The sequence below is a fragment of the Streptomyces sp. 840.1 genome (assembly GCF_003751445.1).
GTDB lineage: Bacteria > Actinomycetota > Actinomycetes > Streptomycetales > Streptomycetaceae > Streptomyces.
Genome location: NZ_RJUU01000002.1, coordinates 1,202,890 through 1,430,736 on the forward strand (window position 1 = coordinate 1,202,890; position 227,847 = coordinate 1,430,736).

Here is a 227,847-nt window from a genome sequence, read left to right on the forward strand (position 1 = left end):
CAGCGGGAGGGTTCAACGGCCCCAGCGCAGTGCGGGAGTCTCCACCGGCGCGTCCCAGAGCCGCACCAACTCCTCGTCCACCTCGCAGAGCGTCACCGAACAGCCCGCCATGTCCAGCGAGGTCACGTAGTTCCCCACGAGCGTACGAGCCACGACCACGCCCCGTTCGGACAGCACCCGCTGGACCTCGGCATTGAACCCGTACAGCTCCAGCAGCGGTGTCGCCCCCATCCCGTTGACCAGCGCGATCACCGGCCCGTTCGGCCGCAGATCCTCCAGCACCGCGTCCACCGCGAAGTCCGCGATCTCCCGGGACGTCATCATCGGACGCCGCTCGCGCCCGGGTTCACCGTGGATGCCCACCCCGAGTTCGAGTTCGCCCTCGGGCAGGTCGAAGGTGGGCGAGCCCTTGGCGGGTGTGGTCACCGAGGTCAGAGCCACCCCGAAACTGCGCGACGACTCGTTCACCTGGCGCGCGAGCGCCGCCACCCGGTCCAGCGGGGCGCCCTCCTCGGCCGCCGCGCCGGCGATCTTCTCGACGAACAGGGTCGCCCCCGTGCCCCGTCGCCCCGCCGTGAAGAGACTGTCGGTGACCGCGACGTCGTCGTTGACGAGGACCTGGGCGACCCGCACACCCTCCTCGTCGGCGAGCTCGGCGGCCATCTCGAAGTTGAGGACGTCACCGGTGTAGTTCTTGACGACGAAGAGCACGCCCGCACCGCTGTCGACGGCGAGGGCCGCCCGCAGCATCTGGTCCGGGACCGGGGATGTGAACACCTCGCCGGCGCAGGCGGCCGACAGCATCCCGGGGCCGACGAACCCGGCGTGCAACGGCTCGTGCCCGGACCCGCCGCCGGAGACGAGGGCGGCCTTTCCGGCCACGGGCGCGTCGCGCCGTACGACGACACGGTTCTCGACGTCCACGGTCAGATCCGGATGGGCGGCCGCTATTCCGCGCAGTGCGTCCGCTACCACGGTTTCGGGGACGTTGATCAGCATTTTCAACGGTGACCTCCCAGTAGAGCCAGGTGGCGCCCCGAGCGGGTTCTCGCAGCTCAGGGGCCGCTTGCTGAGTCGTTGATCCCGGTGGTGCACGGTCCTGGACGGCCGGGCGCGGCGGGACGGGTGGCGACTCGCTGCCGAGTCTACTGACGGCCTGTCCCCGCCGGGGTGCTCCTGCGACCACCCCGGTCACGAGGTGCGGGGCCGGCGCCCGCGCCGGGTCAGGTGCGGTCGATGTGCACGCTGGTCGACTTCACCCGCGCGGTGGCCTGCATGCCCACCTCGAGCCCGAGCTCCTCGACCGCCTCACGGGTCAGCAGTGAGACGAGCCGGTGCGGACCGGCCTGGATCTCCACCTGCGCCGCCACGTCGCCGAGCTTGACGGCGGTGACGATGCCGGGAAACGCGTTGCGGGCCGAGGTGTAGGACGCGTCGTCCTCGCCCGCGCCGCCCTGGGCGACCTCGACGGAGAACGCGGCCAGGTCCCGGCCGTCGATGAGGCGGCGCCCGCCCTCCTCGCGGTGGGTCGCCACGCGGCCGGCGTCCGCCCAGCGCCGCGCGGTGTCCGGGCTGACGCCCAGCAGGCGGGCGGCCTGCCCGATCGTGTAGGACTGCATATGCCGCACCTTAGGGGAGTGTCGCTTGCAAGTGCAAGCTTTTTCTGAGTATTCCGTAGCAGAAGCGAAGGGGGTGTGCGCGCTCCCGTAGCTGCTTGCGCACGGCGGCCGGCCGCCCCGTTCCGTCTCCCGTCCGCATACCGGTGACCGCGCCAATCTAGCGCGCGGCGCACGGCCGGGTGGCCCTGCCGGGATGAGGAATCGGGGCGTGCGGCCTAGGGTGCGAGCCATGGCAGAGAGTGCGGCGAACCGGGGGTCCGCGGAGTCCGCCGCCGGGCCGGACGCCCCCGACCCCCGGCGGTGGCGGGCGCTCGCGGTGTGCCTGGTCGCGGGCTTCATGACCCTGTTGGACGTGTCGATCGTCAACGTAGCGCTGCCGTCCATCCGGGAGGGTCTGCGCACCCCGGAGTCCGACCTGCAGTGGGTGCTGTCCGGTTACGCCCTCGCCTTCGGGCTGTTCCTGATCCCCGCCGGACGGCTGGGCGACGCCCGCGGACGCCGCCAGGTCTTCATGGCCGGACTGGCCCTGTTCACCCTGTCGTCCGCGGCCTGCGGAGCAGCCCAGTCCAGCCTCTGGCTGGTGGTCGCCCGGCTGGTCCAGGGACTGGCGGGCGGGCTCGTGTCCCCCCAGATCTCCGCGCTCATCCAGCAGATGTTCTCGGGACGGGAGAGGGGCCGGGCCTTCGGGATGTTCGGCACCGTGGTCGGCATCTCCACGGCCGTCGGCCCGCTGCTGGGCGGACTCCTGATCCAGGCGGCCGGCGCCGAGGAGGGCTGGCGCTGGGTGTTCTACGTGAACCTGCCGCTCGGAGCCGTCTGCCTGCTGCTGGCCCACCGGCTGCTGCCGGACACCCCGTCCGCCGGCCCTGTGCGGCTGCGGGACCTGGACCCCGTCGGAGTGCTGCTGCTGGGCGCGGGAGTGCTGGCGCTGCTGCTGCCGTTCGTCCAGGCGCGGCAGTGGCCGGGCGACGGGAAATGGCTCCTCCTGCCGGTGGCCGCCGTGCTGCTCGGCGCCTTCGTCGGCTGGGAGTCCCGGTGCGCCAGGCGCGGCACGCAGCCGGTGGTGAACCTCGCCCTCTTCCGCGTCCGCTCGTACTGGCTGGGCTGTCTGCTGATCCTGCTGTACTTCGCGGGGTTCACCTCGATCTTCTTCATCACCACGCTCTACCTCCAGAGCGGACTGCACTACACCGCCCTGATGGCAGGCCTCGCGATCACCCCCTTCGCCCTCGGGTCCGCCGTCGCCGCGAGCCCCGGAGGCAGGCTGGTCGGCCGGTACGGGCGCCCCCTCGTCGTCATCGGCATGGCGACCGTGGCCGTCGGACTCGGAGGCACCGCGCTCGCCGTCCACCTGGTGCCGGGCCGGGGCGCGGGCTGGGCGATGGCCGCCCCGCTGCTGCTGGCCGGCCTGGGCAGCGGCCTCGTCATCGCGCCCAACCAGACCCTGACCCTGTCCCAGGTGCCGGTGGCCACCGCGGGGAGCGCCGGCGGCACCCTCCAGACCGGCCAGCGCGTCGGTTCGGCGATCGGGATCGCCGCCGTCGGCTCGGTCTTCTTCGCCCAGATGGGCTCCGCCGGCTGGTCCAGCGCGTACGACCGGGGGCTGGTCGTCTCCGTGGCCTTCGTGGTGGCCGGGCTGATCGTGGCCCTGGCCGACGTGGGCGGCACATGGCGGGGGAGAGGCCGTACCCGGCAGTCCACCGCCCGATGAGGCGCCAGTCGCTACGATCGCAACCGTGACCCCGGCCCGATCCGCCAGGCCTCAGGCCCTGCCCCAGGGAGAGACGCCATGAATGATCCCGCCAGCACCGAACCGGACGGCAACACGGAGTACGGGCACAAGCCCTTCAAGCGCTCCACCAGCCACTTCGCCGACCGGATCACCGCCGACGGCCGGGACGGCTGGCCCGTCGAGGCGGGCCGCTACCGGCTGGTCGTCAGCCGCGCCTGCCCCTGGGCGAGCCGCGCCCTGGTCTCCCGCCGCCTGCTCGGGCTGGAGGGCGCACTCTCGCTCGCCGTCACCGATCCGATCCAGGACGACCGGAGCTGGCGCTTCACGCTGGACGAGGGAGACCGGGACCCCGTGCTCGGCATCAAGTACCTCAGCGAGGCGTACGACGCGCGGGAGAGCGGATACCCCGGCGGCGTCAGCGTCCCCGCCGTCGTCGACATCCCCAGCGGCGAACTCGTCACCAACGACTACCAGCGCATCACCCTGGACTTCGCCACCGAATGGACCGCGCTGCACCGCCCCGGGGCGCCCGACCTCTATCCCGAGCCGCTGCGCGAGGAGATCGACGAGGTCATGGAGGGCGTCTACCGCGATGTGAACAACGGTGTGTACCGGGCCGGTTTCGCGGCCGGACAGAGCGAGTACGAGGCCGCGTACGCGGATGTGTTCCGCCGCCTGGACCTGGTGTCGCAGCGCCTGGCGGACCGGCGCTACCTCGTCGGCGACACGATTACCGAGGCGGACATCCGGCTCTTCACCACGCTCGTGCGCTTCGACGCCGTCTACCACGGGCACTTCAAGTGCAACCGCTCGAAACTGACCGAGGACCCGGTGCTGTGGGCGTATGCCAGGGACCTGTACCAGACACCCGGCTTCGGCGACACGGTCGACTTCCACCACATCAAGCAGCACTACTACCGGGTCCACACCGGCATCAACCCCACGGGCATCGTGCCCGTGGGACCCCGCCTGTCGGGCTGGCTCACCCCGCACGACCGCGAGGAGCTGGGCGGCCGCCCCTTCGGTGACGGCACCCCGCCGGGGCCGGTGCCGGCCGGCGAGGAGATCCCGGAGCAGGGGCGGCCCTGAGCGGCGCCGCCCCGTTACTCCGTCTCGTCCAGGCGGTCGGCGTAGTACTCGATCGCGGGGCGGTAGGAGCGCACCCGGCCGTCCGCGCTGGTGGCCGCCGTGACCCTGAGCAGCGTCCGCACGGCCTCGCGGGAGTCACCGAGGTTGTACAGCGTCATCGCCAGGAAGGTCAGCAGCGAGGCGTCGTCCGCGAACTCCGCCAGCGCGCGGTGGAACACCTCGCGCGCGGCCTCGTAGCGGCCGAGCACCCGCAGCGTGCTGCCGAGGCCGAGGAAGGCTCCGTGACGGTCCTCGGCCGGCAGCCCCGGACCCTTCAGCGCCCGCTCGTAGAACGGCACGGCCGCTGCCTCCAGGCCGAGCGAGTCGTGCGACCAGGCGGCCTGATAGGCGATTGCGGCGTCCTCAGGAAACCGCTCGGCCAGCGCCACCAGGCGCTCGTGCGCCTGCGGGCTCTTCTGCTCGCGCAGCCGTACCGCCAGCGTCAGCGGCTCGTCTTGTTCGATTTCCGGACTCATGCTTCGGCACGCTGCCAGGGCCGCGGGGATACGGCAAACCAATTGCGCGGCACGGCCGCGAACGCCTCCGCGCGGCGGCAGGGCGGGTTCCGGCCCGTGGGGGCAGGGCCCTGTCGAGGCAGCGTCGATCACGAGATATCTTGATGTCAAGCAATGTTGCAGACGTGGAGCGGAGCACAGGGTGACTGACTCGACCATCATCTATACACACACCGACGAGGCCCCGGCCCTGGCGACGTATTCGTTCCTGCCGGTGATCGAGGCCTACGCCTCCAAGGCCGGGGTCACCGTGGAGAGCCGTGACATCTCCCTGGCGGGCCGGATCATCGCCAGCTTCCCCGACCGCCTCCAGGAGAACCAGCGCATCGAGGACGCCCTCGCGGAGCTCGGCGCGCTGGCCACCACCCCCGGCGCCAACATCATCAAGCTGCCGAACGTCTCGGCCTCGATCCCGCAGCTGAAGGCCGCGATCGCGGAGCTCCAGGAGCAGGGTTACGCGCTTCCGGACTACCCGGACGACCCGAAGTCCGACGAGGAGAAGGACGCCCGCGCGCGCTACGACAAGATCAAGGGCAGCGCGGTCAACCCCGTCCTGCGCGAGGGCAACTCCGACCGCCGCGCCCCCGCGTCGGTCAAGAACTACGCCAAGGCGCACCCGCACCGCATGGGCGCCTGGACGGCCGACTCGAAGACGAACGTCGCGACCATGGGCGTCGACGACTTCCGCTCCACCGAGAAGTCCGTGGTGATCGAAGAGGCCGGCAACCTGCGCATCGAGCTGGTGGGCGACGACGGCACCACCACCGTGCTGCGCGAGTCCGTCCCCGTGCTCGCCGGTGAGGTCGTGGACGCCGCCGTCATGCGCGTCGCCGCGCTGCGCGAGTTCTTCACCGCGCAGGTCGCCCGCGCCAAGGAGGAGGGCATCCTCTTCTCGGTGCACCTCAAGGCCACCATGATGAAGGTCTCCGACCCGATCATCTTCGGCCACGTGGTCCGTGCCTTCTTCCCGAACACCTTCGCCAAGTACGGCGAGGCGCTCGCCGCCGCGGGCCTGACCCCGAACGACGGCCTCGGCGGCATCCTCAAGGGCCTGGACTCGTTGCCGGACGTCGGCGCCGAGATCAAGGCGTCCTTCGAGGCCGAGCTCGCCGAGGGCCCCGCCCTGGCGATGGTCGACTCCGACAAGGGCATCACCAACCTGCACGTCCCCAGCGACGTCATCGTGGACGCCTCGATGCCGGCCATGATCCGCACCTCCGGCCACATGTGGGGTCCGGACGGCGGCGAGGCCGACACCCTCGCGGTGCTGCCCGACAGCAGCTACGCGGGCGTCTACCAGGTCGTCATTGACGACTGCCGTGCCAACGGCGCCTACGACCCGGCCACCATGGGCTCGGTCTCCAACGTCGGTCTGATGGCGCAGAAGGCCGAGGAGTACGGCAGCCACGACAAGACCTTCGAGGTCCCCACCACCGGCACGGTGCGGGTCCTGGACGACAAGGGCGACGCCGTCCTGGAGCAGGCCGTCGGCGCCGGCGACATCTTCCGCGTGTGCCAGGCCAAGGACCTGCCGATCCAGGACTGGGTCAAGCTCGCCGTCACCCGCGCCCGCGCGACCGGCAACCCGGCCGTGTTCTGGCTCGACGAGGACCGGGCGCACGACGCCAAGCTCATCGAGAAGGTCAGGACGTACCTGGCCGACCACGACACCGACGGTCTGCAGATCGAGATCATGTCGCCGGTGAAGGCCACGGCGTTCTCCCTGGAGCGCATCCGCCGCGGCGAGGACACCATCTCGGTCACCGGCAACGTGCTGCGTGACTACCTCACCGACCTGTTCCCTATCCTCGAGCTGGGCACCAGCGCGAAGATGCTCTCCGTCGTCCCGCTGATGAACGGCGGCGGTCTCTTCGAGACGGGCGCCGGCGGCTCCGCGCCCAAGCACGTGCAGCAGCTCGTCAAGGAGAACTACCTGCGCTGGGACAGCCTGGGTGAGTTCCTCGCCCTCGCCGTCAGCTTCGAGCACCTCGCGCAGACCACGGACAACGCCGGTGCCCAGGTCCTCGCGGACACGCTGGACCGCGCGACGGCCACGTTCCTGAACGAGGACAAGTCGCCCAGCCGCAGGCTCGGCGGCATCGACAACCGCGGCAGCCACTTCTACCTGGCCCTGTACTGGGCCCAGGAGCTGGCCCGGCAGACCGCCGACGCCAAGCTGGCGGAGGCCTTCGCGCCGCTCGCCAAGACCCTTTCCGAGCAGGAGGGGACCATCGTCGACGAACTGGTCGCGGTCCAGGGCAAGCCGGTGGACATCGGCGGCTACTACCAGCCCGACCCGGCCAAGGCCGCAGCCGTCATGCGGCCGTCGGCGACGTTCAACCAGGCGATCGCGAGCCTCGTCTGACCGGATGCCGTGGACGGGGGAGGGGACCCGGTCCCTTCCCCCACCCGCACCGCTCGTGACCGTTCCGCCCCGGCCGACACACCGTCGAGCCGGGGCGGCGCCGTTTCCGGCGGCCTGTGCTGGGAGCCGCCGTCGGGGGACGCCCTGACGGGTGAATGTCGCGCCACGGCGGGCGCAGGGCCACCCCGTGCGGCCACCCGGCTGGTTTGCTGCAACCGGAAACTCGCGCGACGTGCGGGCAGGGCCGTTCGGCCGACCCCGGTGGAGGCGGCGCCACGCCGGGTGCGCGGTCCACCGGCGGCAGACAATCGAAGGAGCGTCCCAGTGACGACGACGGGCACAACAGGGGCGGCGAGGGACGACGAGTCCTACGCCAACGAGCTTCCGGTACAAAGCAGGGAACCGGGAAACGTCGTCATCAAGTGGATGACCACCACGGACCACAAGACGATCGGCTCGCTCTACCTGGTCACCTCGTTCGCGTTCTTCCTCATCGGCGGCCTGCTCGCGCTCTTCATGCGCGCCGAGCTGGCCCGTCCGGGCACGCAGATCATGTCGAACGAGCAGTTCAACCAGGCGTTCACGATGCACGGCACGATCATGCTGCTGATGTTCGCGACGCCGCTGTTCGCCGGATTCACCAACTGGATCATGCCGCTGCAGATCGGCGCGCCCGACGTGGCGTTCCCCCGGCTGAACATGTTCGCCTACTGGCTCTACCTCTTCGGCTCCGTCATCGCCGTGGCCGGCTTCCTCACTCCTGACGGAGCGGCCGACTTCGGCTGGTTCGCCTACTCCCCGCTGACCGACGCGGTCCACTCACCGGGCATCGGCCCGGACATGTGGATCATGGGTCTGGCCTTCTCCGGATTCGGCACGATCCTCGGCTCGGTCAACTTCATCACCACGATCATCTGCATGCGCGCACCCGGCATGACGATGTTCCGCATGCCGATCTTCGTCTGGAACGTCCTGCTGACCGGTGTCCTGGTCCTGCTGGCCTTCCCGGTCCTCGCCGCGGCGCTCCTGGCACTGGAGGCGGACCGGAAGTTCGGCGCGCACGTCTTCGACGCGGCCAACGGCGGCGCGCTGCTCTGGCAGCACCTCTTCTGGTTCTTCGGACACCCGGAGGTCTACATCATCGCGCTCCCGTTCTTCGGGATCGTCACCGAGATCATTCCCGTCTTCAGCCGGAAACCGATCTTCGGCTACATCGGCCTGGTCGGCGCGACGATCGCCATCGCGGGTCTGTCCGTGACCGTGTGGGCCCACCACATGTACGTCACCGGCGGGGTGCTGCTGCCGTTCTTCTCGTTCATGACGTTCCTCATCGCGGTCCCGACCGGGGTGAAGTTCTTCAACTGGATCGGCACGATGTGGAAGGGCTCGCTGTCCTTCGAGACACCGATGCTCTGGTCCATCGGCTTCCTCGTCACCTTCCTCTTCGGCGGCCTGACCGGGGTGATCCTCGCCTCGCCGCCGATGGACTTCCACGTCTCGGACTCGTACTTCGTCGTCGCGCACTTCCACTACGTCGTCTTCGGCACCGTCGTCTTCGCGATGTTCGCCGGATTCCACTTCTGGTGGCCCAAGTTCACCGGCAAGATCCTGGACGAGCGACTCGGCAAGATCACCTTCTGGACGCTGTTCGTGGGCTTCCACGGCACGTTCCTGGTACAGCACTGGCTGGGCGCCGAGGGCATGCCGCGCCGCTACGCGGACTACCTTGCGGCGGACGGCTTCACCGCCCTGAACACGATCTCGACGATCTCCTCGTTCCTGCTCGGCCTGTCCATGCTGCCGTTCCTGTACAACGTGTGGAAGACGGCCAAGTACGGCAGGAACGTCGGGGTCGACGACCCGTGGGGCTACGGGCGCTCGCTGGAGTGGGCGACCTCCTGCCCGCCGCCCCGGCACAACTTCGTCACGCTGCCCCGGATCCGTTCCGAATCCCCGGCGTTCGACCTGCACCACCCCTCCGTGCGTGAGCTCGATGACGCGTCCAACCGCCTCGACCGCTCGGTGACGGTGGCTCCGGGGGACAAGCAGGCGTGAGCGGGCGGGCCGGCGGAGAGGAGGACCGGGTGGGCATCGACCCCGACAAGGACAGCGCCCGCGGGCTGGCCCAGATGGAGGGCTACCTGCTGTGGAACGCCGAGATCGAGCAGGCGCGCCGGCACGCCCGCCGCTTCACCGACGAACTGCCCTGGCTCACCACCGCCCAGCGCGAGGACGTGGAACGGGTCTACGCGGCCGACCGGGCCGAGGCCTCGCGGGTGATGCTGGCCCGCGTCTGCGCCCGCGCCACCGAGCTGCGCGGCGAGTACAGCCGGCGCTACCGCACGCTGAGGGCGCGCTGCGTCGCGGCCACCGCAGTGGTCTGCCTGGGGGCGGCCGGCGGTGCCTGCACGGTGGTGACGTACCTGGTCAGGTGAGTACCGGTCGTCCGTTTCGCCGTCCCAGCAGGCGAAGTCTCAGCCGGCTCGTGAAAATGAGAGGTGACGTGCGCGTGCGACGGGGCAGGCGAACGGACGACCGTGCAGACCCCGAGAAGGGACGAACACTGTGGCACGACCCAGGATTCTCGTTGTAGGAGCCGGTTTTGCCGGGGTCGAGTGCGTGCGCCGTCTGGAACGCCGGCTCCGTCCCGGCGAGGCGGACATCGCACTCGTGGCGCCGTTCTCGTACCAGCTCTACCTGCCCCTGCTGCCTCAGGTGGCCTCGGGCGTCCTCACCCCGCAGTCGGTCGCGGTGTCACTGCGCCGCAGCAGCCGGCACCGCACTCGGATCATTCCCGGCGGGGCCATCGGAGTGGACCCGCTCGCGAAGGTCTGCGTGATCCGCAAGATCACCGACGAGGTCGTCAACGAGCGCTACGACTACATCGTGCTCAGTCCGGGCAGCGTCACCCGGACCTTCGACATCCCCGGGCTGCTCGACAACGCCCGGGGCATGAAGACCCTGGCGGAGGCCGCCTTCGTACGGGACCACGTCATCGCGCAGCTCGACCTCGCCGACGCCAGCCACGACGAGGAGGAGCGGGCCTCCCGGCTCCAGTTCGTGGTGGTCGGCGGCGGATACGCGGGCACCGAGACCGCGGCCTGCCTGCAGCGGCTGACCACCAACGCCGTCCGGCACTATCCCCGGCTCGACCCGAAGCTGATCAAGTGGCATCTGATCGACATCGCTCCCAAACTCATGCCCGAACTGGGCGACAAGCTCGGTGAGAGCGCGCTGAAGGTGCTGCGCGAGCGGGGGATCGAGGTGTCCCTCGGGGTGTCGATCGCCGAGGCCGGCCCCGACAAGGTGACCTTCACCGACGGCCGGGTACTGCCCTGCCGCACCCTGATCTGGACGGCGGGCGTCACCGCCAGCCCGCTGGTCGCCACCTTCGACGCGGAGACGGTACGCGGCCGGCTCGCTGTCACCCCCGACCTGAGCCTGCCCGGCCACGACGGCATCTTCGCCCTCGGCGACGCGGCGGCCGTGCCCGACCTGGCCAAGGGCGACGGCGCGGTCTGCCCGCCCACCGCGCAGCACGCGATGCGCCAGGGCCGCAAGATCGCCGACAACCTCCTGGCCACGCTCCGCAACCAGCCGCTGCAGCCGTACGTCCACAAGGACCTCGGGCTCGTCGTGGACCTCGGCGGCAAGGACGCCGTCTCCAAGCCGCTCGGCATCGAGATGCACGGCATCGGCGCCCAGGCCGTGGCCCGCGGCTACCACTGGTCGGCGCTGCGGACCAACGTGGCCAAGGCGAGGATCATGACCAACTGGCTGATCAACGCCGCAGCGGGCGACGACTTCGTCCGCACCGGATTCCAGTCCCGCAAGCCCGCGACCCTGCGGGACTTCGAGTACACCGACAGCTACCTCACCCCGGAACAGGTCCGCGAGCACACCGCCGCGCTGCACACCGGGATGTGAGCCGCGCGTCCGGACGTGACCCGGGAGGACGGCGGGGCCCGGCCGGAATCCGGCCGGGCCCCGCCGCGTTCGGGTCAGCTGTGGCCCTTGTGGCCGACGGTGAGTCCGGGATCGCGCCGCGCCACCGGGTCCAGCGCCTGGTCCATGGCCTTCAGCAGGTCCGCGTCCAGCCGCACTCCGGCGGCCACGGCGTTCTCCGCCACCTGCTCGGGGCGGGAGGCGCCGATGATCGCGGCGGAGACGTTGGAGTTCTGCAGCACCCAGGCGACCGCGAGCTGCGCCATGGTCAGACCGGCCTGTTCGGCCAGCGGACGCAGCAGCTGTACCCGCTCCAGCACCTCGTCGCGCAGCCAGTCGGCGACCATGTCGGCCCCGCCCTTGTCGTCCGTCGCGCGCGAGCCGGCCGGGGCCGGCGCACCCGGCCGGTACTTGCCGGTGAGCGCGCCCTGCGCGATCGGCGACCAGACGATCTGGCCGATGCCGAGCTCCTCGGACGCGGGCACCACCTCGTCCTCGATGACCCGCCACAGGGCCGAGTACTGCGGCTGGTTGGAGATGAACGGCACCCGCAGCTCGCGGGCCAGCGCGTGCCCGGCCCGCAGCTGCTCGGCCGTCCACTCCGAGACACCGATGTAGTGCGCCTTGCCGGAGCGGACGACGTCGGCGAACGCCTCCATCGTCTCCTCCAGCGGTGTGGTGTGGTCGTAGCGGTGCGCCTGGTAGAGGTCGACGTGGTCGGTCTGCAGCCTGCGCAGCGAGTTGTCGATCGACTCCATGATGTGCTTGCGGCCGAGCCCGCGGTCGTTGAGCCCGGGGCCGGTCGGGAAGTACACCTTGGTGAAGATCTCCACCCCTTCGCGGCGTTCGTCCTTGAGTGCCCGTCCCAGGACGGCCTCGGCCCGCGTCTGCGCGTAGACGTCCGCGGTGTCGAAGGTGGTGATGCCGGCGTCCAGGGCGGCACGGATACAGGCGAGCGCCGCGTCCTCCTCCACCTGGGAGCCGTGGGTGAGCCAGTTCCCGTACGCGATCTCGCTGATCGTCAGACCGCTGCGGCCGAGTCGGCGGAATTCCATGTGGCTGCTCTCCCTCTGCTGGTAAGTGCCGCTACATGCTAGGTGGTGTCCGCGAAGTCTCGCCTGCCCCGCGCCGCCTGGCAGGCATTCCAGGCGGGCGAGGTGACTTTGCGGACACGCCCCAGGACGCATGACCGTCGTTCAGGCGGCAGGCACCGTGTTGCGGATCAGTTCGAGGAAGGCGGCGTTGTCGGGGGTGCGCCGGAGCCGGTCCAGCAGCGTTTCGAGCGAGGTCTGCGCGTCCCTGGAGTGCAGGGCGCGCCGCAGGCCGCGTACGGCGGTCAGTTCCCCGGCCGGCACGAGGAGTTCGTCGCGGCGGGTCCCGGAGGCCGCGATGTTCACGGCCGGGTGGACGCGCTTCTCGGCGAGGGTGCGGTCCAGGCGCAGCTCCATGTTGCCGGTCCCCTTCAGCTCCTCGAAGAAGTACTCGTCGGCGCGGGAGCCGGTGTCCACCAGGGCCGTGGCCAGGATGGTGAGGGAGCCGCCCTCCTCGGTGAGCCGTGCGGCACCGAAGAGGCGCTTGGGCCCGAGCAGTGCCGCCGCGTCGACACCGCCGCTGAGGGTGCGGCCGCCGGCCGAGGCCGCGTTGTTGTGGGCCCGGCACAGCCGGGTGAGGGAGTCCAGCAGGATGACGACGTCCCGGCCCTGCTCGACCAGCCGCTTGGCGCGTTCGAGCGCGAGCTCCGCCAGCGCGATGTGCTCCTTGGCGGGCCGGTCGAAGGTCGAGGCGTAGACCTCGCCCCGCACCGAGCGCCGCATGTCGGTGACCTCCTCGGGCCGCTCGTCGAGCAGCACCACCATGAGGTGGCACTCGGGGTGGTTCTCGGCGACCGAGGCCGCGATCTGCTGGAGCAGGACCGTCTTGCCGGTCCTGGGCGGGGCCACGATGAGCCCGCGCTGGCCCTTGCCGATCGGGGCGACGAGGTCGACGACGCGCGTCGACGGGCTGCCCGAGGGGGTTTCCAGGCGCAGCCGCCGCCGGGGGTGGAGCGGGGTGAGGTCGCGGAAGTGCGGCCGGCCCCGAAGGGCCTGCGGGGGGAGGCCGTTGACGCGGACGACGGCGCTCAGGGCGCGGGGCCGGTCGCAGGTCCCCTCGACGGCGTCGCCCTTGCGCAGGCCGTGCCGTCGGATGACCGTGGCCGGCACCTGGACGTCGCGGGCGGTGGCGTGCCCGTCGGCGGGCCGCAGGGTGCCGTGCCCCTGGTGGGTGATGTCGAGGATGCCTGCCGCGGTGGTGCGGGCGGCGGGCTCGGTGGATACGGGGTTCTCGAGTGTGGTGGTCATGCGGGGTGGTCCTTTCGCGGACATGCGAATGAAGGGGCCCGGCAGAAACGGGGGCGGAGATCTCACGCCCCGGACGACGGGCAGGAAAGGCCGGCGGGAGAGCCCGTACCGGACTGAGGAATGAACGTGATGACGCCGGATTGCCGGTCCTGAGGACGGGCGCGTCGGCGTGATGAGAAATGAACCGGTACCGGCGCCTGAATCTCAAGGCGTACACATGTACCGATGGCAATGTAGCACGGCCCGCGCACACAGGTCACGGTCCGGCGCCGGCAGCCCGGGTCCGCAGGCGCCGCAGGGGTCGCGGGCTCAGCTCAGCCGGAACACCGGGCCGCGCGGGGTGAACGGCAGCGACGCGCCCTGCGGGATCAGGAAGGCGTGCTCCCGCCGGATCCGCAGGGTGTCGCACCGGCCGTCGGTGATGACGAGCAGCGGGGCCGTCGGCGGAAAGTCGTCCGCCCTGTGCAACAGGTCGACTGCCGGCTGGAGTTCGGTTCCGCCTCGGCCGCGTACCCGTACTCTGCCGGCGATCTCGGCCGGTGGCAGGTAGCCCGCGTCGTACGCTGCCGCGTCGCAGAAGACCACCCGCGCCGCCGGGACGTCGCGCGCATCGGCGTAGGAGGCGATGGCGCCGAGAGCCTTGCCGAGCAGGCCGCTGTCCATCGAGCCGGAGGTGTCCAGGACCACGCCGAAGGTGCACCGGGCCGTCTCCTCGGGCGGGAAGTACCGGCCCGCCCTCGGGATGCCGGGGGTCGATGCCTGGCGCCGCGCCGGGCGGGCATAGGACCGTACGGGCTCCGGCCGGGCAACGTACTCGTCGAACCAGCGGGCCAGCCGCGCGTCCCACGGCACGGGCGGGTGGGCCAGTGCCCGGATCTCCTCGATCAGACCGGCCGGCAGCAGACCGCGTTCGCCGTACTGGTGGAGGTCGAAGCCCTGGAGCAGCCCGCGCCGGTAGAAGTCGTCCAGATCGGTGTACGGGCGCGCCCCGGAGTGCGGCAGGGGCTCGCCGAGGATGTCACCTGCCCCCTTGCCCCGCAGCGTCGCGAGCCTGCGGCGCCGGCGCAGGTCGCCCGCGATGCGGTCGTACACCTCCTCGGCGGACAGGTCCCGCAGGTCCGGGTCGTACAGGAGGCCCTCGGGCATGTCGCCGACGCGCATCCGCACGAGCCAGTCGTTGACGACGTAATCGGCGGCGACGTTGAACAGGAACGGGTCGCGGCCACCGCGGCGTTCGCCGTGGCGGAGCGCGGCGTGCAGCATCTCGTGGGCGAGGACGAAGCGCCATTCCTCGTCGGTGAACGTGCGCAGCGGGTTGATGTAGATCTCGCCCGCGACAGAGCTCACCGCGGCGATGTCGATGCTCTGAGAGCGGGCGAGTTCGGCGTCGGCCACGACCGTGAGCCCCGCGGCGAGGCCGCCCAGCAGCGGGTACGAGGAGACGAACCAGTTCAGGGCCCGGTCCCAGGGGCGCTGGGGCACGCGCGCCCCGGTCGTGCGGTCGACGCGGCCGCCCGCCACGTCCATCGCGGCGGAGACGCTGCGGGTCAGGGCATGGGCGAAGGCGGTCTCCCAGTCCGGAACGGCGGAGTTCTGCCAGCTGTTCCAGGTGGTGAGGATCTGGTCCGCACGGTCACCCGCGGTGCCGCAGTGCTCATGGGCTGCGGGGATGCCGTCGCGGCGCCAGCGGGCTGCCAGCTGCTCCTCGTCGCCGCCCGGAGCGTCCGCCGGCAGGTCGTCGGGGGGCCTGCCGGTCGGATGGGTGAGCAGGAAGCGGTTGACGACCGCGCACCGTGCCGCGAGGTCGAACCGGTCGGGCTGCTCCCGCAGGTCGTCGGCGGAGGCCGGCACATGGCCGAAGCCCAGATGCAGCAGACAGTGCGCGAGGGCCCAGGCCCATTCGGCCGGATCCGCCCGTCGGGCGGGGTGGACGTGGATGGTGCCGTTGGAGGTGACGGTGGCCAGCCCGGCCCTCGGGGCGAGGCCACAGCCGTCCCGTCTGCACACGGAGGCGTCCAGGGCGGCGTAGGCGGGGTTGCGTTTGACCAGCGCGAGCCCGGCGGCGAACGCGGCGGTGGCCGGGTCGGACTGCCCGCCCTTGCCGGCCTTGCCGCCCGCAGACCGCGCCCCGGACCTCATCGCCGGGCCTCGACCAGCCTGGGCATGTCGCGCGCCGCCTCGACGAGGAACCAGGCGGGCAGCACCGGCAGCCCGTCGGCGTCGTCCGCGATGACGGTCTGCGCGACCTCGACCGAGATCTCCGCAAGCCGCACCAGCAGCGACTTGGCCCGGTACGACGTCTGCCGCATCGACGCGGAGACGTGCTCCTTCCGGCGCGGCAGCTCCTTGACGAGCCGGCCGCGGAACGCCTCCGCCAGGTAGTAGAGGAGGTCACGGTCCTCCAGCCGGGTGGGCCAGGAGGCATCGCCCCTCATGATCGCCTCGATCCCGAAGGTGTGGCGCACGATCTTCGCGTACCCGCAGAAGGAGACGGCGTGCGCCGGTGTCAGCGTGCCGTGCACGATCACCTTCAGCGTCTCCTCGCCGATCTCCGGCCCGAAGGAGTGCAGGGCGTCGGAGAGCATGTGCCAGGAGCGCGGCGTGGAGAACGGCTCCTCGGTCTTGGGCGGCTGCGACCACAGGTGGTCGGGACGGTCGGTCAGGTAGTCGGTCACCCAGGGGTGGATGCCGTTCTCGCCCGCCCACACCAGCCAGTCCGCCGACGAGGCCCGCAGATGGACGTGGGTGAGGCGGTTGACCAGCGCGGAAGCGATGGGCCGGGCCAGGGCGTTGTCGGTGGCCCTGTTGCCGGCCCCGATGACGATCGATCCGGCGGGCAGCTCGTACGAGCCGATCCGGCGGTCCAGGATGAGGGAGTAGAAGGCCTTCTGGACATCGGGGGTGGCGGCGTTGAGCTCGTCGAGGAAGAGACAGTAGGGCTCGTCGCGGGCGATGGCCTCGGGCGGGCAGAACACGGAGCGGCCGTCCCGGATCTGCGGTACGCCGATCAGGTCCTCGGGCGCGAGCTGCGTGCCGAGCATGCTGACGCACTCCAGCCCGAGCGACTCGGCGAAGCTCCGCACGAGCGAGGACTTCCCGATGCCCGGCGCTCCCCAGAGGAACACCGGCCGTACGGTGGCGAGACCGAGCAGCAGCTCGGGTATCTGGGCGGGTGTGACGGTGACGGCGGCCTGCACGCGGGGGAGTTCCTCAGGAGTTCGGGAGTTCGGGCCCGCCCAGTATGGATAGGTCCGAACTCCCGCCGCAGCTCAATTTCCCTCCGGCCGCGCCTGACCGGACACTGCCTCAGGACCGGAACGCCGCCAGGATCTGCTCGGCGGCCAGCGTGGCCGGCAGGGTGCCCTCCCGGACCCGCAGTTCGAGCTCCGGTGCGAGCGCGCGCACTCCGGGGTGGCTGCGCAGGCTCTCCAGCAGCTCGTCGCGCACCATCGTCCAGGTCCAGTCGACCTGCTGCTCACGGCGCTTGGCCGTCAGCCGGCCGGTCGACGTGAGCAGCGTCCGGTGCTGTTCCAGCCGCTCCCACAGGGTGTCGAGGCCGCTGCCCTCGCGGGCGCTGCACGTCAGTACCGGCGGGGTCCAGGCCGCGTCCGCCGGGTGCATCAGCCGCAGCGCGCCCGCCAGTTCGCGGGCGGCGGAGCGGGCATCACGCTCGTGCGGACCGTCGGCCTTGTTCACCGCGATGGCGTCGGCCAGCTCCAGCACGCCCTTCTTGATGCCCTGCAGCTGGTCACCGGTGCGGGCCAGGGTCAGCAGCAGAAACGTGTCGACCATGTTGGAGACCGCCGTCTCCGACTGGCCGACCCCCACCGTCTCCACCAGCACCACGTCGTACCCCGCGGCCTCCATCACCACGATGGACTCGCGGGTCGCCTTCGCCACTCCGCCCAGCGTGCCGGCGGTGGGGGAGGGGCGCACGAACGCCGCCGGGTCCACCGCGAGCCGCTCCATCCGGGTCTTGTCACCCAGGATGGAGCCGCCCGTACGGCTGGACGACGGGTCGACGGCCAGCACCGCGACCCGGTGCCCGAGGCCGGTGAGCATCGTGCCGAGGGCGTCGATGAATGTGGACTTGCCGACTCCGGGCACACCGCTGATACCGATGCGGCGGGCGCTGCCGGAGTGCGGCAGGAGCTCGCGCAGCAACTGCTGGGCCAGCGCCCGGTGATCGGGCCGGGTGGACTCGACGAGTGTGATCGCGCGCGCGATGTGCGCCCGCTTCCCGTCGAGTACCCCCTTCGTGTAGCTGTCGAGATCGATCTTCGGGGCCATGGTTCAGCGGCTCACAGCTCGTGGCCGAGTGAGGCACCGAGCCGCGTCACCAGATCGTGGGCCGCGTCCGGGATCACCGTCCCGGGCGGGAACACGGCTGCGGCACCGGCCTCGTGGAGCGCGTCGATGTCCTGCGGCGGGATGACCCCGCCCACCACGATCATGATGTCCTCGCGCCCCTCGGCCGCCAGTTCCTCGCGCAGCGCGGGAACGAGGGTGAGGTGGCCGGCGGCCAGGGACGAGACGCCCACGATGTGCACGTCCGCCTCTACCGCCTGCCGGGCGACCTCGCCCGGGGTCTGGAAGAGCGGGCCGACGTCGACGTCGAAGCCCAGGTCGGCGAAGGCGGTCGCGATCACCTTCTGCCCCCGGTCGTGCCCGTCCTGGCCCATCTTGGCGACCAGGATGCGCGGACGGCGTCCCTCCGCCTCCTCGAACGCGTCGACCAGTGCGCGGGTGCGGTCCACGGACGGCGACTCCCCTGCCTCGTTGCGGTACACACCGGAGATCGTACGGATCTGGCCCGCGTGCCGGCCGTACACCTTCTCCAGCGCGTCCGAGATCTCGCCCACGGTGGCCATCGCCCGCGCCGCGTCGACCGCCAGTGCCAGCAGGTTTCCCTCCAGTCCGGGGCCCGGCTCGCGTCCTGCCGCCTCCGTCAGCGCGCGCAGCGCGTCCTGGGTGGCCTGCTCGTTGCGCTCCTCGCGCAGCCGGCGCAGCTTCTCGATCTGCTGGGTGCGGACGGAGGAGTTGTCGACCTTGAGGACGTCGATCTTCTCGTCGGTCTCGACGCGGTACTTGTTGACGCCGATGACGGGCTGGCGGCCGGAGTCGATGCGGGCCTGGGTGCGGGCGGCGGCTTCCTCGATGCGCAGCTTCGGGATGCCGGCGTCGATGGCCTTGGCCATGCCGCCCGCCGCCTCGACCTCCTCGATGTGCTGCCAGGCCCGCCGTGCCAGGTCGTAGGTGAGCTTCTCCACGTAGGCGCTGCCGCCCCACGGGTCGATGACGCGGGTGGTGCCGGACTCCTGCTGGAGGAGCAGCTGGGTGTTGCGGGCGATGCGGGCGGAGAAGTCGGTGGGCAGGGCGAGGGCTTCGTCCAGGGCGTTGGTGTGCAGGGACTGGGTGTGCCCCTGGGTCGCCGCCATCGCCTCGACGCACGTGCGGGTGACGTTGTTGAAGACGTCCTGCGCGGTCAGCGACCAGCCCGAGGTCTGCGAGTGGGTGCGCAGGGAGAGGGACTTGGCGTTCTTCGGCTCGAACTCCTTGACCAGCTTGGCCCAGAGCAACCGGGCCGCACGGAGTTTCGCGATCTCCATGAAGAAGTTCATGCCGATCGCCCAGAAGAACGACAGCCGGGGCGCGAACGCGTCGACGTCGAGTCCGGTCGCCTGCCCGGCCCGGATGTACTCCACGCCGTCGGCCAGGGTGTACGCCAGCTCCAGATCGGCCGTGGCCCCGGCCTCCTGGATGTGGTAGCCGGAGATGGAGATCGAGTTGTAGCGCGGCATCTTCTGCGAGGTGAACGCGAAGATGTCGGAGATGATCCGCATCGAGGGCTTCGGCGGATAGATGTAGGTGTTGCGGACCATGAACTCCTTCAGAATGTCGTTCTGAATGGTCCCGGCCAGCTTCTCGGGAGGTACGCCCTGCTCCTCGGCGGCCACGATGTACAGCGCGAGCACGGGGAGCACCGCGCCGTTCATCGTCATCGACACCGACATCCGGTCCAGCGGGATGCCGTCGAAGAGCTGACGCATGTCGTAGATGGAGTCGATCGCCACGCCCGCCATGCCGACGTCGCCGGTCACCCTCGGGTGGTCGCTGTCGTAACCACGGTGCGTCGGCAGGTCGAACGCGACGGAGAGCCCCTTCTGCCCGGCCGCGAGGTTACGGCGGTAGAAGGCGTTGGACTCCTCGGCGGTGGAGAACCCCGCGTACTGCCGGATCGTCCAGGGCTGGTTGACGTACATCGTCGGGTAGGGCCCGCGCAGATACGGCGCGACACCCGGGTACGTACCCAGGAAGTCCAGCCCCTCAAGATCCTGGCCGGTGTACAGCGGCTTGACCGCGATGCCCTCCGGGGTGTCCCACCGCAGGTCGCCCTCCGAGCTCCCGGCGGACTCCTTCACCGCCGCCCGCCACTGGTCCTCGGTCACCTCGGCACCGCTGCCCGGCCCGAGCTCGATATCGGAGAAGTCGGGGATCCGCATTACGCCACACCCATACGGTCGAGAACGGAGGAGAGGACGGCCACCACATCGCAGCCGGCGAAGACGTACTCGTCGACACCGGAGTAATCGCCGGGCCGCCCCGCCAGGTACACCCGCCGCGCACCCGCCGACACGAGCGCCGCCGCGACCTCGCCGGCCTGTTCGGCGTAGAGCGCGTCGCTGGAGCACAGGCACGCCACGTCCGTCCCGGCGGCCGCGAACGCCTCGGCGGCCGAGGCGGCGTCCACCCGCACCGGCTCGTGGACCGGCTCGATGCCGCCCGCCTGGAAGAGGTTCGCGGCGAAGGAGGCGCGCGCGGTGTGCGCGGCGGCGGGGCCGAGCGCGGCGATGAACACCCGCGGCCTGCTGCCCGTGGCCGCCAGATGGGCGTCCGAGCGGGCCCGCAGTTCCTCGAACGCCTCGTCACGGCGGACCACCGGAAGACCGCCGCGCGCGGTGGCCGACGGCGCGGCCTCGCGCTCCACCGCACGCTCGGTGAGCTGCGGGAACTCGCTGACGCCGGTGATCGGCTCCTTGCGCCGCGCCAGGTCCTTCCTGCGCGCCGCCCAGGTGGCCGCCAGCCGGTCCGCGATCATGCCGGACTCCAGAGCGGCCGCCTGGCCGCCCGCCCGCTCGGTCTCCTGGAAGAACGCCCAGGCGGCCTCCGCGAGCTCGTCGGTGAGCCGCTCCACGTACCAGGAGCCGCCGGCCGGGTCGATGACCCGGGCCAGGTGCGACTCCTCCACCAGGATCGTCGACGTGTTACGGGCGATGCGCCGCGCGAACGCGTCCGGCAGGCCCAGCGCGTGATCGAACGGCAGCACGGTCACCGCATCGGCCCCGCCGACGCCCGCGCCCAGGCAGGCCAGCGTGGTGCGGAGCATGTTCACCCACGGATCGCGCCGGGTCATCATCACCGGCGACGTCACGGCGTGCTGCCGCTGCGCGCCGGCATCCGCCGCGCCGCAGACCTCCGCGATCCGCGCCCACAGCCGGCGCGCGGCCCGCAGCTTCGCGATCGTCAGGAACTGGTCGGCGGTGGCGGCGTACCGGAACTCCAGCTGCGCGCAGGCCTCATCGACGCCGAGCCCGGCATCGGTCAGCGCCCGGAGGTAGGCCACCCCGGTGGCCAGCGAACTGCCCAGCTCCTGCGCGGCCGAGCCGCCGGCCTCGTGGTAGGGCATCGCGTCCACGGTCAGCGCCCGCAGCCCGGGGTACTCACGGGCGCAGCGCAGCGCCCAGCCGACGGCTGCCGCCGTCTCAGGTGCGCCCCCGTCGCGGGCGGCTTGCCCCAGCGGGTCCGCGCCGAGACTGCCGCGCGCGGAGCGGGGCGGTACGCCCCGCTCCGCGTAGAGGCGCAGCAACTCCGTCGCCGAGGCGTCGAGTTCGCGACCCGCGTCGAGCACGACAGGGGCCAGGTCGAGATGGACGCCGTGCAGTGCGCGGCCGAGACCGGAGACCGGCACGCCACCCCCGGCATCCCCCACGGTCAGCCACAACGAGGTGACACCGTTCTCCAGATCCGCGAGCACCGCCTCGTTGAGCCGGGCGGGATCCGGGGTGCTGTGGCGTTGCCGAACGCCCCAGCCGCCCACCGTGCTTCCCTCCGGCTTGCTGCCGCGGGTGAAGGGGGCGAAGCCGGGGACACCGGCATGGGGCGCGTCGTCGCGCGAGGTGTAGAGGGGGCGGGTGGTGAGCCCGTCCTCCACCGTGGTGGACAGTGCTTCCTCGGCGGCCGAACCCGAAACGTCCTTGCCCGACTTGCGCAGCACACCCTCGACGAGGCTCTGCCAGTGCTCATGGGCGGGGTCAGGGAATTCGGCGGCCAACGAAAGCCCGTCAGCAGGCAGGACCGTCATGCCCAGATGCTAGGGCAGGATTCTAGAGGCGCAGCAGAGCGACCGGCTGTGACCTTGACCTCCCCGAGCGCGCTTGATCCCTTGCGTACTGTCGAGTAACACGCGGCGCGTGAGGCGCGCGGGTTTCCCCACATCGAGGGAGACGGGTTATTTGCCACAGTGCGGCAGTAAATGACCGAAGTTATGCTGCTGGCAATCCATCCCCCCGGAGAGGACACCCCGTGGCTGTGGGACCTGTCGAGTACCTCGTCGTCGCCTTCCCCGGCAGCCGGTTCACCGGTGCGATCGCGCCGGCACTGGCCGATGCGGTCGCGTCGAAGGCGGTGCGCATCATCGACCTGGCCTTCGTGTACCGCGCCGACGACGGCACGATCGAGACCATTGAGCTGGACGACCTCGACCCCGACGACCTCGTCTCCTTCGAGCCGGTCGAGGGCGAGGTCACGGGGATGCTGAACGACGACGACATCCGGAAGCTGGGTGAGAGCGTGCCACCGGGCAGCTCCGCCGCGCTGGTCGTGTGGGAGGACCTCTGGGCGGTGCCGCTCACCGAGGCCGTCCGCGCGTCGGGCGGGCAGCTCGTCGCCCATGAGCGCATCCCTGCCGCTGTCGCCGAAGCGGCCCTGTCCGCCGTCGGTTCCGACCGCTGACACCGTTCCCGCACCGGAAGGCGTACGACATGCCGATTTTTCGAGGACCCGGAATGAATCGCCGCGGCCCCGGCCTGCTCGGCGCGATGGCGCGCACGGCCGTGGTCGCGGGCACGGCCTCCGCGGTCAGCGGCCGGGTCCAGCAGCACCAGCAGGAGAGGTTCACCGAACGGGAGGCGGAGCAGATCGCCCCCGAGCCGCAGACTCGCCGGCAGGCCGCCGCGCCGCCTGCGGACGATCTGATCAACCAGCTGGAGCGGCTGGGTGAGCTGAGGAAGCAGGGCGTTCTGACGGACGCCGAGTTCGCGGCCCAGAAGAACAGGCTCCTGGCGGAATGAGCGCGACGGCCCGGACGGCCCAGGCGATCCGGCGGGAGCGGTGAATTCGTTGCCCGACCGTCACTGACAGTCGATTGCGGCTCATTGGCCAAGGGGCTTTTCCGCAGGTGTTGTTCGCGCCTCGCGCTCCTCTCGTTTCCGACTCCGTGCGTACCGGCCTGCCCTGTCGTTCCCCCGGCGTTTCACATGGTCGATTTTCGGACCTCATGCGACTTTTGATCCGGCCAGGCCGACATCAATTCGGATTCGTGCCGGGAAAAGAGGAAGTTCATCGTGCAAACCGTCAGGGACGTCCCGGCAGTGTCCGTTCTCAACCTGCGCGACCTGGGCGGCATCGCCCTGCAGCACGGCCGCCGGGTCAGGCCAGGCCGGGTGCTGCGCTCCGGTCAGCTCAGCGGACTGGGCCCGGCGGACGACGCCGCAGTGGCGGCGCTCGGCATCCGCACGGTCGTCGATCTGCGCACCGCGGACGAACGTGCCTCGGCCCCCGACCGCCTGCCGCCCGGAGCCCGGCGGTTCGTCGCGGATGTGCTCGGGGACAACCCGGGCGTGGCACCCGCCAGGCTCCGCGCCCTGCTCGCCGACACCGTCGAGGCGGAGCGGCTGCTCGGCGACGGAAAGGCCGAGGAGATGTTCGCGGAGACGTACCGGCAGATGGTGCTCTCGCCCCGGGCCGCCGCCGCCTACCGGGCCCTCGTCGACACGGTCGCCGACGGTGCCGCGTGCCCGGTGCTCTTCCACTGCACGGCGGGCAAGGACCGCACGGGCTGGGCGGCGGCGCTGCTCCTGCTTCTGCTGGGAGCCTCGCGGGACACGGTGCGGACCGAGTACCTCGCGGTGAACCCGGTGGTGCGCCTGGCCTTCCGGCCGTACGTGCAGAACTTCCTCGACGCGGGCGGCGACCCCGAGATCGCGTCCGCGATCATCGAGGTCCGCCCCCGCTATCTCAACACGGCGCTGGACGCCATGGACGAGCGGTGGGGAGGTCTCGACGGCTACGTACGGGACGGCCTGCGGCTGCCCGAAGCGACCCTTCGACGCCTGCGCACCGAACTCGTGAGCCCTTAGGGTCTTTCGTCCGGAGCCCGCCGGATCGGCGCGCGGCGCCGGGCCCCGCGAGCCCGGCACGAACCGGGCGAAAGGCGCCGGCGCCCCGGCCCGCAGCCGGAGCGCCGGAACGCGCCGGCTGCGCCGGACCGCGCTCACTGGCCTCAGGCCTTCAGCAGGCGTTCGGTGAGATCGCGGTACTGCTGCAGGACGATCCGCAGTTCCTCGGTCCGGGCCCCCGATTCCCCGCCCCGCTGCTGGTCGCCCATCTCGCGCCGGCGCTCCTTGAGGGCGTTCGCGAGACTGTCGACCGCCGCGTCGAAGGCGCCTTCGGCTTCCTCGACCGCGCGCACGGGGTTCTCGACGAATTCGGTCACCGCTTGCTGGAGCCGCTGCGCCAGCCTCTCCTGGTCGCCCTCTGGGAAGAGCGGCCGGTTTGCCGCGGCGGCGGCGTCGGCGGGCGGGCCGGCGGATACCGGCGGCCGTCCGGCGGGTCGTTCGGAGGACTTCGGAGACTGCCCGGCGAGCCGGTCGTCTGCGGGGGACCACCCGGTGGTCCGGTCGGTGGCGACCGGCGATGGTTCGGTGGTCCGGTCGGTGGTGAGCGGAGCCCGTTCCCCGGTCCGGCCGGTGGTGGCCGGAGGCTGCCCGGCGGTCACCGGCGGCTGCTCGGGGGGTGTGGGGGAGACGGTGGGGGTGCGGGGTGTGCGCTCGGTCTCGTACGTCATGCTGTGCCACTTCCTTCCGCGTGGTGCCGGTCCCGGTGGACCGGGCTCCGGGTGCCGTTGGAGACCAGTACGTCGAAGAGGCCGCGGGCCTCGATCATGGCCTCGCGCATCTCCTCCGTGCTGCCCTCGCCGCGCTGGACGGCGTGCACCCGGCGGTAGCCGTTGATGTGTTCCGCGTGGTGGACGGAGAGCGCCGCCGTCTGCTCCTCGAAGTCCCGGCCGTCGGGGAATCCGGTGTCCCTGGCCAGCTCCGCGAGGAGGGTGTCGGCGTCGGCGACGGCCTGCTGCGGCGCATCGACGAACCCGCCCTGAATCCGGGTCCAGCGCTCGGCGTACTGCGCACGGGCCTCCGGCGACAGGGGACGCTCATCGAGGGAACGGTGCCGCTTCAACCGTTCGCTCAGCTCGCGCTCGGCGGCCTTGGCATCGCCGTCGTGACGCGCGACGGTCCGGTCGTACTCCGGTCCGAAGCGGCGCTGCAGGCCGCGGCCGCCCGGCTGCCGGCCGAAGGCGAAGAAGAGCCCGGCGGCCACCACCAGAACGACCGCGACGATGATCACGACAGTGGTCATGCTCACCATTCCTTTCGGTCCCTGCCCGGACGGGGTCCGTCCGGGCGTGCCGCTCGTGTACCCCGCCGCACGGATTCATGCCCCGACAGCACGAGTTGCTCGCCGGCAGTTCGGAGGCAAGAAGGGTACGAAGGCTTCATGGCGCCTCCCGTCGCCGATCGGCACGGGGCGCCTCGGTATCGTGGAGGGGCGCATCAGGAATTCTCCGAGAGGGGCGTCACGGTGACCGAACGCAAACCTGCAGGCATCAGCTTCGAGTCCTGGGTCGACAAGCAGATCCGCGAATCCGAACAGCGTGGTGACTTCTCCCAGCTGCCGGGATTCGGCAAACCGCTCGATGGTCTCGACCGCCCCTACGACGAGACGTGGTGGATCAAGTCGAAGATGCAGCGCGAGGGGGTGTCGGTGCTTCCGCCGACGCTGGCCCTGCGCAAGGAGGCGGAGGACGTCCTCGCGGCGCTGCCCCAGGTCCGCACGGAGGCCGAGGTGCGCCGGAGGCTGACCGAGGTGAACGAGAAGATCGCCGAGGCCATCAGGCGGCCCCCGCCGGGACCGCTCCTGAACCTCAAGCCGTTCGACGTCGACGCCCTGACCGGGGAGTGGCGCGCCGCGCGCGACTCCTGCTGAGCCGGCCGCAGGCGGACCCCCCGCCGCCCCCCGCCTCGGGTGCGTAATACTCGACGGATGAGATCAAGTGTTACGCAGTCGGGGCGTCCGGCGCCGGGTGAAGGCGTACGGATCAGGCGCGCGGTCGCCCGGGATGCGCGGCGGCTGACCCGTCTGGTCCAGGCCTCGCGGGCCTACGAAGGGCCGTACGCCCCGATGGTCGCCGGATACCGGGTGGGCCCCGACTACATCGAGACGCACCGGGTCTTCACAGCCGTCGAGGAGGCCACCGGACGGCTGCTCGGCTTCTACTCACTCGTCCTGGATCCGCCCGAGCTCGACCTCATGTTCGTCGCCGACGACGTGCAGGGCGGCGGCATCGGGCGCCTGCTGGCCGGACATCTGAGGGACGAGGCGCGCCGGGCCGGGCTCACCGGTGTGCGCATCGTCTCGCACCCGCCGGCCGAGGGCTTCTACCGCAGCGTGGGCGCCCTGCGGACCGGCACCGAGCGAGCCGCACCGCCCGCCGTGATGTGGGACCGGCCCGAACTGCTGCTCCCGGTCACCTGAGGACGCCGAAGGGCCCGGCCGGACCCCGCGTGCGGCGGATCCGGCCGGGCCCCCGGACAGGCGCCCGCCGTCAGGAGTCGTAGCCTCCGTACGGACGGGTGATGATCTCCATCCCATGACCGGCGGGATCGGTGAAGTAGATGCCCCGGCCGCCGTCGTTGTGGTTGATCTCCCCCGGGTGCCTGCCGTGCGGATCGGCGTAGTACGGGGCCCCGAGCTCCCGGATGCGGGCGTACGCCGTATCGAACTCCGCCTCCGACACGAGGAAGGCGTAGTGCTGGGGGGTGATGGATTCGGCGGGAGCGGTCGCGAAGTCCAGGGTGACTCCGTTGGCCGTGGTGAGCGGGATGAACGGGCCCCACTCCTGACCGATCTCCAGCCCCAGGACGCCGGCCAGGAACTCGGCCGACTCCCGGTTGTCCCGGGCATGAACGATGGTGTGATTCAACTCGACTGACACTGTGGAATGCCTCCAACGGGCATCTCACGGGCACCTCCACGCCTCACCCGGCCGGTGACCGACGCGCGATGCCGTACCGAAGATCCTAGGGCCTGTCGTCAACCTGCCGTCTGCCGGGCGACGACGGCAGGTTGACGACAGGCCCTGGGCGGGCCCGCTCCGGGGCGTCGAGGGCTCCAGGGATGCCGGACGCCCGTGATCGCGTCCCGGCGCGAGGAGGGAGCCGCCCGGTCCGTCACGCCGGGGTGGCGGCGGGGTTGTGGACGTCCGTGAGAGTGAACAGTCCGCCGTCCGGGTCGAGCAGCGTCGCCTCCCGGGCATCGGGCCGTGACAGCTCCTCGACGAGCGAACCGCCGTGCTCCTGTGCCGATGCGACGGCGGCCGCCACGTCGGGGACGGGGAAGTTGACCTGCCAGCGCGGCCGGACCAGCGGATCGGGGGCCGCCTCGACCGCGCCCGAGCTGATCCGGGCAAGCTGACGCCCGCCGCACGTGACGATCACCTCGTCCCCGGCGTACGACACCTCGCAGGAGCCGGGCAGCCCGCTCGCCCAGTCCAGTACCTCGCCGTAGAAGATCGCGGCGTCGAAGGCGCTCCTGGTGTGCAGCCGCAGCCAGGCGTGCGAGTGGCCGTCCGGAGCGGGCGGCGAGGTCGCCGGCTCGGTCCGCTCCCAGATGCCGAACCCCGCCCCCTCGCGGTCGGCGGCCAGCGCACCGCGCCCCTTGCCCAGAGCCAGCGGCCCCACCGCCACCGTGCCGCTGCGCTCACGGATCCGGGAGGCGGTCACGTCGGCGTCCCGGACGGCGAAGTAGGGCGTCCACGCCACCGCGACGTGGAACGTGGTCGCCACCGCGCCGATACCGGCGACGGGCACGTCACCGCGGCGGGCCACCGAGAACTCCTGGCCGAGCTTGCCCGGCCGGAAGGTCCAGCCCATCACCGGGCCGTAGAAGTCCTGCGCCGACTCCAGGTCCCGGGTCATCAGGTTGACCCAGCACGGCGCCGCGGGCCCGGTCAGAGGCGCGGGAGCGGATGCCTTGCCAGAGGTGCTTGCGGTCATGGTCCTACTGCCTTCATGGGGTGTGCGGCAGATGTGTGCCGATGGCCTGCGGGCCCTCCCCAGCCTCACCGCGGCCGCCCGCTCCCGCAACACGCGGCGGACGGCGTCGCACCTTCCGTCTCAGCCGCGCTTCTCGTCGTTCTCGGGGCGGCCGTGCTCGTCCCCGTGCTCACCGAGCTCGTACGGCGAGAGCCCGCGGCCGTCGGCCGGGAAGCTGTCGTCGGCGTGCACGTCCGGCTCCTCGACGTGCGTGCGGTGGTCCGGCGCCACCGGCTGCTCCTCGGGGCGGGGCGGAGGGGGCGCCTGGGCTTGCCGTCGCTTGCCGAGCCACACGGCACCGATCAGCAGGGCCACCAGGATCACTCCGACGACGGCCATCACCACCCCGGTCGCTCCGCGCCCGTCCGCGAGGGTGAGGGCCAGGGAATTCAGGGCTCCACGCGATACGTCCATGCATGCCGGATACCCCGGGACCGGACAGTCACTCGGTGCCAAGCTCGAATTCATGTTTTAAGTGGATATGGGAGTAAAAAGCGTTTCGATCGGCAGGAGGCGTGTCGCGGCCCGCATCCGCAAGCAGCCGGGGCCGCTCGCCTCGCAGACACCCGGCCGCGGGGAGAGTCTGGAGGTACACCCTCAGGAAGGAACCGCGGTGAACAGCACACGGGAAGCGCAGACGCAGGAGAACCCGCAGGGCGGGGAGGTGTCGGTGGTTCTCAGCGGCTGCGCCAAGGACGACGCCGGCACGGTCTTCGACGTGCTGCGGGCCGCGTTCGTCACCGACCGGGCCTCGGCCGACGCGCCGCAGGACGTCTCGGGCAAGCGGCCCACCGCCTGGGTCGCGACCGTCGATGTCACCGAGGAGCGGGTGGTCTCCGGGCCCGTGCACCTCGGCGCGCCCGTCACGCTCGACGTCCAGGGCGGCTACTGGGCGGTCGAGCGGCTGAGGCAGGGCCTGGCGGGAGCCTTCGCGGTGCGGGTCGTGGGCACCGTGTCCGGCGACCAGGAGGAGGAAGTGCGGCTGCGGCTGGCGAGCAAGTAGGCCGCTCCTGCCCGGCCCCCTTGCTCTGAAGTGACGTGATGTGACGTGACCGTTCCGGTTGAGGGTGCGAGCGCTGTGGTGCGAATCTGATAGAAGTTTGTCTGATATCGGATAGAAAACGCAGATATCGCCCCTTAGTGAGAGGTTGCGCCACGTGGATCCCACCACTCGGCGGGAGGGCGGCGGGGGAGACCCGCGGGCGACCACCGGCAGCTCCGCCCTGACCCTGAACGTCAACGGGACCGAGCGGACACTGACGGTCGACCACCGCACCACCGTCCTGGACACTCTCCGTCATCACCTGGGCCTGACCGGCGCGAAGAAGGGCTGCGACCACGGCCAGTGCGGTGCCTGCACCGTCCTGGTGGACGGCCGGCGGGCGAACAGCTGCCTGCTGCTGGCCGTCGCGTACGACGGCGCCCGCATCACCACGATCGAGGGCCTGGCCGACGGAGACCGTCTCCACCCCCTCCAGGAGGCCTTCCTGGACCGCGACGCGCTCCAGTGCGGCTACTGCACGCCCGGCCAGATCTGTTCGGCCGTCGGAGTGCTGGGCGAGGCGGCCGACGGCTTCCCCTCCCACGTCACCGGGCACACCGCACCCGTCACCGCCCCGGCGCGCCTGGACGCCGCCGAGATCCGCGAGCGGATGAGCGGCAACCTGTGCCGGTGCGGCGCGTACCCGCGCATCGTCGAGGCGGTCGGGGACGTGGCGCCATGAAACCCTTCGGATATCTGCGCGCCGCGTCCGTCGCCGAAGCGGTCCGGGAGAGCGCGGCCGACCCGGGCGCGCGGTTCCTCGGCGGCGGAACCAACCTCGTCGACCTGATGAAGCTGGGGGTGGAGGCCCCCGGCCTGCTCATCGACGTCAGCCGGCTCCCGCTCGACCGGGTGACGGAGACGGCCGACGGCGGGCTGCGCATCGGCGCGACGGTGCGCAACAGCGACCTGGCCGCCCACCACGCGGTACGCACCCGCTACCCCGCCCTCTCCCAGGCGCTGCTGGCCGGCGCCTCGGGGCAACTGCGCAACACCGCCACCACCGGCGGCAACCTCCTCCAGCGCACCCGCTGTCCGTACTTCCAGGACACGTCCAAGCCCTGCAACAAGCGCGAGCCCGGCAGCGGCTGTCCGGCCCGCGAGGGAGCCCACCGCGACCTCGCCGTCCTCGGCCACTCCGCCGCGTGCGTCGCCACCCACCCCTCGGACATGGCGGTGGCCCTGGCCGCGCTCGACGCCACGGTCGTACTGCACGGACCGGACGGCGAACGGACCGTACCCGCCACCGGATTCCACCGGCTGCCCGGGGACGACCCGGCCACCGACACCGTGATCCGGCCGGGCGAACTGATCACCGAGGTCCTCCTGCCGCCGCTGCCCGACGGCACGGTCTCCCTCTACCGCAAGGCCCGCGACCGCGCGTCGTTCGCCTTCGCCCTGGCCTCCGTCGCGGTCGTCCTGCACGTCAGCGGCGGCCGGGCCGAACACGCGGCCCTCGCGTTCGGCTGCCTCGCGCACCGCCCCTGGCGGGCCCACGCCGCCGAGGAGATCCTGCGCGGCGCACCCGCCACCGAGGAGACGTACGAAGCGGCGGTCGACGCCGAACTCGCCGCCGCCCGCCCCCTGCGCGACAACGCGTTCAAGGTGACCCTGGCCCGCCGGCTCGCCGTCGACGCCCTGGCCGAACTCACCGCCCGCCCCTGAAGAGCCGAGGATCCCCACCATGAGCCACACCCCCCAGCCCCCGGGCGCCCCGGTCGTCCGCCGCGAGGGCCGGGACAAGGTGACCGGCACCGCGCGCTATTCCGCCGAACGCAACCTGCCCGGCTGCCTGTACGCCTGGCCGGTGCCCGCCACCGTCCCGCGCGGCCGCGTCACCGCGATCGGCACCGCTGCCGCGACGGCACTCCCCGGCGTCCGCGCCGTCCTCACCCACGAGAACGCGCCACGCACCGAGGAACCCGACGACCCGATCCTCGCCGTACTCCAGAACGACCGGGTACCGCACCGAGGCTGGCAGATCGCCCTCGTCGTGGCGGACACCCTCGAAGGCGCGCGGGCGGGCGCCGAGGCGCTGGAGATCACCTACGAGACCGACCCGCACGACGTCGTCCTGACAGCGGACCACCCCGGCATGTACACCCCGGAGACCGCCAACGGCGGCTACCCGGCCGTACGCGAACGCGGCGACTTCGACCGGGCGTTCGCCGCCGCACCCGTACGGATCGACGCCACGTACACGCTCGGCGCCCTGCACAACCACCCCATGGAACCGCACGCCTCGACCGCCCACTGGTCGCCGGACGGGCGCCTCACCGTGTACGACGCGAGCCAGGGCGCCACCAAGGTGCGCGACAGCCTCGCCACCGTGTTCGGCCTGCGGCCGGACCAGGTCACCGTCGTCTCGGAGCACGTGGGCGGCGGCTTCGGCTCCAAGGGCACCCCGCGCCCCCAGGCCGTGCTCGCCGCCATGGCCGCGCTCCACACCGGACACCCCGTCGAACTCGCGATGCCCCGGCGGCACATGGCCGCGGTCGTCGGACACCGGGCGCCCACCGTCCAGCGCGTCCGGCTCGGCGCCGAGGCCGACGGCACCCTCACCTCGATCGCCCACGAGGTCGTGTCCCACACGTCCACGGTCAAGGAGTTCATGGAACAGGCCGGCGTACCGGCCCGGGTGATGTACGGCTCCGCGCACAGCCGCACCGTCCACCGTGTCACCGCCCTCGACGTCCCGAGCCCGTCGTGGATGCGGGCCCCGGGCGAGGCCCCCGGCATGTACGCGCTCGAATCGGCACTGGACGAACTCGCCACCGCCCTCGGTATCGACCCCGTCGAACTGCGCCTGCGCAACGACCCCGCCGACGAGCCCGACTCCGGGAAACCCTTCAGCAGCCGCGGCCTGGCCGCCTGCCTGCGGGAGGGCGCCGACCGCTTCGGCTGGCACGGCCGCGATCCCCGCCCCGCGATCCGCCGGGAAGGACCGCTGCTGCTCGGTACGGGCGTCGCCTCGGCCACCTACCCCGTCTACCTGAGCGCCTCCCACGCCTCGGCCCACGCGGCGGCCGACGGCTCGTACCGCATCGCGGTCAACGCCACCGACATCGGCACCGGCGCCCGCACCGTCCTCGCCCAGATCGCCGCGGGCGTGCTGGGGACGCCGGTGGAGAACGTGAGGGTCGACATCGGCAACAGCGACCTGCCGGACGCCCCGCTGGCCGGCGGCTCCTCCGGCACCGGCTCCTGGGGCTGGTCGGTGCACAAGGCCGCCACCGGCCTCGTCCGGGAGCTCGGCGCGCGGACCGGAGCGCTGCCCGACGGGGGAGTGACCGTCGCCGCCGACACCGGGAGCGAGACGGCGGCCGAGTCCCCGTACGCCCGGCACGCCTTCGGGGCGCACTTCGCGGAGGTCGCCATCGACAGCCGGACCGGCGAGGTCCGGGTGCGCCGCATGCTCGGGGTCTTCGCCGCCGGGCACATCCTCAACTCCCGCACCGCACGCTCCCAGTTCATCGGCGGGATGATCATGAGGCTCGGCATGGCACTGACCGAGTCCAGCACCATGGACCCGGTCTTCGGGGACTTCACCGAGAGCGATCTGGCCTCCTACCACGTGCCGGCCTGCGCGGACGCGGTCGGCATCGAGGCGCACTGGATCGACGAGGAGGACCCGCACCTCAACCCGATGGGCAGCAAGGGCATCGGCGAGATCGGGATCGTCGGCGCGGCTGCCGCGATCGGCAACGCCGTCCGGCACGCCACCGGCGCCAGGCTCCGGACGCTTCCCCTCACCCCGGACCGGCTGCTTCCGCACCTGCCCTGACGACGGGGCGGCGCTCACCCCTACCGGCGGCGAATGCGCCGGTCACCGGGGGTGCGCGGCCGGATGTGTTGCGCAACCGGCTCTACCGGGTCACCCTAAGGAGTGACCCAGAAGTGACATCTGCTCACTCTTTGCATTCGGGGGTCGTTCGTTCAACGGGGCGAAGCATGTGGGCCTCGATGTGAGGAGCCTCGACGATGACCGTTCCACTCGACCGGCAATATCTGGTCGAACTCCAGGTTTCGGCAGAGCGCGTGTCCCAGCTGCGGCGGATCATCGCCGCGCATCTGCGCCACTGGAGTCTCGAACTCCACATCCGGCCCGTGTGCCGTGCTGTGGAGGAGCTGCTGACCAACGTCCAGCGGCACGTCGGTGACGACAACACCTGTGTCCTCGAACTCCGCTGGTCCGGACGGCACCTCACGGTCTCCGTCGCTGACAACGGCGCCGACATGCCCAGGCTGCTCCACGAGGGCGGCGGCCTCAGCCGGGTGATGGCCCTCAGCGACAGCTGGGGCACCTGCCGGACCGCCGAGGGCAAAGTCGTCTGGTTCACCCGTTACGCGCAGGAGCCGCAGCACATCGCGCTGGTGCCGCTCCCGCCGCTGCCCGGAGTCCGCGAGTTCCGCCGCCCGCCCGCGGTGGTCGCCGACTTCCCCGACGCCGAGGCGGCCGCCCCCGCCGGGTCCGAGGCCCCCGAGCCCGCCCCGGCACAGGCCCCCGCCCTCGTCTGAGGCGCGCGGCACGGAGCGCGGCAAACCCCGCAGCCTCCCGTCCGGCGCGGATCGCATGCGTCCAGCACGCATGGTCCGCGCCGGACGGGTACGCGTGTGCGGTGCCCGCGTTGCGCCACCGCGCGCGGCGCGGCACGGTCGGAGTACCGAGGCAAGGAGGCCACAGTCATGCCCATCGCGACGGTCAACCCCGCGAACGGCGAGACCCTCAGGACGTTCGACGCCCTGGGAGCGGACGAGATCGAGCGGCGGCTCGCCGCGGCGGACACCGCCTTCCGGGAGTACCGCACCACCGGGTTCGGTGAACGGTCCCGGCTGATGAACCGGGCCGCCGACCTCCTCGACGAGGACCAGCGGGACATCGCCCGCACCATGACCCTGGAGATGGGCAAGCCCGTCAAGGCCGCCCGCGCCGAGGCCGCGAAGTGCGCGAAGGCCATGCGCTGGTACGCCTCCCACGCCGAGGCGCTCCTCGCCGACGAGCATCCCGCGCCCGCCGACGTCGAGGACTCCGGCGCCTCGCGCGCCTACGTCCACTACCGCCCGCTGGGCACGGTCCTCGCCGTGATGCCGTGGAACTTCCCGCTCTGGCAGGTCGTACGGTTCGCCGCCCCCGCCCTCATGGCGGGCAACACCGGGCTGCTGAAGCACGCGTCGAACGTGCCGCAGACCGCGCTCTACCTGGGCGACCTGTTCCGCAGGGCCGGATTCCCCGAGGGATGCTTCCAGACCCTGCTGGTGGGCTCCGGGGCGATCGAGGCGATCCTGCGCGACCGCCGTGTGGCGGCCGCCACCCTGACCGGCAGCGAACCGGCCGGCCGCGCCGTCGCGGCCGTCGCGGGCGACGAGGTCAAACACACCGTCCTGGAACTGGGCGGCAGCGACCCCTACCTCGTCCTGCCGTCCGCCGACGTCGCGCGGGCCGCCCGCACCGCGGTCACCGCCCGGGTCCAGAACAACGGACAGTCCTGCATCGCCGCCAAGCGGTTCATCGTGCACACCGAGGTGTACGAGGAGTTCGCCGAACGCTTCACCGTGGGCATGCGCGACCTGACCGTCGGGGACCCGCTGGAGGAGTCCACCGATGTCGGCCCGCTCGCCAGCGAGCAGGGCCGCACCGACCTGGAGGAACTCGTCGACGACGCCGTACGGCAGGGCGCCGGCGCCCTGTGCGGCGGCGGCCGGCCCGAGGGGCTGGGCGGCGGCCTGGAGAACGGCTGGTTCTACGCGCCCACCGTGCTGACCGGCATCACGCCCGCCATGCGGATCCACCGCGAGGAGACCTTCGGTCCCGTCGCCACGCTCTACCGGGCCGGCAGCCTCGACGAGGCACTGGAGCTCGCCAACGACACCCCGTTCGGCCTCAGCTCCAACGTATGGACCCGCGACGCCGAGGAGAGCCGGCGCTGCGTGCGCGATCTGGAGGCGGGCGGCGTCTTCTTCAACGGGATGACGGCCTCCCACCCCGCGCTGCCGTTCGGCGGGGTGAAGCGCTCCGGTTACGGCCGTGAGCTCGCCGGACACGGCATCCGCGAGTTCTGCAACGCCACCACCGTCTGGTACGGCCCCGAACCCGGGTGACGCCGCCGCCCGTGCCGTTCCACGCCCGCTGAGAGGTGACCATGAGCGACGCCCCACCGTCCGCACCGGCGGCCGGCCCGTCCGACGAAGAGATATCCGCACTCGACGCCCACTGGCGGGCGGCCAACTACCTGGCCGTCGGCCAGATCTACCTGATGGACAACCCGCTGCTGACCCGGCCGCTCGCCCCCGAGCACATCAAGCCCCGGCTGCTCGGCCACTGGGGCACATCGCCCGGACTCAACCTCGTCCACACGCACCTCAACCGGGTCGTCGCCGCGCGCGGAATCCCCGCCCTGTGCGTCTGGGGCCCCGGCCACGGCGGCCCGGCCGTGCTCGCCAACTCCTGGCTCGAGGGCAGCTACTCGGAGACGTACCCCGACGTCAGCCGGGACGCGGCGGGCATGGGCCTGCTGTTCAAGCAGTTCTCCTTCCCCGGCGGAGTGCCCAGCCACGTCGCACCCGAGACCCCCGGCTCCATCCACGAGGGCGGCGAACTCGGCTACTCCCTGGCCCACGCCTACGGCGCCGCGCTCGACCACCCGGAACTGCTCGTCACCTGCGTCATCGGTGACGGCGAGGCGGAGACCGGCCCGCTCGCCGGCTCCTGGCACGCCAACAAGTTCCTCGACCCGGTCCACGACGGAGCCGTCCTGCCGGTCCTCCACCTCAACGGCTACAAGATCGCCAACCCGACGGTGCTGGCGCGCCTCCCCGAGGACGAGCTCGACGCCCTGCTGCGCGGCTACGGACACGAACCGCTGTACGTGGCGGGCGACGACCCCCTCACCGTGCACCGGGCGATGGCCGCCGCGATGGACCGGGCCCTCGACCGCATCGCCGAGCTCCAGCGGGCCGCCCGGACCGGCGGCGACACCGACCGCCCGCGCTGGCCCATGATCGTGCTGCGCACCCCGAAGGGCTGGACCGGCCCCGCCGAGGTGGACGGGCTGCCCGTCGAAGGGACCTGGCGCGCCCACCAGGTCCCGCTGCCCGGCGTCCGCGACAACCCGGCGCACCTGCGGCAGCTGGAGGCCTGGCTGCGCTCCTACCGGCCCGAGGAGCTCTTCGACGCCGAAGGGCGCCCCTCGGAGCAGGTCCTCGCCTGCGTGCCCGAGGGCACGGCCCGGCTCGGCTCCAGCCCGTACGCCAACGGCGGGCTGCTCCTGCGCGACCTGCCCGTCCCGCCCCTGGAGGCGCACGAGGTCCGGGTGGACCGGCCGGGCACCGTCCTGCACGAACCGACCCGGGTCCTGGGCGGACTGCTGGAGGCCGTGATGGCGGCCACCGCGGACCGCAGGGACTTCCGGGTCGTCGGCCCCGACGAGACCGCCTCGAACCGGCTCGACGCCCTGTACGAGACCACCGGCAAGGCCTGGCAGGCCGGGACGCTGGACACCGACGAGCACCTGGCGCGCGACGGCCGCGTCATGGAGGTCCTCTCCGAGCACCTGTGCCAGGGCTGGCTGGAGGGCTATCTCCTCACCGGCCGGCACGGGCTGTTCTCCTGCTACGAGGCGTTCGCCCACATCGTCGACTCGATGGTCAACCAGCACATCAAATGGCTGCGGACCTCGCGCCGGCTGCCGTGGCGCCGCCCCATCGCCTCCCTCAACTACCTCCTCACCTCGCACGTCTGGCGCCAGGACCACAACGGCTTCTCGCACCAGGACCCGGGCTTCGTCGACCACATCCTCAACAAGAGCCCCGAGGTCGTCCGCGTCTATCTGCCCCCGGACGCCAACACGCTGCTGTCCGTGGCCGACCACGCGCTGCGCAGCCGCGACTACGTCAACGTGATCGTGGCCGGCAAGCAGCCCAGCTTCGACTGGCTCACCCTCGACCAGGCCCGTGCGCACTGCGCGCGCGGCGCCGGGGTCTGGGAGTGGGCGGGGACGGAGGACGGCAGCCGCGAACCCGATGTGGTGCTCGCCTGCGCCGGCGACGTCCCCACCCTGGAGGTCCTGGCGGCGGCCGGTCTGCTGCGGCGTCACCTGCCCGAGCTGGCGGTGCGGGTGGTGAACGTCGTCGACATGGCCCGGCTGATGCCGCACGGCGAGCATCCGCACGGGATGCCGGACTCGGAGTACGACGCGCTCTTCACCCGCGACAAGCCGGTGATCTTCGCCTACCACGGCTACCCCTGGCTGATCCACCGCCTCGCCTACCGCCGCACCGGTCACGCGCAGCTGCACGTGCGGGGCTACAAGGAGGAGGGCACGACCACCACGCCGTTCGACATGGTGGTCCGCAACGACCTCGACCGCTACCGGCTGGTCATGGACGTCATCGACCGGGTGCCGGGCCTCGGCGTCCGCGCCGTGGCGGTGCGTCAGGCGATGTCCGACACCCGGGCCCGTCACCACGACTGGATCCGCGAGCACGGCACGGACCTGCCCGAGGTCGCCGACTGGACCTGGGAGGGCTGAGCCCGCACGCACCGGCAGGGCCCGGACGGCCGCACCGTCCGGGCCCTGCCGTCACGCGACGGGTCAGCGGCCGACAGCCCGTGCCAGCTGCGCCTTCGTCATCGTCGAACGCCCCTTGACGTTCTTGTGCTTCGCCTCTTCGTAGAGCTGGTCGCGGGTGGGGCCCTGTGCTCCGCTGTGCGAGCGCAGACCGCCGCGCCGGGAGGACGAGATGTCCTCGGTCGACGTACGGCTCGCGGTCCTCGACTCGCCGGAGCGGGCGCGCTCCTTGTTGACCGTACGGGCCGCGATCTCCTCCGCCCGGTCCTCACCGACCCCGCGCTCCTGGGCGGACTCCTTGATGTGCTCGTACTGGCGCTCGCGCTTCGGACTCGATCCGCGTGGCATGGTGTGCTCTCCTCTCGCAGGGGTTGTGCGCCGGGTTCCCGGCGCGGACGCCTTTGCCGGTGCCCCGTTCAGTAGCGCAGGGCCGCCGCGATCCGCCCGTGCTCCTTGAGCGAGTCGTCCGCGACGAACACCACGTCGGCGCCGCTGTCCAGTGCCGCCTCGACCAGCTCGTCGACGATGTCCTCGCGGACCTTCTCGTCCGCCGGGTCCAGGTCGTCCGCGCTCACCGGCTCAAGGTGTTCCTGGGTGGCCCGGACCGTCTGCTGGTAGTGCTCCTCCACCGCCACCAGGCCGGCGCGCGCCTCGCGCACGGCGGCCCACACCTCGTCGAGCCCGCCGGCGAAGGCGCGGCGGCCGCGCGCTTCGTCAAGTTTGCCCTCGATCTCGGCGGCGAACCGCTTCTGCCTCGCCTCCAGGGCGGGCCGAAGCTCGGTGAGCAGCCCGGCGGGCGTGGTGTCGGCGGGGGCGCCCTTGGTGACCCGGCCGGCCGCGGCCGAGGTGCTCTCGCCCACCTCGTCCAGCATCGCCAGCGCGGGGGCGAGGCCGACCAGGTACAGCGGGCGCGGGTCCGTGGCGAGGACCCCGCGCAGCTTCTCGTCCACCGTCCGCAGGAACTGACGGGTGTCCTCGTCGCTGAAGGTGCTCGGGGTGTCGCCGATCCGCTCCTCGCGCTGCGGGTTGGGCGGCTCGTGCGGGGCCGTCAGCGGGAAGCCGCCGATCCGCTCCTCGTGCGCGCCGTCCGTGGTGCCGCTGAACAGGGCCGCGTGGTCGGCGGAGACGGTGAGCGCCCAGAACGGCCGGGCCTGCGCCTTGGCGGCGACCAGGTTGCGGGTGAGGTAGGTGTCGCTCAGCACCACTCGTTCGGGCGCGGTGCGCGGGAGCTGCCAGATCTGGTATTCGTCGGCCGTCGCGAGGACCACCAGCGAGTCCAGGGCCCGGCGCGGATCGATCTCGGCGACCGCCCGGTCGAGCTGCTGCTTGACGGCGGCCCGGGTCTCGCGGTCGACCTGCGGATCGGCGTCGAGCCTGCTGCCCGCCGCCGCGACCAGGTTGCGCAGCCGGACGGCGTCCTGCGCGTTGTCGGGTGCGCGGCGGTGGGTCGGCATGGTCAGGGACAGGGCGGGATAGGGCTTGGCCGCCCGGAGCTCCTGCAAGAGGCCGGCGGTCAGGGCATCCGTGTCCATCTGTTCCCTCCCGGGACTTGGCGTACTGCGGTGCGAAGCGGGTGATTCGACGAGTCAATTCATACCTGTTGATCCTAATATGGGCGAGTTGGTGCTACCGGCTCCAGGAGGTATGTGCGATGTCCACGCTCACCGTGTGGAAATTCCGGTCCGCCGAAGGCGCGGAGGACGTGGAGGCGACCTTGATCTCCCTGCAGAAGGAGGGCCTGATCAAGATCCTGGACGCGGCGGTGGTGAGCTGGCCCGCGGACCGGCCGAAGCCTCGGACGAAGCAGCTGCTCAACCTGGTCGGCGCGGGTGCGCTCAGCGGCACGTTCTGGGGAATGCTCTTCGGGCTGATCTTCCTGATGCCGCTGCTGGGTGCCGCGATCGGCGCGGCCGCCGGGGCGCTCGGCGGAAAGCTGGCGGACGTCGGCATCGACGACGAGTTCATCGCCGAGGTCAAGGAGAAGATCACGCCGGGGACGTCCGCGCTGTTCCTCCTCACCATGAACGAGGTGCCCGAGCGCATCAGCCAGGCGCTCCCGGGCGGCGGCGCCGAGCTGCTCCACAGCAACCTGGACAGCGGGAGCGAGACCCGCCTCCGCGACATCTTCGGCGAGGACGCGGCATGACCCCCGGGACGTGACCCGGCCCGCTCCATTCCGCACCTTCTCAGCCCCTTTCCCTCTTGGTCCTCTTCCTTCCTGGCCCTTCCTTCGATTTCCGAGCAGACGGAGCGTCCGTGAACCAGCCCAGCCCCGTGCGACGCGCCTTCGGCCGTCGCGCAGCCCGCAGCCTGACCCCCGCCGTGCTGGCCGCGGTGATCGTCGCCGGCAGCGCCGCCTGCGACAGCTCCGACACCTCGTCGCAGGGCACGGCCAGAAGCACTCGCACGGTGTCCGCCGAGCCGAAGGCGTCCCCGAGCGCCTCCGAGAGCCGGCGCACCCAGCAGGAGTTCGCGGCCTCGGTGTCCGCCGAGGCGGAGCGCAACCGGCAGAAGGCCGTCTCCACGCTCAAGGGTGTGAAGGGAAAGGGGGACGCGGTCAAGGACGTCTCCGTCAACGGCCTCGCGGTCGAGCCCTCCGAGCAGTTCCGCAGCGCCCTCGTCCGGGTGACCAACCCCACCGGCAAGGCCGCCTTCTACGCGGTCGAGGTGGAGTTCGTCGACGCCTCCGGGAAGGTCCTGGATTCCGTGGTGCTCGGCTTCGCGGACGCACCGCCCGGCCGCACGGTCAGCCAGCACGCCAACAGCCGCAAGGCCGCGGGCGTAAAGACGTTCCCGCGGATCGCGCAGGCCGAGCGCGGCTGACGGCCGGCCGGTGAACGCAGCCGACGCGGTCACGGACGCCCTGCGCGAACTGCACACCCGGTTCGCCGGCCTGCGCGACGGCAGGCTCGCCGACTACATCCCGCAGCTGGCCCTGGCCGACCCCGACGCGTTCGGGCTGGCCCTGATCAGCATGGACGGGCACCGCTACAGCACCGGCGACGTGGAGGTGCCGTTCACCGCCCAGTCCGTGTCCAAGCCGTTCGTCTACGCACTGTCCCTCACCGAATCCGGACTCGACGAGGTGGGCCGCTGGGTCGGCGCCGAGCCCAGCGGCGAGGCGTTCAACGCCATCAGTCTGGAACCGGGCACCGGGCGCCCCGCCAACGCCATGGTCAACGCCGGCGCCATCGTCACCACCGCACTGGTGCGGGACACCCGGGACGCCCCGAGGTTCGACCGGATCCTCGACTTCCTGAGCCGCTTCGCCGGCCGGCGGCTGGACGTCGACGAGCAGGTGTACGCCTCCGAGGCGCTCACCGGCGACCGCAACCGCGCCCTGGCATATCTGATCCGCAGCGCGGGGCCGCTGCCCGTGGACCCGGTCGCCGCCGTGGAGACGTACTTCCGCCAGTGCGCGGTACGGGTCACGGCGCTGGACCTGGCCGCGATGGCGGCGACCCTGGCCAACGGCGGAGTCAACCCGATCACCGGGGACGCGGTGGTGCCGGAGCCCGTCGCCGCGCACGTGCTCGCCGTGATGGCGACGTGCGGGATGTACGACGCCTCGGGCGACTGGCTGCTGCGGGTGGGGCTGCCGGCCAAGAGCGGGGTGTCCGGCGGCCTGATCGCTGCGGGACCGGCCCGGTTCGGACTGGCGGCGTACAGCCCGCTCCTCGACCCGTCCGGGACCTCGGTGCGAGGACGTCTGGCGCTCGGCGCGCTGTCCGAGCGGTTCGGGCTGCATCTCATGCACAACCCGGCTCTGGCGGGCTCCACCGTCACGCTGGTCACCACCGCCGACGATCTGCCCTCCGCGCCGTCGCAGGAGCGGGAACGCGCCCGCCGGGAGCGGGTGGCGGTCGTCGCGGCGCAGGGCGCGCTGGACTTCACCGCGGCCGAGCGGGTGCTGTACGCGCTGGACGAGTCGGGCCCGCAGGACACCGCTGCCGTGGTGCTGGACCTGCGCCGGGTGACGGACATCGACACGGCGGCCCGAGCGATGCTGAACGGCGGCCTCGCCCGGCTCACGGCCGCCGGCCGGCGCACCGCCGTGGCCGACCCGGCGGGCCGCCTCGCGGGACAGGGTGCCGCCGGGGGCCCCCGGTTCTTCGACTCCCGCGAGGACGCGGTCGACTGGTGCGTGACGGGGCGGACCGGCTGAGTGCCCGGCCGGCCCGCCCCGTCACGCCGGTCGGCGGCCTACCAGATGGCGCCCACCCATTCCGGGTGGTCGACGAACGGGTTCCGGTTGTGCTGGTACTGGTCGAATATGACGTCGTTGCGACGCTTCTCGAAGGTGTCCGGCGGGTCCTCCTGGCTCCACGCCTTCAGCACCGAGAGCCGGCCGATGTTCGGGGCGGAGCCGTTCGAGACCTGGTCGTTGGGCTCCAGGTCGGCGAAGGAGTCGTCGCCCTCGTACCGCACCGCCATGTAGAGGATCATGCGGGCGACGTCGCCCTTGACGGCGTCGCGCGGTTCGAAGGAGTCGCCGTCGCTGTAGTTGCCGGGCGCCCCGCTCACCTCGCTGCCGCCGTTGTCGAAGTCCTTGTTCCCGCGTACCGAGTTGACCGACACGTCCGCCGGGCGCAGGTGGTGGATGTCGGTGCCCGGCCCGGTGGCCGTGCCGAAGTCGCCGTGGGACTTGGCCCAGACGTGCTCCCGGTTCCACTGGCCGGTGCCGCCGCCGTTGTCGCTCTTGGGCTCCGAGCGGCCGGAGTAGAGGAGGATCACGTTCGAGGAGTTCGACGGGTCCTCGTCCGTGTCCTTGAGCGCGTCCCAGACCTGGCTGTAGCTGAGCTTGGACTGGTCGCTGATGATCGTGTGCAGGGCGCCCTTGAGCGCGGTCCCGGTCTTGCCGAGCGCGTCCTGGTAGTACGTGTCGTCCAGTGTGCCGAGCGGAGTGGTGGCGGCCGCCGGAGCCGGCGGGGTGTGGGCCGGTGCGGCGGCCGCGGTGCCGGTGAGGACCGCGAAGGCCGCGAGAGTGGCCAGCAGCGGTCGCCGGTAGGGAAGGTGACGACGGGACATGTGGGGTGTCCTCTCCGGAAATACGGGCACCGCGGCGCCGGCGCAGGGTGGGGGGGCGGCTCCGCGGTGGTCGTGTGATGGTTGGTCAGCGGAGCCTTCCACACGCACCGTGACCCGGGTGTGAACGCTGCGTACCTATCATGTGCAGGTCAAGTGAGGGTGGGGGGCCGGGGCGCGAATGCGTTACCGCCGGGCATCGGATGCGCCCCCGTCCGGGCGGGGCGAGAATTGCCGCAAGGACGAGGAGGCGGCATGAGCGACGAGCCCGAATTCATATCCGCACCCGGGGGAGCGGCCCCATCCGTACTGCGGGGCGTGACCCCCGACAGCCTCTTGCACACCGGCGCGAGCGATGACCCGTCGCCCGAGGACCTGGTGCTCGCCTCCGGGCGGGACCTGACACCGCAGACCCTTGAGTGGGCGCGGCGCAGGCTGGCCCGTGAGGGCCGGTCGGCCATCGACAAGCAGCTGCCGTAACCGCCGGCGGGCACCGGGTGCGGGGGAGTGCGGCCGCTCCTCCCCGCCCCCGTGGCCGGGAGTGTTCGGGTGTCTGGCGCCGCTCGGTTAGCCTGAACGCACAATGAACCGTTTGACGACGTCAGGGGCCGGTTACGACCTCGCCCGATTCCCCGAGGACCCCCGCGACCCGTTCCGTGCCTGGGACGCGGCCGACGAATACCTGCTGCGGCACCTGGAGGGTATCGACGGGGCCGAACCCGTCGGCCTGTCCGGCAGCGTGGTCGTGGTCGGCGACCGCTGGGGCGCCCTGAGCACGGTCCTGGCCGGTCACCGTCCGGTACAGATCACCGATTCCTACCTCGCGCAGCGGGCGACAGCGGCGAACCTGGAACGCAACGGCGCCGACGCGGACGCGGTGCGGCTGCTGTCCGCGCGCGACACCCCGCCGGAGCGGATCGACGTCCTCCTCGTGCGGGTGCCCAAGAGCCTCGCGCTCCTGGAGGACCAGCTCTACCGCCTCGCGCCCGCCGTCCACCCGGGCACCGTCGTCATCGGCACCGGGATGGTGAAGGAGATCCACACCTCCACCCTCAAGCTGTTCGAGCGCATCATCGGCCCCACCCGCACCTCCCTGGCGGTCAAGAAGGCCCGGCTCATCCATTGCACGCCCGACCGGGCCGCGGTCCGCGCGAGCAGCCCCTGGCCCCACCGCTACGAGCTGCCCGACGACGTCGGTCCCGTGGCGGGGCGGACCGTCACCAACCACGCCGGGATCTTCTGCGCGGAGCGGCTCGACATCGGCACCCGCTTCTTCCTGAAGCACCTGCCGGTGCGCAGCGGGCCCGAACGGGTCGTCGACCTCGGCTGCGGAAACGGTGTCCTCGGCCTCTCCGCCGCGCTCACCAACCCCGAGGCCGAGGTCACCTTCATCGATGAGTCGTACCAGGCGGTCGCCTCGGCCGAGGCGACCTTCCGGGCCAATGCCGAAGCGGGCACCGAGGCCCGGTTCGTGGTCGGGGACGGACTGGCCGGCACCGCGCCCGCGAGCATCGACCTGATCCTCAACAATCCGCCCTTCCACTCGCACCAGGCCACCACGGACGCCACCGCCCGGAACATGTTCCACGGGGCCCGTGCCGCACTGCGCCAGGGCGGCGAGCTGTGGGTCGTGGGCAACCGGCACCTCGGCTACCACACCCAGCTCCGCCGCACGTTCGGCAACTGCACCACGGTGGCCGGCGACCCCAAGTTCGTGGTGCTGCGCGCCGTCAGACGCTGACCTCCGGTTGCCGGGGCTCCGTGCCCCTTCCGGATTCTTGCAACACGTTCTACTGTGTGCGCCGCCGCACACGGGCGACGCGACCGCGAGACTCCTGGAGGGGCCGTGCACCTCGAATACACGCCTGAGCAGCAGCAGTTGCGCGCCGAGCTGCGCGCATACTTCGCCGCCCTGGTCCCCGACAACGCCTACGCGCGCTACGCGGACCCCGCGGCGCAGAAGCGCTTCTACCGGGAGACCATCCGGCGCCTGGGCGCGGACGGCTGGCTCGGCGTCGGCTGGCCCGCGGAGTACGGCGGACGCGGCCTGTCGCCGATGGAGCAGTTCATCTTCTTCGACGAGGCCGCGCAGGCCGGGGTCCCGCTGCCGCTGATGGCCCTCAACACCGTCGGCCCGACGATCATGCAGTTCGGCACCGACGAGCAGAAGGCCTACTTCCTGCCCAAGGTCCTCTCCGGTGAGCTCGACTTCGCGATCGGCTACAGCGAACCCGACGCGGGCACCGACCTCGCCGCCCTGAAGACCCGGGCGGTGCGCGAGGGCGACACCTACGTCGTCAACGGGCAGAAGATCTGGACGACCAACGGCGACACCGCCGACTGGGTCTGGCTCGCCGCCCGCACCGACCCGGACGCCCCGCCGCACAAGGGCATCACCATGCTCCTGGTCCCGACGTCCGACCCCGGCTACTCCTGCACCCTGATCAACACCCTCGCCTCGCACGACACCACCGCGAGCTACTACGAGAACATCCGCGTCCCCGTCTCCCGCCGGGTCGGTGAGGAGAACAAGGGCTGGCGGCTCATCACCAACCAGCTCAACCACGAACGCGTCACCCTCGCGGCCCACGGCACCATGGCCATCCGCGCCCTGCACAACGTCCGCCGCTGGGCCGCCGACACCCGCCTGGCCGACGGCCGCCGCGTCACCGACCTCGGCTGGGTCCGCACCCGCCTCGCCCGCACCCACACCCGCCTGGACGCCATGAAACTGCTCAACTGGCAGATGGTGTCCGCCGTCCAGCACAACACCCTCACCCCGCAGGACGCCTCCGCCGTGAAGGTCTACGGCTCCGAGGCGCGCCGCGACGCCTACGCCTGGCTCATGGAGGTCGTCGGCTCGGCCGGCCCGCTCAAGGAGGGCTCGGCGGGCGCCGTCCTGCACGGCGAACTCGAACGCGGCTACCGCTCAGCGGTCATCTTCACCTTCGGCGGCGGCAACAACGAGATCCAGCGGGAGATCATCTCCTGGATCGGGCTCGGGATGCCGCGCGTACGGCGCTGAGCGGGCAGGGCGATCCCGTCAGCCGGACGCCTGATGGATGTGGCGGTCCTGTCCCGCACCGTGTCCGGCGGCCGCGGTGGCGACGCCGAGCACGGCCAGGACGGTGAGCGGGAGCGTCCAGCTGTGCGTGGTGTCGTGCAGGACGCCCAGGAGGAGGGGGCCGGCCGCCGCCACGAGGTAGCCGATGGACTGTGCCATGCCCGCCAGTGCGGCAGCTTCGCCGGAGGTGCCGGCGCGCTGGCTCTGGAAGGTCAGCGCGAGGACGAGGCAGGCGCCGCCGCCGAGCCCGAGCAGGGTGCACGCCAGGACGGGCAGCGCGGGGGCGGCGACCAGTACGGTGAAGCCGCCTGCCACGAGGGCCGAGGCCCCGGCCGCCGTCCAGCGCTGGTCGTGGCGGCCCCTGGTGAGCAGAGGCAGGAGGCTGCCGGCCGCCAGGGACACCACCTGGTAATAGAAGAGCAGCCAGCCGGCCGTGGTGCTGCTCGTGCCGCGGTCGATGAGGATGCTGGGCAGCCAGGCGACGGCGGTGTAGAAGGCGAGGGACTGCAGGCCCATGAAGAAGGTGACCTGCCAGGCGAGCCGCGACCGCCACGGCACCGGGCTGTGGGCCGCACCGGTGGACTCCTGCGGCCTGTCGCCCCTTGTCCGGGGCAGCCAGGCGAGGAAGGCCGCGACGGTGAACGCGACGCCCCAGGCCAGCGCGGTGCGCCAGGAACCCGGCAGCGTGTGGGCCAGTGGGGCGGAGACCCCGGACGACACCGCGGCCATGAGGCCCATGACGGTCACGTAGAGGGCGCTGACGGCCTGGATGCGGTGGGCGGGCATGGTCCGCCTGATCAGGGCGGGCAGCAGTACGTTGCCGAACGCGATGGCCGCGGAGAGGATCACCGTGCCGGCGAACAGGCAGATGACGGAGGGCAGGGAGCGGACCACCGTCCCGACGGCCAGCACACCGAGCGCCGCCACGAGCAGGCGGGCGCTGCCCAGCCGGTGGGAGGCGCGGGCGACCAGGGGTGACGTCGCCGCGAACGTCAGCAGCGGCAGGGTGCTCAGCAGCCCGCCCCAGCTCGGTGTCAGGCCGCTGCCGTGCTCGATCTCCGGCAGCAGCGCGCCCACACCGGTGAGGGTGGTGCGCAGGTTCGCCGCCACGAGGCAGATGGCGATGACGAGCCCGACCGGCACGACGGGCACGGCGGGCTCGGTATCGGGTGATCCGGGGACGGAGCGCCGAAGGGGTTTCGGAGCGGGCCGCGTGCTCACCGGTCCTCCGCGTCTCGTGGTGTACCGGTCTCGTGGTCACGGGTGAGCCGGACGATCGCGGCCGCCGCGTCGCGGGCGCCTGCCTGGTCCCGGGCGTCGATCGCGTCCACGAGCCGCCGGTGCAGACCGGCGTGCTCCTCGGCGTGGGCGGTGTCCCAGGGCAGGCCGCCCAGGGACGAGGTGAGCGCCGTACCGAGGTAGTCGTACACCTCGATCAGCAGGTCGTTGCCGCTGGCCCGGACCACCGCCCGGTGGAACAGCGCGTCGACGCTCGTGGCCGCGGACGTGTCCTCACCGGCGCAGGCCGCCTCGGCGTCGGCCAGCAGCTCCCGCAGCCGCTGCAACTCGCTCTCGCTGCGCCGCAGGGCCGCGGTACCGGAGGCGTACTCCTCCAGTACGGTCCGCAGCTCCAGCACGTTGTCCCGCTGCGCGGAACTCGCCCGCCGCACCATGACCGACTGGAGCTCGCTCGATGAGCGGACGTAGGTGCCGTCACCGGCCCGGGGCTCCAGCAGGCCCAGGTGCACCAGCGCGCCGATCGCCTCCCGCAGTGTGCTGCGTCCGACCCCGAGCTCCTCGATGAGGGCCTGCTCCGGCGGGATCCGCGTTCCCACCGGCCACCCGCCCGACTCGATGTGCGAGCGGAGACTGTCCACGAGCTGGGCGGACAGGCTGGCCGTCCGGCGCGGTGCGCTGATGTGTTTCATGCGAGCACCATATACAAACATCAGACATTTGAACATCACCTCTTTTTCTTCGTGCCGCCACGGCTCCCGCAGGGCCTCCAGGGGCCGTGGCGGCCCGCTGCCGACCGGTGCTGACCGGCGCCGATAGACTCCCCGCCATGGTTCGAGCGTCCCGTGGTGCGGCGACCCCCGGGATGTGGCGGCGCGAGGCGGGCACCGTGGTGCGGCGGGCCGAGCCGCTGCCCGCGTCGGCGGCGGGTGCCATCCTTGCCGGATTCCGGATCGTCGCCGTTCCCACGGAGTGGTCACCGCACGCGCACGACCTGCACGAACTCGTCTGGGCGCGCGGGGGGACGCTGACGTCCCGGGTGGGGGACCGCGTCCTGACCGTGGTCGAGGGGCACGGCCTCTGGATGCCCGCCGGCATGGTCCACGAGGGCCGGGCCACGGCGGGTGCGGAGTTCTTCCACGCCTTCTTCGCGCCCGGTCGCACACCGCTCGCGTTCACGGAGCCCCTGGCGATCGCGATGACGCCGTTGCTGGAGTCGCTGCTGACCCATCTGTCCGCCGCAGACCTCGACGCCGGGGCCAGGGCGCGGGCGGAGTCGGTCGTCTTCGACGTGATCCGGCCGTCGGAGCGTCAGTTCGCGTTGCAGCTGCCCGGCGATCCACGGATCGACGCCATCGCCGAAACCCTGCTGAGCGATCCCTCCGACGGCCGCTCGCTCGAGGACTGGGCGGAGCAGCTGGAGATCAGCGACCGCACGATCACCCGCGCCTTCCGCCGGTCGACGGGTCTCTCCTTCGCGCAGTGGCGGCAGATGCTGCGGGTGCACCGGGCGCTGATGCTGCTCGGTGAAGGCTTCGAGGTGACGACGGTCTCCGAGGTGCTCGGCTACGCGCAGCCCAGCTCCTTCATCGTCGCCTTCCGGCGGGTCATGGGCATCACGCCGGGCGCGTTCTTCGGCGCGGCGGCCGGGCCGTCGGAGGATGTCCGGAATCCCGTATCGCATGACCAGAACCCCTGATTGTCGACGCGACAAGCGGAATGTACTCTTCAGCGAGTTAGGTAACCCTTAGTTGGTGCTTGCCGTGCACGACGCTGTCCGTGTGCGGGCGAGCGCACGGCCTGGCCGGTCACACCGGACGGAGGTTGCCGCGCTCCCCGTTCCCCGATCGTCCGGACACCCTCATGTTCAAAAGCTCCTTCCGGTCTGCCGGAGAACCCGTGGCCCCCGCCGCCACCGCCCCGGTGGCCTCGCTCATCGGGCACGACCTGGTGCTGCGCTACGACGGCAGGCCCGTCGTCCACGGTGTCTCGGTCGCCCTGGAACCCGGCCGGGTGACCGCGCTGGTGGGACCGAACGGCAGCGGGAAGTCCACGCTGCTGCGCGCCCTCTCCCGGCTGCACCGGCTGGACGGCGGCCGGGTGATGCTCGGCGCCCCCGAGGGGGAGCCTGAGCGTGACGCGGCCCTGCTCAGCTCCCGCCGGTTCGCGCGCGAGGTCACGCTGTTCTCCCAGTCGAGGCCCGCTCCCCAGGGGCTGACGGTCGCGGAGGTCGTCGCCTTCGGGCGCCATCCGTACCGGAGCGGCTTCTCCGGACCCACCGCGGACGACCGTGCCGCCGTCGACCACGCCATGGGGGTGACCGGAGTACGCGACATGGCCGGGCGGCAGGCCGGAGAACTCTCCGGCGGGGAGATGCAGCGGGTCTGGCTCGCCGCCTGCCTGGCCCAGGACACCGGCGTCGTGCTCCTGGACGAGCCGACCAACCACCTCGACCTGCGCTACCAGTTCGAGACGCTCGACCTGGTACGGGACCTCGTCGAGGAACACGGCATCGCGGTCGGGATCGTGCTGCACGACCTCGACCAGGCCTCCAGGGTCGCGGACACGCTCGTCCTCATGCGCTCGGGCCGGGTCCACGCGGCCGGCAAACCCGCCGACGTCCTCACCGCCGAGAACATCGGCGAGGTCTACGACATTCGCGTCGAGGTCGACGTCGACCCCCGAACGGGACGGCTCCGCGTCGAACCGGTCGGACGCCACCTCTCCTGAACCCGGCGGCACGTCTCCCGGAGCGCCACATGGGCCGTTCCGCCGGAGCGGGCCGCCCCGAAACGCCGACGCGCCATCTCCGCGTCGCCACCCGTCACCTGTGAAAGAGGAACCCTCATGAACCGTGCCCGTCGCCTGGCGGCCGCAGCCTCGACCGGGCTCGCCCTGCTCGCCGCAGCGGCCTGCGGAACGACCGACGTCGACAAGGCGACGGCGGGCAGCAGCGCCGCCGCGTCCCCCGCGTCGAAGGACTGCGCCCAGGACACCACGGCCCCCTCGACAAAGCCCGTCTCCTTCAAGGACGGGGTCGGCCGCCAGGTGAAGCTCGACAAGCCCGCCGAGCGGATCGCGGTCCTCGAATGGCAGCAGGTCGAGGACGCGCTGACGCTGTGCGTCACCCCTGCGGCCGTCTCCGACGCCAAGGGCTACCGCACCTGGACCAGCGCGGAGAAGCTGCCCGGCGGCGTGACGGACATCGGCACCCGCGAGGAGCCCGACCTCGACACCCTGTACGCCGCCAAGCCCGATCTCATCGTCGTGGAGGCCTTCGACGCCAAGGACGAGATGATCAAGAAGCTGGAGAAGCGGGGCGTCCCCGTCATGGCCACGCGCGGTGCGGACCCGAAGGACCCGATCGGGAACATGCGGAAGGTGTTCAGCATGATTGGTGCGGCGACGGGACGCACGGAGCGGGCGGACCAGGTGCTCAAGGAGTTCGACGAGCACCTCGCGACGGCGAAGCGGCAGGTCACCGAGGCGGACCTGCCGACGAAGGACTTCCTCTTCTTCGACGGCTGGCTCGAAGGCGGCAACCTGACCGTACGCCCCTACGCGAACGGCGCCCTGTTCACCGAGATAGGCAAGGAACTCGGCATGACCCCGGCGTGGACCAACGACGTCAACAAGGAACACGGTGACGGAGGCGTGGACGCCGCCTACGGCCTCGCGCAGACCGACGTCGAGGGACTCACCGGCGTGGGCGACGCCAACCTGTTCTACGCGAACGACGACGGCGCCGGCGGCTACGTCGCGGCGCTCGCCAAGAACCCGATCTGGAAGAAGCTCCCGGCCGTGAAGGAAGGCCGCGCCCACGCGTTCCCGGCGCGCGTCTGGGGCGCCGGCGGTCCGCGCTCCTGCGCGCAGGCCATCGACGCGTACGTCGACGTGCTCGACAAGAAGTGAGCGCGGTACGCACAGCGGCACCTGGGGCGGGGCCGCTGCCGGCCGCCGGTCGCGGCAGCGGCCCCGCCGGGGCGGCCGTCCTGGCGCTCCTCCTCGCCGCCACCGTCCTGGTCGGCATGTGGCACCTGACACAGGGGACTTCGGGCGTCGGCGTCGGTGACCTGCTGCGCCATCTCGCCGGGGGACACGAGGGCGAGGACGGCGCGCCCGTCGGCGAGATCCTCACCGGCTCGCGCCTGCCGCGCCTGTTCGCGGGCGTCGCGGTGGGCTTCGCCCTCGGCTGCGCCGGCACGCTCCTCCAGTCCGTCACCCACAACACGCTCGCCTCGCCGGACACCCTCGCGGTCACGTCCGGGGCCTACTTCACCCTCACGCTCGTCGCCGCCTTCGGCCTCACCGTCCCGCTGTGGGCGTCGGGCGCCGTCGCGTTCGCCGGCGGGCTCGTCGCGGCGGCACTCGTGCTGCTCCTCGCGGGCCGCGCCGCGGGCACCGCCGGCACCCGACTCATCCTCGCCGGATCCGCGACGGCGATGGCCCTGGACGCCGCGACCGGGATGCTCCTCATCCTGTTCAACCAGAACACGACCGGTCTCTTCGCCTGGGGAAGCGGCTCGCTCGCGCAGCTGAACATCGACGCGTCGCTGCGCGCCGCGCCCCTCATCGCCGTCATGCTGTGCGTCGCCCTGGCACTGTCCCGGCGGCTCGACGTGATGAACCTCGGCGACGACACCGCCGCCACCCTCGGTGTGCCGATCCGCACCACCCGCGTGACCGCGGTGATCTGCGCGGTACTGCTGACCAGCACGGCGGTGACCCTCGCCGGCCCGATCGGCTTCGTCGGCCTCGGCGCGCCCGTCGTGGCCCGCCTGATCGCGGGACGGGTCCGCGCGCTGCGCCGGCACCTGCTCCTGATCCCCGCCGCCGGACTGCTCGGCGCACTGCTCGTCCTCCTCGCGGACGCGACCCTGCGCGCCGTGCAGGGCGCGGACGGTGCCGCCGCCATCCCCACCGGCGTGCCGACCGCGCTCCTCGGCGGCGTCGTGATCGTGGTCCTCGCGATGCGGCTGCGTGACACGGGCGGGGTCAGCCGGCCACCGCGCGCGCGGGTCGCCGTACGCTCACGCCGCGCCTTCCTCCTCGTCACGTCCGGCACGGTGGTACTGCTGGCCGCAGCCGCCCTCACGGCGGTCCTGGCGGGCAGCCTCTGGCTGCGGACCGGTGACCTCGTGCTGTGGCTCCAGGGCGCCGCCCCGGACCTGATCGGCCAGGCGCTCGACGACCGGGTCCCGCGCGTGACCGCCGCGATCGCCGCCGGCGCGGCGCTCGGACTGGCCGGCTGCGTCGTGCAGAGCTCGGTGCGCAACCCGCTGGCGGAACCCGGGGTGCTCGGCATCACGGCGGGCGCCGGTCTCGGCGCGGCGAGCATCGCGACCTCCGGCCTGCCCGGTGGCCGGCCGGTACTCATCGCAGTGGCGGTCGCGGCTGGGCTGGCCACGTTCGCGGTGATCGCCCTGCTGGCCTGGCGCGGCGGCTTCCTGCCCGACCGGTTCGTCCTGATCGGCATCGGCATGGGGTACGGCCTCAGCGCCGTCACCACCTTCCTCCTGCTGCGCGCGGACCCGTACAACACGCCCCGGATCTTCACCTGGCTCTCCGGCACGACCTACGGCCGCACGTTCTCCGATGTCGTCCCGGTCGCGATCGCCCTGGCGCTCGCGCTCCCCGTACTGCTGTCCATGCGCGGCCGCCTCGACCTGCTCGCCGTCGACGAGGACACCCCCCGCATCGTCGGTGTCAGGGTGGAGCGGACCCGCTTCACCGCCCTGGCGATCGCCGCGGTCCTCGCGGCGCTCAGCGTGATCGCCGTCGGCGTCGTCGGTTTCGTGGGGCTCGTCGCCCCGCACCTCGCCCGCTCCCTGGTGGGTGCCCGGCACGGCCGGGCGATCCCCGTCTCGATGCTGCTCGGCGGAGTGCTCGTGTGTGTGGCGGACGCCCTCGGCCGCACGGTCGTGGCCCCCTCCCAGGTGCCGGCGGGCCTCATGATCGCGCTGGTCGGCGCACCGTACTTCGTGTGGGTGCTCCGGAAATCACGCGCATGACCCCGGGACGGGGGACGGGACCGCGCCCACAGGTCCGTCCCCCGCCCCTCTCCCCCCGTCCTCTCCGACCCGCCACCAGGAGCACCAAAATGCCACCCCGTCAGGAACCCGCGCAGAGCGTCGTCGTCCCCTACGAACCGGAGAGCCCGCCTGCCCCGCTGGCGGCGCTGACCGGCCAGGAGGTGTCGGAGCGCTGGCGCGCGGTCGACCGTTCCGCACACGCCCCGCACCTCGTGGCGGTCCCCGGCGACGACGGGGACTGGACTGCTGCGGCCCTCGTCACGGCACGTCCGGGCACGGCCTACCTGAAGATCGTCGATGCCGTCGGCGACGTACGGGCAGCCGTGAGCGCCGTCGTCGCCCACGCGGACGGCCGAGAGCTCGCGCAGGTCAAGTGGGAGGGCTGGACGGCGAGTCCCGAGGACGCCGCCGGCGCAGGCTTCGCCGCACTGAACCCACCGCTCGCCCAGTCGCAGGGCGCGGCAGGACCGGCCACCGGCTACGTCCGCTGGCTGCGCGACGGCGCGAGCACCGCCCCTGCGTACTACGGGCAGTCCACACACTTCACCTGCGGCGCCGTCACCGCTCTGGTCGCGCAGGCACACGCGGGGACGGTGGCGTGGGAGGCGCTCGACCGGCAGGCGGAGCTGACGCTGTGGCGCGACGCCACCAACTTCCTCGCGTGCGAGCCCGTCGGACTGGGCGTCGCCCTGCGCCGGACCTGGCCCGCCTCCCCGGTCACGGTCCACCTGGACACCGGCCGGCCGGTGATGCTCGACCACTACCCGGAGACCGACCGGGAGTGGCGTGCCCTGCTGCAGCGCGCCTCCAGGGCGGACGCGGAGCGCACCGGCGTCCCCGTAGACCCGCGCCGCATCCCCCTGACCGAGATCCGGGACACGGTCGGCCGGGGTGAGCACGTGCTGCTCCTGCTCTCGCTCGGCCGGATGCAGGGGTTCGACGTGCCGCACTGGGTCCTCTGCCACGGCGTCGTACCCGGCGCCGTCGTGATCGACGACCCCTGGGCCAACGCGGCAACGGGGGACACCTGGGTCGACGCCCACCTCCTGCCGGTGCCCGACCCGTCGCTCGACGCGATGTCGGTCATCGCGCCGGAGGGCTTCCGGGGCGCGGTGACCATCGGCCGCGTGGAAGAGCCGGACGCGGCGCCGTCCTTGTGAACGAACCCCATGACACACCGTGCCGGTACTTCGAGAAGGAAGCGACAGCGATGGAGATTCGAGCCACGACCGACGACGACCTGAACGTCTTCGTCGACACGGTCCACACGGCGTTCGGGCACTTCCCCCAGACCCCGGTCGCGGGCGGCGGACGCTGGTGGTCGGCGCTGGAAATGGACCGGGGCCTGCTCGCCCTGTCCGAGGACGGCCGGCCCGTGGGCACCGCGGCCGCGTACTCCTTCGAACTCACCCTGCCCGGCCGCACCGTCGTTCCGGTCACCGGGGTGAGCTCGGTCGGCGTCCTGCCCTCGCACCGGCGCCGCGGTGTGCTCGGCGCGATGATGCGGCGGCAGCTCTCCGAGGTACGGGCCCGGGGCGAGTTCCTCTCGGTGCTGCTGGCTTCCGAGGCCCCGATCTACGGCAGGTTCGGCTACGGTCCCGCGACCTTCACCACCCGGCTGACGGTGCCGCGCCACCGGGCCGCCCCCGCGGCTCCCCGGGCCGGCACGGCGGCCGGCGCGGACAGCGGAACGGTCGAGGTGCTGCGGCGTGCCGAGTGCGGCGGAATCCTCGAGGAGGTCTACGACCGCTACCGCCGCGCCGAGCCCGGCGCGCTGTCGCGGCCGCACCGCTGGTGGGCCCTCGGAGCAGGGCAGCCGCCGGTCTCCTCCGCGCCGCGCTACGTCGCCGTCCACCGGGACGCCGACGGCACGGCGGACGGGTACGCCAGCTACTCGACCGGTGACGCCGGCACGCTGACCGTCGACGAGACCGTCGCCGTCGACGACGCGGTCTTCACGTCCCTGGCCCGGTTCGTACTCGGACACGACCTGGTCTCACAGGTCGTGTTCCGGCACGTCCCGCCCGAGCACCCGCTGCGCTGGCAACTCGCCGACATCCGCGCGGGCGAGGTCAGCGATCACGCCGACTGGCTGTGGGTGCGTCTCCTCGATGTCCCGCGCGCCCTGACCGCACGCGGCTGGCCGGCGGACGGAGAGCTCGTCCTCGACGTGGACGACCCGTTCCTCGGCGAGCACGGCCGCTACCTGCTGACCGTCCGCGACGGCGAGGCCGGCTGCGTCCCCACGGACCGTCACCCCGACCTGTCGCTGGACGTGCGCGACCTGAGCTCGCTCTACCTGGGCGGCATCGCCCCGAGCACGCTGGTGCGCGCCGGACACATCCGGACCCACCGTCCCGGCGCCGCCGCCCTCGCGGACGGCCTCTTCCGCACGGAACGTGCCCCGCACTGCCTGCACTGGTTCTGAGCGCCGCCGGCCGGAGGCGCCGGGCGCCGGGCCGCGTTCACCGGTTCGCGGCCAGCACCGCCCCGAGGCCCTCGCGCAGATCCTCGACGAAGTACCCGGGAACCTCCAGCGACGGGAAGTGCCCCCCGGCCCCGGGGGAGTTCCATCGGACGATCCGCCGGTACCGCTCCCGCGCCCAGGGGAGCGGGCACTTCTCGATGTCGCGGGGATACACGGTGACTGCCGACGGGACGTCGACCCGGAGGGCGGGGTCCAGCGAGTTGTGGCTCTCGTGGTAGATGCGGGCCGACGACGCCCCGCTGCGTGTCAGCCAGTACAGGGTGACGTTGTCGAGCAGCCTGTCCCTGGAGACCGTCTCGAACGGGCTGTCCCCGGTGTCCGTCCACTCGGCGAACTTGTCGAGGATCCAGGCGAGGAGCCCGACCGGCGAGTCGACGAGCGAGTAGCCGATGGTCTGCGGCCGGGCCGCCTGCTGCTTCGCGTACGCGGCGCGGGGGCCGTCCCAGAAATCGCGGGTCTCCTCGGTCCATTCGCGCTCGGCCGCCGTCAGCCCGTGCGTGGTCAACCCGGGCGGTGCCTGCGGGGTCAGTGTGTGGATGCCGAGAACGTGTTCCGGGAACCTGCCGCCGAGGACGGTGGTGATCACCCCTCCCCAGTCGCCGCCGTGGGCCACGAACCTGCCGTAGCCGAGCCGACCCATCAGCTCCACCCACGCTGCCGCGATCCTCTCCGTGCCCCACCCGGTGGCGGCCGGCTTGTCGCTGTAGCCGAAGCCGGGCAGTGACGGGGCCACGACGTGGAAGGCCGGCGCGTCCGCGTCCTTCGGGTCCGCGAGTTCGTCCACCACGCCGGCGAACTCGGCGATGCTGCCCGGCCAGCCGTGCGTCAGGACCAGGGGAGTGGCATCCGTGCGCGCGGACCGGCGGTGCAGGAAGTGGATTCCCAGGCCGTCAACGGTCGTACGGAACTGGCCGATGCCGTTGAGACGCTCCTCGAACGCCCGCCAGTCGTACCCGGTGCGCCAGTAGTCCACCAGCTCGACGAGATCGGCGAGGGGAACGCCCTGCTCCCAGCGGCGTGGGCCGGGCGCCGCGCCGCGGACCGTCTCGGCCTCCGGCAGCCGTGCCGAGGCCAGCCGGGCGCGGAGACCGTCGAGTTCGGCGTCGGTCGCGCGGGCTTTGAACGCTTGTACGTCGTCGGTCGGACGGAGCACGAGACCTCCTGGCCATCGGGGAACCGGCCGCGATCCACCGCGAACCGGCTTAGCTGGTTCTAGCAGTTCTCCGTACCGGACCGCAACCGGCTAAGGTGGTTCCATGCAAGGTGAGTTCCCCGACTTCCGCCTCGGCAGCGTGCTGGCGACCAGCTTCACCGGGACTCTGTCCGAGCGTCACGGCGAGGGTGTCGAGCGCATTCCCGTTCCGCGGCGACTCGTCGACTGGCTGGCGGTGAGCGGCCTCGCCGTGGACTCCTGCACCAGTGCCCAGCTCGACGTCGCCCGGGAGCTGCGGGAGTCGATCCACGCCGCCGCGACAGCGGCCGCGATCCAGGAGGCGCTTCCCGCGTCCGCCGTGCGGATCATCAACGACCGCAGCGCCTCGGGCCGGGCCGCTGCCGTCCTGACGCCCGAGGGCGAGCGCCTGTGGCGGCTCGGCCCGGCTTCCTCCGTGGAGGATGCCCTCGGCGTGATCGCCGCCGACGCCATCAGCGTCATCGCGGGCGAACGGGACGGCAGGCTGGCCCTGTGCGCGTCGCCGACCTGCCGGGCCGCCTTCTTCGACACCAGCCGGAGCCGCACCCGCAAATGGTGTGACATGAACACGTGCGGGAATCGTCAGAAGAAGGCGCGCTTCAACGCCGGCCGGCGCAAGAGCCCCGGAACGGCGGCGGGCGCGTAGCGCTCGCCGCCCGGGGTCATGCCCTCGGGAGCTCCGTTCCGAGTGCCGTGGGCCGCCGACGGCCGGTGTCGGACGACTCGCCCTGCGCCGGCCGCCGCCGCACGGCGTCGGCGACGACCGCTGTCACGAGCCGTCCGACGGCCTCGGGGCCCGGCGGACCCGGCTTGCGGTCCGCGAACAGCAGGTGGCCGCCGCCGACCAGGGAGAGGGTGAGCGAGTCGATGTCGGCGTCGGCCGCGATACGGCCCAGGTCGCGCTCGGCGGCCAGGTAGGCGGAGATCGCGGTCGTCGCCTGGGCCAGGATCGCGATGCCGCCGCCGGGCGTCGCCGCCCGCAGCCGTGCGCGCAGCTCGTCCCGGAAGGTGATCAGCGGGATGATCGCCACCGGGACCGGGCCGAAGAGAGCGGTCAGCGCGTTGCCGAGGTTGTCCGCCACCGTGCCGGTGCCTGCGGATCCGGCCAGCGCCGCTGACTCGCCCTCCAGCCGCGCCGCGCGGTCGAGCACCAGGCCGACGAGAAACGCGTCGAAGTCGCTGAAGTGCCGGTGCAGGACGCCCTTGGCGCAGCCCGCCTCGTCGGTGACGGCCCGGCTGGTCAGTCCGTGCGCACCCTCCCGCAGGAGTACGCGCTCGGCGGCGTCGAACAACTGCTGCCGCGCGTCTCGGATGTGTACCCCGGTCGGCACTCGCGGCTCCTTCTCTGCGGTCGGCCCGTCGGTATCCGTTGTTAAGTGGGCGCGTGCCCACTAAGGTGGGCGCATGCCCACACTACCGCGAGAGCAGCCGGAACCCTCCCCGGCGGAACCGCACGAGGCCCGGCGGATGGCGGAGTCGTTCGGCGTGGACGCGCAACGCTACGACCGGGCCAGGCCCGGCTACCCCGAAGCGCTGGTCGAGCGGATCGTGGCCGGGAGCCCCGGGCCCGAGGTGCTCGACATCGGCTGCGGCACCGGCATCGCGGCCCGGCAGTTCCAGGCGGCGGGCTGCGCCGTGCTCGGTGTCGAGCCCGACGCGCGGATGGCCGATGTCGCGCGTGCCCGCGGACTGCCGGTCGAGGTCGCGGCGTTCGAGGACTGGCAGCCGGCGGGGCGGACCTTCGACACGCTCATCGCCGCCCAGTCGTGGCACTGGGTGGACCCCGTCGCGGGTGCGGTGAAGGCGGCAGGGCTGCTGCGTCCGGGCGGACGGCTGGCGGTCTTCGGGCATGCGTACGAGCCGCCGGCCGAGGTGGCCGAGCCCTTCGCCGCCGCCTTGCGGCGGGCGGCACCCGACTCCCCGTTCAACGCGGGTCCCGCCCGTCGGCCGCTGTCCCTCTACCGGGCGGCGTACGAGAAGTCCGCCGGCGTGCTCCGAGGGACCGGGCGGTTCGAGGAGCCCGAGCAGTGGCGGTTCGGCATGCGCCGGACCTATACGCGCGAGCAGTGGCTCGCTCTGCTGCCGACCACCGGAGGCCTCACCCGGCTCGGCCCGGATCAGCTGGCCGAAGTACTGGACGCGGCCGGCGGAGCCATCGACTCCCTGGGCGGTCGCTTCACGATGGACTACACCACCTTCGCCGTCACCGCCGTGCGCGTCGCGGCCCCTTGAGACGGGGGGTCCGCGCGCCCCGGCCGGCCGCCCGGTTGAGTCCTGTGCGGCCGATGGGCGGGGTGCCCGGTTGCTTTGTTACGAATTGCGGACAGGGACTCGATGAACAACTCGGGCCCGGCTGTCATCTCACGGGGTGTAATGCACAACGGATTCGGCCGGTCGCCCTGAGTGAGCAGGTGCGTCCGCAGGCGCCGAGTCCCGGTATCCCATGGGGGTTCGTCATGACCACTCTCCTTCGCCGCACCGTCCGTACCGCCCGGTCCGCAGGCCTGGTGGCCGTCGCAGCCGCCGCCGCGGTCGCGCTGACCGCCGGTCAGAGCGGCGCCGCCGGAACCGGAGCGGGCAGCACGCGAGGCAGCGCGCAGACAGCGACGTCCGTCGCGCACCGCGCCGCCGCACCGGTCCGCACCCAGACCCTGGTGGACGGCAGCAAGGCCGAGATCTACAAGCTGGGCGCCCAGCACTACCGGGTAAAGATCGTCAGCGACGGTTATGTCGTGGCCACCCTGGAGACGAAGGGGCACGACGACGGGCTCGACGCCAATGGCATGTACGTCGTGCTCACGCTGGGCGGCGAGGTCCACTCCTGGATGGGGGGCGAGCACACCGGACCGGGCACCTTCAAGCTCGCGGGCGGTTGGACGGCCAAGGTCACCAAGGTCGGTGAACTGCACTACCGCGCTCAGATCCTCGGCCGCGAGGGCGCGGTGGAGGCCACGATGGACGCGAACCAGCACGATGCCGGGCTCGACGCCAACGCCGTGTACATCGTCCTCAGCGCGGGTGGCGTGATCAGCTCCCACATGTGAGGACCGGCGGAATCCGACACCGCCCCGCGAAAGCGTTCCGCCCCGCGAGGGCGGGAGCGATACTGATCGTGACAGCCGCCCCGCTGCCGGGCCGGCCCCGGACGCGGGCCGGCCCGGTGGGGGCGCACCATTGTCGAAGTCTCCGAGGGGAGCCGTTCATGACCACGGCGAAAGACCTGTTCACGATCGCCACGGGCCCGGGGGCGAAGAACTCCGTCGGACAGGGGGACCTGTCCCTCGCGCTCGCGGGAGCCGAACTGATCGACCTCATCGGGGCGGAGGCGGTCACCGTGGACGGCGACCGCATCGTGCCGGGTATGACGCCGGCGCCGGACGACCGGCTCATGGGCGAGGCCGTCGCGGCGCTCGTCCGGCAGGAGCCCTACGAGCGGGTCGAGGACTGGCTGTGGCGCCGGGGCCGTGACCTCTCGGCCGCGTACCAGGCAGCACTGGAGGAGGACGGTGAACTGACGCCGAAGCGCGGCGGGCGGCTCTCCTTCGGACCGGAGCGTGTGGAAGCGGCTGACACGCCCGCGCGCCGACGGGCGGCCGAGCGCTGGGAGGAGCGGGAACCCGTCCTGGTCGCCCTCGCATCCGCCGTCGGCATCGAGGGCGATGACGCCGACGAGGAGCCCGGCTTCGACGACGAGGCGGTGACGACCGTTGTGGCCATCGTCCACGACGCCGTGATGGAGCTGGAGGCCGTGCGCCAGCGCAGGTCCATCGAGAACGCGGCGTTCGCCAACGTCTGGCGCGGACCGTGAGCCGTGCGGGGGCGGGCGCGCGGTAGAGCCCGACGGCGGAGGTGAACGGTAGAGCGGGAGGCAGGACGACATGACGGAAGCCGACCCCGGGCTCTTCGGGCCCGAATCGGTCACCTGGCAGATCCACGGCGACCCGATGATGTGGGTCGCGGGGGTACGCGCCCTGTACCTCCAGGCGCTGCACCCGCGGGCGGTGCGCGGCGTCATGCAGAACAGCGACTTCCGCAAGGACGCCTGGGGCCGGCTGATGCGCACGGCCGGATTCGTCGGGACCATCACCTACGGCACCACCGAGGCCGCCGAGAAGGCGGGCGCCCGGGTCCGCAAGATCCACCGCCTCCTCAAGGTCACCGATCCGGACACCGGCGAGACGTACGGCGTCGACGACCCCGAACTGCTGCTCTGGGTCCACTGCGCGGAGGCCGACTCCTACCTCCAGGTCGAACGGCGCTCCGGCTACCCGCTCACCGACGCGCAGGCCGACCGGTACATCGACGAACACCGCCGCGGCGCCCGGCTCGTCGGTCTCGACCCGGCAGCCGTACCCGCCACCACCGCACAACTGGCCTCCTACTTCGAGCGGATACGGCCCCGGCTGGCCGCCTCACCCGAGGCGCTGGACGTCGACGACTTCCTGCGACGGCCCCCCGTCCACCCCCTGCTGGTACCCGCGCGCGCCCTGCTGTGGCGGCGGGTCGCGGCGCTCGCCTACCAGTCGCTGCCCCCGTACGCCCACGAGTTGTACGGCAGACCCGCGCCGCCGGCGGCCACCGTCGACCGGCGCCTGCGCACCGCCGGAACCGTGCTGCGGAGCATCCCGGACCGGCTGCGCTGGCAGCTCCCGCCGGGCCATATCCTGAACGCCATGGCGCGGCTGGGTCCCGGCAGCCGCCCCACCCCGTACAGACTGACGAGGCAGGCAGCCATACTGGACCGGCCGGGGAGGGCGCAGCGACAGCAGGCGGAGTGACGGGGGCGACAGCGGGGATGGCGGAAACCAGGCTGATCCACAGCCGGTACCGGCTGCTCGATCTGATCGGGCGCGGCGGCATGGGCGAGGTGTGGCGGGCCCGGGACGAATCGCTCGGCCGCCAGGTCGCCGTCAAATGCCTCAAGCCGATGGGCCCCCAGCAGGACCAGGACTTCAACCGCATCCTGCGCGAGCGGTTCCGCCGGGAGGCCCGGGTCGCCGCCGCGCTCCAGCACCGCGGGGTCACCGTCGTCCACGACTTCGGTGAGTACGAGGGCGTCCTCTACCTGGTGATGGAACTCCTGGACGGCCGCAACCTCAGCCAGCTCCTGGAGGACAACCAACAGCACCCGCTGCCCGTCGACGACGTCGTCGACATCGCCGAACAGGTCGCCGACGCCCTGGGCTACACCCACCAGCAGGGCATCGTCCACCGCGACCTCAAACCCGCCAACATCATGCGGCTGGCCGACGGGACGGTGAAGATCTGCGACTTCGGCATAGCCAGACTGGGCCACGACATCAGCGTCACCTCACGCCTCACCGGTGTAGGCATCGCCATGGGCACCCCCCACTACATGTCGCCCGAGCAGATCAGCGGCGGCGAGATCGACCACCGCAGCGACCTCTACTCGCTGGGCTGCGTGCTGTACGAGATCGCCACCGGAGCACCGCCGTTCGACCTCGACGACGCCTGGGGCGTACTCGTCGGACACCGCGACACCCAGCCCGAGTCACTGCGCACCCACCGCGCCGAACTCCCCGGGTTCCTCGACCGCGTCGTCCTGGAACTGCTCGCCAAGACCCCGGAGCAGCGCCCCGCCGACGCGGGCGACCTGCGCCGGCGCATCGCCCTCGGCCGCACCGGCGGACAGCCGTCCCCGGAGCCCGCCGGCCGGGTGCTGCCCGCGCCGCCCGCCCCCGTCGGGCTGCCCGGTACCCGGCCGGCGCTGCCCGACTGGACCCGGGGCATGACCAGCGGCATCAAGGCGACGGGCAGCACCTCGCACGGGCTCCCGCTGCCCGACCACTCGGCGGGCCTCACCGGTGCGTGGACGACCGCCACCGGCCTGCGGTCCGGAACCGGATCCGTGCCGACGGCCGGGACCGGGCGCCCGGCGCCCTCGCCGGAACACCTCGCGGTACTGGCCGGCCGCCACAGCGCCGGCCTCAACCTGGGCCGCCTCGGTCACTGGGAGGAGGCGGGCGAGGTCCACCGGGCGGTCGCCGCCGAACGTGAGCACGCGCTGGGCCCCGACCACCCCGACACCCTCGCCAGCCGCTACGAGGTCGGGTTCACCCTCAGCCGCACCGGTCGCGAGTCGGACGCGCTGCGGGAGTTCGGCCGCGTCGCCCAGGGCCGCGAGCGAACGCTGGGCGCCGACCACGCGGAGACCCTCGCGGCCCGCCAGGAAGTGGCGTACGTACTGGGCCGGCTCGGCCGCCACTTCGAGGCCCACCAGGTCTACGCCGCCGTCCTCGCCTCCCGGGAACGCTCGATGGGCCCCGACCACCCCGACACCCTGCGCTGCCGCCACAACCTGGCGTTCAACCTGAGCCGGCTCGGTCGCCTGGAGGACTCCTACCGCATGGCCCACGAGGTGGCGGCGGCCCGCGCCCGGCTGCTCGGCGCCACCCACCCCGACACCCTGGTCACCCGCTACGAGGTCGGCTACACGCTCGGCCGCCTCGGCCGGTGGGCGGAGGCCCTGCAGACCTACCGGGAGGTCGTCCTGGCCCGGACGCAGGTGCTGGGCGCCGACCACCCCGACACCCTCGCGGCCCGCTACGAGGTAGGCATCAGCCTCGGCCGGCTGGGCCGCAGCGCCGAGGCGCTGGAGCTGTACCGGGCGCTCGTCGAGGACCGGACCCGGGTCAGCGGCGCCGAGGACCCCGAGACCCTGCGCGCCCGCCACGGACTGGGCGTCAACCTGGGGCGGCTGGACCGCTGGGAGGAGGCGCTGGCCGAATCGCGCGAGGTGTGCGCGATCCGCGCACGCGTCCTGGGCGCCGACGACACGGACACCCTCGTCAGCCGCCGTGAGGTCGCCGTCGGCCTCGGCTGGCTCGGCCGCTGGGCCGAGGCGCTCACCGTCTACCGGCAGGTCGCCGAGGTGCGGACCCGGCTGCTCGGCGCCGGCCACCCCGACGTACTCGCGAGCCGCAACGACGAGGCGCACTGCCTGGAACAGCTCGGCCGGGGGACGGAAGCGGTCGAGCTGTACCGGCAGGTCGCGGCGCTGCGCCGGCAGCGGAGCATTCCGCCGTCCTGAGCGCGGCGCCCCGGCCCCCGCTCTGGCCGGTGGCCGCCGTCCGTGCTACCAAGAGCCATGCCCGTACCCGAGAGCTATGACGCAGTCGTCGTGGGCGGCGGCCACAACGGTCTCGTCGCCGCCGCCTACCTCGCCGGGGCCGGGCAGTCCGTCCTCGTCCTGGAACGCCTGGCCGCCACCGGGGGAGCGGCCGTCTCGACCCGGCCCTTCGCGGGCGTCGACGCCCGGCTGTCGCGCTACTCCTACCTGGTCTCCCTGCTGCCGCCGAAGATCGTCCGGGAGCTCGGCCTCGACTTCGCCGTACGCAAACGGACCGTCTCCTCGTACACCCCGGCCGTCCGTGACGGACGCGCCACCGGGCTGCTCGTCGGCGGTGACGGCACCCGCGACTCCTTCGCCGCGCTCACCGGCTCCGACCGGGAGTACGAAGCGTGGCAGCGGTTCTACCGCCGTACCGGACAGGTCGCCGAACGGGTCTTTCCCACCCTCACCGAACCGCTGCCGACCCGTGAGGCGCTACGGGAGCGGATCGGCGACGCGGACGCCTGGCGGATGCTCTTCGAGGAGCCCATCGGCGTCGCCGTCGAGGAGAACTTCGACGACGACCTCGTACGCGGCGTGGTGCTCACCGACGCGCTGATCGGCACCTTCGCCGACGCGCACGATTCCTCGCTCCTCCAGAACCGCTGCTTCCTCTACCACGTCATCGGCGGCGGCACCGGCGACTGGGACGTGCCGGTAGGCGGCATGGGCGCGCTCACCGACGCCCTCGCGGCGGCGGCGCGCGCGGCCGGTGCCCACATCCGCACCGGCCACGAGGCGGTCCGCATCGAGACCGACGGAACGCACGCCGAGGTGACGGTGAGGGCGGACGGGGGCGAGCGGACCGTCGGTGCGCGCCGCGTCCTGGTCAACGCCTCGCCGCAGGCACTCGCCGCGCTCCTGGGGGACGAACCGCCGGAGCCCGCCGAGGGCGCCCAGCTGAAGGTGAACATGCTGCTCACCCGCCTGCCCCGGCTGCGCGACCGTTCGGTCGACCCGCGCGAGGCGTTCGCCGGTACCTTCCACATCGCGGAGGGGTACGGGCAGCTGGCCGGCGCCTACCGGGACGCTGCGGCGGGACGGCTGCCCGCCGTCCCGCCGTCCGAGATCTACTGCCACTCGCTGACGGACCCCTCGATCCTCGGCCCGGACCTCGCCGCCCGCGGCTACCAGACCCTCACCCTCTTCGGCCTGCACACCCCGGCCCGGCTCTTCGCCGCCGACAACGAGGCGACGCGCGCCGCCCTGCTCAGGGCCACGCTCGCCGAACTCGACTCCCACCTGGAGGAGCCCGTCGCCGACTGCCTGGCCCTCGACGGGAACGGCGAGCCGTGCATCGAGGCGAAGACCCCGCTCGACCTGGAGCGGGACCTGCGGCTGCCCGGCGGCCACATCTTCCACCGGGACCTCGCCTTCCCGTACGCCACCGGGGAGACCGGCCGCTGGGGCGTGGAGACCGCGCACCCCAACATCCTGCTGTGCGGGGCGGGCGCGGTGCGCGGCGGCGGCGTCAGCGGGGTCCCCGGCCACAACGCCGCGATGGCGGCGCTGGGCCGGTGACCGGCGACCGCTACTGACCGAACGCGCCGCGCAGGGCCGCGATCTTGCGCGGCAGGTCGTACTCCGCGCCGCCCTCGTGGCCGTTGTACGTGAACACCTCGATCTCGGCCGGGCCCGCGTAGCGGTGGTAGGCGGCGAACACCGTGGACGAGGGGCAGATCTTGTCCATCAGCCCCACCGAGAACCACGCCGGGGCGGTGGCCCGCGCCGCGAAGTTCACCCCGTCGAAGTAGGACAGGGTCTCCATCGCCTCGTCGATCCGGAAGCGGTGCCCGGACAGCCAGCGGGCGATCTCCGCGTACGGTCCCGCGTCCGTGATCTGCGAGGCGCGCCGGTAGTGGCAGAGGAACGGCACATCGGCGACGGCCGCCACGACGTCGTCGCGCAGCCCGGCGACGGCGAGCGCGAGGCCGCCGCCCTGGCTGCCGCCGAGCACCGCCACCCGCGTGGCGTCCACCGCGTCATGCGCCTTCACGGCGTCGACGGCCCGCACCGCGTCCGTGATCAGCCGGCGGTAGTAGTGCCGGTAGGGGTCCTCGATGCCCCGGGTCAGGAAGCCGGGGGAGGAGGAGCCGTTCCCGTCCGGCCCGATGTCCACGGTGTCGGCGGTGTTCTTGCCGCCGCCGCCCTGACCCCGGTTGTCCATGATCAGGTGCGCGTAGCCCAGGGCGCTCCAGGTCAGCCAGGAGTACGGGATGCCCCGGCCGCCGTTGTACCCGATGTACTGCACCACGGCGGGCAGCGGGCCGGAACGGGCCCTGGGCAGCATCAGCCAGGCCTTCACCGGCTGTCCGCCCCAGCCGCGGAACGTCACGTCGAAGACGTCGACGGTGGCGAATCCGGCGTCGTACGGGACGAACCCGGCGTCCAGCTCGAACCGGGACGCCTCGGTCAGCGTCTTCGCCCAGAAGGCGTCGAAGTCGGCCGGCTCCTCCGGCTCCGGCCGGTAGTCGCGCAGCCGGTCCAGTGGCATGTCGAACAGCAAGGGTCTAGCTCCTCTTCAGGGTGAGGTTGAGGGTTGCGCCGTGGCGGCCGGCGGTGTCGGCGGTGATCCGGATGCCGCCGCCGGCCGGTGCGGCGCTCACGCCGGGGTCGGCGGAGACGACGGTCAGCCCCCGCAGCGCCAGGTCGAGCACGACGGAGGACCGCAGCTGCGTCGGGTCGGACAGGGAGACGGTCACCGTCTTGCCCTCGGGCCTGACCAGGACCGAGGCGGGACCGTCCGAGGCGAGCTCCTGCGCGGCCCCCGCCGCCCAGAAGTTCGCGGCGAGCAGCCCGTCCGCGCCGCGGCGTACCGCGTGCACGGCGGTGGAGTCCGAGACCAGGGTCACCGGCGGCGCGGAGGCCCACTGCTCCGTGCGGTCGGCCGATGCCGCCGGTGCCTGGAGCCAGAAGTAGCCGGCCCCGCCCGGGGCGGTTCCGTGGTCCTGCCACAGCGTCAGGTAGGGGCGGGTGACGGAGGTGTCGGTGCCGTACTTGAGGTTGATCTCGCGCCAGGTCGCGGTCCGGTCCTCACGCAGCCCGTGCAGGGTGACGGGCTCCGGGAAGACGTAGCCGCCGGTCCCGGCCAGGTGCAGCCACCGCACCCCGTCCAGCTGATCAGACCAGCCGGTGTCCGCCGGGGCGGCCTCGCCGTTGACGAGCAGCGCCGCCTGCGGGTCCCGCAGCTTCCGGTTCTCCACGACCGTCTCGGCCGTGCCGGCGTCGGCGGTGATGCCGGAACCCACGCACGCGATGACGTCGTCCAGGCAGAACCAGCTCTTCAGCCCCTGCAGCGAACTGCCGAACGCCCGCAGCTCCATGCCGTACGCGCCGAGCGTCGTCGCGGGCAGCGCGGTGCCGCCCGCCCAGTCGGCGGTGCTGGTGGTGCGCTGGCCCGCGGCGTCGGCGGGGCGGCCCGCGATGACCGTGGTGCCGGGCAGCCGTGCCGGGTCGACCGTCGGCCAGTAGTCCTCGCTGTAGTGGCCGAGGTCGTCGGTGTAGAGGAGCACCATGCCGTCGGAGAGGTGCCAGGCGTGCAGGTTCTCGTTCTGGATCGACTCGTAGTTGTAGATCCGGGACGAGTACGCGGAGATGCCGAGCGCGAACGAGGGCCGGTGGTGGGCCGCCTTGTCCATCCGGGGGTGCTGCTTGTGGGCGACCAGCGGACCGCGCGCCGGCACCGGCGACGCGATGACCTGCCGGGCGGCGACGAGCGAGGCGAGGTCGGTGACCGCGAGGAAGTCCCGGTAGGTGTCCTCGGCGATCCACTGCTTGACGAGGGCGGTGAACCGGTCGGCCGTCTCGCCGGGGAAGCCGGGGATCAGCCGGACCACCGCCTCGATGACCGTCTGCGCCGAGACGTGGCCCTGTTTGCTCGGGCGGGCGATCTCGCGCCCGCACACCGATGCCATCACGTCGCCGCGCGCCAGCAGCGGGTCGAAACCCTCGTCGACCCAGCCCCGGACGTTGTCCAGGTCGGGATCGGTGACCGTCCACGCCGTACCGGCCAGGAGGTTCAGCAGCCGTGAGAGGTTGTTGAGCAGCTCCTTGCCGTAGCCGCCGTTGTACGGGTGCTTGTAGTGCTGGAGGAACGAGCCGTCGGAGTAGAAGCCCTCCCCCGTACCCTCGGCCGCCGCGCTCGCGTCGTTGTAGGCGAGGACGCTGTTGGCGCCCGAACCCTCGACGTCCGAAAGAGCGTCACGGACCCGGGCCAGGTCGTCCCCGCTGTCGCGGAGCACGGCGTTCACGGCGACGACGGTGGAGATCCACACCCGGTTGGCGCCGGTCGCGATCTGCCGGTCGGCCCGCCACAGGTTCGGGTCGGGCGTGTAGTGCAGGACGGCCGCCGTGATCCGGGCGAGCCGCTCCGCGCCCAGCGCGTCGTACAGCAGCACGGTCGCGTCGTTGAGCGCGAGCGCGGAGCCGATCTCCCAGTCCCAGTCGTTGTCGAAACGGGTGTGGCCGGGGCCGTAACGGTTGGTCAGCATCCAGTCGAGGCCGGCCAGCAGCAGATCGCGCAGTGCGGTGTCGCCGTACTGCGGGGTGCCGGGTACGGCCCACGCGGTCGCGACCGTGGCGAGCCGCTTGAACGAGGTCGTGACGTGGTTGGAGAGTGTGGTGCTGGTCAGGTCGGGGAACAGCCCGTCGCTGCGCGTGGGGTCCAGGCCCTTGACGGCGGTCGTCGCGGCCTTGCCGGTCCTGGCCACGGCGGCGGCGATCTGCGGGTCGCTCAGGTCGAGGCCGGGGCCGCCCGTGAGCAGGGTGTGCCACCGGGTGCGCAGGGAGGCGGCGTCGTCGACCGGGTCCGCGGCGGCGGCTCGGGCGCTGCCCGCCGGGAGCACGAGCGGCAGGGCGGCGGCCGCGCCGATGGCCGCCGCGCCCGCCAGGACGGTGCGGCGGGTGGTGGTGCCGTTGGTGCCGGAGGTGGTGCCTGGGGTCATGGCGCTGCCCTCACAGAAGGTGTCGGCGGTCGACGGCCGCGGCGAGCGCCGCATGGCCGGAAGGGTTGGGATGGAGCCCGTCGCCGCTGTCGTACGCGGGCCGCAGCCGCTCGGGGTGGTCCGGGTCGCGCAGTGCCGCGTCGAAGTCGGCCACGGCGTCGAAGACCCGGCCGGTCCGCACCGCCGCGTTGATCCGCAGCCGCACCGTCTCCAGCTCCGGCGTCCAGCGGGTCCAGCCGCCGAACGGGGCGATCGTCGCGCCGACCGCCCGCAGCCCGGCGTCCCGGGCGCGCAGCACCAGCTGCCGGTACCCGGCCAGGACGAGCGCGGGATCGGTCTGGCTCGGCGGCTGCTGGAGGTCGTTGACGCCGAGGTGGACCAGGACGGTCCGCAGCCCGGGGAGCGAGAGCACATCGCGGTCGAACCGGGCCTGTCCGCCGGGTCCGAACCGCGCGTCGTCCAGCAGCACCCGGTTGCCACTGATGCCGAGGTCGGCGACCGACGCGCCCGGCAGCCGACGGGCCAGCTGGTCGGGCCAGCGCAGCCCGGAGTCGTCGGGGGTGCCGACGCCCTCCGCGATGGAGTCGCCGAGCACCGCGATCACCGGCCCGTGCGCGCCCGTCACCTCGACGCCCGTCAGCAGGTACACCGACGTGGTGCGCTCCCCGTCGACGTCGTGCGAGGCATGGGTGTTGCGGTGGAAGGACAACGGCCCGGTGGGGCCCGGCAGTTCGGTGCGAACCGTCAGCAGGGACGCCTCGGCGGCCCGCAGACCGGCGACCGCGTCACTGGTCAGCGAGGCTCCCGAGGCCAGCCACGCCTGCCGCTGCCCGCCGAACGTGACGGGCCGCCCGCCGGCGGTCACCGGGCCGATCAGCACGGGTACGGCGCCGAAGGCGTGCCCGTAGCGCAGCCGCACCTGGCCGCCCGCCGTCAGCCGGACGCGCGCGGTGAACACGGCGTCGGTCAGCCCGGCGCTCGCCACCGCATCGGTGTCGGTCGGCGCGGTCTGCGCGGTCGCCCAGGAGGTCGTCCAGCGCGAGCGGCGCGCGCCGCCGGACGCGCCGTCGGCGGCCTGGGCGCCGGGCGCCGCCACCGCGACGGCGGCCAGTCCGGCCGCCGCCGTCAGCACCCCGCGTCTCGCGGGCCCCCGGCCGCTCACTGCGGGCACGCGCCGGTCGGGGTGTACTCGCTGCCGTAGGTGCCGACCGCGTCGCCGCCGGTGTTGCCGCTCATGGTGTTGGTGCAGACGGGGCCCTGCGGGGTGCGCATGAACTTGATGCCGCCGCCGGCGTTGCCCGTGATCGTGTTGCCGTAGACGCTGGTGGCGGTGCCGTCGGTGGCGGTGTCACCGCCGAGCCGGATGCCCGAGCCGACGTTGTCGTGGATGGTGTTGTAGCGGAAGATGTTGCCACTGCCGCGTGCGTCGAGCCCGCCGGAGCTGGGGTCCTGCTGTTCGCTGCAGTCGTTGTACTCGACGTAGTTGTTGGTCGAGTTCTCCTTCACGTCGACGCACTCGTTGCCCCGGGTGGCGATCGTGTTGTGGTGGATGCGGTTGTTGCGGCTGATGTCGGGGGCCGCGTCCGGGGCGCCGTTCGCACCCTGCTGCTCGGGGGCCGTGCCGAGGTAGATGCCCTCGCCGTTCTTGCCGCCCCCGCCGAACCTGAAGTCCGCGACGCCGCAGTCGGTGATGGTGTTGCCCGAGATCTCGGCGCCCGTCACCAGGTAGCGCACCCGCAGGCATTCGTCCGCCGCGTTCTTCAGGGTCATATCGGTGATACGCAGACCGCCCACACCGTTACCCGGAGTCGTGCTCATGACATAGATGAGCTTGAGGCGGTACCCGGACACATCGCCGGCCGAGCCGTGCAGCCCGTCCACGGTGAAGCCGTTCAGCGTCGTCGAGTCGTGCTGCACCTGGATGATCCGGGCGTCACCGGCGCCCTTCACCACGGCGTTCGACGGACCGGTGACGGTGACCCCGGCGCGCTTGGTCACGACATCCTGCTTGTACGTACCGGCGGCCAGGTTCACCACCGCGCCCGTCGGCGCCAGATCGACCGCCTTCTGGATCGTGGCGAACGGGGACGCCGCCGACGTACCGGAGTTGGTGTCGCTGCCGGACGGCGATACGTAGTACGCGGTGGCAGCGGCTGCCGCGGAGGGCGGGGAGAGGACGAGCGGGGCGCCGACGGCGAGCGCCGCGACGAGGGTGGTGCGCAGTGCGTGGCTCATGGGGTGTGCCTCCTGGGATCGGCGAAGGACAGAGCGAGCAGTACGGGAATGCTCGGGCCGAGCAGCAGTGGCCCCAGCGGAACGACGAGGGAGAGCAGTACGGCGGAGACCACCGCACCGAGCAGGGCGGTGCCCCGGGCGGCCGAGCCGAAGCCGAGCGCCAGCGCGCGGCGGGTCCAGTCGCGGAGCGTGCCGCCGGGCGTCCGGCCGGCCTCGGCCGCCAGCGCCACATGGTGGATGACCAGCGCGGCCGCGATGCCCGCCTGGGCGGCGAGCAGTACGAAGGTCCACGGCTCCGAACGGCCCAGCAGATAGACGATGTTGGCGCTCAGGACGGCCGCCGCCGCCGTGGAGGCCAGCCCGTGCCGCCACATCGAGCGCCAGTACCGGGGGAAGGCCGCGAAGGTGTTGGCGAAGCAGTGGCTGTCTCCCTCGGCCCGCCACCGCTGGAGACCGTGCGCCATCGCGGCGAGCGCGGGCAGCCAGGTGACCACCCCCAGCGACAGCACGACGAACGCGGCGCCGGCGGCGGCCGGGTAGGCCACGAACTCCAGCCGCCGCAGCAGCGTCGGCCAGCTGGACGAGAGAGTTGCCTGCATGATCAGCCGACCCTTCCTGTATACGGTTCCGGCACGTCGAGGAGCACCGTGCCGTCCAGTTCGAGCCGGGTGGCCGCCACCACGTGTGGCGCGCCGTCCGAGGTGAGCAGCACGGCCGCGGCGTCGGCGCTGACGCCCTCGGTGCGGATCCGGCGGGCGACGGGGGAGAGCAGCACGGTCTCCGTGCCGAAGGTCACCCCCTGCCCCTGGGCGCAGGGGACCTGCGAAGCGTCCTGTCCCGTCGCCGGGTCGATCGCGGTGAGGAACAGGCCCCCGGTGGACCGGGTGGTTGTCGAACGCAGGGTGTGCAGGGTCCGGGTGAGGCTCAGCTCCGGCGTGCTGGACGTCGGATTGGCGACCACCTCGGTGACCTCGCAGCCGGTCCGGCCGTCGGCGGGCGCGAACTGCCGCACCCGCGCGGTGGCCTCCCCGGCCCGGATCAGCCGGCCGCCGTCGGGCAGCGGTTCGGTGGGCCGGTCGGTCTGGAGGAGGAACGTCCACTCGCGGGCCGCCTCCGCCTCGGCCAGGTCCAGCAGCACCAGCCGCCCCGACGGGGTGAACACCAGCGTCCGGTCCAGCCGCCGCACCCCGAGCGCGGGGGCGTACATCGCGGCGATCTCCGCCGTCGCGTGTGCCCATCCGCAGTCCGGGGAGACCAGCACGTCGCGCTGCCTGGCCTGCCGCTCGAACGGGATGTCCCGGTACACGTGGTACCGGTCCTCGTCCGCGTACCCCTGCCCGTCCACCAGCAGCAGGTTGTGATGGGCGGCCCGCTTGCGGTTGCTGTAGCCCTCGTCCACCGCGAGGAACTCGCCCTGCGCGACCAGCACGAACGAGCCCGAATCGGGGTGGTGGTGGCCCTGGTTGAGGGTCTCCCAGCCCAGTTCGGCCCGGTGCTCGGCGGCCGTCTCCCAGGCCCGGTGGCCCCCGCCGGGGCTGGCCTTGAACGAGACCAGGGTGGCGTCCTCGTCCCATCCGGTACGCGCGGCCAGCAGCCCCAGGTCCGGGAAGAACGCCCGGGTCTCGGTGGGCCTCGCGGCCTGCACCGACGGGTCGTACCAGAGGTATTCGAGATAGGCCTCCGGCAGGATCCCCGGCCGCACACCGCTCTCGGCCGCCTCCTTCCACAGCAGCTCGCCCGAGGCCAGATCGCCCATCCACTGGGCCTCCGGGATGCCGTACTGCGCGCCGAGGCGGTAGTACAGCCCGGCGCTGTGACCGCTGCGCCGGTCGTGGCAGTCACCGTGATCGACGTTGAACGCGAAACCGGGCGCGGTCTGGTGCAGCCGGTAGCGGAAGGTACGGGACATGAACCCGCCGCGGTCCCACCAGTCGATGCCCTCCGCCTCCTTCAGGAGGTCCAGGTGGATGGCGAGGAAGGGCACGCCGTAGCGCCAGTACACGACGCCCTCGGCGTGCGAACCGTCCTCGGGCATCAGGTCGAGGACGGTTGCGAGGTTGTCCTTGGCCCGCTCGGTCCACTCCTGCTTGCCCAGCACATAACCGGCCGTCGCCAGACCCGCGTAGCAGATCCAGTTGTGGTTCTGCCAGTACGACGAGGACCACCAGCTGCCCTCGCTCGCCACCGCGTACTCGTACATCCGCCGCCCCTGGAGCAGCAGCTTGTACCGCAGCAGCGCCCGTACCCCGTCCGGCAGGTCGTCACCGATCCACTTGTAGGTGAGGGCCAGGTGGTGCAGCAGCCAGCCGGCGTCCAGGTCGTGGTCCGGCATATGGGCCTTGCCCCAGTGGGGCAGCCGCACCGCGGCCTCGATCCAGCGCCGGCTCTCCGCCAGATGGGCCGGATCGCCGCCGACCCGGTAGGCCAGCGCCGGGTTGGAGGCGGCGGGGCCCAGCCAGGTGATGCTGGCCAGGGGGTGTGTACGCGGCGGGGTCAGCCCGCGATGGCGGGTGGCCTCCTCGTACAGCCGCGTCTCCTGCGCGGGGCGCGGTCCTGCCGGCGGGGTCGCCGAGAGCAACAAGGGTCAGTCCTCCGATCGGAACCGTGTGGTGCTGCCGTCCGCGAGACGGACGCTCAGCCCGTCCTCCGTGAGCGTCACATCGGTGACGGCGGGCCCGGCGGACCCGGCCTGGTACACCGAGGCGAAGGTCACCCGGTCGGTGACGGCGCTGAAGTCGACCCGGGTCCGCACGCGTTGCGGGTCGTCGGCGGGGCCGGGACCCGGGGTGCTCACCGGGCGGACCGGTACGCCGGCGAGGTGCGTGTGCCAGCCGTGCAGCGTCTCGTCGCCGTACCAGGTGGTGCGCACCGGGCCGGCCCCCTGCGACTGGACGTCCAGGGCTGTCCCGGGGCGCAGTTGGGCGGTGATGAGCCGGTCCTCCCCGGCGGTCACGGTCAGCAGGTCCACCAGGAAGCCCTCGCCCGCCACGATCCGCCGGACGGCGCGCACGCCTTCGTAGGCGGTGGTCACCTCGGCGGTCACCGAGTGGTCGTCCCAGGCCAGCAGCGCGCCCGTGCACTCGGCCTGCTCGGCGCCGTCCACCCGGAACGCCGGGTGCGCCTCGGTCGACGCGTACAGATCACGGAACTCGGCGTGCGCGTAGGGGACCTGACCGGGGTCGGGCTGCCACGGTGTCGTATCGCCGTAGAGATAGAGGGACAACTTGTCCCGGTGGCCGTGCGATCCGCCGTGCGGGCCGAAGTCCAGCAGTGCGTGGATGCCCGCGACCCGCAGCACCCCGTAGCCCGCCGCCCTGAACACCGTCAGCGGAGCGGGCGCGGGCCGGGCCGGCAGCGGCGGGCCGGCGAACCAGCCGCCCAGCTCCCGGTCCAGGCCGTCGTCCGCGTCACCGAGCTCGGCACGGGCCCGCCCGGCCACCGCCTCCAGCGCGTCCGAGGGGACCAACTGCTGTGTCAGGGCTACCAGTTCGAGCCACTCCAGGGTCAGTGGTGCGCGCAGATACGGACCGTCGTGCAGCGCCGGGAGAATGCCGCCCGGGGTCGCGATCGTCGCCAGCACGTCCGTCATCCCGGCCAGCACACCCACCACATCGGCCGGAACGGCCGCCGGATCGGTGGACCGCAGCGCCAGCAGCGCCGCCCGCAGCACGAACCCGTGGTAGTAGGTGCTGCCCTCCCACTCCCAGCCGTCCTCGGCGACCGCGACCCGCAGATGCGCGTACAGGCCGTGCTCGCCCTCCAGCCACTGCTTGGCGCCGTCCCATTCCTGCCCGCGCGCCGCGGCGGCGCCGCGACCGGCGGCCACCCCCGCGGCATTGAGCCACGCGGTGTAGTTGGAGGAGAGCTGTCCCTTCCCGGTCAGCACGTCCCGGGCGTCCAGGGCCGCCCGTTCCAGCGCGTCCAGCAGCGGCAGCACCCCGGCCAGGTCCTCCGTGCCGTGCTCGGCGAGCGTGATGACCGCGTGGCCGATGTTCACCGCCCAGATCGCGTCGGTCAGCGCCTGGTGGAACAGCCGGCCGCGCAGCATCCAGCCCTGCGCCTCACCGTGCTGCGCGGTGGCGAGCTCCTCGTACAGACCCGCGTACTCGACGAGCCGGGCCACGGCCTCGGCGCGCTCGCCCCGGTGGGCCAGCACCCGCAGGTGCCGCGCCCACGCCTGGTGCGACAGCACCAGCCAGGCGCCGCGCACCGCCTCGTCGTCCACCCGGCAGCCGTACGCGCAGCGCGCGCCGCCCTCCGGGAACACCCCGCCGAGCACCTCGCCGTGATCCAGTTCCACCCCGTGCGCCGGGCACACGTACGCGTGCCACCAGCCGCCCCGCTCGCGGGCGATCCGCCTCAACGCGGCCACACGCCACCGTCGATGTCCACCGTGGTGGCGGTCAGGAAGCCGGACGCGGGCGACGCGAGGTGGACGACGGCCGAGGCGACGTCACTCGGAGTGCCGGCGCGGCCCACCGGGATGCCCGCCTCCATCGCCTGCTGCGCCTCGGGCGCGGTGAACGTGTCGTGGAAGGCGGTGCCCTTGATGAAGCCGGGTGCGACGGCGTTCACCGTGATGCCGCTGGCGCCCAGCTCCTTGGCGAGGCCCTTGGTGAATCCGACGACTCCGGCCTTGGCGGCCGCGTAGGCGACCGAGCCGGGACCGCCGCCGTTGTGCGCGGCCAGCGAGGACATGGTGATGACGCGCCCGGCCGAGGACCTGGTCAGATGCGGCAGGGCGGCGCGCACGGTGCGGAAGGCGGAGGTGAGATTGGTCGAGATGACCTGCTCGAAGTGATCGTCCGTCATCTCGGCTATCTTCGCCCGGCCGATCAGATGACCCGCGTTGCAGACCAGGACGTCCAGGCCGCCGAGGAACCCGGTCGCCTCCTCGACGAAGCGGTCCACCTCGGCGGTCACCGTCACATCGGCCTGGAACGCCTTGGCGCGCCGGCCCAGCGCCTCGATCTCGGAGACCGTCTTCGCGGCCTCGTCGGCGGAGGAGTGGTAGTGGACGGCGACATCGGCGCCGGCCTCGGCGAGGGCGACGGCGATGGCACGGCCGATGCCGTGGCCCGCTCCGGTCACCAGCGCGCGGGAACCTTGGAGATCAGCAGACATGGGGGGTAAACCTTTCGGTATCCGGTCGCTCGGGACCGGGACCGGTCACTTGAGACCGGCGGTTGCGAAGCCCTGCACGAAATAGCGCTGGCCGATGAGGAAGAGAACGACCATGGGCAGGGTGGCGAGCGTGGTGCCCGCCATCAGGAAGTGCCACTGGGTGCCGTTCTCGGTCTTGAAGACGGAGAGCCCGACCTGGATCACCCGGAGATTGTCCGAATGGGTCACCAGCAACGGCCACAGGAAGTTGTTCCACGAGGACTCGAAGGTCAGCAGCGCCACCGTGATGAAGGCGGGCTTGACCTGCGGGGACATGATCCTGGAGTAGATCCGGAACTCGCCGAGCCCGTCGAGCCGGGCGGCTTCCTCCAGCTCCACCGGGAGGTCCAGGTAGAACTGCCGGAAGAGGAAGACGGCGAACGGGGTGACCGCGCCGGGCACGATGAGCGCCCACCAGGAGTCCAGCCAGCCGCTGCCGCCCTGGCCGAAGAGGTCGTTGCCACCGGCCAGCGGCATGAAGCGGACGATCAGGAACTCCGGCAGCACCTTGGTGTACGTCGGGATCATCAGCGCCGCGATGAACAGGTAGGAGATGACATCGCTGCCGCGGAACCTGATCCGGGCCAGTGAGTACCCCGCCATCGACGCCACCAGGACGTTGATGAGGGTGTGGCTGACCGCGATGACGAGGCTGTTGCGGGCGTACGTGGCGAAGGGCGCGGCCTTCAGCGCGTCGGCGTAGTTGCCGAAATCCCAGTGCTCCGGCAGCAGTCCGGCGTCCTGCGACGCGATCTCCACCGGTGTCTTGAGGGAGGTCAGCACCATCCAGACGAACGGCACCACCATCAGCAGCGAGACGACGCAGAGTGTCAGGAAGAGCGCGATCCGGCCGGCGGAGCGGCGCCCGGCCTTGGTGGCGGGCCGGGGCGGACGCACGGCCCCGGGCTTGTGCAGCTCAGCTGTGGCCACGGGTGCCTCCCATCATCCGCCGGTTGACCAGGGTGAAGCCCATCAGCAGGACGAACAGCACCAGGGACTGGGCGCAGGCGTAGCCGACGCGGAACTCCCGGAAGGCGGACTTGTAGATCTCATACGTCATCATCGTGGTGCTGTTGGCCGGTCCGCCGTCGGTCAGGATGTAGATCTGGTCGAAGGACTGGAACGCGTTGATCATCGAGGTGATGAGCACGAAGAACGTCGCCGGTTTCAGCAGGGGCAGCGTGATCGAGAAGAACTGCCGCACCTTCGAGGCGCCGTCCACCGACGCCGCCTCGTACAGCTCCTTCGGCAGGGACTGCAGCGCGGCCAAGTAGATGAGCATCTTCATGCCGATGCCCTGCCAGATGCCGACCAGGATCACCGACGGCATCGCCCATGACGTCGAGGCGAGCCAGGCAGGTCCCTGGATGCCCACGAAGGACAGCAAGGTGTTGAACAGGCCGTTGCCCGGGTTGTAGATCCACAGCCAGACCAGTGCGATGGCCACCGTCGCGGTGACCTGCGGCAGGAAGATCGCGGTGCGGAAGATGCCCCGCGCCTTCAGGCCCGTGTGCAGGGCGAGCGCCATCAGCAGCCCCAGCGCCATGCCGAACGGCACGGTGAAGAAGGTGTAGACGACGGTGTTCACGATGGACTTGCGGAACACCGCGTCGTCCAGCATGTCCCGGAAGTTGTCGAACCCCACGAACTGCGGCGGCGTCAGCACGTCGTACTTGGTGAACGCCAGGACCACCGACGCGATGACCGGCAGCCCGATCCAGAGGGAGGCGTGCAGCAGGGCGGGTGCCACCAGGAACATGCCGGCCCGTTGCCTGCGGCGGCCGGGACCCATCGGGGTCCTGCGCGACCGGCGTGCCGCCGGTGCGTTGTGCTCAGTCGGGGAAGGCGGCCGTGCGGGCCGTGCCTTCAGTACGGATGTCGCTCCCACAGTGACGCCTCACATCCGGCCGATGGCGGCCTCGGCCAGCCGGCCGAGTTCCGCGATGGCGTCCTTCGCGGACTGACCGCCCACGATCGCGGGCTCCAGCGTCGGCTTGATCTTCTCGCGGATCTCCATCCACGCGGCGGTGCCGCCCTCCGAGCGTGCGGCGCTCATGTTCCGCAGCGACAGATCGACGAACTTGTTCTCCTTCACGTAGCCGCTCTCGTTGAGGTCCTTGAGACCCGGCACGGAACCGCGCTGCTTGGCCGCGCCCAGGATCGACTCCGGCGTCGCGAGGTACTCGACCAGCGCACGGGCCGCCGCAGGGTGCTTGGAACGCGCCGACTGGGAGACCAGGGTGCCGCCCTGGAGCATCGCGGGCCGGCGGTTGGCGAGGACGAAGCAGCCGAGTTTGTCGTCCTTCAGCAGGTCCGGCGACTGCTCGCGGCACTGCTCCCACAGGGCGCTGGTCGTCATCATCATCGACGCCTTGCCGGTCTGGACGTTCGACGGTGCACCGGCGGCCGTCTTCTTGGTGTAGTCGGCGGAGCCGTCCTTCGAGAGGTCCTTGAAGAACTGCAGCGCCTCGACGCCCCGGCTGTCGGTGAACAGCACCTTCTTGCCGTCCTCGCTGAACAGCTGACCGCCATTGGCGAAGAGGAACGTCTCCCAGCACTGCCGCAGCTCGATGGAGAACGGGTCGAAACCGATCCGGCCGCTCTTCGTCAGCTGCTTGGCGATCGCCCGCAGCTCCGCCCAGTTGGCCGGTGTCTTCTTGATCCCGGCCTCGGCGAAGTGGTCCTTGCGGTAGACGACGATGCGGGTGTCGAGGACCACCGGCAGCGCGTACAGCTTGCCGTCGTAGCGGGAGGGCTCCAGCACCCGCTTCTCGTAGTCGTGCGCGGTGGCGAACTTCTCGGGCAGCGGGGCGATCGCCTTCTTGGCCGCGAACGGCGGGATCCAGCCGACACCCATCATCAGCACGTCGGGCAGCAGGCCGCCCGCGAGACCCGTGGTGATCTTCTCGTTGAGCTGCGTGTACGTGGTGTAGTCCACGTTCACCTTGACGTCCGGGTACTTCTTCCGGAAGCCGCCGAGGATCTGCTTCTCCAACAGCGTCTTGCCGTTGGCGCCCTCGTAGATCGGGGTGAGCAGCGTGATCTCGCCCTCGGCGGGACCGTCGGCGGAACCGGCCGCCGAGGAGCCGGTGCCGCAGCCGGAGAGGGCGGCCGCGGCAGTGCCGGCGCCGATGGCAGCGAGCAGCGACCGTCGTTTGAGTTCCATGGGCACCCCTTTTGAGGTGGAGGCGGTGGATCGATCCAGCGATGGCAACCCGGCCATGGCTGGGAAGCGCTGGTAAATCGATGCACTGAGACTAGGAACGCGTCGAGACGCGCGTCAACAGCTGATGCACAACAATTTTCAAGGAAGTTAACGGGTGTACCGGTGAAGAGAGTTCAGTAAATCGGTACACTAGTGTGGCTGAACGCGTTCCGAACCGGAGGTGGCATGAGCGGGGTAACGATCCATCAGGTCGCGGAGGCCGCGGGAGTATCCGCGAGCACCGTGTCGAACGTCCTCAACGGGCGTACGGACCGTATGCAGGCGGCCACCCTGGCCCGCGTGGAGCAGGTGATCGAGCGGCTCAGCTACCGGCCCAACCGTGCGGCACGGATGCTGCGCACCGGCCGGATCAAGGTCATCGGTCTGATCGTGCCGTCCGTCGCCAACCCTTTCTGGGGGGCGCTCGCCCGGGAGCTGGAGGCCATCGCGCTGGCCGAGGGCTACCACGTACTGCTCTGCAACAGCGAGCGCGACCCGGCCCGCGAGCTCAAGTACGGGGAGGAGCTGCTGGCCGACGGGGTGAGCGGCGTGGTGCTCTGCTCCTCGCTGCCCTCGCTCGACCATGTCGCGCCGCTGCTCGGCCGAGGCCTGAAGATGGTCGCCTTCGACCGCACCGCCCAGGCCGGCGACCCGCCCTCGCTCGCCTCCATCAGCGTCGACAACGCGATGGGCGCGGAGCTCGCCACCCGGCACCTGCTCGAACTGGGGCACCGCAGGCTGGCGTTCGTCTCGGGCTCGGTCAACAGTGTCAACCGCCGCGAGCGGCTGCGCGGCTTCCGGGCCGCCCTGGAGTCGGCCGGCCTCGACCCCGCCGACGCGATCGTCTGGCCGGGGGCGGACACCGCCGAGTTCGGGGACAAGGACGCCGCCGAACTGGGCCGCAACGCCGCCCGTGAACTCCTCGCCCGGCCGCGCCCGCCCACCGCCTTCGTCGCCATCAACGACATGTGCGCCATCGGCATCTGCCGGGGCGCGAAGGACGCCGGGCGCAGCGCCGGACAGGACGTCTCCGTGGTCGGGTTCGACGACATCCTGCTCGCCGACCTCTTCGAGCCGCCGCTCACCACGGTCCGCCAGCCGCTGCCGGAGATGGCCGCCGAGACATTCCAGCAGCTGCGTGCCCGTATCGACTCGGCGCCGGTCGCCGGGCGTTCGCTGCTGATCAGGCCGAGGCTCGTCGTGCGCGAGTCGACCGCGCAGGCGCCCGCCGAGGCGACGGTGCCGGCGAGCCGGGCGCGCGTCGGTGAGGCGGCGGCTCCGACGGCGGGGGCACGGGGGTGACCGGGGCGCGAGGAGCGCGAGGGCGCCGCCACCGGGGCGTGCCCTCGCGCGGGTGACCCGGCCGGCTTCCGGGACGCGGGCCCTCGCGTGGCCGCCGCGCCCCGGAGGTGCGGATCTCAGGAGGCGGTGCAGGCTCCGACGGCGGGCGCCGAGGTGTTGCCGTTCGTCATGACGGTGAAGCCGAAGGACACCGAGGCCCCGGCGGCCAGGCTCCCGTTGCCGTTGGGCCTCATGGTCATCACGTTGCCGCTGCTGTCCCAGGACGGGGTTCCGTTCCAGGTGGTGGAGACCTTCTGCGGGGAGGTCACGGTGACGGGCACCGTCCAGCCGCTGATCGCGGAACTCCCCGCCCGCACCGTCACCTGGCCGTTGAACCGGTCGCCCCAGGTGTCCGTCCTGGTGTAGGTGGCGGTGCAGGTGGCGCCACCGGTTCCGCCGTCACCGCCACCGCCGGAGCCGCCGAGCGCCGTCAGTACCGCGCTGTACGCGGGCTTCTTGGCGTAGTCGCCGTCGAGGAGCAGGGGAGTGCCGCCGCTGCGCCACGAGTACTTGTCGGTGACGCCCCAGACAGTCATTCCCGCACACCGGGACACGGCCAGGCACGCGTTCGCGACCTTGGTGTAGTCGGCGGCCTGCGCCGAACCCGATCCCTCGATGTCCAGCTCGGTGATCTGGACGTCGACGCCCAGATCGGCGAAGCGCTGCAGATTGGCCCGGTAGTCGCCCGGGACGGGCGAGTTGCCGTTGAAGTGTGACTGGAAGCCGACGCAGTCGATGGGTACACCGCGCTGCTTGAAGTCCTTCACCATGGCGTAGACCGCGTTGCTCTTCGCGTTCTGCCCGTCGGTGTTGTAGTCGTTGTAGCAGAGTTTCGCACCCGGGTCGGCAGCGCGGGCGGTGCGGAACGCCTCCTCGATGTAGCCACCGCCGAGCTTGTCCTGGAAGGGCGAGCTGCGCCGGGCTCCGCTGCCGCCGTCCTGGAAGGCCTCGTTGACGACGTCCCAGGCGTAGATCTTTCCTTTGTAGTGGTCCATCACCTTGGTGATGTGGTTGTTCATGGCCGTGCGCAGATCGTCGGCGCCGAGCCCGCCGACCCAGCCGGGCAGCTGGGAGTACCAGACCAGGGTGTGGCCGCGGACCTTCATGCCCTTGCCCTGCGCGTGGCTGACGATCTGGTCGGCGGGACCGAAGCCGAAGGAGTTCCGGGTGGACTCGACGGCGTCCCACTTCATCTCGTTCTCGGGCGTCACCATGTTGAACTCGGTGTCCAGCGCCGAGGCGTACGCGGACTCACCGAGGTGGTTCGCGGCGACCGCGGTGCCGAAATACCGGCCCTTGGCGGCGGCCGAGGAGCCGAGCGTGGTCGCGGCGTCGGCGGTGCCCGCCAGCGACAGGACTCCGGCGGCGGTGAGAACTCCCGCTGTGGCGAGGGTGAATGCTCTTCGTGCCCGGGAGCGCAGCGGCCGGTGCGCGGATTCTCCACCGGGTGGGGGATTGAGGATCACTTTCCAACACCTTCTTCCGGTTGAACGGGTGGTGCGGGGAGCGAGATCGGGTGGTGAGGGGAGCGAGGGAGAGTATGCGCGCGCCGGAATGGCTCGTCAACGGCGCATTTCCGAAATATTTCGAAAGGGTTAACCGCTCGCTTGTTCCGATGAATCGCTCTGACCTGGCCGTATGTGAGTCATCGGGCATCGCGGGTATCCAAATGAGGGGACGGATGCGTACATTCGCATCTGAGCGTTACGAAAGCACGTCGAAAGCTCGTCCTGCCGGTCTGGCCCATGCTGGTCGCGATTGCGGAATGTGTTCACGCGTATCGCTGCCGACCTGCGGTCTAACGCATGTGCTATCGCTGTGCGTGCTGTTTCCCTCGGGAATCCGGCACCTTCGCGGCGAAATATTTCGACGCGGAAAAAACCTTCGGTCAGTTGGTCTGGGGCCGGGCGCCGTGGCGCAGTCCGTCGACGAGCAGCGCGACCATCCGCTGTGTGTGGCCCTCCCCGTCGTCGTGAGCGGGCATGGCCAGGTTGCCCGTGGCGCGCAGCAGGTCGTCCGGGCCGATGTCGGAGCGGATCTCGCCGGCTCGCACCGCGGTGTCCAGCAGTGCGCCGAGCGCGGGTACGAAGCGCTCCTGGAAGTAGTCCGGCAGGCTGTCGTAGGCCCGGTCGCCCGAGTGGAGGGCGGCGCCGAGCCCGCGCTTCGTGCCGATGAAGACCGCGAAGCGCTGCAGCCACATGGTGAGCGCCTCGGCCGGCCCGTACCGCGCCGCGAGAGGCGCCGCGGCGTCGGCGCAGGCGTCCACCTCGTTGCGGAAGACCGCGGCGATGAGGTCGGAGCGCTGCGGGAAGTGCCGGTAGAGCGTGCCGGCGCCCACGCCCGCCCTGGCGGTGATCTGGCGTACGGGTGCGTCGACCCCCGAGGTGGCGAAGACCTCTGCGGCCGCCGCCAGCAGGGCGTCGGTGCTGCGCCGGGCGTCGGCGCGCAGGCGCTTGCCGGGCTGGGCCCCGCTCGCGCCGCTGCCGGTGGTCTCCCGGTCCGTGTCCTCGTGCACGATGCTCCCCTTGCTAAGCGGAACACTGTTCCGTATTGTTCAGGTCGAACGCTGTTCCGTTTTTCCCAGCTTAGCGCCCGGGTGCGCTCTGCCGGGCATCGGTCAAGGTACGAGGAGCATCATGAACTACCGCACACTGGGTCGGACCGGCATCAAGGTCAGCCCGTACTGCCTGGGCGCGATGATGTTCGGCGCTGCGGGCAACCGCGACCACGACGAATCCGTCCGGATCATCCACAAGGCGCTGGACGCGGGGATCAACTTCGTCGACACCGCCGACGCCTACTCGCGCGGTGAGTCCGAGGAGATCGTCGGAAAGGCCCTCAAGGGCCGCCGGGACTCGGTGGTGCTGGCCACCAAGGCCCACCTCCCGATGGGGGACGACCCCAACCAGCAGGGGAACTCTCGGCGCTGGCTGATCCGCGCGTTCGAGGACTCCCTGCGCAGGCTGGGCACCGACCACGTCGATCTCTTCCAGATCCACCGCCCCGCGCCGGACACCGACGTGGAGGAGACCCTCTCCGCCCTCACCGACCTGGTGCGCGCGGGCAAGGTCCGCGCCATCGGCTCCTCCACCTTCCCCGCCTCGGACATCGTCGAGGCGCAGTGGACCGCCGAGCGGCGCGGCCTGGAGCGCTTCCGCACCGAGCAGCCGCCGTACTCGATCCTCAACCGGGGCATCGAGCGCGAGGTGCTGCCCGTCTGCGAGCGCTACGGCATGGGCGCCATGGTCTGGAGCCCGCTCGCGCAGGGGCTGCTCACCGGGCGCTTCCGCAAGGGCGCCCCGACCGACAGCCTGCGGGCGGCCCGAGGCCTCAAGCACCTGAGCGACGAGCGCCGGCTCGACACGGTGGAACAGCTCGTCCCGGTCGCCCGGGAGGCGGGCATGTCGCTGACCCACCTGGCGATGGCCTTCGCGATCGCCCATCCCGGCGTCACCTCGGCGATCATCGGCCCGCGCACCATGGAGCACCTCGACGACCTGCTCGCCGGCGCCGGGGCCGTCCTCACCGACGAGGTCTTCGACCGGATCGACGCCATCGTGCCGCCCGGTACCGATGTCGGGATGCTCGACATGGCCTACGACCCGCCCGCCATCGGCCGGGCCGCGCTGCGCCGGCGTGTGCCCGCCGAGCGCTCCGCCGCCTGATCCGGCGGCCCGCGGCCGGTCCGGGCCGCGAGCCGCGGACCGGTCAGTTCTCGGAGGGCGTCCAGCCGTCCGCCTCGATGCGCCGGGCGTCGCCCGGCCGGCCCTCGTCGAAGACCGTGCGGCCGCCGTCCTCGACCCGGACCGCGTCGACGTAGACCCCTCGGCCGACGTACAGCTGGTCCGTGGCGTACCGCCAGCGCAGCCGCACCTCGGCGCCGTGCCAGGCCGACAGGTCCGCGTCGAACCGGTGCCAGACCCGCCCCGACCAGCCGGAGACGGAGCCGTCCGGATGGGGTTCCGGCCGGGGCCGCCGGTCCTGTGCCGTCGGTACGGTGCTGAACGGCACCGGCCGCCAGCTCTTCCCGGCGTCCGGCGAGCCCTCCAGGTACAGGAAGTCCGAGCCCGGTTCGGTGTCCCACCACAGGGCGCAGCTCAGCCGGGCGCGCGAGGAGGTGAGGGTCAGCGGCGGGAGCGCCAGGGTGGCCGATGACGCGCCGGCGAGGCCGGAGAACCAGGCCGTACGGCCCCGGGCGGGCCGGACCGCGACGGCGCGCGCCATCTGGTTGGCGGTCGCGACGCGCGGCGCGCTGCCGGAGCGCCAGTTGCGCACCGGGTGGACCGAGTTGCCCAGCACGATCAGGAAGGAGTCGGTCGACGGGTCCAGGACCAGGCTGGTGCCGGTGAATCCGGTGTGGCCGGCGGTGCGCGGGGTGGCCATCGCCCCCATGTACCAGTGCTGGTAGAGCTCGAAGCCGAGGCCGTGCGCGTCACCGGGGAACGCCGTGTTGAAGTCGGTGAACAGCAGGTCCACCGAGTGGGCGGAGAGGATCCTCGCGCGCCCGTAGACCCCGCCGTTGAGGAGTGTGCGGGCGAGGATCGCCAGGTCCCAGGCGCACGAGAAGACCCCGGCGTGACCGGCGACGCCGCCGAGGCTGTACGCGTTCTCGTCGTGCACCTCGCCCCAGACGAGACCCCGGTCCATCCCGGACCACGGCGGCCGCTCGTCCTCGGTCGCGGCGATCTTCGGCTTCCAGGAGGCCGGCGGGTTGTAGCGGGTGCGGTGCATCCCGAGCGGAGCGGTGATCTGTTCGCGGAGCAGTACGTCCTCGGTGCGACCGGTGATCTTCTCCAGCACCAGCTGGAGCGAGATCAGGTTGAGGTCGGAGTAGAGGTACACGGTGCCGGGCGGGCTCGCCGGGACCTCGTTCCAGATCAGCGCGAGCTTCCCCTCCCGGGTCGGCGCCGAGTAGAGCGGGATCCAGGCGCGAAAGCCCGAGGTGTGGGTGAGCAGCTGACGGATCGTGATGTCCTGCTTGCCGCCGCCGGCGAAGTCGGGGAGGTACGAGGCGACCGTCGCCTCCAGCTCCAGCCTGCCGCGTTCGATCTGCTGCACGGCCAGGATCGAGGTGAACAGCTTCGAGACCGACGCCAGGTCGAAGACCGTGTCCTCGGCCATGGCGATCTGCTGCTCCGGCGGGAACTCCACCCCGGTGTCGGTCTTCTCGTCGTACGACGCGTAGCGCACCGCCTTGCCGATCGGATGGTGCAGCGCGACCGTCCCGCCCCGCCCGGCGAGCAGGACCGCGCCCGCGTACCAGGGGTGCGCGGGGGAGTTGCCCAGGTATCTCTCGGCCTCGGTGACGAGCCGGTCGAGTGGCTCCTGGAGCAGCCCGGCCCGCGCGGCCGACCCGCGCCGCAGCGTCGGCCGGTGCTGTCCGGACGGCGACCCCGCCGCGGTTCCTGCGCGCATGTCCGACGATCCCGCCCCCGACTCCGTGGCAGACGCCCCTTCCGCGAACGGAATCGGCGCCAGGGCGAGTGCTCCGCCCAGGGCCAGCATCCCACCGCCCAGCCTTCGCCTGCTGATGCCGCCGCCCGCCGTGTCCTCGGTCATCCGGAACCCCTTCCCACTGCGTGAAAGTAACTTTCGAAATCTCTTCCGAGCGTGAAACTTCCTGCCGGACCAGAGGGTACTGTCACCCCCCGCCGCCCCGTAGGCCCCTGGGGCCACAAAGAATCTGACACTGCATCAGAAAATCTCTTCCTTCGGCCGTCCGACTGCGGCATCCTGCCGCCCATGGAGACGGAGCTGAGCAAGAAACTGGGGATCGAGCACGCCATCTTCGGCTTCACGCCGTTCCCCGCGGTGGCCGCGGCGATCACCCGGGCCGGCGGATTCGGGGTGCTCGGAGCGGTCCGCTACACCGCCCCCGACGACCTCGCACGCGACCTCGACTGGATGCAGGAACACACCGACGGCAAGCCCTACGGCCTCGACGTCGTGATGCCCGCGAAGAAGGTGGAGGGCGTCAGCGAGGCCGATGTCGAGGCGATGATCCCGGCCGGGCACCGGCAGTTCGTCCAGGACACCCTCACCGAGCACGGCGTCCCCGAACTCGTCGAGGGCGAGGCCTCCGGCTGGCGCATCACCGGCTGGATGGAGGAGGTCGCCCGCAACCAGCTCGACGTCGCGTTCGGCTATCCCATCAAGCTGCTCGCCAACGCGCTGGGCTCACCGCCCGCCGACGTCATCGCCCGCGCCCACGAGCAGGACGTAATCGTCGCCGCACTCGCGGGCAGCGCCCGGCACGCCCGGCACCACGCGGACGCCGGCATCGACGTCGTCGTCGCCCAGGGCTACGAGGCGGGCGGCCACACCGGGGAGATCGCCTCCATGGTCCTCGTCCCCGACGTCGTCGACGCCGTGGGCCCGCTCCCCGTCCTCGCCGCCGGAGGCATCGGCAGCGGCGAACAGGTCGCGGCCGGGCTCGCCCTGGGCGCCCAGGGCGTCTGGCTCGGCTCCCTCTGGCTCACCACCGAGGAGGCCGACATGCACTCGCGCGCCCTGACCGCCAAACTCCTCGCGGCGGGCTCCGGCGACACCGTCCGCTCCCGCGCCCTCACCGGGAAACCCGCGCGCCAGCTGCGCACCGAGTGGACCGACGCGTGGGACGACCCGGCGGGCCCGGGGCCGCTCCCCATGCCGCTCCAGGGACTGCTGGTCGCCGAGGCCGTCTCCCGCATCCAGAAGTACGAGACGGGCGCCCTGCTCGGCACCCCGGTCGGCCAGATCGTCGGCCGGATGAACACCGAACGCAGCGTGCAGGCCGTCTTCGACGACCTGACCCGGGGCTTCGAGCGCGCCGTGGACCGGATCAACCGCATCGCCGGACGGAGCACCTCATGAACCAGCCGCCCAACGGCTTCTGGGCCCAGGCCACCGCCGACCCCGACCGTACGATCCTGATCGCACCCGACGGCGAGGAGTGGACCGCCGGCCGGCTGCACGCCGACGCCAACCGGATGGTGCACGGACTGCGCGCCGCCGGCCTGGAGGAGGGCGACTCCTTCGCCGTCGTCCTGCCCAACGGCGTCGAGTTCCTCACCGCCTACCTCGCCGCCTCGCAGGCCGGGTTCTACCTCGTCCCGGTCAACCACCACCTGATGGGCCCCGAGATCGCCTGGATCGTCTCCGACTCCGGCGCGAAGGTGCTCATCGCCCACGAACGCTTCACGGACGCCGCGACCGCCGCCGCCGACGAGGCGAAACTCCCGGCGAGCCACCGCTACGGCGTCGGCGCGGTCGAAGGATTCCGCCCGTACGCCGAACTGCTGGAGAACGGGCCGGTATCGCCCCCCGAGGGCCGCACCCTCGGCTGGGTCATGAACTACACCTCCGGCACCACCGGCCGGCCGCGCGGCATCCGGCGCCCGCTGCCCGGAAAGCTCCCGGAGGAGACCTACCTCGGCGGCTTCCTGGGCATCTTCGGCATCAAACCGTTCGACGGAAACGTCCACCTGGTCTGCTCACCGCTCTACCACACCGCGGTGCTCCAGTTCGCGGGAGCCGCCCTGCACATCGGCCACCCGCTCGTCCTGATGGACAAGTGGTCGCCCGAGGAGATGCTGCGGGCGATGGACACCCACCGCTGCACCCACACGCACATGGTCCCCACCCAGTTCCACCGCCTCCTCGCCCTCCCGGATGAGGTGAAGCAGAGCTACGACGTCACCGCGATGCGCCACGCCATCCACGGGGCGGCCCCCTGCCCCGACCACGTCAAACGGGCCATGATCGAGTGGTGGGGCAGCTGCGTCGAGGAGTACTACGCGGCCAGCGAGGGCGGCGGCGCCTTCGCCACCGCCGAGGACTGGCTGCGCAAACCGGGCACGGTCGGCCGGGCCTGGCCGATCAGTGAACTCGCGGTCTTCGACGACGACGCCAACCGCCTCGCGCCCGGCGAACTCGGCACCGTCTACATGAAGATGAGCACCGGCGGCTTCAGCTACCACAAGGACGAGGGCAAGACGAGGAAGAACCGCATCGGGGACTTCTTCACCGTGGGCGACCTCGGCATCCTCGACGAGGACGGCTACCTGTTCCTCCGCGACCGCAAGATCGACATGATCATCTCCGGCGGGGTCAACATCTACCCCGCCGAGATCGAGAGCGAGCTGCTCACCCACCCCGCCGTCGCCGACGCCGCGGTCTTCGGCATCCCGCACGCCGACTGGGGCGAGGAGGTCAGAGCGGTCGTCGAAGCCGCGGAGGGGTACGAGGCGGGCGACGCGCTCGCCGCCGAGATCCTCGGCCACTGCGCCGGGCGGCTCGCCGGGTACAAACGCCCCAAGACCCTCGGCTTCATCACGACGATGCCCCGCGACCCCAACGGCAAGCTGTACAAACGGCGTCTGCGCGAGCCGTACTGGGAGGGCCACACCTGACAGCGCCCCGGGGCCCGCCCACCGCGCGGGCCCGGCCGAGGGGAAACCGGGCCCGCCGGACGCCTGCGACATCCCGGCCGGTATCCGGACCCTTGACCGCCGGGCCCGGCCCGCACAGGATCACGCCATGACAGGTGTACGAAGCAGCACAGTCGACGGCGTCCTGACCCGAAGCGCACGGCGCACCCCCGAACGCACCGCCCTGCGGTACGCCGGCCGGACCTGGACCTACCGGGAGCTGGAGGAGTCCGTCAGCACCGCGGCCGCCGTCCTCATGGACGGCCACGGGCTGCGCCCCGGGGACCGGGTGGCCTCCTACGCCCACAACTCCGACGCGTATCTGATCGCCTTCCTCGCCTGCGCCCGCGCCGGACTGGTCCACGTGCCGGTCAACCAGAACCTCACGGGCGAGGACCTGGCGTACATCCTGCGCCAGTCCGGCAGCTCCCTGGTCCTCACCGACCCGGACCTGGCCGGGCGGGTCCCGGACGGCCACGCCGTACGGGCGCTGCGCGACGCCCCGGGCTCGCTCCTCACCGAGCTGGCCACGCCGCGCGCCTTCGCGCCGGACCACGAACCGGGCGCGGACGACCTGGTCCAGCTGCTGTACACCTCGGGCACCACGGCGCTCCCCAAGGGCGCGATGATGACGCACGGCGCCCTCGTCCACGAGTACGTCAGCGCCGTCACCGCCCTCGACCTCCGTGCCGGCGACCGCCCGCTCCACGCCCTGCCGCTCTACCACTCCGCGCAGATGCACGTGTTCCTGCTGCCCTACCTCGCGGTCGGCGCGGAGAACACGGTGCTGGACGCCCCCGACGCGGCCAGGATCTTCGACCTCGTCGAGTCCGGGCAGGCCGACAGCCTCTTCGCCCCGCCCACCGTCTGGATCGGCCTCGCCAACCACCCGGACTTCGCCCGGCGCGACCTCGGCGGGCTCCGCAAGGCGTACTACGGCGCGTCGATCATGCCCGTCCCCGTACTGGAACGGCTGCGCGAGCGGCTGCCCGCGCTGGCCTTCTACAACTGCTTCGGGCAGAGCGAGATCGGCCCGCTCGCCACCGTCCTCGGACCCGACGAGCACGAGGGCCGGATGGACTCCTGCGGCCGGCCCGTTCTTTTCGTGGAGGCCAAGGTCGTCGACGAGAACGGCCAGGACGTGCCCGACGGCACCGCCGGCGAAGTGGTCTACCGCTCACCGCAGCTGTGCGGCGGCTACTGGGACAAGCCGCAGGAGAGCGCCGAGGCGTTCCGTGACGGCTGGTTCCACTCCGGCGACCTCGCCGTGCGCGACGCGGAGGGCTACTTCACCGTCGTCGACCGGGTGAAGGACGTGATCAACTCCGGCGGCGTCCTCGTCGCCTCCCGCCAGGTCGAGGACGCCCTCTACACCCACCCCGCAGTTGCCGAGGCAGCCGTCGTCGGCCTGCCCGACGAGCGCTGGATCGAGGCCGTCACCGCCGTCGTCGTGCTGCGGGACGAGGCGACGGAGGCCGAGCTGATCGGCCACGCCCGCGAGCGGCTCGCCCACTTCAAGGCCCCGAAGCGGATCCTTTTCGTGGACGGACTCCCGCGCAACGCCAGCGGCAAGATCCTCAAGCGGGAACTGCGCGACCGCTTCGCCCGGTAGGCCCTACCGGGGGACCCGCGCGACTCCGGCGTAGAAGCTGTCGATGGACCCGCTGTCCGGCGGGGGCGGTGTGTCCTTGTGCCACAGCGAGGCCATGACCAGGCCCGGATCGACGAGGTCGAGTCCGTCGAAGAACCGCTCGACCTCGGGGCGCGTCCGGGGCCGCAGGCTGATGCTCGACCGGTAGGTGTCGGTCCTGTCCTGATCGGCGGGGATGAATTCACTGGTGTAGTGCGAAAGGATCAGACAGCTGCCGACGGGCAGTGCGCCCAGGAGGGTGCGGGTGATGCCGTAGGGATCGTCCTCGTCCGGCAGGAAGTGCATCAGGGCGATGAGGGAGAGCGCGACGGGCCGGTCGAAGTCCAGCAGGGTCCTGGCGTGGTCCAGGATCTTCTCCGGCTCGCGCACATCGGCGTCGAGGTAGTCGGTGGCGCCCTCCGGTGTGCTGATGAGCAGCGCCTCGGCGTGACGCAGGACGATCGGGTCGTTGTCCGTGTAGACCACCCGGGCCGCCGGGTCGACCTCCTGGACTATCTGGTGGAGGTTCGGCCGGGTCGGGATCCCCGTCCCGATGTCGAGGAACTGGTCGATGCCCGTACGCGCCGCCCAGCCGACCGCCCGGTGCATGAACGCCCGGTTCTGCGCGGCCACGACCTTCGCCAAGGGGGGCAGCTGCTCGCCGAGTTCCTGGTCGACGGGGTAGTTGTCCTTGCCGCCCAGCAGGTAGTCGTAGACACGCGCCGGGTGCGGCCTGGTGGTGTCGATCGGAGAGTCGGCCGTGCCTGGCGTCATGGAGAGCTCCTGAGTTCCTCGGTGCGCGAAAGCAGGTGGGACGGGGTGACGCGAACCGGACTCCCCCCTGTAGTACGTCGCCCTGTCGACGCATCCTGCCACAGCAACCACGGCCGAAACGTGCCGAGTTGAGCCGGGTGCGGGCGCCGTGATCCGGTCACCTGCCCGGCCGGTCGCGTTCGTCCACGATCCTCCTGAACTTGCCGACCGACCTCTCCAGCGTCTCCGGATCCAGGATCTCCACCCCGACCGAGACCCCGATCCCGTCCTTGACGGCGGCCGCGACCGACGCGGCGGCGGCCGCGCGCTGCTCGGGCGTCGCCCCGGCCCTGGCCTCCGCGCGTACCGTCAGCACGTCCAGCCGGCCCTCACGGGTCAGCCGCAACTGGAAGTGCGGCGACACCGCCGGGGTACGGAGCACGATCTCCTCGATCTGCGTCGGGAAGAGGTTCACCCCGCGCAGGATCACCAGGTCGTCGCTGCGCCCGGTGACCTTCTCCATGCGCCGGAAGACCCGCGCCGTCCCCGGCAGCAGCCGGGTCAGGTCCCGGGTCCGGTAGCGGATCACCGGCATGGCCTCCTTGGTGAGCGAGGTGAACACCAGCTCCCCCTCGGCCCCCTCGGGCAGCACCTCGCCGGTGAACGGGTCGACGACCTCCGGATAGAAGTGGTCCTCCCAGATGTGCAGGCCGTCCTTCGTCTCCACGCACTCCTGGGCCACGCCCGGACCCATCACCTCGGAGAGCCCGTAGATGTCCACCGCGTCGATCGCGAACCGCTCCTCGATCTCGCGCCGCATCTCCTGCGTCCACGGCTCCGCCCCGAAGATCCCCACCTTCAGTGAGGTCGTCCTCGGATCGACGCCCTGGCGCTCGAACTCGTCCAGGAGGGTCAGCATGTACGACGGGGTCACCATGATGATCTCGGGCCGGAAGTCCTGGATCAGCTGGACCTGCCTGGCCGTCATGCCGCCGGACGCGGGAATCACCGTGCAGCCGAGCCGCTCGGCCCCGTAGTGCGCGCCGAGCCCGCCGGTGAACAGGCCGTAGCCGTAGGCGACATGGACCTTCTGCCCCGGGCGGCCGCCCGCCGCCCGGATCGAGCGGGCGACGACGTCGGCCCAGGTGTCCAGATCCCCCTGGGTGTAGCCGACGACGGTCGGGCGGCCGGTCGTGCCGCTGGAGGCGTGGATCCGGCGTACCTGCTCCTCCGGTACCGCGAACATCCCGAACGGGTAGTTGTCCCGCAGGTCCGCCTTGGTGGTGAACGGGAACCGGGCGAGATCGGCGAGCGAGCGGCAGTCGTCGGGGTGCAGCCCCGCCCGGTCGAACGCGGCCCGGTAATGGCCGACGTGGGTGTACACGTGCCGCAGGGTCGCCCGCAGCCGTTCGAGCTGGAGCGCCCGCAGCTCCTCGCGGTCCATCCGTTCCGCCGCGTCCAGCAGAGCCGTCATGCGGATCTCCCTCTTCCGTGCGCATCGTGCAGACGACCGATCATTCGGTCGTTCCTCCCGGGAGCAGTAATTCAGGATCTTCCGCCCGCTGGCAAGGGGTGGGACGGGACGCATGTCGTGCGAGAGGCCCGGAGCCGGCCGGACCCTCCGAGGACGGATACGCTCGTACCGAACAGGGCTGCGTCACCCGGTCGGCCCTGTTTGGATGGTTCCATGCCGACTTTCCACACGTACGACGGAACCGAGCTCGCCTATCACCTCGCAGGACAGGGCGCCCCTCTCATCTGCCTGCCGGGCGGGGCGATGCGGGCCAGTGCCTACCTCGGGGGACTGGGCGGACTCGACCGCCACCGGCAACTGGTGCTGCTCGATCTGCGCGGCACCGGGGACTCCGCCGTGCCGGACGACACCGCCACCTACCGCTGCGACCGACTGGTCGACGACGTCGAGGCGCTGCGCGAGCACCTGGGACTGGAGCACATCGACCTGCTCGCCCACTCGGCGGCGGCGGACCTCGCCGCGCTCTACGCCGCCCGGTACCCGCGGGCAGTGCGCAGACTGCTGCTCATCGCGCCCGCGACAGGGGCCGCCGGACTCGGTTTCGCGGAGCGCGAGGCCCGTGAGGCCGCCGGGCTGCGCCGCGCGGAACCCTGGTACGAGGAGGCGCTGCCGGCTCTGGAGCAGATCTGGGCCGGGCGCCTCGACGACGAACTGCGCGCCGCCGCCAGGCCGTTCCTCTACGGCCGCTGGGACGAGACCGCCAGGGCCCACGCCGCCTCTTCCGCAGCGCAGATCAACGCCGTTGCCGCCCGGGGCTATTACGCGCCCGGCGCCTTCGACCCGCCCGCGACGGTCGCCGCACTGCGCGAACTGGCCTCGCCGGTCCTCGTCCTGGCCGGGGAGCTCGACGGGGTGACGACCCCCGACCGCGCCGCCGAACTCGCGGCGCTCTTCCCGGAGTCCGAGTTCGCCGTGCAGCGCGGCGGGGGACACTTCCCGTGGCTGGACGACCCCGGTGCCTTCGTCCGCACCGTCACCGCCTTCCTGGACCCGGACGTGCACAGCGTGCAGGCCGGCGGGATACGGCTCGCCTACCGGGTGTGGGGGGACCCGGCCGCACCGCCGGTCGTACTGGTCCACGGACGCTGCGACGACAGCAGCACCTGGACCGCGATCGCCGAGCGGCTGGCTGCCGGACACCGGGTCTACGCCGTCGACTTCAGGGGCCACGGCCTCAGCGACTGGCCCGGCCGCTACTCCCTCGAGCTGTTCCGCGACGACCTCCACGCGTTCCTGGAGGCCCGCAACCTGGCCGGCGCCACGGTCGTCGGGCACTCGATGGGCGGCGCGGCGGCCTACCTGCTGGCCGGGCGCCAGCCCGGACTCATCGGCCGGCTCGTCCTGGAGGAGGCCCCGCCGCCCTTCCCGCTCGACCCGCCCCGCGGGCCCGTCGAACGCCCCGACGGCGAGCTGGACTTCGACTGGCCCGTGGTGCCGTCGGTCAACGCCCAGCTCAACGACCCCGATCCGGCGGGCCGCGAACGCCTCGCCGGCATCACCGTGCCCACCCTCGTCATCGGCGGCGGGCCGGGCAGCCAGATCGACCAGGAGGACCTCGCCCGGATGGTGCGGCGGATCCCCGGATGCCGGCTCGTCACCATCGACGCCGGCCACCTCGTCCACACCGAACGGCCGAAGGAATTCCTCGCGGCGCTCCGGTCGTTCGGCGTGGGCTGACGCTGTCGCCCCGGGGCGTCAGCCCCGGTGCAGCAGCGCCACCATGACCTCGCGCAGGGTCGCCTCCGCGTCCGCGACGCCCTCCGGCGAACGCCAGGCGACGAACCCGTCGGGGCGCACCAGCACAGCGCCCCCGGTGCTCGTGCCGTGCGCCTGGGCCCAGTCGGCCCCGGCCTCCGGCTCCAGATCGCCGCCGGGACCGGTGCCGATGCCGAACGCGTCCAGTCGCACTGCCAGTTGGTCACCGACCCGCGCCGCCGCCCGCCGCCACGCGACGTCCGCGCCATCGGCGAGCAGCACGAACGAGCGCTCGTACAGGTCGAGCGTGGAGATCCGCTCACCCGCCCGCCGGACCCACAGGTGCGGTGCGCGGCTGCCCGGTTCACCCGTCAGCTGCATGCCCTGCGGCACCACCGGCTGATCCGGGGCGACGCCCAGCACCGCGCCCTCCACATAGCGGTAGCCCAGCGCCACGTTCAGCATGCCGCCGCGCTTGCCGCCGCCCACCGTGGGAGGCGGCGCGTACCCCGGGTGGCTGTGCTCGCCGGAACGTGCCGAGGCCCGCTCGCTCGTCGCCCGCGCCACCGGCAGCCGCTCGGCCCCGTAGGTGTCCAGGAGACCGGGCCCCGCCTCGCCGCGCAGCACGGCGGCGAGCTTCCACGCCAGGTTGTGCGCGTCCTGGATTCCGGTGTTGGAGCCGAACGCCCCGGTGGGCGACATCTCGTGCGCCGAGTCACCGGCCAGGAACACCCGGCCCCGGGAGTAGCGGTCCGCGACCCGCTCCGCCGCGTGCCACGGCGCCTTGCCGGTGATCTCCACATCGATGTCCGGCGCGCCGACCGCCTTGCGGATGTGCTCGGTGCACCGCTCGTCCGTGAAGTCCTCCAGCGTCTCGCCCCGCTCGGGCTGCCACGGCGCGTGGAACACCCACTGCTCCTGGTTGTCCACCGGCAGCAGGGCGCCGTCCGCCTCCGGATTGGTCAGGTAGCAGACGATGAAGCGCCGGTCCCCGAGCACATCGGCGAGCCCGCGGGAGCGGAAGGTGATACTCACGTTGTGGAACAGGTCACCGGCACCCGAACGGCCGATGCGCAGCTGCTCACGGACCGGGCTGCGCGGACCGTCGGCGGCGATGAGATAGTCCGCCCGCACCGTGGTGTGCTCGCCCGTCTCCCGGTTCTTCAGGATCGCCCCGACGCCTGAGTCGTCCGGGTCGAACGAGAGCAGTTCGGTGGAGAACCGCAGATCGCCGCCCTGCTCCCGGGCCCGGTCCAGCAGCACCGGCTCCAGGTCGTTCTGGCTGCACAGGCACCAGCCCGTCGGGCTGAACCGGGCGAGTGCGCCACCCGGGTCGATCTCCTTGAACAGCCACTCCTGGTCGTCGCCGGTCAGCGAACCGGCCTGCAGGATGCCGTGGTTCTCCGCCAGCACCGACGCGGCCGCCCGGACCCGCTCCTCCACCCCCGCCCGGCGGAAGACCTCCATCGTGCGGACGTTGTTGCCTCGGCCGCGCGGATGCGTCGAGGTGGCCGCGTGCTTCTCGACCAGCAGATGCTCGACGCCGAGCCGGCCGAGGAAGAGGGACGCGGACAGGCCCACCAGGGAGCCGCCCACGATGAGGACCGGTACGTGGAGGTCGACGTTCTCGTTCATGAGTTGCTCCAGCTCGGACGCCGTACAGATGCAGTGTCCATGCCCCTGTCGGAGCCTCCTCGGAGCGGTTCGGACGCCCGCTCACCTGAACGGTTCATAAATCTCGCGTCAGCCGGACCAGCGTTTCACGATCGGTGACGGAGACGACGCCCGCGGTCCGGGGCGGACCGTGCCCAGCCGCCGGGAGACTCCCCGCTCCGATTCCACCCGACAGCCGCCGGTCACCAGGCGAACCGGCCGGCCGGGCCGTCCCACCGCTCGAAGGAGTTCGAAAGATGACCACCACCCTCTCGGAACGGACCTCCCAGTCCGCCTTCGACGGATCAAGGCTGCGGGTCATCCTGCTGCTTGACCTGCACGACGGCGCCCAGAAGCAGTTCCTGGAGGCGTACGAGCACATGCGCAACCAGGTGGCCTCCATCCCCGGCCATCTCAGCGACCAGCTGTGCCAGTCCATCGAGAACCCCTCCCAGTGGCTCATCACCAGCGAGTGGGAGAGCGCCCCGCCGTTCCTGGCCTGGGTCAACAGCGAGGACCACGTCGCCACGGTCCAGCCGCTGCACAGCTGCGTACGCGACACCCGCTCGCTGCGCTTCAGCGTCCTGCGCGAGACCGGCGCCGCCTTCGAGGAGAGCTTCGAGCCCGTCAAGGGCGGACTGCAGGCCGCGCCCCGCCTCGGGGACGGGATCGTGCGCCACGCGCTGACCTTCACCGTGAAGCCGGGCGCCGAGGAGATGGTCGCGAAGATCCTCGCCGACTACGACCCGCCGAAGGCACGGGTCGACGAGCACACCCGGCTGCGCCGCACCTCGCTCTTCATGCACGGCAACCGCGTCGTGCGTGCGGTCGAGGTCGAGGGCGACCTCCTCGCCGCCCTGCGCCACGTCTCCCGGCAGCCGGAGATCCGGGCCGTCGAGGAAGCGCTCAACCCGTACCTGGAGCAGGACCGCGACCTCGCGGACCCCGACTCGGCCCGGATGTTCTTCACCCGGGCGGCGCTGCCCACCGTCCACCACGTGACGACGGGCCGCCACCCCGACCGGGACCTCAAGCGGCACGCGCTGTTCTACCAGGCCAAGGAGGGCTGCGGCATGGCCCTGGCCCGCCTGCTCGCGGAGCACGACGAGGAGGAGGCCGACGACGCCGGCAGCCCCATCGACAGCAGCACGATCTTCCAGCGCGACGACGTCGTCGTCCGGCTCCTGGAGGTGGACGGCCCCCTGGACGCCCAGCCCGACCGGTCGCTCGGCATCCACGGCTCCGGCAAGGCGGCCAGGCTCGCCCGCCTCCTCGACGGCGAGGCGAACCCCGTGCCCACCGGCGACCAGGACGCCATGCGCTTCCTCGGCCGCGCCGAGATGAACCTGATCACCGACCGGCGGGCCGCGGAGTCCTGAACCGCGCAACAGCAGAGCGGGGGGTTCTCGCTCGACCCGTCGGCACAACGCGCAACGCGCCAGGAGGAAGACACCCATGACCATGAACCGGCCACGCATCGTGGACCTCAGCGAGACCCAGCCCAACACCAGGCGCGGAGGAGACCTGCGCGCCCTGCTCACCCCGACGGCCGTGGGCGCCACCAGCGGCTTCATGGGGCTGGCCATCATCCAGCCCGGCGACCGCATCGCGGAGCACTACCACCCGTACTCGGAGGAGTTCGTGTACGTGGTGAACGGGCTCCTGGAGGTCGACCTGGACGACGAGCCGTACGCGATGCGGCCCGACCAGGGGTTGCTGATCCCGCTGAACGTCCGCCACCGCTTCCGCAACGTCGGTGACACCGAGGTCCGCATGGTCTTCCACCTCGGCCCCCTCGCGCCCCGCCCGGAGCTCGGACACGTCGACACCGAGCAGACCGAAGCCCCCGAGCAGGGCGCGCCGCCAGAACGAACCGAGGCCGCTTCATGACCCGGCGGGTGGCGGTCACCGGCGTCGGGGTCGTCGCTCCGGGCGGGATCGGCGCACCGGCCTTCTGGGACCTCCTGGCCAACGGCCGCACCGCGACACGCGGCATCACGCTCTTCGACCCGGCCGGATTCCGGTCCCGGATCGCCGCCGAGTGCGACTTCGACCCGGCGGCCCACGGGCTGGACGCGGACGAGGTGGCCCGCTCCGACCGGTACGTCCAGTTCGCGATGGTCGCCGCCCGCGAGGCACTCGCCGACGCGGGCCTGGACCAGGAGCGCACCGACCCCTGGCGGATGGGCGTCTCGCTCGGCACGGCGGTCGGCGGAACCACCCGGCTGGAGCACGACTACGTCGCCGTCAGCAACAGCGGCGCCCGCTGGGACGTCGACCACCGCCCGGCCGGACCGCATCTGGAGCGGGCGTTCTCACCGAGCTCGCTGGCCTCCGCCGTCGCCGAGCAGGTCGGGGCGCACGGACCGGTGCAGACCGTCTCGACGGGCTGCACCTCCGGCCTCGACGCGATCGGCTACGCCTTCCACTCCATCGAGGAGGGCCGCGTCGACGTGTGCGTGGCAGGCGCGTCGGACTCGCCGATCACCCCGATCACGGTGGCGTGCTTCGACGCCATCAAGGCGACCTCCGCCAACAACGAGGACCCGGGGCACGCCTCCCGGCCCTTCGACTCCCGCCGCGACGGCTTCGTGATGGGCGAGGGCGGAGCCGTGCTCGTCCTGGAGGAGCTGGAGCACGCCCGCGCCCGGGGCGCGACGGTGTACTGCGAGATCGCGGGCTACGCGACCTTCGGCAACGCCTACCACATGACCGGGCTGACCCCGGAGGGCCTGGAGATGGCCGAGGCCATCAACCGGGCGCTCGGCCACGCCAGGATCGACGCGTCGGACATCGACTACGTCAACGCGCACGGCTCGGGCACCAAGCAGAACGACCGGCACGAGACCGCCGCCGTGAAGCGGGCCCTCGGCGCGCACGCCCACGACGTGCCGATGAGCTCCATCAAGTCGATGGTCGGCCACTCGCTCGGAGCGATCGGGGCGATAGAGATCGCGGCCTGCGTACTCGCGCTGGTCCACCAGACGGTCCCGCCGACGGCCAACTACGAGTCGCCGGACCCCGAGTGCGACCTCGACTACGTGCCGCGTACCGCACGTCCGCTGAAGCTGCGCAGTGTTCTCTCGGTCGGCAGTGGCTTCGGCGGCTTCCAGTCCGCTGTCGCCCTGACCAGAACCGGTGGGAGGACATCATGAGTACCGACAAGTCCCTGCGCACCGTCGTGACCGGCATCGGCGTCGTCGCCCCCAACGGCACGAGCACCGAAGCCTTCTGGAAGCGGACGCAGGAGGGTATGAGCGTCCTGGGCCGGGTCACCCGCGAAGGGTGCGAGGAGCTCCCGCTCCGTGTGGCCGGCGAGGTCCGGGGCTTCGACCCGGTCAGCCTCATCGAGGAGCGCTACCTCGTCCAGACCGACCGGTTCACGCACTTCGCGATGGCCGCGGCGGACATGGCCCTGGACGACGCCCGGCTGGGGCGCGCCGACTACGAGGACAAGCCGTTCAGCGTGGGCGTGGTGACGGCTGCCGGGTCCGGCGGCGGCGAGTTCGGCCAGCGCGAGCTGCAACGGCTGTGGGGCCAGGGCTCCAAGTACGTCGGCCCCTACCAGTCCATCGCCTGGTTCTACGCCGCGAGCACCGGCCAGATCTCCATCCGGGGCGGCTTCAAGGGGCCGTGTGCGGTGGTGGCCAGCGACGAGGCCGGCGGCCTGGACGCCCTGGCCCACGCCGCCAGGTCCGTCCGGCGCGGCACCGACGCGGTGGTGGTCGGCGCGGCGGAGGCACCGCTCGCGCCGTACTCCGTCGTCTGCCAGCTCGGCTACCGGGACCTGAGCGCGTGCGAGGACCCGACCCGGGCCTACCGCCCGTTCACCTCGGACGCCTGCGGATTCGTGCCCGCCGAGGGCGGCGCGATGTTCGTGGTCGAGGAGGAGAACGCCGCCCGGGAGCGCGGTGCCCGGGTCAGGGCCGAGATCGCCGGTCACGCCGCCACCTTCACCACCGCGATGCGCTGGGAGGAGTCCCGCGAGGGCCTCGCCCACGCCATCGAGGGGGCGCTGCGGGAGGCCGGCTGCGCGCCCGAGGAGATCGACGTGGTCTTCGCGGACGCCCTCGGGGTCCCGGCCGCCGACCGGGCCGAGGCGCTGGCACTGGCCGACGCGCTCGGCGCGCACGGCGGGCGGGTGCCGGTGACGGCGCCCAAGACCGGCACCGGGCGGGCGTACTGCGGTGCCCCCGTGCTGGACGCGGCCGCCGCCGTACTCGCCATGGAGAACGGCCTGGTCCCGCCCACGCCCAACGTGTTCGAGGTGTGCCACGACCTCGACCTCGTCACCGGACGGGCCCGTCCCGCGGAACTGCGGACCGCGCTCGTGCTCAGCCGCGGCCTCATGGGCTCCAACGCGGCGATGGTGCTGCGCCGGCCCGCCGGCCGCGGCGCGTGAGAGCCCACCGATACCCCTCGTGAGAAGGAGAGCCCCTCATGACCGACCGACTGACCTACGACGAACTCGCCGTCCTGATGAAGAAGGGCGCCGGACTGACCGTCGACCCCCGGGAGATGGAGAACCGCTCCGGCGCCGCCTTCGACGAGTTCGGCCTCGACTCCCTGGGCCTGCTCGGCATCGTCGGCGTGCTGGAGAACCGGCACGGACAGCCGCTGCCGGCCGACGCCGACCGGTGCAAGACGCCCCGCGAGTTCCTCGACCTCGTCAACAACAGCCTCATGACAGGAGCCTGACGTGTCCGGACACACCGAGAACGAGATCGTCATCGCCGCCCCCCTGGACCTCGTCTGGGACATGACGAACGACCTCGCGAACTGGCCCGACCTGTTCAGCGAGTACGCCGCAGTCGAGATCATCGAGCGCGACGGCGAGCGGACCACCTTCCGCCTGACCATGCACCCCGACGACAACGACAAGGTGTGGAGCTGGGTCTCCGAGCGCACCACCGACCGGCGCGGGCGCAAGGTCCGGGCCCGTCGCGTGGAGCCCGGCCCGTTCCAGCACATGGACATCCACTGGGAGTACTCCGAGGTCCCCGGCGGAACCCGCATGCACTGGGCGCAGGACTTCGCGATGCGCCCGGACGCCCCGGTCGACGACGCGTGGATGACCGACAACATCAACCGCAACTCGCGCGTCCAGATGGAGCTCATCCGGGACAAGATCGAGCAGCGCGACCGTGAGCGCCGTTCGGCGTCCGTCACGGCCGGCTGACGTCCCGTCCGCCGACGGTCCGGCCACCCGGCCCCGCGCCGGGTACCGGGCCGGGTACCAGAAAGGCACCACCCGATGCACCACGCACTGATCGTCGCCCGGATGGCACCGGGGTCGGCGCCGGACATCGCCGAACTCTTCGCCGCCTCCGACAGCAGCGAGCTGCCGCACCTGGTCGGCGTCACCCGGCGCAAGCTCTTCCAGTTCGGCGACGTCTACCTGCACATGATCGAGTCCGAGCGGCCGCCCGGCCCGGAGATCGCCAAGGTGACCGAGCACCCGGCGTTCAAGGACATCAGCGACCGGCTCACCGCCTTCGTCAGCCCGTACGACCCGCAGACCTGGCGGGGCCCCAAGGACGCGATGGCCCACGAGTTCTACCGCTGGGAGAGCGGCGCCTCCGCCTGACGACGGCGAATCGCCCCGGGCCCGGCCGCAAGGCCGGGCCCGGGGCGATTCGCGTGCTGCCCGGGGGTGTGCTCCCGGAGCGGCGGAATCAGTCCGGGACCACGCATTCGAAGGCGTGGAGGTAGGGGTTGACCTGCCGGATCTCCCCGATGAGCAGACCCGCATCGGACAGCCGGTCCACCAGACTCTGCCGGGTGTGCTTGGCACCGCCGACGTTCAGCAGGAGAAGCAGGTCCATGGCGGTGGTGAACCGCATCGACGGCGTGTCGTCCACGAGGTTCTCGATGACGACGACCCGGGCCCCGGGACGCGCCGCCGCGACGACGCTGCGCAACGCCCGGCGGGTGCTGTCGTCGTCCCACTCCAGGATGTTCTTGATGATGTAGAGGTCGGCCGCCACCGGGATGCCCTCACGGCAGTCCCCGGCCACGATGGCCGCCCGGCCGGCCAGCTGACCGCCGTCCCGCAGGCGTTCGTCGGCCCGTGCCACCACACCGGGCAGATCCATCAGGGTGCCGCTCACCGAGGGGTGCTTCTCCAGCAGGCTCGCCAGTACGTGCCCCTGGCCGCCGCCGATGTCGGCGACCACGGACACCCCGGTGAGGTCGAGGAGGGCCGCGACGTCCAGCGCGGACTGCACGCTGGACGTGGTCATGGCCCGGTTGAACACTTGGGCCGACTCGTGGGCGTTCTGGTGGAGGTAGTCGAAGAACTCCTTGCCGTGCACGTCCTCGAAGACATTGCGCCCCGAGCGCACCGCGTCGTCCAGGCGCGGCCAGACCTCCCAGGTCCAGGGCTCGGTGCACCAGAGCGAGATGTAGCGGAGGCTGTTCGGGTCGTCCTCGCGCAGCAGCCGTGACATCTCGGTGTGGGCGAACGTGCCGTCCGGGGTCTCGGTGAAGACGCCGTAGCAGGACAGGGCGCGCAGCAGGCGCTCCATCGGTGCCGGCTCGGTCTTCACCGCCGCGGCCAGCTCGGCCGCGGTGGCCGGCGTCTCGCCCAGCGCGTCGGCGACACCGAGCCGGCAGGCGGCACGCACCGCGGCGGCGCAGGCGGCACCGAACACGATCTCGCGCAGTCGCATCGCGGGCTGCGGGGCGGCCGAGGGCGGGTCGGGAGCGGTGGCGGGGGTGGGGGTGGTACTCACGGTGGTCATGCCGTCTCGCTTCTCCTCGTACGGGGGCGCACCGGTCAGCACATTCCGGCCGGTGCGGACGTCGTGCAGACATTGCCGGTGAAGTCGTTGCCCGTGCCGGTGTCCTCGTTGGCCAGGTCGGCCGGCCGGTTGCCCGTGACCACGTTGCCGGTGATGGTGTTGTCGGTGTTCTTCGCTCCGACGAAGCTCTTGAACAGCACGACGCCGCCCGAGAGCGGTGTGGCACCCACGTTGTCCCGGATCACGTTGGAGCGCACCTGGGTGGTCTCGGTGCCGGTGAGGACGATGCCGGAGCCCTGGAGCGCGGGCAGCCGGTCGGTGGCGGCGCAGAACTTGTTGTTCCCGGTGATCCGGTTGGACCGGATGGTCATGGCGCCGGCCTTCGGCGTTCCCTCGTCGCCGACGACGAACACGCCGGTGCAGTTGGCGGTGAGGGTGTTGTCGTGGACGAGCAGGTTCCGCACGCGGCGTGCGGTGAACCCGATCCGGTTGTCGGTGAGTGTGTTGCCCCGGACACGGGTGCCCCGGGTGTCGGTCGCGCCGCCCTCCTCGTCGACGCTGTTGGCGACGAAGATGCCCGCGTCGCCGTTGGCGCGGGCGGTGTTGTCACGGAGGTCGGAGCGGGTGGAGCGCTGCTCGGCGATGCCCCAGGTGCCGTTGGACCGGGCGGCCACGTCCCGGACCTCCAGCCGGTCCGTCCAGGACGCCCAGACGCCGTTCCTGGCGAACCCGGTGACCGCGAGGGACCGGACGGACACGCCGTCCACGGTGTGCTGGGCCGTGCCCAGGACGCAGACGCCGTTGCCGGCCTTCGCGCACGCGTTGTCCGGCTGCGCGCGCCCGGTGCCCGGCACGATGACCGTACGGTCCCCGGAGCCGCGCAGGGTCAGGCCCGGCGTGCTGATCAGCACGCTCTCGCGGTAGGTGCCTGGCCGGACGACGATGGTGTCACCCGGCCGTGCGGCGTCCACGGCGGCCTGGATCGACTGGCCCGGATACACCACACGGCCGCCGGCCGCAGCGGCCGAGGCCGTCGGCACGGCCGCGCCCAGTCCGGCGGCCGAGACGGCTGCGATGCTCACGAGGCATGTGAAGTGTCGTTTCCTCATGAGCCGACGCTATGGGCGATCACCCCCCGATGCCACGCAGGGTGAGCGGTTGGGCACCGGACGTGCCCGAATGGCTTACGCGGTGCCCCGCGGGCCGTGTCCGCCGCGCACGCGGGGCCGCGCACTCGGGTGATACGGGCGCTCGTCCACCGCTCCCGGCTCAGGCCTCGGCCGGGCCTGCGGGGGCGACGACCGAGCGCGCCCAGCGGTAGTCCGCCTTGCCGCTCGGGGAGCGCCGGATCTGCGGGGCGATCACCAGGTGCCGGGGGATCTTGTAGCCGGCCAGCCGGGTCCGGCAGTGCGCCTGGACGTCGTCGAGCGAGGGGGTGTCGGCGCCTTCGCGCAGCTGCACCACGGCGGCGACCTGGCTGCCCCAGCGTGCGTCGGGCGCGCCGGCGACCAGCGCGTCGTACACGTCCGGATGGGCCTTGAGTGCCTGCTCGACCTCCTCGGGATACACCTTCTCGCCCCCGGTGTTGATGCACTGAGACCCCCGCCCGAGCACGGTCACGATGCCCTCGGCGTCGACCGTGGCCATGTCCCCGAGCAGCACCCACCGCTCCTCGCCCTTGCGGAAGAACGTCTCGGCCGTCTTGCGCGGGTCGTTGTAGTAGCCGAGCGGTACGTGACCGCGCTGGGCTATCCGCCCCGGCACGCCCGGCGCCGCGAGCTCGAAGGTTGCCGGATCGACCACCGCGGTACGGGAGTTCATCCGCAGCCGGAAGCCGTTCTTCGGCCCGGAGTCGGCCGTCGCGGTGCCGTTGAAGCCGGACTCCGACGAGCCGAAGTTGTTCAGCAGCATCACGTTGGGCACCAGTGCCTGGAACTCCGCCCGCACCGAGTCGGACATCACGGCGCCCGAGCTGGAGACGGAGAACATCGACGAGCAGTCGGTGCCCTTCAGGGGTCCCTTCAGGGCGTCGATCAGCGGCCGCAGCATCGCGTCGCCGACCAGCGACACGCTGGTGACCTTCTCCCGCTCGATCGTGCGAAGGACCTCGTGCGGCACGAACTTGCGGTGCAGCACGACCCGCTGCCCGAAGTTGAAGCCGATGAACGCCGTGAGCGTCGAGGTGCCGTGCATCAGCGGGGGAGTGGGGAAGAAGGTGATGCCCTCCCCGCCCGCCGCGACCCGCTCGGCCAGCTCCTGCGGGGTCTTCACCGCCTCACCGGTCGGCGCGCCGCCGCCGAGGCCGGAGAAGAAGAGGTCCTCCTGGCGCCACATCACGCCCTTGGGCATGCCCGTGGTGCCGCCCGTGTAGATGATGAACTGGTCGTCGGGCGAGCGGGGGGCGAAGCCGCGCCCCGGATCCCCCTCGGCCTCGGCCGCCGCGAAGGCGACGGCGTCCGGACCCGCGACCCCCTGTTCGGACGCTCCCACCCGGATGAGATGGCGGAGCTCGGGCGCCTGCGGCGCGGCCGCCGCGACGCGCTCGTCGAACTCGGCGTCGAAGACGAGTGCCGCCAGGTCCGCGTCCCGGTAGAGGTAGACCAGTTCCTCCTCCACGTAGCGGTAGTTGACGTTGACCGGGACGATGCGGGCCTTCAGGCAGGCCAGGACCGTCTGGAGGTACTCGACGCCGTTGTACAGGTGCAGCCCCAGGTGCTCGCCGGGGGCGATGCCGGCCTCGGTCAGATGATGGGCGACGCGGTTCGCCGCCGCGTCGAGCTCCGCGTAGGTGAGCCGGCGCTCGGCGCCCGTCCCCGGGTGGTCGAGGTAGACGAGCGCCTCGCGTTCCGGGACAGCGTCCACGACCGATTCGAACAGGTCGGCAAGGTTGTACTCCACCGTTCCTCCTGACCCCGGTTGCTGAGTGGCCCGGCGGTCATTAGAGCGCCGACCGGCACAAGTGGGAAGGGGGCCCGGCGAAGAAAACTGACTGACTGTCAGAAAACTATTGAACTGCCTCCCCGACTACTGCAACCTGTTCTAGCCTTACGACGGGAGACAGACCATGGGCGGTACGGAACACCTCACCGTGCAGCGCGAAGGCGCCACACTGGTGCTCACCTTGAACAGGCCGGAAGCCAAGAACGCGCTCTCGCTGCCGATGCTGGTCGGCCTGTACGACGGCTGGCTGGCCGCCGACGCGGACGACGGGATCCGCTCCGTCGTCCTCACCGGCTCCGGCGGCTGCTTCTGCGCCGGCATGGACCTCAAGGCCCTCGCGGGCGGCTCCATGGACGGCGAGCAGTACCGGGACCGGATGAAGGCCGATCCCGATCTGCACTGGAAGGCCATGCTGCGTCACCACCGCCCCCGCAAACCGGTCATCGCCGCGGTCGAGGGCCACTGCGTGGCGGGCGGCACCGAGATCCTCCAGGGCACCGACATCCGCATCGCGGGGGAGAGCGCCACCTTCGGCCTCTTCGAGGTCAGGCGCGGGCTCTTCCCCATCGGCGGCTCCACCGTCCGGCTGCCCCGCCAGATCGCCCGGACCCACGCACTGGAGATGCTGCTCACCGGCCGCCCGTACGACGCCCGCGAGGCGGCGGCGATCGGACTGATCGGCCGGGTCGTCCCCGACGGCACCGCGCTGGAAGCGGCCCTCGCGGTCGCCGAACAGATCAACGCCTGCGGCCCGCTCGCCGTCGAAGAGGTCAAGGCGTCGGTGTACGAGAGCGCCGAGATGACCGAGACCGACGGCCTGGCCGCCGAACTCAAGCGCGGCTGGCCGGTCTTCGCCACCGCCGACGCCAAGGAGGGCGCCCGCGCCTTCGCCGAGAAGCGCCCGCCCGTCTACCGGCGGGCCTAGGCCGTGTCCGTAGCCAAGGAGGCAACCGTGCCCGACGTCCTCAGCGCACCGCTGGTGGTCGAATTCCCCTTCACCCGCTCCCTCGGACCGGTCCAGAGCGCGTTCCTCACCGGACTGCGCGAACGCACCGTGCTGGGTGTGCGGACCGGCGACGGAAAGGTCCTGGTCCCACCCGTCGAGTACGACCCCGTCACCGCGGAGGAGATCCACGACCTGGTCGAGGTCGCCGCCACCGGCGCCGTCACCACCTGGGCCTGGAACCAGCACCCCCGCCGCGACCAGCCCCTGGACACCCCCTTCGCCTGGGTGCTCGTCCGCCTCGACGGAGCCGACACCGCGCTCCTGCACGTCCTGGACGCACCCGGCCCCGAGGCCGTCCGCACCGGCATGCGCGTCCGCGTCCGCTGGGCCGAAGGCCGCACCGGAGCCATCACGGACATCGCCTGCTTCGAGCCGTTCGACAGCGAACCCGGCGAAACCTCCCCGCACGACGGCAAGTTCGACGAGCCCGTCACCGGGATCGTCACCCCCGCCCGCCTCGACTACACCTACTCCCCGGGCCGCGCCCAGAGCGCCTACCTGGAAGCCCTGGCGGACCGGCGGGTCGTCGGCGAGCGCTGCCCGTCCTGCCGCAAGGTGTACGTACCACCGCGCGGCGCCTGCCCCACCTGCGGCGTCGCCACCGACGAACGGGTCGAGGTCGGACCCCGCGGCACGGTCACCACCTACTGCGTCGTCAACATCAAGGCCAAGAACCTCGACATCGAGGTCCCCTACGTCTACGCGCACATCGCCCTGGACGGCGCCGACCTCGCCCTGCACGCACGGATCGGCGGCATCCCCTACGACCAGGTGCGGATGGGCCTGCGCGTCGAACCCGTATGGACCGAGGGAAGCCGCCACCCCGACCACTACCGGCCGACCGGTGAACCGGACGCCGACTACGACGCGTACAAGGAGCTGGTCTAGATGCGGGACGTAGCGATCGTCGCCTTCGCGCAGACCGACCATCTGCGCCGCACCGACGAACTCTCCGAAGTCGAGATGCTGATGCCCGTCCTGCACCAGGTCCTCGACGCGACAGGCCTGCGGACCAGCGGCATCGACTTCACCTGCTCCGGCTCCAGCGACTACCTCGCCGGCCGCGCCTTCTCCTTCACCATGGCGCTCGACGGCGTCGGCGCGCACCCGCCGATCTCCGAGTCCCACGTCGAGATGGACGGGGCCTGGGCCCTGTACGAGGCCTGGGTGAAGATCCAGACCGGCGAGGCGGACACCGCACTCGTCTACGCCTACGGCAAGTCCTCGCCCGGCCAGGTGCGCGACGTACTCACCCGCCAGCTCGACCCCTACTACACCGCCCCGCTCTGGCCCGACTCCGTCGCACTCGCCGCCCTCCAGGCCCAGGCGCTCATCGACGCGGGCGACACCGACGAGAGCGCGCTCACGGCCATCGCCACCCGCAGCCGCGCGGCCGCGGCGGACAACCCGCACGCCCAGCTCAGCGGCGAAGTGCCGGCCGGTGACTACCTCGTGCGGCCGCTGCGCACCGGCGACTGCCCGCCCATCGGTGACGGCGCCGCCGCCGTGATCCTCGCCGCCGGCGACACCGCGCGGGCGCTGTGCGAGCGGCCCGCCTGGATCCGCGGCATCGACCACCGCATCGAGGCCCACGGCCTCGGGGTGCGCGAGCTGACCGAGTCACCGTCGACCCGGCTCGCCGCCGAACGCGCCGGGGTCTTCGAACGGCCCGTCGACACCGCCGAGCTGCACGCCCCGTTCAGCTCCCAGGAAGTGGTGCTGCGCAAGGCGCTCGGCCTCGGGGACGAGGTCAGCGTCAACCCGTCCGGCGGCGCGCTCGCCGCCAACCCGGTGATGGCCGCCGGGCTGATCCGCCTCGGTGAGGCCGCCGCCCGCATCCACCGCGGCGAGTCCGACCGGGCGCTCGCCCACGCCACGTCCGGCCCCTGCCTCCAGCAGAACCTGGTCGCCGTCCTCGAAGGGGAGAGCACCCATGCCTAAGGAGCCCGTGGCCGTCGTCGGCGTCGGCCAGACCAAGCACGTCGCCGCCCGCCACGACGTCTCGCTCGCCGGACTCGTCCGCGAGGCCGCCGTCGCCGCCCTGAAGGACGCCGGACTGACCTGGGCGGACATCGACGCCGTGGTCATCGGCAAGGCCCCCGACTTCTTCGAGGGCGTGATGATGCCGGAGTTGTACCTGGCCGACGCCCTCGGCGCGGTCGGCAAACCCATGCTCCGGGTCCACACCGCGGGCTCCGTCGGCGGCTCGACGGCCCTCGTCGCCGCCAACCTCGTCGCCGCCCGGGTGCACCGCACCGTTCTCACCCTCGCCTTCGAGAAGCAGTCCGAGTCCAACGCGATGTGGGGCCTCTCGCTGCCCATCCCGTTCCAGCAGCCGCTGCTCGCCGGCGCGGGCGGGTTCTTCGCCCCGCACGTGCGCGCCTACATGCGCCGCACCGGCGCGCCCGACACCGTCGGCTCGCTCGTCGCGTACAAGGACCGGCGCAACGCGCTGAAGAACCCGTACGCGCACATCCACGACCCCGGCATCACCCTGGAGAAGGTCCAGTCGGCGCCGATGCTCTGGGACCCGATCCGCTACTCGGAGACGTGCCCGTCATCCGACGGGGCCTGCGCGATGATCCTCACCGACCGGGCGGGCGCCGGGCGGTCACCGCACCCGCCCGCCTGGGTGCACGGCGGTGCGATGCGCAGCGAACCGACCCTCTTCGCCGGCAAGGACTTCGTCTCGCCGCAGGCCGGCAAGGACTGCGCCGCCGACGTCTACCGGCAGGCCGGGATCAGTGACCCCCGCCGGGAGATCGACGCCGTCGAGATGTACGTCCCGTTCTCCTGGTACGAGCCGATGTGGCTGGAGAACCTCGGCTTCGCGGACGAGGGAGAGGGCTGGAAGCTCACCGAGGCCGGCGTCACCGAACTCGACGGCGACCTGCCGGTGAACCCCTCGGGCGGAGTGCTCTCCACCAATCCCATCGGCGCCTCCGGCATGATCCGCTTCGCCGAGGCGGCCCTCCAGGTACGCGGCGGAGCGGGGGAGCACCAGGTGGACGGCGCCCGCCGGGCGCTCGGCCACGCCTACGGGGGCGGGGCGCAGTTCTTCTCGATGTGGCTGGTCGGAGCCGAACCGCCCACGCGCTGACCGCGCGCCGTCCCGGGCGGGCCACCGAGTCCCGTGGCCCGTCCGGCAGGCGGCCCGCTCACGGCCACAGCAGCTCGCGCATCCAGCCGCCCTGCTGGAAGCGGTAGTTGAGCCGGGTGTGCTTGCGCTGCGGATCTCCCTGCCAGAACTCCACGCTCTGCGGCCGCACGGTGTGCAGCGTCCAGTCCGGCGGTACGAGATCCGGCTCCCGCTCCAGCCGCTCCAGCGACCGGCGCACGGCCGCGTCGCGCTCGGCGGGGTCACTCAGCGGGCTGCTCCGGCGGCCGACGAGCGTCTCCGCCCTCGCCGCCGCACCGCGGGCCCGGAAGTCGGCGGCGCTCAGCTCGGCGCTCTCCGCTGTCACCGGGCCGCGCACCCTGACCTGCCGGGCCAGCGGCGACCAGTAGAACGTGAGCGCGGCGAAGGGCCGGACCGCCAGATCGCGCCCCTTGACGCCGCCCGAGTCCGAGGCGAACTGCCAGCCCTGTGCCGTGACGTCCTTGAGGATGAGGGTGCGGGCCGTCGGATTCCCGTCCGCGCCCGCCGTGGACAGGGTCATCGCATGCGGCTCCCGCACCCCGGCGCCCATCGCGTGCAGCAGCCACTGGGTGAACAGCTCGGCCGGGTCCTCCGGCGTAGTCCGAGGATCGAAAACGGGCAACTCGCCCTCGAACACCTCGATGTCGCGCAGCAGCTTCCGCAGTCCGGTCATGCCGTCCTCTCCGTGGTGCCGCGATGACCGCACCAGCGGACGGCCTTCGGCTAATGGTTCAGCGCGACGCTACCATTAGCGACATGCCTGACAGCAGCACGCCCGACAGCCGGACCGCCGGAACCCGGCTCGCGCTCGATCTGACCCTCACGATCCGGCACGACGGGCAGGGCGGGGTCGCGGACGACCTCGACAGCCCGGCCGGCCTGACCCGGTGGGTCCGCGAACGGCCGGACCTGCTCGCCCGGGTCCGGGCCCCCGCCGGCTGGACGGCGAACGGCGCGGACCTCGCCGCCGTACGGTCCCTGCGCGATGCCGCACGGGCGCTCTTCGCGCGTGCGGTGCGCCCCGGTGACCCGAGCCCCGCCGACGCGGCACGGCTGATCCCCGTCGAGACGGCGCTCGGCCGGCTGAACGGGGCCGCCGCGGCCGTGCCCGCCGTGCCGCGCCTGGAGTGGCCGCGGGGCGGGGAACCCGTCGCCCACGACCATCCGGCCGGGGGGTCGGCCGCCGACGCGCTTCCCGCCGCCCTCGCCCGCGCCGTCATCGGCTTCCTGGCCGGGCCCGGCCGGGCGGACCTGCGTGCCTGCCACGCCCCCCGCTGCGTGCGCTACTTCGTCAAGGAGCACCCGCGCCAGGAGTGGTGCAAGCCGTCCTGCGGCAACCGCGCCCGTGTCGCACGCCATCACGAGCGGCACCGCACGCCGTAGGTAGCCTGGTGCCGTGACCGCCGAGAGCGACCTCCGTACCCTGCTGAGCGACCTGCGCCCCGAGCTCCACCCCGGCCGCTACGTCTTCGCGACCGTGCCCGGCGGCGCGGTGCCCGCCGGTGCCTCTCCCGTTGTCACGGTCGGTGAGGCCGAGGGGCTGACGCTGGTGCTGCCGGAGCAGGAGGCCGTGGCCGCCGGGCTCGACCACTCCTACCCGTCGGGCTGGATCACGCTCCGTGTGCACTCGGCGCTGGAAGCCGTCGGACTCACCGCGGCCGTCTCGCTCGCCCTCACCGACGCGGGGATCAGCTGCAACGTGGTGGCCGGATTCCACCACGACCACCTCTTCGTGCCGTACGGCCGGGCGGCCGAGGCCGTCACCGTACTGGAGAGGCTGGCGGCGGAGTCGCACGCGGGGTGACCGGATGCCGGGCGGGTACCCCTGCGGCATAGGCCGGCGGGTGCCCCTCCGGCATGCGCCCGGGGCCTGCGGGACCGGGCTCCGCGAGGTGAGCCCGGCCACGTAACATGGCCGCATGTCCTTCCTCCGCCGCCGTAGCGCCGCCACACCCGCGGGCCCCGACTTCGACGTCCTGGCCATGGACCCCGGGGACTGGCCCGGAAACCTCGGCGCCGGCCTCCTGCCCGCCCCCGACGGGAGCTGTCAGGGCGTCTTCCTCCGTTACGACCTGTTCGGCGGCCGCGGCCCCGCGATGATCATCGGCAACCTCCCGGAGGGCTCACCCGCCCGCGAGACCGAGGAGGGCCAGGTGCCCTTCGAGGTGGCCCAGCTGCTGCTCGCGCTGGAGAACGACGAGCCGGTCGAGGTCACCGGGACCGAGGACATGCCTGTCATGCAGGGCGACAACCTGCTGATCGTCCGCCGCGTCAAGCTCTCCGAGAGCCGGATCGCCTGCGTCCAGTTCGACCGCAGCGACGGCGTGCTCGTCACGATCGCCAGCTGGGACCGTCCGATCACCGATGACCTCTACACGCTCCTGAAGCCGCTGCCCGCGGAACTCTTCCAGCAGGGCTGAGCCGCACCCCCGCCGGGCCGTCGCAGGGCCCGCGCCGTCCGGTCCGGCGGCGGCACCTCCGTCCGAAGTCATTGGCCTCCGTCCAGGAGGCGACTTTGTCACGCGTCTTGTTTTATTAGTCGTCGGACCTCTACCGTCACTCGGCATGACATCCGGGATGACGCGACGCACCACGGTGAAGACGGCGATCGGCGCAACTGGAGCCCTGGCACTGGGAGTTCCAGGATTATCCGGTACGGCCGCTGCCGCCGGTACCTCCGATGAATCGGTGAAGGCGGCAGCCAAGAGGGAGCTGCCCAACCCGGTGCTCCACTACCTCGCACCGGCCGCCGACTGGGAGCGTGAATCATTGCCTATCGGGGGCGGCGCCCTCGGTGCGAGCGTCCACGGCACGCTCGCCACCGAACGTCTCACCTTCAACGAGAAGACCCTGTGGTCGGGCGGGCCGGGCTCGGCCGACGGGTACGACTTCGGCAACTGGACCGCCCCCAGACCCGACGCCCTCGACAGCATCCGCAGGCGCCTCGACTCCGACGGCGCCCTCGGCCCCGACGCGGTCGTCGCGGAGCTCGGCCAGTCCCGCCGGGGCTACGGCGCCTACCAGGTCTTCGGGGACCTGCTGATCGACGTGCCGGGCGCCCCCGCCGCCCCCGACGCCTCCTACCGCCGCGCCCTGGACCTGCGCACCGCACTCGCGAGCGTCGGCTACACCCGGGACGGGGCCGCCCACACCAGGGAGTACTTCGTCTCGCACCCGGGCGGCGTGATCGGAGGACGGTTCACTGCGGACCGGCCGGGACAGGTGACCCTCACGCTGCGCTACACCTCACCGCGCGCCGACTGCACCGCGGCCGCCGACGGCGACCGGCTCACCGTACGGGGCGCGCTCAAGGACAACGGACTCCGCTTCGAGGCCCAGCTCCGGGTCCGTACCCGGGGTGGCACCGTCACCGCCGACGCCGACGGAAGCCTCACCGTCACCGGCGCCGACAGCGCCTGGTTCTTCCTCGCAGCCGGCACCGACTACGCGGACACCTATCCCGGCTACCGGGGCGCGGACCCGCACGACAAGGTCACCGCCGCCGTCGACGCCGCGGCCGGCGCCTCCTACGAGCAGGTCCGCGACACCCACACCGCCGACCACCGCGCCCTCTTCGACCGCGTGGCGCTCGACATCGGCCAGCAGCTGCCCGACCTGCCCACCGACCAGCTGCTCAGCGGGTACACCGGAGGTGGCACCCCGGCGGACCGGGCCCTTGAGGCCCTGTTCTTCCAGTACGGGCGCTACCTGCTGATCGCCTCCTCGCGCGAGGGTTCACTGCCCGCCAACCTCCAGGGCGTCTGGAACAACTCCACCACCCCGCCCTGGTCCGCCGACTACCACACCAACATCAACATCCAGATGAACTACTGGCTCGCGGAAGTCACCAACCTCGCCGAGACCACCGCTCCCTACGACCGCTACGTCGAGGCCATGCGCGAGCCCGGCCGCCGGACGGCGAAGGAGATGTTCGGCAGCGCCGGCTGGGTCGTGCACAACGAGACCAACCCCTACGGATTCACCGGCGTGCACGACTACTCCACCTCGTTCTGGTTCCCCGAGGCCGCCGCCTGGCTCACCCAGCAGATGTACGAGCACTACCGGTTCAACGGATCCACCGACTACCTGCGCGCCACCGCCTACCCGGCGATGAAGGAGGCCGCGGAGTTCTGGCTGGCCAATCTGCGCACCGACCCCCGTGACGGACTGCTCGTCGTCACCCCGAGCTACTCGCCCGAGCACGGGGACTTCACCGCCGGTGCCGCGATGTCCCAGCAGATCGTCCACGACCTGCTCACCAGCACCCTGGAGGCCGCCGGGACCCTGGGGGACGACGCGGCCTTCCGGGGCAGGCTGGAAACCGCGCTGGACCAGCTCGACCCCGGTCTGCGGACCGGTTCCTGGGGCCAGCTCCAGGAGTGGAAGACCGACCGGGACGACCCGGCCGACGACCACCGCCACGTCTCCCACCTCTTCGGCCTCCACCCCGGACGGCAGATCGAGGCCGGGAGCCGGTGGGCCGAGGCGGCCAAGGTCTCCCTCGGCGCCCGAGGCGACGGCGGCACCGGCTGGTCCAAGGCCTGGAAGATCAACTTCTGGGCGCGGCTGCGGGACGGCGACCACGCGCACAAGATGCTCTCCGAGCAGCTGAAGAGCTCCACCCTGCCCAACCTCTGGGACACCCACCCGCCCTTCCAGATCGACGGGAACTTCGGTGCCGCGTCCGGCGTCGCGGAGATGCTGCTGCAGAGCCAGCACGACACCGTCGAGATCCTCCCGGCGCTCCCGGCCTCCTGGCCGCAGGGGTCGGTGCGCGGCCTGCGCGCCCGGGGCGGATTCACCGTCGACATCGAATGGTCCTCGGGCACGGCCCGCCGCGTGGTCGTCACGGCGAGCCGGACCCGCGACGTCACCGTCGCCGGCACCCTGTTCCCGGGCGGCTCGAAGACCTTCCGGGCACTCGCGGGACAGAGCTACACACTGACCCCCGAGAGCTGACCGAACAGCGAGGAGATCCGGGTGGAGGAAGTGCCCGGCCCCGTGGGACCGCTCAGGTGCCACGGGGCCGCCGTGCCCCGCCGCAGATCCTCCTCGCGGTAGCGCCGGCAGCCCCGGTGCCAGATCAGGATCCCCGCGATCCAGTGCTTCAGCTCCAGCACGTAGCCCGCCAGGATCTCGCGCGCCTCGTCATCCAGCCCGAAGTCGGCGTACAGCACCGGCAGTTCGTGCTCGGCGACATGCAGGAACTGCCGCAGCCGCGACTTCATCAGGTCGTACACGAGCCGCATCCCGGTCGGATAGTCCACCCCGAAGAAGTTCTGCACCACCAGGACGCCGTTGTGCACCTCGCCCTCGTACTCGATCTCCTTCTGGTACGAGAACAGGTCGTTGAGCAGCGCGGCGTAGTCCGCCGCCGCGTTCTCCAGGGAACGCAGCGGGCCGCTGTCGTAGATCTCCGGCGGAACCTTCCTGCCGTGCCCCAGCCGGCACAGACTCATCGTCAGATCCGAACCGAAGGTCATGCGCCGCATCTCGACGTAGTCCACCGGATCGGGGATCCGGTTCTGCGCCTGGTTCGCCAGCTCCCACACCCAGCTCGCCGTCATGTCCTCGATGCAGGTACGGAAGGCGCGCCGGCCGCTCTGGTCCATCGGCGCCGCCGTGCGCTCCCACAGGTCGCCCAGCCCGCGCTCCAGCGCGTTGACCGGCTCGGGCGCGGGCGTCCCGTCCAGCGGCATGAACCGGGACAGCCGCGCGTTGGCCACCTTCGCCCCCGCCAGGTCACGGGCCCGTCCGTGCACCACCGGGAACCAGTCGTCGCCGTAGGTCCCCCAGGCCAGCCACTGGGAGGACAGGTCGAGTTCGTCAGGGGTGGCGTCGGGGTGGATGCCCGCCGCGCACAGCGGCAGATCGATCGCCAGCAGCCGTTCCTCGTCCCAGATGTGCGAGCCGGGCACCCCGGGCTGCGACTCCAGGATGCCCATCCGCGACGACCAGTCGACGAGCCGCAGCCGGGCCCCGCCCAGATGCGGACTGAGCGTCGTGCCGAACGGCAGGTCGAAATCGGGCAGCAGGGACGGGCCGACATGCTGGTAGGGCAGATACGTGTGACTGCGCAGCCTGGCCGACTCCGACCGGGGAGTGAACCGGATCGAGGCGGCCGCCATCCCGAAGCCCGGCGTCGCCTGCTCGGCCCCTCCGCCGTTCATGTAGCGACTGGAGCGCATGTGCCACTCGTGGCCGCCGGACTGCCAGTCCTGGAGGCCCTTGACGTACGCCAGGACTGCCGCGGTCTGCGCCGGATCGAGCGCGCTCTCGGAGCAGAGCGGACCGAGTTCGGTCAGGGCGGTGTTCTCGAACTGCTGGAGCCGCGACGTCAGCAGATCGTTCACCGACTCGGCGGCCTCCTGCGTCGAGCAGCCCAGGAAGTGCTCGAGGACCAGCACGCCGTTGCTGTTCTCGCCCTCGTCCTCGACCTCGCGCTGGTACGAGAAGAGGTCGTTGCGCAGGTGGACGGCGTCGGAGAAGGCGTCGCGCAGCACCCGCAGCGCCCGTTCACCGGCCACCGCGTCGGGCACCTCGGCGCCGGCCGCGTACTCCACCAGCCCCGCCGACCACGGCGCCCCGCCCACCTTGCGGCGCATCTCGATGTACTCGACGGGGTTCGCGATGCGGCCCTCGTTGATGTTCGCGAGCTCCCACAGCGACTCGTTGAGCAGGTTCCTCGTCGACTCGGCGAACCGCGCCCGCCAGCCGTCGGACATCGCCGGCACGGTCCGTGCCCACAGATCGGCCAGTCCCGCCTCCACCGGGTTCTCCGGCTCGGGCGTCGGCGCACCGCGCTCCATCGGCATGAAGGCGGGCAGCCGGTCCAGATACCGTTTGCCGCCCGCCCGGTCCGGGGTGCGTTTGAACAGCTCCAGGAAGTGGTCGTCGAAGAAGAAGACCCACACGTACCAGTCGGTCACCAGCGACAGGGCCTCGGCCGGGCAGTCGGGGTGGGTGTACGCGCACAGCAGCGCGTAGTCGTGGGAATCGAGGTCCTTCTCCTCCCAGATGCCCGACCCCTCCAGCATTCCTATGGCGCGTGCCCACCCCTTGGTGTGCTGTCGGGCCTCCTCGACATGAGGATTGAGCCGCGCCGGATACGGAACGTAGAAGTCCGGCAGGGTGAAGGGCTGAGCCATGTGCGTACGGCCTTTCCGAGAGTCTCCGCGTGGGCGTCACGCGGTTCGTCGTGTCCGCGCGAGCACTACCCCTCGGCCGTTCGGGGCACGCACCGGCTCGATTAGTCACATAAATTGTGGCGTCGCCAGAAACCCGCGTCCCATCGCCCTTCGCAGGTCAGCACCCCTGCCAGTGGTCTGGTCCACTGGTTCGATCCGCCGCCCCCGCAGCGCTCTTGACGTCCTCTCACCTCAGGTCACAGAGTGTGCGCGCACGACGCAAGCCCGGAAAGCGCACAGCTCCAAGAAGGGTTGTCATGACGTCCAAGCAGAGGACCGGAATCGCGGTCGCGTTCACCACTGTCGGCGCGCTGAGTCTCGCGCTGCTCAGTCCCACCGCGCAGGCCGGTGCGGACGGGGTACGGCCCGAATGCCCGCGCGGCCTCGAATGCGACTGGGTCCCGGCGGCCTACCAGCAGACCGGCGACCCGGCCGACAAGGAGACGTACGGCAACTACGACACCGCTGACCGGCCGCACAGCAACAAGATCAAGTTCATCGTCCTCCACGACACCGAGGAGGACTTCGACACCACCCTGGACATCTTCCAGAACCCGCTGAAGCAGACCTCCGCCCACTACGTGGTGCGTTCCGGCGACGGCCACGTCACGCAGATGGTGAAGGGCAAGGACGTCGCCTGGCAGGCCGGGAACTGGTACCTCAACTCCAACTCCATCGGCATCGAGCAGGAGGGCGTCGCCGTGGACGGCGCCAAGTGGTACACCCCCGAGATGTACCGCTCGACCGCCGCACTGGTGCGCTACCTCGCCGCCAAGTACGACATCCCGCTCGACCGCCAGCACATCATCGGCCACGATGGGGTACCGCCCACCAGCGCCGCCGGCACCGCCGGCATGCACTGGGACCCGGGCACCTACTGGGACTGGAACCGCTTCATGGCCCTGCTCGGCAGGCCCACCCTGCCAACAGCCCGCAAGAACAGTGAACTCGTCACCGTCAGTCCGCGGTTCAAGGAGAACAAGCAGGCCTTCCGCGACTGCGAGAAGAACGTGGACCTGCCCGTCCAGGGCTCCAGCGCCGTCCCGCTCCACACGGAGCCCGCCACCGACGCACCCCTCTTCTCCGACCCCGGCCTGCACAAGGACGGCTCGCCCGGCACCAACTGCGCCGCCGACTGGGGCAGCAAGATCAGCGCGACCCAGCAGGCCGTCGTCGCGGGCCACGCGCCCGGCTGGACGGCGATCTGGTGGTACGGCCGGAAGGCCTGGTTCGAGACACCGGCCGGCGCCCGCACCACCACCCCCACCGCGGGCTACGTCGTGCGGCCGAAGGCGGGCCGGGCCGAGGTGCCGGTGTACGGCGTGGCCTACCCGGAGAAGTCCGAGTACCCCGAGGGCTTCGCGGACAAGCGGGTCGGCGCGCCGCTCCAGTACACGATCAAGGCGGGCCAGTCCTACCCGGGCGGCGGCGAGGCCCCCACCGGCTTCTACTACGCCCCGACGATCGACGCCTCGCTCCCGCTGGACCACTCCTTCTTCCGGGGCAAGGAGAAGTACGTGACCGTCCAGATCGGGCACCGCATCGCCTTCGTGAAGGCCGCCGACGTGGACATCGTCCGCGCGCACTGAGAGCGCGTGGATTGAGCGCGCGTCCACTGAGCGCGCCTGTCCGGGGGCGGGCGTGACACAGCGCGCTGCGGGCCCGGTGTGTCGGCACCGGGCCCGCAGCGCGCGTCCCCCGGGAGGGTCAGCGAGTGCCGACCGCGGCTCGTACGGCCCGCCTGGCGAGCGCGCAGTCGTCATGCAGCCTGCGCAGCAGCAGGCGCTGCTCCTCGCCCGAGGAGAGGGCGCCCGGCCGGTCCTGGCCGGCCCGGGGGGCCGCGGTGTCCCGCATGGCCCGCTGCACGGCCGTCTCGTAGGTACGGATCTCCCGCGTCAGTACGAGCATCAGGTTGACGAGGAAGGCGTCCCGCGCCGCCGGGCCCGCGACCTGGGCGAGCTGGCTGATCTGACGCCGGGCCACCGGCGCGTCGCCCAGCACCGTCCACAGCGTCGCCAGGTCGTACCCCGGCAGATACCAGCCGGCGTGCTCCCAGTCGACCAGCACCGGACCGGTGGGCGACAGCAGGATGTTGGAGAGCAGCGCGTCACCGTGACAGAACTGCCCCATCCCCTGACGGCCGCCCGCGTGGGCCAGACCGTGCAGGAGCTTCTGCAGATCGCCCAGGTCGCGATCGGTGAACAGCCCCAGCTCGTGGTAGCGCGAGATGCGCGCCGCGTAGTCCAGCGGGGCCTCGAAGAGGCCGGGCGGCGGCCGCCAGGCGTTGACCCGGCTGACCGCTCCGAGCACCGCCCGCAGGTCGGCCCGCGGTGGCGCCTCCGACGGATGCCTCGTCAGTGCCGCTACCCGGCCGGGCATCCGTTCGATGACCAGGGTGCAGTTCTCCGGGTCCGCCGCGATGAGCCGGGGCACCCGTACCGGCGGGCGGTGCCGGACGAACGCCCGGTATGCCGCTATTTCGTGCCGGAACCGCTCCGACCACGCCGGGGAGTGGTCGAGTAAGCACTTGGCCACCGCGGTCGCCCGTCCGGTGGAACCGACGAGCAGCACCGAACGGCCGCTGCGCCGCAGCACCTGTACCGGGTTGAACTCCGGGCAGATCCGGTGCACCGAGGCGATCGCCATCCTCAGCTGCGCGCCCTGCGGGCCGGACAGGTCCAGTCTTCCGCTGAGCGAGTGGGCGCCCGGCCCTGCCATGCGCCGGGCCCGACCCATGCCGGGCGCCGGAACAGCGGCGCGGGGGTCGAGATACGGTCCGCCGCCCGACCCGAGAGGACGGAGCGGCCGGGGCGGGGCGGACACGGAGGACGATGCTGTGTACATGGGCGAGACAGATCCCTTCGTGCGCCGACAAGTTGCGTGCGCCGCCCCGGCCGGCGGCCGTTCGGCACCCTGGGGAGTACCTAGGGCTGCCGGGCGGGGTGGCGCTTTCCTACCTGACACCGGTGCGAGGGTGGCAGACCATCTGGCGGACCCTGGCGAACCCTGGCGAATAGTCGCAGGGCATCTGACAGGGGGTTACTGTCAACACAGCCGAGAACCTGGGGGCTTGACGTGACCGGAGAACCCAACACCCGTCTGTCGGACCTGTTCGGCCTTGCCGGCTGGTCCAAGGGCGAACTCGCGAGAATGGTGAACAGGCAGGCGGCGGCCATGGGCCACCCCCAGCTCGCCACCGACACCTCGCGGGTGAGACGCTGGATCGACATGGGGGAATCCCCCCGCGATCCCGTTCCCAAAGTGCTGGCAGCCCTGTTCACCGAGCGGCTCGGTCGTGTCGTGACCATCGAGGACCTCGGGTTCGGCCGACGCGGGCGTGTGGGGAAACGGCGAGAGACCGGGACGGAAGACAATCCCGACCAACTCCCCTGGGCGCCCGAGCGGACGGCAGCGGTCCTCACCGAATTCACGGGAATGGACCTCATGCTCAACCGACGCGGCTTGGTGAGCGCGGGCGCCGCGCTCGCCGCCGGCTCCACCATCGCCGGCCCCATGCACGACTGGCTGCACACCGACCCCGTACTGGCGGCCGACGCGCCACGCACCGACGATCCCGTGCACGCGGACCCGGCCGGTTTCGACCGGTACGAGGCCGCGCCCATCGGTTCGCAGGAGATCGAGGCGCTGGAGCGGTCCGTGGAGGTGTTCCGCGCCTGGGACGCCTCCCGGGGCGGCGGTCTCCAGCGCAAGGCCGTGGTGGGCCAGCTCAACGAGGTGGGCGGCATGCTGGCCTACCGCCACCCCGACCATCTGCAGCGCCGCCTCTGGGGCGTCGCTGCCAATCTCGCCGTACTCGCGGGGTGGATGTCGCACGACATCGGCCTCGAACCGACGGCCCAGAAGTACTTCGTCATCGCGGCGCACGCGGCGCGCGAGGGCGGTGACCGCCCGCGCGCGGGCGAGGCCCTGTCCAGGGCGGCCCGCCAGATGTGCCACCTGGGCCGCCCGGACGACGCGCTCGACCTCATGAAGCTCGCCAAGTCCGGCTCGGGCGACATGGTCCTGCCGCGCACCCAGGCCATGCTGCACACCATCGAGGCCTGGGCACAGGCCGCCATGGGCCGGGGCCAGGCCATGCGGCGCACGCTGGGCCTGGCCGAGGAGCTCTTCATCTCGGACAAGGGCGATGTCCCGGCGCCCAGCTGGATGCAGATGTTCGACGAGGCGGATCTGCACGGTATGCAGGCACTCGCGTTCCGCACCCTGGCCGAGCACGAGCCCGCCGCGGCCGTCATCGCCCAGCGGCACGCGAAGCAGGCACTCGAACTGCGGGTCAACGGGCGCCAGCGGTCCAAGATCTTCGACTACATCTCGCTCGCCTCGGCGTGCTTCATCGCCGACGACCCGGAGCAGGCCGACCGCTATGCCCGGCTCGCCCTGGTGACGATGGGGGAGACCTCCTCGCACCGCACCTGGGACCGGCTGCGCGAGATGTACCGGCTCACCGGCCAGTTCGCGGGGTACGCGAAGATCGAGGACCTGCGCGAGGAGATCGAGCGTTCCCTGCCGCAAAGGTCCCTCATCAAGCAGCGGACCAGGAGCTCCGAGATCTGACCCCGGGCGCAGCTCGGTGCGCCCTTGCCGCAATACGCCGTGTGCCGGTGCCTACGCGCCGATGCGGGCGATCAGCACACATGCGTCGTCCAGCCGAGGGCTGCCGCCGAACTCCTCGGCGACGGTGCGTACACAGTCCTGCGCCGAACGGGCCCCGGCGAAACGCGGCGCGAGTTCGAGCAGTGCCTCGGTGCCCGGACGGAGTCCGCCGCGCCCGTCATCGGTCCGGGCCAGGCCGTCGGTGTGGAGCACCAGCACATCGCCGGGCAGCAGGTGAGCCTCGTCCTGCTCGTAGGCGACGCCCGAGGCCGCGCCGAGCAGGACGCCGTCGGGCTGGGGCAGCGGGCGCCCGGTTCCGTCGCGGAACAGCAGCGGCGCGGGGTGCCCGGCCTGCGCCCAGTCCAGGGTGCGGGTCCCGGGGTCGAACCGGCAGCACACCGCGCTGCCGAGGGCGGGCTGGACCGACGTCTCCAGCAGCTGGTTCAGATGGCCCATCAGCGCCCCGGGGTCGATGCCGGCCATCGCCATGCCGCGCAGGGCTCCGAGGATCATTGTCATGGCCGAGGTGGCCTGGATGCCGTGACCGGTCAGATCGCCGACGGTGAGCAGCGTCCTGCCGTCCGGGAGTTCCATGGCGTCGTACCAGCCGCCGCCGATCAGGTCGCTGGACCCGGAAGGGAGGTAGTGGGCCGCGATGTCCAGAACCCCGGGCCCCTGGTCCGGGAGGCGCAGTGAACCCCGCCACGGCGGGAGCACGGCCTGCTGCAGTTCGACCGCGATCCGGTGCTCCGTGCGGTCGATGTGCTGCTGGCGGCGGAGCGAGTCCTGGGTGCGGCGCACCGTCTGCTGGCTGCGCCGCAGCTCGCTCACGTCGCGCAGGACCGCCCACATGGATGCGGTGCAGCCGTCGGCGTCGAGGACGGGTTCGCCCATCATGTGCAGGGTGCGGGTCCCGCCGTCGGGGCGGTTGATCCGGAACTCCCCGTCTATCGGCTTCCCGTCGACCAGGCAGTCCGTCACCAGGGCGGTGAGCGCCGGCTGGTCCTCGGGGAAGAGCACGGTGGGCAGATCGTCCAGGGAGAGGGGTCCGGCCTCCGCGGTCCGGCCGAAGATCTGGAGCAGCTCGTCGGACCAGCTGACCTCGTCCGTCAGCAGATTCCACTCCGCGCTGCCCACCCGGCCGATCAGCGATCCCGGCCGCTCCTCGCTGAGGGGAACCTGCCCCGTTCCCAGCGACAACTCGGCCGCGAGCTGCTCCGCGGCCTCGGGCGGCAGCCCCTCCTTGAGCTGTCCCAGGTGCGCCCCGAGATCGTCCAGGTGATGGACCGCCAGATCGCAGAGCGCGCGCTGCCAGCGCATCTGCGGATCGTCCTCGTCGACCGCCACGGCATCGCGCCGCACCGCGTCCACATCGCCGCGCAGCCGACGCGTCCGGCTGATCAACGCGTCGACGGCATCGCGCTCGGGCGGCTGGGGGGCGGGGCGGTCCGCGGACAGGTGGGACGGCATGACGTACTCCGATACAGGCGCGGTACAACCAGGTCTGAGGGTGGACCGAATACGACTGTCGCACAGCCGGCTGGGGCCCGTAAGCGGTTTGGCAACACTCGATGCGTTCTTGCTTCTGGCATATGCCAGCGGCTGAACGGCGCGGCTGCCTTTCGAACAGCCTTTCTTTTCAAGGCCGTTGAGGCAAGTGATCCGGCGCGCCCAGGCCTTCGGCGCACCCGTTCGTGCCGGCTCCGCGCGGGGCGGGTGCGACGCGCCGGGGCATATGCGGGCCGGAGGCTCCGCGGGGTGGCGAGGCCTCCGGCCGGGTGTCGCGGGCCGCCGGGACGGGCCCGGCCGCCCGCCTCAGCAGACGGCGATGCGGCCGTACGAGCCCACCTTCCACGTCCACTTGAGGGTCTCGCCGGGGAACGTGGTCCAGCACTGCTTGTCGGGTCCGTGGTCGATGACGAGCTTGATGTGCATGTTCCGGCCGCAGTTGTTCGTCGTCCAGGCCGTCTTGTCCTGCTTGACGACCTCGCGCGCCACGCACGCGGGAGCGGTGCCGCCGGCGGCTGCCGCCGGGCCCGCCGCCGTCATCGCGCAGGCGGTGATCATCGCGGTGGCCGCGATGGCGGAAAGGGTGTTCTTCAGGTGCATGGTCACATTCCTCGGGCAGTCGTTCGCTGTGCCGGGCACTGCGGTCAACGATCGTGACGCCCTGGCGTGACGGCTCGCGGGGGAGTGCCGGACCTGCGGCCGGCGGCTTCGGGGTCCGGGCTCGGAGCGGGCGGGAATGCGGCCGGGCGGTGCGGCGTTGGACGGGCAGAACGAAAACGAATCCCGTTACCGTCTTGGTGCGGATTCGGTTCGCGAGCACGGAGGTAACCATGGCCCGAAGTGAGTCCCGTCCCCTCGTCACGCTCCGCTCGACCGCGGGCACGGGGCAGACGTATGTGACGCGCAAGAGTCGTCGCAACAGCCCCGACCGGCTGGTCCTGCGCAAGTACGACCCCGCCGCCGGGGAGCACGTCCTCTTCCGCGAGGAGCGCTGAGTGCGGAGCGGTCCGCCGTGCCCGCGTCCCCGTGCCCGTGCTCCGGATCACAGTCCGGAGGGCGGATTCCCGGGAACGCGAGGCAATGGTTTATCGTTCACCTATATGTGATGGCGCGCTGAGCGCACACACCAAGAACCGCCCCGGCTGGATTCCCCCGATCCGGCCGGGGCTTCCCCTTTTTCCGGAGCTCGGTACTCCCGTCGCGGCTCACCGCCGACGCGGTGCGGCCTCGATCAGCAGCGCCGCCGCCGCGAGGGCGGCCGCCGCCACGGCCCCGGTCTCCGGCCGCTCGCGCACGGCAAGTGCGGCTGCCGCCGCACCCGCCACCACGGCCGCGAGGCGGCCGGCCACCCAGCCGTCGCCCCGCCGCCACGACCCCACGGCCAGCCGGCCGACGAGCGAGGTCAGCGTGCCGGTGAAGTAGTTCGTCGGCGTGGCCCGCAGCCGGCCCTGGACCCCCATCGCGAGCCCCATGAGAGCCAGCAGCCCCAGCCGGTCCGCGCCCGACGTGATCACACCCAGCCCCCACAGCACCGCACCCGCGGCGAGCAGCACCACCTCGGCCGTCAGCATGACCGGCAGCCGCCGCCACACCCGCTCACCGGTCACCGCACCCCAGGCCACCCCGCATCCGTACGAGACGAGCGCGGTGACGACACGCAGCGCCACCCCCTCCTCGCCCGCCCCGGCCGCCGACGCGCCCAGCAGGACCAGGTTCCCCGTCATCACCCCGGCGAAGACCTGGCCCACGCAGATGAACACGAACGCGTCCGCCGCCCCGGACGCCGCCGACAGCAGGAGCAGGGCCGCATGGCCGCGCGACCCGTCCACGGTGTCACGGCCGGCCGGGGCGGAGGGGGCGTCGGTAGTCGGCATGGCGGCATTTTCGCTGCCGCCGGGCCCGGCGGGGCGCGTTGTCCCCGGTGCGGCGCGCCGTGCCATGCCGTTGTGCCTGCGCGGGCGCGCACCCGCGCAGGCACAACGGCGTTCACTCCAGGCCGCGTGCCTGCTTGAACCGGGCCAGCGCGTCGGGCAGCTCCACCACCGGATCCGGATACTCCAGCCGGGCGCGCTCCGCCCCGCGCAGCTTCCACGGCTCGTGCACGGCGGGTCCGGCAACGGAAGCCAGCTCCGGCACCCACCGCCGGACGTAGTCGCCGTCCGGGTCGTAGCGCTTGGCCTGGAGCACCGGGTTGAGCACCCGGTTGGGGCGGCTGTCCGTCCCGGTGCCGGCCATCCACTGCCAGTTCAGCTGGTTGTTGGCGACGTCTCCGTCCACCAGCAGATCCAGGAAGTGCCGGGCGCCGACGCGCCAGTCCACGTACAGGGTCTTGGTCAGGAAGCCCGCCGCGAGCAGCCGTCCTCGGTTGTGCATCCAGCCCTCGTGCCGCAGCTGGCGCATCGCGGCGTCGACCACCGGGTAGCCGGTGTGCCCCTGCCGCCAGGCCTCGGTCTCCTCGGCGGCAGCGGCCCCGGACCGCCAGTGGTCGTGCCGGGTGCGGTAGTCCAGCCGGGCGGCCGCGGGCCTGGCGGCCAGGACCTGGTGATGGAACTCGCGCCAGCACAGCTGCCGGACGAACGCGTCGGCCCCGGCGCCACCTGCCGTACGGGCCCGGTGGATCAGCTCTGCCGGCGAGAGGGTGCCGAAGTGCAGGTGCGGGGAGAGCCGGGACGTGGCGTCGCCCGGCAGGTCGTCGTGGCGGTCCTCGTACGACGCGAGCCCGTGGCGTCGCCAGGCCGTGAACCGCTTGCGGGCCTCCTGCTCACCGCCCTCGGCGAGCCCCGCCGAGACGCCCGGCACACGGGAGCGGACCGGCACGTCCTCGGACCTCGGACCGTCCGGCACCCGGACCGTTCGGGGCGCGCCGAACGGGTCACGCACGCGCTCCCCGGACCAGCGCCTGAAGTACGGGGTGAACACCGCGAAGTGGTCCGAACCCGCGGGGGTCACCGCGCCCGGCGCGACCGCGGTGACCACGCCGTCGTGGACGTGCAGCCGGGCTCCGCCGGACTCCAGGGCCGCCCGCAGCCGCTCCTCGCGGCCATGGGCGTAGGCGCTGACCCCGGCGGCCACGTGGACGTCGCCCGCACCGCTCTCGGAGACGACCCGGCACACCTCGGTGACCACGTCGCCCGAGCGGATCACCAGCCGGCCGCCCCGTTCGCGCAGCCCCTCGTCGAGATCCCGCAGGCAGTCGGCGAGGAACGCGCGGCGGTTCGGGGCGCCGAACCCCGCCGCCTCGATCCCCGTGTCGCGGACGAACAGGGGCACGATCTCGTCCGACGACGCGAGCGCGGCGTGCAACGGCGGATGGTCGTGCAGACGGAGATCGGCGGTGAAGAGGACGACCGCTACGGTCATGGCGCAACTCCTGGTCGGGGGCGTGGATATGCCCCTGTTCCGTCTGCGGGCCCCCGGCGGATGCGCCGGTCACCGGGACAGTGCGCCGCGTTCCTCCGCAGGCGCGGCGGACGCCTGCCCCGTGGCCGCCCGCGCGATGTTGCGGGCCATGCCGCCGAACACGACCGCGTGGAACGGCGACACGCTCCACCAGTACGCGTGACCGAGCAGCCCGCGGGGATGGAACAGCGCCCGCTGCCGGTAGTGCGCCCGGCCCCGGTCGTCCTGTTCCGCGTACATCTCCAGCCAGGCCAGGCCCGGCAGCCGCATCTCCGCGCGCAGCCGCAGCAGATGGCCGGGCTCGATCTCCTCGACGCGCCAGAAGTCCAGGGAGTCGCCCACCCGGAGCCGGTCGGTGTCCCGCCGCCCCCGGCGCAGGCCCACCCCTCCCACCAGCCGGTCGAGCCAGCCGCGCACCGCCCACGCCAGCGGGAACGAGTACCAGCCGTGATCGCCGCCGATGCCCTCGACGACCTTCCACAGGGCCTGCGGCGACGCCTCGACATCGAGTTCCCGCACATCCGTGTACAGGCTGCCACCGGCCCAGTCGGGGTCCGTGGGCAGCGGGTCGCTCGGCACCCCGGGCACCGACGCCGAGGACCACCGGGTGGTGACCTTGGCCTCGCGCACCCGCTGGAGGGCGAGGCGCAGGGCCCGCTCGAACGTGAAGGGCTGCCCCGGCCCGTCGGGCACGTACCGCACGATGTCGTGCTCCTGGCACACGACCTCGTACCGCAGCGACTCCGCGAGCGGCCGTGCGATCGACCTGGGAACGGGGGTGACGAGCCCGATCCAGTGGCTGGACAGCCGGGGCGTCAGCATCGGGACGGGCAGGATCAGCCGGTGCGGGAGGGCCGCGATCTCCGCGTACCGCTGCATCATGTCGCGGTAGGTGATGACGTCCGGGCCCCCGATGTCGAAGGCGCGGTTCACGTCCCGGGGCATCCTGGCGCTGCCGACCAGGTAGCGCAGCACGTCCCGGACCGCGATCGGCTGGATCCGGGTCGACACCCAGCTGGGCGTCACCATGACCGGCAGCCGTTCGGTGAGGTAGCGCAGCATCTCGAACGAGGCCGAACCGGATCCGATGATCACGGCGGCCCGCAGGGCGGTGGTCGGGACCCCGGAATCCAGCAGGATCCTGCCGACCTCGGCGCGCGAACGCAGATGCGGCGAGAGTTCCCCCTCGGGTACGCCCGGCGGCGTGAGTCCGCCGAGGTAGACGATCCGGCCGACGCCCCGCGAAACGGCCGACTCCGCGAAGACCGTGGCCGACCTGCGGTCCGTCTCCTCGAAGTCGGCCCCGGTCGTCAGCGCGTGCACCAGGTAGTAGGCCACGTCGATATCGGCCATGGCCGATGCGACCGAGTCCGCGTCGGTGACATCGCCCCGGACGATCTCCACGTCCTGGGCCCACGGGTAGTCCCGCAGCTTGTGGGGGCTGCGCACCATGCACCGCACCCGGTGCCCGGCTTCCAGGAGCTCGGGCACCAGCCGGCCCCCGATGTATCCGGTGGCCCCCGTCACCAGGCAGTGCAAGGGCTTCCCGGTCTTCTTCTCCGCGCTGTCGCTGCTCGTCATGGGATCTCCGCATCGGCTGGGGTACCCGCTCGGTTCACCGTGCCTCGTCGTCGCGCATCACGCGCTTCGAGGCGCCCGGATGCGGTGGACGCACCCCCCTCATGTTCCCATTCGCGGGGCTGTTGGGCGTTGCGCGTCGATTCTGCGTCGGTACTGCGGCCGGGCGGCGGGCCGCCTGCCGCGAGGGCCGCGCGGTCCCGGCTACCGCTCGGCGTCGCCGGACATCGAGCGCCGGATCCGGTGCAGCGCGCGGCGTACGTGGCTCTTGACCGTGCCGAGGGGGAGCCCGGTCAGCTCCGCGATGCGGGTCTGGGGGAGACCGTCGTAGTAGGCCATGTGCAGGATGCGGCGCTGTACCTGGGGCAGCTTGCCCAGTTCCGTACCGACCAGGACCCGGTCCAGCGCCGACTCCGGGCCGGCCGCGCCGGTCTCCACGAGCCGCAGCCGCGCCGCCGTCGCGGCTGCCAGTTCCGTGCGGCGGGTACGGGCGGCCAGGGCGTCCGCGATCTTGCGGCGGGTGATGCCGACGAGCCAGCCGGGGAGCGGGCCGCGCTCGGGGCGGTAGCCGAGTCTGCCGCGCCAGGCGGCCATGAAGACCTGCTGCGTGACGTCCTCGGCCTCGCGGCTGTCACCGAGGGACCGGGCGGCCAGGGAGTGCACGAGCGCGCCCCACCTGCGGTAGGCGGCGGCGAAACAGTCCTCGCTGCCGCGCATCAGACCGGCGGCCAGCTCCTCGTCGGCGAGGTCCTGCGCGGCGCACGGTCGCGGGCCCGGTGCGCCGGGCAGCGTGTCCTGCGGTGCGAGCGCGGTCATGGCTGTCCTTCCTCCGGGCGCCCCGGCCCAGGAGCTGTCTCCCGCCCCGGCCGGCCGGGGTCGTCCGGGATGCTCTCCGGCGCACCCTCCGACGGGCGCCCGTGACCGGCAGCGTTCCAATAGCCGACCCGCCCGGACAACCTGCGTCGGTTCTGCGTCGTATGATCAAACGCATGCCGTCCTCCACGGAACGGGCCCCGGTGGGAACCACCGGCCACGGCCTGACCACCGGCACAGTGGCACGCCGGCTCGGCGTCGCGCCGACGACACTCCGGACCTGGGACCGCCGCTACGGCATCGGCCCCGTTCGCCGGCAGGGCGGTGCGCACCGGCGGTGGACTGCCGAGGACATTGCCGTACTGGAACGCATGTGTGAGCTGACGAGTGCCGGGGTGCCCCCTGCGGAGGCCGCCCGCACGGCACTCGGCACGACTTCCGGCTCCCGGGCCCCAGCCGCCACACACCCGGTGCGCCCGGCGCTTCCGGCAGCTCCGGTGCGCTCCGGCGCGGAGCCGGAGGGGCCGGCCGCTGACGTGGCGCGCCACGAACGCCGGGGGCTGACGAGTGCGGCGCTGCGGCTGGACTCCCGGACCATCGACGAGCGGCTGAGCGCCGCGATCGGCCGGTACGGACTGGTGGCCGCCTGGGACCAGGTGATCATGCCGACACTGCACGCGGTGGGACGCAAGTGGCAGACCTCGGGCGAGCGTTACGTGGAGGTCGAGCACCTGCTGTCCTGGCACGTCTCCAGTGCCCTGCGGCGGGTCGCCGTACCGCCCGCCGCGGGTGACGACGGAGCCGGGCCCGCCCTGCTGGCCTGCACCCCGGGCGAGACGCACACGCTTCCGCTGGAGGCGCTCGCCGCCGGGCTCGCCGAACGCGGCCTGGGCGTGCGGATGTTCGGAGCGTCGGTGCCGGGCGAGGCGCTGAGCGAGGCCGTGCGCCGGACCGGCCCGTCGGCCGTGGTGCTGTGGTCCCAGTCGCGGAACACGGCCGCACGGCCCCTGGCGCACCACGTGACGTCCATCGAACGCGGAGTACGGGGGGCCAGGACCCGCCCGGCGGTCCTGATCGCCGGACCGGGCTGGGCGGGCGCCCCCCTGCCCGGCACCCACCGCCCCCGTGAGCTGGGCGAGGCGATCAGGATGCTCACCGGATTGTGCGCGCGGTGAGTCGTCCCGTGAGCCGTCCGGTGAATCGTGCGGTGAGGCGTCCGGCGAGATGTCCGGTGAATCGTGCGGTGAGGCGTCCGGCGAGATGTCCGGTGCGGCACGGGGTGAGACACGCTGTGCGGCGCGCGCCCACCGCCTGCCGTGCTGGAGGGGTTTGAGCTGGGAGCATGCGCGGTGAGCCCGGCCCGGACCGGCCAGGTCGCACGACCCGGTCGCACGGCCCGGCTCCCGGCCGGGCCCCGGCCGAGGTCATCAGCCCGTGCGAAAGGCGAATTCCATGGTGAAACCTGCTGAGCCACGGCCCGATGTCATCGTGATCGGAGCGGGCGCGGCGGGCCTCGCCTGTGCGACCGACCTGAGCACAGCCGGACTCTCGGTCCGCCTCCTGGAGGCATCGGACGAGGTGGGCGGCCGCATGCGCACCGACCGGCGGGACGGCTTCCTCCTCGACCGGGGCTTCCAGGTGTTCAACACGTCCTACCCCCAGGTCAGGAAGCGCCTGACACTGCGTGAGCTGCGGCTGCACCCCTTCACACCGGGCGTGCTCGTGCAGACGGGGACCGGCGCCACCGGCCGGGTACGGTTCAGCGATCCGACCCGCCGCCCGGCCTCCGCCGGGGATCTGTTGCCCGGACGGCTGGCCTCAGGTCGCGATCTGCTGGCGCTCGGGGTGCTCTCGGCCCGGGACATGTTCGGCCCGGTGAGCGCGATCCTGCGACGCGCCGACCGCACGACCCGCACCGAACTCGCCGACGCGGGCATCTCCGACGAGCTCGTGCGGACCCTGTTCCGGCCGTTCCTGTCGGGCGTTTTCCTGGAGGACGAACTGGAGACCTCCTCCCGCGTCTTCCACCTCGTCTGGCGCAGCATGCTGCGCGGCAGCCTCTGCCTGCCCGCCGCAGGCATCGGCGCCGTGCCGGCGGCGCTCGCCGCAGCCCTGCCGCCGCGCGCCCTGTCCGTCGAGACCCCCGTGCACAGCCTGACCGACGACGGCGTGCTCGGTGAGGACGGGACGGAGCGTCCCGCGCCCGTGGTGGTGGTGGCCACGGGCCCCGAACGGGCCGCGCGGCTGCTGCCCGGCCTGACGGTCCCGGAGACCCGGACCGTCACGACGTACTACCACGTGGCCGGCGCTTCCCCGCTGCGGGAGCCGACCCTGCTCGTCGACAGCAGGCGCCGCTTCCTGAACACGGTGGTCCTCAGCGAGGCCGTACCGTCCTGCGCGCCCGCCGGGTACGCGCTGATCTCGACCTCCGTGGCGGGCCCGGACGCCCCGGGCCGGGAGGCGCGGGTCCGGCGGGATCTCGCCGAGGTCCACGCCACCGACACCGCCGCCTGGGACCTGCTCGCCACCTGCTCGGTGCCGGGAGCTCTGCCCGCCATGCCGCCGCCCTGGCCGTTGTCCCGCACCTCACGCGTCGGGCCGGGCCGGTACGTGTGCGGGGACCACCGGGCGACCGGCTCGTTGCAGGGGGCGCTCGCCTCCGGGGCACGTGCGGCCCGTGAGGTTCTCGCGGACCGGGGCTGACCCGAGCGATCACGGCTGCCCCGCCCCCAAGACGGCGGTTCCACGGCCCCGAAGCGGTGAGACGAACGAGGGCCGGCCCGGCCGGCCAGGTGTGGTCCGACCGGACGGGGGCACTTGTCGCCCATGAACGCAGAGGCTGAGAGTGGTACGCAGAACGGAACGCGGCGCAGAACATGGGGAAGCGTTCTCCTGCAGGTGACCTTTCTGGTGTTGGCCTTCCTGGCCATGGTCGGTTTCTCGGTTGTGCTGGCGAAGGTGACGCTCACACCGTCGCCGGCCTCCGAGGAGCTCGTGAAGTCGAATCTGCGTCCCGGCCGCTCGCTGCGGCAGTACGCCGAGGACTACACCTTCCTCGCGGCCTGCAAGCAGGCGGGCGGAAACCTGGTGCTGGGCATGCCGTTCGGCGTGCTCCTGCCCATTCTCGTACCGCGCCGGCTGCGGATGGTCCGGATGGTCCTGCTGACCGTAATGGTCATAGCGATCGTCGAACTCGTCCAGGGAGCGCTCGTGGCCGGGCGTGCCTTCGACGTCGACGACGTCATCCTCAACACCGCGGGCGCGCTTCTCGGCTATCTGCTGCTGGGCCGTCGTCTGAGCCACCGCTACCACGTACTCGCGGCCGGACCGGAGCCGGTGCCCGAACGCACCCGGGCGCCGGAACCGGCCGGACGCGACGAGCGCGGGACCGAGCCGCGCCGCCGGCCCTGGCAGGAGAAATGGGCGAAGGCCGCGGCACGGACGAAGCCGGCGGCGAAACCCCTGGAGAAGCCGGAGCGGAAACCGGCGATGAAGCCGGTGCGGAAGACGGAGAAGACGGCGGGGCCGGACGCCGAGCCCAAGCCGGCCCCGGTGTCCAAGGCCGAGCCCAGGCCGAAGACGGCCAAGACGTCCAAGCCCAGGGCCGGGACCGCTGCGACGTCCAAGCCCAAGGCCCGGCCGAAGCCCTCGGCCGCGAGTGGCAGGACGCCGCGCGGGGACCGAGACGGAGACGGGGACCGAACCGGTCCGGGCCGCGCGCTGCTGGACCGGTTCCGCGGGCGCTGACCGTGCGGGCCGGGGGAGCGCCCCGGCCCGCACGGCCCCGGGCCGGCGGGGCACCCGATCGGCCTGTGGCCGTTTGCGGGCCGCTCTCCGGGGCCCGAGCGTGAGGTGACGCGGAGTGCGCAGAGGGCGTACGCGATCACCTGCCGAAGGGGAGCGCCATGGCCGACGCCCAGTGGAGCCCGGGGCGCAGGGCGGGGGACGCGGGCGAGTTCCTGCCCGTGCTCGACCTCATCGAGCCCACCCGTCAGCGCCGGCTCACCGTCCTGTTCCGGCTGCTGCTGCTGATTCCGCATTTCGTCGTGCTGCTGTTCCTGGAGATCGCGGCCTTCTTCACCGCCGTGTTCGGCTGGTTCGCGGCCCTGGTGCTGGGCCGGCTGCCGGAGCCCGTCTTCCGCTTCCTCGCCGGAGTGCTCGGCTACCGTACGAGGGTCGCAGCGAGCGCCTTGCTCCTCATCGACCGCTACCCGCCGTTCGCGCTGGACCCGCCGTCCGGCTATCCGGTCCAGATCGACGTCCGCCCGACGAGGCTCAACTGGCTGGCTGTCTTCTTCCGGCTGATCCTGGTGATTCCCGCAGCGATCGTGCAGAGCCTGGTCACATCGGGCTGGTACGTCCTGGCGATCGTGTGGTGGCTGATCACGCTGATCCTGGGACGTATGCCCCGCCCGCTCTTCGAGGCCACGGCTGCCACGCTGCGCTACGACATGCGCGTGTCCGCCTATATGTCGTTGCTCAGCCCCGCCTACCCCAAGGGCCTCTTCGGCGAGGACGCGCTCTCCGTGCCTGAGCGGCAGGGGCGCTCCGCCACCCGGCCGCTGGTCATCAGCGGCGCGGGCAAGGCACTGCTGGTGTTCTTCCTGGTACTCGGGCTCGTCAGCGCCGTCACGACCTCCGTGACCAGCTCGTCGTCCGACGACAGCGACATGTGGATGCATCGACAAAGCGCTCGCATCGTGTACCCGCCAACAGGCATGATCGGGCGATGACATGGACAGCTCCAGAGGTAGAACGCGCCGGCGGATCGCTCGTCGCCGGTGAGCGCGAGATGCTCATCGGGTATCTCGGATGGTTCCGCGGCACCCTCCTGATGAAGTGCGCCGGCCTGACCGGTGAGCAGCTCGCCGAGCGGACCGTGGAGCCGTCCAACCTCTCGCTCCTCGGCCTCGTACGCCATATGGCCAAGGTCGAACGCACCTGGTTCAGGCAGCGCTTCGCCGGGCAGCCGATCGAGCCCATGTACGACCCCGGCGACGGCAAGGACGCCGACTTCGAGAAGCTCGATCCGGCCACCGCCGCCGAGGACTACGCCCGGCTGGTGGAGGAGTCCCGGCTGGCGGACGAGGTCGTCGCCGGTGCCTCGTTCGACGACACCTTCACCCACGACGGTGAGGTCTACAACCTGCGGATGGTGCACATCCACCTGATCAGCGAGTACGCGCGACACATCGGCCACGCCGACCTGGTGCGCGAGCGGCTGGACGGCGTCACAGGGGCGTGAGTGCCGGTCCGGCGAAAACGGCCGTCTGTATCAACGTACGGAATCGGCCGGATCCGGGGCGGTGGGCGGAGTGAATCCGGACAGCCGGGTCACACGGGGAGTATGACTTCCACCGACTTACCTACAGACGCACCGGGCAAGTCCGACGGACAAGCGGGCGGCGGCCGCGACAACGGTCCCCGCCGCAGCCGGCGATGGGGGAGGGCGGCCGCGATCGGCGTGGTCGCCGTCGTGCTGCTCCTCCTGGGCACACGGCTCAGCCTGCTGCCGGGGCTGGGTGACATCTTCGGCGAGAAGACCCATGACCGCTCGGGCCCCGCCGTGCTCAAGTCGATCCGTGACATGAGCCGGTACGAGGCGGCGGCGGGCAATTTCCAGGTCGTCGTCGATCTGGAGAAGGACACGAAGTTCGTCCCGGACGCGATCCGAGGCTCCCGCACGCTGTACGTCGGCGCGGGCACGGTAGGTGCCTCCGTCGACCTGGGCGATGTCGCGGACAACGGAGTCGTCGTCAACGAGGACCGGACCAAGGCCGAGCTCCGGCTGCCGCACGCCGTCCTCGGCAAACCGGCGCTCGATCCCGACCGCTCGTACGCGGTGTCCAAGCAGCGCGGGCTCTTCGACCGGATCGGGGACTTCTTCTCCGACAATCCCGGCAGCGAGCAGGCGGTGAACAAGCTGGCGGCCCAGCACATCGGCGAGGCGGCGAAGGAGAGCGGGCTCACCCAGCGCGCCGAGAAGAACACCACCGCCATGCTGCAGGGGCTGCTCGGCTCGCTCGGCTTCACGGAGGTCACCGTCAGTTACGGTGACGCCCGCAAGTAGGCGCGGTCATCGAGCGGACCCGCCCGGCTCCCGGGTCCGCTCCCCGGCCTTTCCGCTCGGCCTTTCTCCCGTGCGGTCCGGCCCGGTGGACCTCTCCTTCCTCCCCTTCCTCAACTCCCTTGCGGTTCCGCACCCTTGACGGCGACGCCTCGATAGGTATGGTCTAGTCCAAGTGCAGGGACGGCGCCGGACACCGCGTTCGCGGGGTGTTTCCGGTCATGGATCCTGCCGTTCCCTTCGCGCCTCTTGGCCCCACACTCGAGAGGCTGGACTGCCGCTATCGGGCTCCCCACGGTCCGCCCGCGTCGCAGCGATGCCTCATGTGAAGGAGAAGCATGCACGCGAAAAGGAAGACCGCCGTAGCCGTCGGTGCCGTACTCGCACCGGTACTCGCCCTGACCCTTCCGGCAGGCTCGGCCAGCGCCCACGGTTACATCTCGTCACCCCCGAGCAGGCAGGCGCAGTGTGCCGCCGGAACGGTCAGCTGCGGCTCCATCACCTACGAGCCCCAGAGCGTGGAAGGCCCCAAGGGGCTGACCAGCTGCAGCGGCGGCAACAGCGCGTTCGCCGAGCTCGACGACGACGCCAAGGGCTGGAAGGTCACTCCGGTGAGTTCCAGCACCTCGTTCCAGTGGAAGCTGACCGCTCGTCACTCCACCAGCACCTGGCAGTACTTCGCGAGCGGCCAGAAGATCGCGGAGTTCAACGACAACGGTGCCCAGCCCGGCGCGACCGTCACCCACCAGGTGAACTTCGGCAGCCTCAAGGGCCAGCAGAAGGTCCTCGCGGTCTGGAACATCGCCGACACGGCCAACGCCTTCTACGCGTGCATCGACGTCAACGTCAGCTGATCCCCGCACGCACCGTCCGGCCGCCGCGACCACCGGCGACCGGTGGACGATGAGAGGGACCCCTGCCCTGTACCGGGCGGGGGTCCCTGTCGTGACACCGTGAACCGGCCGCTACCGCTCCCGGGGGTACCGGGCACGGACACCCGGTTGGTCGGTCCCGTCACCCACATGCTGCCGGGGCCGCGCAGAATCGGCCGGGCGCGGCAACGCTGATTGCGTCACCGCGTCTGCAGAATCGGGATCAGCATGCTCATATCCAGCATCCTCGGCCTCGGCCCCGGAGCGTCGGGCCGTTCGCGTAGCGGGTACGCCTTCGCGGCCGTTCTCACCGCGGCGGTGTACGCCGGAGCGGTGCCGGCCGCCGCTGAGGGGGCATCCCCCACCGTCGCGGGCGGGAGCGGCGTCGCCGAGCGGCCCGCGCATCCCGTCGTCGCCCCGGCCCCGCCGTCCGGAGCGCCGGTCGACACCGCTGCGGTCGGCCCGGACCGTGGCGAGGTCATCGGCTCCCGGTTGCCGGGCGCGCCCGAGCCGCTCGCGCCCGGGGGAGCCAGGACGCTGGTGCCCGCCGTGATAGGGGGCGCCGTCGGGCTGGCCCTGTTCGCGGCCGGCGGCGTGCTGGCCGCCGCCCGCAGACGCGGCGGCCACGCAGGCCGCCGGCACGGCTGACACCGTCCGGCGCGACACGTCGGACGCCCCCGGGATTCGGGGCGGCCGATGGTGTTGAAGCCATGATGAGGTAGCGCGGCCGATGAAGTGTCACGGCCGGATCGTCGACGACGGGACAGACGTCATGCCTCTCCAGGGTGAGTACGAACCGAGCCCCTCCCAGTGGGTTCGGGACCAGGTCGAGAAGTACGAGAGCTCGGGCGGTACGGAAGGGACCACGATGCGGGACCTGCCCGTCATCATCCTGACCACGCGTGGAGCCAAGAGCGGGAAGATCCGCAAGACGCCGCTCATGCGCGTCGAGCACAACGGCGTGTACGCGGTGGTCGCCTCGCAGGGCGGAGCCCCCAAGCACCCGGTCTGGTACCACAACCTCACCGCCGACCCGCGTGCCGAACTGCAGGACGGCCCGGTGCGCCAGGACATGAACGTCCGGGAGGTGACCGGGGACGAGAAGGCGGTCTGGTGGGAGCGCGCCGTCGAGGCGTTCCCCGACTACGCCGACTACCAGAAGAAGACCGACCGGCAGATCCCGGTGTTCGTCCTGGAACCGGCGGAGACCAGCCACTGACCAGCCGGACACGGCACGAGGACGGGGCGCGGCAGCACTCCTGAGCGCGCCCCGGAGGCCCCACCGGTTCCCCTGCGGAACCCGTGGGGCCTCCGGCCGTCCCCCCGGCATGGCCGGCGGGCCGCCTCCGCGGCCGCCCCGGACACGTCACCCGGCGGCTCCGCGCGCGGCCGGCGGACACACGGCCGGCGGCGAACCGCTACGGGGCACAGGGCGCGGCGGGATACCCTCCAGCACGGCCCCTTGAGGTGCGGGGCCGAGTGGGAAGGATTCAGAACCAGATGACAGACAATTCCTACCTGGTCGCGTTCGTCCGGGCGCGTCTCGACGAGGAAGAAGAGGTCGCACGTGCGGCAGGCGGCCAGGGGTGGCGATGTCCGGCCGAGGTGCCGGGCGAGATCCACGACCGCACCGGCGCCATCGCGTTCAGTCTGAGGACGCACGGCTACAACCACCACATCGCCCGCCAGGACCCCGCCCGCACCCTCCAGCGCATCGAGACGAGTCGCGTCCTCCTGGACGAGTACGCCGAGGTCGCCGGGCTGGACACCGACCGCCCCGAGCGGGACTTCGCATCGGGGCGCGCCTTCGGGCTGGGGTTCGTGGTCAGGCAGATGGCCGCGGAGCACGCGGGGCATCCTGACTACCAGGTGAAGTGGCTGCCCCGGTTCACGCAGTAGCGCCGCGGCCGGGTCCGCGCGGCACTCGCGCCCGGCCGCTTCCGCCCCCTGTGGCCGCCGCACCCGGGCGCGGCGGCCGACCGGATCCCGACGGCGGTGCTCAGAGGGGATTCATGCTCCCGTCGCCCTTCGTGCTCACCTGATCGCTCCGCTCCTGGAGCCGGCGCGCCTTGTCCTTCAGGCGCTCCCGCTCCTGTGGGTCGGAGGCCCGCTCGGCGGCCTCCTGCATTTCCTGCGCCTTGGCGCGAATACGCTCGGCGCGGCCTCCGGATTCATCCGCAACGCTCATGATCACTCCTGGATCTCGGGGAGCCGACGCCACCAGCGAATCAGCGCTCCCGCGCACCTGCATCTCGAACGGTGACCGACTGCGACGAATACCCGCGGTGCGGGGTGCGGGCGTACCGCGCCGGCCCGGAGGTGGTCGGAGCGGCCGCCGACGTGGCGTAGGGTGGTGATCACAACGACGCGGGGTGGAGCAGCTCGGTAGCTCGCTGGGCTCATAACCCAGAGGTCGCAGGTTCAAATCCTGTCCCCGCTACTTTTGAGGCAGGGCCCGGAACCACACGGTTCCGGGCCCTGCTGGTTTTCTCCGAACGTTCTGGGAGCCGGCCCGTGGGCGGGTCAGCCGAAGGGGCTGTTGCCCGGTGAGCCGTCCTCGGTGCGGTCCCCGAAGATCGTGGAGTACGCGATGAGCGCGATGAACGGGAAGACGATGGCATCGACCCACATCCACGTGTTCGCACCCACCACCAGCGGCCAGATGACGGACGCCGCGTAGGTCACGAGCACGGTCACGAGGAAGACGGCGAGCGCGGGCCGGACGCGGTGCCGGCGGACCGGCCTCGCCGGATATCCCCGTGGGCCGCCGGTACGTGCCGTCCCGTTGCCTCTCGTGCCTCTCGTGCCTTTCACCGTCGGGACCGCTCCTTGTCCGCCGGGCCGGCAGGGGCGGCCTCGTCAGCCGCCGTGCTGATGACCTGTTCCAGGACGTCACGTGAGCGGAGCAGGTCGTTGACGGTCCGGTCGATCCGGTCCCGTTCGGTGGTGAGTTCGGCGACCAGCGCCGGGGTGGCGTTCATCGACGGGCCGCCGTCGTTGTCACGCATGCAGGGCAGGATCCGCGCGATCCTCGAGCTGTGGAGCCCGGCCGCGTAGAGCTCCTGGATGCGGATGACGCGATCGACCGCGCCGTCGGGGAAGTCCCGGTGACCGCCGGGCGTCCGGCCGGATGTCAGCAGGCCCTGTTCCTCGTAATAACGCAGTGACCGCTCGCTGACACCAGTACGTGACGCCAGTTCCCCGATGCGCATGTCCCACCCCACGACTTGAATGTGACACCAATGTCAGGTTCTACGTTACCGGCATGACGAACACACAACAGGTCCCCGCCGTCTCCCGGCTGTTCGAGCCCGCCCGCCTCGGCACCCTGGAACTGCCCAACCGACTGGTGATGGCACCGCTCACCCGCAACCGGGCCGGGGCCGACGGGGTCCCCGGCCGGCTGATGGCGACCCACTACGCGCAGCGCGCCTCGGCCGGTCTGATCATCGCCGAGGGCACGACGCCGAACCCCGTGGGCCAGACCTATCCCCACATCCCCGGCATCCACAGTGCCGCGCAGATCGCCGGCTGGCGGCGGGTCACCGATGCGGTGCGCGAGGCCTCCGGCACCCGGATGTTTCTCCAGTTGCAGCACGGGGGCCGGGTCGGCCACCCCGACACCAGCGGCCGCATTCCGCTCGCCCCGTCCGCCGTACGGTTCCCGGAGGAGCTCCACACCCCCGGCGGACTGCGGAGCACTGTCGTGCCCCGTGCGATGAGCGCCGGGGACATCAGGTCCACCATCGCCGACTTCGCCACCGCCGCACGCAACGCCGTCGAGGCCGGCTTCGCCGGTGTGGAGGTGCATTCCGCCAACGGCCATCTGCTCCACCAGTTCCTGGCGCAGAACACCAACCGCAGGACCGACGGCTGGGGCGGACCGGTTCAGGGGCGGATCCGGTTCACCACCGAGGTGGTCCGCGCCGTCACCGAAGCCATCGGCCCGGACCGGGTCGGCGTACGGATATCGCCCGGAGCGGGCGTCAACAGCATCGAGGAGGGCGACACGGAGGACATCTACCGGGCGCTCGTCCCCGCCCTCGCGGGCATCGGCCCGGCCTATCTGCACCTGATCCACGCGGACCCCGACAGCGCGCTCTTCACCCGGATCCGCAAGGCCTGGCCCGGCACGCTGATGGCCAACCCCGTCCTCTCCCGTGAGGAGGGCGCGGCCGACGGCGGCAAGCGGCGGGGGGAGCGGCTGATGGCCGAGGGCGCCGATCTCGTCGCGCTGGGCCGCGGCTTCCTCGCCAACCCCGACTTCGTCGAGAGGCTGCGAACCGGCGCGCCGCTCAACGAGATCCGCCCGGAGCTGCTGATGCACGTGCACGGGGCGCAGGGCTACAACGACTACCCCGCGCTGGTCCGCCGGTGACCCGGGCAGGGCTGCTCCCGGCGGCGGGCGCGCCGGGAGCACGGCCCGTCAGCGAAGGTCGAGCCGCATCAGGACGCGGGGGTGACCGGCGAGCACCGAGGTGGTGTCGGCGGCGTGGGTGAACCCCGCGCGCTCGAAGTTCTTCCGGATTCCGGCGTACGCCATCGTCAGGTCGACCTTGGCGTCACCGTTGTCGAGGGGATAAGCCTCGATCACCGGTGCGCCCTGGGCGCGGGCGAAGTCCACCGCACCGGCGATGAGGGCATGCGAGATCCCCTTCCTGCGATGGCCGGGGCGGACTCGGATGCACCAGAGGGACCAGACGGGCAGGTCGTCGAGGTGCGGAACCTTGCGGCTGCGCGCGAAGATCGTGTCCGAGCGCGGTCCCACGGCGGCCCAGCCGACCGGCTCCTCGCCGTCGTAGGCGAGGACCCCCGGAGGGGGCTGCTCGCGGCACAGGCCGGCCACGTAGTCACCCCGGGCCCGCCCCCGTAGCTCGTTGTTCAGCTTCGAGGGGATGCGGTGGCTCAGGCACCAGCAGACGTTGGAATCAGGCGACTTGGGGCCGATCAGGGTGCGGGTGTCCCCGAAGACCGTGGCCGGACGAACCTCGATGGTCATGCCACCACAGTGCCACGGGCCGGACGGCGAGGCAGGCGGACGGCGAGGCCGCCGTACGAAGGGGGACCCGGCACGAGGCAGCGCGAGGCGGTCAGCGGGGACGGTGCGTTCCCGGCGTGTGCCCGAAGGCGCGCCGGAAGACATCGATGAACGCACTGGCGGACGACCAGCCGCACCGGTGGGCCACGGTGGTCACCGGGACGTTCTCGGCCAGCAGGACCAGTGCCTGATACAGGCGCAGTTGGGTGCGCCACTGCGGGAACGTCATGCCGAGATCGGCTCGGAAGCGGCGCGAGAGCGTGCGGTCGCTGGCGCCGACCTCCCTGCCCAGGGCGGCCAGAGTACGGTCGTCCGCCGGATCGGCGCGCAGGATCTCGCACACCGCCCTGAGCTGAGGGGCCGTCGGGGTGGGCAGGTGCAGGGGCTCCTGGGGCGAGACCCGCAGCTGGTCGAGCAACACGGCCCGCAGCCTGCCGCGTTCGGGGCCGTCCTCGTACGGGGTGCGCGTGTGGGCGAGGATCAGTTCACGAAGGAGAGGGCCGACCGCGAGCACGGCCGGCTCGCCCAGGCCGAGCGGGTTGTCACCCGCGTCCAGACCGACCAGGTGCAGTTCGAGTTCGCCATGGGCCTGGTGGGCGTGCACGGTGCCGGCGGGCACCCAGATCGCGCGGGTGCCCGGTGCGATCCAGGTGCCCGTACTCGTCGTCACGGCCAGCACGCCCCGGCCCGCGTAGACGATCTGGTGGCCGTCGTGGCGGTGGGCGTCGATGGCGGCTCCGGACGCCAGCCACTGGGTGCGGGTCGGCGCCACGGGCTCGTGGCGGATTTCCGTCATTGGTTGGCAGCATATCGGAAGCGCGTCACACCGCTCGGCGATGAACATGGCGATGTGCCAAGGAACCGGACCATCCTCATGCTGTCGGTCGGCCACGCCTGCGTGGACATCTACCAGGGCGCCGTGGCGTCGCTCGTCCCGTTCTTCGTCGCCGAGCGCGCCTACAGCTACGCCGCCGTCTCGGGCGTCGTGCTCGCCGCGTCCCTGCTGTCCTCGGTCGCCCAGCCGGTGTTCGGCGTCCTCACCGACCGGTGGGCGATGCCCTGGCTGCTGCCCGTGAGCACGATCCTCGGAGGGCTGGGCATCGCCCTGAGCTGCGTGAGCGGCTCCTACCCCCTGACCCTGGCCTTCGTTGCCGTGTCCGGTGTCGGCGTGGCCGCCTACCACCCCGAGTCCGCCCGCGTCGCCCGGCTCGTCAGCCGGGGCAGCCACACCGCGATGGGCTGGTTCTCGCTCGGCGGCAACCTCGGCTTCGCCGCCGCACCCCTCATGGTCACCGCGGTCGTCGCGTCCGGCGGACTGCGCCTGGCGCCCCTGTTCGTGGTGCCCGCCCTGGTCGGCAGCGTGCTGTGCCTGCCCGTGCTGCGCGCGCTGGAGAAGACGGCACACGACGGCGGCCCCGGCAGCACGATCGGCACCGGCACCGACGACAAGGCCTCGTTCGTGAAACTGTCGCTGGCCGTCGTCTGCCGGTCCATCGCCTTCATCGGGCTGAGCACGTTCATCTCCCTCTACGTCAAGCAGCGTCTCGGCGGCAGCACGGCGGCCGGCACCGCCGCGCTGTTCGTCCTTTACCTCGGCGGCGCGGTGGGCTCCGTACTGGGCGGCGCCCTGGCCAACCGCTGGGACCGGGTCGCCGTCGCCCGCTGGTCCTACCTCGTCTCGGTCGCCGCCGTCGCGGGGGTCGTGTACGTACCCGGCCCGGCGGTCTACGCATGCGTGGTGCTGACGTCGGCCGGCCTGTACGTCCCCTTCTCGCTCCAGGTCACGCTCGGCCAGGACTACCTGCCCACCCGGGTCGGCACGGCGAGCGGGATCACCCTCGGGCTGACGGTCAGCATCGGCGGCCTGGCCAGCCCCCTCATCGGCAGCATCGCCGACGCGACCTCGCTGCGCACCGCCCTGACCCCACTGATCCTGATGCCCGCCCTGAGCTGGCTGCTGCTGCGCACACTGCCCGAGCCCGCAGCGCCGAAGCCCGCCGCCGCTGCCGAGCCCGTGGCGGCAGCGCGGCAGACCGGAGACGACACGGATGCCGAACTCTCACCCTCCCGCGACCACCGCTGACCCGGACCGTTCGGCCGGCGCGCGGTCGCAGGACGCGTGCCCCCTTCAGGACTGGGGCTGCCCGGCCGCTCGTCGGCAGCCTTCGTGGCAGTTGCTGTCGAGCCACCGGACGTCGGCCGGAGAGGTCGAGTACTGCCGGTGCACCTGTGACGCCGTGGTGGTCCTCCACCGGGGCGAACTCGCGGCGTACATCGGGCCCCGGCCCGGCCGGCGCGCCTCCCCCTGATCAGGAGCTGCGGCTGCGCCCGGCACCCTGGGCGGCGAAGCGGGACGGCGGCAGGCCGAAGGTGCGCGTGAAGGCCGCGGTGAACGCCGCGGGGGAGGCGTAGCCAAGCCGCCCGCCGACCTCGCTCACCGACGCGGTCCGCAGCAGCGCAACGGCGGCGAGCAGCCGGGCGCGGGCCCGCCAGACCGCAGGGCTGTCGCCCGTCTCCGCGCGGAAGCGCCGGGTGAAGGCCCGCTCGCTCATGGCCGTCCGGGCGGCCCACGCCGTGTTGGTGACACCCGCGTCCGGGGCGGCCAGATACTCGCGGCAGAGCCTCGCGAGGTCGGTGGAGGCGGGGATCGCGACATGGAACGGCAGTGGGGCGCGCTCGGCGATCTCGTGGAGGAGGAGCGCCGCGACAGCTCCCTCCCGCCCGGACAGGCCGTAGTCGCTCCCGAACTCCACCGCGACCAGGAGCAGTTCGCGCAGCAGCGCGGATACGTCCACCACCGTGCAGTTCACGGGCCACCAGGGGACCGCGTCCGGCTCGATGTACAGACTCCTGGTGCTCACTCCCAGCATGTGGACCCGATGCCGGGTCGCGGCCGGAATCAGAACCGCCCGCTCCGGCGGAACCGTCCAGGTGCCGTCGGCGGTGTCGACGACCATGACCCCGGTGGCGCCGTAGAGGAACTGAGCGCGCCGGTGCTCGTGCCAGTCCAGCACGTGGCCGGGCGGGTAGTCGGTGCCGATCGGCAGGACGGCCCGGTCGACGTGGTCGACGTCCGCGAGAGGAACGTTCTTCACCCCTTCACCCTTCCACGCCGGTGGCCGAAACGCGAAGGAATGCTGCCGGATATCGAATGCGGGCACCGCGTCCGCGCTGGTGGAGTGGTGCCCATGGACGTTGTGGCATTGGCAGGGATCGGTCTCCTCACAGGGATGACGACGGTGTTGTTCGGGTTCGGCGGCGGATTCGTCGCGGTGCCCGTCGTGGTGTGGGCCGACGCCGCACTCGGCGTGGACGCGATGCGGGTGGCGACGGCCACCTCGGCTCTGGTGATGGTGGTGAACGCGGGCTTCGCGACGGCCGTCACGCCGTGGCGGGTGCTCCGCGCGCTGCGCGGCAGCGGCCGGCTGCTCCTCCTCCTGGCGGCGGGCGCGTCGGCGGGAGCCGCCGCCGCGAGGTTCGCCCCGGCCGGTCCGGCCCGCTGGGCCTTCGTCGCGTACGTCGCCCTCACTGTCGTCGATCTGCTGCTGCGTCCCGGATTCCTGCGCCCCCGCGCCCGCGAGGCGGTTCCCGTCACTCCGCGTCCGCTGCCCGCGCTCCTCGGCGCGCCGGTCGGGGCGGTCGCGGCCTTCCTGGGCGTCGGGGGAAGTGTGATGACCGTCCCCGCGATGCGGCGCGCCGGACACACGATGCGGGTGGCGGCTGCCCTGGCCAACCCGCTCACCCTCGCGATCGCGCTGCCGGCCACCGCGGTGGCCCTCTGCGGCGCCGCGCTCCCCGCCGCCGCGGACGCGCATGTGCACCTGGTCGGTCTCGTCGACGTCCGTGCCGCCTCGGCGCTGCTCCTCGGAGCGCTGCCGGTGATCGCTGTGCTGCGCCGGCGTCCGCCGAGGATCTCCGACCGCACCCACGCCTGGGCGTACATCGGGCTGCTGGCCACGGTGACGGTGGCGATGCCGCTGGCGGGCTGAGGCGGCAGGCGGGGCCGGGAGTTCGTCCGCCCGTGTTCGCCGTGAGCCGAGAGGGTCGCGAACGGCGGGGAAAGGCAGCAGGGTTGGCCGTATGGAGCCGATTCTCGTACTCGTGCACAGCCCGTCCGTGGGTCCTGCCACCTGGAGTCCGGTGGCGGACCGGCTGACCGCCGAGGGGTATCAGGTACGCGTCCCGTCCCTGCTGCACGTGGGCGCCGGTGAACCACCGTTCTGGCCCACGGCCGCCGAAGCCGTCCGGGCGGACCTCCGCGGCATTCCCACGGACCACCCGCTCGTCCTGGTGGCGCACAGCAACGCGGGCCTGTTCCTCCCGGCTGTCCGCTCGGTGCTCGACCATCCTGTGGCCGCATCGGTCTTCGTCGACGCCGCGCTGCCCGCCCGTAGCGGACCGACTCCCGTCGCCCCGCCCGAACTGCTCGAACTCCTCCGCCCGATGGCGGTGAACGGCATCCTGCCGCGCTGGACCGACTGGTGGGACGAGGCGGACATCGCGCCCATGTTCTCCGATCCGGCGATGCGCCGGAAGGTCGTCGCCGAACAGCCCAGGCTTCCGCTCGCCTACTACGAGCAGCACATCCCGGTCCCCGCCGGCTGGGACGACCACCCCTGTTCGTACCTGTTGTTCGGCCCTCCGTACGAGGAGACGGCCGCCGAGGCACGCGCCCGCGGCTGGCGGACCGCGCACCTGCCCGGGGAGCACCTGCACCAGACCGTCGATCCGGCCGGCACCGCGCGGCAGCTCATCGAACTCACCGCCGGGGAAGCCCGGCCGTAGGATGCCGGAATGCGTGCACAGGACAACGGGGCTGCGTCCGCCCTTCTGATGAACGGCACCGTCGGTGTGGGCAAGACGACCGTCGCCGAGGCGGTGGGCGATCTCCTCGCCGATGCCGGGGTCCCTCATGCGGTGCTCGACCTTGACAGCCTCAGGCAGTCGTGGCCCGCGCCGCCCGGTGACCGATTCAACTTCGGCGTGCTGCTGCGCAACGTCCGAAGCATCGCCGCCAACTACCTCGACGCGGGAGCGGTGCGTCTCGTGCTCGCGGGCGTGATCGAGCAGCCGGACGAGCGGCGACGACTGGCCGACGCGGTGGGTGCCGGACTCACGGTGTGCCGCCTGAGGGCCGAACCCGCCGTCCTTCGCGAGCGCCTGACCCGCCGGCACGAAGGCGAACCCGAAGCACTGCGATGGCATCTGGACCGGTCCGGTGAACTGGACGCAATCCTCGACCGTTCCACGGTCGACGACTTCGTCGTCGACACGACCACGGGTCCGCTCACCGGCATCGCCGCGTCCGTCGTCGAGCGAGCCGGGTGGCAGTGACCGGGCTCTGACCGGGCGCCGGCCCGTTCCCGCCGCGTGACAGCGACGCGGCCCGCCCCGCGCGAGGACGCGGGCCGGGCCGGGCCGGGCCGGATGAGTGGTCGGCTGTCAGCTGCCGGTGGTGACCGCGGTCGCCGGCGTCTGCGGCGCCGGGCGGGCGGGGGCGGCGGACTCGGCGGTGAGGCGGAGCTGGTGGTAGGTCCGCAGCCGCAGGGTGCACCAGATGCCGATGACGGAGACGATCATCAGCGCCACCGCGGGCGGCCAGTACGCGCCGCCCGCCAGGGACGAGAGCCACACCGCCGTGACGGGTGCGAAGCCGGCGAAGATCATGTTGCAGATCTGGTAGGAGAGCGAGATGCCGGTGTAGCGCACGTGCGGTGCGAAGCCGTCGGCGAGGATCGCCGCGATCGGCCCGTACAGCGCGGACATCACCAGTCGCATGGCCAGCATCGACAGGTAGATCAGCACGACGCTGCCGGTGCCCATCACCATGAACTGCGGCAGTGAGAACAGCACGACTCCGCTCAGGCCCGCGACGACGACCCGGTGCGCTCCGATCCGGTCCCCGAGCAGTGCCAGGAACGGGGTGACGACGAGTTCCAGGAACGCGGCCAGTGAGAGCCCGTTGAGCAGCATCGACTCGGACAGATGCAGTTCGTCGGTGCCGTACGAGAGCAGATAGCTGGTCACGACGTAGTAGCCGCCGGTGGCCGTGGCGAGGGCGAACACGCCCACCAGGACCGTCTTCCAGTCCTTGCTCAGCACCTCGGCGACGGGCAGCCGGCTGCCGCCCTTGCCGGGCTCGGGCTGCGAGGCGTGGATGTCGTCCATCACCGGGGAGTCCTCGAGCTTCGTGCGGACCACGAGACCGATGATGACGAGGATCGACGAGGCGAGGAACGGCACGCGCCAGCCCCAGCTGTGGAACGCCTCGCTGCCGAACAGGTTCATCAGGCTGAACGCGCCGGTCGACAGCAGCGCGCCGACTGAGGAGCCGAGCTGGGCGAAGGAGCCGAAGAAGGTGGCCCTGCCCTTGGGCGCGTTCTCGACCGCGATGAGAACTGCGCCGCCCCACTCGCCGCCGATCGCTATGCCCTGGACCAGGCGGAGCGTGATCAGCAGGATCGGGGAGAGGGCGCCGACCTGCGCGTAGGTGGGCAGCAGGCCGATGGCGAACGAGGCGATGCCCATCATCAGCAACGTGATGACCAGGGTCTTCTTGCGGCCGACGCGGTCACCGATGTGGCCGAAGACGATGCCGCCGAGCGGCCGCAGCAGGAAGCCCACGGCGAAGGTGGCGAAGGCGGCGATCGTCCTGAGCGCCGGCGGCATGTCGGAGGGGAAGAACACGTCGTCGAACACGATCGCCGCGGCGGTGGCGAAGGCGTAGAAGTCGTACCACTCGATCGACGTGCCGGCCAGGGCGGCCAGGGCCGACCGGTACGGGCTCTGGGGCTTGCTCGGGGTGGTGCGGTCCGGCATGGGGACCTCCGGCAGGAAGGGTTACGGGGACGGGGAGGGGCGGACCCGGCAGGCGGCCGTTGGCCGCCGGGCGAGCGGAAGTGCGGGCGGAACGCGGCCCACGGGGGGCCGGGCGGCCGGACAGGTGGCGTGTCGGCCGTACCCGTCCGGCCGGTCCGCGGCGGCTCGGGCGTGGCCGCCGCAGCGGTCAGCGACCGGGTGCGGCCCAGGCGCGGCGGCCGCCGACCCAGGTCTCGCGCACCCGGATGCCGGTGAGCTCGTCGGCCGGGACCGTCAGCGGATCGGCGTCCAGGACCGTGAAGTCGGCGAGCATGCCGGGGGCGAGGGCGCCGACCGCGTCCTCCCGGTGCAGGGCGTGGGCGGCGGCCGCCGTGTGGGCGTGGAGACCCGCCTCGACCGGCAGCCTCAGCGCCTCGTCACCGAGGACCGTGCCGAGCACGGTGCGACGGGTCGCGGCGGCGGCGACGGCCTCCAGCGGGGCGGGCGGCGCGACCGGCGCGTCGGAGGAGAAGACCACCGGGACATCCGCCTCGGGGCAGCGGCCGGCCGGGTTGTAGCGGTGGCCGAGATCGCCGACGGCGGTCAGGGTGCCGTCGCCGGTGCGCAGGTGGTGCTGGGGCTGCATGACGGGGACGACACCGAGCTCGCCCATGCGGTCGATCTGCTCGTCGGTCGGCAGGCCGCAGTGCTCGATACGGTGCCGCATGCCGGGCCGCTCCCGGTCCGCCTGGGCCTTCTCGACCGCGTCGAGGACCATACCGATGGCGTACGGGGACTGGGCGTGGGTGGCTGTCTGCAGACCCGCCGCGTGCGCGCGCCGGACGATGTCCGCGTACTCCTCGACCGAGTGGTAGAGCTGTCCGTGGTGGCAGCAGTCCGCGGCGTAGCCCTCGGGGAAGTAGGCGGTCCAGCCGCCGAGCGTGCCGTCGGCGTAGAACTTCACGCCCTGGATGCGGAAGTGGTCGTCGCCGAAGCCGCGTACCGCGCCGAGTTCCAGCGCGGTGTCGAGCAGCGCCGACGTCAGGTACGCCGAGACGCGCATCCGCAGACTGCCGTCGTCGTTCGCCCGCAGATACGTCTCCATCTCGCGCCGCGACACCTGGGCGTCCCCGACCGTGGTGACACCTGCGGCCAGGAACACCTCCTGGGCGCGCAGCAGATGGTCGGCCATGATCTCCTCGGGCTCCGAGAGGTGGAAGTTCGGCCCGTGGTTGCCGATCTTCACCCCGGCGGGTCCGGTGAGCAGGTCGCAGGCGGCGTCCCACAGCTGCCCGTCCGGTTCGCCGTCCTCGAAGTGGCCGATGCTGCCGCCCTCGGGCGACGCGGTGCCGGCGCTGATGCCGCAGGTGCGCAGGGTGTGGGAGTTCACGACGCCGCCGTGTCCGGAGGCGTTCATCACGTAGACCTCGCGGTCGTCCGCGACCAGGTCCAGGTCGTGGCAGGTGGGGTGGCGCTGCTCCGCGAGCCGCCGGTGCTCGTAGCCGAAGCCCCGGACCGGGACCCCGGCCGGCAGCTCCCGTCCGGCCTCGCGCAGTACCTCCACCAGCGTCGCGATGTCCGGCACGCGCTCCGGCCGCAGGTCGACCCAGGCCAGGGCCTGCCCGTACATCACGGGGTGGCAGTGGGCGTCGATGAAGCCGGGGTGGATGAGGCCGCCGTCCAGACGGAGTTCCTCGTCGACCCGGCCGAGCGCCGCACGGGCCTCCTCGGCGGTGCCGACGTGCACGATGCGGTCGCCGCGCACGGCCAGCGCCTCGGCGCGGACCGAGGTGCCCGCGGCGGCGACGGCGGCACCGGTGACGAGCAGGGTGCGGTCGGGGTTGTCGGGATGACGGGGCATGGCAGGCCTGCTTTCGACCGGAGAGGTACAGGGGAGCGCCGACAGACGATTCGGCTCGCTGAACGATATGAAACGAACGAAGGATTGACCATAGGGAGAGGTGGGCAATTTTTGTAAAGTTCAATCGTTAGCTTGATTACGAATCAGCTGTGGCGGCCCCGGCGGGGAGGTGGTCTGTCCGCCGCACGCCGTCGCGGCCGGCCGTTCAGGCCGGGCGCGGAGCGGTGTCGTAGCGCTCCTTCACCAGTTCCAGGTGCAGCCAGCTCTCGACCTCGCGCACCGCCGGCAGCGCCCGCATCTCCTCCAGCGTGGCGCGTACCGCGTCGAAGGACTCCGCGGTGATCGTGCCCACCAGCTCCGCCCTGCCCAGGCACGTCGACAGGAAGGTCACCCGTTCGAACCGTTCCACCTGTGCGGCGACGGCCGCGGCCTCGCCGGCGACCCGGAGGCTGAATCCGCACAGGAAGCCCAGACCCAGCACATCGGGCCGCACCAGGGCGACCACCTTCGCCACCCCGCCGTCGAGCAGGCGCAGGGTCCGGGACCGGGTGGCCCCGGCGGACAGACCCACCCGCACCGCCAGTTCGGCGAAGGGCAGCCGCCCGTCGGCCTCCAGTGCGGCCAGGATCCGCTCGTCGACGTCGTCCTGCAGCGTCACGGTCGGCTCGTCGGTCAGCAGGTACGGGTCCTTGACGTGCCGGGTGGCGATCAGGGGATCCACGGTCCGCACTCCGGGAAGGGCACGGATGTGCTCGATGGTCCGCTCCAGTTCCTGGAATCCCGCGGTCCGCAGTTCGCTCATGATGGCCCGGCGCCCGCTCGTCAGGGTGACGAACGGGGCCTGCGGGAGCGCGGCGATCTCCCGGGCGACCGGCGCAGCCGCCCCCTCGGTGTCGATCGCGAGATGGGCCGACGCCGACAGCTGGCGCACCGCCGGGTGCACGATCGCCACCACGCGCACCGCCCCGGACTCCGTCAGCCGCTGGACCCGCATCCGGGCCGCCGGGCGGGACAGGCCCACCCGCTGGGCCAGCGTCTCGTAGGTGAGCCGCCCGTCGCCCTGCAGCTCCCGCACGATTCTCAGATCGGTCCCGTCCAGTTCCATGTGCTGTCCCCTCGGTGGCTCGGTGCCACCCGGCCGTACCCGCCGGGCGCCCGCTCATTGTCGGTCAGCGCCTCCGGTGCTCCGGCGGGGGAGTGCGGAGGTCGCCGCAGGCTGTTCAGGCAACCATGTCGGCAGCCATGGACAAATAATGCAGCGGAAACGTAAGTTTGGCAGCATCGCAACGATCGAATCATCCATGGAGACCCAAATGACGCGACCCGTCGCCGTGATCACCGACCCGGAGGAGCTCGACCCGGAGCCGGCTGTCCGGCTCCTGAGCGAGAGCGGCTTCGAGGTCCGGGTGGTGGGAAGCCGCGATCCGGAGGCGATCGCCGCGGCCGCGCACGACGCCGACGCACTGATCGTCGGCTACGCACGGATCGACGCCGCTCTCCTGGACCGCATGCCCAAGGTGCGGCTCCTCGCGACCATGTCCGCGGGTTACGACATGATCGACACCGCCGAGGCCGCCCGCCGCGGCCTGTGGGTCACCAATCTGCCTCACTCGGCCACCGAGGACGTCGCCGTCCACGCGCTGGCCGCGGCACTCTCGCTGATCCGCCACCTCCCGCAGGCGGACGCGGTGGTGCGCTCCGGCGGCTGGAACCGCGACTTCACGCAGGTGCCGCGCCGGGCGAGCGAGCTGACCCTCGGCCTGATCGGCTTCGGCCGCATCGCCCGCGCCCTCGCCCGCATCGCCGGCCCGGTCTTCGGCCGCGTCGTCGCCTTCGACCCGCACGCCACCGCCGCCGACTGGCCCGAGGGCGTCGAACGGCTCGAGCTGGACGCCCTCGTCGCCCAGGCCGACGTCCTCTCCCTGCACACCCCGTCCACCCCGGCCACCCGGGGGATGGTCAACGCGGATCTGCTCGCCCGGACGCGTCCGGGCAGCATGCTCGTCAACGTGTCCCGAGGCGACCTCGTCGACCCGCAGGCGCTGCTCGACGCCCTCGACAGCGGCCGGCTGGACGGCGCCGCCCTCGACGTCTTCCCCGTCGAACCCCCGGCCCGGGACGACCCCCTGCGCTCCCACCCGCGCCTGCGGCTGTCGCCGCACAGCGCGTTCCTCACCGACGCGTCCCTGCGCGCCTACGTCCTCGAACCCGCCCGCAACGTAGTGGCGTGGTGGACCACAGGACGCCCGTACACCCCCGTCGTCGTCCCGGCCGGGGCAGCTGCCCCGGCCGGTGCACCGCAGCAGGCCACCGGCCGGCAAGGAGTATCCGCGTGACCGAGACCCTCACCACCCCCGTCGACACACCCGTCCCCGCCACGGCCGATGCCCTCGCGGCCGAGGAACTGCGCCTGCGGCGCGAACTGGCCGCCGTCTACCGCCTCGTCGCGCACTTCCGCATGACGGACCTGATCTTCACGCACATCTCGCAGCGGCTGCCCGGCCCGGACAACCACTTCCTGATCAATCCCTACGGGCTGCTGTTCGAGGAGATCACCGCGTCCAGCCTGGTCAAGATCGACCTCGACGGCAATCCCGTCGGCGACTCCCCGTACCCGGTCAACCCGGCCGGATTCGTGATCCACAGCGCGATCCACAGGGCCCGCCCGGACGCCCACTGCGTCCTGCACACCCACACCAGGGCGGGCTGCGCAGTGGCCGCCCAGCAAGGCGGACTGCTCCCGCTCAACCAGATGTCGATGGAGTTCCACAACCGCGTCGGCTACCACGACTACGAGGGCGTCGCGCTCAACCTCGACGAGCAGGAGCGCCTGGTCACGGACCTCGGCGGACACCCGGCACTCGTCCTGCGCAACCACGGTCTGCTCACCGTCGGCGAGAGCGCCGCCCAGGCGTTCCTGCGGATGTACTACCTGGAGAAGGCCTGCGAGATCCAGGTCACCGCACAGGCGGCGGGCGCCGCGCTCGTGCTGCCCCCCGAGGAGATCTGCGAGTACACCGCGCAGCAGCTGGCGGGGGAGGCCGCCGCGGACTTCCAGGACGACATCGCCTACGACCTGGCATGGGCGGCGCTGCTGCGCCTCGTCGAGCGGATCGCCCCCGATCACAAGGACTGACGGCACGCGCGGGGGCCCGCGGCCGGATCCGGCCGCGGGCCCCTTCGAGCAGTGTGGTGCGACAGGTTCAGCAGTTGCCCGCCGGACGCTCCCGCGTCACCAGGTCGGTGTAGCCGGTCGTGCCGTCCAGCCACACGACCCGCTTGCCGGTGTCGGCGGACGGGAGTATCTGGTCACCGCGGTTGCAGGAGACGCGCTGCGCGCCGCCCTTGCCGTCCGGGGCCACCTGGTACAGCTTCGGCATGGTCTCGTTGGCGTAGCTGGTGGCCATCGGGACGCTCATCACGGTGACCGCGTCGTCGGAGGCCGTCAGCGAGTACGTGAACACCGGGTCCTTGCTCGCCTCGGGCAGCACGGTGATGGGGTCCGAGCCGTCGAGGGCGGAGCGCTCCACGGAGGCCCGGCCCTCGTCGGTCAGGTCCTGGTCGAGGATCCAGAAGACGCCGTCGTCGGTGATGGCCGTCTGGCCGATCCCCATCGCGGTGTTCTTGTCGACGGAGGGCATCAGCTTCTTGGCCCCGGTGTCGGTGTCGAAGACCTCGACGCCGAGCTTGTAGCCGTCGCTCTCCGCCCACAGCTTGGCGTACGCGATCTTCCCGTCCTTCACCGACGGCATGGCGGTGGAGAACTGGTAGCCGCCGCCGTCCACCTTGCCGATGGCACCGGTCCTGATGTTGATGTACCCGACGTGCCCGCCGCCCGTGTACGGGTCCATCTCGGTGTAGACGAGGTAGTCGCCGTCGATGGCGAGCGCGGAGACATCCGTCCCGGAGGCGCCCACGACCTTGTCGATACCACCGGAGACCGGATGCACGTGGAACTTGATGCTCGTCGCGGTGTACTCCGCCCAGGCGACGGTCTTGCCGTCGGTGTCGGCGTACACGTTGTAGTTGCCGTTGTTGCCGCTGACCAGGGTTGTGCCGCCCTTGCCGCTGGTCCTGCCGGTCCAGACCGAGTACGGTTCGCTGCCGTCCTCGTTGGTCCGCGAGGTGGCGTAGCGCCCGCTGCCCGCGCCCGCCCCGGTGCCGGCGATGTTGACCTTGCCGAGCAGCGTGTCGCTGTCGACGCCGATCGCCTTCTCCCAGCCCGGCACGATGCCGTGCGCGTCGAAGGAGCGCTTCACGAGCTTCAGCTGCGCCTTGGAGACCCCCAGCTCCTGTGCTGCGGCGATGACCGCGGCGCGGCCCTCGGTGAAGCCGTCCAGGGGCGTCATGTACGCGGTCAGCGCGCGGTAAACGATCTTGTCGGCCAGGTCGGCGCCGAGGTCCTGGCGCATGTCCCACAGGGCGCCGGAGAAGATCGTGGAGTTGAGGTGGACGCCGCCGTTGTCGGAACGGTAGGAGGCCCCGAGGAAGTTCTTCGACGTGGTCGCGCCGTCGTCCAGGTCGCGCAGCGCGCACTCGCGGGGTCCCGCCGTGGTGCACAGGTCCTCACCCAGCAGCGCGGCGTCCGGGTCGTCCATGGAGATGTGATTGGCCGCCAGGTCGATCGCGTTGCCGAAGTAGTCGGCCAGCGCCTCGTTCATGGCGCCGGACTGGCCCGCGTACACCAGGTTCGCACTGTGCTCGATGACGCCGTGGGTCATCTCGTGGCCCACCACGTCGGTGTCGGCGGAGAAGGTGCGGTAGTCGCCGCCGCCCTGCCCGTACACCATCTTGCTGCCGTCCCAGAAGGCGTTGTTGTACGGCCGGCCGTTGCTCACGACGCCGACGAGGGAGTAGATGAAGCCGCCCTGGCCGTCGAGGCTGTCCCGGCCGAACGTCGAGTGGTAGTAGTCGTAGACCTGGCCGGCCGCCCAGTGGGCGTCCACCGCGCCGGAGTTCGTGTACTCGGGACCGAGCTCCGGGCTGGCGGGCCGGAACGTCTTGATGCCGCTGGGCCAGGCGCCGGACGCCGAGGAGGCCTCACGGCCGCGGGCGTCGTAGGTGGCGATCATGACGTTGCTGTCGCCGGCGGCGCGGCGCGAGTAGTCGATCGTCTGCAGGGCGCCGGAGGTGTCCCGGTAGAGGTTGACCTCGGTGCTCTCGCCGTTGTACCGGGTGCCGGTGCCCTTGACCACCAGTTCGTCCGACGCGGCGGTGCCCGCGTCGGGCACGCTGCCCGTCGCACCCGCCGCGCCGGCTGCCGCGGTGCCGGCGCCGAACGTCTGCAGGGCGCTGTACTGGAGCAGCGGGTAGCCGGAGTGCGCGTCTACGTAGACCTCCTGCGCCAGCGGCTCACCGGTCGCCGGGTCGACACCCGTGACCGTGATGTGGCGGGTCAGCACGCCTTCGCCCTGCGGCAGGATCGTCAGCCCGTTCGACTTGCCCGTCAGCGCGGGGGCGGTCGGGTCCTTCTCGGTGGCCGGGGCCCGCAGCGGGGCGTCGCCGAGACCGGACGTCACCGCGCCGACGGCCCGCGAGATCGCCGTCTTCTCGGACACCGCCGCCGTGGTCGTGGCGACCTTCAGGTCCGTGAAGTACTTGCCCGACGTGCCGGTGACGGTCCGTCGGCCGTCACCGTCGGTCATACGTACGACATACTGGCCGCCGAGTACGGTGACGCCCTTGTACTTCTGCTGGAGCCGGACGGTCTCGTCCTTGCCGGTCTTCTGGGTGGCGACGGCCGTGAGGTCGCGCCCCGGATCGGCGATGTGGTAGCGGCTCTTCCTGGTGGCCAGGTGCCCGCGCGCCGCGTCGGCCGCGCTGCCGGTGGCAGCCGCCCTCTCGCTGAGCCCGGTGACGAGGGCCGGGGTGTCCGTCCCGGTGCCGGACGCCGCGACGACGGGGCCGGGCTCCGTGTCGTCGGCGTGGGCGCCGGACACACCGGCGAGCATCATGCCGGCGGTGGCCAGCAGGACCGCTATGCCCTGCCCGGGGCGTATGCCGGAAGCCGGCGAGGTGCCCGATGATCTCCGACGTGCTGAAGTACGCAAGGTGTTGCCTCTCGTAGGCACCGACGGTGGTTGTGGGGGACATGCAATACCGGGGTTCGCCCCTGAACAATGAGTTGCCGGTGCCGATTTGTGGACGTGTCCACTTGTGTGGCAGCAGGTTCGACGGAGGATCGGGACGTGCGGAAGAACGCAGCTGACTGGCAGGCCCTCGGCCTGGACGGCAAGGAACTGGGTCTCTACGAGGCCCTGTTGAATCCCACCGGACACCGTGATCCGGAAGCGCTCGCCGCCGCGCTCGCACTGACACCGGCTCAGTTCGACGAAGCGTGTGCGCGGTTGGAGAAGCTCGGCTTCATCCGGTCCGCCCCCGCCGGCAGACTTCCCGCAGCCGTCAGTCCCGCCATCGCGATCCGCAACCGGATCCACCTGCGCAAGGCCGAACTCCTGCGCACATCGGCCGAACTGGAGACGCTCACCGCGTCCGTGGGCCGCCTGGCCGCGGAGATGCTGGGCGGGATGGCGGCTGCCCGGACGACCGGCATCGAGACGGTGCGCGGCCGCCTGGCCATAGCGGAGCGCGTCGCCTCCCTGCTGGCCTCGGCGACCAGCCGGGTCAGCCTTCTCGACCGGCCGCCGTACGCCGCGAGCGACCCCGCGGGCACGCCCGCGCCGCTGGCCGTGGGCGATCTGGTCGCGCGGGGCGTGGAGGTCCGGGTGGTGGTGGACCGTGAGGGGCTGAGCTTCCCCGGCCGCGCCAGGGGACTGGGCGAGCTGGCCGGACAAGGGGTGCAGATCCGGCTCGCGGCAGACCTGCCGACCAAGCTGATCACCGTGGACGACCAGGTGACCCTGCTGCCACCGACCGACGTCGCCGATCCGACGGCCGCCGCGCTCGTCGTCAGCGACGCGCTGCTGGGAAACGCTCTGGTGCCGCTGTTCGAGGCGGTCTGGGAGCGCTCCATGCCCATCGGACCCGGCGGCTCGGGAGAACTGGACCACGAGCGCAGCGAGTTGCTCACCCTGCTCGCCTCGGGCCTGAAGGACGAGGCGATCGCCCGAAGGCTCGGGGTCCACGTGCACACGGCCCGCCGCCGGATCAGCCGCCTGCTGGTGGAGCTGAACGCCGAGACCCGGTTCCAGGCCGGGGTCCAGGCGCTGCGCAGGGGGTGGCTGACGCCCTGAGCCGGGGCGGGCGGCGCCTTCAGGCGGTGCGGGAGCGGGCCGGGGGCCAGGGCGCGGACAGGACGGGCACGATGTCGTACTGGTAACACGGCGTGGTGAAGCACTGCTTGGGCGCCGGGACGCAGACGGAGCCGAGAGGCGCGACGACGGTGGCGCACGGGTTCGCCGAGGACGCCCCCGGACCCTCCACGGCGTGTGCGGGGCCGGTCGGCGCGAGGGACAGGGCGGCGAGAGCGACCGGCACTCCGGCGCGCAGCAGGTTCTTGAGCATGGGCAACAGGCATAGCCGCTCGGCCGCCCCCGGGGAAGGCTGTCGCGGCTCACGTCACCCGTCCGGGTTCCCGATCGGCCCGAGGCCGCCGCTGCGGACGTGCCGGACCGTCGGCCGGTGTGCCGCGCTCAGGCGGCGCGGCGGCCCGTGTGCAGCGGAGTGCCGCCGGCGAGGCCCTCCGGGTCCAGCGCCAGCGACAGGGCGGCCGTCGCGCCCACGTCCGCCAGGCTGTGCGCGTCCGGGAGGAGTTCCACGCCGTCCGCGCCGGGCCGGTGGATCAGCACCGGGACGTACTCCCGGGTGTGGTGGGCGTGACCGATCGTGGGGTCGTTGCCGTGGTCGCCGGTGACGATCAGCCGGTCGCCGTGGTCAGCGAGCAGTGCCACGAGCCCGGCGAGCCCGGCATCCACCTGTTCCAGCAGCTGTCCGTACCGCTCCGTGTCCTGCTGATGCCCTGCCAGGTCCGTCTCCTGGACGTTCGCGACCACGAGGGCGTCGCCCTCGGCGCGTACCGCGTCCAGGGTGTACGACAGGACGTCGGCCGTGGCGACGGCCGGATGGCGGGTGGCCGCCTCGCACACCAGGATGTCGGCCGCCTTGCCCACCAGGGTGACCGGGATCCCGGCCCGTGCCGCCAGCTCGGGGAGCTGGCGGGTGTGGTCGAGCGGGGCGCCCAGGTGCTGCACCTGGAGGCCCCCGTTGCGGTAGAAGCCGGTGGCGGGGGTGTCGAGCCCGACCGTCCCCCCGTCGCCGGGGCGGACGAAGTCGCGGAGCGGGCCGTCCGCGTGGCCGCCGACCGCGATGACCCGCGCGACCGGGGCCACGTTGCGCACGGTGCGGGCGACGGCGAGGATTCCGCCGGGCCCGTCGAACGGGAGGTCGTCCAGGCGGCCCGAGGCGTTCCAGTTGATGCCGGGATCGGCCTCCAGGTTGTCGTGGACCAGGACCGCCCCGTCGACCACGAGCAGCGGCCTGCCGTCCAGGCGCTCGACCCGGTGACCGGCCGCCGTGAGCGCGTCGGACACCTCGTCCAGGTGGTCGGCGAGCCGGGCCACCGTCACCCGGCTGAAGTCGGCGCCCATCATGGTCTGGTGGCCCGCGAAGGTGTCGGCGCCCGGATAGCCGAGCGCGGCCCTGCCCGCGGCGACGGGCAGATGCGTGCGTCGCACCAGGTCCGGATGCTGGTGGACGAGGCCGAGCCCCAGCGCCCCGAGCACCGGCAGGCGCAACGGCCGCCCGAACGCGGCGCGGCAGTGGTCGAGTACGTGTCCGCAGGTGTCGGCGGTGAGGTCGCCGGGGCGCAGGCTGCCCGCGTCGGGCATGGCGCCGACGCCGAATCCGTCGATGACGACAATGACGGTCTTGGCCATGAGGTGCTCCTTACAGGGCTCGGCCGTGTGCGTCGTAGAGCCCGTTCAGCCGGGGGGCGCCCGAGGCGAGCCCGGAGACGACGGCGACGGTCGAGCGGGTGACGAAGATCTGGGTACGGAAGGCGAGCAGCGCGGTGTCCCCGACCCGGGCGTCCGCCGCGCGGCCGGGCGCTTCGAGCAGCCGGTAGTAGTCGATGTTCTCGGCGGGCGCGTCCTGCACGCCCAGGCGGACGCCCGTGCGCGGCAGGAGGGCGCTGCGGATGTGCGCACGGCTGTAGAAGCCGCCGCCGAATATCGCGGGACGGCCGTCGTCGAGGGTGTGGGCGACCTCGCTCACGTACACGTACGCGGGCTGCTCGGGCTGGGCCGGATCGACGGCGTGCAGCGGGGTCGTGCCGGTGAGGGCGTGGCCGGGCTCGCCGTGGGTCGCTCCCAGTTCGGCGAGCAGCGGGAGGGACGCCATCGAGGTGGCGCTGGGGGCGCTGAGCTTGAGGTCGTGGTGCCCGCGCGCGGCCAGCAGTTCTCGGGCCCGGATCGCCAGGCCGAAGTTGGGGGTCGCGGCGGGCACGCCCGTCGCCGGGTCGCACAGCACGCAGGGGAAGGCGGTAACGCCCGCGATCCGGATGCCGTCCAGCGCTTCGGCCTCCTTGGCGAAGGCGTCCAGACGCTCGAGCGGCACGCCGCCCTCCTGGCCGGGGTAGACGTCGCCCTCGGCGCCTGCGAGCCGGATCAGGACGGGCTGGACGAAGCCCAGTTCGCGGGCCGCGTCCGAGACGGCACGGGCGTTGGCCAGGTCAAAGACCGTCACGGTCTCCGGACGCCAGGCCAGCATCTCGGGCAGCGCGCGCCGCGGGATCTGGACCAGGTGCCCGAGGTTGCCGGGCCGCGCCCCGGCGGCGTGCAGGGTACGGGCCTCCGCCGGGTCGATGGCGGCCGAGCGGGGGATGTGCCGGGCGATGGCCCGGATCAGTTCGGGGTTGCGGCCCAGCTGCTTGACGACGAACCAGAGGCTGATGCCCAGGCGGCCGGCCTCGGCCGCGAGCAGCGCGGCGTTGGCCTCGACGGCGTCCAGGTCGACGACGTAGGTGTCGGGCGGGATGTCGCCGTTCCGGTGCAGCGCGGCCGCTGCGTCCACGAGCCCGGGATTGCGGGTGAGTACGGTGTCGAGGAACACGGTCAGTCGTCCTTCGGGTCGTCCAGGGCGGCGAGCGAGCGGCGCAGGATGTCGATGACGAGGTCCGCGCCCGCCCGCATCGGGTTGATGCGTACGGTCCAGTCGGCCAGCTCGGGGGAGTCGTCCAGCGCGGAGCTGGACATCCGGTAGAAGAGCGGCGCGATCTCGTACCTGGAGTTGGAGCCGACGGGGTAGGGGGCGGCGCCGAACCGGGCGGCGACGGCGGGCAGCCCGGCCGCGACGGGCCGGTCGAGCCGCACGAGCAGGCAGCGGTCCTGGGCGTTGGCGATGCGCACCTCGGCCACCCCGTCCACCTCGCCGGCCGCCAGCCGCTGCGCGACCTCGGCGCCCACCCGCGACTGCACGGACCACATCACGGGCACGTGGGTGAGGGCGCGCAGGGCGTCGAGCGCCTGATGGCCCTGGACCTGCCCGCCGCCGGAGTAGTTGTCGCGGCGGACGTGCTCGACCAGGTCGCCGGCGCCGACGACGAGACCGACGCCCTCCGGGCCGTGCAGCTTGAAGAGGGAGAAGCAGGAGGCGTCGGCCCCCAGCTCCACACCGGCGGCGGGCGTGCGCATCACGGCGTAGTTGTCGTCGACGATCGTGCGGACCCCGGCGGCCCGGCAGGCCGCGATGACTCCGGCCGGATCGTAGGAGTCCGCGAGCCGCTGACGCGTGTGCTGGATGTACGCCCACAGGAACCGGCCGGAGGCCAGGGCCTCGCGCAGCGCCGCGCCGTCGTTGAAGTCGGCCTCGACGGTGTCCACGCCGATGCCCCGCAGGGTGACCTCGGTGGTGCGGTAGACCGGGGCGCGGTGGATGAGCAGCGGGTCGCCCGCCCGCACGGCGGCGTTGAGGGCGGCCCGGATCGCGCCGGTGCCCGCGCCCTGGACGAAGGCGGCGTCCTGCGCCCCGAAGAAGTCCGCCAGCACGGCCTCCACCCGGGCGGTGGTGCGCGGCCGGCCCAGACCGGGGACGACGCCCGCGTCGGACGAGAACAGCTGCTGGCCCTCGAAGTGCGCGGCGGTGGCCTCCAGCAGCCGGAACTGCCGGGTGACGGCGTCGTCCAGACCGACGGTCGCCAGCGGGTGTGTGACGGGAAGGACGGGAGGTACGGGGCTCATGTCAGTTCTCCTCCACGCTCGCGCCGGTCAGGAAGCGCAGCGGGTTGCGGCGGGTCAGCAGGTCGATCAGATCGTCGTCGGCGCCCGCCGCGCGCAGCTCGGGCAGGAAGCTCCGGAACAGGTGCCCGTAGCCCTGGCCGCCCTCGTCCAGCAGGTAGCCGTGGCGGGAGATGTCGCAGCTGAGCAGGGCCCGGTCGGCGTGCCCGGCCTCCACCAGGGCGAGCAGCAGCCGCAGCCGGGTCCGGTCGCTCCGGTAGGCCGATTTGCCCACGGTGTCGAAGGCGACGTACGCCCCGCGCGCCGCGAGTTCCCGGTGGACGCCCGGGTCGTCGAGCAGGTCCTGGTGGCCGATGCTGACGCGGTGGGCGGGCAGCCCCTCACCGGTGAGCAGGTCCAGCTGGGCGAGCCCGCCCCGGCCCAGCTGCGCGTGGGTGGCGAGGGAGAGCCCGGTGGCCCGCGCGGCCCGTGCGCCGGCCCGCAGCACCTTGGCCTCGGGAGCCGTGGGGACGTCCCCGTGGCTGCCGATCTCGCCGAGGACGCCGGGCAGGATGCCGGTCGTGCCGATGCCGTCCTGGATCTCGCGGACGAGGACCTCGGTCAGCTGCTCCACGTCGGCGGTGTCGATCTCCGGGGTGTGGAACGGCTCGTAGTACCAGCCGGTCGCGGCGACCACCGCGACCCGCGACTGCCGGGCGATCTCCGCGAGGGCGGCGACATCGCGCCCCATGCCCCGGCAGGTCAGCTCGACGACGAGGGAGAGCCCGAACTCCTCCCGCAGCGCGCTCAGCTCGGCGGTGACGGCCGCCGTGTGGCGCCGGGGGTCGAGGACGGCCGCACCGTCGCCCCGCTGGTCCAGATCGAGGACGAGGTGCTCGTGTGCGAGGGCCGGGCCGCGTACCGAAGCGGCCTGGATCTCGCCGGTGACGGTGCGCAGGGTGTGCGGAGCGGGGTGGTTCATCGTGGGGTTCCTTCTACGTGTACGGGCCCGGTCCGGCCGGCGGCCTCGCGGCCCCGGCACGCGGGTGGACAGGTCCCGGTCCCGGGGGTGTCAGCCCTTGACCGGGGTGAACAGATCGAGCCAGTACAGGATGTTGAGCAGGATGCCGCCGATGATCACGGCCGCGGGTGCGGCGGCCATCTTCACGACGGGGCGGCCCATCGCCTCGTTCAGCAGGTAGAGCCCGCCGACGACGAGGATGCCCAGTCCGCCGCCCATCGCGTTCGCGGCCATCAGCGAACCGAAGAGGATCGCGAGCTGGAGGGTGTCACCGATCGCGCTGCGCAGGTGTTCGGAGGAGTCGCGGACGCTGGGCAGCTTGCCGAGGACCCGGCCGATCCAGGAGAGGGCCAGCACCTCGGCCGCGAACACGAGCGCACCGACGAGAGCGGCCAGGAACGGGTTCGGCATGAGGTAGCCGATCGGGTACACCAGCGTGAATCCGGCGATCCCGTACGCCCCGGAGGCGAGTGCGGTGGTCGCGATCAGCGGGATGAAGCCGAACACCCGGTAGAAGTCGACCTGGGCCGCCTCCGAGTACTGCCCCTTCGCGATGAGGAAGCTGGTGGCCTCGCCGCCGCCGAATATGTGCATCTGGGCAAGCACACAGACCCCGGCCCCGAGCACCATGAACAGCGGCAGGTACCTGCGCAGCCGGGCCGCGCTCGCGCTGAACAGCGACGCCATCGGGTCGTCCTCCAGGACGATCTCCTCGACGCCCGCCGCCCGGTCCGCCCGGCGCTGCCGGACGTCCTTGGCGACCGCGAGCCCGATGAGCATCAGCACGCCGACGGCCATGGCCAGCGCTCCGGCGAACATGTTCGGCCACAGCTTCATGGTCATGACGACGAGGGCCAGTTCGAGGACGCCCGCGATACCGCCCCACCGGCGGCCGAACTGCTTGGTGATGGCGAGCACCGGGAACAGCGAGAACAGGAACAGGATCGGCGTCGACATCTGCTGCATCGCGGTCAGGAAGTCGACCGGCAGGTCGTGGGCGACGTTGTTCGCGCCGTTCAGGCCGAACACGACGACCGCGCCCCAGGCGGCACCGAGGATGGGGGCGAGCCACTTCTTCGGTGCCAGCATCCCGAGGATGTCCGTGGGCAGGAAGACCAGCCACGGGTTCAGCACACCGGTGGACAGGGCCATCGGCGCGCCCAGTCCGAAGATGAACCCGGCGGAGAGACCGAACGAGACAGCCGTCGTCGCGCTGCGGGTGGTGCGCCCCTGGATGAAGTCCAGCATGAAGGGGCGTACCCCGTCGTTGAAGACGGCCAGGGCCATGTGCGAGATGTAGGCCGTCAGCGCACAGAGGGCTATCACGGTCAGTTGCTGGGCCAGCGTGAAGTCAAGGCTGGCGCCGGCGGCGAGTGTGGTGCTCACGAGTCACTCCTTGGTGCCCGGGACGGTGAGAACAGGCTGTTGTTCAGCCGCGGGCGGCGATGGCGCGCGCCATGAGGGGGGCGATGATGTCGATCTGGTCCATCGAGAAGCCGAAGACCTTCTTGCCTTCGGCGAGCAGGGCGGTGACCTGCTCCTCCGTCGGCACGCTCCGCCCGAAGGTGTGGCAGGCGGCGCTGCCCATCAGGCCGACGAGCACGCCGAGCGAGGCTCCGGCGCCGGTGTGGCAGGTGCCCAGGTAGTAGTCGGCCTGGCCGGCGCGGAGCTTCATCGCGGCGTCCATGTCGCTGGAGGCGACGACGTCGAGCGAGTCGATGCCGAGCTTGCCGATGGCCGCGGTGACCTCGACCTTGCCGACTCCACCGGTGAGGATCTTCGTCATGGCTGTTCTTCTCTCTGTGTGGGTACGGCAGGCGCGGGACGCCTGCCGTGACCGGTCAGGACGCGGGTGCGGAGGGGGACTGCTGGGCCAGGACGGCCAGGTGCATCCCGAGGAAGTTGACTTCGGACTCGGGGAGCGCGGCCCCGAGTTCCCGTTCGGCGCGGGCCGATACGGCGCGGGCACGGGCGACGGCCTCGGGGTGTCCGGCCAGTTCGGCGGCGACCTGGTCGTCGGTGAGGAACTGCTCGATCGCCTCGCCGTCCAGGATCCGCCCGAGCGCCATCATCAGGTGGCTGGTCAGCATGCCTGCCGTCGCTTCGGTGACGGTGCGGCCCTCGGCCTCCAGGGCGGTCAGCTCGGCGGTGACGAAGTCGGCCACCTCGGGCCGGACCGTGCCGCCTTCGCGAAAGAGCTGGATGCGCAGTGCGAGCTGGTCGTCCATGATGATCCTCCTAAAATCAACAGTAACCAGGATTTTGTATTTTGAGGACGAGCGACGCCCCGGAGTTGTGAGACCCCGGTCACTGGGCCCGCCGGTCAGTACGAGGGGACGCGCTCACCCCGCAGTACCTCGTTCTGCAGCCGGGTCACCAGTGACAGATCGAGTGAGTCGCGGACCGCAGCCAGCGCCTTCGTCCCGTCGGACCGGCCGATCACCGCGGCGGTGGAGTTGCGCAGGGCCAGCTCCCGGTTGACCTCGTCGCCGAGCGGCAGCACGTCGACGCCGATCCCGAGCCGGTCCTGCGCCTCGTCCAGGTTCCAGACGGTCGCGTCCACCTCGTTCCGCGCGAACAGGTCGCCCAGCTGCATGTACGACGCCTCCCGCCACTCGACGTCCTCCCGGTCGGCGAAGACCCGCTCCACGAGCATCCGCAGATCCTCCGAGGCGTGGTCGACCGCCACCCGCAGTCCGGGCGTGTCCAGGTCCACCCCGTGCCGCACCAGCATGCCGTGCGCGCCGACGTAGGTGGCGGGGCCGAGATCGGCCACCAGCTCCACCGGGTGCTCGGCGATCAGCTGGTCGGCGGCGAACCGGGACAGGACGACCAGGTCGACCTTGCCCTCCAGCAGTGCGGCGGTCCGGGCCCCCGCGCCTCGCATGAAGGTGATCGCGAACGGCGCACCCGCCTCCTCGAAGGCGCTGCGCAGTCCGGTCGCCAGACCCTCGTAACGCCGCGAGTAGGGGAGCGGCATCGCCGCGAGCAGCGTTCCCAGGCCGGACAGCCGCCACAGGATGGTGCGGTCCGAGTGGACGAGGAAGGTGCCGAGGTGGCCCCGTGCGGTCGTCGAGATCGCGCCGGACTCCTCCAGCAGGCTGAGGGCGGCCTGAACGGTTCCGTTTCCGCAGCCCAGCTCCTGCGCGAAGTCACGCACACGGGGCAGGCGGGTGTCCGGCTCGTGGTGCAGGAGCAGGACGGCGAGCTGCCGCGCGGCGAGGCCGTTGCGGGTGAGGAAGCGGTCGTCGAAATCGTTCACGAATCAAACAGTAACCAGGATTCTGGATACTGACAAGACCCCTGCCGGAAGCCGTCCCGGCCGCCTCGCACACCCCCGCCTCCTCCCGCTGGTCCGCCCGGCGTGCGCGGGCGGACGGGCGCGGAGAACATGAGGCCATGAGCAACTCGGCGCCGCAGGCGCAGGGGCCGGGCCGGCCCGCGAGGGCCGGGGCGAGCGGGCCGCCGAACCAGACGCTGGCACTGGCCGCGATGATGTTCGCCGTGTCGATGACGTTCATCGACCAGACCATCGTGGCGATCGCCGCACCGGACATCATCCACGAGCTGGGACTCACCTCCTCGCAGATGCAGTGGGTCGTCAACGCCTACCTGCTCACGCTCGCCGCGTTCTTCGCGCTCGGCGGCCGGCTGTCCGACATCTACGGCCACCGCCGCGTCATGCTCATCGGCACCCTCGTCTTCGTCATCGCCTCGGCCCTCTGCGGCGCCGTACCGACGGGGGAGTACGCCCAGGCGTGGCTGATCGGGTTCCGGGCGATCCAGGGCTTCGGCGCGGCTCTGATGTTCCCGGCGGCGCTCGCCGTGGTCATCGCGGTGTTCCCGGTGGAACGGCGCGGGCGCGCGCTGGCGCTGTTCTTCGGCGTCTCGGGCGGGCTCACGGCCATCGGTCCGCTGCTCGGCGGCTGGCTCACCGAATGGACCTGGCGTGCCATCTTCTGGATCAACGTGCCCGTCGCCGTCGTCGCGATCGTCCTGGCCCTGCTCGCGCACATCCCCGAGAGCTCGAACCGGGAACCGCTGGACGTGCCGGGCACCGTGCTGATGGCGCTCGGCATGGGGCTGACCGTGCTGGGGCTCCAGCAGTCCGTGACCTGGGGCTGGGACGCCTGGCCGACCTGGACCTGCATCGTGGTGGGGCTCGTGGTCCTGGCCTTCTTCTGCCGCTTCGAACTGGGCCGGCGCCACCCGCTCGTGAGACTCCAGGTGTTCCGGGACCGGGCCTTCGCCGTCGACATGCTCGTGCTGTTCTTCGCCATGACGGCCTTCGTGCCGGTGCTGTTCTTCGCCTCGGTGTACGCCCAGGTCTCCCTCAGCGCTTCACCCAACCAGGCGGCGCTCTACCTGCTCTACTTCTTCGTGGGGTTCGCCCTCGCCTCCCAGTGGGGCGGCCGCATCCTGGACAAGCGCGGCGCGCGCCCGGCACTGAGGACCGGTGCCGCGCTCGGCGCGGTCGGCTTCGCGCTGTGGGCCGCCAAGCTGACGACGCTCTCGATGCACGACCAGTGGCCGTACGCGGCACTCGCGGGCGCCGGCATCGGCTTCCTGCTCGCGCCCGCCTCGACCGACGCCGTCAACCGGTCGATCGGCGCCTCCTACGGCGAGGTCACCGGCATCACGCAGACCGTGCGCAACTTCGCCGCCAGCATCGGCCTCGCGGTGTTCGGCACCGTGCTGACGCACGTCACGGTCAACCGGGTCGCCGAGACGCTGCGGGGCGAGGGCGTGCCGTCCGGCCCCGCCCGCACCGCCGCCCGGCACATCGCCGAGGCCGTCACCGGGAACGCGGACGCGCGACAGCCCACGGGAGGCGGCAGGGCCGCCGAACTCACCCGGGAGTCGATGCAGGCCGTCAGGGTGGACTTCGCCGAGGCGAACCAGTGGGTGTTCTACTCCATGGCCGGCGCACTCGTGCTCGCCTTCATCTGCTCGCTGTGGCACCCGGGCACACGCGTGACCGGTGACGCCGCGCCCCCCGGGGAGCCGGCGCCGCATCCGCCGGAGCGCCGGGCGTACTGATCACGAGCGTTGTCGGCGGGGGGACTTGATCCCCCGCGTGGTGCGCGCGTCAGTTCCGGTGCCAGACCAAGGTGTACCGCCAGAAGACTCTGCGGCGCAGCCGCGCACCGGGCAGCACCCGCCCGGCCTCACCGACGATGCAGGCGAAGCTCATCGTCGCGGGGCGGGTCGGCGCGGTCATCGATTCCGGCCGTGCCGCCCTGCGCCCCCGGTTCTTGATCCAGGCCATGACGACGTTCAGCGCGACGGCCGCCACGCCGAGCAGCCGGTCGCCGGTCGACCGCGCCGCGGCGAGCCCCACGACAACCAGCGTCCCGCCCGGTGCCAGATGCCGCCGGAACTCCTCGAGTGCCTCGGTGAACGGCAGATGGTGGATGGCGGCGACGCACGTGATCACGTCGTAGGAACCGGACGGTATGTCAGTGAGCGCGTCTCCGACGGTGAACGCCACGGGCGCGGCGGGCGCGGTGAGTTCACGTGCCCGAGCGACGATCGTGGCGTCAGCGTCCAGACCCCGCACGGATTCGGCGCGCGTTGCCAGCAGCCGGGCCAGGTCCCCGCTGCCCGATCCGATGTCGAGGGCCGCGCCGAAGCGCTTCGGGACCTGCCGCATGATCCACCGGTGGTAGTGGGCGTTGTGGTCCCACGGGCGGGCGGCGTGGAACCGTTCCAGTGCCTTGAGGAGACGGGGCTGCGGTGTCGTCATGCCGACACTCCATCATCAACTCCGTCACCCGAGGCCGGCAGGTGCGCCGGGCGGGTGCCGGGCGGGACCGTCAGCCGTCGGCCGCGGTGAACCCCAGCCAGTACGGATCACCGATCCGCTTGCCGACGCGCAGTGCCGCGTCCCGCACCGCCCGGCCGAAGCGCTCCGGCATGCCCTCGCGCAGCTCCTGGGCGGGGAGCGCGATGCCGATCCCGAAGATCTGGCCCGTGTCACGGTCCAGGACGGCGCCCGAGACGCCGGCCACGCCCGGGACGTACTCGCCCAGTGAGAACTCCCACCCGTCGGCCCGGACCCTGGCCAGCTGCGCGAGCAGCTCCGCCCGGGTCTTCGGCGCCTGCCCCACGCTGTGTTCGAGGCGGTCGTCGACGAGCCGGGTGACCTGGGCGTCCTCCAGGCGGGCCAGCAGGGCCCGGCCCATCGAACTGGCGTACGCGGGCGCCCGGGTGCCCGCCGGGGTGTAGGCGTGGAGGGAGCCGATGGCGCTGACGCGCATGTGCAGTACGAGCGACTCGCTGCCGTCCAGGACGTCCACGTAGCCGGTGTACCCGGTGTCGGCCACCAGCCGGGCGGCCTCCTCCTCCAGCAGCGAGACCGTGCCGCGCGAGGCGCGGAAGTGGTACGACGCCTCCATGATCAGTTCGCCGGGGCGGTAGGCGCGGGTGAGCGGGTCGCGCTCCAGGAAGCCGTACTCGGCCATCATGCTCAGCGTCCGCGACACCGAACTCTTGGGAAGCCCGAGTTCACCGGCCACGTCGGTGACGGTGACATCGCGCCGCAGGCGGGCCATGAGACGCAGGACGTCCCGGGCGTTGGCGAGTGTGCTCACCGTCTTCCTCCCTCTCCGGCCTCCCCGGCCGTGTCGCGTCCGATGGTATGCGGCCCCGGGGCCGGGGCCGGCCCGCCCACATTCTGAGACTTCTTGACGGCGGGGCCCCTTCGATCCGATGATCCATGGGTAGTCCAGATAATAGGACTCGGTTCCATATTTTAGAACTTCAGTGGCCGGAGCCCATCGCCTCCGCACCGGCCCGTCAGGAGCACCCATGAGCCACGACGCCGACAGCGCCGCGTCGCCCGGGACGACGACCCGCGTCGAACGGCTCGCGGCCTCCCCGCGACGCCATCCGCGCGCCCTCGCACCGGGCAATCTGATCCTCACCGTGGTGCTCAGCCTCTTCGGCGCCGTCGTCGGCATGCAGCTGCTCGCCACGCTGGGCATCACGCCCAGCACCTCACTGGTCGGGGCGCTCGCCGCGATGACGCTGGCCCGCGTCCCGTTGGCCGTCTTCCGGGGCTACCGCTCGGTGCACGCCCAGAACCTCGCCCAGACCAGCATCTCCTCGGCGACGTTCGGCGCCGCGAACAGCCTGTTCCTGCCGATCGGCATCCCGTTCCTGTTCGGGCTGCCCGACATGGTGCTGCCCATGCTGATCGGGGTGGCCGCCGCGATGCTGGTGGACGCCTGGCTGCTGTACCGCCTCTTCGACACCCCCGCCTTCCCCGCGGACAACCCGTGGCCGCCCGGCATCGCCGCGGCCGAGGCCATCAAGGCGGGCGACGGGGGCGGCCGCCGTGCCAAGGTGCTCGGGGCCGGTCTGCTGGCCGGGGCGCTCGGATCCGCCCTCTCGCTGCCGATGTCGGCCTTCGGCGTCGCCCTGATCGGCGGACTCGGCGCGATGATCGCGTTCGGCGTGGGCCTGCTGACCAGCTCGTATGCGGACAGCCTGACCGGCGTCGACCTCAACTCGGTCTACCTGCCGCACGGCATGATGATCGGCGCCGGTGTGGTCGCCCTCTTCCAGGTGGGGCGTGTCGTCCTCGACGGCCGTACCGGGAAGGCGGCCACGACGACCGCCACCGGCCCGGACCCCGGCCGCCGCCCCGGCCGTTCACTGGGCATCGGCGGCGGCGCCTACCTCGTCATCGCCCTGCTGCTGACCCTGGGCACCGGCATCGCCACCCACATGAGCCCCGGCATGCTGATCGGGTTCATCGTGTACGCGACCGCGGCCGCCTTCGTCCACGAGCTGCTGGTCGGCATCGCCGCCATGCACGCGGGCTGGTTCCCGGCCTTCGCCGTCGCCCTGATCACCGTCCTGCTCGGCATCCTCATCGGATTCCCGCCGGAGGCTCTCGTGGTCCTGGCCGGCTTCACCGCCGCCACCGGACCGGCCTTCGCCGACATGGGCTACGACCTCAAGACCGGACACCTGCTGCGCGACGGCGACGGTCCCGCCTTCGACCTGGAGGGCCGCCGCCAGCAGCTGATCGCGGCCATGATCGGCTTCGGTGTGGCGGTGGTCGTGGTCCTTGTCTCGTACCGGATGTTCTTCGACAACGGGAAGGTGCCGCCCATCGACGCGGCCTACGTCGCCGCGATCAAGGCCGGCCCCTCCATGGCGACCGCCCGCGATCTCGCCCTGTGGGCGATTCCCGGCGCCCTGGTGCAGTTCCTGGGCGGACCGCGCCGCCAGCTCGGCATCCTGCTGGCCACCGGTCTGCTGATCACCACGCCCATGGCGGGCTGGATGGTCGCGGCCGGCCTGGTCTGCCGGCTGCTGGCGCCGCGGGTGCTCGGCCCGCGCGTGAGAGAAGACCTGGAGGTCTTCGCCGGCGGCGCCATCGCCGGAGACGCCCTCTACTCCTTCGGCCACGGCGCGTTCGACGCCCTGCGCAAGTAGACGCCCCGCACGAGCGGCGGCCGGCCCGCCCGCTCGACCAGCCCCCCCCGCCTCAGAGAACTCGACCAGCCCCCCACTTCAGAGAAGAAGAGAAGAAACGTGAAGCGACAGCTGACCCAGGAAGACATCCGCGCGGCCGTGTACGGCGGCGCCGTGCTCGGCGGGGGCGGCGGCGGATTCGTCGGGCGCGGGCTGCGCACCGCTGAACTCGCCCTCCAGGTGGGTGCGCCGGAGCTGTGGACCGCCGACGAGTTCGCGCCCGAGGACCTCACCGCCACCGTCGCCCTGGTGGGTGCGCCCGCCGCGGCCGACCCGCTGGTGCTGCCCACGCATCTGCTGCGCGCCCTGGAGCTGCTGCGCCGCGACCTGCCGCGCCCGCTCGCCGCGATCCACACGAACGAGAACGGCGCCGAGACCACCATCAACGGCTGGTTCCACTCCGCGATGACCGGCCTGCCCGTCATCGACCTGGCCTGCAACGGGCGCGCCCACCCCTCCAGCGTGATGGGCGCGATGGGACTTCACCAGGAGGACGGATACCGCTCCGTGCAGGGCTACGCGGGCGGCAGGCCGCACACGTACGTCGAGGGCGCCGTCGCCGGCGGCCTGGAGGCCACCTCGTCCGTGGTCCGGCGCGCGTCGGTGGAGGCCGGCGGCTGGGTGGGCGTCGCCCGGAACGCGATCGAGGTCGGTTACGCCACGGCGCACGGCGCGCCAGGCGCGATCGGCTTCGCCATCGGGCTCGGCCACCGCTTCCTGGCCGAGGGCCCGGCCGGCGCGGCGCTCCACCTGGGCGGCGAGCTCGTCGCCACCGGCACGGTCCGCGAGTACCGCTGCGAACAGCGCGAGGGCCTGGACGTCGGCGTCGCCGTGCTGGACGACGCCGAGGGCACCACCCTGCACTTCGTCAACGAGTACATGACGCTGGAACTCGGCGGCGAGCGCAGGGCCGCGTTCCCGGACCTGATCACGACGTTCGACGCCGACGGCGCGCCGCTGGCCTCCGCCGACGTCGCGGTCGGCAGCCGGCTCAGTGTGCTGTACGCGCCGGCCGAGAACCTGCTCCTCTCGTCGACGATGCACATGCCCGAGGTCTACACCCCGGTCGAGGAACTGCTTGGCTTCTCCTTCGCGCCGGGGGCCAGGACCCCGGCCCATGCCTGAGGCCCGAACCCCGAGCCCTGCGCCCCGAGCCCCGGAACCGTTCCTGGCCCGCCGGCCGCGACGTAGCCACGGAGCGGTGGGCGTGGCGTCGCACAGGCTCGCGCCGAAGCTCTCGAGTTTCTGCGGGGCTGGGTGCACTCTCTGTGAGCTGAGTCACGGTCAGTGTTTGCTGGATTCGCGCAAATTCACGCAAAGTGGCGCTCGTGGGGTGTGTGCGCTGGTCGCGGTGGTGCCCCGCGCGTGACGTGGGGCGGCTGGTGACGCCGGATGAGCAAGAGGGAACATCCGTGCGTCACCGGTTCCGCCGATCCGTCACTTTCTCCGAATTGCCCCTGCACACTTGTTCGTTGCCAGGTGTTGTTGAGAGTGAAGGGCGCACGACCCGCGCACTTCCCGGGCTCGATGAAGCGCCCGGCTCTTCGCACGAACAGAGGCTCGCGCCTGTGACGATCCACCTCGTAGGTGACCTGATGATCCTGGCGGTCACGATCCGCGTCTTCGGCAAGGACGCCCGCACCCTGCTGCGCCATCTGGCGGCCGCAGGAGTCCAGGCCGGGGTGAGCGAGTTGAACCGCCGTCCCCGCGACGGGAAGGAAGGCCGGTGACCGAAAACCGAAGCCGCACCCGTCCGGACACCGATCCGATGACGCAGCAGTTCCCCGACCTCTCCTTCACCGCCTTCCACCAGATGAACCGTCCGCGCTACGTTCACTACGCCGAGACCTTCCTGCACAACCGCCACGATGCCGAGGAAGCCATCGACAGCGCCTTCGAGCAGCTTCTGCGCACCTGGGACAAGGTCCTGCTCGTCGAGAACCCGGCCGGTTACGCGTGGACCGTCATGCGCAACAAGGTCAACGACCACAGCCGCGCCCGCAGGCGCCGGCCCCCGCTCCTGGACGAGGAGGCCTTCAACACCGTCGCCCTGCGCGACGCCGTCGACCCGTACGGACAGATCACCGAGTCCCTCGCCCTCATGAGGGCCATGCGGCAGCTCACCGAGCGGCAGCTCGACGTCATGGTGATGACCTGCCTCCACGGGCTGAACGCACCCGAAGTGGCCGACGTACTCGGCATCACCAGCGCCACCGTCCGCTCCACGGTCCGGCACGCCACGCGCCGGCTGCGGGACATCCTGGGACCGGACCGCGCCATGGAAGGGCGACGATGACACGCCACATCACGGAGTTCCTCTCCCGCGCACGCCTCGTCACCACGCCCTACACCCAGGACGACATCAACGCGGCCGAGACCCGCCTGCTCGCCCGCCTCCACACGGCCGGACCGTCCCCCGCCCCGCCGTCACCAGCCGTTCCCGCGCCGGAGGCGCCCGGCGAGCACGAAGCGGCCCAGAACCTGCAGACCCTCTGCGAAACCGTCGTCACCCGCAACACCGCCCTCAGCACCCTGGACGCCTTCCTCACCCCCCAGCTCCCCGAACCCCCGGGCGCACGGGTCCTGGGCTGCATCCTCCAGCTCGCCGAATCCGAGGAGAACGCCCGCTTCTGGTGGCAGTACGCGGCCGGCGCCGGCGACCCCGCCGCCTCCTACTGCCTCTACCTCCACCACCTCGCACTCGGTGAGTACGGCGAAGCCCGCTGGTGGTACGAACAGACCGAGCAGATCCAGAGCGCGCCCCCCTCCACCGACGACTCCACCGACGCCGCGCCGGACGTCACCGCCGACGACGTGCCCGGCGTCGTCACCGACGCGCTCAACGCCGTGACGACCACCGATGCCAGCCTGCTGCCCACGGCGCTGCGCATCCTCGGCGCGCTCAAGACCGAACCGGCCCCGGTGCCCGCCATGGTCGGGGCCGTGCTGGACTACGTACCGGCGGCCGTCGGGCACATAGACGACTTCGAACTGCCCCTGCCCGCACCCGGATTCACCGACCACATCCGAAGCCTCACTGCCAGCAGCGCGCCCGCCCCGGGACGGCCCTCCGTTCGCAACCGGCTCCAGCCCCGCCCCAAGCCCACCCGGCCGCTCATCGCCGCGGCCCGCCGCGAACCCAAGCGGTGCTGGGGGTAGGGGCAGGCAGAGCCTGCGCGGCACCCGCCTCCGGCCCGCGCCGGCCCCCGCGTCAGCGGCCGGTCCCGCCGAGCGCCGAGGCGAGTTCCGCCGCGTCGGGCGGGTTGGCGCCGGCCCTCGCGACGGTCACGGCCGCCGAGGCCGCCGCATGGCGCAGGACGTCGGTGACCGTGGCCCGGTCCACCGAACGGAGCCGCTCCCGCCCGTCCGCACCGAGCAGCCCGTGCGCGTCGAGCGCGTGCAGAGTGCCCGACATGAACGCGTCCCCGGCCCCCACCGTGTCCACGATGTCGACGGGCGGTGCGCCGACCGGCACCCGGCCGTCGGGCAGCACCGCCAGGGCCCCGTCGCCGCCCCGGGTGACCAGCACGAGGGCCGGGCCGGTGGCGAGCCACCGCTCGGCGACCCGCTCCGGGGCCTGGCCCGGGTACAGCCATTCCAGGTCCTCGTCGCTGGCCTTGACCACATCGCTGAGCGCGACACAGCTCTCGACCCTGCGCACGGCGGCCTCGTGGTCCCCCATCAGCTCCGGGCGCACGTTGGGGTCGTAGCTGACGGTCGCCGCGGCGCGCAGCGAGTCGACGGCGGCGACGACACCGGTCGCGCCCGGCTCCATCACGGCCGCGACCGAGCCGGTGTGGACGTGCCGGGGCGGCCGCTCCAGGGCGACCGCGCCGAGCGCCCAGGTGATCTCGAAGGTGTAGGCGGCCCGCCCCGCGCCGTCCAGGCTGACGGCTGCGCACGGGGTCGGTGCCGTGGCCCCGTCCGTGCGGACCTCGACCCCGGCCCCGGCGAGATGGGCGCGGATCTGCCGCCCGTAGGCGTCCGGGCCGAGCTGGGTGAGCAGGGTGACGCCGTGTCCGAGCCTGGCCAGGCCGTAGGCGACGTTGGCCGGGCTGCCTCCCGGGTGCACCTGTTCCGCCGCGCCCGGCAGTCGGACGATGTCGGCGACGCATTCGCCGATGACCAGCAGGTCGTTGCTGTCGGGCATGGGGGTGGGCTCTCCTGGGGTGCGGTGACGTGGCCGGCCGGCTCACGGTGTCGGGATTCCCGCCGGCCGGGCAGGGCGGCCGAGGCGGACCGGCACGCCGGGGGAGTACAGGACGCTGACCGGGGCGTCGCGCGGCGCGGGCAGACCGGCCGCTTCGATGAGGTTCTCCTGGCAGACGGTCAGCTCGGCGCGGTGCAGCGGCCACCGGGGGTGATGGTTGGGCAGGTGGGCCACGCCGCCGAAGAAGGCGTTGTGCATGCCCCAGCGTGCCGTGAGGAAGTGCTCCAGCTCCGTGGGCTCCGCGATGCGCTCCCCGACCCGCACCGTGAGCCGGCTGTACGCCCCGCGAGGGCCGGGCAGCCGGCGCGAGCTGGTGTAGGTGACGGTGTCGCCGGCGACGCGCAGGCCCATGCGGGACCACCGGTACGGCAGCCGGAAGCCGATCCGCCCCATGACCGCCGGGATCAGCCGGGCGGCGTCCATCGACAGGAAGACGACTCCGCGCCGCCCGTCCGCGTCGACCGAGTACAGCCGCACGTTGGTCTCGGGGAACGAACCGAGATACGGCACGCCGGGCAGCACGAGCCACCCGACCCGATGCATCCGGAACGCGACGAGGCCGACGTAGGTGACTCCCCGGTACGTGTCGGGCACGGTCCCGGCCGGAAGCAGCCCCGCCACCGCTTCCGGCTCGACGGCCCAGTGGACGAAGCAGAGGTCGAGCCACTGCTGCGTCAACAGCGGGACGCGAATGCGGGCAGGCGCGTCCGGAGTGATGGGGGAGAGCTTCTTCACCGGGCCAGCGTGCCACGGGGCGCCGGGTGCTGTGCCACGGCCGGACCGGTGAATCCCCCCTGCGTCAGTTGATGCGCTCTCGCCGCACGACACATGGCCCGCGCACACCGCCGCTCGTGACGCCCGCTACCGCGGCCCGGACGGGCCGGGGGGCCTCAGCCGCCGGTGAGGGCTTCGCTGAGCAGGGGCAGCAGACGGTCCCAGTGGCGGCGCAGCCCGGAGGCGCTGAAGGCGTCGGTGTCGGACATGGTGAAGCCGTGAGTGGTGCCGGGGTAGATCTCGCTGGTGTGGCTGACACCTGCGGCGTCCAGCGCCTGCTTGAGCTCGCTGAAGGTCTCGGGCGTCATGTCGCCTTCGGCGAGGCCGAGGTGGACCTGGGCGGTTACTTCGGCGAAGCGGTGGTGCGGGCTGTCGGGCGCGCCCGTGACCAGGGCGCCGGGGTGGAATCCGGCGACCGCGGCCACCCGGTCGGGGTGGGCGGCCGCCGTGCGCATCGCGAGCGTACCGCCCATGCAGTAGCCGACCGCGGCCACCGGTCCGGCGCTGACCTCGGGCCGGCCGGTGAGGAACTCCAGGTAGGCGTCGGCGTCGCGCAGGGCGCGCTCGCTCGTGTGCGCCTCGATCAGGGGCATCACCTGGGCGAAGATCGCGGGCCGGGCCTCGGCACCGATGTGCTCGGGCAGTTCGATCACCGGCGCCGGGCCGTGCCGGTAGAAGATGTTGGGCACGAGCACGTAGTACCCGTGCCCGGCCAGTTCGAGGGCCATCTCCTCCAGTACCGGCCGCACGCCGAAGGCGTCCGGGTAGAGCAGCACACCCGGGTGCCGCTCGTCGCTGTCGGGAAAGGCGGCGAGGGCGTCGGCCCGGCCGTCGGCGGTCGGGATCAACAGCGTCTTGGTAGGCAAGTTCTTCCTTCCTCGGACCGGCGCACGCGCGCAGTCGGAGGGTGACGGGGTGGTCCATCCGGATCGGTACCCCTCCTCGCACCGGCCGCAGCCGTAGCCGATCCGCGGGGCGAGGACCTGAACCCGATGGTTCGGGCAGCTGGTTCACTATCGCCAGCAAAGTACAACCGGTACGCCAGCATATGCAATGACCGCTCCGGGGCGGGGCGGCCCGGCATTTGCTGCCGCGCACTGATGCGAGCGACGTGAACGACCTTCACTGGCCAGGAGGCTCCGGCCGCTTCCGGGCCGGGAAGCGGCCGAGGGCGGCAGCCGAGGGTCGCCCCGGCTCTTCCGGCGCTGCCGTAACCGGCCAGGAGTGCCCGCAGGTCCGATCGTTAGGGTCAGCGGCATGACGACATCCCCTGCCGATAGCGCCTTCGACTCGCTCCGTCTCGACGCGGTGCAGGACCGGGACGCGCTGCGCCGGGCGTACGCACTCCCCAGCGAGGCGGCCGTACGCAAGCAGATGAGCGAACTCACCGACAAAGCGCGTCAGTTGATCGGATGCGCGTCGCTGGTCCTCATCGCCAGCGCGGACGCCGACGGCAACTGCGATGTTTCGCCGCGCGGCGGACCCGCCGGATTCGTCACCGTCCTGGACCAGCGGACGGTGGCCATCCCGGACGCGACCGGAAACAAGCGGCTGGACACCCTGCAGAACGTCATCGCCACCGGGCGGGCCGGCCTGCTGTTCGTCATCCCCGGGCGGACGACCACCCTGCGGGTGAACGGCCGGGCCGTCGTCTCCACCCGCCCGGAACTGCTGTCACGGCTGACCGCCGTGGGAAAGCCGCCGGCCAGCGCGCTGGTGCTGGGGATCGACGAGGTCTACCCGCACTGCCCCAAATCGCTTCTGCGCAGCGCGGCGTGGAAGCCGGAGCAGTGGCTGCCGGCGGACGCTCAGCCGGACTCGGCAGAGGTGACGCTGGCCCAACTGCGGATGCCGGAGCTCACGATCGCCGACATCGAGCAGGCGGAGGCGGACTCGCTGAAGTACCGGTACGAGTGACGGACCGGCCCCGTAGTGGATCACCGGCCTGCCGAACTCCCGGTCCGGCGCGGGCCGGCACCGACCGGATCCAAGTCGCACGGGCTGCCGGTAACCAGCGGTGGATCACGGAGGTACGGTGTCCCGTACTTGAGTTCGAGCTGGCTGTGGCGGCCGCACGAGGAGACGACACGATGAACGAGAACACGCTTTCCGCACCGCATCCCACGAGCGCGCATCCCGCCCGCGTGTACAACGTCTGGCTGGGTGGCAAGGACCATTACCTGGTGGACCAGGAGGCCGCGGAGCTCGCCGCCGAGGCCAACCCGACGATCGTGCCGTCGGTCCGGGCCAACCGTGCCTTCCTCGGCCGCGCCGTACGTCACCTCACGAGTGCCGGGGTCCGGCAGTTCCTCGACATCGGCACGGGGATTCCCGCCGCCGCCAACACTCATGAGGTCGCGCAGCAGGCCGCTCCCGAATCGCGTGTCGTCTACGTCGACAACGACCCGATCGTGCTCACCCACGCGCGGGCACTCCTGGTCAGCGGCCCCGAGGGGCAGACCGACTACGTACAGGCCGATGTGCGCGACGTGGACACGATCCTCGAAGCGGCGGCCCGGAACCTGGACCTCGACCAGCCGGTCGGCCTCATGCTCGTGGCGATCCTTCAGTACCTCAAGGACACCGAGGACCCCTGGGACATCACCCGTCGGCTGCTGGACCGCCTTGCCCCGGGCAGCCACCTCGTCCTGTCGCACCCGGCCGCCGACGTCACAGCGCCCGAGGTCGCCGAGTCCATGCGGATCTACAACGAGCGCGCCGCCAGCCACGCATCGGCCACCCCGCGCACGCACGCGGAGGTGCGGCGCTTCTGCGAGGGCCTGGAGATCCTGGAACCGGGGCTCGTCACTCTGACCCGTTGGCGTCCGGGTCCGGCCGACACCCCGGACGACACCCTGCCCATGTGGTGCGCCGTGGCCCGCAAGGCGTAACGAGTCGGCTTCCCGTCTGCAAAAAGCCGGCCGACGTGTCATGCCATGCCAATGCCATGTCGGCCGGCCGGAGCCGGGCCGTCCGAGCGCTCCAGCCGCTCGGCGGCCTCGGCTCGGGGGTGATGCCGGCGCCCCGCCCCATCCGCCGCAGGCTCCGCCTCCGGCCAGGAACCGTACGTACGGTTCCTGGTCCGCGCGCCGTCCGTCTGCCGTCCGGCTCGAATCCTTCGGCGCCGTTGGAGATACCGCAGTAGCGACCTCCGCCGGGCTACGCCTCGCTCCAGGAGCGGGAAGCGACCGCGTTAGTACAGCGTATTGACAAAGCATGGTCCCCGTTCCTAAGTTCGCAGGGCGGCCCCGCTCGACGCTGTGTTTCCTCAACTCCACTTACAGGTAAGTCAGTTGACCTGCCACTGACCAGCACTCAGATGCCGGTCACGTGGTGGAACTCGGTCGTGTCCTGTTGCCGGGTCCACGCAGGCGCCCGTCCGCGCGCGATCGCCCTGCACCGGGAACGCCGCCATTTCGCGGTCCGCTTCCCCGCCCTGTCGCGCATCCCATGGACTACTCCCACACGAGGTGACCCATGCACCGCAGAAGACTTCGAGGAACCTCCCGCCGGCTCGGGGGCATCGCTGCCGTCGTCGCCTGCACGCTGTTCGGCGTACTCCCCGGTTCCGGCGGCCACGCGCAGGCCGCAGCCGGGCCCGACGGCGAGCGGGTAGCGAAGACCGGCGCCACGACGCCTTTCGTGACGGTCGAGGCGGAAGCCGGGACGCTCGGCGGCGCCGCCCGCGTCCGCTCGATCAGCCCCGGGGCGACGGTCCCGGCCTCGGCCTCCCTGGAGACGGAGGCGTCGGGCAACGCGCTGGTGGAGCTGAAGAGCACCGGTGACGCGGTAACGGTGCCGAACGGCTCGGGCAGGAGTGCCAACACCCTCGTGGTGCGCGCCTCGGTCCCCGACGCGCCGAACGGCGGCGGCATCAGCGCGTCGCTGGACGTGTACGTGGACGGCGCGTTCCGTCAGGCGGTCACGCTGAGCTCCGCACAGGCGTGGAACTACCGAGGGGCGACCACGGACCCGGACGACCCCAAGGCGGGCGGTATGCCGTACCGCTTCTACAACGACTTCCCCGTCCGGGTGTCCGGCGCCCCGATCCCGGCAGGCAGCACCGTCACGTTCCGTAAGGGCACGGGCAACACGGCTGCGGTCTACGACATCGACTCCGTCGACCTGGAGGATGTGGGGCCCGCCCGTACCCGGCCGGCGAACTCCCTCTCCGTGGTGAGCGAGGGCGCCGACCCGGAGTTCGGGAAGGACTCCACGGTCGCCATCCAGAACACGGTCGACGCCGCGCGCCGGCAGGGGAAGACGGTCTGGATCCCGAGCGGCAAGTACCTGACGAACAGCCTTGCGTCCACGCCGCTCGACTTCACCGGGGTCACGGTGGAGGGCGCCGGCATGTGGTACTCGACGATCTACCGCAGGAGCCCTCTGCCGGCCACCTCGTGGCGCTCGAAGACCCTGGTGGGGTCGCACACCACGCTGCGCGACATCCAGATCGATTCGAACGCTGTCTGGCGCGGGGTCGGTGGCACCGGCGGCGCGGACTACGGCATCAACGCCAGCGGCGCCGGCGGCTGGCTGGTCCAGCGGATCTGGACGCGCCACACCGACGCGAACTGGCTCTCCGGATCGAACGGCCTCATCGAGAACAGCCGGACCTCGGACGGCTACGGGGACGGGTTCAACATCAACAACGGCAATACGAAGGACCCGGACAAGCTCGGCGACAACATCACCGTCCGCAACAATTTCGCCCGGAATACCGGCGACGACTCCTTCGCGACGTACTCCGACGCGGGCGTGAGCGGGACGAACGGTCAGGTGACAGGCGCGAAGATCCTGAACAACACCGCGATCGCGCCCTGGTGGGCCAACGGCCTGCGAGTCGCGGGAGGCAGGGGAGTAGAGGTTCGCAACAACCTCGTGAACAGCGTGTCCTCCAACAGCGCTCTGGACATCGGGGTGTTCGGGGACACCGGGCACCCCTTGGAGTCCGCCACGATCAGCGGCAACACCCTGATCGGCGGTGGTGGCTGGAACAGTGTGCGGCACGGGGTGCGGATCGGCTCTCCGAACAGCTCCTCGCTGTTCCCCGACGCCTACACCCATGTCACCCTGAGTGACAATGTGATGCGCGGAGCCTTCCGTGCGGGCCTCTTCGTCGACCTGACGCGGGTCGATGTGACGCTGACGAGCAACACCATCGACCACCCGGCGGAGCAGGGAATCCTGATCGGATCCGGTGTCATCGGCACCGGACGGTTCGCGGGCAACACGGTGACGAACCTCCGTCCGGGGCAGGTGGCGCAGCGCAACGACTCACCGTCCACGTTCCGCATCACCGACTGAACACCGCGCCGGCCCGAGACCGGGCCTGTGTCCCGGGGCGCGGGGGATGCGGGCCCCGGCCCCGGGCTGTCGCGCGGCTCTCCGAAGCGTCTTCGACGCACTTCGTAAAGCGTATTGACAAACTATGTTCACCGTTCGTACGTTCTTATCGCACCCAGTCGACGACCGGCCTGATCAGCGGTAACCCCCGCTCCGCCCCGGTCTGTTGGCCGAACTCGCCCAGACCCCTACCGCCGCACCCCGCACGTGCGGCGCCGATGGGAGCGTGCAATCACCTTGACCACCGACACCAGGCGGGCGCTCGTCGTCCGCGGCGGTTGGAACGGGCATCAGCCCGTGACGATCAGCGACGGATTCCTCCCCTTCCTCAAGGAACAGGGGTTCGTCGTCGAGACCTCCGAGGACCTCGCGGTGTACGAGGACGCGGAGAAGCTCGCCGCCACCCATCTCATCGTGCACTGCTGGACGATGGGCACCATCACGCCCGAACAGCGCGAGAACCTCGCCGCAGCCGTACGGGCGGGCACGGGTCTCGCCGGCTGGCACGGCGGCATCGTCGACTGCTTCCACGACCACGGCTACCACCTGCTGACCGGCGGAAAGTTCGTGATGCATCCGCCGGGCTTCCACGACCACACGTACAACTTCGCGCCCGAGCACGCGGATCACCCGGTCATCGCGGGCCTCGACGACTTCTCCGTGCACACCGAGCAGTACTGGGTCCTCACCGACCCGCGCATCGAGGTCCTGGCCACCACCACCTTCCCGGCCGCCGAACCGCACGACGGGCCCGCTGTGATGCCGGCCGTGTGGACCAGGACCTGGGGGGCCGGCCGGGTCTTCGTCTCGACCATCGGGCACAAGCCCGACGACTTCGACGTGCCCCAGGTCCGCGCGCTGACCGAGAGGGGGCTGCTGTGGGCGAGCCGCTGAAGCCCTTGAACATCGGCATCGTCGGCGCGGGGAAGATCAGCGGCGCCTATCTGTCCACGCTGGAGCGGCTGACGTCCGTGCGGCTCACCGCCGTCACCGACCTCGACGCCGCCCGCGCGCGGGCCGTCGTGGAGCAGGCCGGTGACGGGGTCTCCCTCGCGCCGACCGTCGCGGACCTGGTCGCCCGCGACGACGTGGACACCGTCCTCAACCTCACGATCCCGGCCGCGCACGCGGACATCGCCCTGACGGCGCTCGCCGCGGGCAAGCACGTGTACGGCGAGAAGCCCCTCGCCGCGGACCGCAAGGAGGCCGACGCCGTGCTCGCAGCGGCGCGCGCGGCCGGACTGCGGGTCGGCTGCGCGCCCGACACCGTCCTGGGAACCGGGACACAGACCGCGCGCAAGGCCGTCGACGACGGCTTGATCGGCCGGCCGGTCGCGGCCACCGCCTTCATGACGGGCGCGGGCCACGAGAAGTGGCACCCGGATCCCGAGTTCTACTACCGGCCCGGCGGCGGACCGCTGCTCGACATGGGCCCCTACTACCTGTCGGCCCTGGTCCACCTGCTCGGCCCCGTGACCAAGGTGACCGGCGCGTCCTCCCGGCCCCGCGCCGAGCGGACCATCGGCAGCGGGCCCCGCGCCGGGCAGACCTTCCCGGTCGAGGTGGACACCCACATCACCGGGGTCCTGGAGCACGCCGGCGGGGCCCTGTCCACGCTGGTGATGAGCTTCGACGTGCGCGCCGCGCGGCTGCCCCGCATCGAGGTGCACGGCACCGGCGCCTCGCTTTCCGTGCCCGACCCGAACAACTTCGACGGCCCGGTCGAGATCAACCGCGGTGACGGCTGGGACGCGCTGCCCGTGTCGGCCGGCTATCGGGACACGGGGCGCGGGGCGGGCCTGGCGGATCTGGCCGATGCGCTCCACAGCGGTCGCCCGCACCGCGCGTCCGCCGACCTCGCCGCACACGTCCTGGACGTCATGCTCACCCTGATGGACGCGGCCGGCCAGGGCCGCGCGCTGGCAGTGACCACCACCTGCGAGCGCCCCGCACCAGTGGCGGACAGCAGCCCCTGACCGGCGCCGGTCTCACCGACACGGACATCGACATTGACGCCGACGCCGATGCCGCCACCGACAGCAACTCCGACACCGGCCTCGTACCGCGACCGGCGGCCGAGCGACACCGACCGCCGGATACCCCGCTCGCAGCAACAGGAGACCCCCTTCATGCACGACGACCGGAACCTGGTCGAAGCACGCCTGGACCGCGTCCTCAGGGAACGCATCCGGCCCGCCGTCCACCCCGTCACCACCCCCCTGGCCGTCGAGATCTGGTCCACGGCGGGCGAGCCCGTCCCCGTGGCCGAGGGCCTCAGGGCGCCGAGCCGTCCCATCACCCCGGGCACGGCCTGGGGCGCGCCATGGGGGACCAGCTGGTTCAGGGTCACCGGTACGGTCCCCGCCGAGTGGGCGGGCCGCACCGTCGAGGCCGTGCTCGACCTCGGCTTCACCCCGCGCACGCCGGGCTTCCAGTGCGAGGGCCTCGTCCACCTGCCGGACGGCACCCCGGTCAAGGGCCTGCACCCGCGCAACTCGTACGTCCGCGTCGGATCACCGGTGGAGGGCGGGGAGCAGGTCGACTGGCGGATCGAGGCCGCCTCCAACCCCGACCTCGACGGGAGCGGCGTGCCGTTCCAGCCGACGCCGATGGGGGAGAGGGCCACCGCCGGCGATGCGCCGCAGTACGTGCTGGGCGAGATGAACCTGGCCGTGTTCGACGAGACCGTGTGGAACCTGGTCATGGACCTGGAGGTCCTCGGTGAGCTGATGGCGGAGCTGCCGGTCGAGGGTGCCCGCCGCTGGGAGATCCTGCGGGCGGTCGGCCGGGCGCTGGACGTCGTCGACCTCCAGGACGTGAACCGTACGGCGCAGGCCGCGCGGGACGCGCTGGCGGGCGTGCTCGCCGCCCCTGCCGTTCCCGCCGCGCACCGCATCAGCGCCGTCGGCCACGCGCACATCGACTCCGCGTGGCTGTGGCCGCTGCGCGAGACGGTGCGCAAGGTCGCGCGTACGACGTCCAACATGACCGCTCTCCTGGAGGACGAGCCCGACTTCGTCTTCGCGATGTCGCAGGCCCAGCAGTTCGCCTGGATCAAGGAACACCGACCGCAGGTGTACGCGAAGGTCAAGAAAGCCGTCGCGGACGGCCGGTTCGTCCCCACCGGCGGCATGTGGGTCGAGTCGGACACGAACATGCCGGGCTCGGAGGCGATGGCCCGTCAGTTCGTGCACGGGAAGCGGTTCTTCCTCACCGAGTTCGGCATCGAGAACGACGAGGCGTGGCTGCCGGACACCTTCGGCTTCGCGGCGGGACTGCCGCAGATCATCAGGGCGGCCGGTTCCAAGTGGCTGCTGACGCAGAAGATCTCCTGGAGCAGGACCAATTCGTTCCCGCACCACACCTTCCAGTGGGAGGGCATCGACGGCAGCCGGATCTTCACCCACTTCCCGCCCGTCGACTCGTACAACTGCGAAATGAACGGCCGTCAGATCGCCCACGCGGCAAGTAATTTCAAGGAGAAGGGGGTCGCCTCCCGGTCGCTCGCGCCGACCGGTTTCGGTGACGGGGGCGGCGGCACCACCCGTGAGATGGTCGCCAAGGCGGCCCGGCTGCGCAGCCTCGAAGGATCGGCGACCGTGGAGTGGGAGACCCCCGCCGAATTCTTCACCCAGGCCGAAGCCGAGTATCCCGACCCGCCCGTCTGGGTCGGAGAGCTCTACCTCGAACTGCACCGCGCCACCCTCACCAGCCAGGCACAGACGAAGCGCGGCAACCGGCGCAGCGAATCCCTGCTGACGGAGGCCGAGCTGTGGGCGACGACGGCAGCGGTGCGGACCGCGTTCCCCTACCCGTACGAGGAGCTGGACCGGATCTGGAAGACGGTGCTGCTGCACCAGTTCCACGACATCCTGCCCGGATCGTCGATCGCCTGGGTGCACCGCGAGGCGCGCGAGACCTACGCACGGATCGCCGCGGAGCTGGAGGACATCATCGACTCCGCGCAGCGCGCGCTCGCCGGTGACGCGTCCGGGGGCACCGATCTGTCCTTCAACTCGGCTCCGCACAGCCGTGGTTCGGTTCCCGCAGGTGGTGCGTCGGCCACGTCCGGTCATGGTGAATCGGTGGTCCCCGTACCGCGCGACGGCGGTGGGTACGTCCTGGACAACGGGATGCTGCGGATCGAGATCGACGGACGCGGCCTCGTCGTCTCCGCGTACGACCACGGCGCGGACCGCGAGGCCATCGCGCCGGGGCAGGCGGCCAACCTCCTTCAGCTCCATCCCGACTTCCCCAACCAGTGGGACGCCTGGGACGTCGACGCCTTCTACCGGAACGTCGGCAGTGACCTCACCGAGGTCACCGAACTGGGCGTCGACGGCACGGCGGTGCGCGTCGAGCGCGCCTTCGGTGACTCCCGTGTCATCCAGCTCCTGACGGTCCCGGCCCGCGCCAAGCGGCTCGACATCGCCACCGAGGTGGACTGGCACGAGACGGAACGCTTCCTGAAACTGGCCTTCGCGCTGGACGTGAAGGCCGACCGGTACGCCTCCGAGACCCAGTTCGGCCATGTGTACCGGCCCACCCACCAGAACACGAGCTGGGAGTGGGCCAAGTTCGAGGCGTGCAACCACCGTTTCGTGCATGTCGACGAACCGGGCTGGGGGGTCGCGATCGTGAACGACGCCACGTACGGCCACGACGTGACCCGTGCCGTGCGTACCGGGCCCGACGCCGGTACGACCACGACCGTGCGGGCCTCGCTGCTGCGTGCCCCGCGCTACCCCGACCCGGAGACCGACCAGGGCCTCCACCGGTTCCACCATGCGCTGGTGCCGGGCGCGGCGATCGGTGACGCGGTCCGCGAGGGGCACCGGGCGAACCTGCCGGAGCGCCGGGTCACCGGCACCGCGACCGACGTCCCGCCACTGGTGACGGTGGACAACGACGCCATCGTGGTCAGCGCGGTGAAACTGGCCGACGACCGCAGCGGTGAGCTGGTCGTACGCCTGTATGAAGCGCACGGTGGACGGGCCCGCGGCACCGTGCGCGTCGACGGCTTCGCCACCACGAGGGCGGTGCCGGCCGACCTCCTGGAGCGTCCGCTGGCGGACGCCGAACGGCCGGTGGAGGACGCCGGTGGCGTGGAACTCGCGCTGCGGCCTTTCCAACTGGTCACCCTGCGCGTGCCGCGCACCTGACGGCGTGCCGCCCGGGACGGCGGCACCCGCACCGGGAGGGCCGGTGGCGCGCAACCGGCCCGCCGCCCTCCCGGACCGGACGGTCAGCACGTACCGGAAGTGGATCGACCCGGCAGAGGACCGAAAGAGGACCCGCTCATGACAGCCCGAGCCGCACACCCCGAACCACCGGAGCCACCCGAACCACCGAAGCCCCCCAAGCCGCAGCAGCCCCTCGATCCGCAGCAGCCACAGAAGTCGCGCACGTCGCATCAGCCACTACAGCCACAGCAGCCACCGGGACGGCCCGAGCCGCCCACCCCGTCCGAACGGCCGGAAGCGGTGTGCGTCATGGACCCCGCAGTGGCCGATTCCGTACTCCCCGCCGATCTGCGCGCACGCCTCTGCGAGCTCGTCCGCCTCGCCCCGCCCTCCACCTCCGACGGACGCGATCCGGGGGCCGCACTGGGCGACGCGGAGATCCTGATCAGCGGCTGGGGCTGCCCCCGGCTGACCGCCGATGTCCTCGCGCGGGCGCCCCGGCTGCGCGTCGTCATCCATGCCGCGGGCACCGTCAAGTCCCTGGTCAGCGAGGCAGTGTGGGAGCGCGGCATCGTGGTGTCGTCGGCAGCCGACGCCAACGCGGGGCCCGTCGCCTCGTACACCGTCGCCCTCATCGCACTCGCGGCCCGCCGGACCCTGACGATGGCCGCCGGATACCCCCGTGTATGGCCCGCCACCGCCGACCGCTCAGGCGCCGACGGGATGACCGTGGGCATCGTCGGCGCCTCGCGCATCGGCCGGCGGGTGGTGGCCGAACTGGCCGGCTCCGGTGCGGGGTACGAGATCCTGCTGTACGACCCGTACATCACGGACGACGAGGCGCGCCGGCTCGGCGCGCGGCGGGCAGGGCTCGCCGAACTGTGCCGCCTGTCCCGGGTGGTGAGCGTGCACGCTCCGCTGCTGCCGGAGACGACGGGACTGCTCGACGCCGCCATGCTCGCTCTGCTGCCCGACGGGGGCGCTCTGATCAACACCGCCAGGGGGCCCGTCGTCGACACCGAAGCCCTCACCCGGGAGTGCGCGACCGGCCGCATCGAGGCCTACCTCGACGTGACCGATCCCGAACCGCTGCCGCCGGACCACCCGCTGGCGGCCCTGCCCAACGTGCTGCTCACTCCGCACATCGCCGGCGCACAGGGCAGCGAGGTCCGACGGCTCGGACAGTACGCGGTCGAGGAGACCGAGCGCTGGGTGGCGGGGAGGCCACTGCTCGGCGAGGTCACCCGCGAGGCGCTCCCGCGTCTGGCCTGACCGCCCCGCGCGCCCGCCTCCCAGCCCCCACGGACGTCACATCAGTGATCGCAGCACCCCACGGACGTCACATCGCTGATCGCACCACCCCGCACTGCCGGCCCCGGGAGGCGGCCGACGACGCCCGACTCTCGGTGAAAGGGCTTGATGTCATGACAACGCTTGATCAGCCGGCCGCCCGCGCGGCCGAGGAGGACAGGCCGCCGGGGAGTCAGCGGCCGCGGCGCCCGCGCCCCCGACGCGACATGACCCTGTTCTGGTTCCTGGTCCCGGGCATCGTCGTCCTGCTGCTGTTCCACTACATACCGCTGCTGGGCAACGTCATCGCGTTCCAGGACTACCAGCCCTACATCGGCATCCTGCACAGCCCGTGGAACGGACTGAAGAACTTCGAGGTCCTCTTCAACGGCGACGAGCAGTTCGTCCGAGCGCTCGTCAACACGCTCGAACTGACCCTGATCCAGGTAGTTTTCGTCTTCCCCGTGCCGATCCTGCTGGCCCTGGCGCTGAACAGCCTGGTGAGCGAACGGGTCAAGAAGTGGGTGCAGAACGTCCTGTACCTGCCGCACTTCCTGTCCTGGGTGGTCGTGGTCGCCCTCTTCCAGCAGTTGCTGGGCAACGGCGGCATGCTCAACCTGTTCCTGCAGGCGCACGACATGGGCACCTGGAACATCATCGGGAACCCCGAGCTGTTCAAGACCCTGCTCACCTCCCAGGTCATCTGGAAGGACACCGGCTGGGGCACGATCCTGTTCCTGGCCGCGCTCTCCCGCGTGGACAACGACCTCTACGAGGCGGCGGCCATGGACGGCGCGAGCCGGCTGCGGCAGACCTGGCACGTCACCCTGCCCGCGTTGCGCGGACTGGTGATCCTGCTGCTCATCCTCCGCCTCGGTGACGCCCTGTCCGTCGGCTTCGAACAGATCCTGCTGCAGCAGTCGGGCGTCGGGCTGGAGAACAGCGAGGTCCTCGACACCTACGTCTACAACCACGGCCTCCTCGGCGGGGACTGGGGCGTCAGTGCCGCCGTCGGCCTCGTCAAAGGAGTCATCGGAGTCGCGCTCGTCCTGGGCGCCAACAAGATCGCCCACCTGTTCGGCGAGGAAGGAGTGTACAAGTCATGACAACGCTGTCACCCGCGCACCCGGTGCGCCGCAGGCCCCGAAGGTCCTACAGCGCCATCCCCGGGGAAACACCCGGATCCCCGCCGTGGCGCGCCCTCAAGTCACTGATCCTGCTGATCTGCGTGGTGCTGGTCCTGCTGCCGTTCCTCGCGATCATCTCGACCTCGCTCGCCGACACGGCCCAGGTCACCAAGGCGGGCGGCTACGTCCTGTGGCCCGACCACCCCAGCTGGTCCGCCTACTCGGCGCTCCTCTCGGGCGGCCTGGTCTCCAAGGCCATGCTGGTCAGCGTCGGAGTCACCGTGGTCGGCACCGCGCTGAGCCTGGTCTGCTCCATCATGCTGGCGTACGGACTCAGCCGGCCCGGATCCTTCGGCCACCGGCCCGTCCTCATCATGCTGCTGATGACCATGCTGTTCGCGCCGGGCGTCATCCCCAGCTACCTGATGGTCAAACAGCTGGGCCTGATCAACAGCTACTGGTCACTGATCCTGCCGACCATGATCAACGCGTTCAACGTGATCGTGCTGCGCTCCTTCTTCATGGGCATCCCCAAGGAGCTCCTGGACTCCGCGCGCATCGACGGCGCCTCCGAGATGACCATCCTCACCAGGATCGTGCTCCCGCTGTCCAAGGCCGCGGTCGCCGTCATCGGCCTGTTCTACGCGGTGACCTACTGGAACGCGTTCTTCAACGCGCTGCTCTACATCAACGACGCGTCCAAGTGGCCCATGCAGCTCGTGCTGCGTACCTACGTGGTCAACAACGCGGCGCTCAGCGGCGGTCAGGTGGACGTCGCGGCCGGGGTTCCACTGCCGCCCGCCCAGTCCCTCCAGGCGGCGATCCTCGTGCTGTCGATCGTGCCCATCGTGATCGTCTACCCCTTCCTCCAACGCCACATGAACAAGGGCGTGATGGTCGGAGCGGTGAAGGGATAAGGGACAACTGCCATGAACTCACCACTCAGCCGCCGCGGCTTCCTCGCCTCGGCCGCCGGCGTCACGGCCGGCCTGGCGCTCGCCGGCTGCGGGGACTACCGCCCCGTATCGACCAAGGCGGCCAACGCCAAGGTCCCGCTGCCCGCCTACATCCCGTACAACGGCGTCCCGACATCCATGCCGGCCACCGCCGCCGGTGTCGCGCCCGGCTACCTCAACTTCCCGGCCAAACCGGTGAAGTCGCTGCCGGGCGGCCCGCCCGCCAAGGGCCCGGCCATCGACATCATGACGCTGATCTTCAATCCTGTGCCGCCGCCGGCCACGGACAACGTCATGTGGCAGGCGCTGAACAGAAGCGTCGGCTGCGATCTCAACTTCCAGATCTCGCCGGTCACCGACTACCCGAACAAGTTCGCCGTGACCGTCGCGGGCGGTGACCTGCCCGACACCATGCTGATGCTGCCGCCGAGCCAGAACTCAGCCGCTACGCCCGGCATGCTGGACGCGCTCTTCCAGGACCTCACCGAGCACCTGTCCGGCGACAGCATCCGCGACTATCCCTACCTCGCGAACATCCCGTCCCCCTCCTGGGCGCCCTGCGTGCTCAACGGCGGCATCTACGCGATCCCCATGCCCCGCCCGCTCTCCGGCGGCCCGGTCTACACCCGCCTCGACCTGATCCGCGAGCGCGACCTCGACCCGGACCCGAAGAGCTGGCAGGAGTTCTTCCAGCTGTGCAAGGACGTCACCGACCACAAGCACAGCCAGTACGCCATGGGCGACCCCATCACCGCCTTCGACACCGTGATGCAGATGCTCGGGGGCCCCAACAAGTGGCGTGAGAAGGACGGCAGGTTCACCTGGTGGTTCGAGACCGAGGAGGCCGGGCAGACGCTCGACGCGGTCCGCCGGATGACCAGGGCCGGGGTGATGCACCCGGACGCCTACAGCGTCACCGGCAAGGTCAAGGACTGGTTCGGCACCGGACAGACCGTCCTCAACCCCGACGGGCCAGTGGCCTGGAACGACTACTACACCATGTACGCCCCGACCAAGAAGGACTTCGAGCTCGGCTACATGCTCGCGCCGGGCTGGGACGGCGGTGACGGGGTCCAATGGCAGGGCCAGTCCTACTACGGCATGCTCATCATCAAGAAGGCGCCCAAGGACCGGATCAAGCAGATCCTGCGCGCGATGAACGCGCTGGCCTCGCCGTTCGGCACCGACGGATACCTGCTGCGCAAGTACGGCGTCCCCGGCGCGGACCACACCCTCAAGGGCACCGACCCGATCCTCACCCCGAAGGGCCAGGCCGAGGTCGCCCTGCCCACCATCTTCGCCACGGACGCGCCGTTCTCGCTCTACTACCCGTCCAGGCCGGAGATCGTAAAGACGCAGTACGCGTTCCAGAAGGAAGCGGTCGAACGGCTCGTCGCCAACCCCACCGAGGACCTCTACTCGCCGACCAACGCCAAGGTGTCCGCGCTGCTCCAGAAGACGCTGGACGACACCCGCAAGGGCATCATGCAGGGCCGCGTCCCCCTCAAGGAGTGGGACGAGGCGATGCGGAACTGGCGCAAGCAGGCCGGCGACCGGATCCGCGCCGAGTACGAACAGGCATGGGAGAGCCGCCAGTCATGAACCGCACCCCCACCGAGGACCGTGCCCACTGGGAGCGGACAGCGGACCGGATGCTGCTCGCGGTCCGGCCGTACGCCACCGACCAGCACGCCCTGATCCACCTGCCCGGCGTCCCAAGCCACAACGGCGCGCACAGCGACGGACTCGAGGGCTTCGCCCGCACCTTCCTGCTGGCCGGGTTCCGGCTGGCGGGAGCGGGCGGAGCCGATCCGCACGACCTCGCCGGCTGGTACGCCGCAGGCCTGTCCACCGGCACCGACCCCGCGAGCCCGGAGCGCTGGCCGACCTTCGCCGAACGCGGCCAGGCGAAGGTCGAGGCGGCGTCGATCGTGATCGCGCTGCACGAGACCCGGCCGTGGATCTGGGACCGCCTCGGGGACCGGGTCAGACAGCGCGTCCTGGAGTGGCTGGCGCCCATGGTCGGTGACCCGATGCCGGGCAACAACTGGATCTGGTTCCAGGGCGTCACCGAGGCGTTCGCCCGCACGGCCGGCGGGCAGTGGCGCCAGCAGGACCTCGACCGCGTCATCGCCCTCACCGACGGCTGGTACGCCGGGGACGGCTGGTACTCGGACGGGCTCACCGGCGCCGCCCACCGCAACTTCGACCACTACAACGGCTGGGCCATGCACCTGTACCCGCTGTGGTTCTGCCGCATCCTCGGCGACGCGGCGCCCGACGGGCTCCTCGACCGCTACCGGGCCAGGCTGCGCCGCTTCCTGGCGGACCAGCGCCTGCTGACCGGTGCCAACGGCTCGCCGCTCGTCCAGGGCCGCTCCCTCACCTACCGGCACGCCGCGCTCGCCCCGCTGTGGACCGGCGCCCTGTTCGACGCCACACCGCTGGCACCGGGGGAGACCCGGGCGCTCGCGAGCCGGACGCTGGACCACTTCACCGGTCACGGCGCCACCGACGAGCGGGGCCTGCTGACGCTCGGCTGGCACCGGCCCTTCCGGGGCATCCTGCAGGGGTACTCGGGCCCCGCGTCCCCCTACTGGGCGAGCAAGGGGTTCATCGGCCTCGCCCTGCCGCCCGGCCACCCCGTGTGGACCGAGGAGGCGACCGCGCTGCCCGTCGAACGGGGTGACTTCACACGCACCCTGACCGCGCCCGGCTGGCTCGTCTCGGGCACCGCCGCCGACGGTGTCGTCCGGGTCGTCAACCACGGCGGTGACCACGCGGACCCGGCCCGCCCGCATGCCGACGACCCCGCCTACGCCCGCTTCGCCTACTCGACGCACACCGCCCCGGAGACCCCCGGCGACCCCACGGTGCCCGGCGGCAGCGCGGACGCCGACCCGCTCGACAACGCGGTCGTCCTGCTGGACGCGGCCGGACGCGCCTCGCACCGGCGCCCCGCCACCCGCATCTCGGTCGAGGGCGCCACGGCCGTCTCCCGCTCCCGCGCCCACTGGCCCGAGGACGCCACCTGGGACGTCTTCGGCGGACCCGACACCCCCTACGTCCTGGGCCCCTGGATCACCACGGGGTCGGCCCTGCGGGGCTCCGTCGAGGTGCGCGCCGTACGCGTCGACGGCTGCGCCGGGGACCGCGCGCGAGGGGGCGGCGAGGCGGCCGGGCACCGGCTGCGGGTCGGCGGCTGGGCGCTGGCCGTCGATCGCCGCTCCGCCGCCGGTTCCGCGACCGCGCGGGGAGCCGGGGCCCGGGTCGAGGGAGCCGGGGGGCTGGTCTCCGTCGTCATCGGGACGCACGGGCTGCCCCGCGCGGCAACGGTGGCCGGGTCCGGCAGCAACGCCCTCGGCGCCTCCTCCGCCACCCCGGTCGTGGCCACCGAGGGACCCGTCGCCCACGGCACGATCCACGTCGCCCTCATCCACCTGGGCGGCGAGGGACCTGGCGCCCTGCCCCAGGTGGCCACCCGCGCCGAGGGCGAGACCCTGCTCGCCGACGTGACCTGGCCCGACGGCGCGCACGACACCATCCGGCTGCCGGCCCCCGACGACTCCGCGTACGCCCCCTGGAAGGACCAGTTCCGTGCATGACGACCGCCGGATCATCGAGGACCGGATCCGCAAGCTGCTCGACCGGGTCGTCCGGCCCGCCGTCTACAGCGCCGTACACCCCCTCGCCCTGAGCGCCTGGCGCGTCGAGGGCGAACCCGTCCCCGTCACCGAGGCGCTGAGCGCCGACTACGAGCCCTTCACGCTCGGCGACGCCTGGGGCAGCCCCTGGCAGACGACCTGGATGCGGGCCCGCACCGAGATTCCCGAGGGCTGGTCCGGGCGTCGCGTGGAGGCCGTCTTCGACCTCGGCTTCGACCTGTCCAAGGGGCCCGGCGGCCAGGCCGAGGGCCTGGTCCACGACGACCGGGGCGCGCCGCTCCAGGGCCTGCACCCGTACAACCGCAGCGTGCTCCTCGACGGATCGGCCACCGCGGGCGCCACCGTCGATCTGCTGATCGAGCTGGCCGCCAACCCGCCGATCGTCGGCAGCGCCGGCCTGCACCTGCACCACGGCTCCCTGGAGACCGCAGGGGACGCGCCCCTCTACCGCCTCAGGCAGGCCGAGATCGCGGTGCGCGAGGAAGACGTGTGGCACCTCGTCCACGACATCGAGGTGCTCGACGAGCTGATGCACGAGCTGCCGCTCAGCTCCACCCGGCGCCACGAGATCCGCTACGCGCTGCGCCGCGCCGCCGACGCCGTCGACCCGGCCGATGTCGCCGCGACGGCCGCGCGCGCCAGGGCACTCCTGGCCGACGTGCTGTCCCGGCCCGCGCACGCCTCCGCGCACACCCTCTCCGCCGTCGGACACGCGCACATCGACTCGGCCTGGCTGTGGCCGGTGCGCGAGACCGTGCGCAAATGCGCGCGGACCTTCACCAACATGACCACCCTCGCCCAGGAGTACCCCGAGCTGGTCTTCGCCTGCTCCTCCGCCCAGCAGTACGCGTGGATGAAGCAGCAGCGCCCCGACGTCTACGCCCGGATGAAGAAGGCCGCAGCCGACGGCAACTGGGTCCCGGTCGGCGGCATGTGGGTCGAGGCGGACGGCAACCTGCCCGGCGGCGAGGCGCTCGCGCGCCAACTCGTCTACGGGCGCCGATTCTTCGCCGAGGAGTTCGGCGTCGAGCAGCCCGGTATCTGGCTGCCCGACTCGTTCGGCTACACCGCCGCCTACCCCCAGCTCGCCGGACTGGCGGGCGCCGAGTGGTTCCTCACCCAGAAGCTCTCCTGGAACGAGACGAACCAGCTGCCCCACCACACCTTCGAATGGGAGGGCATCGACGGCTCGCGCATCTTCACCCACTGCCCGCCCGTCGACAGCTACAACGCCTCCCTGACGGCCAGTGAGAACGCCCATGCCGAGGGCAACTTCAACGACAAGGGCGCGGCCACCCGCTCCCTCGTCCCGTTCGGCTACGGGGACGGCGGCGGCGGGCCCAGCCGCTCGATGCTGGAGAAGGCGCGCCGCCTGCGCGACCTCGAAGGCTCACCGAAGGTCGTGGTCGAGTCGCCCGACGCCTTCTTCGAGGCGGCGCGCGCCGAACGCGAGGGCGCGCGCCTGCCCGTCTGGCGCGGCGAGTTGTACCTGGAGAACCATCGCGGCACCTACACCAGCCAGGCCCGTACCAAACGGGGCAACCGGCGCAGCGAGGCGCTGTTGCGCGAGGCCGAGCTGTGGGCGGCCACGGCCGGGGTGCGGTCCGGCGCGCCCTACCCGTACGAGCGGCTCGAATCGCTGTGGCAGCGGGTCCTGCTCAACCAGTTCCACGACATCCTGCCGGGCTCGTCCATCGCCTGGGTGCACCGGCAGGCCGAGCGGGAGTACGGCGAGATCCACGCCGAGCTGGAGGCGCTGATCGCCGACGCGGCTGCCCGGCTGCCCGGCGCACCCGCGCTGCTGAACGCCGGGCCGTACGCCCGCCGCGAGGTCGCCGTCCTCACGGGCGACCAGGGATTCGCGGGGGCGCAGCGTCTGGCGGACGGGCGTACCGCGGTCCTCGCGGAGACGGGCCCGCTGGCCTCCGGCGGCGCGGTCGACGTCCGGGAGCCCGTCACGGCACGCGCGCAGGACGGCGGGTTCGCCCTCGGCAACGGGGTGCTGAGCGTCGTCGTGGACCGGCGCGGCCTGGTCACCTCGGTGTACGACCACGAGGCGCGGCGGGAGGCGATCGCCCCCGGCAGCGCCGGCAATCTCCTGCAGCTCCACCCCGACGACCCGAACCTGTGGTCGGCGTGGAACATCGACTCGTACTACCGCGACGTCGTCCACGACCTCGACACCTGCGAGTCCGTGACCCTGGTGGACGAGGGCCCGCTCCTCGCCTCGGTGCGCGTCGAGCGCCTCCACGGCCACTCGCGGTTCGTCCAGCACATCGAACTCGCCGCCGAGAGCCGCCGGGTGACCGTACGCAACGACATCGACTGGCAGGAGCGCGACACGGTACTGAAGGCGGCCTGGCCGCTCGACGTGCACGCGGAACGCGAGAGCGCGGAGATCCAGTTCGGCCATGTGCAGCGGCCCACCCACGAGAACACCAGCTGGGACGCGGCCCGCTTCGAACTCTGGGCGCACCGCTGGGTGCACGTGGGCGAACGGCACTGGGGCGCCGCACTGCTGACCGACTCCACCTACGGTCACGACGTGCGCCGCGACACCCGCGAGGACGGCGGGACCACCACGACGCTGCGGCTCTCCCTGCTGCGCTCCCCGCACAGCCCCGATCCGCGGGCCGACCGGGGAGCCCATGGCTTCAGCTACGCGCTGCTCGCCGGCGCCGGGATCGAGGAGGCCGTCGCGGGCGGCTACGCGATGAACCTGCCGCTGCGGGCGGCCGCGGCCGAGGCGGCCGCCCTGGTCACGCTCGACACCACCGATGTGGTGGTGGAGTCGGTCAAGCTCGCCGACGACCGGAGCGGTGACGTCGTGGTCCGGCTGTACGAGGCGTGCGGGGGAGCGGTCGGGGCGCGCCTGAGCGCCGGGTTCCCGCTCGCCGGGGCGCAGGACTGCGACCTGCTGGAGCGCCCGACGCGCGAACTGACCCCGGACGGCGGGTCCGTCGACCTGAGGCTGCGGCCCTTCCAGATCCGCACGGTACGTCTGCGTCCGGGCGCGCGGGGGTGAAGTCGGCGCGGACGAGAGGGAGTTGCGCCGTGGGCATGCGCTCCGGCGCACTGTCCCGCGCGCGTCGTACCATTCCATCGATTCTGTTGCCGTCGCAGGCGAGGCGGCGATCTCGCCGCCGTCGCCCGCCGAGGCTGGGAGAGGCACGTTGACGACCAGGACTGCGAGCACGGAGAAGGGCGGCATCAGGCGTGGCACCAACCTGCCGAGGATGGGGGACTTCAACGAGTCCGTGATCCTCGACGCCATCCGCCGGCACCGCGGCGGCCTGAGCCGGGTGGAACTCGCGCAGGCCACCGGGCTGTCCGCGCAGACGGTCTCGAACATCACCCGGCGCCTGCTCGACCGGGGCGTCGCCCGCGAGTCGGGCAAACACAACACCGGCAGCGGGAAGCCCCGCACCCTGCTGGAGATCGTGCCCACCTCGCGATACGCGGTGGGGGTCCATCTCGACCCCGCCGTGATCACCTGTGTCCTGGTGGACCTGCTCGGCAAGGTGGTGGCCCAGCGCAGCCGGCGCACCCCCAGCGGGGGCGACACGGACGGTACCGTCGCGGACATGGCCGCGTCCGTGTCCGGGATCGTGGCGGAGTCCGGGATCGACCACGGACGGATCCTCGGCCTCGGCATCGCCGCGCCGGGCCCCATCGACGTCACCGCCGGATGGGTGGTCGAGCCGCCCGAGCTGCACGGCTGGGGCCGCTATCCGCTGCGCGACCGGCTCAGCGAGGCGACCGGCTTCCCGGCCCTGCTCGACAAGGACGTCACGGCCGCCGTCGTCGCCGAGCGCTGGGCGGGGGCCGTCACCGACAGCCGCAACCTGCTCTTCTTCTACCTCGGCACCGGGTCCGGCATGGGGCTCGTGGTGGACGACACCGTGCTGCGCGGGGTCTCCGGGAACGCGGGCGAGGTGGGCGGGCTCGGCGCCGCCTGCTCCACGCGGACCCTGGTCGACGAGGCCATCGCCCTCGGCGTCCTCGGTGGCGAGTACACCGTGCTCGACCCGGCCGACGCCCAGAGCGGCCTGGAGCGCCTGGGCCGGCTCGCCGCGGAGGGGGACGCCCAGGCGGACGGCATCATCGAGCGGCTGGGGCTGCGCGTGGGCCGGGGGGTGTGCGCGGCGGCGACGCTCCTGGACGTCGACAGCATCGTGTTCGGCGGGCCGGCCTGGCACGTGCTGGGTGGGCGCCTCCTGGCCACGATCGAGCCGATGGTGGCCAGGTCCCCGTTCGTCAGGGCGGCCCATGCCACAACCGTCGCCTCCACCGTCCTGGGCGAGAACGTCGCGGCGGTCGGGGCCGCCTCCCTCGTCCTCGACCAGGCGCTTTCCGCCCAGCCGAGGTCGTTGCTGCTGGGCTGAGGAGACCACGGGGTCCGGGGAGGCGGCAGGAGTCCGGGGGAGTCCACGCGGGACGGGGAGGCCGTCCGGGATGAGGCGCACGCCGCTATGGTGCGCTTGCAATAGCCCGCGCATGCAATTATTGTTGTCGCTTGTAAGGCGCTGATGCATGCGCGTCCCCCCGGAAAGAACGAGAACATCATGAGCTCCATTCCGACCATCACCCTGAACAACGGCGTCACCATGCCGCAGCTCGGCTTCGGCGTCTTCCAGGTCCCCGACGACGAGACCACCGCCGCGGTCGGCGCGGCCCTCGCCGCCGGGTACCGCAGCATCGACACCGCCGCGGTCTACGGCAACGAGCGCGGCGTAGGCCGGGCGCTCGCCGACTCCGCCGTCCCCCGCGACGAGCTGTTCATCACCACCAAGCTGTGGAACGCCGACCAGGGCTACGACTCCGCGCTGGCCGCCTTCGACGCCTCCCTGGACAAGCTCGGGCTCGACCACGTCGACCTCTACCTGATCCACTGGCCGACCCCGGCCCGCGACCTCTACCCCGACACCTGGCGCGCCCTGGAGAAGCTCCTCGCGGACGGCCGCACCCGTGCCATCGGCGTCTCCAACTTCCAGCCCGCCCACCTGGAGCGCCTCCTGCGGAGCGCCTCCGTCGTCCCGGCCGTCAACCAGATCGAGCTGCACCCGGGTCTCCAGCAGCGGGAACTGCGCGCATTCCACGCCCGCCACGGCATCGCCACCGAGGCCTGGAGCCCGCTGGCCCAGGGTGCCGTCCTGAGCGACGAGGCGATCGTCTCGCTCGCCGCGAAGCACAGCAGGAGCCCGGCCCAGATCGTCCTGCGCTGGCACCTGCAGACCGGCAACGTGGTCATCCCCAAGTCGGTGACCGAGACCCGCATCCGCGAGAACCTCGACGTCTTCGGCTTCCGGCTGAGCGATGAGGACATCGAGGCCCTCACGGCCCTGGACCGAGCCCTGCGCACCGGCCCGGACCCCGACACCCTCAACTGACCCTCCCGGCCGCCACCGCACCCCCCCCCACACGCACAAGAACGAGGCACCACCACCATGAGCATCCGTTCCCTGCTGCCCGGCCGCATCGGCTTCGGCACCGCCCCCCTCGGCAACATGTTCCGCGCTATCCCCGACGACGAGGCCGCCGCCACCGTGCAGGCCGCCTGGGACCAGGGCATCCGCTACTTCGACACCGCCCCGCTGTACGGAGCCGGCCTCGCCGAGATCCGCCTCGGTGACGTCCTCGCCGACAAGCCCCGCGCCCAGTACGTCCTGTCCACCAAGGTCGGCCGCGTCATCCTCGACGAGGTCGAGGACCCCGCGAGCCGCCGGCTCGGTGAAAAGGGAGCCCTTTTCGAGCACGGGCGGCCCAACAGGATCGTCAACGACTACAGCGCCGACGCGACGCTGCGCTCCGTGGAGGACAGCCTCAAGCGCCTCAGGACGGACCGCCTCGACATCGTCTGGGTCCACGACATCGCGCAGGACTTCTACGGCGACGACTGGCTCGCCATGTACGAGAGCGCCCGCACCGGCGCGTTCCGCGCCCTGACCCGGCTGCGCGAGGAAGGCGTCATCAAGGCCTGGGGGCTCGGCGTCAACAAGGTCGAGCCGCTGGAGATGACGCTGGACCTGGACGAGCCGCGCCCCGACGCGTTCCTCCTCGCCGGCCGCTACACCCTGCTCGACCACTCACGGGCGCTGCAGCGCCTGCTGCCCGCCGCGGCCGAGCGGCACGTGGACATCGTCGTCGGCGGCCCCTACAGCTCCGGCATCCTCGCCGGCGGCAACCACTACGAGTACGCCGAGGCACCCGCCGCCGTCGTCGAGAAGGTGAGCCGCATCAAGGCGCTGGCACAGGAGCACGGCATCGGCATCAAGTCCGCCGCCCTCCAGTTCGTCCTGGCGCATCCGGCCGTCGCCGCGGCCATCCCCGGCGCGACTCGTCCCAGCCGCATAGCCGAGGACCTCGGCGCCCTCACCGAGAACGTGCCGTCCGCGTTCTGGAAGTCGCTGCGGGACCAGAAGATCATCGCCCACGACGCACCCGTACCCGTGAAGGACGCCTCATGACCTCCGCCACCGCCACCCTCACCACCCCGTGGCCCGCGGACCGGGTCTGGCAGCTCATCGGCGGCTTCGGCTCCCTGCCGGACTGGCTGCCGTACATCAAGGAGAGCCGGCTCAGTGAGGGCGCCCGGCTGCGCACACTGACGAACGAGGAGGGCGGGGTCATCGTGGAACGCCTGGAATCCTTCGACGAACAGGCCCGCACCTACGTCTACTCCATAGTCCGGGCGCCCTTCCCGGTCACGGACTACCGCTCCACGCTCGAGGTCGTCGACCTGGGCGCGGCAGGCTCCCGGGTGGAGTGGTCGGGAACCTTCACGCCGGACGGGGCCGGTGACGGCGAGGCGGCCGCCCTCTTCGAGGGCATCTACCGGGACGGACTCGCCGCACTGGACAGGACGCTCGCCGCCTGACCCGGCGGGCTCCGCCGCCCGCGCCCCGGACGCACGCGGGAGCCGGGGCCGCCCGGCCGAGCGGCCGCTCGCCGCCCCTGTGCTATCCAGGGGCGGTGACGACTTCCCTCCCCCGCACCAGGCCCTTCGACGCGGTGCTGTGCGACTTCGACAACGTGATCCGCTTCTACGACACGACGCGCCTGACGCACCTGGAACGCCTGGCGGGGCTGGCCCCGGGCACGACCATGGAGGTCGCCTTCGCGCCGGAGACGGATCTGCCGCTGCTCCTCGGTCGGATCACTCAACCGCAGTGGGTGGAGTCCATCGCGCTCGCGCTCTCCCACCTGGTCCCACGGGCGCGGGCCCACGAACTGGGCAGGGCGCTCGCCGAGGCGCCGTTCCACGCCGACGAGGCGGTGGTGGGCCTGCTCCGCCGGGTCCGAACCCGTATGCCCCTGGTCCTGGTGACCAACGCGACCCTGGAGCTGGAGAGCGATCTGCTGTCGCTCGGGCTTGCGGACTTCGCGGACCACGTCGTCAGCAGTGCCCGGGTGGGGGTGGCCAAGCCGGACCCGAAGATCTACGAGATCGCGGCCGAGCGAGCCGGTGTCGCCGAGGACCGATGCCTTTTCGTGGACGACCGGCTGGAGAACATCGAGGCCGCCGTCGCGCTCGGGATGACCGGCGTGCACTACCGGGAACCGTCGGACCTCGACGAGTTGCTCGGACCCCTCCTCGACGGCTGAGGGGCTCCAACGGCGGGCTCCTCATTCCGCTGCACCCAAAAACAAGTAAGGCTGACTGATAAGGTAGCCTTACTATATGGACGAGGATCTGGAACCCGGAAAGGTCGCCGCCTCCCTGCTGGTGGGCGTCGGCGCGCTGTTGCGGCGTGTGCGGCAGGTGCCCACCGGGGACGGGCTCACGATGCCCGAGCGGACGGCGCTGTCGCGCCTGGAGCGTTCGGGGCCCGCCACCTCCTCCGCCCTGGCCCGGGACGTGCAGATCACCGCCCAGGCGATGGGGGCGACGCTCGCCGCGCTGAGAGCCCGCGGCCTGGTCGAACGCAGCCCGGACCCGGACGACGGCAGGCGCATGGTGCTGACGGTGACCGACGCCGGACGCCGGGAGCTGAAGGAAAAGCGCAACGCGCGGACCGAACTCATCGCCCAGGCCCTCGCCGGTGGCGCGTTCACCGAGGTCGAGCTGGGGCAGCTCGCGGCGGCGGGGCCACTGCTGGACCGGCTGGCGCAGAACATCTGACACCGAAGCGACCACGAGGAGCCGGCCGGATGACGGATCTGTCCAAGACGCTTGCGCGGCCCGGCTCGGCGGGTGACCGGTACAAGTGGACGGCACTGACGAATACGACCGCCGCGGTCTTCATGTCCGCGTTGGACGGTTCCATCGTGCTGATCGCCCTGCCGGCCATCTTCCGGGGTGTGCACCTGGATCCGCTGGCCCCGGGCAACATCGCCTACCTGCTGTGGATGATCATGGGGTACCGGCTCGTCCAGGCCGTCCTGGTGGTCACGGTGGGCCGGCTGGGGGACATGTACGGCCGGGTCCGGATCTACAACTCCGGTTTCGCGGTCTTCACCCTCGCCTCGATACTGCTGTCCTTCGACCCCTTCGACGGGGGCCACGGGGCGATGTGGCTGATCGCCTGGCGCCTGGTGCAGGCCGTCGGCGGTTCGATGCTGACGGCGAACTCGGCCGCGATCCTGACCGACGCGTTTCCCGAGGAGCAGCGCGGATTCGCCCTGGGCATCAACCAAGTCGCCGCCCTGGCAGGGATGTTCATCGGTCTGGTGGCCGGGGGACTGCTGTCGGCCTGGGACTGGCGGGCGGTGTTCTGGGTGAACGTTCCGGTCGGGGTGTTCTTCACGCTGTGGGCCTACCGCACCCTGCGCGAGAGCGGAAGGCGCGGCGGCGGCCGCATCGACTGGTGGGGCAACATCACCTTCGCGGTGGGGCTCAGTGCCGTCCTGATCGCGGTCACCTTCGGCCTGCAGCCGTACGGCGGGCACACCATGGGCTGGACCAATCCGCTGGCCGACGGGCTGATCACCGGGGGAGTGATCCTCCTGGCCGCATTCGTCGTCATCGAGAACCGCGTCTGCGCCCCGATGATCGAACTGGGTCTCTTCCGCCTGCGGGCCTTCACCTTCGGCAACCTGGCCGGCCTCGCCATCTCGATCGGCCGGGGCGGGATGCAGTTCGTGCTGATCATCTGGCTGCAGGGCATCTGGCTGCCGCTGCACGGCTACGACTACGGCGACACGCCCTTGTGGGCCGGCATCTTCATGCTGCCGCTGACTGCCGGGTTCCTCGCCGCCGGCCCCGTATCCGGCTATCTGTCCGACCGGATCGGCTCCCGTGGCCTGGCCACCGGCGGCGCGCTGCTGTTCGGCGCCAGCTTCCTGGGCCTGATGTTCCTCCCGATCGACTTCAGCTACTGGATCTTCGCGGCGCTGATCACGGTGAACGGCATCGCGAGCGGCATGTTCGCCTCGCCCAACTCCTCGTCGATCATGGGCAGTGTGCCCGCGAGGCTGCGTGGCGTCGCCTCCGGCATGCGTGCCACGTTCCAGAACTCCGGTACCGCCGTCTCCATCGGCGTGTTCTTCTCCCTCATGATCGCCGGACTGGCCGGCAGTCTCCCGCACACCCTGAGCGGAGCCCTTCAGCAGCAGGGCGTGCCGGCACACATCGCCACCCAGGTCGCCGGCCTGCCCCCGGTCTCCTCGCTCTTCGCCGCCCAGCTCGGTGTCAATCCGGTCGGGCACCTGCTCCAGCCCACCGGCGCCCTCACCCATCTGACTGCCGCGCAGCAACAGGCTCTGACGGGTCGTGAGTTCTTCCCGTCCCTGATCGCCGGGCCCTTCCACTCCGGCCTGATCATCGTGTTCGCCTTCGGCGCCGCCCTGGCCCTGCTCGCCGCGATCGCCTCCTTCCTGCGGGGCAACAGCCCCGCCACCGAGCCCCCGGTGCCGCACAAGTCCGCCACCCCGCCCCACACGCCCAGCCGCGCCGCCTCCGGCCCGTACGACGGCAGGGACGGCTCGGCGGCCGAGACCGCAGCGCCGTCCGGCCCGGCGGACCGGCCCGCATCCACAGGAGAGACAACCGCATGACACTGACAACGATCGATCCCAGGCCCGCACTCGTCGTGATCGACCTGCAGATGGGCATCGTCTCCGCCCTGGCCGGCAATCCGCCCACCGCCACCGCCACAGCCACCGCCGTCGGGCAGGCGGCCCGTCTGGCCGCCGGGTTCCGGCGTCACGACCTGCCCGTGGTCCTCGTCAATGTCACCGGACGCGCGTCAGGACGTACCGATGCCGGACGCTCCGGGAGCAGCGGTGCCCTGTCGCCGGGCTGGGCCGACCTCATCGACGAACTCGATGTCCGGCCGACCGACCACCTGATCACCAAGCGGCGCCGCAGCGCGTTCCACGACACCGGTCTCGACACCCTCCTGCGGGACCTGGGCGTCACCCAGATCGTGGTCGCGGGCATCGCGACCAGCGCAGGCGTCGAGTCGACCGCACGCTCGGCCTCCGACTACGGCTACCACGTCGTCCTGGCAACCGATGCGATGAGCGACCCCGACCCCGACGCCCACCGGCACAGCATCGAACGCGTCTTTCCCAGGATCGGCGAGACCGCCACCGCCGCCGCAGTCATCGACATGGTGGAGGCGACACGATGACCCTGCTCGGCCGACTCCTCAGCAACCGCCGGGCAGGTGAGACCCATCTGGCGTGGAACCTGCCCGGTCTGCGGGGCCCCGAACTGCTCACCCTCACCAGCCGGCACTTCGCCCACGGCGAGGCCATGCCGCTGCAGCACGGTGCGAAGAACATCGGGGGCGACAACCTGTCCCCCCATCTGTCCTGGACGGCGCCGCCACCCGGAACCGCCCAACTGCTCCTGGTCGTGGAGGACATCGACGTCCCCTTGTCCAAGCCCGCCGTGCACTGCGTCGCCCTCGTGGACCCGGCGTCCGGGGAGCTCGGCCCCGGCGCCCTCGACGCCCGGCACCCGGCCGCCGGGGTGCGGGTCCTCCGCTCCACCATCGGGCGGGGCTACCACGGCCCCGGACCCATCAAGGGCCATGGACCGCACCGCTACACCTTCCAGCTGTTCGCCCTCGCGGCCACTCTGGACAGCGATCCCGGCCCGAAGGCGCCCGACCGTGCCCGGCCCCGCGCACTGCTGGCCTCCATCACGGTCCCCGTCCTCGCCCGGGGCCGGCTGACCGGCACCTACGAACGCTGATTCCGGCAATCCGCGGCGTTGTGCGGTCACGCTGATTCGGGTGCCCCTTCCCGAACGGCTTCCCCGGGTCCCGGCAGGCTCGGGCTGTCGGCCGGTGCGGCGCCGCGCAGCGCGGCCTCGACCCGGCGGTTGCTGGTCATGGTCGCGGTCAGGGCCGTCATCGCGAGGAGGAGGCCCGCAGCTGCGTAGAGCGGGGTGCGCACGTCGTACGTGGTGGCCAGCCAGCCACCGACGAACGCGCCGAACGGGGCTGCGCACATCGCGAGCATGCGGGAGGTGGAGGCGACCCGGCCCATCAGGTGGGCCGGGACGATCGCCTGCCGCAGCGAGGGTGCGAGCACCATCGTGGCGCCCATGCCCGCTCCGCAGACGGCGAGCGCGAGCCCGGCCACGTACGGATTCGGGGCGGCGGCAAGACCCAGAACGGCAAGCCCCTCGACTGCGGCCGTGCAGGTCAGCGCGGTGCCCGTGCCGAGTCGCCGGCCGAGGAAGGAAGCGATGCCCGCGCCGAGCAGCCCGCCGGTGGCCTCCGCCGTGAGGAGCAGTCCGAAGCCGAAGGTGCCGATGCCGAGACGTTCGCGTGCGAACAGGGCGAGTACGGTCTCCACGGCGAGGAAGGCCACGTTCCCGACCGCCGGGCGGAGCGCGAGCCCCAGCAGCAACCGGTCCCGGAAGACATACGAAGCCCCGGCGCGCGCCTCCTGCAGCAGCGACGCGCGGACGCCGCCGGCAGGCCGCGGTGTGGCGGGCAGCGTCCGTACGAGCAGTGCGGAGACCGCGAACGACACCGCGTCGGCGAGCAGCGGAACCGACCGCCCGAGTGCGAGCAGCGCACTGCCCGCAGGCGGCCCCACGAAGCCGGACATGGCGGTCTGGGCCCCACGCAGACGGGAGTTGGCCCGCTCCAGATGTACCGGGTCGCGGCCGAGCAGATCGGGCAGATAGGCCGTGGCGGACGTGTCGAAGAAGAGCCCGCCGAGGCCCAGCAGGAAGGCTACGGCCGCGAGCAGCGGAATGCTCAGCGAGTCCAGCACGGCGGCCACTGCCGGAATCACGAGCAGCACCGCACGGGCCGAGTCCGCGACCCACATCGTTCGCCGGCGGTCCCAGCGGTCCATCAGGGCGCCGCCGATCACCCCGAAGAGCAGCCACGGGAGAGTGCCGGCGGCCGTGACGACCGCGAGCGCCATCGGATCCCGCGTCAACGTCAACGCGAGCAGCGGCAGCGCGGCATGCGTCACGCCGTCCCCGAGCGAGGACACGGTCTGAGCGGTCCACAGCCGGCCGAACCCGGTCGGCAACTTGCTTATCTCAGTACTCACTTGGATTCCCCCTCGGCCTGCTTGCCCTGCGCGGGGCGGAACAGTGCGAAGACGAGCGACGCGTCCGGCAGCGAGGGGTCGGACAGCTTCCGGTACTCGTGCGCCAGAGCCTCCACCCGTGCCCCCAGCTCCGCGAACTGCTCCTCGGTGAGCCGCAGATGAGCCATTCCTACGTGCCGGGCGCCGTTCACGGGCGACGCCTCCAGGTCCGCGACCGCGTGTCGCATCAGCAGGTCCGGCTGCCCTTCTCCCGGATCCGGCAGAAGGATCGACCGTGCGGCCATCGCGTAGTACCGCTCGGTCACCCCCCGCACCTTCCGGGTCCGCACCACCTTCACCAGGCCGGCCCGCTCCAGCAGCCGCACGTGGTAGCTGGAACTCCCCTTCGCGAGTCCCACCCGCGCGGCGATCTGCGTGATCGTCGTCGGCTCGAAGCGGAGCACGGCCATGATGCGGTGGCGCGTGAGATTGGAGACGGCGCGCAGCTGCTCGTCAGTGGTGATGCGAAACGTCTCGGGAACGTCTTCGGTTGGCATGCGCTCAATGGTCAACGAGTCTTGACCATTGAGCAAGGGGATTTCCGTACCAGCTTCGGGAGTTGACCGTCCGGCGCCGGAAATCGTCGCTTCCGGGCGCTCTGAGGAGGTTCGGCCGACCGGCACGTGGAGGCCGAGGCCGAAGACCGGGCAGCCGGCGATCGCAGCTGTGGCGACACGGCCGTGGCGCGGGGCAGGGCCGGTGGGCCGACCGGGCCGCGAGGCTTGATCGTCCCCGAACCGGTTGCATAGCTTGCGGGCATGACTGAACTCGGACCCGTCGCCTGGCCACCTGCCCCGATCAGGACGGAGCGGCTCGTGCTGCGTGAGCCCGGGGCTCAGGACCGCGCGGCGTTCATCGAGCTGCTCGCCTCACCGGAGGTGCACACCTACCTCGGCGGCCCCCGGCCGCGTGACGAGCTCGAGCGCGAGATGCCCGAGGTGCCCGAGCGGTGGCCGGGAAGCTTCGCCGTTGACCTCGACGGGGTGATGATCGGCCAGATCCTGCTCAGGAGAGCGTCGGAGCGGCACCGCCCGGCTGCTGTGGGGAAAGCCGATCTCGGCTACCTGTTCCTGCCGCAGGCGTGGGGGGCCGGGTACGCGGCCGAGTCGTGCGCGGCGGCACTCGACTGGCTGGACAGCGTCCTTCCCGGCGAGCCGGTGGTACTCGCCACCCAGACGGCCAACGTCGGTTCGATGCGCCTCGCGGCCAAGCTGGGGTTCACCGAAGTGGAGCGGTTCCGGGCCTGGGACGCTGAGCAATGGCTCGGCATGCGGCCCCCGGCCACGCCCTTCGGCTGACCTCCTGCGACGTCCGCGCGGCGGAGCGGTGCGGTGGTCCTTCGGACCCTTCGGACCCTTCGGACCCTTCGGCGCGGACACCGGGCAGGGTGCGAGATGTCCGCCCGCTGCCGTCGCTGTGTCAGCTCGCCTCATGCACGCGGCGTCGCAGCCCGTTCGGCCCTGCCCACCAGGTCCCGCATGACGGCCTGCGGCAGCGACGGGTTGGCGGCGGCAGCCTCCACCACTTCCCGGTCGTCGGCGGCGAGCAGCTCGACGATGGTCCGTGGCGGCAGGGCCGGGTGCCGGGCGGCGGGCAGCCGGGCCCGGCTGTCGGTGAGGCAGGCGAGCAGCGCCGGTCCCGTCGCGCGGCGGTGCCGGGCGATCTCGCGCAGCGCTTTGCGGGGCGGCGGCAGCCGGCCGGCCAGGTCCTCCAGCAGGGCGGGCGGCGCGTCCGGGTTGGCCGCCACCTTGGCGACGACCTTGGTTCCGTGCCGGTCGATCATCATCCGCAGCTGGTCCTCGGAGAAGCCCGGGTGCGGCGCTATGGAGTTGACCACCTTCGCGTCCGGGTCGGCGGCGAGCCTGTCGCGGAGCCCGGGAGGCAGATCGCGTCGTTCGGCCAGGAGCATCCGCAGCGCGGGAACCGCCGAACGGGACAGCTCCTCGGCCTCGGCGGGGGAGGCGGCGGAGATCCTCGGCAGGGGCGTCGGCCCGATCTTGACGGTGGCCGCGAGACGCGAGAGTACGTCGAGCGGCACCAGAGGGTTGTGCGCGAGCGCGCGCCGCACGTCGTGACCGTGGTCGGCGGCCAGCTTCCGGATGACTGTGTCGTTGATCGCCGGGTTCTTCGCGAGATCGGCCCGGACTCCGGGAACGGGATCGTCGGCGAGCCTCGCCGCTGTCTCGGGCGGCAGGCCGGGGCGAGCGGCAAGCGCCCAACGCAGCATCATGGAGGGGTGGCCGGCGTACCGGAGGAGAGCCTCGACAGGCGTGGCGGGGTTCCGCAGGACCTGACCGGCGATCTCGTGCGCGGTGGATTCGTGGGAGCCGTCGCAGGAGGCACCGGACCGCAGGTCACAGTCGGGGCGGGGGCAGTACGGATCGTGTACGAAGGGCGTCGCCTCGCTGTCGCAGACCAGGCATCGCTCCAACGGCGGTAGCCCCTCACCGGTGGCGAGCGCGGCCAGCACGTCCGGTGGCGTGGCCTCGTTGGCCGCGACCGCTCGCCGGACCTCCGCATGCGGATGACGGGCGAGCCGGGCCGCCATGTCGGCGGTTGTCCACAGCGCGAGTTCCGCGACGACCTGTATGTCCGGGTCGGCGGCGAGCCTCTCCCGTACGTCGTCGGGAAGCCCGGGACAGGCGGCCAGCTTCTCCCGGCGCCGGGCGTCCGGGTCCCCGGCGAACAGCCTCGCCCACTCCGGGGCACCGTCCTGCCGGTCGAGCAGGGCGAGCGCGGCCTCCGGCTGCGTGACGGGGTCGATGTCGGCGGCGGTCAGCAGACCCTCGTACGCGAGCCGCACCGCACTCTCCCCGACCCGGGCGGCCAGCGCGACCGCCTGCCCGTGGCCGAGGTCCGCACGAGCGGCCAGGCTCTCGGCGATGTCCGCGTCCGCGACCGCGATCAGGCGCTGCACCAGGTCGAAAGGCAGAGCCGGGTTGCCGGCGAGGCCGCAGAGAGCATGGTTCACAGGAAGACATACTGCCCGGGTCGTGAATGCCCCGACAACCAGCAGTGCGACCGTGAAGGCCCTCGTCCCGGAGCGCGGGACGGGTACCCGGCGCGAGACCCGCCCGTCGCGCCGGGGACGTCACCGTCCCGTGCCGGCAGCATCACGGCCCGCGCCTGACGGCACGCGACCGAAGGTGATGGATTGCCCTGTGCGAAGACGGGCACGCGAGGTACCAACGGGTCGGAGGCCGGGCTCGGCCGCGGCCGGTGCACTCCTTCGGCCGAGCGCGCCTGATGCGGGAACCGTCGGTGGGAGCCGGTGCGGACGCGGTGCGCACGTTGACTGGTGTGGCTGTCGCCGAGGTTCCCGGAGGCGGCAGGGCAGGAGCGGGATCGACGAAGCGATGTGATGCTTGATCCAGGTTTGACACCTTACGTTCCGGGCTAGTCGAACCGACGCGACTTCGTTTCGCCGCTTCCGGCGGGACCGTGTGACCGCTTCGACTGAAGGCAAGATGATGGAGGCAGCCCGATGACCGACACTTCACGTGAGCCGACCACCACTGATTCCGGTGCCCCGGTGGAGAGCGACGAGCATTCGCTCACGGTCGGACCGGGTGGCCCGGTCCTGCTGCAGGATTCCTACCTGATCGAGCAGATGGCCCAGTTCAACCGGGAGAGGATTCCCGAACGGCAGCCCCACGCCAAGGGCAGCGGCGCCTTCGGGCACTTCGAGGTGACCGGTGATGTGAGCGCCTTCACCAAGGCGGCGGTGTTCCAGCCCGGGACCAGGACCGAGATGGTGGCCCGGTTCTCGACGGTCGCCGGCGAGCGCGGCAGCCCGGACACCTGGCGTGACCCGCGTGGATTCGCGCTGAAGTTCTACACCAGCGAAGGCAACTACGACATGGTGGGCAACAACACCCCCGTGTTCTTCATGAAGGACCCGATGAAGTTCCAGCACTTCATCCGGTCCCAGAAGCGCCGCGCGGACAACAACCTGCGCGACCACGACATGCAGTGGGACTTCTGGACCCTGTCGCCCGAGTCGGCCCACCAGGTCACGTGGCTCATGGGAGACCGGGGCATCCCGCGCTCCTGGCGCCACATGAACGGCTACACCTCGCACACGTACATGTGGATCAACGCGCAGGGCGAGCGCTTCTGGGTGAAGTACCACTTCAAGACCGACCAGGGTGTCGAGTTCTTCACCCAGGACGAGGGCGACCAGATGGCGTCCGCCGACACGGACTACCACACCCGGGACCTCTTCGAGCACATCCGCGACGGTGAATTCCCGAGCTGGACACTGCACGTGCAGGTCATGCCGTACGAGGACGCCGCGGAGTACCGGTTCAACCCGTTCGACCTGACCAAGGTGTGGCCGCACGGCGACTATCCGCTGATCGAGGTCGGCCGGATGACGCTGGACCGCAACCCCACCGACAACCACGCCGAGATCGAGCAGGCGGCCTTCCAGCCGAACAACCTGGTCCCCGGCATCGGCCCGAGCCCGGACCGGATGCTGCTGGCGCGGCTGTTCTCCTACGCGGACGCGCACCGCCACCGCATCGGCGGCAACTACCAGCAGCTCCCCGTCAACGCGCCCGTCGTCCCGGTGAACACGTACTCCAAGGACGGGGCGATGGCGTACCGCAAGACCGCGGATCCCGTCTACGCGCCCAACTCCAAGGGCGGTCCCGAGGCGGACACCGCCCGGTACGGGACCCCGCCCAGCTGGTATGCCGACGGGGACATCACCCGGACCGCGTACGTGTCCCACGCCGAGGACGACGACTGGGGCCAGGCGGGCACCATGGTGCGTGAGGTCCTCGACGACGCGGCCCGCGAGCGCCTGGTGGACAACGTCGTCGGGCATCTCCTCAACGGCGTGACGGAGCCCGTGCTGCTACGTGCGTTCGAGTACTGGTCCAACATCGACAAGTCGATCGGCGAGCGCATCCAGCGAGGCGTTCGCGCCAAGGCCGGGGAGCGGGACCCCAAGGCCGCCGGACAGGGCAACCCCGCGCGACGGGACATGCAGGAGAAGGCCTGACGACAGTCATGGCGCAGGCTCCGTACCTGTGACCGACAGAACCCCTGGCCGGCCGGATCGAGGCCGGCCAGGGGTTCTGTCGCAACGAGGCGCGAGCCGGAGGAGCTGGCCGGCCCTGCGTGGCGGGCGGGCCACCGACGCGGTGCCGACCGGGCGGTTCAGGCGAGTTCGTGCAGGGTGCCGTCCGAGACGGCGCGCAGCTTGTCGGGGTTGGCCACGTTGTGGATGGTCGCGATGCGGCCCTCCGGGTCGAAGTCGAAGGACATCGTGGCAAGCACGCGGTCCGGGCCGTGGAAGACCACCCCCGGTCCGCCGTTGATCCAGGTGAACTCGGCCCGCATCCGACTGGGTTCGACGCCCTGGTAGCTCGCGGTGCCGAGCGCGGCGAACCAGCCCGCCACGACCTTCACGCCCACCACCGGCTTGAGGGCCTGACGGACCTTGCCGCCGCCGTCGGTCCACAGGGTGACGTCGGGTGAGAGCAACTCCATGAGGGCGTTGATGTCACCGCCCGTGGCCGCGGCGAAGAAGCGCTCGGCCACGTCGCGTTGGCCGGCGCGGTCGGTGGTGAACCGGGGACGTCGGGCCCGGACGTGCTCGCGGGCACGGTGCGCCGCCTGCCGGACGGCGGGCTCGGCGCGCTCCACCGCCTCCGCTATCTCCGCGTAGCTGAAGGCGAAGACCTCCTTCAGTACGAAGACCGCACGCTCCAGGGGACTGAGCGTCTCCAGGACGACGAGCAGGGCCACGGAGACCGAGTCCGCCACGGCGACGTCATCGGCGGTGCCGGGGCCGGTGAGGATCGGCTCGGGGAGCCAGGGCCCGACATACGTCTCACGCTGGTGGCGGGTCGAACGGAGCAGCTCCATCGAAAGGTTGGAGACGATCCGGGTCAGGTACGCCTTGGGGTCGGCGACCTGGGAACGATCGGCCGCCGACCACTTGAGCCAGGCGTCCTGGACCACGTCCTCGGCATCGACGGCGGTGCCGAGGATGCGGTAGGCGACGGAGAAGAGCAGGGTGCGGTACTGCTGGAAGGCGAGCTGGTCACGGTCGGCCGGCTGCGGCTGGATCATTTGGCACTCCGGATGCGGGTGTAGCGGCCGCCGTGCGGCCAGATCGCGCCCGAGGCGGGCATCTTCTTCATACGGGCGAAGGTCGGCCACGGCGACGCGGTGACCGTCTCCTTGTACCGCGCGGCCCGCTTTCCGGTCAGTACGACGCGGCGCGGGCTGTCGTCGGGGTGGGTGAACTGTACGACGCCGTCTTCCCGGCCCAGGCTGACGGGTGTGTGGTAGTAACCGAAGCGGAAGGGCCTGGGTTCCTTGCCGGCCAGCGTCCGCAGGATCGAGCGGGCCGCGTGCACGCCGGTCGGCATGCCACCCTGACAGGTCCCGTGCATCACGCCGTAGCCCTGCCGGATCGCCGCCGCGTCGCCGACGGCGTAAACATCGGGGTGGGAGACGGAGCGCAGCGAGCTGTCGGTGACCACGCGGCCGCGCTCGTCGACGCTCAGGCCCGCGGCGGCCGCCAGCGGCGAGACGCGGGTCCCGCTGGTCCACAGCACGGCGGCCGCCGGGATGCCGGAGCCGTCCGCCAGCTCGACGCTGTCCGGCAGCACCTTGGTGACCTCGGCGCCGGCGCGTACCGTCACTCCGAGCCGGGCGAGCGCCGCGTCGACGTGGGCCTTGGCCTTCGGGTGCATGCCCGCTCCGGGGTCCCGCCGGCCCAGCAGCACGACCTGGAGCTCCGGGTAGCGCTCGGCGATCTCCGCGGCGGCCTCGACGCCGGTGAGACCGCTGCCGGCGACCACCACCGTCCCGCCGTCGAGCCGGGCCAGCCGGTCGGCGAGGAGCGCGGCGTCCTGCGGGCCGTTCAGGGTGTGGGCGTGGGCCTCGACGCCCGGCACCGAGACGGTGTCCGCGACGCTCCCCAGACCGTAGACCAGGGTGTCGTAGGCGAGGTCCCGGTCGTCGTCGATCCGGACGGTCTTCGCCTCCGCGTCCACGGCGGTGACCCAGCCGCGGACGAAGTCGGCGCCGGTCCCTTCCAGCAGCTCCCGGATGTGCATCTCGGCCGTCTCCTGACCCGTGGCGCTCATGTGCAGCCGGAGCCGTTCGGTGAAGTTCTCGCAGGGGTTGACCAGCGTCACGTGCACGTTTCCACGCTTCCTGGTGCGGGCCGCGAGTTGGATCGCGGCGCAGAGACCGGCGTAACCGGCGCCCAGGACCAGAACCTCGTGCTGCTGCGTCTCTGTCGCGTTCATCGCTCTGCCGCCTCTTTCGTGTCGGTCGTCCGGGCCTTGCGAACGACCACCAGACGCAAGTTCCTCCTCCGTTCGTGACACGGGGCCGATGTGACCCGCGCCACACAATTCGCCGGTCGTTGAGTGCGGTCGCCGAGGCCGGGCGGCGGTGGACGAGCACCTCCGGCCGAGGGCCCGCCCGCCGGCCCGGCACGGCACGGCCTAGGCTGGCCGTCTCATCCGACGCGTCGCGACAAGGACCAGGTCATGGGCAGCAGCACCGCGATCCGCCTGATCGAGCCGACGGACGCCGCCGCGATCGCTGCGCACCGGGTGCGGGACGTCGAGGCCTTCCGGCCGTGGGAACCGGCCCAGCCGGCCGACTACTTCACCCCGGAGGGCCAGGCGGAGAGGATCGACGGGCTGCTGGCCGGATACCGGGCCGGCACGGTCTGGCCGGGCGTTGTGCTCGCCGGCGGCCAGGTGATCGGGCAGGTCACCATCGGGGGCGTCCTGCCGCAGCCGCACCTGCGCCGGGGCTCCGTCGGATACTGGATCGCGAGCGTCGCGCAGAACCGAGGGCACGCCGGGCGCGCCGTAGAGCTCGCCCTGCGGGTGATGACGGACGAACTCGGGCTGCACCGCGCCGAGGCCTCCACCAATCTGGAGAATCTGCCGTCACAACGGGTGCTGCGCCGCAACGGGTTCAGCCCGTACGGCGTCGCGCACTCCTCGATCTTCCTCGACGGGAGCTGGCGGGACGCGCTGCTGTGGGAGCGGATCCTCGGCGGCTGAGAGTCGTCCCGTACCGGCTCCACCGCTTGCCGGCCCCAGCGCCACCGCGAGCCCTTCTCAGGCCGGGCGCAGGCAGAAGGGGTGCCCGGCCGGGCTGGCGTAGACCCTGCTGCCGGTGCGGGTGTCCGGGGTGATGTCGTCGGTGGGCCGCAGCCGGGTGGCGCCGGCCCCGGTGGCCGTACGGTCGGCTGCGGCGAGGTCCTCGACGCCGAAGTCGAGGTGCATCTGCTGGGAGGTGCCGTCCGGCCAGTTCGGGGCGGCGTGGCCGGGGGCGGACTGGACGACGAGCACCGGAAGGCCGGCGGCCCGGATGAAGTGGTGGGTCGGCGTGCGGGTGATCGAGCCGTCGAGCAGCCGGTGCCAGAAGGCGCTCTCCTTCTCGATGTCGGCGGCGTCGATGACCACGGAGCTGAGGGTGAGTGGCATGTGGGTCTCCTGTTCGGTGACGTTGCTGCTCAGACGGTCGGGATGATGCCGCCGTCGACGCGGAACTGTGCTCCGGTCAGCCAATTCGCCCGGCCGGAGGCGAGGAAGGCGATCATCTCGGCGACGTCCTCGGGGTCTCCCGGGCGGCCCATGGGGACCTTCAGGTGATCCACGAGCTGCCGAGTGACCTCCTCGGCGGGGACGCCCCGTTGCTCGGCCATGTGCTGGAGGTGGCTGGTGGCGCCCTCGGTGACGACGAAGCCGGGAAGGACACACACGACGCGCACCCCGTGCTCGCCGACCTCGGTGGCCAGCTCACGGCTGTAGGTGTTGAGCGCGGCCTTGGCGGCGGCGTAGGACGCCTCCGTGCGCTGCGGCAGTTGGCTTGCGATCGAGGAGACGTGCACGACGACGCCGGAACCCCGCTCGACCATCCCCGGCACCAGCGCCCGGTCCAGTCGTACGGCGCTGAGGAGGTTCATCTCCAGGTCCGCCCGCCAGGACTCGTCCGACCGGCTCAAGGTCGGCGCCGGTGCGCTCGCCGCGCCCGCGTTGTTCACGAGGACGTCCACTCCGCCCACGCCGTCGACAACTCGGCGGCCGAGCTCCGCCACGCCGGCCTCCGTCGAGAGGTCGGCCGCGATGAACGTGGCACCGGTGTCCTCCGGGGGCCGGCTGCGCGAGGCCGTCAGTACCGTCGCGCCCGCGGTGACGAAGCGGCGGACCGTCGCCGCGCCCAGGCCCCGGCTGCCGCCGGTGACCAGTACTCGAAGGCCGTGCAGGCCCTCGTCCGTGATCGGCACAGGAATCTCCTCCGTAAGATGAACCCGACTCCGGAAACCATACACAAGCGGAACCGGACTCACCTTATGGAGGCTCTCTTGTCGGCACCCCGACCGCTGCGCGCCGACGCGCGGCGCAACCGCGAGGCACTGCTGTCCGCTGCCCGCCAGGCGTTCCTCAGCGGCGACACGGACGCACACGTGGAGGAGATCGCCCGCAGTGCCGGCGTCGCCGTCGGAACGCTCTACCGCCACTTCGAGACCCGCGAAGCGCTGATCGAGGAGGTCTACCGCAAGGAGGTCGACGAACTGTGCGCCGCACCCACGGACCTCCTGGACCACCACGCCCCCGACGAGGCGCTGCGGCTCTTCCTGCTGCTGCTCGTGGACCACGCCGCGGTGGGCAAGGGGATGTCCGTCGCGCTGGAAAGCATCATGGCGACGGACTCACCGGTCTTCGGCGACGCTCGCACCCTCATGGCGAACGCACTCGACCTGCTGCTCGAAGCGGGCAGCGCCGCCGGCACCGTCCGGGACGACGTCACCGGCCCCACCCTGCTGCGGGCCCTGGGCGGCATCTGCCACATGCGTGCCGCCGAGGGCTGGCTGGCCGAGGCCCGGCAGATCACCACCCTCCTCTTCGACGGCCTGCGGTACGGCGCCACACCGGCGGTCTGAGCCGGAGACCGGGGTGTCGTGCGCCGCCGGGGGAGGGGCGTGCGGGCTGCTCGGGCCCGCTGCCGCAGGTCACTCGGCAGGGCCCTCGGAAGGGGCGTCGGAGGGCGGCACGGCCCGGAGCAGCGCTTCGATCGCCGCTCCGTAAGCGTGTTCCGGCGGCGTCGAGTACCCGATGACCAGGCCGTCCCCGGCCGGCATCGTGGCCTGCGGGTGCCGGAACGCGGCGAGGCCGTCCAGTGCGATCCCCTGCCAGGACGCGGCCTTGACCGCGGACGCCTCCGTGCCGGGCGGCAGCCGAAGGACCGCGTGGAGTCCCGCCGCGATGCCGGTGGCCGTGATGTGCGGGGCCCGTTCGGCGAGAGCGGTGACGAGCTGGTCGCGGCGGCGCCGGTAGCGCTGGCGCATCCGGCGGATGTGGCGGTCGTACTGTCCGGAGGCGATGAAGTCGGCGAGCGTGAGCTGGTCGGGGACGCTCACCCACGCTTCCCGCCCGCCCTTGGCCGCGAGCACGCCGTCGACGAGGTGCCTCGGCAGCACCATCCAGCCGATGCGCACCGCGGGGGACAGGCTCTTGCTGACCGATCCGAGGTAGACGACCCGTTCGGGGTCCAGACCCTGTACGGCGCCGACCGGTACGCGGTCGTAGCGGAACTCCCCGTCGTAGTCGTCCTCGATGATCAGGCCGTCGCCGGTGCGGGCCCAGTCGATGACCGAGGCGCGCCGGGAGGGATGGAGCGGGCCGCCGGTCGGGAACTGGTGCGCGGGCGTGAGCAGCACGCCGCGTACCCGTGGTTGCCCGGCCAACTCCGCTACCCGGGCGCCCTGTTCGTCCAGGCTCAGCGGAACCGTCCGTACCCCGGCACCCTCCAGGATCTCGCTGTGGAACCGGAGCCCGTACGACTCCACGGCGAAGGGACCGCGCAGCGGCCCGGCGCCCGCGCCGGGCGAGCCCCCGAACAGCAGCCGCAGGGCGTGCGCGAATCCGGAGCACACCACGATCCGTTCGGGGTCGACGCGCACCCCGCGTGCGCGCGTCAGGTAGTCGCCGAGCGCGCGGCGCAGTTCGATGCGGCCGCGCGGATCGCCGGGGCCGAAGGCCTCGTCGGGGGCGGCGATCAGCGCACGCCGGGCGGCCGCGAGCCAGGCGGTGCGGGGGAAGGACGCGGTCTCCGGCGCGCCCTGGCGCAGGTTGTGGGTGGGGGTGGCGGGCCGTGCGGGAGCGGGTTTGGGCTTCCGCACGGGTCTGGGCGGCGCGGCGCGTTCCGCCACCCGGGTCCCGGAGCCCTGACGTGCGGTCAGCCAGCCTTCGGCGATCAGCTCGGCGTACGCGTCGGCGACCGTGTTGCGAGCCAGGCCGAGGTCTGCGGCGAGCGAGCGGTAGGGCGGCAACAGGGTGCCGGGCGTGAGCCATCCCTCGCGTACGGCGTTTCGCAGCGCGCGGATCAGGACGGCGCGCCGGCTGCCCGGACCGGACAGGTCCACGTGCAGGTCACTGCCCATGCGCTCCGCCAAATTGACCCATGTTTCCGGCATGGAAATGCACCTTACCCGAGGTCTTTTCCGGTCCTAGATTCATGGTCATGACGAACAACGCGCACGCCACTCAGACCACCACCACTCAGCACCACAACCACGCCCCGCGCATCAACTTCGCCAAGGCCGCCCCCAAGGCGTTCAAGGCACTCATCGGCTTCGACGCCGCCGCCCGCGAGGGCCTCGACCCGGCCCTGGTCGAGCTGATCCAGATTCGCGCCTCGCTCCTCAACGGCTGCGCCTACTGCCTGCACATGCACACTTCCGATGCCCGCAAGGCCGGCGAGGACGAGGCCCGGCTGCACATGATCGGCGTGTGGCGTGAGGCCCGGAACTTCTTCACGGAGAAGGAGCAGGCCGCCCTGGCCCTGACCGAGGCCGTCACTCTCGTTGCCCGAGGCGGCGTCCCCGAGGACGTCTACGCCCAGGCCGCGCGCCACTTCGACGAGCCGGAACTGGCCCGCGTCCTCGCCCTGATCTTCACGATCAACACCTGGAACCGCATCGCCCTGAGCACGGGCAAGATCGCGGGCCAGGACGAGAGGGCGGCCCACTGATGGCGATCCCGGAGACGGCGGACGGCCGGCGTCCGGCCCGCCCTGTCCTCGCGCGGAACAGGAGGGCGAGCGCCGCGACCCTGGCCCTCCTCGCCTTCGCCCAACTGATCATCTCCGTCGACTACAACATCGTCTACGTGGCGCTGCCCCGGATCGGCAGCGGCCTGGGCTTCTCCGCGCAGCACCTCCAGTGGGTGATCAGCGCCTACGCCGTCGCCTTCGGCGGCTTCCTCCTCCTGGGCGGCCGCGCCTGCGACCTGTTCGGCCCGCGCCGCACGTTCGTACTCGGACTGAGCCTGTACGGGGTCTCGTCGCTGGCGGGCGGCCTCGCCACCGGGCCCGGCGTGCTGATCGCGGCCCGCGCCGTGCAGGGCATCGGAGGTGCGTTCCTCTTCCCCGCAACTCTCACCCTCGTCGGCACACTCTTCGCGGAGGGGCGCGAGCGCAACCGCGCCTACTCGGTGTGGGGTGCGGCGGGCGGCAGCGGACTCGTCGTGGGCGCACTGCTCGGCGGCGTGCTGACCCAACTCCTGGGCTGGCGCTCGGTGCTGTACGTCAACGTCCCGCTGGCCCTCATCGCGGTGGTGGCCGCCTTCCGCCTCATCGCCCCCGACACCGCACGGCGGGCCGGCCGCAGGATCGACCTGCCCGGCGCCCTGACCTCCACGCTCGGTGTCACGGCCCTGGTCGTCGCCCTGGTCCAGGGCCCGGAATCGGGCTGGCTGTCCGCGACGGTCGTACTCTCCGCAGCGGCAGGCGCGACCCTGATCGCGGTCTTCCTCCTCATCGAGGCCCGCACCCGTGACCCCTTGATGCCGCTGCGCCTGCTCCGCAGCCGCGGCCTGCGCACCGGCATGGCGGTGACGTTCTTCTTCATGGCGACGATCGGCAGCCTCGCGTACTTCCTCACCCTCTATTTCCAGAACGTGCTCGGCTACGACGCCCTGCGCACGGGCCTCGCCTACTTCGTCCCGATGGCGGCGATCACCGCGGGCTCGCTCCTCGCGGGCCGGGTCACCACCCGGCTCGGCACCCGCGCCGCGATGACCGGCAGTCTCGTGCTCGGCGCGGCGGGCACGGCGACGGTGGCCCTTTCCATGGCCGCCGACGGCTCCTACGCCGCGCTCGTCCCGGGCTTCCTGATCCTCGGCCTCGGCCAAGGGGCGAGCTACACCATGATGTTCGGCGCCGCCGCCGAGGACATCGCGGGGCACGAACAGGGCATCGCCTCCGGCATGGCGTCCACGGCCCAGCAGGTCGGCGGCGCGGTGGGTCTGGCGGTCCTGGTCGGCATCGCGGGCCTCGGCGAGCACACCTCGGCGGCGGCCACGGTGGACGGCACGCGCAGCGCCCTCCTCGTGGCAACGGCGGGAATCGCCCTGACGGCCGTGGTCGCTCTCGGCTTCCCCCGCCGCAAGGTCTGACGGAACGGCCGGCGCTCCGCCCGCCCTCCTGGGCGGGCCCCTGGTTGATGATCAACTACGGCTAGGCTGCGTCCATGTCACGTGTACGCGTCACCTTTGCCTCCACCCTCGTCGCCATAGCCGCACTCACCGCCTGCTCCTCCGGCAGCGGCGGAGCGGACTCCGGCGACAGCACGCAGAAGGCGGACAAGCCGGTCGCCGCTGCGGCCCCGAAGCCGATCACCCAGCAGCTCAGCCGGCCTCATCTCACGCAGGCCCTGCTCGGTGACGGCGAAACCCTGCCCGGCTACTCCCTGCACGGCGACAAGTCCGTGACGGACGGGCAGTACTGCAACGGGGAGGACGACGCCGACTCGGCGCCGGCGGGCTGGGTCCGCGGGGGCGATTCCTCGTACGAGTACAACGGCTCGACCGTGAACATGGCCTACCTCACGATCTGTCTCTTCGACTCGCCCGGCGCCGCTCACAGCCAGTACACGAAGTGGAAGGGCAGCGAGACCAGCAAGCAGCAGAAGCCCAGGAAGCCGGTGGGCGACGAGAACACGCTGGTCGTCAACCCGGGCGCCAGTGACGACTCCGTCTCCGGCTACGTCCGCTCGGGCAAGGTCACCATCGAGGCCCGGATCGAGGGCGGCGCGGCGGGCGACCCCTCGGGCGCGCAGGCGATGCTTGCCGCCACCCTCAAGCGTCTCCAGCAGCTGCAGGACGGCGGGGCCGCGACCGTGACCGCGCCGGACGAACAGGCCGAGGCCAGGCAGTAGCGAACCCGCCGGGGGCCTGCCGGCCGAGGTCCTGCGATGGCTGCGGGAGCCTGGCCGCAGCCACTTTCGCCGCCGTGGTGTCCCGTGCACAGCGCGGAGTCCGAGCAGTGAGAAAGTGGACCGGGCCGGCCTCGCCGGCGACCGCGCACTGTTCACACGCCGGGCGGCAGCGGCGGTCCCGCGGAGCCGTCGGGAAACCACCACCGTTGCACATGTACGTCGAGGCTGTCGGGAAGGCAAGCTGCACATGACCGGACAACAGGACCGTTGGGCGGAACTCACCGGAGGGCAGGGCGGGGAGGCGTACGCTCAGCGCTTCGCGCGGCTCGTTGAATCCGGTCATGACATCCACGGCGAGGCCGCCTTCTGCGCCGCGTTGCTGGAGCCGGCCGCCCGGGTGCTCGACGCGGGCTGCGGTACCGGCCGGATCGCGATCCGGCTCGCCGAGCTGGGCCACCGGTGCACCGGCGTGGACGTCGACCCCTCCATGCTTGCCGTCGCCCGCCGCGACGCCCCCGCGCAGGAATGGCTGCCCGGCGACCTGGCCCGGCTGGACGCCCTCGACCTGGATCCGGACTTCGACCTGGTGCTCGCGGCCGGAAACGTCATTCCTCTGCTGGCTCCAGGCACCGAACCGGACGTCGTCCGGCAGCTGGCCGGCGCACTGCGTCCCGGGGGCCTGCTGGTAACGGGCATGGGCCTTGACGCGGCACACCTGCCGCTGCCGGAACCGCCGCTGACCCTGGGGGAGTTCGACGACTGGTGCACCCGGGCCGGGCTGACCCTGCGGCACCGGTACGCGACCTGGAGCGGCGATCCGTACCGCGACGGATGCGGCTATGCCGTCAGCGTGCACTCCCGCCCCGCCGGTTGAGTCCGTCTCCCCACCCGACAGGCCGTTGAGGGCGAGCCCGAAGCGGGCTCCGGGACCGCCCTGCGCCACGCCGAGGACCAACTGGCCCGCACGCGCGGCCCCGGGGCCGGTCCGCCGCCCAGTCCAACACCTGGACCGGGCGGCGAAGGAACTCGGGCGAGGGCCTGCTCATCCCCCGTCCGGCCCGGCTCCGTCAGCCGGTGGCGGCGTTGAGGAGGTCGAGGACGCTCTGCTGGCAGCCGGAGTCGGTGGTGCCGTTGCCGCCGTTCCAGTGCGGGCCGTACTGGTCCAAGGGGTTGCGGTCGTGGTCGTAGGCGCTGTTGGCCCAGCGGGTGAGGGCGGGGGCGTAGGGGTGGTCGGAGAGCCGGCGGTTGAGGGTGCCGAGGCCGCGTACGTAGGCGCCCTTGAAGCTGGGGCCGTCCCCCGTGCAGCTGTCGCCCTCGCCGGGTTCGCGCAGGACGCCGTCTGTCTCAAGGCGTGTGGTGGAGGAGTCGGCCAGCTCACGGGCTGTCGTCAGAAGGCCGTCGTCGCCGGTGGCCCTGTGGAACTCGGTCAGGGCGCCGAGGACGACTCCCTGGTTGTACGTCCAGGTGGGCTGGCCGTTGTTGGCACAGCCGTCGGTGAGACCGTCGTTGATCAGGTGATCCCCGTTGATCATGCCACTGCCCTTGAACCAGTTCCATTCGCTCTTCGCCCGGTCCAGGTACGTGCTGTCGCCGGGGATGCGGTTGTGGAGGGCTGAGTTGAGCTGGAGGTACAGCTCGTTGGTGATGGCGTTCTTGTAGTTGCCGTCCGTGTTCCAGCGGACCCCGCCACCACAGGTGTCGTTCCAGTTCGCGTTCATGTGGTCGGCGTCGGCCCGTGCGGTGTCGAGGTACCGGCTGTCGCCGGTGACGTCGTACGCATCGATCCAGGCGAGGCCCCACCAGCCGGTGTCGTCGAGGTACTCGTTGCGGAACTGCCCGCCCTGCGCGTTGATGTTCTTGTCGTACGTCTCGGCGATGGCGTAGGTGTAACTGCCCATGCCGCTGATCCGGCTGTTGTCGATGACCGCGGTCAGGGCGTTGGCGCTCGTCCACCAGCCGTTGCCGCCGAACAGCTTGCTGCCCCGGTCGAACGACATCATCAGCGCCGTGGCCGCTGCGGTACTCCGGCTGCCCGCGTTCCAGGTGGTGCGTGCCCAGGGGGTGCAGGCGATGGCGCCGCCGGCCGGCTGCCCGCAGGCCCGAAGAGCGCCGACGCCCAGGGTGTTCCAGTCGTCGACGTTGTACATCTGGGTGCGCCAGCCCCGTCCGCCGGACGGTACGGAGGTGTTGCCGAGGCGGCTTCCGCCGGCCCAGGTCCGTCCGCCGTCCATGGACCGGTCCAGCCACACCTGGTCACCGGGGCCGCCGCTGTCGATGGACGCCCAGCCCATCGCGCCGGCATCGTCGAAGTGCAGCGCGATGGACCTTCCGGCGACCGTGGCGGTGACCGGGACGCGGTCCTGGGCGCTCGACGCCGGATCCCGCGCGTCGCAGTACGTGTTGCACACCGCTGCGGCCGCCGTGGCCTCCGCAGCCTCAGCCGGTGACGCGGACGCGGCGGGGACACCGCCGACGATGATGGAAGACAACGTTGTCAGAGCTGTGAGTACCGCGGTCTGAATTGGCAATCGCTTCATGGGGGGGGACTCCCGGAACGCTGTGGCCAGGGTGGGGGGTGTTCTGCGGACTGGAGGAGAGCGTTCTCTGAAATTAGCCAGGCGCCATGTCCGCGTCAATAGGTGCCACTCTGTGGCGCCGCCGCGCGTACTGACCGGTTCGGCAGCGGGACCGGAAGCACGGCACCCGGCCCGGAGGCCCCGGGGCACGGTGCGGATCGCTGTGGCTAGCCTGACACCCGGGATGTTGTGTCCCGTCCTGTCCACCGCACCGGCGGGGCAGCCGGCGAAGAGGAGAACGACCATGGCGACCACCGCCCGCGCGAGCGTGCAGCACGAGGACGAGCGGGTCCGCGTCACCCGGTGGGATTTCGAGCCGGGCCAGAGCACCGGTCGTCACCTGCACGCGTACGACTACGTCGTCGTACCGGTCACCGACGGGAACACCGACGTGATCACCCCCGACGGGACGGCCACCCCGTCACAACTGCGGGCAGGCGTCTCCTACGCGCGCCCGGCCGGCGGTGAGCACGAAGTCGTCAACGTGGGCACCTCGCCGCTGGCCTTCGTCGAGATCGAGATGAAGTAGCCCGGACCCGGAGGCCGGCGGGATCGGGCGGAGCGCCGGGCGGCCGGCGCGGGCTCAGAGCAGTGAACGCGATGATCGATGTCGGGCCGTCGGCCCGCCTGCTTCGCCGATACCCATCGATCCGCCTGCTTCGCCAACACGTGGGACGCACGCGCACCCACCGAGCCGGACGGCACCTGCGCGGACTGCGGTCCGGAAGGCGGTGATCCATTCGCGACCGGGCATCCGGAACCGCCGGACACCGTCGGGACGTGCTTGATCACATGAACGTCGAAGATGATGAGCAGGGAGCTGGGCGGAAACGTGGCGCCAGGCGCCGGTGGGCGATAGGGGCCGGCGCCGTAGTCGCCGCGGCCGCGGTCGCGATCGGAGTGGCCGCGGCCCGGTCCGGGTCCCCGAACATCGCCGCACCGCATGCCTGCCATACCGCAGCCCACGGCACCGCTCCCGCCGGCGCCCCGGCCAAGGACGGCCGGACGCCGGCCGGCTCCGCGCCCGTCGCTGACTTCGACGGCGACGGTCACCCCGACCTGGCCATGGGAGCACTGGGCGACGTGGAGAACGCCTCCGCCGGCGGCAGCATCGCGGTGGCGTACGGATCGGGCGACGGAACCGCTCTCGCCCGCTGCCAGTACCTCACGCAGAACGACGCCGCGATACCGGGCAAGGCCGACTACGAGGCGTACTTCGGGACCGACGTGGTGGCCCGCGACCTCGACGGGGACGGCTACACCGACCTCGCCACCGCCGTCTTCGACGACGAACCGAGCGTGATCATCGTGTGGGGTTCCCCGGACGGGCTGAAGAGCGGCGTCCGCGTACCGGGCGCGGGCAGCAGCCATGTCTCCTGGACGCTGGACCAGGCATTGGAGGAGCACCTCGTCGCCGGTGACTTCGACGGTGACGGGCATGCCGACCTGGTCTTCGGGCTCGGTTCCGGCAAGGGCCTGCTCAAGGGCCCTTTCACACGCTCCGGCACTCCGGCGGGCACTGGCCCGGTGACCGCACCGCGCCGGCCCGCACCGGGCATCGGCACCGCGAACTACTCCGGTCTCGTCGCCGGGGACCTGGACGGCGACGGTGCCGACGAGCTGATCGCCTTCCACCACGATGAGCCCCTCGGAACAGCCAAGTCCGAGGAACGTTGGCCGGTCAGCTACTTCCGTGCCCGCAACGGCGGACTCGCCCAACCGGATGACATCGACCTGCCCGACGCAGCGGCGGGCGCGGTCGGCGACGTGAACGGCGACGGCCTCGCGGACCTCGTGCTCAGCCCGAGGCGCGGCAAGGTGAGCCACAGCTCGGTGACCGTCGTGTACGGCTCCGAGGCCGGCCCGACGAAGGGAAAGCGGCCGGTCACCATCGACCGCGACACCCCGGGCGTGCCCGGTGCGGAACCCCAGGACAAGGACGCCGCCTTCGTCTCCCTGGACACCGGTGACGTCAATGGCGACGGCTACGCGGACGTGGTGGCCGGCTCACCCCGGAGCAAGGAGTACGCGAAGACGGGCCCGGAACAGGTGTTGCTCCTGCTGGGCGGTCCGAACGGTCCGACCGGTGAGGGGGCACAGGTCGTCGACGCGGGCGACATCGGCGGCAGGAAGAGCGCGCGAGCCACGTTCGGCATGTCGGTGCGCCTCACCGACATGGACGGCGATCACCGGGCCGACCTGACGGTGGCCGCGCCGGGCGACGACAAGGTGCGCAGCTCCGCGTGGGTGCTGCCCGGCACGGGCCACGGGCTGGCGACCGACGGCGTCACCCGGCTGTACGGCGACACCTTCGAGCACACCGGCAAGCTGCGCCTCTACATGGGAGGCGGCGGGATCGCCCGCTAGGTGTATTGACCCGCAGCGTTGTTGACACGGCTGATGGGGGGCTGGCCTCCGAGGGCGGTGTGGCAGCGGTGGTGGTTGTAGGTGTGGAGGAAGTCTGCCAGGGCGGCTGTTCGCTCGTCGTTGGAGGTGTAGGGCCGCAGGTAGGCCCACTCGTCGGCGAGGGTGCGGTTGAAGCGTTCGACTTTGCCGTTGGTCTGTGGTCGGTAGGGGCGGGTGAGTTTGCCGGTCGCGCCGATGTCGCCCAAGGCCTGTTTCCAGGCCAGCCCCTTGCGGTAGGCCCAGGCGTTGTCCGTCAGCACGCGTTCGATCCGGGTGATGCCCAGGTCGGCGAAGAACGCGGCGGCCCGGGTCAGGAAGGCTGCGCAGGTCGCGACCCTCTCGTCGCCATGGATTTCCGTGTAGGCGGGGCGGGAGTGGTCGTCGACCGCGGAGTGGAGGTAGTCGAAGCCCATGTTGCTGCGGGTGGCGCGGCCGGCCTGGCGGCCCAGGACCTTGTGGCCGCCGCCGTCGGGTATCCGGCCCAGTTTCTTGACGTCGACGTGGACGAGCTCGCCGGGACGCTCGCGTTCGTAGCGGCGGATCACCGAGCCGGTTGGCCGGTCCATCCAGGCGAGGCGGTTCAGTCCGTGACGGGTCAGGATCCGGTGGACGGTTGAGGCGGGAAGGCCGAGGACCGGGCCGATCCGTGCGGGTCCGAGTTTGCGGGACCGGCGCAGGTCGCAGACGCGGGCCTCGATCGCGGCCGGAGTGCGGTGCGGTGTCGTCCCTGGCCTGCTGGAGCGGTCGGCCAGGCCCGCCTCGCCCTCGGCCCGCCACCGCCGCACCCACTTATGGGCGGTCGCCCTCGAGATGCCCATCTCGGCAGCGACATGGGCGACGGGACGGCCGGACGTGACTCGTTCGACCAGCAGACGCCTCCCGAAGACCGTCAGCCGGGCATTACGGTGGGACACGAAGACCTCCGTGTGGTGTGTTCCTAGACAGCTCCACCACACCGGAGGTCTTCGCCTTTGATCAAGACCCCCGTGTCAACAACGCTCGTGATCAATACACCTAGGGCCATTCGTTCGGATCAGGCCGGACCCCGCGCGCCCGGCCTGATCCGAACGCGAGGCATTGCGCGACAGCTTTTAGGTGGGTTTACGGGCAGGAGGCCCGCCCACGACCGTGAGCAGGTCCACGACGAAGACCAGCGTCGAGCCCGCCGGGATCAACGAAGAGGGCGACTGCCTGCCGTAACCGAGACGCGGGGGAACGATGATCTCGCGCCGGCCGCCGACCTTCATTCCCCTCACACCCCGGTCCCAGCCCTTGATGACCTTGCCACCGCCCACGGCGAACTTGAACGGCCGGTCCCGTTCCCAGGAGGAGTCGAACTCTTTTCCGGACGCGAAGGTGACCCCTACATAGTGAACCTGGACGACCCTGCCCGGCTGCGCCGTGGGCCCGTCCCCGATCACGAGGTCCCGGATCGTCAGCTCGGTGGGCGGGTCACCCTCCGGAACCTCAATTCCGGGCTTCGTCAGTTCGCTCATCACAGTCCCATCGCTCGCCGCCGGATTCCCTTGCACGGGGAGGCGAGCCGCATGGACGTTCCGTGCGGCATCCGATCACGCTACCGGCAATGCCGAGGCTCCGAGGTGCGCCCCGTGCCACGGAACACGGCACCGGCATCCGAGGGGGTACCGGAGGCGATCCGGTCAGGGCGAGCCGGGGCCGAACCGGCTCGCGCACCTTGTCTTCGGCGTCTTAGTCCGAGGGAGGTGACGGTCCCTGCGGCCGACTTCAGGCGAACCTGTCCGAAATGGTCTCCCAGCAGGACGATCTCGATGCTGATCCGGATTTCGATGGGTCGTACCCATGGATCCTTCGCGCCGATTGGTGCATTCTCCGCCCACCTGCACGGCGCGACACGCACCGAGTGGATTGCCGCAGTCCGAATCACGGCTCCCGCTTGTGCGGCGGCGAACAGGAAGTGGTACGCGGGCCGCCCGCGCACCGATATGAACTAGGAGGCATCCTCATGGAGTTCGGACTCTTCCTCAACGGATTCATTCCCGGCATGGCGGCTCACGACCGCTCCTGCGAACACCTCGCCCTGAAGCGGGAGATGGACCTCGCCATCAAGGCTGACAAGCACAACTGGAAGTACGTCTGGTTCGGTGAGCACCACTCGCTGACCGAGTACAGCCACATGTCGGCGCCCGAGGTCGTGATGGGCTACGTCGCAGCGAAGACCGAGCGGATTCACCTCGGCACAGGCATCAACAGCCTTTCCCCGCGCAAGGAGCACCCGGTCCGCTTCGCCGAGCGGGCCGCGATGCTGGACCACATCACCGAGGGCCGCTTCGAATGGGGCACGGGGCGCGGCGCGGGAAGCCATGAGGTCGCCTCGTTCAACATCATGGACACGGCTTCGACCAAGGCCGAATGGGACGAGGTCGCGCCGGAGGTCGTGCGGATGTGGGAGCAGTACGACTACTCCTTCCACGGTGAGCACTTCACGGTTCCGACCCCGCACAACATCCTGCCGAAGCCGTACGGGCACTCGCACCCGCCGATCTGGATGGCTTGCGGCAACCCTTCGTCTTTCGCCAAGGCCGGATCGCTGGGCATCGGGGCGATCGCCTTCAACTTCGAGCCGATCTTCGAGCTGAAGGGCCGCATCGACTCCTACAAGGAGGCGGCCGCGAACCCGGTCCAGCTCCTCGGCGACTACCAGAACAACAACGTCATGATGACCAACACGGTCATCTGCCTCAACGACCGCAAACGGGCTCGTGAGATCGCCATGCACGCAGGTCTCGGCTACCTGGTCACTCTGGTCAACCTCTACCACGACACCATGCCGAAATCGATGGACGAGAGGACGTGGCCGACCCCGCCGATCGCCTTCAGCGAGCTCGGCGGGGAAGAGATCCTCGACGAGATCATCAAGGCGGGCCTGTTGCTGTGCGGCACGCCCGACGAGGTCTGTGAACAGGTCGCCGCCTACCAGAGCGTTGGCTGCGACCAGTTGGTCTTCGGTATGACCGGCGGCATGT

The 227,847-nt window shown here is 71.8% G+C and carries 203 protein-coding genes and 1 tRNA gene (1 of these 204 only partly in view); 118 read left to right on the forward strand and 86 right to left on the reverse strand.

Translation table 11 applies throughout. The features are described from left to right. Positions 1 to 12: 12 nt before the first annotated feature. Together dhaK and EDD93_RS31455 are read right to left on the reverse strand one after the other, a co-directional pair. Complete coding sequence (dhaK, locus tag EDD93_RS31450; RefSeq protein WP_185092579.1) at positions 13 to 999, reverse strand: dihydroxyacetone kinase subunit DhaK; 987 nt, start codon at positions 997 to 999, stop codon at positions 13 to 15. Positions 1,000 to 1,223: 224 nt separating this feature from the next. Then, positions 1,224 to 1,619: a molybdopterin-binding protein gene (locus EDD93_RS31455; protein ID WP_123528936.1), complete on the reverse strand. Its 396-nt coding sequence runs from the start codon at positions 1,617 to 1,619 to the stop codon at positions 1,224 to 1,226. A 229-nt stretch (positions 1,620 to 1,848) separates the two neighbouring features. On the opposite strand from EDD93_RS31455, the gene EDD93_RS31460 reads away from it, so the two are divergent. Further along, positions 1,849 to 3,330, forward strand: a complete 1,482-nt coding sequence (locus tag EDD93_RS31460) for an MFS transporter (protein WP_123528937.1) — start codon at positions 1,849 to 1,851, stop codon at positions 3,328 to 3,330. A gap of 78 nt (positions 3,331 to 3,408) precedes the next feature. Continuing rightward, entirely contained in the window at positions 3,409 to 4,440 is a 1,032-nt protein-coding gene (locus EDD93_RS31465) for a glutathione S-transferase family protein (RefSeq protein WP_123528939.1), read from the forward strand. Between the two features lie 14 nt (positions 4,441 to 4,454). On the opposite strand, the gene EDD93_RS31470 is transcribed toward EDD93_RS31465, so the two are convergent. Beyond that, entirely contained in the window at positions 4,455 to 4,955 is a 501-nt protein-coding gene (locus EDD93_RS31470) for a tetratricopeptide repeat protein (RefSeq protein ID WP_123528941.1), read from the reverse strand. A 181-nt stretch (positions 4,956 to 5,136) separates the two neighbouring features. Between EDD93_RS31470 and EDD93_RS31475 the strand changes: the two genes are divergently transcribed. The 4 genes from EDD93_RS31475 to EDD93_RS31490 all read left to right on the forward strand — a co-directional run bounded on the left by EDD93_RS31475 (position 5,137) and on the right by EDD93_RS31490 (position 11,286). Beyond that, positions 5,137 to 7,359, forward strand: a complete 2,223-nt coding sequence (locus EDD93_RS31475) for an NADP-dependent isocitrate dehydrogenase (protein ID WP_123528944.1) — start codon at positions 5,137 to 5,139, stop codon at positions 7,357 to 7,359. A 324-nt stretch (positions 7,360 to 7,683) separates the two neighbouring features. Further along, positions 7,684 to 9,414, forward strand: a complete 1,731-nt coding sequence (ctaD, locus tag EDD93_RS31480; protein WP_123528946.1) for a cytochrome c oxidase subunit I — start codon at positions 7,684 to 7,686, stop codon at positions 9,412 to 9,414. A gap of 35 nt (positions 9,415 to 9,449) precedes the next feature. Next, positions 9,450 to 9,794 (forward strand): hypothetical protein, encoded by a 345-nt coding sequence (locus tag EDD93_RS31485; RefSeq protein WP_123529488.1) that lies wholly within the window; start codon positions 9,450 to 9,452, stop codon positions 9,792 to 9,794. A gap of 130 nt (positions 9,795 to 9,924) precedes the next feature. Next, on the forward strand, positions 9,925 to 11,286 hold the full coding sequence (locus EDD93_RS31490) for an NAD(P)/FAD-dependent oxidoreductase (protein WP_123528948.1): 1,362 nt from the start codon (positions 9,925 to 9,927) through the stop codon (positions 11,284 to 11,286). 74 nt (positions 11,287 to 11,360) lie between these two features. Here EDD93_RS31490 and EDD93_RS31495 read toward each other — a convergent pair whose 3' ends face one another. From EDD93_RS31495 to mutA, 7 genes are all read right to left on the reverse strand, one after another. Further along, the gene (locus EDD93_RS31495; RefSeq protein ID WP_123528950.1) at positions 11,361 to 12,359 is read right to left on the reverse strand and encodes an aldo/keto reductase family protein; all 999 of its coding nucleotides are present in this window, start codon (positions 12,357 to 12,359) and stop codon (positions 11,361 to 11,363) included. Positions 12,360 to 12,500: 141 nt separating this feature from the next. Then, positions 12,501 to 13,643, reverse strand: a complete 1,143-nt coding sequence (gene rho, locus EDD93_RS31500) for a transcription termination factor Rho (protein WP_123528952.1) — start codon at positions 13,641 to 13,643, stop codon at positions 12,501 to 12,503. 309 nt (positions 13,644 to 13,952) lie between these two features. Then, positions 13,953 to 15,782 (reverse strand): DUF2201 family putative metallopeptidase, encoded by a 1,830-nt coding sequence (locus EDD93_RS31505; RefSeq protein WP_123528954.1) that lies wholly within the window; start codon positions 15,780 to 15,782, stop codon positions 13,953 to 13,955. Then, entirely contained in the window at positions 15,779 to 16,840 is a 1,062-nt protein-coding gene (locus EDD93_RS31510) for an ATP-binding protein (RefSeq protein WP_123528956.1), read from the reverse strand. The genes EDD93_RS31505 and EDD93_RS31510 overlap by 4 nt, the downstream gene beginning before the upstream one ends. Positions 16,841 to 16,949: 109 nt before the next feature. Next, positions 16,950 to 17,933: a methylmalonyl Co-A mutase-associated GTPase MeaB gene (gene meaB / locus EDD93_RS31515; RefSeq protein ID WP_123528958.1), complete on the reverse strand. Its 984-nt coding sequence runs from the start codon at positions 17,931 to 17,933 to the stop codon at positions 16,950 to 16,952. A gap of 11 nt (positions 17,934 to 17,944) precedes the next feature. Then, positions 17,945 to 20,146 carry a methylmalonyl-CoA mutase gene (gene scpA / locus EDD93_RS31520; RefSeq protein ID WP_123528960.1) on the reverse strand — a complete coding sequence of 734 codons (2,202 nt, stop codon included), beginning with the start codon at positions 20,144 to 20,146 and terminating at the stop codon, positions 17,945 to 17,947. Further along, complete coding sequence (gene mutA / locus EDD93_RS31525; protein ID WP_123528962.1) at positions 20,146 to 22,005, reverse strand: methylmalonyl-CoA mutase small subunit; 1,860 nt, start codon at positions 22,003 to 22,005, stop codon at positions 20,146 to 20,148. Before mutA ends, scpA begins: the two co-directional genes overlap by 1 nt. A gap of 221 nt (positions 22,006 to 22,226) precedes the next feature. On the opposite strand from mutA, the gene EDD93_RS31530 reads away from it, so the two are divergent. The 3 genes from EDD93_RS31530 (at position 22,227) to EDD93_RS31540 (ending at position 24,061) form a co-directional block, all read left to right on the forward strand. After that, complete coding sequence (locus tag EDD93_RS31530; RefSeq protein ID WP_185092580.1) at positions 22,227 to 22,655, forward strand: DUF6325 family protein; 429 nt, start codon at positions 22,227 to 22,229, stop codon at positions 22,653 to 22,655. 53 nt (positions 22,656 to 22,708) lie between these two features. Continuing rightward, positions 22,709 to 22,993, forward strand: a complete 285-nt coding sequence (locus tag EDD93_RS31535; RefSeq protein ID WP_123528966.1) for an SHOCT domain-containing protein — start codon at positions 22,709 to 22,711, stop codon at positions 22,991 to 22,993. Positions 22,994 to 23,266: 273 nt separating this feature from the next. Continuing rightward, positions 23,267 to 24,061 carry a tyrosine-protein phosphatase gene (locus tag EDD93_RS31540; protein WP_123528968.1) on the forward strand — a complete coding sequence of 265 codons (795 nt, stop codon included), beginning with the start codon at positions 23,267 to 23,269 and terminating at the stop codon, positions 24,059 to 24,061. A 143-nt stretch (positions 24,062 to 24,204) separates the two neighbouring features. On the opposite strand, the gene EDD93_RS31545 is transcribed toward EDD93_RS31540, so the two are convergent. Both EDD93_RS31545 and EDD93_RS31550 read right to left on the reverse strand, forming a co-directional pair. Then, on the reverse strand, positions 24,205 to 24,768 hold the full coding sequence (locus EDD93_RS31545) for a hypothetical protein (protein WP_123528970.1): 564 nt from the start codon (positions 24,766 to 24,768) through the stop codon (positions 24,205 to 24,207). After that, positions 24,765 to 25,349: a hypothetical protein gene (locus tag EDD93_RS31550; protein WP_123528972.1), complete on the reverse strand. Its 585-nt coding sequence runs from the start codon at positions 25,347 to 25,349 to the stop codon at positions 24,765 to 24,767. Before EDD93_RS31550 ends, EDD93_RS31545 begins: the two co-directional genes overlap by 4 nt. A gap of 213 nt (positions 25,350 to 25,562) precedes the next feature. Here EDD93_RS31550 and EDD93_RS31555 point away from each other — a divergent pair, with 213 nt between their 5' ends. Next, the gene (locus EDD93_RS31555) at positions 25,563 to 25,967 is read left to right on the forward strand and encodes a DUF1992 domain-containing protein (protein WP_123528974.1); all 405 of its coding nucleotides are present in this window, start codon (positions 25,563 to 25,565) and stop codon (positions 25,965 to 25,967) included. Between the two features lie 57 nt (positions 25,968 to 26,024). Then, positions 26,025 to 26,516 carry a GNAT family N-acetyltransferase gene (locus EDD93_RS31560; protein ID WP_123528976.1) on the forward strand — a complete coding sequence of 164 codons (492 nt, stop codon included), beginning with the start codon at positions 26,025 to 26,027 and terminating at the stop codon, positions 26,514 to 26,516. A 70-nt stretch (positions 26,517 to 26,586) separates the two neighbouring features. Here the strand turns inward: EDD93_RS31560 and EDD93_RS31565 are convergent, their stop codons facing one another. The 3 genes from EDD93_RS31565 to EDD93_RS31575 form a co-directional block, all read right to left on the reverse strand. Further along, the gene (locus tag EDD93_RS31565) at positions 26,587 to 26,976 is read right to left on the reverse strand and encodes a VOC family protein (RefSeq protein ID WP_123528978.1); all 390 of its coding nucleotides are present in this window, start codon (positions 26,974 to 26,976) and stop codon (positions 26,587 to 26,589) included. A 235-nt stretch (positions 26,977 to 27,211) separates the two neighbouring features. Further along, complete coding sequence (locus tag EDD93_RS31570) at positions 27,212 to 28,036, reverse strand: VOC family protein (RefSeq protein WP_123528980.1); 825 nt, start codon at positions 28,034 to 28,036, stop codon at positions 27,212 to 27,214. Between the two features lie 120 nt (positions 28,037 to 28,156). Continuing rightward, positions 28,157 to 28,489, reverse strand: a complete 333-nt coding sequence (locus tag EDD93_RS31575; protein ID WP_123528982.1) for a DUF6479 family protein — start codon at positions 28,487 to 28,489, stop codon at positions 28,157 to 28,159. 199 nt (positions 28,490 to 28,688) lie between these two features. Here EDD93_RS31575 and EDD93_RS31580 point away from each other — a divergent pair, with 199 nt between their 5' ends. The 7 genes from EDD93_RS31580 to EDD93_RS31610 all read left to right on the forward strand — a co-directional run bounded on the left by EDD93_RS31580 (position 28,689) and on the right by EDD93_RS31610 (position 37,645). Beyond that, entirely contained in the window at positions 28,689 to 29,078 is a 390-nt protein-coding gene (locus tag EDD93_RS31580; RefSeq protein ID WP_123528984.1) for a hypothetical protein, read from the forward strand. A gap of 154 nt (positions 29,079 to 29,232) precedes the next feature. Further along, positions 29,233 to 29,799, forward strand: a complete 567-nt coding sequence (locus tag EDD93_RS31585; RefSeq protein WP_123528986.1) for a 2Fe-2S iron-sulfur cluster-binding protein — start codon at positions 29,233 to 29,235, stop codon at positions 29,797 to 29,799. Continuing rightward, positions 29,796 to 30,782: a xanthine dehydrogenase family protein subunit M gene (locus EDD93_RS31590; protein WP_123528988.1), complete on the forward strand. Its 987-nt coding sequence runs from the start codon at positions 29,796 to 29,798 to the stop codon at positions 30,780 to 30,782. Before EDD93_RS31585 ends, EDD93_RS31590 begins: the two co-directional genes overlap by 4 nt. Before the next feature lie 19 nt (positions 30,783 to 30,801). Next, a complete protein-coding gene (locus tag EDD93_RS31595; RefSeq protein WP_123528990.1) occupies positions 30,802 to 32,901 on the forward strand; it encodes a xanthine dehydrogenase family protein molybdopterin-binding subunit in 2,100 nt (699 codons plus the stop codon). A 197-nt stretch (positions 32,902 to 33,098) separates the two neighbouring features. After that, positions 33,099 to 33,635, forward strand: coding sequence for an ATP-binding protein (locus tag EDD93_RS31600; RefSeq protein WP_123528992.1), 537 nt, complete (start codon positions 33,099 to 33,101; stop codon positions 33,633 to 33,635). 168 nt (positions 33,636 to 33,803) lie between these two features. Further along, on the forward strand, positions 33,804 to 35,216 hold the full coding sequence (locus EDD93_RS31605) for an NADP-dependent succinic semialdehyde dehydrogenase (protein ID WP_123528994.1): 1,413 nt from the start codon (positions 33,804 to 33,806) through the stop codon (positions 35,214 to 35,216). Positions 35,217 to 35,257: 41 nt separating this feature from the next. Beyond that, entirely contained in the window at positions 35,258 to 37,645 is a 2,388-nt protein-coding gene (locus EDD93_RS31610) for a phosphoketolase (RefSeq protein WP_123528996.1), read from the forward strand. A gap of 63 nt (positions 37,646 to 37,708) precedes the next feature. Here EDD93_RS31610 and EDD93_RS31615 read toward each other — a convergent pair whose 3' ends face one another. Further along, positions 37,709 to 38,032, reverse strand: a complete 324-nt coding sequence (locus tag EDD93_RS31615; protein WP_123528998.1) for a plasmid stabilization protein — start codon at positions 38,030 to 38,032, stop codon at positions 37,709 to 37,711. 68 nt (positions 38,033 to 38,100) lie between these two features. Beyond that, the gene (locus tag EDD93_RS31620; RefSeq protein WP_123529000.1) at positions 38,101 to 39,216 is read right to left on the reverse strand and encodes a chemotaxis protein; all 1,116 of its coding nucleotides are present in this window, start codon (positions 39,214 to 39,216) and stop codon (positions 38,101 to 38,103) included. A gap of 119 nt (positions 39,217 to 39,335) precedes the next feature. On the opposite strand from EDD93_RS31620, the gene EDD93_RS31625 reads away from it, so the two are divergent. The 3 genes from EDD93_RS31625 (at position 39,336) to glsA (ending at position 41,849) form a co-directional block, all read left to right on the forward strand. Then, a complete protein-coding gene (locus EDD93_RS31625) occupies positions 39,336 to 39,830 on the forward strand; it encodes a DUF1269 domain-containing protein (RefSeq protein WP_123529002.1) in 495 nt (164 codons plus the stop codon). A gap of 110 nt (positions 39,831 to 39,940) precedes the next feature. Next, positions 39,941 to 40,507, forward strand: coding sequence for a hypothetical protein (locus tag EDD93_RS31630; protein ID WP_123529004.1), 567 nt, complete (start codon positions 39,941 to 39,943; stop codon positions 40,505 to 40,507). A gap of 10 nt (positions 40,508 to 40,517) precedes the next feature. Then, positions 40,518 to 41,849 carry a glutaminase A gene (gene glsA, locus EDD93_RS31635; RefSeq protein WP_123529006.1) on the forward strand — a complete coding sequence of 444 codons (1,332 nt, stop codon included), beginning with the start codon at positions 40,518 to 40,520 and terminating at the stop codon, positions 41,847 to 41,849. A gap of 38 nt (positions 41,850 to 41,887) precedes the next feature. Here the strand turns inward: glsA and EDD93_RS31640 are convergent, their stop codons facing one another. After that, positions 41,888 to 42,712 (reverse strand): endonuclease I family protein, encoded by an 825-nt coding sequence (locus EDD93_RS31640; protein ID WP_123529009.1) that lies wholly within the window; start codon positions 42,710 to 42,712, stop codon positions 41,888 to 41,890. Positions 42,713 to 42,964: 252 nt separating this feature from the next. Between EDD93_RS31640 and EDD93_RS31645 the strand changes: the two genes are divergently transcribed. The 3 genes from EDD93_RS31645 to EDD93_RS31655 all read left to right on the forward strand — a co-directional run bounded on the left by EDD93_RS31645 (position 42,965) and on the right by EDD93_RS31655 (position 45,734). After that, a complete protein-coding gene (locus EDD93_RS31645; RefSeq protein ID WP_123529011.1) occupies positions 42,965 to 43,189 on the forward strand; it encodes a hypothetical protein in 225 nt (74 codons plus the stop codon). A 103-nt stretch (positions 43,190 to 43,292) separates the two neighbouring features. Next, the gene (locus EDD93_RS31650; RefSeq protein ID WP_123529013.1) at positions 43,293 to 44,450 is read left to right on the forward strand and encodes a methyltransferase; all 1,158 of its coding nucleotides are present in this window, start codon (positions 43,293 to 43,295) and stop codon (positions 44,448 to 44,450) included. A 105-nt stretch (positions 44,451 to 44,555) separates the two neighbouring features. Further along, a complete protein-coding gene (locus EDD93_RS31655) occupies positions 44,556 to 45,734 on the forward strand; it encodes an acyl-CoA dehydrogenase family protein (protein WP_123529015.1) in 1,179 nt (392 codons plus the stop codon). A gap of 18 nt (positions 45,735 to 45,752) precedes the next feature. Here EDD93_RS31655 and EDD93_RS31660 read toward each other — a convergent pair whose 3' ends face one another. Further along, on the reverse strand, positions 45,753 to 46,925 hold the full coding sequence (locus EDD93_RS31660; protein WP_260256012.1) for an MFS transporter: 1,173 nt from the start codon (positions 46,923 to 46,925) through the stop codon (positions 45,753 to 45,755). A 65-nt stretch (positions 46,926 to 46,990) separates the two neighbouring features. Continuing rightward, on the reverse strand, positions 46,991 to 47,701 hold the full coding sequence (locus EDD93_RS31665; protein ID WP_123529017.1) for a FadR/GntR family transcriptional regulator: 711 nt from the start codon (positions 47,699 to 47,701) through the stop codon (positions 46,991 to 46,993). Positions 47,702 to 47,838: 137 nt separating this feature from the next. Between EDD93_RS31665 and EDD93_RS31670 the strand changes: the two genes are divergently transcribed. The 6 genes from EDD93_RS31670 to EDD93_RS31695 all read left to right on the forward strand — a co-directional run bounded on the left by EDD93_RS31670 (position 47,839) and on the right by EDD93_RS31695 (position 55,469). Next, positions 47,839 to 48,708 carry an AraC family transcriptional regulator gene (locus EDD93_RS31670; RefSeq protein WP_123529020.1) on the forward strand — a complete coding sequence of 290 codons (870 nt, stop codon included), beginning with the start codon at positions 47,839 to 47,841 and terminating at the stop codon, positions 48,706 to 48,708. 164 nt (positions 48,709 to 48,872) lie between these two features. Then, on the forward strand, positions 48,873 to 49,739 hold the full coding sequence (locus EDD93_RS31675) for an ABC transporter ATP-binding protein (RefSeq protein WP_123529022.1): 867 nt from the start codon (positions 48,873 to 48,875) through the stop codon (positions 49,737 to 49,739). 117 nt (positions 49,740 to 49,856) lie between these two features. Further along, complete coding sequence (locus EDD93_RS31680; RefSeq protein WP_123529023.1) at positions 49,857 to 50,921, forward strand: iron-siderophore ABC transporter substrate-binding protein; 1,065 nt, start codon at positions 49,857 to 49,859, stop codon at positions 50,919 to 50,921. Further along, positions 50,918 to 53,020 carry an iron ABC transporter permease gene (locus tag EDD93_RS31685; protein WP_123529024.1) on the forward strand — a complete coding sequence of 701 codons (2,103 nt, stop codon included), beginning with the start codon at positions 50,918 to 50,920 and terminating at the stop codon, positions 53,018 to 53,020. The genes EDD93_RS31680 and EDD93_RS31685 overlap by 4 nt, the downstream gene beginning before the upstream one ends. Before the next feature lie 89 nt (positions 53,021 to 53,109). Further along, positions 53,110 to 54,201: a peptidase C39 family protein gene (locus EDD93_RS31690; RefSeq protein ID WP_123529025.1), complete on the forward strand. Its 1,092-nt coding sequence runs from the start codon at positions 53,110 to 53,112 to the stop codon at positions 54,199 to 54,201. A gap of 50 nt (positions 54,202 to 54,251) precedes the next feature. Beyond that, a complete protein-coding gene (locus EDD93_RS31695; RefSeq protein ID WP_123529027.1) occupies positions 54,252 to 55,469 on the forward strand; it encodes a GNAT family N-acetyltransferase in 1,218 nt (405 codons plus the stop codon). A gap of 37 nt (positions 55,470 to 55,506) precedes the next feature. Here the strand turns inward: EDD93_RS31695 and EDD93_RS31700 are convergent, their stop codons facing one another. Continuing rightward, positions 55,507 to 56,682, reverse strand: coding sequence for an epoxide hydrolase family protein (locus EDD93_RS31700; protein ID WP_123529029.1), 1,176 nt, complete (start codon positions 56,680 to 56,682; stop codon positions 55,507 to 55,509). 103 nt (positions 56,683 to 56,785) lie between these two features. Here EDD93_RS31700 and EDD93_RS31705 point away from each other — a divergent pair, with 103 nt between their 5' ends. Then, the gene (locus tag EDD93_RS31705; RefSeq protein ID WP_123529031.1) at positions 56,786 to 57,367 is read left to right on the forward strand and encodes an ABATE domain-containing protein; all 582 of its coding nucleotides are present in this window, start codon (positions 56,786 to 56,788) and stop codon (positions 57,365 to 57,367) included. A gap of 16 nt (positions 57,368 to 57,383) precedes the next feature. Here the strand turns inward: EDD93_RS31705 and EDD93_RS31710 are convergent, their stop codons facing one another. Then, positions 57,384 to 58,052, reverse strand: coding sequence for a TetR/AcrR family transcriptional regulator (locus tag EDD93_RS31710; RefSeq protein ID WP_123529033.1), 669 nt, complete (start codon positions 58,050 to 58,052; stop codon positions 57,384 to 57,386). Positions 58,053 to 58,125: 73 nt separating this feature from the next. Here EDD93_RS31710 and EDD93_RS31715 point away from each other — a divergent pair, with 73 nt between their 5' ends. The 6 genes from EDD93_RS31715 (at position 58,126) to EDD93_RS31740 (ending at position 65,374) form a co-directional block, all read left to right on the forward strand. After that, a complete protein-coding gene (locus tag EDD93_RS31715) occupies positions 58,126 to 58,953 on the forward strand; it encodes a class I SAM-dependent methyltransferase (RefSeq protein WP_123529035.1) in 828 nt (275 codons plus the stop codon). A 224-nt stretch (positions 58,954 to 59,177) separates the two neighbouring features. After that, the gene (locus EDD93_RS31720; protein ID WP_123529037.1) at positions 59,178 to 59,765 is read left to right on the forward strand and encodes a hypothetical protein; all 588 of its coding nucleotides are present in this window, start codon (positions 59,178 to 59,180) and stop codon (positions 59,763 to 59,765) included. Positions 59,766 to 59,923: 158 nt separating this feature from the next. Next, positions 59,924 to 60,529 (forward strand): GPP34 family phosphoprotein, encoded by a 606-nt coding sequence (locus tag EDD93_RS31725; RefSeq protein WP_123529039.1) that lies wholly within the window; start codon positions 59,924 to 59,926, stop codon positions 60,527 to 60,529. A gap of 70 nt (positions 60,530 to 60,599) precedes the next feature. Beyond that, positions 60,600 to 61,499, forward strand: coding sequence for an oxygenase MpaB family protein (locus tag EDD93_RS31730; RefSeq protein ID WP_123529041.1), 900 nt, complete (start codon positions 60,600 to 60,602; stop codon positions 61,497 to 61,499). Between the two features lie 17 nt (positions 61,500 to 61,516). After that, the gene (locus tag EDD93_RS31735; RefSeq protein WP_123529043.1) at positions 61,517 to 63,772 is read left to right on the forward strand and encodes a serine/threonine-protein kinase; all 2,256 of its coding nucleotides are present in this window, start codon (positions 61,517 to 61,519) and stop codon (positions 63,770 to 63,772) included. Between the two features lie 57 nt (positions 63,773 to 63,829). Continuing rightward, positions 63,830 to 65,374: an NAD(P)/FAD-dependent oxidoreductase gene (locus tag EDD93_RS31740; protein WP_123529045.1), complete on the forward strand. Its 1,545-nt coding sequence runs from the start codon at positions 63,830 to 63,832 to the stop codon at positions 65,372 to 65,374. A 10-nt stretch (positions 65,375 to 65,384) separates the two neighbouring features. Here the strand turns inward: EDD93_RS31740 and EDD93_RS31745 are convergent, their stop codons facing one another. The 11 genes from EDD93_RS31745 to EDD93_RS31795 all read right to left on the reverse strand — a co-directional run bounded on the left by EDD93_RS31745 (position 65,385) and on the right by EDD93_RS31795 (position 79,360). Beyond that, the gene (locus EDD93_RS31745; protein ID WP_123529047.1) at positions 65,385 to 66,359 is read right to left on the reverse strand and encodes an alpha/beta fold hydrolase; all 975 of its coding nucleotides are present in this window, start codon (positions 66,357 to 66,359) and stop codon (positions 65,385 to 65,387) included. A gap of 4 nt (positions 66,360 to 66,363) precedes the next feature. Beyond that, positions 66,364 to 68,850, reverse strand: a complete 2,487-nt coding sequence (locus tag EDD93_RS31750; RefSeq protein WP_260256013.1) for a polysaccharide lyase 8 family protein — start codon at positions 68,848 to 68,850, stop codon at positions 66,364 to 66,366. Next, positions 68,807 to 69,967 (reverse strand): SGNH/GDSL hydrolase family protein, encoded by a 1,161-nt coding sequence (locus EDD93_RS31755; protein WP_260256014.1) that lies wholly within the window; start codon positions 69,965 to 69,967, stop codon positions 68,807 to 68,809. Before EDD93_RS31755 ends, EDD93_RS31750 begins: the two co-directional genes overlap by 44 nt. Then, on the reverse strand, positions 69,955 to 71,031 hold the full coding sequence (locus EDD93_RS31760; RefSeq protein WP_123529051.1) for a right-handed parallel beta-helix repeat-containing protein: 1,077 nt from the start codon (positions 71,029 to 71,031) through the stop codon (positions 69,955 to 69,957). Before EDD93_RS31760 ends, EDD93_RS31755 begins: the two co-directional genes overlap by 13 nt. Beyond that, positions 71,028 to 71,630, reverse strand: coding sequence for a DUF624 domain-containing protein (locus EDD93_RS31765; protein ID WP_123529053.1), 603 nt, complete (start codon positions 71,628 to 71,630; stop codon positions 71,028 to 71,030). The genes EDD93_RS31760 and EDD93_RS31765 overlap by 4 nt, the downstream gene beginning before the upstream one ends. Positions 71,631 to 71,632: 2 nt before the next feature. After that, the gene (locus EDD93_RS31770; RefSeq protein ID WP_123529055.1) at positions 71,633 to 73,612 is read right to left on the reverse strand and encodes a hypothetical protein; all 1,980 of its coding nucleotides are present in this window, start codon (positions 73,610 to 73,612) and stop codon (positions 71,633 to 71,635) included. Between the two features lie 3 nt (positions 73,613 to 73,615). Continuing rightward, positions 73,616 to 75,403 (reverse strand): heparinase II/III family protein, encoded by a 1,788-nt coding sequence (locus EDD93_RS31775; RefSeq protein WP_185092581.1) that lies wholly within the window; start codon positions 75,401 to 75,403, stop codon positions 73,616 to 73,618. After that, positions 75,391 to 76,155: an SDR family NAD(P)-dependent oxidoreductase gene (locus EDD93_RS31780; RefSeq protein ID WP_123529057.1), complete on the reverse strand. Its 765-nt coding sequence runs from the start codon at positions 76,153 to 76,155 to the stop codon at positions 75,391 to 75,393. The genes EDD93_RS31775 and EDD93_RS31780 overlap by 13 nt, the downstream gene beginning before the upstream one ends. 45 nt (positions 76,156 to 76,200) lie before the next feature. Continuing rightward, a complete protein-coding gene (locus EDD93_RS31785) occupies positions 76,201 to 77,124 on the reverse strand; it encodes a carbohydrate ABC transporter permease (protein WP_260256015.1) in 924 nt (307 codons plus the stop codon). Then, positions 77,111 to 77,986, reverse strand: coding sequence for a carbohydrate ABC transporter permease (locus tag EDD93_RS31790; RefSeq protein ID WP_260256016.1), 876 nt, complete (start codon positions 77,984 to 77,986; stop codon positions 77,111 to 77,113). The genes EDD93_RS31785 and EDD93_RS31790 overlap by 14 nt, the downstream gene beginning before the upstream one ends. Positions 77,987 to 78,091: 105 nt before the next feature. Next, a complete protein-coding gene (locus tag EDD93_RS31795; protein WP_123529060.1) occupies positions 78,092 to 79,360 on the reverse strand; it encodes an ABC transporter substrate-binding protein in 1,269 nt (422 codons plus the stop codon). Between the two features lie 225 nt (positions 79,361 to 79,585). Here EDD93_RS31795 and EDD93_RS31800 point away from each other — a divergent pair, with 225 nt between their 5' ends. Further along, positions 79,586 to 80,701 (forward strand): LacI family DNA-binding transcriptional regulator, encoded by a 1,116-nt coding sequence (locus EDD93_RS31800; RefSeq protein WP_123529062.1) that lies wholly within the window; start codon positions 79,586 to 79,588, stop codon positions 80,699 to 80,701. A gap of 116 nt (positions 80,702 to 80,817) precedes the next feature. Here the strand turns inward: EDD93_RS31800 and EDD93_RS31805 are convergent, their stop codons facing one another. Further along, on the reverse strand, positions 80,818 to 82,206 hold the full coding sequence (locus tag EDD93_RS31805) for an endo-1,4-beta-xylanase (protein WP_123529064.1): 1,389 nt from the start codon (positions 82,204 to 82,206) through the stop codon (positions 80,818 to 80,820). Between the two features lie 422 nt (positions 82,207 to 82,628). Next, positions 82,629 to 83,255, reverse strand: a complete 627-nt coding sequence (locus EDD93_RS31810; protein ID WP_260256017.1) for a TetR/AcrR family transcriptional regulator — start codon at positions 83,253 to 83,255, stop codon at positions 82,629 to 82,631. 121 nt (positions 83,256 to 83,376) lie between these two features. Here EDD93_RS31810 and EDD93_RS31815 point away from each other — a divergent pair, with 121 nt between their 5' ends. Then, positions 83,377 to 84,405: an aldo/keto reductase gene (locus EDD93_RS31815; RefSeq protein WP_123529065.1), complete on the forward strand. Its 1,029-nt coding sequence runs from the start codon at positions 83,377 to 83,379 to the stop codon at positions 84,403 to 84,405. Between the two features lie 43 nt (positions 84,406 to 84,448). Here the strand turns inward: EDD93_RS31815 and EDD93_RS31820 are convergent, their stop codons facing one another. Next, positions 84,449 to 86,299, reverse strand: a complete 1,851-nt coding sequence (locus tag EDD93_RS31820; RefSeq protein WP_123529068.1) for a serine hydrolase domain-containing protein — start codon at positions 86,297 to 86,299, stop codon at positions 84,449 to 84,451. Positions 86,300 to 86,482: 183 nt separating this feature from the next. On the opposite strand from EDD93_RS31820, the gene EDD93_RS31825 reads away from it, so the two are divergent. The 3 genes from EDD93_RS31825 (at position 86,483) to EDD93_RS31835 (ending at position 90,760) form a co-directional block, all read left to right on the forward strand. Next, positions 86,483 to 87,592 carry a nitronate monooxygenase family protein gene (locus EDD93_RS31825; protein WP_123529069.1) on the forward strand — a complete coding sequence of 370 codons (1,110 nt, stop codon included), beginning with the start codon at positions 86,483 to 86,485 and terminating at the stop codon, positions 87,590 to 87,592. Beyond that, complete coding sequence (locus EDD93_RS31830; protein WP_123529071.1) at positions 87,589 to 89,130, forward strand: acyl-CoA synthetase; 1,542 nt, start codon at positions 87,589 to 87,591, stop codon at positions 89,128 to 89,130. The genes EDD93_RS31825 and EDD93_RS31830 overlap by 4 nt, the downstream gene beginning before the upstream one ends. Before the next feature lie 127 nt (positions 89,131 to 89,257). Next, complete coding sequence (locus tag EDD93_RS31835; protein WP_123529073.1) at positions 89,258 to 90,760, forward strand: acyl-CoA synthetase; 1,503 nt, start codon at positions 89,258 to 89,260, stop codon at positions 90,758 to 90,760. A 3-nt stretch (positions 90,761 to 90,763) separates the two neighbouring features. On the opposite strand, the gene EDD93_RS31840 is transcribed toward EDD93_RS31835, so the two are convergent. Beyond that, on the reverse strand, positions 90,764 to 91,552 hold the full coding sequence (locus EDD93_RS31840) for an SAM-dependent methyltransferase (RefSeq protein WP_123529075.1): 789 nt from the start codon (positions 91,550 to 91,552) through the stop codon (positions 90,764 to 90,766). Positions 91,553 to 91,709: 157 nt separating this feature from the next. Continuing rightward, positions 91,710 to 93,005 (reverse strand): phenylacetate--CoA ligase PaaK, encoded by a 1,296-nt coding sequence (paaK, locus tag EDD93_RS31845; protein ID WP_123529077.1) that lies wholly within the window; start codon positions 93,003 to 93,005, stop codon positions 91,710 to 91,712. Positions 93,006 to 93,218: 213 nt separating this feature from the next. Between paaK and EDD93_RS31850 the strand changes: the two genes are divergently transcribed. Next, complete coding sequence (locus EDD93_RS31850; protein ID WP_123529079.1) at positions 93,219 to 94,742, forward strand: alpha/beta fold hydrolase; 1,524 nt, start codon at positions 93,219 to 93,221, stop codon at positions 94,740 to 94,742. An 18-nt stretch (positions 94,743 to 94,760) separates the two neighbouring features. Here EDD93_RS31850 and EDD93_RS31855 read toward each other — a convergent pair whose 3' ends face one another. Beyond that, positions 94,761 to 96,395: an FAD-dependent monooxygenase gene (locus tag EDD93_RS31855; protein ID WP_123529080.1), complete on the reverse strand. Its 1,635-nt coding sequence runs from the start codon at positions 96,393 to 96,395 to the stop codon at positions 94,761 to 94,763. Positions 96,396 to 96,670: 275 nt separating this feature from the next. On the opposite strand from EDD93_RS31855, the gene EDD93_RS31860 reads away from it, so the two are divergent. The 7 genes from EDD93_RS31860 to EDD93_RS31890 all read left to right on the forward strand — a co-directional run bounded on the left by EDD93_RS31860 (position 96,671) and on the right by EDD93_RS31890 (position 102,000). Next, entirely contained in the window at positions 96,671 to 97,792 is a 1,122-nt protein-coding gene (locus EDD93_RS31860) for a SchA/CurD-like domain-containing protein (protein ID WP_123529082.1), read from the forward strand. A 76-nt stretch (positions 97,793 to 97,868) separates the two neighbouring features. Then, a complete protein-coding gene (locus tag EDD93_RS31865; protein ID WP_123529085.1) occupies positions 97,869 to 98,303 on the forward strand; it encodes a cupin domain-containing protein in 435 nt (144 codons plus the stop codon). Next, positions 98,300 to 99,568 carry a beta-ketoacyl synthase gene (locus tag EDD93_RS31870; RefSeq protein WP_123529087.1) on the forward strand — a complete coding sequence of 423 codons (1,269 nt, stop codon included), beginning with the start codon at positions 98,300 to 98,302 and terminating at the stop codon, positions 99,566 to 99,568. Before EDD93_RS31865 ends, EDD93_RS31870 begins: the two co-directional genes overlap by 4 nt. Then, positions 99,565 to 100,815: a beta-ketoacyl synthase N-terminal-like domain-containing protein gene (locus tag EDD93_RS31875; RefSeq protein ID WP_123529089.1), complete on the forward strand. Its 1,251-nt coding sequence runs from the start codon at positions 99,565 to 99,567 to the stop codon at positions 100,813 to 100,815. Before EDD93_RS31870 ends, EDD93_RS31875 begins: the two co-directional genes overlap by 4 nt. Positions 100,816 to 100,853: 38 nt before the next feature. Continuing rightward, the gene (locus tag EDD93_RS31880) at positions 100,854 to 101,111 is read left to right on the forward strand and encodes an acyl carrier protein (protein WP_123529091.1); all 258 of its coding nucleotides are present in this window, start codon (positions 100,854 to 100,856) and stop codon (positions 101,109 to 101,111) included. 1 nt (position 101,112) lies between these two features. Further along, entirely contained in the window at positions 101,113 to 101,592 is a 480-nt protein-coding gene (locus tag EDD93_RS31885) for an SRPBCC family protein (protein WP_123529093.1), read from the forward strand. Positions 101,593 to 101,667: 75 nt separating this feature from the next. Beyond that, positions 101,668 to 102,000, forward strand: a complete 333-nt coding sequence (locus EDD93_RS31890) for a TcmI family type II polyketide cyclase (RefSeq protein ID WP_123529095.1) — start codon at positions 101,668 to 101,670, stop codon at positions 101,998 to 102,000. An 88-nt stretch (positions 102,001 to 102,088) separates the two neighbouring features. On the opposite strand, the gene EDD93_RS31895 is transcribed toward EDD93_RS31890, so the two are convergent. The 3 genes from EDD93_RS31895 to EDD93_RS31905 all read right to left on the reverse strand — a co-directional run bounded on the left by EDD93_RS31895 (position 102,089) and on the right by EDD93_RS31905 (position 106,054). Beyond that, positions 102,089 to 103,156, reverse strand: a complete 1,068-nt coding sequence (locus tag EDD93_RS31895) for a methyltransferase (protein WP_123529502.1) — start codon at positions 103,154 to 103,156, stop codon at positions 102,089 to 102,091. A 35-nt stretch (positions 103,157 to 103,191) separates the two neighbouring features. Next, entirely contained in the window at positions 103,192 to 104,265 is a 1,074-nt protein-coding gene (locus EDD93_RS31900) for a nitrous oxide reductase family maturation protein NosD (protein ID WP_123529097.1), read from the reverse strand. Positions 104,266 to 104,425: 160 nt separating this feature from the next. Beyond that, positions 104,426 to 106,054: an acyl-CoA synthetase gene (locus tag EDD93_RS31905; RefSeq protein WP_123529099.1), complete on the reverse strand. Its 1,629-nt coding sequence runs from the start codon at positions 106,052 to 106,054 to the stop codon at positions 104,426 to 104,428. 166 nt (positions 106,055 to 106,220) lie between these two features. On the opposite strand from EDD93_RS31905, the gene EDD93_RS31910 reads away from it, so the two are divergent. Genes EDD93_RS31910 through EDD93_RS31925 form a run of 4 tightly spaced genes read left to right on the forward strand, consistent with a single transcriptional unit; the run spans position 106,221 to position 110,202 of the window. Beyond that, positions 106,221 to 107,021, forward strand: coding sequence for a crotonase/enoyl-CoA hydratase family protein (locus EDD93_RS31910; protein WP_123529101.1), 801 nt, complete (start codon positions 106,221 to 106,223; stop codon positions 107,019 to 107,021). 27 nt (positions 107,022 to 107,048) lie between these two features. Beyond that, the gene (locus EDD93_RS31915) at positions 107,049 to 107,990 is read left to right on the forward strand and encodes a Zn-ribbon domain-containing OB-fold protein (protein WP_123529103.1); all 942 of its coding nucleotides are present in this window, start codon (positions 107,049 to 107,051) and stop codon (positions 107,988 to 107,990) included. Beyond that, positions 107,991 to 109,043: a thiolase domain-containing protein gene (locus tag EDD93_RS31920; protein WP_123529104.1), complete on the forward strand. Its 1,053-nt coding sequence runs from the start codon at positions 107,991 to 107,993 to the stop codon at positions 109,041 to 109,043. Then, the gene (locus tag EDD93_RS31925) at positions 109,036 to 110,202 is read left to right on the forward strand and encodes a thiolase domain-containing protein (protein ID WP_123529106.1); all 1,167 of its coding nucleotides are present in this window, start codon (positions 109,036 to 109,038) and stop codon (positions 110,200 to 110,202) included. The genes EDD93_RS31920 and EDD93_RS31925 overlap by 8 nt, the downstream gene beginning before the upstream one ends. A gap of 58 nt (positions 110,203 to 110,260) precedes the next feature. Here EDD93_RS31925 and EDD93_RS31930 read toward each other — a convergent pair whose 3' ends face one another. Beyond that, the gene (locus EDD93_RS31930) at positions 110,261 to 110,914 is read right to left on the reverse strand and encodes a pyridoxal 5'-phosphate synthase (protein WP_123529108.1); all 654 of its coding nucleotides are present in this window, start codon (positions 110,912 to 110,914) and stop codon (positions 110,261 to 110,263) included. Between the two features lie 83 nt (positions 110,915 to 110,997). Here EDD93_RS31930 and EDD93_RS31935 point away from each other — a divergent pair, with 83 nt between their 5' ends. The 4 genes from EDD93_RS31935 to EDD93_RS31950 all read left to right on the forward strand — a co-directional run bounded on the left by EDD93_RS31935 (position 110,998) and on the right by EDD93_RS31950 (position 115,200). Continuing rightward, on the forward strand, positions 110,998 to 111,624 hold the full coding sequence (locus tag EDD93_RS31935; RefSeq protein WP_123529110.1) for an ABATE domain-containing protein: 627 nt from the start codon (positions 110,998 to 111,000) through the stop codon (positions 111,622 to 111,624). A gap of 13 nt (positions 111,625 to 111,637) precedes the next feature. Next, positions 111,638 to 112,045: an ACT domain-containing protein gene (locus EDD93_RS31940; protein ID WP_123529112.1), complete on the forward strand. Its 408-nt coding sequence runs from the start codon at positions 111,638 to 111,640 to the stop codon at positions 112,043 to 112,045. A 115-nt stretch (positions 112,046 to 112,160) separates the two neighbouring features. Next, on the forward strand, positions 112,161 to 112,661 hold the full coding sequence (locus EDD93_RS31945) for a hypothetical protein (protein ID WP_073738907.1): 501 nt from the start codon (positions 112,161 to 112,163) through the stop codon (positions 112,659 to 112,661). A gap of 304 nt (positions 112,662 to 112,965) precedes the next feature. Then, a complete protein-coding gene (locus EDD93_RS31950) occupies positions 112,966 to 115,200 on the forward strand; it encodes a glycosyl hydrolase family 95 catalytic domain-containing protein (protein ID WP_123529504.1) in 2,235 nt (744 codons plus the stop codon). Here the strand turns inward: EDD93_RS31950 and EDD93_RS31955 are convergent. Continuing rightward, the gene (locus tag EDD93_RS31955; RefSeq protein ID WP_123529114.1) at positions 115,176 to 117,389 is read right to left on the reverse strand and encodes a terpene synthase family protein; all 2,214 of its coding nucleotides are present in this window, start codon (positions 117,387 to 117,389) and stop codon (positions 115,176 to 115,178) included. The two genes, EDD93_RS31950 and EDD93_RS31955, sit on opposite strands and share 25 nt — an antisense overlap. A gap of 296 nt (positions 117,390 to 117,685) precedes the next feature. On the opposite strand from EDD93_RS31955, the gene EDD93_RS31960 reads away from it, so the two are divergent. Continuing rightward, positions 117,686 to 119,017: an N-acetylmuramoyl-L-alanine amidase gene (locus EDD93_RS31960; RefSeq protein WP_123529116.1), complete on the forward strand. Its 1,332-nt coding sequence runs from the start codon at positions 117,686 to 117,688 to the stop codon at positions 119,015 to 119,017. 118 nt (positions 119,018 to 119,135) lie between these two features. On the opposite strand, the gene EDD93_RS31965 is transcribed toward EDD93_RS31960, so the two are convergent. Then, a complete protein-coding gene (locus EDD93_RS31965) occupies positions 119,136 to 120,272 on the reverse strand; it encodes an aminoglycoside phosphotransferase family protein (RefSeq protein WP_123529118.1) in 1,137 nt (378 codons plus the stop codon). Positions 120,273 to 120,503: 231 nt separating this feature from the next. Between EDD93_RS31965 and EDD93_RS31970 the strand changes: the two genes are divergently transcribed. Beyond that, positions 120,504 to 122,003: a hypothetical protein gene (locus EDD93_RS31970; RefSeq protein WP_123529120.1), complete on the forward strand. Its 1,500-nt coding sequence runs from the start codon at positions 120,504 to 120,506 to the stop codon at positions 122,001 to 122,003. A 51-nt stretch (positions 122,004 to 122,054) separates the two neighbouring features. On the opposite strand, the gene EDD93_RS31975 is transcribed toward EDD93_RS31970, so the two are convergent. Both EDD93_RS31975 and EDD93_RS31980 read right to left on the reverse strand, forming a co-directional pair. Further along, positions 122,055 to 123,512: a PP2C family protein-serine/threonine phosphatase gene (locus EDD93_RS31975; RefSeq protein ID WP_123529122.1), complete on the reverse strand. Its 1,458-nt coding sequence runs from the start codon at positions 123,510 to 123,512 to the stop codon at positions 122,055 to 122,057. Between the two features lie 345 nt (positions 123,513 to 123,857). Beyond that, positions 123,858 to 124,151 carry a hypothetical protein gene (locus EDD93_RS31980; protein WP_123529124.1) on the reverse strand — a complete coding sequence of 98 codons (294 nt, stop codon included), beginning with the start codon at positions 124,149 to 124,151 and terminating at the stop codon, positions 123,858 to 123,860. Between the two features lie 230 nt (positions 124,152 to 124,381). Between EDD93_RS31980 and rpmG the strand changes: the two genes are divergently transcribed. Next, on the forward strand, positions 124,382 to 124,546 hold the full coding sequence (gene rpmG / locus EDD93_RS31985; RefSeq protein WP_123529506.1) for a 50S ribosomal protein L33: 165 nt from the start codon (positions 124,382 to 124,384) through the stop codon (positions 124,544 to 124,546). 210 nt (positions 124,547 to 124,756) lie between these two features. Here the strand turns inward: rpmG and EDD93_RS31990 are convergent, their stop codons facing one another. From EDD93_RS31990 to EDD93_RS32005, 4 genes are all read right to left on the reverse strand, one after another. Continuing rightward, the gene (locus EDD93_RS31990; RefSeq protein ID WP_260256019.1) at positions 124,757 to 125,425 is read right to left on the reverse strand and encodes a YoaK family protein; all 669 of its coding nucleotides are present in this window, start codon (positions 125,423 to 125,425) and stop codon (positions 124,757 to 124,759) included. A gap of 112 nt (positions 125,426 to 125,537) precedes the next feature. After that, positions 125,538 to 126,911: a deoxyribodipyrimidine photo-lyase gene (locus EDD93_RS31995; protein ID WP_123529126.1), complete on the reverse strand. Its 1,374-nt coding sequence runs from the start codon at positions 126,909 to 126,911 to the stop codon at positions 125,538 to 125,540. Positions 126,912 to 126,980: 69 nt separating this feature from the next. Continuing rightward, positions 126,981 to 128,531 (reverse strand): SDR family oxidoreductase, encoded by a 1,551-nt coding sequence (locus tag EDD93_RS32000; RefSeq protein ID WP_123529128.1) that lies wholly within the window; start codon positions 128,529 to 128,531, stop codon positions 126,981 to 126,983. A gap of 201 nt (positions 128,532 to 128,732) precedes the next feature. Further along, positions 128,733 to 129,344 (reverse strand): sigma-70 family RNA polymerase sigma factor, encoded by a 612-nt coding sequence (locus EDD93_RS32005; protein ID WP_123529130.1) that lies wholly within the window; start codon positions 129,342 to 129,344, stop codon positions 128,733 to 128,735. A gap of 173 nt (positions 129,345 to 129,517) precedes the next feature. Here EDD93_RS32005 and EDD93_RS32010 point away from each other — a divergent pair, with 173 nt between their 5' ends. The 10 genes from EDD93_RS32010 (at position 129,518) to EDD93_RS32055 (ending at position 138,179) form a co-directional block, all read left to right on the forward strand. Next, positions 129,518 to 130,516: a MerR family transcriptional regulator gene (locus tag EDD93_RS32010; protein ID WP_123529508.1), complete on the forward strand. Its 999-nt coding sequence runs from the start codon at positions 129,518 to 129,520 to the stop codon at positions 130,514 to 130,516. 277 nt (positions 130,517 to 130,793) lie between these two features. Beyond that, positions 130,794 to 132,044, forward strand: coding sequence for an NAD(P)/FAD-dependent oxidoreductase (locus tag EDD93_RS32015; protein WP_123529132.1), 1,251 nt, complete (start codon positions 130,794 to 130,796; stop codon positions 132,042 to 132,044). Positions 132,045 to 132,167: 123 nt separating this feature from the next. Beyond that, a complete protein-coding gene (locus EDD93_RS32020; RefSeq protein WP_398905776.1) occupies positions 132,168 to 133,088 on the forward strand; it encodes a VanZ family protein in 921 nt (306 codons plus the stop codon). A gap of 158 nt (positions 133,089 to 133,246) precedes the next feature. Continuing rightward, on the forward strand, positions 133,247 to 134,074 hold the full coding sequence (locus EDD93_RS32025; protein WP_123529134.1) for a DUF4389 domain-containing protein: 828 nt from the start codon (positions 133,247 to 133,249) through the stop codon (positions 134,072 to 134,074). Then, complete coding sequence (locus EDD93_RS32030; RefSeq protein ID WP_123529136.1) at positions 134,071 to 134,586, forward strand: DinB family protein; 516 nt, start codon at positions 134,071 to 134,073, stop codon at positions 134,584 to 134,586. Before EDD93_RS32025 ends, EDD93_RS32030 begins: the two co-directional genes overlap by 4 nt. A gap of 102 nt (positions 134,587 to 134,688) precedes the next feature. Next, positions 134,689 to 135,411, forward strand: coding sequence for a DUF4230 domain-containing protein (locus EDD93_RS32035; protein ID WP_123529138.1), 723 nt, complete (start codon positions 134,689 to 134,691; stop codon positions 135,409 to 135,411). Positions 135,412 to 135,746: 335 nt separating this feature from the next. After that, the gene (locus EDD93_RS32040) at positions 135,747 to 136,262 is read left to right on the forward strand and encodes a lytic polysaccharide monooxygenase auxiliary activity family 9 protein (RefSeq protein WP_123529140.1); all 516 of its coding nucleotides are present in this window, start codon (positions 135,747 to 135,749) and stop codon (positions 136,260 to 136,262) included. Positions 136,263 to 136,508: 246 nt separating this feature from the next. Further along, entirely contained in the window at positions 136,509 to 136,928 is a 420-nt protein-coding gene (locus tag EDD93_RS32045; RefSeq protein WP_123529142.1) for a hypothetical protein, read from the forward strand. Between the two features lie 124 nt (positions 136,929 to 137,052). Further along, positions 137,053 to 137,499 (forward strand): nitroreductase family deazaflavin-dependent oxidoreductase, encoded by a 447-nt coding sequence (locus EDD93_RS32050; protein WP_123529512.1) that lies wholly within the window; start codon positions 137,053 to 137,055, stop codon positions 137,497 to 137,499. Between the two features lie 281 nt (positions 137,500 to 137,780). Then, positions 137,781 to 138,179: a DUF6221 family protein gene (locus EDD93_RS32055; protein WP_123529144.1), complete on the forward strand. Its 399-nt coding sequence runs from the start codon at positions 137,781 to 137,783 to the stop codon at positions 138,177 to 138,179. Positions 138,180 to 138,279: 100 nt separating this feature from the next. Here EDD93_RS32055 and EDD93_RS32060 read toward each other — a convergent pair whose 3' ends face one another. After that, the gene (locus EDD93_RS32060) at positions 138,280 to 138,468 is read right to left on the reverse strand and encodes a DUF6381 family protein (protein WP_123529146.1); all 189 of its coding nucleotides are present in this window, start codon (positions 138,466 to 138,468) and stop codon (positions 138,280 to 138,282) included. A 178-nt stretch (positions 138,469 to 138,646) separates the two neighbouring features. Here EDD93_RS32060 and EDD93_RS32065 point away from each other — a divergent pair. Further along, positions 138,647 to 138,720 (forward strand) — tRNA-Met (locus EDD93_RS32065). Between the two features lie 83 nt (positions 138,721 to 138,803). Here EDD93_RS32065 and EDD93_RS39760 read toward each other — a convergent pair. After that, positions 138,804 to 139,094 carry a hypothetical protein gene (locus EDD93_RS39760; protein ID WP_123529147.1) on the reverse strand — a complete coding sequence of 97 codons (291 nt, stop codon included), beginning with the start codon at positions 139,092 to 139,094 and terminating at the stop codon, positions 138,804 to 138,806. Beyond that, complete coding sequence (locus EDD93_RS32075; RefSeq protein WP_123529149.1) at positions 139,091 to 139,492, reverse strand: MerR family transcriptional regulator; 402 nt, start codon at positions 139,490 to 139,492, stop codon at positions 139,091 to 139,093. The genes EDD93_RS39760 and EDD93_RS32075 overlap by 4 nt, the downstream gene beginning before the upstream one ends. A gap of 53 nt (positions 139,493 to 139,545) precedes the next feature. Here EDD93_RS32075 and EDD93_RS32080 point away from each other — a divergent pair, with 53 nt between their 5' ends. Further along, on the forward strand, positions 139,546 to 140,658 hold the full coding sequence (locus EDD93_RS32080; protein ID WP_123529152.1) for an alkene reductase: 1,113 nt from the start codon (positions 139,546 to 139,548) through the stop codon (positions 140,656 to 140,658). 48 nt (positions 140,659 to 140,706) lie between these two features. Here EDD93_RS32080 and EDD93_RS32085 read toward each other — a convergent pair whose 3' ends face one another. Together EDD93_RS32085 and EDD93_RS32090 are read right to left on the reverse strand one after the other, a co-directional pair. Further along, complete coding sequence (locus tag EDD93_RS32085; protein ID WP_123529154.1) at positions 140,707 to 141,279, reverse strand: GNAT family N-acetyltransferase; 573 nt, start codon at positions 141,277 to 141,279, stop codon at positions 140,707 to 140,709. A 91-nt stretch (positions 141,280 to 141,370) separates the two neighbouring features. Beyond that, positions 141,371 to 142,114 carry a helix-turn-helix transcriptional regulator gene (locus EDD93_RS32090; protein WP_123529156.1) on the reverse strand — a complete coding sequence of 248 codons (744 nt, stop codon included), beginning with the start codon at positions 142,112 to 142,114 and terminating at the stop codon, positions 141,371 to 141,373. Positions 142,115 to 142,168: 54 nt separating this feature from the next. Here EDD93_RS32090 and EDD93_RS32095 point away from each other — a divergent pair, with 54 nt between their 5' ends. Continuing rightward, positions 142,169 to 143,401 carry an MFS transporter gene (locus tag EDD93_RS32095; protein WP_123529158.1) on the forward strand — a complete coding sequence of 411 codons (1,233 nt, stop codon included), beginning with the start codon at positions 142,169 to 142,171 and terminating at the stop codon, positions 143,399 to 143,401. Between the two features lie 226 nt (positions 143,402 to 143,627). Here the strand turns inward: EDD93_RS32095 and EDD93_RS32100 are convergent, their stop codons facing one another. Then, the gene (locus EDD93_RS32100) at positions 143,628 to 144,413 is read right to left on the reverse strand and encodes a helix-turn-helix domain-containing protein (RefSeq protein ID WP_123529160.1); all 786 of its coding nucleotides are present in this window, start codon (positions 144,411 to 144,413) and stop codon (positions 143,628 to 143,630) included. A 93-nt stretch (positions 144,414 to 144,506) separates the two neighbouring features. On the opposite strand from EDD93_RS32100, the gene EDD93_RS32105 reads away from it, so the two are divergent. The 3 genes from EDD93_RS32105 to EDD93_RS32115 all read left to right on the forward strand — a co-directional run bounded on the left by EDD93_RS32105 (position 144,507) and on the right by EDD93_RS32115 (position 146,652). Further along, positions 144,507 to 145,307, forward strand: coding sequence for a sulfite exporter TauE/SafE family protein (locus EDD93_RS32105; protein ID WP_185092582.1), 801 nt, complete (start codon positions 144,507 to 144,509; stop codon positions 145,305 to 145,307). A gap of 91 nt (positions 145,308 to 145,398) precedes the next feature. Beyond that, complete coding sequence (locus EDD93_RS32110; RefSeq protein WP_123529164.1) at positions 145,399 to 146,103, forward strand: alpha/beta hydrolase; 705 nt, start codon at positions 145,399 to 145,401, stop codon at positions 146,101 to 146,103. 9 nt (positions 146,104 to 146,112) lie between these two features. After that, complete coding sequence (locus EDD93_RS32115; RefSeq protein ID WP_123529166.1) at positions 146,113 to 146,652, forward strand: AAA family ATPase; 540 nt, start codon at positions 146,113 to 146,115, stop codon at positions 146,650 to 146,652. Between the two features lie 108 nt (positions 146,653 to 146,760). Here EDD93_RS32115 and EDD93_RS32120 read toward each other — a convergent pair whose 3' ends face one another. The 3 genes from EDD93_RS32120 to EDD93_RS32130 form a co-directional block, all read right to left on the reverse strand. Next, entirely contained in the window at positions 146,761 to 148,137 is a 1,377-nt protein-coding gene (locus EDD93_RS32120; protein ID WP_123529169.1) for an MFS transporter, read from the reverse strand. A gap of 187 nt (positions 148,138 to 148,324) precedes the next feature. Then, entirely contained in the window at positions 148,325 to 149,977 is a 1,653-nt protein-coding gene (locus EDD93_RS32125) for an amidohydrolase (protein WP_123529171.1), read from the reverse strand. A 205-nt stretch (positions 149,978 to 150,182) separates the two neighbouring features. Continuing rightward, positions 150,183 to 151,082, reverse strand: coding sequence for an Lrp/AsnC family transcriptional regulator (locus EDD93_RS32130; protein ID WP_123529173.1), 900 nt, complete (start codon positions 151,080 to 151,082; stop codon positions 150,183 to 150,185). A 208-nt stretch (positions 151,083 to 151,290) separates the two neighbouring features. Here EDD93_RS32130 and EDD93_RS32135 point away from each other — a divergent pair, with 208 nt between their 5' ends. After that, positions 151,291 to 152,313, forward strand: coding sequence for a C-terminal binding protein (locus EDD93_RS32135; protein ID WP_123529175.1), 1,023 nt, complete (start codon positions 151,291 to 151,293; stop codon positions 152,311 to 152,313). Next, a complete protein-coding gene (locus EDD93_RS32140) occupies positions 152,310 to 153,113 on the forward strand; it encodes a class II aldolase/adducin family protein (protein ID WP_123529177.1) in 804 nt (267 codons plus the stop codon). Before EDD93_RS32135 ends, EDD93_RS32140 begins: the two co-directional genes overlap by 4 nt. A gap of 67 nt (positions 153,114 to 153,180) precedes the next feature. On the opposite strand, the gene EDD93_RS32145 is transcribed toward EDD93_RS32140, so the two are convergent. Beyond that, positions 153,181 to 156,027 carry a M4 family metallopeptidase gene (locus EDD93_RS32145; RefSeq protein ID WP_123529179.1) on the reverse strand — a complete coding sequence of 949 codons (2,847 nt, stop codon included), beginning with the start codon at positions 156,025 to 156,027 and terminating at the stop codon, positions 153,181 to 153,183. Between the two features lie 138 nt (positions 156,028 to 156,165). Between EDD93_RS32145 and EDD93_RS32150 the strand changes: the two genes are divergently transcribed. Beyond that, the gene (locus EDD93_RS32150; protein ID WP_185092583.1) at positions 156,166 to 157,170 is read left to right on the forward strand and encodes a LuxR family transcriptional regulator; all 1,005 of its coding nucleotides are present in this window, start codon (positions 156,166 to 156,168) and stop codon (positions 157,168 to 157,170) included. Between the two features lie 19 nt (positions 157,171 to 157,189). Here the strand turns inward: EDD93_RS32150 and EDD93_RS32155 are convergent, their stop codons facing one another. The 9 genes from EDD93_RS32155 to yhfZ all read right to left on the reverse strand — a co-directional run bounded on the left by EDD93_RS32155 (position 157,190) and on the right by yhfZ (position 165,371). Then, the gene (locus EDD93_RS32155) at positions 157,190 to 157,441 is read right to left on the reverse strand and encodes a hypothetical protein (RefSeq protein WP_123529182.1); all 252 of its coding nucleotides are present in this window, start codon (positions 157,439 to 157,441) and stop codon (positions 157,190 to 157,192) included. Between the two features lie 128 nt (positions 157,442 to 157,569). Continuing rightward, entirely contained in the window at positions 157,570 to 158,811 is a 1,242-nt protein-coding gene (locus EDD93_RS32160; RefSeq protein ID WP_123529184.1) for a phosphopentomutase, read from the reverse strand. Positions 158,812 to 158,821: 10 nt separating this feature from the next. Beyond that, positions 158,822 to 159,985 carry an alanine racemase gene (locus tag EDD93_RS32165; protein ID WP_123529186.1) on the reverse strand — a complete coding sequence of 388 codons (1,164 nt, stop codon included), beginning with the start codon at positions 159,983 to 159,985 and terminating at the stop codon, positions 158,822 to 158,824. A gap of 2 nt (positions 159,986 to 159,987) precedes the next feature. After that, positions 159,988 to 161,112, reverse strand: a complete 1,125-nt coding sequence (locus EDD93_RS32170; protein ID WP_123529188.1) for an aminotransferase class V-fold PLP-dependent enzyme — start codon at positions 161,110 to 161,112, stop codon at positions 159,988 to 159,990. Between the two features lies 1 nt (position 161,113). Continuing rightward, positions 161,114 to 162,070 (reverse strand): phosphotriesterase, encoded by a 957-nt coding sequence (locus EDD93_RS32175; protein WP_123529190.1) that lies wholly within the window; start codon positions 162,068 to 162,070, stop codon positions 161,114 to 161,116. Positions 162,071 to 162,160: 90 nt separating this feature from the next. Further along, positions 162,161 to 163,495 (reverse strand): YhfT family protein, encoded by a 1,335-nt coding sequence (locus tag EDD93_RS32180; protein ID WP_123529192.1) that lies wholly within the window; start codon positions 163,493 to 163,495, stop codon positions 162,161 to 162,163. Positions 163,496 to 163,538: 43 nt separating this feature from the next. After that, positions 163,539 to 163,895, reverse strand: coding sequence for a DUF2620 domain-containing protein (locus EDD93_RS32185; protein ID WP_024491812.1), 357 nt, complete (start codon positions 163,893 to 163,895; stop codon positions 163,539 to 163,541). A 55-nt stretch (positions 163,896 to 163,950) separates the two neighbouring features. After that, a complete protein-coding gene (locus EDD93_RS32190) occupies positions 163,951 to 164,337 on the reverse strand; it encodes a PRD domain-containing protein (protein WP_123529194.1) in 387 nt (128 codons plus the stop codon). 95 nt (positions 164,338 to 164,432) lie between these two features. Then, on the reverse strand, positions 164,433 to 165,371 hold the full coding sequence (gene yhfZ / locus EDD93_RS32195) for a GntR family transcriptional regulator YhfZ (RefSeq protein ID WP_123529196.1): 939 nt from the start codon (positions 165,369 to 165,371) through the stop codon (positions 164,433 to 164,435). A 137-nt stretch (positions 165,372 to 165,508) separates the two neighbouring features. On the opposite strand from yhfZ, the gene EDD93_RS32200 reads away from it, so the two are divergent. Continuing rightward, complete coding sequence (locus EDD93_RS32200; protein ID WP_123529198.1) at positions 165,509 to 167,149, forward strand: MFS transporter; 1,641 nt, start codon at positions 165,509 to 165,511, stop codon at positions 167,147 to 167,149. Between the two features lie 49 nt (positions 167,150 to 167,198). Here EDD93_RS32200 and EDD93_RS32205 read toward each other — a convergent pair whose 3' ends face one another. Continuing rightward, positions 167,199 to 167,855: a bifunctional 2-polyprenyl-6-hydroxyphenol methylase/3-demethylubiquinol 3-O-methyltransferase UbiG gene (locus tag EDD93_RS32205; RefSeq protein WP_123529200.1), complete on the reverse strand. Its 657-nt coding sequence runs from the start codon at positions 167,853 to 167,855 to the stop codon at positions 167,199 to 167,201. 70 nt (positions 167,856 to 167,925) lie between these two features. Continuing rightward, positions 167,926 to 168,702 (reverse strand): IclR family transcriptional regulator, encoded by a 777-nt coding sequence (locus tag EDD93_RS32210; protein WP_123529202.1) that lies wholly within the window; start codon positions 168,700 to 168,702, stop codon positions 167,926 to 167,928. 217 nt (positions 168,703 to 168,919) lie between these two features. On the opposite strand from EDD93_RS32210, the gene EDD93_RS32215 reads away from it, so the two are divergent. From EDD93_RS32215 to EDD93_RS32230, 5 genes are all read left to right on the forward strand, one after another. After that, on the forward strand, positions 168,920 to 170,557 hold the full coding sequence (locus EDD93_RS32215) for an OPT/YSL family transporter (protein WP_123529204.1): 1,638 nt from the start codon (positions 168,920 to 168,922) through the stop codon (positions 170,555 to 170,557). Between the two features lie 99 nt (positions 170,558 to 170,656). Further along, positions 170,657 to 171,721: a DUF917 family protein gene (locus EDD93_RS32220; protein ID WP_123529206.1), complete on the forward strand. Its 1,065-nt coding sequence runs from the start codon at positions 170,657 to 170,659 to the stop codon at positions 171,719 to 171,721. Positions 171,722 to 172,164: 443 nt separating this feature from the next. Continuing rightward, a complete protein-coding gene (locus tag EDD93_RS39765) occupies positions 172,165 to 172,326 on the forward strand; it encodes a hypothetical protein (protein WP_185092598.1) in 162 nt (53 codons plus the stop codon). After that, the gene (locus tag EDD93_RS32225) at positions 172,323 to 172,892 is read left to right on the forward strand and encodes a sigma-70 family RNA polymerase sigma factor (RefSeq protein WP_260256020.1); all 570 of its coding nucleotides are present in this window, start codon (positions 172,323 to 172,325) and stop codon (positions 172,890 to 172,892) included. Before EDD93_RS39765 ends, EDD93_RS32225 begins: the two co-directional genes overlap by 4 nt. Continuing rightward, positions 172,889 to 173,755 carry a hypothetical protein gene (locus EDD93_RS32230; RefSeq protein ID WP_123529208.1) on the forward strand — a complete coding sequence of 289 codons (867 nt, stop codon included), beginning with the start codon at positions 172,889 to 172,891 and terminating at the stop codon, positions 173,753 to 173,755. Before EDD93_RS32225 ends, EDD93_RS32230 begins: the two co-directional genes overlap by 4 nt. Before the next feature lie 52 nt (positions 173,756 to 173,807). Here the strand turns inward: EDD93_RS32230 and EDD93_RS32235 are convergent, their stop codons facing one another. From EDD93_RS32235 to EDD93_RS32245, 3 genes are all read right to left on the reverse strand, one after another. Further along, entirely contained in the window at positions 173,808 to 174,746 is a 939-nt protein-coding gene (locus EDD93_RS32235) for a carbohydrate kinase (RefSeq protein ID WP_123529210.1), read from the reverse strand. Positions 174,747 to 174,788: 42 nt separating this feature from the next. Next, entirely contained in the window at positions 174,789 to 175,541 is a 753-nt protein-coding gene (locus tag EDD93_RS32240) for a YqjF family protein (protein ID WP_123529212.1), read from the reverse strand. 155 nt (positions 175,542 to 175,696) lie between these two features. Further along, positions 175,697 to 176,446 carry a dienelactone hydrolase family protein gene (locus EDD93_RS32245; RefSeq protein WP_123529214.1) on the reverse strand — a complete coding sequence of 250 codons (750 nt, stop codon included), beginning with the start codon at positions 176,444 to 176,446 and terminating at the stop codon, positions 175,697 to 175,699. Positions 176,447 to 176,837: 391 nt separating this feature from the next. On the opposite strand from EDD93_RS32245, the gene EDD93_RS32250 reads away from it, so the two are divergent. The 21 genes from EDD93_RS32250 (at position 176,838) to EDD93_RS32350 (ending at position 204,290) form a co-directional block, all read left to right on the forward strand. Then, positions 176,838 to 177,497 (forward strand): MSMEG_1061 family FMN-dependent PPOX-type flavoprotein, encoded by a 660-nt coding sequence (locus EDD93_RS32250; RefSeq protein ID WP_123529216.1) that lies wholly within the window; start codon positions 176,838 to 176,840, stop codon positions 177,495 to 177,497. A gap of 173 nt (positions 177,498 to 177,670) precedes the next feature. After that, entirely contained in the window at positions 177,671 to 178,471 is an 801-nt protein-coding gene (locus EDD93_RS32255; protein ID WP_123529218.1) for an SAM-dependent methyltransferase, read from the forward strand. Between the two features lie 586 nt (positions 178,472 to 179,057). After that, the gene (locus EDD93_RS32260) at positions 179,058 to 180,887 is read left to right on the forward strand and encodes a right-handed parallel beta-helix repeat-containing protein (RefSeq protein ID WP_123529220.1); all 1,830 of its coding nucleotides are present in this window, start codon (positions 179,058 to 179,060) and stop codon (positions 180,885 to 180,887) included. Positions 180,888 to 181,163: 276 nt separating this feature from the next. Continuing rightward, entirely contained in the window at positions 181,164 to 181,820 is a 657-nt protein-coding gene (locus tag EDD93_RS32265) for a ThuA domain-containing protein (RefSeq protein WP_123529222.1), read from the forward strand. Beyond that, complete coding sequence (locus EDD93_RS32270; RefSeq protein ID WP_123529224.1) at positions 181,805 to 182,902, forward strand: Gfo/Idh/MocA family protein; 1,098 nt, start codon at positions 181,805 to 181,807, stop codon at positions 182,900 to 182,902. Before EDD93_RS32265 ends, EDD93_RS32270 begins: the two co-directional genes overlap by 16 nt. A gap of 153 nt (positions 182,903 to 183,055) precedes the next feature. Beyond that, entirely contained in the window at positions 183,056 to 186,088 is a 3,033-nt protein-coding gene (locus tag EDD93_RS32275) for a glycoside hydrolase family 38 C-terminal domain-containing protein (RefSeq protein ID WP_123529226.1), read from the forward strand. A gap of 330 nt (positions 186,089 to 186,418) precedes the next feature. Continuing rightward, positions 186,419 to 187,381: a hydroxyacid dehydrogenase gene (locus EDD93_RS32280; RefSeq protein ID WP_123529228.1), complete on the forward strand. Its 963-nt coding sequence runs from the start codon at positions 186,419 to 186,421 to the stop codon at positions 187,379 to 187,381. A gap of 152 nt (positions 187,382 to 187,533) precedes the next feature. Then, positions 187,534 to 188,505: a sugar ABC transporter permease gene (locus tag EDD93_RS32285; protein WP_123529230.1), complete on the forward strand. Its 972-nt coding sequence runs from the start codon at positions 187,534 to 187,536 to the stop codon at positions 188,503 to 188,505. Further along, on the forward strand, positions 188,502 to 189,443 hold the full coding sequence (locus tag EDD93_RS32290; RefSeq protein ID WP_123529231.1) for a carbohydrate ABC transporter permease: 942 nt from the start codon (positions 188,502 to 188,504) through the stop codon (positions 189,441 to 189,443). Before EDD93_RS32285 ends, EDD93_RS32290 begins: the two co-directional genes overlap by 4 nt. A gap of 12 nt (positions 189,444 to 189,455) precedes the next feature. Continuing rightward, the gene (locus EDD93_RS32295; RefSeq protein WP_123529233.1) at positions 189,456 to 191,084 is read left to right on the forward strand and encodes a substrate-binding domain-containing protein; all 1,629 of its coding nucleotides are present in this window, start codon (positions 189,456 to 189,458) and stop codon (positions 191,082 to 191,084) included. Beyond that, positions 191,081 to 193,087, forward strand: coding sequence for a DUF2264 domain-containing protein (locus EDD93_RS32300; RefSeq protein WP_185092584.1), 2,007 nt, complete (start codon positions 191,081 to 191,083; stop codon positions 193,085 to 193,087). Before EDD93_RS32295 ends, EDD93_RS32300 begins: the two co-directional genes overlap by 4 nt. Beyond that, entirely contained in the window at positions 193,080 to 196,172 is a 3,093-nt protein-coding gene (locus EDD93_RS32305) for a glycoside hydrolase family 38 C-terminal domain-containing protein (protein ID WP_123529235.1), read from the forward strand. The genes EDD93_RS32300 and EDD93_RS32305 overlap by 8 nt, the downstream gene beginning before the upstream one ends. Before the next feature lie 148 nt (positions 196,173 to 196,320). Then, positions 196,321 to 197,532 carry an ROK family transcriptional regulator gene (locus EDD93_RS32310; protein WP_123529237.1) on the forward strand — a complete coding sequence of 404 codons (1,212 nt, stop codon included), beginning with the start codon at positions 196,321 to 196,323 and terminating at the stop codon, positions 197,530 to 197,532. 180 nt (positions 197,533 to 197,712) lie between these two features. Continuing rightward, complete coding sequence (locus tag EDD93_RS32315) at positions 197,713 to 198,537, forward strand: aldo/keto reductase (RefSeq protein WP_123529239.1); 825 nt, start codon at positions 197,713 to 197,715, stop codon at positions 198,535 to 198,537. Positions 198,538 to 198,594: 57 nt separating this feature from the next. Beyond that, the gene (locus tag EDD93_RS32320) at positions 198,595 to 199,614 is read left to right on the forward strand and encodes an aldo/keto reductase (RefSeq protein WP_123529241.1); all 1,020 of its coding nucleotides are present in this window, start codon (positions 198,595 to 198,597) and stop codon (positions 199,612 to 199,614) included. After that, entirely contained in the window at positions 199,611 to 200,024 is a 414-nt protein-coding gene (locus EDD93_RS32325; protein WP_123529243.1) for an SRPBCC family protein, read from the forward strand. Before EDD93_RS32320 ends, EDD93_RS32325 begins: the two co-directional genes overlap by 4 nt. Before the next feature lie 95 nt (positions 200,025 to 200,119). Next, positions 200,120 to 200,752 carry an HAD-IA family hydrolase gene (locus EDD93_RS32330; RefSeq protein ID WP_260256021.1) on the forward strand — a complete coding sequence of 211 codons (633 nt, stop codon included), beginning with the start codon at positions 200,120 to 200,122 and terminating at the stop codon, positions 200,750 to 200,752. Between the two features lie 76 nt (positions 200,753 to 200,828). After that, positions 200,829 to 201,269, forward strand: a complete 441-nt coding sequence (locus EDD93_RS32335) for a MarR family winged helix-turn-helix transcriptional regulator (protein WP_123529245.1) — start codon at positions 200,829 to 200,831, stop codon at positions 201,267 to 201,269. Positions 201,270 to 201,298: 29 nt separating this feature from the next. Further along, entirely contained in the window at positions 201,299 to 203,143 is a 1,845-nt protein-coding gene (locus EDD93_RS32340; protein WP_123529247.1) for an MFS transporter, read from the forward strand. After that, on the forward strand, positions 203,140 to 203,721 hold the full coding sequence (locus EDD93_RS32345) for a cysteine hydrolase family protein (protein ID WP_123529250.1): 582 nt from the start codon (positions 203,140 to 203,142) through the stop codon (positions 203,719 to 203,721). Before EDD93_RS32340 ends, EDD93_RS32345 begins: the two co-directional genes overlap by 4 nt. Continuing rightward, positions 203,718 to 204,290, forward strand: a complete 573-nt coding sequence (locus tag EDD93_RS32350) for a YbhB/YbcL family Raf kinase inhibitor-like protein (protein ID WP_123529252.1) — start codon at positions 203,718 to 203,720, stop codon at positions 204,288 to 204,290. The genes EDD93_RS32345 and EDD93_RS32350 overlap by 4 nt, the downstream gene beginning before the upstream one ends. Before the next feature lie 26 nt (positions 204,291 to 204,316). On the opposite strand, the gene EDD93_RS32355 is transcribed toward EDD93_RS32350, so the two are convergent. Both EDD93_RS32355 and EDD93_RS32360 read right to left on the reverse strand, forming a co-directional pair. Continuing rightward, complete coding sequence (locus EDD93_RS32355) at positions 204,317 to 205,591, reverse strand: MFS transporter (RefSeq protein ID WP_398905884.1); 1,275 nt, start codon at positions 205,589 to 205,591, stop codon at positions 204,317 to 204,319. Between the two features lie 17 nt (positions 205,592 to 205,608). Further along, positions 205,609 to 206,148 (reverse strand): transcriptional regulator, encoded by a 540-nt coding sequence (locus tag EDD93_RS32360; protein ID WP_123529256.1) that lies wholly within the window; start codon positions 206,146 to 206,148, stop codon positions 205,609 to 205,611. Between the two features lie 261 nt (positions 206,149 to 206,409). Between EDD93_RS32360 and EDD93_RS32365 the strand changes: the two genes are divergently transcribed. Then, on the forward strand, positions 206,410 to 206,949 hold the full coding sequence (locus EDD93_RS32365; RefSeq protein ID WP_123529258.1) for a GNAT family N-acetyltransferase: 540 nt from the start codon (positions 206,410 to 206,412) through the stop codon (positions 206,947 to 206,949). Positions 206,950 to 207,080: 131 nt separating this feature from the next. Here EDD93_RS32365 and EDD93_RS32370 read toward each other — a convergent pair whose 3' ends face one another. Beyond that, a complete protein-coding gene (locus EDD93_RS32370; RefSeq protein WP_123529260.1) occupies positions 207,081 to 208,622 on the reverse strand; it encodes a hypothetical protein in 1,542 nt (513 codons plus the stop codon). A 513-nt stretch (positions 208,623 to 209,135) separates the two neighbouring features. Between EDD93_RS32370 and EDD93_RS32375 the strand changes: the two genes are divergently transcribed. After that, a complete protein-coding gene (locus EDD93_RS32375) occupies positions 209,136 to 210,659 on the forward strand; it encodes a catalase (RefSeq protein WP_123529262.1) in 1,524 nt (507 codons plus the stop codon). A 158-nt stretch (positions 210,660 to 210,817) separates the two neighbouring features. Here EDD93_RS32375 and EDD93_RS32380 read toward each other — a convergent pair whose 3' ends face one another. Both EDD93_RS32380 and EDD93_RS32385 read right to left on the reverse strand, forming a co-directional pair. Next, complete coding sequence (locus tag EDD93_RS32380) at positions 210,818 to 211,735, reverse strand: RNA polymerase sigma-70 factor (RefSeq protein ID WP_123529264.1); 918 nt, start codon at positions 211,733 to 211,735, stop codon at positions 210,818 to 210,820. Further along, the gene (locus EDD93_RS32385; RefSeq protein WP_123529266.1) at positions 211,732 to 212,925 is read right to left on the reverse strand and encodes an NAD(P)/FAD-dependent oxidoreductase; all 1,194 of its coding nucleotides are present in this window, start codon (positions 212,923 to 212,925) and stop codon (positions 211,732 to 211,734) included. Before EDD93_RS32385 ends, EDD93_RS32380 begins: the two co-directional genes overlap by 4 nt. A 246-nt stretch (positions 212,926 to 213,171) precedes the next feature. Between EDD93_RS32385 and EDD93_RS32390 the strand changes: the two genes are divergently transcribed. Next, positions 213,172 to 213,699: a GNAT family N-acetyltransferase gene (locus tag EDD93_RS32390; protein WP_123529268.1), complete on the forward strand. Its 528-nt coding sequence runs from the start codon at positions 213,172 to 213,174 to the stop codon at positions 213,697 to 213,699. Between the two features lie 57 nt (positions 213,700 to 213,756). On the opposite strand, the gene EDD93_RS32395 is transcribed toward EDD93_RS32390, so the two are convergent. Both EDD93_RS32395 and EDD93_RS32400 read right to left on the reverse strand, forming a co-directional pair. Further along, on the reverse strand, positions 213,757 to 214,125 hold the full coding sequence (locus EDD93_RS32395) for a VOC family protein (RefSeq protein ID WP_123529270.1): 369 nt from the start codon (positions 214,123 to 214,125) through the stop codon (positions 213,757 to 213,759). 29 nt (positions 214,126 to 214,154) lie between these two features. Beyond that, positions 214,155 to 214,928, reverse strand: coding sequence for an oxidoreductase (locus EDD93_RS32400; RefSeq protein WP_123529272.1), 774 nt, complete (start codon positions 214,926 to 214,928; stop codon positions 214,155 to 214,157). Between the two features lie 66 nt (positions 214,929 to 214,994). On the opposite strand from EDD93_RS32400, the gene EDD93_RS32405 reads away from it, so the two are divergent. Beyond that, complete coding sequence (locus EDD93_RS32405) at positions 214,995 to 215,585, forward strand: TetR/AcrR family transcriptional regulator (protein WP_185092585.1); 591 nt, start codon at positions 214,995 to 214,997, stop codon at positions 215,583 to 215,585. Positions 215,586 to 215,654: 69 nt separating this feature from the next. On the opposite strand, the gene EDD93_RS32410 is transcribed toward EDD93_RS32405, so the two are convergent. Continuing rightward, positions 215,655 to 217,118: a PLP-dependent aminotransferase family protein gene (locus EDD93_RS32410; protein WP_123529275.1), complete on the reverse strand. Its 1,464-nt coding sequence runs from the start codon at positions 217,116 to 217,118 to the stop codon at positions 215,655 to 215,657. 41 nt (positions 217,119 to 217,159) lie between these two features. On the opposite strand from EDD93_RS32410, the gene EDD93_RS32415 reads away from it, so the two are divergent. From EDD93_RS32415 to EDD93_RS32430, 4 genes are all read left to right on the forward strand, one after another. Continuing rightward, complete coding sequence (locus EDD93_RS32415) at positions 217,160 to 217,675, forward strand: carboxymuconolactone decarboxylase family protein (protein ID WP_123529278.1); 516 nt, start codon at positions 217,160 to 217,162, stop codon at positions 217,673 to 217,675. Beyond that, entirely contained in the window at positions 217,675 to 219,099 is a 1,425-nt protein-coding gene (locus EDD93_RS32420) for an MFS transporter (protein WP_123529280.1), read from the forward strand. The genes EDD93_RS32415 and EDD93_RS32420 overlap by 1 nt, the downstream gene beginning before the upstream one ends. 74 nt (positions 219,100 to 219,173) lie before the next feature. Next, positions 219,174 to 219,860, forward strand: coding sequence for a hypothetical protein (locus EDD93_RS32425; RefSeq protein WP_123529282.1), 687 nt, complete (start codon positions 219,174 to 219,176; stop codon positions 219,858 to 219,860). A gap of 247 nt (positions 219,861 to 220,107) precedes the next feature. Then, positions 220,108 to 220,734 carry a bifunctional 2-polyprenyl-6-hydroxyphenol methylase/3-demethylubiquinol 3-O-methyltransferase UbiG gene (locus EDD93_RS32430; RefSeq protein ID WP_123529284.1) on the forward strand — a complete coding sequence of 209 codons (627 nt, stop codon included), beginning with the start codon at positions 220,108 to 220,110 and terminating at the stop codon, positions 220,732 to 220,734. 193 nt (positions 220,735 to 220,927) lie between these two features. On the opposite strand, the gene EDD93_RS32435 is transcribed toward EDD93_RS32430, so the two are convergent. Next, positions 220,928 to 222,397 carry a glycoside hydrolase family 76 protein gene (locus tag EDD93_RS32435; RefSeq protein ID WP_123529286.1) on the reverse strand — a complete coding sequence of 490 codons (1,470 nt, stop codon included), beginning with the start codon at positions 222,395 to 222,397 and terminating at the stop codon, positions 220,928 to 220,930. A gap of 283 nt (positions 222,398 to 222,680) precedes the next feature. Here EDD93_RS32435 and EDD93_RS32440 point away from each other — a divergent pair, with 283 nt between their 5' ends. Both EDD93_RS32440 and EDD93_RS32445 read left to right on the forward strand, forming a co-directional pair. Beyond that, the gene (locus EDD93_RS32440; protein ID WP_123529288.1) at positions 222,681 to 222,965 is read left to right on the forward strand and encodes a cupin domain-containing protein; all 285 of its coding nucleotides are present in this window, start codon (positions 222,681 to 222,683) and stop codon (positions 222,963 to 222,965) included. Between the two features lie 263 nt (positions 222,966 to 223,228). Next, positions 223,229 to 224,803, forward strand: a complete 1,575-nt coding sequence (locus tag EDD93_RS32445; RefSeq protein WP_123529290.1) for a VCBS repeat-containing protein — start codon at positions 223,229 to 223,231, stop codon at positions 224,801 to 224,803. Here EDD93_RS32445 and EDD93_RS32450 read toward each other — a convergent pair. Further along, positions 224,800 to 225,756, reverse strand: coding sequence for an IS481 family transposase (locus tag EDD93_RS32450; RefSeq protein WP_123529292.1), 957 nt, complete (start codon positions 225,754 to 225,756; stop codon positions 224,800 to 224,802). The genes EDD93_RS32445 and EDD93_RS32450 overlap by 4 nt on opposite strands. Positions 225,757 to 225,933: 177 nt before the next feature. Continuing rightward, entirely contained in the window at positions 225,934 to 226,338 is a 405-nt protein-coding gene (locus EDD93_RS32455) for an FKBP-type peptidyl-prolyl cis-trans isomerase (RefSeq protein WP_123529294.1), read from the reverse strand. 488 nt (positions 226,339 to 226,826) lie between these two features. Between EDD93_RS32455 and EDD93_RS32460 the strand changes: the two genes are divergently transcribed. Beyond that, positions 226,827 to 227,847 carry the 5' portion of an LLM class flavin-dependent oxidoreductase gene (locus EDD93_RS32460; RefSeq protein WP_185092586.1) on the forward strand. The gene runs 200 nt beyond the window's last position, so the window shows 1,021 of its 1,221 coding nt (coding positions 1-1,021); it begins with the start codon at positions 226,827 to 226,829; its stop codon lies off the right edge, out of view.

Coding starts and splice junctions, on each gene's coding strand:
- EDD93_RS32050 (WP_123529512.1), top strand. CDS start 137,053: ATGCCTCTCCAGGGTGAGTACGAACCGAGCCCCTCCCAGTGGGTTCGG.
- EDD93_RS31720 (WP_123529037.1), top strand. CDS start 59,178: ATGACCACTCTCCTTCGCCGCACCGTCCGTACCGCCCGGTCCGCAGGC.
- EDD93_RS31890 (WP_123529095.1), top strand. CDS start 101,668: ATGCACCACGCACTGATCGTCGCCCGGATGGCACCGGGGTCGGCGCCG.
- EDD93_RS31470 (WP_123528941.1), bottom strand. CDS start 4,955: ATGAGTCCGGAAATCGAACAAGACGAGCCGCTGACGCTGGCGGTACGG.
- EDD93_RS31800 (WP_123529062.1), top strand. CDS start 79,586: ATGAGCGGGGTAACGATCCATCAGGTCGCGGAGGCCGCGGGAGTATCC.
- EDD93_RS31895 (WP_123529502.1), bottom strand. CDS start 103,156: ATGACCACCGTGAGTACCACCCCCACCCCCGCCACCGCTCCCGACCCG.
- EDD93_RS32115 (WP_123529166.1), top strand. CDS start 146,113: ATGCGTGCACAGGACAACGGGGCTGCGTCCGCCCTTCTGATGAACGGC.
- EDD93_RS32185 (WP_024491812.1), bottom strand. CDS start 163,895: ATGACGAAGATCCTCACCGGTGGAGTCGGCAAGGTCGAGGTCACCGCG.
- EDD93_RS31645 (WP_123529011.1), top strand. CDS start 42,965: ATGAGCGACGAGCCCGAATTCATATCCGCACCCGGGGGAGCGGCCCCA.
- EDD93_RS31835 (WP_123529073.1), top strand. CDS start 89,258: ATGACAGGTGTACGAAGCAGCACAGTCGACGGCGTCCTGACCCGAAGC.
- EDD93_RS31995 (WP_123529126.1), bottom strand. CDS start 126,911: ATGACCGTAGCGGTCGTCCTCTTCACCGCCGATCTCCGTCTGCACGAC.
- EDD93_RS32320 (WP_123529241.1), top strand. CDS start 198,595: ATGAGCATCCGTTCCCTGCTGCCCGGCCGCATCGGCTTCGGCACCGCC.
- EDD93_RS31735 (WP_123529043.1), top strand. CDS start 61,517: ATGGCGGAAACCAGGCTGATCCACAGCCGGTACCGGCTGCTCGATCTG.
- EDD93_RS31665 (WP_123529017.1), bottom strand. CDS start 47,701: ATGAAACACATCAGCGCACCGCGCCGGACGGCCAGCCTGTCCGCCCAG.
- EDD93_RS31780 (WP_123529057.1), bottom strand. CDS start 76,155: ATGTCTGCTGATCTCCAAGGTTCCCGCGCGCTGGTGACCGGAGCGGGC.
- EDD93_RS31920 (WP_123529104.1), top strand. CDS start 107,991: ATGCGGGACGTAGCGATCGTCGCCTTCGCGCAGACCGACCATCTGCGC.
- EDD93_RS31620 (WP_123529000.1), bottom strand. CDS start 39,216: ATGGACACGGATGCCCTGACCGCCGGCCTCTTGCAGGAGCTCCGGGCG.
- EDD93_RS32190 (WP_123529194.1), bottom strand. CDS start 164,337: ATGGACGACCAGCTCGCACTGCGCATCCAGCTCTTTCGCGAAGGCGGC.
- EDD93_RS31990 (WP_260256019.1), bottom strand. CDS start 125,425: ATGCCGACTACCGACGCCCCCTCCGCCCCGGCCGGCCGTGACACCGTG.
- EDD93_RS31960 (WP_123529116.1), top strand. CDS start 117,686: ATGACGTCCAAGCAGAGGACCGGAATCGCGGTCGCGTTCACCACTGTC.
- EDD93_RS32335 (WP_123529245.1), top strand. CDS start 200,829: ATGGACGAGGATCTGGAACCCGGAAAGGTCGCCGCCTCCCTGCTGGTG.
- EDD93_RS31765 (WP_123529053.1), bottom strand. CDS start 71,630: ATGCAGGCAACTCTCTCGTCCAGCTGGCCGACGCTGCTGCGGCGGCTG.
- EDD93_RS32055 (WP_123529144.1), top strand. CDS start 137,781: ATGACAGACAATTCCTACCTGGTCGCGTTCGTCCGGGCGCGTCTCGAC.
- EDD93_RS32130 (WP_123529173.1), bottom strand. CDS start 151,082: ATGGAACTGGACGGGACCGATCTGAGAATCGTGCGGGAGCTGCAGGGC.
- EDD93_RS32430 (WP_123529284.1), top strand. CDS start 220,108: ATGACCGGACAACAGGACCGTTGGGCGGAACTCACCGGAGGGCAGGGC.
- EDD93_RS32110 (WP_123529164.1), top strand. CDS start 145,399: ATGGAGCCGATTCTCGTACTCGTGCACAGCCCGTCCGTGGGTCCTGCC.
- EDD93_RS31640 (WP_123529009.1), bottom strand. CDS start 42,712: ATGTCCCGTCGTCACCTTCCCTACCGGCGACCGCTGCTGGCCACTCTC.
- EDD93_RS32045 (WP_123529142.1), top strand. CDS start 136,509: ATGCTCATATCCAGCATCCTCGGCCTCGGCCCCGGAGCGTCGGGCCGT.
- EDD93_RS32200 (WP_123529198.1), top strand. CDS start 165,509: ATGAGCAACTCGGCGCCGCAGGCGCAGGGGCCGGGCCGGCCCGCGAGG.
- EDD93_RS32415 (WP_123529278.1), top strand. CDS start 217,160: ATGGTCATGACGAACAACGCGCACGCCACTCAGACCACCACCACTCAG.
- mutA (WP_123528962.1), bottom strand. CDS start 22,005: ATGACGGTCCTGCCTGCTGACGGGCTTTCGTTGGCCGCCGAATTCCCT.
- EDD93_RS32035 (WP_123529138.1), top strand. CDS start 134,689: ATGACTTCCACCGACTTACCTACAGACGCACCGGGCAAGTCCGACGGA.
- meaB (WP_123528958.1), bottom strand. CDS start 17,933: ATGGCCCCGAAGATCGATCTCGACAGCTACACGAAGGGGGTACTCGAC.
- EDD93_RS31610 (WP_123528996.1), top strand. CDS start 35,258: ATGAGCGACGCCCCACCGTCCGCACCGGCGGCCGGCCCGTCCGACGAA.
- EDD93_RS32090 (WP_123529156.1), bottom strand. CDS start 142,114: ATGACGGAAATCCGCCACGAGCCCGTGGCGCCGACCCGCACCCAGTGG.
- EDD93_RS31865 (WP_123529085.1), top strand. CDS start 97,869: ATGACCATGAACCGGCCACGCATCGTGGACCTCAGCGAGACCCAGCCC.
- EDD93_RS32290 (WP_123529231.1), top strand. CDS start 188,502: ATGACAACGCTGTCACCCGCGCACCCGGTGCGCCGCAGGCCCCGAAGG.
- EDD93_RS32420 (WP_123529280.1), top strand. CDS start 217,675: ATGGCGATCCCGGAGACGGCGGACGGCCGGCGTCCGGCCCGCCCTGTC.
- EDD93_RS32005 (WP_123529130.1), bottom strand. CDS start 129,344: ATGACCGCGCTCGCACCGCAGGACACGCTGCCCGGCGCACCGGGCCCG.
- EDD93_RS32455 (WP_123529294.1), bottom strand. CDS start 226,338: ATGAGCGAACTGACGAAGCCCGGAATTGAGGTTCCGGAGGGTGACCCG.
- EDD93_RS32135 (WP_123529175.1), top strand. CDS start 151,291: ATGACGCGACCCGTCGCCGTGATCACCGACCCGGAGGAGCTCGACCCG.
- EDD93_RS32160 (WP_123529184.1), bottom strand. CDS start 158,811: ATGGCCAAGACCGTCATTGTCGTCATCGACGGATTCGGCGTCGGCGCC.
- EDD93_RS32175 (WP_123529190.1), bottom strand. CDS start 162,070: ATGAACCACCCCGCTCCGCACACCCTGCGCACCGTCACCGGCGAGATC.
- EDD93_RS31815 (WP_123529065.1), top strand. CDS start 83,377: ATGAACTACCGCACACTGGGTCGGACCGGCATCAAGGTCAGCCCGTAC.
- EDD93_RS31595 (WP_123528990.1), top strand. CDS start 30,802: ATGAGCCACACCCCCCAGCCCCCGGGCGCCCCGGTCGTCCGCCGCGAG.
- EDD93_RS32020 (WP_398905776.1), top strand. CDS start 132,168: ATGAACGCAGAGGCTGAGAGTGGTACGCAGAACGGAACGCGGCGCAGA.
- EDD93_RS31740 (WP_123529045.1), top strand. CDS start 63,830: ATGCCCGTACCCGAGAGCTATGACGCAGTCGTCGTGGGCGGCGGCCAC.
- EDD93_RS31465 (WP_123528939.1), top strand. CDS start 3,409: ATGAATGATCCCGCCAGCACCGAACCGGACGGCAACACGGAGTACGGG.
- EDD93_RS31460 (WP_123528937.1), top strand. CDS start 1,849: ATGGCAGAGAGTGCGGCGAACCGGGGGTCCGCGGAGTCCGCCGCCGGG.
- rho (WP_123528952.1), bottom strand. CDS start 13,643: ATGACCACCACACTCGAGAACCCCGTATCCACCGAGCCCGCCGCCCGC.
- EDD93_RS31880 (WP_123529091.1), top strand. CDS start 100,854: ATGACCGACCGACTGACCTACGACGAACTCGCCGTCCTGATGAAGAAG.
- EDD93_RS32260 (WP_123529220.1), top strand. CDS start 179,058: ATGCACCGCAGAAGACTTCGAGGAACCTCCCGCCGGCTCGGGGGCATC.
- scpA (WP_123528960.1), bottom strand. CDS start 20,146: ATGCGGATCCCCGACTTCTCCGATATCGAGCTCGGGCCGGGCAGCGGT.
- EDD93_RS32375 (WP_123529262.1), top strand. CDS start 209,136: ATGACCGACACTTCACGTGAGCCGACCACCACTGATTCCGGTGCCCCG.
- EDD93_RS31830 (WP_123529071.1), top strand. CDS start 87,589: ATGAACCAGCCGCCCAACGGCTTCTGGGCCCAGGCCACCGCCGACCCC.
- EDD93_RS31560 (WP_123528976.1), top strand. CDS start 26,025: ATGAGATCAAGTGTTACGCAGTCGGGGCGTCCGGCGCCGGGTGAAGGC.
- EDD93_RS32155 (WP_123529182.1), bottom strand. CDS start 157,441: ATGCTCAAGAACCTGCTGCGCGCCGGAGTGCCGGTCGCTCTCGCCGCC.
- EDD93_RS32280 (WP_123529228.1), top strand. CDS start 186,419: ATGGACCCCGCAGTGGCCGATTCCGTACTCCCCGCCGATCTGCGCGCA.
- EDD93_RS31820 (WP_123529068.1), bottom strand. CDS start 86,299: ATGACCGAGGACACGGCGGGCGGCGGCATCAGCAGGCGAAGGCTGGGC.
- EDD93_RS32325 (WP_123529243.1), top strand. CDS start 199,611: ATGACCTCCGCCACCGCCACCCTCACCACCCCGTGGCCCGCGGACCGG.
- EDD93_RS31535 (WP_123528966.1), top strand. CDS start 22,709: ATGAATCGCCGCGGCCCCGGCCTGCTCGGCGCGATGGCGCGCACGGCC.
- EDD93_RS31575 (WP_123528982.1), bottom strand. CDS start 28,489: ATGGACGTATCGCGTGGAGCCCTGAATTCCCTGGCCCTCACCCTCGCG.
- EDD93_RS31725 (WP_123529039.1), top strand. CDS start 59,924: ATGACCACGGCGAAAGACCTGTTCACGATCGCCACGGGCCCGGGGGCG.
- EDD93_RS31495 (WP_123528950.1), bottom strand. CDS start 12,359: ATGGAATTCCGCCGACTCGGCCGCAGCGGTCTGACGATCAGCGAGATC.
- EDD93_RS31870 (WP_123529087.1), top strand. CDS start 98,300: ATGACCCGGCGGGTGGCGGTCACCGGCGTCGGGGTCGTCGCTCCGGGC.
- EDD93_RS32380 (WP_123529264.1), bottom strand. CDS start 211,735: ATGATCCAGCCGCAGCCGGCCGACCGTGACCAGCTCGCCTTCCAGCAG.
- EDD93_RS32060 (WP_123529146.1), bottom strand. CDS start 138,468: ATGAGCGTTGCGGATGAATCCGGAGGCCGCGCCGAGCGTATTCGCGCC.
- EDD93_RS32010 (WP_123529508.1), top strand. CDS start 129,518: ATGCCGTCCTCCACGGAACGGGCCCCGGTGGGAACCACCGGCCACGGC.
- EDD93_RS31750 (WP_260256013.1), bottom strand. CDS start 68,850: ATGCGGCGCTCGCCGCGGCCGTCGACCGCCGACACCTTCTGTGAGGGC.
- EDD93_RS32285 (WP_123529230.1), top strand. CDS start 187,534: ATGACAACGCTTGATCAGCCGGCCGCCCGCGCGGCCGAGGAGGACAGG.
- EDD93_RS31650 (WP_123529013.1), top strand. CDS start 43,293: ATGAACCGTTTGACGACGTCAGGGGCCGGTTACGACCTCGCCCGATTC.
- EDD93_RS32255 (WP_123529218.1), top strand. CDS start 177,671: ATGAACGAGAACACGCTTTCCGCACCGCATCCCACGAGCGCGCATCCC.
- EDD93_RS31680 (WP_123529023.1), top strand. CDS start 49,857: ATGAACCGTGCCCGTCGCCTGGCGGCCGCAGCCTCGACCGGGCTCGCC.
- EDD93_RS32080 (WP_123529152.1), top strand. CDS start 139,546: ATGACGAACACACAACAGGTCCCCGCCGTCTCCCGGCTGTTCGAGCCC.
- EDD93_RS32425 (WP_123529282.1), top strand. CDS start 219,174: ATGTCACGTGTACGCGTCACCTTTGCCTCCACCCTCGTCGCCATAGCC.
- EDD93_RS31855 (WP_123529080.1), bottom strand. CDS start 96,395: ATGAACGAGAACGTCGACCTCCACGTACCGGTCCTCATCGTGGGCGGC.
- EDD93_RS32395 (WP_123529270.1), bottom strand. CDS start 214,125: ATGCCACTCACCCTCAGCTCCGTGGTCATCGACGCCGCCGACATCGAG.
- EDD93_RS32120 (WP_123529169.1), bottom strand. CDS start 148,137: ATGCCGGACCGCACCACCCCGAGCAAGCCCCAGAGCCCGTACCGGTCG.
- EDD93_RS31935 (WP_123529110.1), top strand. CDS start 110,998: ATGCCTGACAGCAGCACGCCCGACAGCCGGACCGCCGGAACCCGGCTC.
- EDD93_RS31795 (WP_123529060.1), bottom strand. CDS start 79,360: ATGGAACTCAAACGACGGTCGCTGCTCGCTGCCATCGGCGCCGGCACT.
- EDD93_RS31925 (WP_123529106.1), top strand. CDS start 109,036: ATGCCTAAGGAGCCCGTGGCCGTCGTCGGCGTCGGCCAGACCAAGCAC.
- EDD93_RS31975 (WP_123529122.1), bottom strand. CDS start 123,512: ATGCCGTCCCACCTGTCCGCGGACCGCCCCGCCCCCCAGCCGCCCGAG.
- EDD93_RS32125 (WP_123529171.1), bottom strand. CDS start 149,977: ATGCCCCGTCATCCCGACAACCCCGACCGCACCCTGCTCGTCACCGGT.
- EDD93_RS31605 (WP_123528994.1), top strand. CDS start 33,804: ATGCCCATCGCGACGGTCAACCCCGCGAACGGCGAGACCCTCAGGACG.
- EDD93_RS32385 (WP_123529266.1), bottom strand. CDS start 212,925: ATGAACGCGACAGAGACGCAGCAGCACGAGGTTCTGGTCCTGGGCGCC.
- EDD93_RS31730 (WP_123529041.1), top strand. CDS start 60,600: ATGACGGAAGCCGACCCCGGGCTCTTCGGGCCCGAATCGGTCACCTGG.
- EDD93_RS31600 (WP_123528992.1), top strand. CDS start 33,099: ATGACCGTTCCACTCGACCGGCAATATCTGGTCGAACTCCAGGTTTCG.
- EDD93_RS32025 (WP_123529134.1), top strand. CDS start 133,247: ATGGCCGACGCCCAGTGGAGCCCGGGGCGCAGGGCGGGGGACGCGGGC.
- EDD93_RS32205 (WP_123529200.1), bottom strand. CDS start 167,855: ATGACGACACCGCAGCCCCGTCTCCTCAAGGCACTGGAACGGTTCCAC.
- EDD93_RS32215 (WP_123529204.1), top strand. CDS start 168,920: ATGAGCCACGACGCCGACAGCGCCGCGTCGCCCGGGACGACGACCCGC.
- EDD93_RS31930 (WP_123529108.1), bottom strand. CDS start 110,914: ATGACCGGACTGCGGAAGCTGCTGCGCGACATCGAGGTGTTCGAGGGC.
- EDD93_RS32440 (WP_123529288.1), top strand. CDS start 222,681: ATGGCGACCACCGCCCGCGCGAGCGTGCAGCACGAGGACGAGCGGGTC.
- EDD93_RS32000 (WP_123529128.1), bottom strand. CDS start 128,531: ATGACGAGCAGCGACAGCGCGGAGAAGAAGACCGGGAAGCCCTTGCAC.
- EDD93_RS32295 (WP_123529233.1), top strand. CDS start 189,456: ATGAACTCACCACTCAGCCGCCGCGGCTTCCTCGCCTCGGCCGCCGGC.
- EDD93_RS32445 (WP_123529290.1), top strand. CDS start 223,229: ATGAACGTCGAAGATGATGAGCAGGGAGCTGGGCGGAAACGTGGCGCC.
- EDD93_RS31910 (WP_123529101.1), top strand. CDS start 106,221: ATGGGCGGTACGGAACACCTCACCGTGCAGCGCGAAGGCGCCACACTG.
- EDD93_RS32170 (WP_123529188.1), bottom strand. CDS start 161,112: ATGAGCCCCGTACCTCCCGTCCTTCCCGTCACACACCCGCTGGCGACC.
- EDD93_RS31625 (WP_123529002.1), top strand. CDS start 39,336: ATGTCCACGCTCACCGTGTGGAAATTCCGGTCCGCCGAAGGCGCGGAG.
- EDD93_RS31705 (WP_123529031.1), top strand. CDS start 56,786: ATGCAAGGTGAGTTCCCCGACTTCCGCCTCGGCAGCGTGCTGGCGACC.
- EDD93_RS31900 (WP_123529097.1), bottom strand. CDS start 104,265: ATGAGGAAACGACACTTCACATGCCTCGTGAGCATCGCAGCCGTCTCG.
- EDD93_RS32435 (WP_123529286.1), bottom strand. CDS start 222,397: ATGAAGCGATTGCCAATTCAGACCGCGGTACTCACAGCTCTGACAACG.
- EDD93_RS32275 (WP_123529226.1), top strand. CDS start 183,056: ATGCACGACGACCGGAACCTGGTCGAAGCACGCCTGGACCGCGTCCTC.
- EDD93_RS31875 (WP_123529089.1), top strand. CDS start 99,565: ATGAGTACCGACAAGTCCCTGCGCACCGTCGTGACCGGCATCGGCGTC.
- rpmG (WP_123529506.1), top strand. CDS start 124,382: ATGGCCCGAAGTGAGTCCCGTCCCCTCGTCACGCTCCGCTCGACCGCG.
- EDD93_RS32350 (WP_123529252.1), top strand. CDS start 203,718: ATGACCCTGCTCGGCCGACTCCTCAGCAACCGCCGGGCAGGTGAGACC.
- EDD93_RS31945 (WP_073738907.1), top strand. CDS start 112,161: ATGTCCTTCCTCCGCCGCCGTAGCGCCGCCACACCCGCGGGCCCCGAC.
- EDD93_RS31670 (WP_123529020.1), top strand. CDS start 47,839: ATGGTTCGAGCGTCCCGTGGTGCGGCGACCCCCGGGATGTGGCGGCGC.
- EDD93_RS31980 (WP_123529124.1), bottom strand. CDS start 124,151: ATGCACCTGAAGAACACCCTTTCCGCCATCGCGGCCACCGCGATGATC.
- EDD93_RS32235 (WP_123529210.1), bottom strand. CDS start 174,746: ATGCCCGACAGCAACGACCTGCTGGTCATCGGCGAATGCGTCGCCGAC.
- EDD93_RS31545 (WP_123528970.1), bottom strand. CDS start 24,768: ATGACGTACGAGACCGAGCGCACACCCCGCACCCCCACCGTCTCCCCC.
- EDD93_RS31790 (WP_260256016.1), bottom strand. CDS start 77,986: ATGGGTCCCGGCCGCCGCAGGCAACGGGCCGGCATGTTCCTGGTGGCA.
- EDD93_RS32365 (WP_123529258.1), top strand. CDS start 206,410: ATGACTGAACTCGGACCCGTCGCCTGGCCACCTGCCCCGATCAGGACG.
- EDD93_RS32075 (WP_123529149.1), bottom strand. CDS start 139,492: ATGCGCATCGGGGAACTGGCGTCACGTACTGGTGTCAGCGAGCGGTCA.
- EDD93_RS31695 (WP_123529027.1), top strand. CDS start 54,252: ATGGAGATTCGAGCCACGACCGACGACGACCTGAACGTCTTCGTCGAC.
- EDD93_RS32340 (WP_123529247.1), top strand. CDS start 201,299: ATGACGGATCTGTCCAAGACGCTTGCGCGGCCCGGCTCGGCGGGTGAC.
- EDD93_RS32230 (WP_123529208.1), top strand. CDS start 172,889: ATGACACGCCACATCACGGAGTTCCTCTCCCGCGCACGCCTCGTCACC.
- EDD93_RS32250 (WP_123529216.1), top strand. CDS start 176,838: ATGACGACATCCCCTGCCGATAGCGCCTTCGACTCGCTCCGTCTCGAC.
- EDD93_RS32015 (WP_123529132.1), top strand. CDS start 130,794: ATGGTGAAACCTGCTGAGCCACGGCCCGATGTCATCGTGATCGGAGCG.
- EDD93_RS31965 (WP_123529118.1), bottom strand. CDS start 120,272: ATGTACACAGCATCGTCCTCCGTGTCCGCCCCGCCCCGGCCGCTCCGT.
- EDD93_RS31955 (WP_123529114.1), bottom strand. CDS start 117,389: ATGGCTCAGCCCTTCACCCTGCCGGACTTCTACGTTCCGTATCCGGCG.
- EDD93_RS32085 (WP_123529154.1), bottom strand. CDS start 141,279: ATGACCATCGAGGTTCGTCCGGCCACGGTCTTCGGGGACACCCGCACC.
- EDD93_RS31570 (WP_123528980.1), bottom strand. CDS start 28,036: ATGACCGCAAGCACCTCTGGCAAGGCATCCGCTCCCGCGCCTCTGACC.
- EDD93_RS31850 (WP_123529079.1), top strand. CDS start 93,219: ATGCCGACTTTCCACACGTACGACGGAACCGAGCTCGCCTATCACCTC.
- EDD93_RS31715 (WP_123529035.1), top strand. CDS start 58,126: ATGCCCACACTACCGCGAGAGCAGCCGGAACCCTCCCCGGCGGAACCG.
- EDD93_RS32410 (WP_123529275.1), bottom strand. CDS start 217,118: ATGCCGGAAACATGGGTCAATTTGGCGGAGCGCATGGGCAGTGACCTG.
- EDD93_RS31675 (WP_123529022.1), top strand. CDS start 48,873: ATGTTCAAAAGCTCCTTCCGGTCTGCCGGAGAACCCGTGGCCCCCGCC.
- EDD93_RS31825 (WP_123529069.1), top strand. CDS start 86,483: ATGGAGACGGAGCTGAGCAAGAAACTGGGGATCGAGCACGCCATCTTC.
- EDD93_RS32030 (WP_123529136.1), top strand. CDS start 134,071: ATGACATGGACAGCTCCAGAGGTAGAACGCGCCGGCGGATCGCTCGTC.
- EDD93_RS31840 (WP_123529075.1), bottom strand. CDS start 91,552: ATGACGCCAGGCACGGCCGACTCTCCGATCGACACCACCAGGCCGCAC.
- EDD93_RS31860 (WP_123529082.1), top strand. CDS start 96,671: ATGACCACCACCCTCTCGGAACGGACCTCCCAGTCCGCCTTCGACGGA.
- EDD93_RS32405 (WP_185092585.1), top strand. CDS start 214,995: ATGGAGGCTCTCTTGTCGGCACCCCGACCGCTGCGCGCCGACGCGCGG.
- dhaK (WP_185092579.1), bottom strand. CDS start 999: ATGCTGATCAACGTCCCCGAAACCGTGGTAGCGGACGCACTGCGCGGA.
- EDD93_RS32105 (WP_185092582.1), top strand. CDS start 144,507: ATGGACGTTGTGGCATTGGCAGGGATCGGTCTCCTCACAGGGATGACG.
- EDD93_RS32345 (WP_123529250.1), top strand. CDS start 203,140: ATGACACTGACAACGATCGATCCCAGGCCCGCACTCGTCGTGATCGAC.
- EDD93_RS31455 (WP_123528936.1), bottom strand. CDS start 1,619: ATGCAGTCCTACACGATCGGGCAGGCCGCCCGCCTGCTGGGCGTCAGC.
- EDD93_RS32040 (WP_123529140.1), top strand. CDS start 135,747: ATGCACGCGAAAAGGAAGACCGCCGTAGCCGTCGGTGCCGTACTCGCA.
- EDD93_RS31550 (WP_123528972.1), bottom strand. CDS start 25,349: ATGGTGAGCATGACCACTGTCGTGATCATCGTCGCGGTCGTTCTGGTG.
- EDD93_RS31505 (WP_123528954.1), bottom strand. CDS start 15,782: ATGAGGTCCGGGGCGCGGTCTGCGGGCGGCAAGGCCGGCAAGGGCGGG.
- paaK (WP_123529077.1), bottom strand. CDS start 93,005: ATGACGGCTCTGCTGGACGCGGCGGAACGGATGGACCGCGAGGAGCTG.
- EDD93_RS31590 (WP_123528988.1), top strand. CDS start 29,796: ATGAAACCCTTCGGATATCTGCGCGCCGCGTCCGTCGCCGAAGCGGTC.
- EDD93_RS32390 (WP_123529268.1), top strand. CDS start 213,172: ATGGGCAGCAGCACCGCGATCCGCCTGATCGAGCCGACGGACGCCGCC.
- EDD93_RS31615 (WP_123528998.1), bottom strand. CDS start 38,032: ATGCCACGCGGATCGAGTCCGAAGCGCGAGCGCCAGTACGAGCACATC.
- EDD93_RS32315 (WP_123529239.1), top strand. CDS start 197,713: ATGAGCTCCATTCCGACCATCACCCTGAACAACGGCGTCACCATGCCG.
- EDD93_RS31690 (WP_123529025.1), top strand. CDS start 53,110: ATGCCACCCCGTCAGGAACCCGCGCAGAGCGTCGTCGTCCCCTACGAA.
- EDD93_RS32300 (WP_185092584.1), top strand. CDS start 191,081: ATGAACCGCACCCCCACCGAGGACCGTGCCCACTGGGAGCGGACAGCG.
- EDD93_RS31760 (WP_123529051.1), bottom strand. CDS start 71,031: ATGAGCCACGCACTGCGCACCACCCTCGTCGCGGCGCTCGCCGTCGGC.
- EDD93_RS32360 (WP_123529256.1), bottom strand. CDS start 206,148: ATGCCAACCGAAGACGTTCCCGAGACGTTTCGCATCACCACTGACGAG.